General features: G+C 61.0%; 202 protein-coding genes, 1 tRNA gene and 1 riboswitch (2 of these 204 only partly in view). Of the genes, 101 read left to right on the top strand and 102 right to left on the bottom strand.

The window, feature by feature from the left end; all coding sequences use genetic code 11:
• Positions 1-1876: the 3' portion of a ferrous iron transporter B gene (gene feoB / locus AB7813_RS22880; RefSeq protein ID WP_441228456.1), read on the top strand. 11 nt of this gene lie to the left of the window's left edge; 1876 of the gene's 1887 nt are visible here — the last part of the coding sequence; its start codon lies beyond the left edge, outside the window; it ends in the stop codon at positions 1874-1876.
• 617 nt (positions 1877-2493) lie between these two features.
• On the opposite strand, the gene AB7813_RS22875 is transcribed toward feoB, so the two are convergent.
• Positions 2494-4086 carry a gamma-glutamyltransferase family protein gene (locus AB7813_RS22875; protein WP_441228455.1) on the bottom strand — a complete coding sequence of 531 codons (1593 nt, stop codon included), beginning with the start codon at positions 4084-4086 and terminating at the stop codon, positions 2494-2496.
• 176 nt (positions 4087-4262) lie between these two features.
• On the opposite strand from AB7813_RS22875, the gene AB7813_RS22870 reads away from it, so the two are divergent.
• Complete coding sequence (locus AB7813_RS22870; RefSeq protein ID WP_441228454.1) at positions 4263-5711, top strand: amidohydrolase family protein; 1449 nt, start codon at positions 4263-4265, stop codon at positions 5709-5711.
• Between the two features lie 236 nt (positions 5712-5947).
• Here the strand turns inward: AB7813_RS22870 and AB7813_RS22865 are convergent, their stop codons facing one another.
• The gene (locus AB7813_RS22865) at positions 5948-7201 is read right to left on the bottom strand and encodes an acetyl-CoA C-acetyltransferase (RefSeq protein ID WP_441228453.1); all 1254 of its coding nucleotides are present in this window, start codon (positions 7199-7201) and stop codon (positions 5948-5950) included.
• A gap of 251 nt (positions 7202-7452) precedes the next feature.
• On the opposite strand from AB7813_RS22865, the gene AB7813_RS22860 reads away from it, so the two are divergent.
• Together AB7813_RS22860 and AB7813_RS22855 are read left to right on the top strand one after the other, a co-directional pair.
• Positions 7453-9015 (top strand): adenylate/guanylate cyclase domain-containing protein, encoded by a 1563-nt coding sequence (locus AB7813_RS22860; RefSeq protein WP_441228452.1) that lies wholly within the window; start codon positions 7453-7455, stop codon positions 9013-9015.
• A gap of 127 nt (positions 9016-9142) precedes the next feature.
• Positions 9143-10057 (top strand): 3'-5' exonuclease, encoded by a 915-nt coding sequence (locus AB7813_RS22855; RefSeq protein ID WP_175365947.1) that lies wholly within the window; start codon positions 9143-9145, stop codon positions 10055-10057.
• Between the two features lie 153 nt (positions 10058-10210).
• On the opposite strand, the gene AB7813_RS22850 is transcribed toward AB7813_RS22855, so the two are convergent.
• The gene (locus tag AB7813_RS22850; RefSeq protein WP_120288181.1) at positions 10211-11200 is read right to left on the bottom strand and encodes a tripartite tricarboxylate transporter substrate binding protein; all 990 of its coding nucleotides are present in this window, start codon (positions 11198-11200) and stop codon (positions 10211-10213) included.
• Positions 11201-11423: 223 nt separating this feature from the next.
• Here AB7813_RS22850 and AB7813_RS22845 point away from each other — a divergent pair, with 223 nt between their 5' ends.
• Positions 11424-12482 carry a ketopantoate reductase family protein gene (locus AB7813_RS22845; protein ID WP_439056964.1) on the top strand — a complete coding sequence of 353 codons (1059 nt, stop codon included), beginning with the start codon at positions 11424-11426 and terminating at the stop codon, positions 12480-12482.
• 82 nt (positions 12483-12564) lie between these two features.
• On the opposite strand, the gene greA is transcribed toward AB7813_RS22845, so the two are convergent.
• Entirely contained in the window at positions 12565-13047 is a 483-nt protein-coding gene (gene greA, locus AB7813_RS22840; RefSeq protein ID WP_441228451.1) for a transcription elongation factor GreA, read from the bottom strand.
• Between the two features lie 339 nt (positions 13048-13386).
• Here greA and AB7813_RS22835 point away from each other — a divergent pair, with 339 nt between their 5' ends.
• On the top strand, positions 13387-15255 hold the full coding sequence (locus AB7813_RS22835) for a dihydroxy-acid dehydratase domain-containing protein (RefSeq protein WP_441228450.1): 1869 nt from the start codon (positions 13387-13389) through the stop codon (positions 15253-15255).
• A 182-nt stretch (positions 15256-15437) separates the two neighbouring features.
• On the opposite strand, the gene AB7813_RS22830 is transcribed toward AB7813_RS22835, so the two are convergent.
• A complete protein-coding gene (locus AB7813_RS22830; RefSeq protein ID WP_093761634.1) occupies positions 15438-15794 on the bottom strand; it encodes a hypothetical protein in 357 nt (118 codons plus the stop codon).
• Positions 15795-16255: 461 nt separating this feature from the next.
• Between AB7813_RS22830 and AB7813_RS22825 the strand changes: the two genes are divergently transcribed.
• The 7 genes from AB7813_RS22825 (at position 16256) to AB7813_RS22795 (ending at position 27163) form a co-directional block, all read left to right on the top strand.
• Positions 16256-16987 carry an outer membrane protein gene (locus AB7813_RS22825; protein WP_441228449.1) on the top strand — a complete coding sequence of 244 codons (732 nt, stop codon included), beginning with the start codon at positions 16256-16258 and terminating at the stop codon, positions 16985-16987.
• Between the two features lie 191 nt (positions 16988-17178).
• Positions 17179-19323: a methyl-accepting chemotaxis protein gene (locus tag AB7813_RS22820; RefSeq protein ID WP_441228448.1), complete on the top strand. Its 2145-nt coding sequence runs from the start codon at positions 17179-17181 to the stop codon at positions 19321-19323.
• A 120-nt stretch (positions 19324-19443) separates the two neighbouring features.
• Complete coding sequence (bioB, locus tag AB7813_RS22815; protein ID WP_439056961.1) at positions 19444-20496, top strand: biotin synthase BioB; 1053 nt, start codon at positions 19444-19446, stop codon at positions 20494-20496.
• 87 nt (positions 20497-20583) lie between these two features.
• The gene (locus tag AB7813_RS22810) at positions 20584-21648 is read left to right on the top strand and encodes an MBL fold metallo-hydrolase (protein WP_441228447.1); all 1065 of its coding nucleotides are present in this window, start codon (positions 20584-20586) and stop codon (positions 21646-21648) included.
• 162 nt (positions 21649-21810) lie between these two features.
• On the top strand, positions 21811-23040 hold the full coding sequence (gene hemA / locus AB7813_RS22805) for a 5-aminolevulinate synthase (RefSeq protein ID WP_089266846.1): 1230 nt from the start codon (positions 21811-21813) through the stop codon (positions 23038-23040).
• A 59-nt stretch (positions 23041-23099) separates the two neighbouring features.
• Entirely contained in the window at positions 23100-23531 is a 432-nt protein-coding gene (locus tag AB7813_RS22800) for a GlpM family protein (RefSeq protein WP_439079122.1), read from the top strand.
• Between the two features lie 113 nt (positions 23532-23644).
• Positions 23645-27163, top strand: coding sequence for a PAS domain-containing hybrid sensor histidine kinase/response regulator (locus tag AB7813_RS22795; RefSeq protein WP_184513058.1), 3519 nt, complete (start codon positions 23645-23647; stop codon positions 27161-27163).
• Between the two features lie 5 nt (positions 27164-27168).
• Here AB7813_RS22795 and AB7813_RS22790 read toward each other — a convergent pair whose 3' ends face one another.
• Entirely contained in the window at positions 27169-27846 is a 678-nt protein-coding gene (locus AB7813_RS22790; protein WP_068732722.1) for a response regulator, read from the bottom strand.
• 412 nt (positions 27847-28258) lie between these two features.
• Here AB7813_RS22790 and AB7813_RS22785 point away from each other — a divergent pair, with 412 nt between their 5' ends.
• Positions 28259-29911, top strand: a complete 1653-nt coding sequence (locus AB7813_RS22785; protein WP_374725619.1) for an MFS transporter — start codon at positions 28259-28261, stop codon at positions 29909-29911.
• A 100-nt stretch (positions 29912-30011) separates the two neighbouring features.
• On the opposite strand, the gene AB7813_RS22780 is transcribed toward AB7813_RS22785, so the two are convergent.
• Positions 30012-30482 carry a secondary thiamine-phosphate synthase enzyme YjbQ gene (locus AB7813_RS22780; RefSeq protein WP_441228446.1) on the bottom strand — a complete coding sequence of 157 codons (471 nt, stop codon included), beginning with the start codon at positions 30480-30482 and terminating at the stop codon, positions 30012-30014.
• A gap of 93 nt (positions 30483-30575) precedes the next feature.
• Between AB7813_RS22780 and AB7813_RS22775 the strand changes: the two genes are divergently transcribed.
• Positions 30576-30737, top strand: coding sequence for a hypothetical protein (locus AB7813_RS22775; protein WP_170849831.1), 162 nt, complete (start codon positions 30576-30578; stop codon positions 30735-30737).
• A gap of 15 nt (positions 30738-30752) precedes the next feature.
• Here AB7813_RS22775 and AB7813_RS22770 read toward each other — a convergent pair whose 3' ends face one another.
• The 3 genes from AB7813_RS22770 to AB7813_RS22760 all read right to left on the bottom strand — a co-directional run bounded on the left by AB7813_RS22770 (position 30753) and on the right by AB7813_RS22760 (position 32336).
• A complete protein-coding gene (locus AB7813_RS22770; protein WP_068732634.1) occupies positions 30753-30974 on the bottom strand; it encodes a DUF6894 family protein in 222 nt (73 codons plus the stop codon).
• Between the two features lie 145 nt (positions 30975-31119).
• Positions 31120-31656: a hypothetical protein gene (locus AB7813_RS22765; protein WP_441228445.1), complete on the bottom strand. Its 537-nt coding sequence runs from the start codon at positions 31654-31656 to the stop codon at positions 31120-31122.
• Between the two features lie 56 nt (positions 31657-31712).
• Positions 31713-32336, bottom strand: coding sequence for a 2-hydroxychromene-2-carboxylate isomerase (locus AB7813_RS22760; RefSeq protein ID WP_320446429.1), 624 nt, complete (start codon positions 32334-32336; stop codon positions 31713-31715).
• 275 nt (positions 32337-32611) lie between these two features.
• On the opposite strand from AB7813_RS22760, the gene AB7813_RS22755 reads away from it, so the two are divergent.
• The 5 genes from AB7813_RS22755 to AB7813_RS22735 all read left to right on the top strand — a co-directional run bounded on the left by AB7813_RS22755 (position 32612) and on the right by AB7813_RS22735 (position 35269).
• Positions 32612-32989 (top strand): AtpZ/AtpI family protein, encoded by a 378-nt coding sequence (locus AB7813_RS22755; protein WP_089266840.1) that lies wholly within the window; start codon positions 32612-32614, stop codon positions 32987-32989.
• 104 nt (positions 32990-33093) lie between these two features.
• Positions 33094-33843 (top strand): F0F1 ATP synthase subunit A, encoded by a 750-nt coding sequence (locus AB7813_RS22750; protein ID WP_089266839.1) that lies wholly within the window; start codon positions 33094-33096, stop codon positions 33841-33843.
• Between the two features lie 73 nt (positions 33844-33916).
• A complete protein-coding gene (locus AB7813_RS22745; RefSeq protein WP_068732626.1) occupies positions 33917-34144 on the top strand; it encodes a F0F1 ATP synthase subunit C in 228 nt (75 codons plus the stop codon).
• 62 nt (positions 34145-34206) lie between these two features.
• Complete coding sequence (locus AB7813_RS22740) at positions 34207-34776, top strand: F0F1 ATP synthase subunit B family protein (protein ID WP_184513054.1); 570 nt, start codon at positions 34207-34209, stop codon at positions 34774-34776.
• Positions 34777-34780: 4 nt separating this feature from the next.
• Positions 34781-35269: a F0F1 ATP synthase subunit B family protein gene (locus tag AB7813_RS22735; protein WP_068732624.1), complete on the top strand. Its 489-nt coding sequence runs from the start codon at positions 34781-34783 to the stop codon at positions 35267-35269.
• Positions 35270-35341: 72 nt separating this feature from the next.
• Here AB7813_RS22735 and AB7813_RS22730 read toward each other — a convergent pair whose 3' ends face one another.
• The 13 genes from AB7813_RS22730 to coxB form a co-directional block, all read right to left on the bottom strand.
• Positions 35342-36028: a hypothetical protein gene (locus tag AB7813_RS22730; RefSeq protein ID WP_244528475.1), complete on the bottom strand. Its 687-nt coding sequence runs from the start codon at positions 36026-36028 to the stop codon at positions 35342-35344.
• A 165-nt stretch (positions 36029-36193) separates the two neighbouring features.
• Positions 36194-36781, bottom strand: a complete 588-nt coding sequence (locus AB7813_RS22725; RefSeq protein WP_175365935.1) for a GNAT family N-acetyltransferase — start codon at positions 36779-36781, stop codon at positions 36194-36196.
• A gap of 34 nt (positions 36782-36815) precedes the next feature.
• The gene (locus AB7813_RS22720; RefSeq protein ID WP_093761650.1) at positions 36816-38105 is read right to left on the bottom strand and encodes a M16 family metallopeptidase; all 1290 of its coding nucleotides are present in this window, start codon (positions 38103-38105) and stop codon (positions 36816-36818) included.
• Positions 38105-39520, bottom strand: coding sequence for a threonine synthase (gene thrC / locus AB7813_RS22715; RefSeq protein ID WP_231078354.1), 1416 nt, complete (start codon positions 39518-39520; stop codon positions 38105-38107). Before thrC ends, AB7813_RS22720 begins: the two co-directional genes overlap by 1 nt.
• Positions 39521-39669: 149 nt before the next feature.
• Positions 39670-40065 carry a hypothetical protein gene (locus AB7813_RS22710; protein ID WP_231078355.1) on the bottom strand — a complete coding sequence of 132 codons (396 nt, stop codon included), beginning with the start codon at positions 40063-40065 and terminating at the stop codon, positions 39670-39672.
• 19 nt (positions 40066-40084) lie between these two features.
• A complete protein-coding gene (locus AB7813_RS22705; RefSeq protein ID WP_441228444.1) occupies positions 40085-40840 on the bottom strand; it encodes an SURF1 family protein in 756 nt (251 codons plus the stop codon).
• Positions 40837-41232: a DUF983 domain-containing protein gene (locus tag AB7813_RS22700; RefSeq protein WP_441228443.1), complete on the bottom strand. Its 396-nt coding sequence runs from the start codon at positions 41230-41232 to the stop codon at positions 40837-40839. Before AB7813_RS22700 ends, AB7813_RS22705 begins: the two co-directional genes overlap by 4 nt.
• Before the next feature lie 81 nt (positions 41233-41313).
• On the bottom strand, positions 41314-42171 hold the full coding sequence (locus AB7813_RS22695) for a cytochrome c oxidase subunit 3 (RefSeq protein WP_089266832.1): 858 nt from the start codon (positions 42169-42171) through the stop codon (positions 41314-41316).
• A gap of 101 nt (positions 42172-42272) precedes the next feature.
• On the bottom strand, positions 42273-42893 hold the full coding sequence (locus AB7813_RS22690) for a cytochrome c oxidase assembly protein (RefSeq protein WP_441228442.1): 621 nt from the start codon (positions 42891-42893) through the stop codon (positions 42273-42275).
• Between the two features lie 18 nt (positions 42894-42911).
• Positions 42912-43085 carry a CoxF protein gene (locus AB7813_RS22685; protein WP_089266830.1) on the bottom strand — a complete coding sequence of 58 codons (174 nt, stop codon included), beginning with the start codon at positions 43083-43085 and terminating at the stop codon, positions 42912-42914.
• A 16-nt stretch (positions 43086-43101) separates the two neighbouring features.
• On the bottom strand, positions 43102-44043 hold the full coding sequence (locus AB7813_RS22680; protein WP_441228986.1) for a heme o synthase: 942 nt from the start codon (positions 44041-44043) through the stop codon (positions 43102-43104).
• Between the two features lie 101 nt (positions 44044-44144).
• The gene (ctaD, locus tag AB7813_RS22675; protein ID WP_089266829.1) at positions 44145-45770 is read right to left on the bottom strand and encodes a cytochrome c oxidase subunit I; all 1626 of its coding nucleotides are present in this window, start codon (positions 45768-45770) and stop codon (positions 44145-44147) included.
• 103 nt (positions 45771-45873) lie between these two features.
• Positions 45874-46719 (bottom strand): cytochrome c oxidase subunit II, encoded by an 846-nt coding sequence (gene coxB, locus AB7813_RS22670; RefSeq protein WP_089266828.1) that lies wholly within the window; start codon positions 46717-46719, stop codon positions 45874-45876.
• Between the two features lie 483 nt (positions 46720-47202).
• On the opposite strand from coxB, the gene AB7813_RS22665 reads away from it, so the two are divergent.
• On the top strand, positions 47203-47763 hold the full coding sequence (locus AB7813_RS22665; RefSeq protein WP_246297366.1) for an invasion associated locus B family protein: 561 nt from the start codon (positions 47203-47205) through the stop codon (positions 47761-47763).
• 18 nt (positions 47764-47781) lie between these two features.
• On the opposite strand, the gene AB7813_RS22660 is transcribed toward AB7813_RS22665, so the two are convergent.
• The 3 genes from AB7813_RS22660 to AB7813_RS22650 all read right to left on the bottom strand — a co-directional run bounded on the left by AB7813_RS22660 (position 47782) and on the right by AB7813_RS22650 (position 49448).
• Complete coding sequence (locus AB7813_RS22660; RefSeq protein ID WP_441228441.1) at positions 47782-48414, bottom strand: TlpA family protein disulfide reductase; 633 nt, start codon at positions 48412-48414, stop codon at positions 47782-47784.
• Positions 48415-48460: 46 nt separating this feature from the next.
• Complete coding sequence (locus AB7813_RS22655) at positions 48461-48973, bottom strand: DsrE family protein (RefSeq protein ID WP_309940577.1); 513 nt, start codon at positions 48971-48973, stop codon at positions 48461-48463.
• A 91-nt stretch (positions 48974-49064) separates the two neighbouring features.
• The gene (locus AB7813_RS22650; protein ID WP_184513040.1) at positions 49065-49448 is read right to left on the bottom strand and encodes a DoxX family protein; all 384 of its coding nucleotides are present in this window, start codon (positions 49446-49448) and stop codon (positions 49065-49067) included.
• Between the two features lie 149 nt (positions 49449-49597).
• Here AB7813_RS22650 and AB7813_RS22645 point away from each other — a divergent pair, with 149 nt between their 5' ends.
• Positions 49598-50014: a winged helix-turn-helix transcriptional regulator gene (locus AB7813_RS22645; protein ID WP_184520136.1), complete on the top strand. Its 417-nt coding sequence runs from the start codon at positions 49598-49600 to the stop codon at positions 50012-50014.
• 17 nt (positions 50015-50031) lie between these two features.
• On the opposite strand, the gene AB7813_RS22640 is transcribed toward AB7813_RS22645, so the two are convergent.
• On the bottom strand, positions 50032-51216 hold the full coding sequence (locus AB7813_RS22640; protein ID WP_441228440.1) for a PepSY-associated TM helix domain-containing protein: 1185 nt from the start codon (positions 51214-51216) through the stop codon (positions 50032-50034).
• A gap of 343 nt (positions 51217-51559) precedes the next feature.
• On the opposite strand from AB7813_RS22640, the gene tldD reads away from it, so the two are divergent.
• Together tldD and lepB are read left to right on the top strand one after the other, a co-directional pair.
• Complete coding sequence (tldD, locus tag AB7813_RS22635) at positions 51560-52987, top strand: metalloprotease TldD (protein WP_089266822.1); 1428 nt, start codon at positions 51560-51562, stop codon at positions 52985-52987.
• Entirely contained in the window at positions 52984-53760 is a 777-nt protein-coding gene (gene lepB / locus AB7813_RS22630) for a signal peptidase I (RefSeq protein ID WP_089266821.1), read from the top strand. The genes tldD and lepB overlap by 4 nt, the downstream gene beginning before the upstream one ends.
• A gap of 16 nt (positions 53761-53776) precedes the next feature.
• Here lepB and AB7813_RS22625 read toward each other — a convergent pair whose 3' ends face one another.
• From AB7813_RS22625 to AB7813_RS22605, 5 genes are all read right to left on the bottom strand, one after another.
• Positions 53777-54268, bottom strand: a complete 492-nt coding sequence (locus AB7813_RS22625) for a DUF6644 family protein (RefSeq protein ID WP_441228439.1) — start codon at positions 54266-54268, stop codon at positions 53777-53779.
• A gap of 9 nt (positions 54269-54277) precedes the next feature.
• The gene (locus tag AB7813_RS22620) at positions 54278-54637 is read right to left on the bottom strand and encodes a DUF6152 family protein (RefSeq protein WP_441228438.1); all 360 of its coding nucleotides are present in this window, start codon (positions 54635-54637) and stop codon (positions 54278-54280) included.
• A gap of 27 nt (positions 54638-54664) precedes the next feature.
• Positions 54665-55180, bottom strand: a complete 516-nt coding sequence (locus AB7813_RS22615) for a PAN domain-containing protein (RefSeq protein WP_089266816.1) — start codon at positions 55178-55180, stop codon at positions 54665-54667.
• A 149-nt stretch (positions 55181-55329) separates the two neighbouring features.
• A complete protein-coding gene (locus tag AB7813_RS22610; protein WP_093761676.1) occupies positions 55330-56700 on the bottom strand; it encodes a glutamate--cysteine ligase in 1371 nt (456 codons plus the stop codon).
• A gap of 96 nt (positions 56701-56796) precedes the next feature.
• The gene (locus AB7813_RS22605; RefSeq protein ID WP_068732586.1) at positions 56797-57297 is read right to left on the bottom strand and encodes a MarR family winged helix-turn-helix transcriptional regulator; all 501 of its coding nucleotides are present in this window, start codon (positions 57295-57297) and stop codon (positions 56797-56799) included.
• A 125-nt stretch (positions 57298-57422) separates the two neighbouring features.
• On the opposite strand from AB7813_RS22605, the gene gstA reads away from it, so the two are divergent.
• Positions 57423-58037, top strand: coding sequence for a glutathione transferase GstA (gstA, locus tag AB7813_RS22600; RefSeq protein WP_120288156.1), 615 nt, complete (start codon positions 57423-57425; stop codon positions 58035-58037).
• Between the two features lie 269 nt (positions 58038-58306).
• Here the strand turns inward: gstA and AB7813_RS22595 are convergent, their stop codons facing one another.
• The 4 genes from AB7813_RS22595 to AB7813_RS22580 form a co-directional block, all read right to left on the bottom strand.
• Positions 58307-60523, bottom strand: a complete 2217-nt coding sequence (locus AB7813_RS22595) for a 3-hydroxyacyl-CoA dehydrogenase NAD-binding domain-containing protein (RefSeq protein WP_441228437.1) — start codon at positions 60521-60523, stop codon at positions 58307-58309.
• Positions 60524-60535: 12 nt separating this feature from the next.
• Positions 60536-61744, bottom strand: a complete 1209-nt coding sequence (locus tag AB7813_RS22590) for an acetyl-CoA C-acetyltransferase (protein ID WP_441228436.1) — start codon at positions 61742-61744, stop codon at positions 60536-60538.
• Between the two features lie 172 nt (positions 61745-61916).
• Positions 61917-63707 (bottom strand): acyl-CoA dehydrogenase C-terminal domain-containing protein, encoded by a 1791-nt coding sequence (locus tag AB7813_RS22585; protein ID WP_441228435.1) that lies wholly within the window; start codon positions 63705-63707, stop codon positions 61917-61919.
• A 98-nt stretch (positions 63708-63805) separates the two neighbouring features.
• Positions 63806-64192 carry a nuclear transport factor 2 family protein gene (locus AB7813_RS22580; RefSeq protein WP_441228434.1) on the bottom strand — a complete coding sequence of 129 codons (387 nt, stop codon included), beginning with the start codon at positions 64190-64192 and terminating at the stop codon, positions 63806-63808.
• A gap of 113 nt (positions 64193-64305) precedes the next feature.
• On the opposite strand from AB7813_RS22580, the gene AB7813_RS22575 reads away from it, so the two are divergent.
• From AB7813_RS22575 to AB7813_RS22555, 5 genes are all read left to right on the top strand, one after another.
• Positions 64306-64857, top strand: a complete 552-nt coding sequence (locus AB7813_RS22575) for a TetR/AcrR family transcriptional regulator (protein WP_089266810.1) — start codon at positions 64306-64308, stop codon at positions 64855-64857.
• A 227-nt stretch (positions 64858-65084) separates the two neighbouring features.
• Positions 65085-68489: a hypothetical protein gene (locus AB7813_RS22570; protein ID WP_441228433.1), complete on the top strand. Its 3405-nt coding sequence runs from the start codon at positions 65085-65087 to the stop codon at positions 68487-68489.
• A 116-nt stretch (positions 68490-68605) separates the two neighbouring features.
• Positions 68606-69421, top strand: coding sequence for a hypothetical protein (locus AB7813_RS22565; protein WP_441228432.1), 816 nt, complete (start codon positions 68606-68608; stop codon positions 69419-69421).
• A gap of 215 nt (positions 69422-69636) precedes the next feature.
• On the top strand, positions 69637-70566 hold the full coding sequence (locus tag AB7813_RS22560) for a sulfite exporter TauE/SafE family protein (protein WP_439065667.1): 930 nt from the start codon (positions 69637-69639) through the stop codon (positions 70564-70566).
• The gene (locus AB7813_RS22555) at positions 70563-71336 is read left to right on the top strand and encodes a TIGR02186 family protein (RefSeq protein WP_068737508.1); all 774 of its coding nucleotides are present in this window, start codon (positions 70563-70565) and stop codon (positions 71334-71336) included. The genes AB7813_RS22560 and AB7813_RS22555 overlap by 4 nt, the downstream gene beginning before the upstream one ends.
• A 127-nt stretch (positions 71337-71463) precedes the next feature.
• On the opposite strand, the gene AB7813_RS22550 is transcribed toward AB7813_RS22555, so the two are convergent.
• From AB7813_RS22550 to AB7813_RS22540, 3 genes are all read right to left on the bottom strand, one after another.
• Entirely contained in the window at positions 71464-72771 is a 1308-nt protein-coding gene (locus tag AB7813_RS22550; RefSeq protein ID WP_441228431.1) for an NRAMP family divalent metal transporter, read from the bottom strand.
• 73 nt (positions 72772-72844) lie between these two features.
• Complete coding sequence (locus tag AB7813_RS22545; RefSeq protein WP_441228430.1) at positions 72845-73609, bottom strand: MBL fold metallo-hydrolase; 765 nt, start codon at positions 73607-73609, stop codon at positions 72845-72847.
• Between the two features lie 3 nt (positions 73610-73612).
• The gene (locus AB7813_RS22540; RefSeq protein WP_231078374.1) at positions 73613-74539 is read right to left on the bottom strand and encodes a DMT family transporter; all 927 of its coding nucleotides are present in this window, start codon (positions 74537-74539) and stop codon (positions 73613-73615) included.
• 95 nt (positions 74540-74634) lie between these two features.
• On the opposite strand from AB7813_RS22540, the gene AB7813_RS22535 reads away from it, so the two are divergent.
• Both AB7813_RS22535 and AB7813_RS22530 read left to right on the top strand, forming a co-directional pair.
• Positions 74635-75498, top strand: coding sequence for a LysR substrate-binding domain-containing protein (locus AB7813_RS22535; RefSeq protein ID WP_439056936.1), 864 nt, complete (start codon positions 74635-74637; stop codon positions 75496-75498).
• A 78-nt stretch (positions 75499-75576) separates the two neighbouring features.
• Entirely contained in the window at positions 75577-76110 is a 534-nt protein-coding gene (locus tag AB7813_RS22530; RefSeq protein ID WP_439065665.1) for an ureidoglycolate lyase, read from the top strand.
• Between the two features lie 24 nt (positions 76111-76134).
• Here AB7813_RS22530 and pdeM read toward each other — a convergent pair whose 3' ends face one another.
• From pdeM to AB7813_RS22510, 4 genes are all read right to left on the bottom strand, one after another.
• Positions 76135-76830 (bottom strand): ligase-associated DNA damage response endonuclease PdeM, encoded by a 696-nt coding sequence (pdeM, locus tag AB7813_RS22525; protein ID WP_441228429.1) that lies wholly within the window; start codon positions 76828-76830, stop codon positions 76135-76137.
• 86 nt (positions 76831-76916) lie between these two features.
• Positions 76917-79622 carry a ligase-associated DNA damage response DEXH box helicase gene (locus AB7813_RS22520; protein ID WP_441228428.1) on the bottom strand — a complete coding sequence of 902 codons (2706 nt, stop codon included), beginning with the start codon at positions 79620-79622 and terminating at the stop codon, positions 76917-76919.
• A gap of 186 nt (positions 79623-79808) precedes the next feature.
• On the bottom strand, positions 79809-81026 hold the full coding sequence (locus AB7813_RS22515; RefSeq protein WP_439065662.1) for an ABC transporter substrate-binding protein: 1218 nt from the start codon (positions 81024-81026) through the stop codon (positions 79809-79811).
• Positions 81027-81132: 106 nt separating this feature from the next.
• Positions 81133-82353 (bottom strand): ABC transporter substrate-binding protein, encoded by a 1221-nt coding sequence (locus tag AB7813_RS22510; RefSeq protein WP_439065661.1) that lies wholly within the window; start codon positions 82351-82353, stop codon positions 81133-81135.
• A 345-nt stretch (positions 82354-82698) separates the two neighbouring features.
• Here AB7813_RS22510 and AB7813_RS22505 point away from each other — a divergent pair, with 345 nt between their 5' ends.
• Positions 82699-84048: an outer membrane protein gene (locus tag AB7813_RS22505; protein WP_439065660.1), complete on the top strand. Its 1350-nt coding sequence runs from the start codon at positions 82699-82701 to the stop codon at positions 84046-84048.
• 198 nt (positions 84049-84246) lie between these two features.
• A complete protein-coding gene (locus AB7813_RS22500; protein ID WP_439065659.1) occupies positions 84247-85653 on the top strand; it encodes an outer membrane protein in 1407 nt (468 codons plus the stop codon).
• 187 nt (positions 85654-85840) lie between these two features.
• Here AB7813_RS22500 and AB7813_RS22495 read toward each other — a convergent pair whose 3' ends face one another.
• Entirely contained in the window at positions 85841-86773 is a 933-nt protein-coding gene (locus AB7813_RS22495; RefSeq protein ID WP_439065658.1) for a methyltransferase domain-containing protein, read from the bottom strand.
• Between the two features lie 74 nt (positions 86774-86847).
• Between AB7813_RS22495 and AB7813_RS22490 the strand changes: the two genes are divergently transcribed.
• The 4 genes from AB7813_RS22490 to AB7813_RS22475 all read left to right on the top strand — a co-directional run bounded on the left by AB7813_RS22490 (position 86848) and on the right by AB7813_RS22475 (position 91333).
• Positions 86848-87888: a ligase-associated DNA damage response exonuclease gene (locus tag AB7813_RS22490; protein WP_441228427.1), complete on the top strand. Its 1041-nt coding sequence runs from the start codon at positions 86848-86850 to the stop codon at positions 87886-87888.
• Complete coding sequence (locus AB7813_RS22485) at positions 87885-89561, top strand: ATP-dependent DNA ligase (protein WP_441228426.1); 1677 nt, start codon at positions 87885-87887, stop codon at positions 89559-89561. The genes AB7813_RS22490 and AB7813_RS22485 overlap by 4 nt, the downstream gene beginning before the upstream one ends.
• Positions 89562-89647: 86 nt before the next feature.
• Positions 89648-89953, top strand: coding sequence for a DUF6460 domain-containing protein (locus AB7813_RS22480; protein WP_068737958.1), 306 nt, complete (start codon positions 89648-89650; stop codon positions 89951-89953).
• 30 nt (positions 89954-89983) lie between these two features.
• Positions 89984-91333, top strand: a complete 1350-nt coding sequence (locus AB7813_RS22475; protein WP_439065655.1) for an MATE family efflux transporter — start codon at positions 89984-89986, stop codon at positions 91331-91333.
• On the opposite strand, the gene AB7813_RS22470 is transcribed toward AB7813_RS22475, so the two are convergent.
• Both AB7813_RS22470 and AB7813_RS22465 read right to left on the bottom strand, forming a co-directional pair.
• Positions 91308-92402 (bottom strand): quinone-dependent dihydroorotate dehydrogenase, encoded by a 1095-nt coding sequence (locus AB7813_RS22470; protein WP_441228425.1) that lies wholly within the window; start codon positions 92400-92402, stop codon positions 91308-91310. The genes AB7813_RS22475 and AB7813_RS22470 overlap by 26 nt on opposite strands.
• Complete coding sequence (locus AB7813_RS22465; RefSeq protein WP_441228424.1) at positions 92399-92743, bottom strand: DUF952 domain-containing protein; 345 nt, start codon at positions 92741-92743, stop codon at positions 92399-92401. The genes AB7813_RS22470 and AB7813_RS22465 overlap by 4 nt, the downstream gene beginning before the upstream one ends.
• Positions 92744-92980: 237 nt before the next feature.
• Between AB7813_RS22465 and AB7813_RS22460 the strand changes: the two genes are divergently transcribed.
• Together AB7813_RS22460 and AB7813_RS22455 are read left to right on the top strand one after the other, a co-directional pair.
• Positions 92981-93610 (top strand): S24 family peptidase, encoded by a 630-nt coding sequence (locus AB7813_RS22460; RefSeq protein WP_089266927.1) that lies wholly within the window; start codon positions 92981-92983, stop codon positions 93608-93610.
• Between the two features lie 83 nt (positions 93611-93693).
• Positions 93694-94194 carry an SgcJ/EcaC family oxidoreductase gene (locus AB7813_RS22455; protein ID WP_439065652.1) on the top strand — a complete coding sequence of 167 codons (501 nt, stop codon included), beginning with the start codon at positions 93694-93696 and terminating at the stop codon, positions 94192-94194.
• Positions 94195-94257: 63 nt separating this feature from the next.
• On the opposite strand, the gene AB7813_RS22450 is transcribed toward AB7813_RS22455, so the two are convergent.
• On the bottom strand, positions 94258-95901 hold the full coding sequence (locus tag AB7813_RS22450; RefSeq protein WP_439065651.1) for a lysine--tRNA ligase: 1644 nt from the start codon (positions 95899-95901) through the stop codon (positions 94258-94260).
• A 72-nt stretch (positions 95902-95973) separates the two neighbouring features.
• On the bottom strand, positions 95974-96855 hold the full coding sequence (locus AB7813_RS22445; protein ID WP_420878639.1) for a transporter substrate-binding domain-containing protein: 882 nt from the start codon (positions 96853-96855) through the stop codon (positions 95974-95976).
• 118 nt (positions 96856-96973) lie between these two features.
• Here AB7813_RS22445 and AB7813_RS22440 point away from each other — a divergent pair, with 118 nt between their 5' ends.
• The 4 genes from AB7813_RS22440 to AB7813_RS22425 all read left to right on the top strand — a co-directional run bounded on the left by AB7813_RS22440 (position 96974) and on the right by AB7813_RS22425 (position 101517).
• Positions 96974-98602, top strand: a complete 1629-nt coding sequence (locus AB7813_RS22440; protein WP_441228423.1) for a glycosyltransferase — start codon at positions 96974-96976, stop codon at positions 98600-98602.
• 675 nt (positions 98603-99277) lie between these two features.
• Positions 99278-99484, top strand: a complete 207-nt coding sequence (locus tag AB7813_RS22435) for a helix-turn-helix domain-containing protein (protein WP_441228422.1) — start codon at positions 99278-99280, stop codon at positions 99482-99484.
• Between the two features lie 94 nt (positions 99485-99578).
• Positions 99579-101000 (top strand): primase-helicase family protein, encoded by a 1422-nt coding sequence (locus AB7813_RS22430; protein ID WP_441228421.1) that lies wholly within the window; start codon positions 99579-99581, stop codon positions 100998-101000.
• 223 nt (positions 101001-101223) lie between these two features.
• Entirely contained in the window at positions 101224-101517 is a 294-nt protein-coding gene (locus AB7813_RS22425; RefSeq protein ID WP_441228420.1) for a hypothetical protein, read from the top strand.
• A 623-nt stretch (positions 101518-102140) separates the two neighbouring features.
• Here AB7813_RS22425 and AB7813_RS22420 read toward each other — a convergent pair.
• Positions 102141-102437: a DMT family transporter gene (locus AB7813_RS22420; protein ID WP_441228419.1), complete on the bottom strand. Its 297-nt coding sequence runs from the start codon at positions 102435-102437 to the stop codon at positions 102141-102143.
• 150 nt (positions 102438-102587) lie between these two features.
• Positions 102588-103649, bottom strand: coding sequence for an SDR family oxidoreductase (locus AB7813_RS22415; protein WP_441228418.1), 1062 nt, complete (start codon positions 103647-103649; stop codon positions 102588-102590).
• Between the two features lie 19 nt (positions 103650-103668).
• Here AB7813_RS22415 and AB7813_RS22410 point away from each other — a divergent pair, with 19 nt between their 5' ends.
• Complete coding sequence (locus AB7813_RS22410; RefSeq protein WP_441228417.1) at positions 103669-104139, top strand: winged helix-turn-helix transcriptional regulator; 471 nt, start codon at positions 103669-103671, stop codon at positions 104137-104139.
• Between the two features lie 462 nt (positions 104140-104601).
• Positions 104602-107490: an ATP-binding protein gene (locus AB7813_RS22405; RefSeq protein WP_441228416.1), complete on the top strand. Its 2889-nt coding sequence runs from the start codon at positions 104602-104604 to the stop codon at positions 107488-107490.
• 275 nt (positions 107491-107765) lie between these two features.
• On the opposite strand, the gene AB7813_RS22400 is transcribed toward AB7813_RS22405, so the two are convergent.
• The 4 genes from AB7813_RS22400 to AB7813_RS22385 all read right to left on the bottom strand — a co-directional run bounded on the left by AB7813_RS22400 (position 107766) and on the right by AB7813_RS22385 (position 114585).
• Positions 107766-108407, bottom strand: coding sequence for an HD domain-containing protein (locus AB7813_RS22400; protein WP_441228415.1), 642 nt, complete (start codon positions 108405-108407; stop codon positions 107766-107768).
• A gap of 261 nt (positions 108408-108668) precedes the next feature.
• Positions 108669-109679 carry an alpha/beta fold hydrolase gene (locus AB7813_RS22395; protein WP_441228414.1) on the bottom strand — a complete coding sequence of 337 codons (1011 nt, stop codon included), beginning with the start codon at positions 109677-109679 and terminating at the stop codon, positions 108669-108671.
• Between the two features lie 803 nt (positions 109680-110482).
• Positions 110483-111670, bottom strand: coding sequence for an ABC transporter substrate-binding protein (locus AB7813_RS22390; RefSeq protein ID WP_441228413.1), 1188 nt, complete (start codon positions 111668-111670; stop codon positions 110483-110485).
• Between the two features lie 56 nt (positions 111671-111726).
• Positions 111727-114585, bottom strand: a complete 2859-nt coding sequence (locus tag AB7813_RS22385; protein ID WP_441228412.1) for an ATP-binding protein — start codon at positions 114583-114585, stop codon at positions 111727-111729.
• 484 nt (positions 114586-115069) lie between these two features.
• On the opposite strand from AB7813_RS22385, the gene AB7813_RS22380 reads away from it, so the two are divergent.
• On the top strand, positions 115070-115705 hold the full coding sequence (locus AB7813_RS22380) for a helix-turn-helix transcriptional regulator (RefSeq protein ID WP_441228411.1): 636 nt from the start codon (positions 115070-115072) through the stop codon (positions 115703-115705).
• A gap of 588 nt (positions 115706-116293) precedes the next feature.
• Here AB7813_RS22380 and AB7813_RS22375 read toward each other — a convergent pair.
• Positions 116294-116770: an MEKHLA domain-containing protein gene (locus AB7813_RS22375; protein ID WP_441228410.1), complete on the bottom strand. Its 477-nt coding sequence runs from the start codon at positions 116768-116770 to the stop codon at positions 116294-116296.
• A 132-nt stretch (positions 116771-116902) separates the two neighbouring features.
• Positions 116903-117523 (bottom strand): sensor histidine kinase, encoded by a 621-nt coding sequence (locus AB7813_RS22370; protein WP_441228409.1) that lies wholly within the window; start codon positions 117521-117523, stop codon positions 116903-116905.
• Positions 117524-118350: 827 nt separating this feature from the next.
• Here AB7813_RS22370 and AB7813_RS22365 point away from each other — a divergent pair.
• The 14 genes from AB7813_RS22365 (at position 118351) to AB7813_RS22300 (ending at position 135023) form a co-directional block, all read left to right on the top strand.
• Positions 118351-119103 (top strand): helix-turn-helix domain-containing protein, encoded by a 753-nt coding sequence (locus AB7813_RS22365; protein ID WP_441228408.1) that lies wholly within the window; start codon positions 118351-118353, stop codon positions 119101-119103.
• Between the two features lie 210 nt (positions 119104-119313).
• Positions 119314-120561 (top strand): MFS transporter, encoded by a 1248-nt coding sequence (locus AB7813_RS22360; protein WP_441228407.1) that lies wholly within the window; start codon positions 119314-119316, stop codon positions 120559-120561.
• Positions 120562-120570: 9 nt separating this feature from the next.
• Complete coding sequence (gene soxC, locus AB7813_RS22355; RefSeq protein WP_441228406.1) at positions 120571-121836, top strand: sulfite dehydrogenase; 1266 nt, start codon at positions 120571-120573, stop codon at positions 121834-121836.
• The gene (locus tag AB7813_RS22350; protein ID WP_441228405.1) at positions 121823-122359 is read left to right on the top strand and encodes a c-type cytochrome; all 537 of its coding nucleotides are present in this window, start codon (positions 121823-121825) and stop codon (positions 122357-122359) included. Before soxC ends, AB7813_RS22350 begins: the two co-directional genes overlap by 14 nt.
• A 27-nt stretch (positions 122360-122386) precedes the next feature.
• The gene (locus AB7813_RS22345) at positions 122387-122884 is read left to right on the top strand and encodes a DUF302 domain-containing protein (protein WP_441228404.1); all 498 of its coding nucleotides are present in this window, start codon (positions 122387-122389) and stop codon (positions 122882-122884) included.
• A gap of 110 nt (positions 122885-122994) precedes the next feature.
• Entirely contained in the window at positions 122995-123903 is a 909-nt protein-coding gene (locus tag AB7813_RS22340) for an alpha/beta fold hydrolase (protein WP_441228403.1), read from the top strand.
• Between the two features lie 154 nt (positions 123904-124057).
• Positions 124058-125026, top strand: coding sequence for an MBL fold metallo-hydrolase (locus tag AB7813_RS22335; RefSeq protein WP_441228402.1), 969 nt, complete (start codon positions 124058-124060; stop codon positions 125024-125026).
• A 4-nt stretch (positions 125027-125030) separates the two neighbouring features.
• On the top strand, positions 125031-125330 hold the full coding sequence (locus AB7813_RS22330) for a hypothetical protein (RefSeq protein WP_441228401.1): 300 nt from the start codon (positions 125031-125033) through the stop codon (positions 125328-125330).
• A gap of 137 nt (positions 125331-125467) precedes the next feature.
• Complete coding sequence (locus tag AB7813_RS22325; protein WP_441228400.1) at positions 125468-125851, top strand: YidH family protein; 384 nt, start codon at positions 125468-125470, stop codon at positions 125849-125851.
• 560 nt (positions 125852-126411) lie between these two features.
• Positions 126412-127236, top strand: a complete 825-nt coding sequence (locus AB7813_RS22320) for an SDR family NAD(P)-dependent oxidoreductase (RefSeq protein ID WP_441228399.1) — start codon at positions 126412-126414, stop codon at positions 127234-127236.
• 8 nt (positions 127237-127244) lie between these two features.
• The gene (locus tag AB7813_RS22315; protein ID WP_441228398.1) at positions 127245-127958 is read left to right on the top strand and encodes a hypothetical protein; all 714 of its coding nucleotides are present in this window, start codon (positions 127245-127247) and stop codon (positions 127956-127958) included.
• 41 nt (positions 127959-127999) lie between these two features.
• On the top strand, positions 128000-128392 hold the full coding sequence (locus tag AB7813_RS22310; RefSeq protein ID WP_441228397.1) for a c-type cytochrome: 393 nt from the start codon (positions 128000-128002) through the stop codon (positions 128390-128392).
• Between the two features lie 1310 nt (positions 128393-129702).
• Positions 129703-131922 (top strand): CHAT domain-containing protein, encoded by a 2220-nt coding sequence (locus AB7813_RS22305; RefSeq protein ID WP_441228396.1) that lies wholly within the window; start codon positions 129703-129705, stop codon positions 131920-131922.
• Positions 131923-132062: 140 nt separating this feature from the next.
• Positions 132063-135023, top strand: coding sequence for a TrlF family AAA-like ATPase (locus tag AB7813_RS22300; RefSeq protein ID WP_441228395.1), 2961 nt, complete (start codon positions 132063-132065; stop codon positions 135021-135023).
• A gap of 2 nt (positions 135024-135025) precedes the next feature.
• On the opposite strand, the gene AB7813_RS22295 is transcribed toward AB7813_RS22300, so the two are convergent.
• From AB7813_RS22295 to AB7813_RS22280, 4 genes are all read right to left on the bottom strand, one after another.
• The gene (locus AB7813_RS22295) at positions 135026-136732 is read right to left on the bottom strand and encodes a S8 family serine peptidase (protein ID WP_441228394.1); all 1707 of its coding nucleotides are present in this window, start codon (positions 136730-136732) and stop codon (positions 135026-135028) included.
• A 447-nt stretch (positions 136733-137179) separates the two neighbouring features.
• Positions 137180-137521, bottom strand: coding sequence for a hypothetical protein (locus AB7813_RS22290; protein WP_441228393.1), 342 nt, complete (start codon positions 137519-137521; stop codon positions 137180-137182).
• A gap of 868 nt (positions 137522-138389) precedes the next feature.
• A complete protein-coding gene (locus AB7813_RS22285) occupies positions 138390-139139 on the bottom strand; it encodes an outer membrane beta-barrel protein (RefSeq protein WP_120286898.1) in 750 nt (249 codons plus the stop codon).
• Positions 139140-139388: 249 nt separating this feature from the next.
• On the bottom strand, positions 139389-139691 hold the full coding sequence (locus AB7813_RS22280; protein WP_441228392.1) for a hypothetical protein: 303 nt from the start codon (positions 139689-139691) through the stop codon (positions 139389-139391).
• Positions 139692-140300: 609 nt separating this feature from the next.
• Here AB7813_RS22280 and AB7813_RS22275 point away from each other — a divergent pair.
• Both AB7813_RS22275 and AB7813_RS22270 read left to right on the top strand, forming a co-directional pair.
• The gene (locus tag AB7813_RS22275; RefSeq protein WP_120286890.1) at positions 140301-140591 is read left to right on the top strand and encodes an HdeA/HdeB family chaperone; all 291 of its coding nucleotides are present in this window, start codon (positions 140301-140303) and stop codon (positions 140589-140591) included.
• A 26-nt stretch (positions 140592-140617) separates the two neighbouring features.
• The gene (locus AB7813_RS22270) at positions 140618-140911 is read left to right on the top strand and encodes an HdeA/HdeB family chaperone (RefSeq protein ID WP_120286889.1); all 294 of its coding nucleotides are present in this window, start codon (positions 140618-140620) and stop codon (positions 140909-140911) included.
• Positions 140912-142437: 1526 nt separating this feature from the next.
• Here the strand turns inward: AB7813_RS22270 and AB7813_RS22265 are convergent.
• A complete protein-coding gene (locus AB7813_RS22265) occupies positions 142438-143703 on the bottom strand; it encodes a tyrosine-type recombinase/integrase (protein WP_441228391.1) in 1266 nt (421 codons plus the stop codon).
• A 174-nt stretch (positions 143704-143877) separates the two neighbouring features.
• Here AB7813_RS22265 and AB7813_RS22260 point away from each other — a divergent pair, with 174 nt between their 5' ends.
• Positions 143878-144330, top strand: coding sequence for a hypothetical protein (locus tag AB7813_RS22260; RefSeq protein ID WP_309940721.1), 453 nt, complete (start codon positions 143878-143880; stop codon positions 144328-144330).
• On the opposite strand, the gene AB7813_RS22255 is transcribed toward AB7813_RS22260, so the two are convergent.
• The 3 genes from AB7813_RS22255 to AB7813_RS22245 form a co-directional block, all read right to left on the bottom strand.
• Entirely contained in the window at positions 144321-144914 is a 594-nt protein-coding gene (locus AB7813_RS22255) for an SCO family protein (RefSeq protein WP_089266787.1), read from the bottom strand. The genes AB7813_RS22260 and AB7813_RS22255 overlap by 10 nt on opposite strands.
• A gap of 33 nt (positions 144915-144947) precedes the next feature.
• Positions 144948-145109, bottom strand: coding sequence for a hypothetical protein (locus AB7813_RS22250; RefSeq protein ID WP_244628370.1), 162 nt, complete (start codon positions 145107-145109; stop codon positions 144948-144950).
• 242 nt (positions 145110-145351) lie between these two features.
• A complete protein-coding gene (locus AB7813_RS22245; protein WP_089266785.1) occupies positions 145352-145810 on the bottom strand; it encodes a hypothetical protein in 459 nt (152 codons plus the stop codon).
• A 256-nt stretch (positions 145811-146066) separates the two neighbouring features.
• Between AB7813_RS22245 and AB7813_RS22240 the strand changes: the two genes are divergently transcribed.
• Complete coding sequence (locus tag AB7813_RS22240) at positions 146067-147725, top strand: FAD-binding dehydrogenase (protein WP_441228390.1); 1659 nt, start codon at positions 146067-146069, stop codon at positions 147723-147725.
• 12 nt (positions 147726-147737) lie between these two features.
• Here AB7813_RS22240 and corA read toward each other — a convergent pair whose 3' ends face one another.
• The gene (gene corA / locus AB7813_RS22235; RefSeq protein ID WP_439065648.1) at positions 147738-148745 is read right to left on the bottom strand and encodes a magnesium/cobalt transporter CorA; all 1008 of its coding nucleotides are present in this window, start codon (positions 148743-148745) and stop codon (positions 147738-147740) included.
• A 110-nt stretch (positions 148746-148855) separates the two neighbouring features.
• Positions 148856-148929, bottom strand: a tRNA-Gly gene (locus AB7813_RS22230).
• A gap of 164 nt (positions 148930-149093) precedes the next feature.
• Between AB7813_RS22230 and AB7813_RS22225 the strand changes: the two genes are divergently transcribed.
• The 4 genes from AB7813_RS22225 to AB7813_RS22210 are packed head-to-tail and all read left to right on the top strand — an operon-like array spanning position 149094 to position 151485.
• Positions 149094-149672, top strand: a complete 579-nt coding sequence (locus AB7813_RS22225; protein ID WP_184512974.1) for a methylated-DNA--[protein]-cysteine S-methyltransferase — start codon at positions 149094-149096, stop codon at positions 149670-149672.
• A gap of 9 nt (positions 149673-149681) precedes the next feature.
• A complete protein-coding gene (locus AB7813_RS22220) occupies positions 149682-150524 on the top strand; it encodes an AraC family transcriptional regulator (RefSeq protein WP_089266781.1) in 843 nt (280 codons plus the stop codon).
• A gap of 35 nt (positions 150525-150559) precedes the next feature.
• Complete coding sequence (locus tag AB7813_RS22215) at positions 150560-150961, top strand: SRPBCC family protein (protein ID WP_089266780.1); 402 nt, start codon at positions 150560-150562, stop codon at positions 150959-150961.
• Complete coding sequence (locus AB7813_RS22210; RefSeq protein ID WP_439065647.1) at positions 150958-151485, top strand: hypothetical protein; 528 nt, start codon at positions 150958-150960, stop codon at positions 151483-151485. Before AB7813_RS22215 ends, AB7813_RS22210 begins: the two co-directional genes overlap by 4 nt.
• Before the next feature lie 7 nt (positions 151486-151492).
• On the opposite strand, the gene AB7813_RS22205 is transcribed toward AB7813_RS22210, so the two are convergent.
• The gene (locus AB7813_RS22205; RefSeq protein ID WP_089266778.1) at positions 151493-152938 is read right to left on the bottom strand and encodes an MATE family efflux transporter; all 1446 of its coding nucleotides are present in this window, start codon (positions 152936-152938) and stop codon (positions 151493-151495) included.
• A 129-nt stretch (positions 152939-153067) separates the two neighbouring features.
• Positions 153068-154120 carry a hypothetical protein gene (locus AB7813_RS22200; protein WP_441228389.1) on the bottom strand — a complete coding sequence of 351 codons (1053 nt, stop codon included), beginning with the start codon at positions 154118-154120 and terminating at the stop codon, positions 153068-153070.
• A gap of 127 nt (positions 154121-154247) precedes the next feature.
• Here AB7813_RS22200 and AB7813_RS22195 point away from each other — a divergent pair, with 127 nt between their 5' ends.
• Positions 154248-155588 carry a PQQ-dependent sugar dehydrogenase gene (locus AB7813_RS22195; RefSeq protein ID WP_441228388.1) on the top strand — a complete coding sequence of 447 codons (1341 nt, stop codon included), beginning with the start codon at positions 154248-154250 and terminating at the stop codon, positions 155586-155588.
• Positions 155589-155757: 169 nt separating this feature from the next.
• Here AB7813_RS22195 and garD read toward each other — a convergent pair whose 3' ends face one another.
• Positions 155758-157302, bottom strand: coding sequence for a galactarate dehydratase (gene garD, locus AB7813_RS22190; RefSeq protein ID WP_441228387.1), 1545 nt, complete (start codon positions 157300-157302; stop codon positions 155758-155760).
• Positions 157303-157464: 162 nt separating this feature from the next.
• Here garD and AB7813_RS22185 point away from each other — a divergent pair, with 162 nt between their 5' ends.
• Positions 157465-158307, top strand: coding sequence for an NAD-dependent epimerase/dehydratase family protein (locus AB7813_RS22185; RefSeq protein WP_441228985.1), 843 nt, complete (start codon positions 157465-157467; stop codon positions 158305-158307).
• 18 nt (positions 158308-158325) lie between these two features.
• Here AB7813_RS22185 and AB7813_RS22180 read toward each other — a convergent pair whose 3' ends face one another.
• Positions 158326-159318, bottom strand: coding sequence for an aldo/keto reductase (locus tag AB7813_RS22180; RefSeq protein WP_441228386.1), 993 nt, complete (start codon positions 159316-159318; stop codon positions 158326-158328).
• Between the two features lie 139 nt (positions 159319-159457).
• On the opposite strand from AB7813_RS22180, the gene AB7813_RS22175 reads away from it, so the two are divergent.
• Together AB7813_RS22175 and AB7813_RS22170 are read left to right on the top strand one after the other, a co-directional pair.
• Positions 159458-160351, top strand: coding sequence for a LysR family transcriptional regulator (locus AB7813_RS22175; RefSeq protein WP_089266774.1), 894 nt, complete (start codon positions 159458-159460; stop codon positions 160349-160351).
• A 229-nt stretch (positions 160352-160580) separates the two neighbouring features.
• Positions 160581-161243 carry an outer membrane protein gene (locus AB7813_RS22170; RefSeq protein ID WP_093758063.1) on the top strand — a complete coding sequence of 221 codons (663 nt, stop codon included), beginning with the start codon at positions 160581-160583 and terminating at the stop codon, positions 161241-161243.
• Between the two features lie 99 nt (positions 161244-161342).
• Here AB7813_RS22170 and AB7813_RS22165 read toward each other — a convergent pair whose 3' ends face one another.
• Positions 161343-162449 (bottom strand): 2'-deoxycytidine 5'-triphosphate deaminase, encoded by a 1107-nt coding sequence (locus AB7813_RS22165; RefSeq protein ID WP_441228385.1) that lies wholly within the window; start codon positions 162447-162449, stop codon positions 161343-161345.
• A 107-nt stretch (positions 162450-162556) separates the two neighbouring features.
• A riboswitch (SAM riboswitch) is annotated at positions 162557-162636 on the top strand.
• Between the two features lie 82 nt (positions 162637-162718).
• Between AB7813_RS22165 and AB7813_RS22160 the strand changes: the two genes are divergently transcribed.
• Positions 162719-163900: an O-succinylhomoserine sulfhydrylase gene (locus AB7813_RS22160; RefSeq protein WP_441228384.1), complete on the top strand. Its 1182-nt coding sequence runs from the start codon at positions 162719-162721 to the stop codon at positions 163898-163900.
• Positions 163901-164055: 155 nt separating this feature from the next.
• Here AB7813_RS22160 and AB7813_RS22155 read toward each other — a convergent pair whose 3' ends face one another.
• From AB7813_RS22155 to AB7813_RS22145, 3 genes are read right to left on the bottom strand one after another with little or no spacing between them, the layout of a single operon-like run.
• Complete coding sequence (locus AB7813_RS22155; RefSeq protein WP_441228383.1) at positions 164056-165027, bottom strand: SGNH/GDSL hydrolase family protein; 972 nt, start codon at positions 165025-165027, stop codon at positions 164056-164058.
• The gene (locus tag AB7813_RS22150; RefSeq protein WP_089266770.1) at positions 165027-165785 is read right to left on the bottom strand and encodes an SGNH/GDSL hydrolase family protein; all 759 of its coding nucleotides are present in this window, start codon (positions 165783-165785) and stop codon (positions 165027-165029) included. Before AB7813_RS22150 ends, AB7813_RS22155 begins: the two co-directional genes overlap by 1 nt.
• Positions 165782-167038, bottom strand: a complete 1257-nt coding sequence (locus AB7813_RS22145) for an OpgC domain-containing protein (RefSeq protein WP_089266769.1) — start codon at positions 167036-167038, stop codon at positions 165782-165784. The genes AB7813_RS22150 and AB7813_RS22145 overlap by 4 nt, the downstream gene beginning before the upstream one ends.
• Positions 167039-167280: 242 nt before the next feature.
• Here AB7813_RS22145 and apaG point away from each other — a divergent pair, with 242 nt between their 5' ends.
• Positions 167281-167673, top strand: a complete 393-nt coding sequence (apaG, locus tag AB7813_RS22140; RefSeq protein WP_089266768.1) for a Co2+/Mg2+ efflux protein ApaG — start codon at positions 167281-167283, stop codon at positions 167671-167673.
• A 902-nt stretch (positions 167674-168575) separates the two neighbouring features.
• Here the strand turns inward: apaG and AB7813_RS22135 are convergent.
• Positions 168576-169574, bottom strand: a complete 999-nt coding sequence (locus tag AB7813_RS22135) for an Hsp33 family molecular chaperone (RefSeq protein WP_439065640.1) — start codon at positions 169572-169574, stop codon at positions 168576-168578.
• Positions 169575-169703: 129 nt separating this feature from the next.
• On the opposite strand from AB7813_RS22135, the gene AB7813_RS22130 reads away from it, so the two are divergent.
• Positions 169704-170513 (top strand): aminoglycoside phosphotransferase family protein, encoded by an 810-nt coding sequence (locus AB7813_RS22130; RefSeq protein WP_439065639.1) that lies wholly within the window; start codon positions 169704-169706, stop codon positions 170511-170513.
• Between the two features lie 7 nt (positions 170514-170520).
• Here AB7813_RS22130 and argF read toward each other — a convergent pair whose 3' ends face one another.
• Together argF and AB7813_RS22120 are read right to left on the bottom strand one after the other, a co-directional pair.
• A complete protein-coding gene (argF, locus tag AB7813_RS22125; RefSeq protein WP_441228382.1) occupies positions 170521-171459 on the bottom strand; it encodes an ornithine carbamoyltransferase in 939 nt (312 codons plus the stop codon).
• The gene (locus tag AB7813_RS22120; RefSeq protein WP_093758055.1) at positions 171459-172685 is read right to left on the bottom strand and encodes an aspartate aminotransferase family protein; all 1227 of its coding nucleotides are present in this window, start codon (positions 172683-172685) and stop codon (positions 171459-171461) included. The genes argF and AB7813_RS22120 overlap by 1 nt, the downstream gene beginning before the upstream one ends.
• A gap of 446 nt (positions 172686-173131) precedes the next feature.
• On the opposite strand from AB7813_RS22120, the gene AB7813_RS22115 reads away from it, so the two are divergent.
• Entirely contained in the window at positions 173132-173641 is a 510-nt protein-coding gene (locus AB7813_RS22115; protein ID WP_068737968.1) for a GcrA family cell cycle regulator, read from the top strand.
• Positions 173642-173745: 104 nt separating this feature from the next.
• On the opposite strand, the gene phoB is transcribed toward AB7813_RS22115, so the two are convergent.
• From phoB to AB7813_RS22065, 10 genes are all read right to left on the bottom strand, one after another.
• Complete coding sequence (gene phoB / locus AB7813_RS22110; protein ID WP_068737970.1) at positions 173746-174450, bottom strand: phosphate regulon transcriptional regulator PhoB; 705 nt, start codon at positions 174448-174450, stop codon at positions 173746-173748.
• Between the two features lie 92 nt (positions 174451-174542).
• The gene (gene phoU / locus AB7813_RS22105; protein WP_089266763.1) at positions 174543-175256 is read right to left on the bottom strand and encodes a phosphate signaling complex protein PhoU; all 714 of its coding nucleotides are present in this window, start codon (positions 175254-175256) and stop codon (positions 174543-174545) included.
• Between the two features lie 28 nt (positions 175257-175284).
• Positions 175285-176112, bottom strand: coding sequence for a phosphate ABC transporter ATP-binding protein PstB (pstB, locus tag AB7813_RS22100; RefSeq protein ID WP_068737599.1), 828 nt, complete (start codon positions 176110-176112; stop codon positions 175285-175287).
• Positions 176109-176954 carry a phosphate ABC transporter permease PstA gene (gene pstA, locus AB7813_RS22095; RefSeq protein ID WP_089266762.1) on the bottom strand — a complete coding sequence of 282 codons (846 nt, stop codon included), beginning with the start codon at positions 176952-176954 and terminating at the stop codon, positions 176109-176111. Before pstA ends, pstB begins: the two co-directional genes overlap by 4 nt.
• Position 176955: 1 nt before the next feature.
• A complete protein-coding gene (gene pstC, locus AB7813_RS22090; protein ID WP_089266761.1) occupies positions 176956-177954 on the bottom strand; it encodes a phosphate ABC transporter permease subunit PstC in 999 nt (332 codons plus the stop codon).
• Positions 177955-178109: 155 nt separating this feature from the next.
• Positions 178110-179120: a phosphate ABC transporter substrate-binding protein PstS gene (pstS, locus tag AB7813_RS22085; protein WP_089266760.1), complete on the bottom strand. Its 1011-nt coding sequence runs from the start codon at positions 179118-179120 to the stop codon at positions 178110-178112.
• Between the two features lie 431 nt (positions 179121-179551).
• Positions 179552-180868 carry an ATP-binding protein gene (locus tag AB7813_RS22080; protein WP_439065634.1) on the bottom strand — a complete coding sequence of 439 codons (1317 nt, stop codon included), beginning with the start codon at positions 180866-180868 and terminating at the stop codon, positions 179552-179554.
• A gap of 39 nt (positions 180869-180907) precedes the next feature.
• Positions 180908-181954, bottom strand: coding sequence for a lysylphosphatidylglycerol synthase domain-containing protein (locus AB7813_RS22075; protein WP_089266758.1), 1047 nt, complete (start codon positions 181952-181954; stop codon positions 180908-180910).
• 329 nt (positions 181955-182283) lie between these two features.
• Positions 182284-182583, bottom strand: coding sequence for a hypothetical protein (locus AB7813_RS22070; RefSeq protein WP_068737611.1), 300 nt, complete (start codon positions 182581-182583; stop codon positions 182284-182286).
• The gene (locus AB7813_RS22065; RefSeq protein WP_439065633.1) at positions 182580-183983 is read right to left on the bottom strand and encodes an OmpA family protein; all 1404 of its coding nucleotides are present in this window, start codon (positions 183981-183983) and stop codon (positions 182580-182582) included. The genes AB7813_RS22070 and AB7813_RS22065 overlap by 4 nt, the downstream gene beginning before the upstream one ends.
• A gap of 162 nt (positions 183984-184145) precedes the next feature.
• On the opposite strand from AB7813_RS22065, the gene AB7813_RS22060 reads away from it, so the two are divergent.
• Entirely contained in the window at positions 184146-185204 is a 1059-nt protein-coding gene (locus AB7813_RS22060; protein ID WP_439065632.1) for a polysaccharide deacetylase family protein, read from the top strand.
• Positions 185205-185260: 56 nt separating this feature from the next.
• On the opposite strand, the gene AB7813_RS22055 is transcribed toward AB7813_RS22060, so the two are convergent.
• A complete protein-coding gene (locus tag AB7813_RS22055; RefSeq protein ID WP_439065631.1) occupies positions 185261-185986 on the bottom strand; it encodes a CBS domain-containing protein in 726 nt (241 codons plus the stop codon).
• 169 nt (positions 185987-186155) lie between these two features.
• Between AB7813_RS22055 and AB7813_RS22050 the strand changes: the two genes are divergently transcribed.
• From AB7813_RS22050 to atzF, 4 genes are all read left to right on the top strand, one after another.
• Positions 186156-186962: an SDR family oxidoreductase gene (locus AB7813_RS22050; protein WP_068737620.1), complete on the top strand. Its 807-nt coding sequence runs from the start codon at positions 186156-186158 to the stop codon at positions 186960-186962.
• Between the two features lie 262 nt (positions 186963-187224).
• Positions 187225-187959 (top strand): cysteine hydrolase family protein, encoded by a 735-nt coding sequence (locus AB7813_RS22045; protein ID WP_184512931.1) that lies wholly within the window; start codon positions 187225-187227, stop codon positions 187957-187959.
• Positions 187956-189599: a regulator gene (locus tag AB7813_RS22040; RefSeq protein WP_320446361.1), complete on the top strand. Its 1644-nt coding sequence runs from the start codon at positions 187956-187958 to the stop codon at positions 189597-189599. Before AB7813_RS22045 ends, AB7813_RS22040 begins: the two co-directional genes overlap by 4 nt.
• 54 nt (positions 189600-189653) lie before the next feature.
• Positions 189654-191459 carry an allophanate hydrolase gene (atzF, locus tag AB7813_RS22035; RefSeq protein ID WP_441228381.1) on the top strand — a complete coding sequence of 602 codons (1806 nt, stop codon included), beginning with the start codon at positions 189654-189656 and terminating at the stop codon, positions 191457-191459.
• A gap of 118 nt (positions 191460-191577) precedes the next feature.
• On the opposite strand, the gene AB7813_RS22030 is transcribed toward atzF, so the two are convergent.
• The 3 genes from AB7813_RS22030 to AB7813_RS22020 form a co-directional block, all read right to left on the bottom strand.
• A complete protein-coding gene (locus AB7813_RS22030) occupies positions 191578-193623 on the bottom strand; it encodes a methyl-accepting chemotaxis protein (protein ID WP_244558494.1) in 2046 nt (681 codons plus the stop codon).
• Between the two features lie 282 nt (positions 193624-193905).
• On the bottom strand, positions 193906-194610 hold the full coding sequence (locus tag AB7813_RS22025) for a 3-oxoacid CoA-transferase subunit B (protein WP_210185319.1): 705 nt from the start codon (positions 194608-194610) through the stop codon (positions 193906-193908).
• Positions 194607-195278 carry a 3-oxoacid CoA-transferase subunit A gene (locus tag AB7813_RS22020; RefSeq protein ID WP_093758046.1) on the bottom strand — a complete coding sequence of 224 codons (672 nt, stop codon included), beginning with the start codon at positions 195276-195278 and terminating at the stop codon, positions 194607-194609. Before AB7813_RS22020 ends, AB7813_RS22025 begins: the two co-directional genes overlap by 4 nt.
• A gap of 380 nt (positions 195279-195658) precedes the next feature.
• Here AB7813_RS22020 and AB7813_RS22015 point away from each other — a divergent pair, with 380 nt between their 5' ends.
• The 4 genes from AB7813_RS22015 (at position 195659) to AB7813_RS22000 (ending at position 200765) form a co-directional block, all read left to right on the top strand.
• Positions 195659-196144 carry a (2Fe-2S)-binding protein gene (locus tag AB7813_RS22015; RefSeq protein ID WP_068737631.1) on the top strand — a complete coding sequence of 162 codons (486 nt, stop codon included), beginning with the start codon at positions 195659-195661 and terminating at the stop codon, positions 196142-196144.
• An 88-nt stretch (positions 196145-196232) separates the two neighbouring features.
• Positions 196233-198587 (top strand): xanthine dehydrogenase family protein molybdopterin-binding subunit, encoded by a 2355-nt coding sequence (locus tag AB7813_RS22010; protein ID WP_439065628.1) that lies wholly within the window; start codon positions 196233-196235, stop codon positions 198585-198587.
• A 74-nt stretch (positions 198588-198661) separates the two neighbouring features.
• Entirely contained in the window at positions 198662-199462 is an 801-nt protein-coding gene (locus AB7813_RS22005) for an FAD binding domain-containing protein (protein ID WP_439065627.1), read from the top strand.
• 196 nt (positions 199463-199658) lie between these two features.
• A complete protein-coding gene (locus tag AB7813_RS22000; RefSeq protein WP_441228380.1) occupies positions 199659-200765 on the top strand; it encodes a CaiB/BaiF CoA transferase family protein in 1107 nt (368 codons plus the stop codon).
• 211 nt (positions 200766-200976) lie between these two features.
• On the opposite strand, the gene hppD is transcribed toward AB7813_RS22000, so the two are convergent.
• Positions 200977-202101 carry a 4-hydroxyphenylpyruvate dioxygenase gene (gene hppD, locus AB7813_RS21995; protein WP_441228379.1) on the bottom strand — a complete coding sequence of 375 codons (1125 nt, stop codon included), beginning with the start codon at positions 202099-202101 and terminating at the stop codon, positions 200977-200979.
• Between the two features lie 133 nt (positions 202102-202234).
• Between hppD and AB7813_RS21990 the strand changes: the two genes are divergently transcribed.
• Positions 202235-202711 (top strand): Lrp/AsnC family transcriptional regulator, encoded by a 477-nt coding sequence (locus tag AB7813_RS21990; RefSeq protein WP_089266744.1) that lies wholly within the window; start codon positions 202235-202237, stop codon positions 202709-202711.
• Between the two features lie 152 nt (positions 202712-202863).
• Entirely contained in the window at positions 202864-203175 is a 312-nt protein-coding gene (locus AB7813_RS21985; RefSeq protein WP_441228378.1) for a DUF1272 domain-containing protein, read from the top strand.
• A 9-nt stretch (positions 203176-203184) separates the two neighbouring features.
• Here the strand turns inward: AB7813_RS21985 and hmgA are convergent, their stop codons facing one another.
• The 4 genes from hmgA to AB7813_RS21965 all read right to left on the bottom strand — a co-directional run bounded on the left by hmgA (position 203185) and on the right by AB7813_RS21965 (position 207446).
• A complete protein-coding gene (hmgA, locus tag AB7813_RS21980; protein ID WP_441228377.1) occupies positions 203185-204531 on the bottom strand; it encodes a homogentisate 1,2-dioxygenase in 1347 nt (448 codons plus the stop codon).
• A gap of 114 nt (positions 204532-204645) precedes the next feature.
• Entirely contained in the window at positions 204646-205596 is a 951-nt protein-coding gene (locus tag AB7813_RS21975; RefSeq protein WP_093758037.1) for an MBL fold metallo-hydrolase, read from the bottom strand.
• A 24-nt stretch (positions 205597-205620) separates the two neighbouring features.
• Entirely contained in the window at positions 205621-205836 is a 216-nt protein-coding gene (locus tag AB7813_RS21970; RefSeq protein ID WP_441228376.1) for a DUF2783 domain-containing protein, read from the bottom strand.
• Positions 205833-207446 (bottom strand): FAD-dependent oxidoreductase, encoded by a 1614-nt coding sequence (locus AB7813_RS21965; RefSeq protein WP_439065619.1) that lies wholly within the window; start codon positions 207444-207446, stop codon positions 205833-205835. Before AB7813_RS21965 ends, AB7813_RS21970 begins: the two co-directional genes overlap by 4 nt.
• Before the next feature lie 144 nt (positions 207447-207590).
• Here AB7813_RS21965 and AB7813_RS21960 point away from each other — a divergent pair, with 144 nt between their 5' ends.
• Positions 207591-208064 (top strand): MarR family winged helix-turn-helix transcriptional regulator, encoded by a 474-nt coding sequence (locus AB7813_RS21960; protein WP_089266730.1) that lies wholly within the window; start codon positions 207591-207593, stop codon positions 208062-208064.
• A 4-nt stretch (positions 208065-208068) separates the two neighbouring features.
• Here the strand turns inward: AB7813_RS21960 and AB7813_RS21955 are convergent, their stop codons facing one another.
• Complete coding sequence (locus AB7813_RS21955) at positions 208069-208881, bottom strand: N-acyl homoserine lactonase family protein (RefSeq protein WP_093758034.1); 813 nt, start codon at positions 208879-208881, stop codon at positions 208069-208071.
• A gap of 267 nt (positions 208882-209148) precedes the next feature.
• On the opposite strand from AB7813_RS21955, the gene AB7813_RS21950 reads away from it, so the two are divergent.
• The 5 genes from AB7813_RS21950 to AB7813_RS21930 all read left to right on the top strand — a co-directional run bounded on the left by AB7813_RS21950 (position 209149) and on the right by AB7813_RS21930 (position 216645).
• On the top strand, positions 209149-210645 hold the full coding sequence (locus tag AB7813_RS21950; RefSeq protein WP_439065618.1) for a caspase family protein: 1497 nt from the start codon (positions 209149-209151) through the stop codon (positions 210643-210645).
• Positions 210646-210869: 224 nt separating this feature from the next.
• A complete protein-coding gene (locus tag AB7813_RS21945; protein WP_068737975.1) occupies positions 210870-211526 on the top strand; it encodes an OmpA family protein in 657 nt (218 codons plus the stop codon).
• A 230-nt stretch (positions 211527-211756) separates the two neighbouring features.
• On the top strand, positions 211757-212620 hold the full coding sequence (locus tag AB7813_RS21940) for an efflux RND transporter periplasmic adaptor subunit (RefSeq protein ID WP_439065947.1): 864 nt from the start codon (positions 211757-211759) through the stop codon (positions 212618-212620).
• Positions 212620-215730: an efflux RND transporter permease subunit gene (locus AB7813_RS21935; RefSeq protein WP_439065617.1), complete on the top strand. Its 3111-nt coding sequence runs from the start codon at positions 212620-212622 to the stop codon at positions 215728-215730. The genes AB7813_RS21940 and AB7813_RS21935 overlap by 1 nt, the downstream gene beginning before the upstream one ends.
• Positions 215731-215739: 9 nt before the next feature.
• Positions 215740-216645 (top strand): efflux RND transporter periplasmic adaptor subunit, encoded by a 906-nt coding sequence (locus AB7813_RS21930; protein WP_184512905.1) that lies wholly within the window; start codon positions 215740-215742, stop codon positions 216643-216645.
• A gap of 15 nt (positions 216646-216660) precedes the next feature.
• On the opposite strand, the gene AB7813_RS21925 is transcribed toward AB7813_RS21930, so the two are convergent.
• On the bottom strand, positions 216661-217527 hold the full coding sequence (locus AB7813_RS21925) for a caspase family protein (protein ID WP_439065616.1): 867 nt from the start codon (positions 217525-217527) through the stop codon (positions 216661-216663).
• 351 nt (positions 217528-217878) lie between these two features.
• Here AB7813_RS21925 and AB7813_RS21920 point away from each other — a divergent pair, with 351 nt between their 5' ends.
• The 4 genes from AB7813_RS21920 to AB7813_RS21905 all read left to right on the top strand — a co-directional run bounded on the left by AB7813_RS21920 (position 217879) and on the right by AB7813_RS21905 (position 222625).
• Positions 217879-219615, top strand: coding sequence for a hypothetical protein (locus AB7813_RS21920; protein ID WP_441228375.1), 1737 nt, complete (start codon positions 217879-217881; stop codon positions 219613-219615).
• Between the two features lie 114 nt (positions 219616-219729).
• Complete coding sequence (locus tag AB7813_RS21915) at positions 219730-220455, top strand: thermonuclease family protein (protein ID WP_309943819.1); 726 nt, start codon at positions 219730-219732, stop codon at positions 220453-220455.
• 53 nt (positions 220456-220508) lie between these two features.
• Entirely contained in the window at positions 220509-221360 is an 852-nt protein-coding gene (locus tag AB7813_RS21910; RefSeq protein ID WP_093758029.1) for an LssY C-terminal domain-containing protein, read from the top strand.
• A gap of 86 nt (positions 221361-221446) precedes the next feature.
• Positions 221447-222625 (top strand): pyridoxal-phosphate-dependent aminotransferase family protein, encoded by a 1179-nt coding sequence (locus AB7813_RS21905; protein ID WP_439065614.1) that lies wholly within the window; start codon positions 221447-221449, stop codon positions 222623-222625.
• Here AB7813_RS21905 and AB7813_RS21900 read toward each other — a convergent pair.
• The 4 genes from AB7813_RS21900 to AB7813_RS21885 form a co-directional block, all read right to left on the bottom strand.
• Entirely contained in the window at positions 222622-223887 is a 1266-nt protein-coding gene (locus AB7813_RS21900; protein WP_439065946.1) for an MFS transporter, read from the bottom strand. The genes AB7813_RS21905 and AB7813_RS21900 overlap by 4 nt on opposite strands.
• A gap of 90 nt (positions 223888-223977) precedes the next feature.
• Entirely contained in the window at positions 223978-224565 is a 588-nt protein-coding gene (locus tag AB7813_RS21895) for a PRC-barrel domain-containing protein (RefSeq protein WP_439065613.1), read from the bottom strand.
• Positions 224566-224624: 59 nt separating this feature from the next.
• Positions 224625-226826: an amylo-alpha-1,6-glucosidase gene (locus tag AB7813_RS21890; protein ID WP_441228374.1), complete on the bottom strand. Its 2202-nt coding sequence runs from the start codon at positions 226824-226826 to the stop codon at positions 224625-224627.
• Positions 226827-226901: 75 nt separating this feature from the next.
• Positions 226902-228668, bottom strand: a complete 1767-nt coding sequence (locus AB7813_RS21885) for an ABC transporter ATP-binding protein (protein WP_089266712.1) — start codon at positions 228666-228668, stop codon at positions 226902-226904.
• A 17-nt stretch (positions 228669-228685) separates the two neighbouring features.
• Here AB7813_RS21885 and AB7813_RS21880 point away from each other — a divergent pair, with 17 nt between their 5' ends.
• The 3 genes from AB7813_RS21880 to AB7813_RS21870 form a co-directional block, all read left to right on the top strand.
• Entirely contained in the window at positions 228686-228970 is a 285-nt protein-coding gene (locus tag AB7813_RS21880; RefSeq protein ID WP_139285809.1) for a hypothetical protein, read from the top strand.
• Position 228971: 1 nt separating this feature from the next.
• Positions 228972-230036, top strand: coding sequence for a glycosyltransferase family 4 protein (locus AB7813_RS21875; protein WP_439065611.1), 1065 nt, complete (start codon positions 228972-228974; stop codon positions 230034-230036).
• Positions 230037-230224: 188 nt separating this feature from the next.
• On the top strand, positions 230225-230686 hold the start of the coding sequence (locus tag AB7813_RS21870; RefSeq protein ID WP_439065610.1) for a Na+/H+ antiporter. Its footprint extends 1122 nt past the window's final position; 462 of the gene's 1584 nt are visible here — the first part of the coding sequence; the start codon lies at positions 230225-230227; its stop codon lies off the right edge, out of view.

The following is a 230686-nucleotide window of genomic DNA, read 5'->3' as shown; positions in this document are numbered from 1 at the left end:
AGACGTGACCACCGAGCGCTTTCATCTCGCGCTGGTGGGAGCCCCCAATAGCGGCAAGACATCGCTGTTCAACGCACTCACCGGCAGCCGCCAGAAGGTGGCCAACTATGCGGGCGTCACCGTCGAGCGCAAGGCAGGCGCCTTCGTGACGCCGGCCGGCCGTCAGGTCACGCTGCTCGACCTGCCCGGCACCTATTCGCTGCGCGGCCGCAGCCCGGACGAAGAGATTACCCGCGACGTCGTGCTCGGCAAGCGCCCCGGCGAAGCCGCGCCCGATCTGGTCCTGTGCATTGCCGACGCCACCAATCTGCGCCTCACGCTGCGGCTGATCCTGGAACTCAAACGTACCGGCCGTCCGCTGCTGGTGGTGCTCAACATGTTCGACATCGCGCAGCGCCGCGGCGTCAGCATCGATGTCGATGCGATGTCAGCGGCACTCGGCGTGCCTGTCATCACCTCGATCGCGGTGAAGAAGGCCGGCGTTGAGGAATTACGCAAGCGCACCGACGAATTCGCCGCCAACATGCCGGCAGTTACCACAGGCGATGGCTGGAAGCCGCTCGGCCTGTCCGAGATGAAGGCGCTGCAGCGCGAGGCCGACCGCATCATCCGCGAAACCGTGACGATGCCGAGCAAGCCGGACACGCTGACCACGCGCGTCGATGCCGTGGTGCTGCATCCGGTCGCCGGTCTCGCGATTCTCGCGCTCATTCTGTTCGTGATGTTCCAGGCGGTGTTCTCCTGGGCGCAGCCGCTGATGGAGCTGCTGTCGGATTCATTCGGCGCGCTGGGCACGCTGGTGGCGCAGGTGCTGCCCGAAGGCATCTTGCAGAGCTTCCTGCAGAACGGGTTGATCGCCGGCGTCGGCAGCGTGCTCGTGTTCCTGCCGCAGATCATCATCATCTTCCTGTTCATCCTGCTGCTGGAAGATTTCGGCTACATGGCGCGCGCGGCGTTCCTGATGGACCGCATCATGGGCGGTGCCGGCCTGCATGGCCGCGCCTTCATCCCGCTGCTGTCGAGCTTCGCCTGCGCCATCCCCGGCATCATGGCGACGCGTGTGATCGACAACCGCCGCGACCGCCTGACCACCATCCTGATCGCGCCGCTGATGACCTGTTCGGCGCGCATCCCGGTCTATACGCTGATCATCTCCGCCTTCATTCCGGCCGAGACCGTCTGGGGCTGGATCAATCTGCAGGGTCTGGTGATGTTCGGGCTCTATATCGCCGGCATCGGCAGCGCGCTGGCGGCATCCTTCGTCATCAAGTTCTTCATGTGGCGCGACTATCAACCAGCGCCATTCATGCTGGAATTGCCGGACTACAAGCTGCCGCGCCTCAAGAGCATTGCCATTGGCGTCTATACCCGCGCCAAGATGTTCCTGCAGCGCGCCGGCACAACCATCCTGTCGATGATGATCCTGATCTGGTTCCTGGCCTCGTTCCCACAGGCACCGGCCGGCGCTGAAGGGCCGGCGATCAATTACAGCCTGGCCGCGATGATCGGAAAATTCCTGGAGCCGTTCTTCGCGCCGCTCGGCTTCAACTGGCAGATCGCGGTAGCGCTGATCCCCGGCATGGCGGCGCGTGAGGTCGCGGTCGGCGCGCTCGGCACCGTCTATGCGATCGAAGGCGGCAAGGAAGCGGCGGACGCTATCGGCCAGGCGCTGGCCAGCAAATGGAGCTTCGCGACGGCCCTGTCGTTCCTGGCCTGGTTCATCTTCGCCCCGCAATGCGCCTCGACGCTGGCCGTGATCCGCCGCGAGACCGGCAGCACCAAGTGGATGGTGGTGACGTTCCTCTACATGTTCGCGGTGGCCTATGTGGCGAGCCTGATCACCTACACCGTCGCGAAGGCGGCCGGGCTGGGGTAGCCCGGCCAGCGTGGCATCCTTCGCACCGACACCGTGATTTGAAGTTCATCCTGTGCCGCTGCATCACCATCGGTAACGCAGCGTCGCGATCACATCGCGCCGCATGCCGTAATAGCAGCCGGAATCCTGACACAGCCGCACATAGGTCTTGTCGAACAGGTTGCTGGCATTGAGCTGGAACTTGAAGCCCTTGAACTGCGGTCCAAGTCCGGCAAGGTCATAGTGAAGCGCCGCATCGAACAGCGTGACGCCCGGAACGTTATAGGTGTTCGATCACGAATTGCCCCAGCTATTCAGCAAGCCTAAGCAGCCCGCTTTACAGCTTCTTCGTGATCCAAAGAGAGAATGGCAACAGGTCAACTGCTAGAATAGGTCAAAGTCGGCGCCGGATGCGATCGGCCTGGCGTTGGCAAATGGAGCCTGGCCACCGCACTGTCGTTCCTATGTGGCGGGCCTGATCACCTACACCGTCGCGAAGGCGGCGGGACTGGGCTGAGGCATGTAGGGCGGATTAGCGGTAGGATGGGTAGAGCGCCTTCGCGAAACCCATCAATGTCGTGTGCAAAAGAGATGCGTTTCGCTGCGCTCTACACATCCTACGATAGTGCCCCCGGGCTTCAGAATCCCGCAGCCAGGCCATCCTTGCGCGGGTCCGAGCCGGCGACATAGCCGCCATCGATTTTGCGCACGAGCTGCGCGCCGCCGAAACCGAAGGCGGAGTCCGGCGGTTCGCGCTCGATGACATGGCCGCGACTGGCGAGATCTGCCGCGACATTGTCCGGCACCGCGGTTTCGATCGCCACTTTCAACCCAGCGACATAGCGCCAGCGCGGCGCATCCGCCGCCGTCTGCGGATCCTGCCCCCAGAGCTGCATGCGCAGCATGATCTGCAGATGGCCCTGTGCCTGCATCGGGCCGCCCATCAGGCCGAAGGCCATCAGCGGCTCTTTGCCCTGCATCACGAAGCCGGGAATGATGGTCTGGAACGGCCGCTTGCGCGGGCCGACCTGATTGGGATGACCATCGGTCAGGACGAAACCGAAGCCGCGATTCTGCAGGCTGATGCCGGTGCCGGGCACGACCACGCCGGAGCCGAAGCCGGAATAATTCGACTGGATATAGGACACCATCATGCCGCTGGCATCGCCGGTGGACAGACATACCGTGCCGCCGGTCTTGGGGGCGCCGGCGCCAAAATCCTGCGCACGGCTGCGATCGATCAGCTTTGCGCGCGAGGCGAGATAGGTGGGATTGAGCAGATGCGCGACAGTGACGTCGCGCATGTAATCGAGATCGGCGGCGTAGGCGTAAACGTCGGCGAAAGCGAGTTTTGTGGCTTCGATCTGCAGATGGAAGGCATCGCCGCTGTCGAGCACGAGACCGTCGGTGCCATAGGCCCGCATGATGCCCAGCGCCATCAGCGCCGCGATGCCCTGCCCGTTCGGCGGGATTTCGTGCAGCGATGCGTCGCCGAAATCCTGATGGATGGTGCCGCACCAGTCATTGCGATGCGCGGCCATGTCGGCCTCGTCGAGCACAGCGCCATGTTCGCGCGCAAAGGCAGCGATGCGCTGGGCGAGTTCGCCGCGATAGAAGGCTTCGCCTTTGGTCTCGGCGATCAGCTTGAGTGAATAGGCATGGCCCGGTGCCTTGAAGAGTTCACCCACCGCAGGCGCACGACCGTTCGGCATGAAGGCCTCGGCAAAGCCCGGCTGGTTCTTCAACTCCTCCGCACCGCGGCGCCAGAGTTCGGCGATCACGGGCGAGACGTGGAAGCCATTCTCCGCATAGGAGATCGCAGGCTCGAACAAGTCAGCGAATGGCAGCTTGCCGAAGCGTTCGGACAGGTCGACCCAGGCCGAGACGGCGCCGGGCACGGTGACGCTCTCCCACCCGCGATGCGGGAATGTCTTGTGATTTGCAAATCGCTCCGGCGTCCATCCCGCCGGCGACCGGCCCGAGGCGTTGAGGCCGTGCAGCTCCTTGCCATCCCAGAGGATGCAATAGGCGTCCGATCCGATGCCGTTGCCGGTCGGCTCGACCACGGTCAGCGTGATCGCTGCCGCGAGCGCCGCATCCAGCGCATTGCCGCCGCGCTCCAGCATGCGCAACCCGGCCTGCGTTGCCAGCGGCTGCGACGCCGCCACCACATTGCGCGCCATGACCGGCGAACGGCGGGAAGCGTAAAGGCCATCATGTCTGTATTGCATCAGTTCAGGCTCTCTTCAGGACTTTGCAGATCAACGCGTCTTCTTATCGTCATTTGCACGAGCCGAACAGACGGGTTGCCCCTGCCAAATAGACAGGCGGGTCTGCTCACCTCTCGATCTTGCACCGACTGGTCGCTTGCGCTTACGGTTCCTCGCCTTCCATCAAAAGGATCAGTATGGCCATCACCGTCATCCGCAACGCGGACTATGTCGTCGCCTGGGACGCCGCAAAGAACAGCCACACCTATGTCACCGGCGGCGATGTCGCTTTCGACGGCGGCCAGATCGTGTTTGCCGGCCGCGACTATCGGGGCGAAGCGGTCACGACCATCGACGGACGCGGCTTCATGGTGATGCCGGGCCTCGTCGATATCCACTCGCATCCGTCCAGCGAACCGCTCAACAAGGGCTTTCTCGACGAGATCGGCTCGCCCGGCCTGTATAATTCGTCGCTTTACGAATACATGCCGATCCTGCGGTCCGATCCGGAAGGCGTGCCGGACTGCGTGCGCGTTGCGTATTCCGAACTGCTGCTGTCCGGCGTCACCACGGTGGTCGATCTATCGATGCCGCATCCGCAATGGCTCGATCTCGCCGGACAAAGCGGCCTGCGCGTCTATATCGCTCCGGGGTTCCGCTCGGCGCGCTGGTTCACGCCGAATGGCACGCTCGTCGATTACGAATGGAACGAGAAGGCCGGCGAAGACGGCATGCTGCAGGCTTTCGCGCTCATCGATGCCGCCGAGAGCCATCCGTCCGGCCGTCTGTCCGGCATGATGTATCCGGCGCAGATCGACACCTGCACGCCGCAACTGATGAAAGACAGTTATGCCGAAGCGAAACGCCGCGGCATTCCGTGGCAGACTCATGCCGCACAATCGGTGTCGGAATTCCACGAGATCGTCCGCCGCCATGGCGTGACGCCGATCCAGTGGCTCGGCGAACTCGGCGTGCTCGGCCCGACCTCGCTGGTCGGTCACTCCATCTTCGTCGACGACCATCCGCTGACGCCGTGGCACACCAAGCGCGACCTCGCGCTGCTGGCCGAGACCGGAACGACAGTGGCGCATTGCCCGACCGTATTCATGCGGCGCGGCATTGCGCTGCGCGATGTCGGCCGCTATGGCGCGGCCGGCATTTCGGTGGCGATCGGCACCGACACCTATCCGCACAACATGATCGAGGAGATGCGCAACGTGACGATGACCTCGCGGCTGATGGCCGGGCATCCGCGCGGCCTGAACTCGACCATGCTGTTCGAGGCGGCCACCACCGTCGGCGCCAAGGCGCTCGGCCGCAACGATATCGGCAGGCTCGAAGCTGGCTGCAAGGCCGATTTTGTGATGGTCGACGTCACCCATCCGATGATGCAGCCGCATCGCGATCCGATCCGCAGCATGATCTATGCGGCGGCGGAACGCGCGGTGCGTCACGTCTATGTCGATGGCCGGCAGGTGGTGAAGGACGGCGTGGTGCAGACGTTCGATTATCCAGCCGCGGCGCTGCGTGTGCATGAGGCGCAGATACGCGCCGAGGAGCGCACGCCCGGTCTCGACTGGGCGGGCCGCAAGCTGACGGAAATCTCGCCGCTGTCGTTCCCGATGGCGTGGCCGTCGAACGAGTAAGGTCGCCGTAAGCTTCGCTCCAGGCGCCGGCGCGCTCCCTCTACTCGCCCTTTGCGGGGAGAGGGTTGGGGTGAGGGGCGGGGTTTGACGCTTCAACACACGCGGACTCGCGGGTCGAGAAATTTTCCGACCCGCGAGTCCGCGTGTGCTGTGTCTGAAGTGATAGCCCCTCACCCGACCGGCTTTGCCGGTCGACCTCTCCCCGCAAAGAGCGGGGAGAGGTTAGAAGCAAACGCTTACACGCGCTCGATGATGATCGCCGGTGCCATGCCGCCGGCGGCGCACATGGTGACCAGGCCGCGCTTCAGGTTGCGGCGCTCGAGTTCGTCGAGAACAGTGCCTATCAGGATCGCGCCGGTGGCGCCGATCGGATGACCCAGCGCGATCGAGCCGCCATTGACGTTGACCTTGCTGCGATCGAGATCGAGATCGCGGATGAACTTCTCGGCGACCACGGCGAAGGCTTCATTGATCTCCCACAGATCGATGTCTTCCTTCTTGAGACCGGCCTTTGCCAGCACCTTCTTCGCGGCCGGCACCGGCGCATTCAGCATCAGGGTCGGGTCGTCACCGATATTGGCCATGGCCACGATGCGCGCGCGCGGCTTCAGGCCATGCTTGTCAGCATAGGACTTCGAGGTCAGCAGCAAGGCTGCGGCACCATCGACCACGCCCGATGAATTGCCGGCGTGGTGGAAATGCTCGATCTTGAGGTCCGGATATTTCTGGTTGATCTGCTTGCGGAAGGTCATGCCGCTTTCATCAAGAGGGTGATCGGCCATCGCAGCGAAAGCCGGCTTCAGACCGGCGAGACCTTCGGCAGTGGTTTCCGGACGGGGATATTCGTCCTTGGCGAGCACGATATTGCCCTCGTCATCCTTGACCGGGACAATGCTCTTGTCGAAACGGCCTTCCTTGATGGCGATGGCTGCGCGGCGCTGGCTTTCCAGCCCGAGCGCATCGAGCGCCTCGCGGCTGATGCCCTCCATCGAGGCGATCGCGTCGCCACAAATGCCCTGATGCGACTGCGGATGCAGCTTGGCGAGCCGCTTGTTGCCCGAGCCCATGCCGAGCGGCGCCTTGCCGGCGGCCATATCTTCGGCGGCCATCGCACCGGTCAGCGACATCATCTCGGTGCCGCCGGCGATGACGACGTCTTCCATGCCCGACATGATCTGCGCCGCCGCGAAATTCACCGCAGTGATGCCGCCGCCGCAGAAACGATCCAGCGTGGTGCCGGACGCCTTGATGTCATAGCCGGCATCGAGCGCGGCCATGCGGCCGAGATCGCCGCCCTGCTTGCCGCGCTGGGTCGAGGTCGACCAGATCACGTCGTCGACGTCTGCGGTGTTGAGTTTGTTGCGCTCGGCAATCGCCTTGAGCACGGTGGCGGCGAGATGCTGCGGATGCTGTTCGGCGAGCTTGCCCTTGCCCACTTTGCCGATGCCACGGGGCGTGCGGACTGCGTCGATAATATAGGCGTCGGCCATGATCTTCTCCCAAGAGTTTTGAAGTGTTTTTCTGACCGCGAGATTGGCCAAGCGACCCGTGAAGTCAAGGTGCGCAGGCGGCATGCACGTCTGCCAAAATTGGCGGGCGGCCGGTGCAATTTCATCCACTATTAGAAAATTGGCACAACCCAGGCACGATATTATAACCATACCGGCGCTATGAGACGGAGGCGGCCGCGCCGCTGCACGCTCATTGCGCTCAACAGCCAGAAATCCAGGAACCTATCTTCATGGATCAGCCTGATGTCACCCGCCGACGCTCGCGCGTATTTGCGCCCGGCCTCGCCGTCGCCGCGCTGCTGCTTCTGCTGCCTGTAGCCGTGTGGCTCGATCTGACCAATCTGGTTGACGCCGCCTTGCGCCGGCAGGCCAACGACCTGAACTCCGTGATCACCAGCGTGCGTGGTTATTACGCAACCAATGTGGTCGGGCGCGTGCTGGCCCATCAGGGCACCACGCAGGTGGTTCACAATTACGAAAGCGTGCCCGGCGCGATCCCGATTCCGGCGACGCTGTCCCTCGAACTCGGCCGGGTGATCGGGGCGCAGCAGGAGAATATCAACTACCGCTTCGTGTCGGATTATCCGTTCCAGAACCGCGCGCCGCACCAGCTCGACGATTTCGAGAAGACGTCGCTGCGCAGCCTGCGCGACAATTCTGAGCAGAAGATCATCGATACCAAGGCGTCGCTGTTCAGCGACACCGTCCGCATCGTGGCACCCGTGCTGATGGGCCCGGCCTGCGTCAGTTGCCACAACAGCCATCCGGAAAGTCCGAAGAAGGACTGGAAGGTGGGCGATGTCCGCGGCATTCAGGAAGTCATCATTACCCAGCCGATCGCGGCGAACCTGTTCTCGTTCAAATTCCTGCTGGCTTATTTCGCACTCGCCGCGATCAGCGGCGTCTCGTTCCTGACGCTGCAACGCCGTCAGTCACGGCGCATCGCAGGCATGAATCAGGAGCTGGAAGCCAATAACGATTTCCTCGCCACGCTGTCCATGAAGATCTCCCGCTATATCTCGCCGCAGGTCTACAAGAGCATCTTCAGCGGTCAGAAGGATGTCACGATACATACCGAGCGCAAGAAGCTGACGATCTTCTTCTCCGACATCCAGAATTTCACGGCCACGACTGAGCGGCTGCAGCCGGAGCTGATCACGCATCTGCTCAACGAGTATTTCACGGAGATGTCGGCCATCGCCCACGAATATGGCGGCACCATCGACAAGTTCATCGGAGATGCGATGCTGATCTTCTTCGGCGATCCGGAGACCAAGGGCGACCGTCAGGATGCGCAGGACTGCCTGCGCATGGCGTGGCGGATGCAGCGCAGGCTGATCGAGTTGAATGCGAAGTGGCGCACCGAAGGCATCGAGGAGCCGTTCAAGGCTCGCATCGGCATCAATTCCGGCTATTGCAATGTCGGCAATTTCGGCAGCGCCGATCGCATGGACTATACGATCATCGGCGCGGAAGCGAACCTCGCCGCACGTCTGCAGTCGATCGCAGAACCTGGCGGCATCGCCATCAGCTATGAAACCTTCGCGCTGGTGAGCGACATCATCACCTCGCATCCGCTGCCGCCGATCACCATGAAGGGCATCAGCCGCGAGGTCGTGCCCTATGCGGTGGACAGCATCATCGACGACAGGCCGGTGCAAACCGATATCGTCGTCGAACGCATGCCGGGGCTGGATTTCTATCTGGACCCCTCCGCCGTGCGGCCGGCCGACGCCGACCGCCTGCGTTCCGTGCTGAATGAGGCGCTCGCCTCGCTGGATCGCAAGGTATAATCGGCGCCGAATCAACGCCCCAGCGCCACACAGCTGTGTCTATCGCCGGCAGGCAGGTTGCCCCGATTCAGCGAACACCGTAGTCATGGCTGAACGACGCTGCGCCTGAAGAACTGCCCGGAATCAGATGCTCCAAGACGATCTTAGCCTGCAGGATGATCCCAGCCTCGCCGCCATGGCGGACACGCTCGCCAGATCGACCGACTACCGCGTCCTCCGCCGGCTGATCCCGCGCACCGAATTCGCGCCGGCCAATGGCCAGCCGACCCGCTCCGGCATTCTCCTCGACGTCGAGACCACGGGTCTCGATCAGGTGCGCGACGAAGTCATCGAACTTGCGATGATCAAGTTCGACTATCTGCCAGACGGCAGCATCACGCGCGTCGCGGATATCTTCACCGCATTCAACGAGCCGTCGCGGCCGATCCCGCCGGAGATCACCGAGCTGACGGGGATCACGGATGAGATCGTTGCGGGCCACCGCATCGATCCCGATGCCGTCGCCGCCTTCGCCGACGACGCCGTCATCGTCATCGCGCATAATGCAGGCTTCGACCGCAAGTTTTCCGAGCGCTACTGGCCGGTGTTCCAGCACAAGGCTTGGGGCTGTTCGGCCACGGAAGTGGACTGGCGCAAACACGGCTTCGACGGATCGCGCCTCGGCTATCTGCTCGCCGGCGCAGGCTTCTTCCATCAGGCCCACCGGGCGATCGACGACTGCCATGCGCTGCTCGAGATTCTTGCATTCGAATTGCCCGATCTCGGTGCGCCGGCACTGGCGGTTCTTCTGGAACGCGCCCGGAAGAAAACCATGCGGGTCTGGGCAGAGCAGTCGCCCTTCGATCTCAAGGACGAGCTGAAGCGACGCGGCTATCGCTGGAGCGACGGCTCCGACGGCCGGCCGAAGTCCTGGTACATCGATGTCGAAGAAAGCAAAGAAGCGAGCGAAATCGAATTCCTGCGCAAGACGATCTATATGCGCGATGTCGAACCGCGCGTGCAAGCGCTCAGCGCGATGAGCCGGTTTTCGGTACGAGCGTAATACATCTAAAGAAAAGGCTAGATATTCGCGTCGTCATTGCGAGGAGCCCTTGCGACGAAGCAATCCAGTCTTTTTGTTCTTGAAGGCAAGAACTGGATTGCCGCGTCGCTTCGCTCCTCGCAATGACGAACGTTAATTCAATCCAGCTGGCGGTCAGACCGGCTGCAGACCGAGTGCCTGCGCCGCCTCGATCCAGACCGGCAGCTCCTTCTGATACAGCGCATTGGTCTCCTTGAAGCCGAGCGCCGGTTCGAGCACGAAGGTCTTCAGCACTTCCTTCACTTTCGGATCGCTGTTGGCGGCGACGCAAAGCTGCGACAACCGATCGACAATCGGCTGCGGCGTCGCCTTGGGCACGGCCCAGCCCGTGAAGCCGCTCACAGTGAAGAACTTCGACGTCGCGCCTTGCTCGGGCAGCGTTTTCACATTCGGGATGGCGTCGACCTTCTTCGAATGCACGGCGAATGGCACGCCGCGGTCGCTCTGCAGCACACTTTGTGACGCAGTGTAGCTGCCCATCGCAAAATCGATCGAGCCTTCCGCCAGTCCCGTCCACATCGGCGCTTCGCCGCGATAATGGATCGGCTCGATCTTGAGGCCATACTGCTTGTTGAGTTCGTTGATCGTCATATGCGGCGCCGAGCCGACGCTATAGGTGCCGAAGTTCACCTTGTCGTTCTTGCGCGCGAAGGCGACGAAGTCCTCCAGCGTCTTGACGCCGGATTTTGGACTGGCGACCAACGGCAATCCGGCGCCGGGAATGACGCTGACCAGCGTCAGGTCCTTGTCCATGTCGTAGCCGGGCGTCTTCAGCATCACCCGGTTCATTACATAGGTGGTCGAGATGGAGCAGAGAATCGTGTGACCGTCTGGCTCGGCGCGCGCGACTTCCGCTGTGCCAATGGCGCCGGATGCGCCGGCCTTGTTTTCGATGACGACAGTCTGTCCGACCTGTTTGGATATATATTCACCGAAGGCGCGAGCGAGCAGATCGGTCTGCCCGCCGGCTGGATAGCTACAAATCATGCGGATCTGCCGCGATGGCCAGGCGGCTTGCGCCGAAACATCGCGCGCGACGAACGGCATGGCGGCAGCTGCCGACCCGGCAGCAATGAAGTGACGACGATTGATGATCGCAGACATGTTTCCCTCCGTTGTTTTTTATGACGGTAGCCGATCGCTCCCTCATTCGCCACGACGATAGGCGGGACAGATTGGCGCATTGGAAAAGCAAATCGCTTCCAGCTCTGCACGTATCGGCTCACGCCATCTGGATCGCAGCGCGGCAGTGCAGTAGTGTCCGCGCAAACTAAAAATGCCGGACCGTTCGGATCTGGCGCACACATCACGTGAGGGACGAAACACCATGGCGCGGAATATTCTGATTCTCGGAGCTTCCTACGGCTCGTTGCTGGCGACGAAGCTCTTGATGGCGGGTCATAACGTGACCCTCGTCTGCCGGAAGAAGACCGCCGAACTCATCAATCGCGATGGTACTGAAGTGCGCATCAAACTGCGCGACGAACCGACCCACCGCGCCATCTTCTCACGCGACCTGCCAGGCAAACTGGATGCGACCTCGCCGGATCAGGTCGACCTGTCGCGCTACGATCTGGTCGGTCTTGCGATGCAGGAGCCGCAATACACCAACCACACGATTCGCGTTCTGATGATCAAGATCGCCGCGGCGAAGCTGCCTTGCCTGTCGATCATGAACATGCCGCCGCTGCCCTATCTCAAGCGCATTCCGGGGCTGGCCGACATGAAACTCGAAGAGGCCTATACCAATGCCCAGGTGTGGGAACGCTTCGACCCGGGACTGGTGACGCTGTGCTCGCCCGATCCGCAGGCCTTCCGGCCGCCGGAAGAAGCGGCGAATGTGCTTCACGTCGGCCTGCCAACGAATTTCAAGGCATCGGCCTTTGCCGATTCGACTCACAACAAGCTGCTGCGCGAACTCGAAGCCGACATCGACGCCGTGAAGCTCGACGGCCAGGACGTGCCGGTGAAGCTGAAAGTATTCGACTCGCTGTTCGTGCCGCTGGCGAAATGGTCGATGCTACTCACGGGCAACTATCGCTGCATCACGCCCGAAGAGCCGCAGTCGATCCGCGAGGCCGTTCACGGCGACCTGAAAGTGTCGCAGTCGATCTACGAGCATGTCGATGCCGTTGCACGGCGTCTCGGCGCCGATCCTGAAGATCAGGTCCCGTTCGCCAAATATGCCAAGGCAGCGGAGAGCCTGCTCAAGCCGTCATCGGCGGCGCGCGCAGTTGCTGCTGGCGCGCCGTTTATCGAGCGGGTCGATCTTCTGGTGAAGCTGATTTCGCATCAGCTCGGCATGACCAATGCAAATATCGATCGCACGGTCGAGGTCGTCGATCAGAAGCTCAACGAGCGGCTGGAGTCCAGTGCGGGAATCTGACGCGCTGGCGTGACGGCGCTGCGATCGAGTACCGGCTTCGCGACTGACATCAGACGCGAAGCCGCCGCCGCGACGGCGTCCTCTATTTGATTGATATGATCTCGAGCTCCTGGGCGCCCGCGCCGACGATGTCACCGACGGCCTTGCCCATCAGCGATTTCGCCACCGGGGACACGAAGGAAATCGAACCGGCCTTGGGATCCGCTTCGTCCTCGCCCACGATCCGATAGGTCTGCACACGCCCGTCGTTGCGGCTGAAAGTCACCGTGCTGCCAAAGGCGACGGTATCCGTCGATGTCGGGGCCGGGACGAGCTGGGCCGTGCGAACGCGGGCCGCGAAATAGCGCATGTCCCGCAGCGGAATCGCCGCCTGACGTCGCCGCTCGTTCACGTCGTCGATGGCGCTCGCCGCGTCATGGGCCTCGCGGGCCTGCTGGAGCTGCGTCTCCAGCGCCTGCAAACCTGCCTCCGTCACAAGGTTCGGATGAGGCGAGATCGGGCGGTCGGGCAGCAGGGTTTCCGCAGCCGTTTCGGCACTCTCTTCCTTGGTGAAGGCAACGCTCAATCTCGAACTCCGTATCGACGCGATCCGCTGTGACGGCGCAGGAAGCGATTATCCCATTGGTTTGTCAAAACCATGCAGAAATAGCCTGATCGCGTAAATGCACCCGGAATTTTGTTGCTTTGCGGCACCGGACGGCGACAAGGCAGCCTTGTTCCAGCGGAGGGGCAATCCGATTGTGTTTGCGATCTTCGGGGGTTATGCACTGGCTAGACCGATCCTAAATTGGATCGTGGACGGACCCTGCCCTGACCGCAGGGTCTGACATGCGCCAATGCCGAGCGCCGGCGGCGGTGCATTCAAGCCTCGCAGATCAAGAACGCCGTCAGGAAGGAATTCGTCGTGTCCAAGTCGCCCGTCGTCACCATCGACAACCATCCCGGCCGCTCCGCGCAGACCATCGGCATTGCGCGCATACTCGGCACGGACGAGACGCTCATTCATGAGCCGTCGGTGGGCGTGGTCGGCACCAAGGGCGACAGCCAGTGCTATATGGGCGTGATGTCCAAGGTGGACGCGATCCATGAGAGCCTGAAGAAGCGCATTGGTCGTGGCGAAGGCCAGCTGCCCTATCGCCTCGTGCAGCCGGAATACACCATCGCCACTTCGGACGGCATCCGCAACGGCACGCGCGAAATGCGCTATTCGCTGATCGGCCGCGAAGTGACCAACGACGCGCTGTCGGAACATCTGAGTGCCACCGGCCTGCTCGGCACCATCGCCGTGGTCGCCTGCGACAAGCCGCCCGTCGGCGCGCTGGCCGCGCTGCTCGAACATAACGAGCCGTCGATCATCATGTCGGACGGCGCGATCCATCCCGGCACCGATCCGGAGACGGGCGAGAAGCTCGACATCGTCAGCGCCTATCAGGTCGCCGGCAATCCGGATGCCGAATATCGCCACCGCATCGCCTGCCATGCCTGCCCGGGCTATGGCTCTTGCGGCGGCATCTTCACCTACAACACCATGCAGACTTTCATCGGCGTGGTCGGCATGCAGCCGCTGCACATGGTGGCGCCACCATCGGACGATCCGCGTCGCGTCAAGGAATTCCCGGAGCAGCTGGTCAGCTATCTCGCCAACATGATCGCCAAGGGCATCAAGCCGCGCGACATCGTCAGCCGCGACTCGATCCGCAACGCGATGATCGTGTCGCTGGCGATCGGTGGCTCGACCAATGTGACGCTGCATGCGCCGGAAATCGCGCGCGCCGCGGGCTTCGCCGACTTCTGGAAGGAAGTCATGACGCCGGCGGAGTTCAACTACCTTTCGCAATATATCGTGCCGGTCCTCACCGACGCCCGGCCCTATGGCAAATATTCGATGGTCGATATCGATGCGGTCGGCGGCGTGCAGGTGATCGTGCGCGAGCTGATGGATGCCGGCCTGATCAATGGCGACGTGCTGACCTGCACCGGCGAAACGCTGGCCGAGCAGATTAAACGCCTCGAGACCAAGCCGGCCGACGGCCGTGTCGTCTATACTGTCGCGAAGCCCTACAAGCCGACCGGCGGGTTGCGCGTGCTCGGCGGCAACCTGTCGCCGGAATTCTCCGCCATTCTCAAGCTCGCCGGCGTCGAAGGCGGACTCGAGGACAATCGCTTCCGCGGCACCGCGCGCGTGTTCGAAGGCGAGCGCGGCCTGCTGCAGGCGCTCGACCAGCATCCGGAAAAATTCCAGAACCACGACATGGTGATCGTGCGCTACGACGGCCCCGTGGGCGCGCCCGGCATGCCGGAAATGCTCGACCCGACCTCGCGTATCACCACGCTGTGCCGCGAGCGCAATATCGTGGTTGGTCTCATGACCGATGCGCGCTTCTCCGGCGGCTCGGTGGGTCTGGTCATCGGCCATGTCGGGCCGGAAGCCGCACTCGGTGGTGCCATCGGGCTGATCGAGGACGGCGACGAGATCATCGCCGATCTCAATCTCAACGAACTCAACTGCACGCAGCTGCAGGACCCCGCCATCTATGCCAAGCGCAAGGCGGCATGGGAGAAGGTGGTCGCGGACAATGGCGGCATCCATCCGAACTGCGGCGAGGCCGATACGCGCCTGCTGCATCGCGCCCGCACCAGCGCCGTGCCCGCCACCCGCGGCGCCGGCCTGCATCCGAACCGCGAGGTCTGGGTGCGCAATGCGCGTGAAGCCAAGCGCTCCGGCTTCACGCCGAAGAACAAGCACCGCCCGGAAGCCGACAAGGCCTTCTAGACCTGCGGACGGGCGCTCAGGGCCGGGTTTGCTGCAAAGCTCCCGGCCTGAGCCATTTCCCGTCATCTTCCATCGGCTCTTCCCAAGGCGGCCGGAGCATTTTTCTTCATTTGAAGCATGATCTCTCGACAAACGAACTCGTTTGTCGGCGAAAATCGGCATCCTCTTTTCGGGATCATGCTCTAACCGTCTCCTGCTTCAAGCATTTTGAGCGCCTCGCGGTTATCTGCGGCGCGCGCATCGTCGATGTAAGCGACGAGCAACCGGTTGATGGCGACCGAATCAAGCAGCCTGAATTCGCGGGGCCTGATCCAGCCATCGAAATAGCGGTCGATATAACCGATGGGGCTATCGCGCTCCTCCACCCAGTTCGGCCCGATCAGACCTTGAGGGTGCAGTTCCCAGTAGCAGGAAATGAGGTGGCCGCCTTGGGCACCGGCCTGGGCAGAGTGGCCAAGGATTCGCTGACCGTCGCGTGGCGCCTCACTCATCGGCCGAAGGAAGTGGCCGTATTCACGTAAAATCCGCTCAACCTGCATGCAACGCGATTCCATTCCCGGAGGCGCCGACCGGCACCACGCAAACATCTAACGGGTCGCGCGTTTTTTGTTTCCCATAACAGACCGGTCGGTGTCATCACGCAGCCGGCATTCGCACAGCGCTTTTGAGACGTTCCAAAACGTGATGTGGGAGGTTGCAGGCGATGCAGATAAAGCGCTGTGGCTTTGCCGATCACAATAAATCGATCTAGAGCAAAACCAAACTGCTTCGGGTTAGCGCGAGCAGGTACGCTGGTCCGCCAAACCTCTGTAAATTAAGGCATCTTTCAGCTTTTATTAAGGCGTCGATAAGCATGCCGTTGCGCCAATCCGGATCGTGTCGGGTTGTCGATTGCTGTGGCGAATGGGTGACAGCATTTTACGCAAAAGCTGTCTAAGTCCACGCCATAGACGGAGCGAACGCGCTCTCGCTCTAAAATGGTTTTCTGGAGAAGAAGAAAATGAAGAACTTCCTGATGGGCACCGTTGCCCTGATCGCCCTGGGCGCCTCGATTCCGGCAATGGCCGCTGACCTGGCTGCTCGTCCCTACACCAAGGCTCCGGCTTACGTTGCCGCTCCGATCTACAACTGGACCGGTTTCTACATCGGCGGTCACGTCGGCGGCGCGTTCAATGGTTCGAACGGCTTCGGCGGCACTTCCGACAATTCGGACGGCCGTTTCCTCGGCGGTGTGCAGATCGGCTATGACTACCAGTTCGCTCCGAACTGGGTGTTCGGCATCGAAGGTCAGTACAGCTGGGTTGGTTCGAACAACACCAATGTCGCTTTCGTTCCGGCTGGCGTCACCTACAACCTGAACCAGAAGGGCCTCGCCTCGGTCACCGGTCGCATCGGTTACACCTGGGGTCCGGCACTGCTCTACGTGAAGGGCGGCTACGCTTACTCCGACTACAGCGAATCGCTGGTCACGACCGTTGGCGCCGTTCCGGTTGCCTTCGCAGCTGGCACCAAGCATGACGGTTACACCGTCGGCGCCGGCCTCGAATACCTGTTCACCCAGAACTGGTCGGGCAAGGTTGAGTACCAGTACTACGACTTCGGCAAGACCACCTTCGCTGCTCCGTCGCCCGCTGGCATCGTCGGCTTGTCGTCCCGCAACGACGAGCACACCGTCAAGGCCGGCCTGAACTACCGCTTCAACTGGGGTGGCCCGGTTGTTGCGAAGTACTGAGCTTCGCGCCTGATTTCAGGCTCTTAACTACGGAAAGGCCGGCGGAAACGCCGGCCTTTTTTCGTTTTACCCTTTGGTAACCTCGCAAGCCCCGCGACAGCCAAAGGTTGCCGATTTACCCGAATATTAACCCGGTACCTACATACTCTCTACGCGATCCGCCACCAGGACGGTGGACGCGGGGGGAATCAATGGCACTGACGTCGTTCATCGGAAAATTCGGACGGTTTCGTTTCTCGCGGCCCCGTTGGGGCATCCGCGGCAGCCTGTTCGCCGCCTTTGCTGTTATCGCGGGCATGGCAATCCTGATCAGTGCCGGTGCCGGCATGATTCTCGGTCAGCTCGGCGGCATGATGACGGACCTGAACGGCCGGGACATTCCGAAACTGACCGCCAGCCTTCAACTGGCCACCGCCAGCGAGAGCCTTGCCAGCCAGGGCCCGATGCTGCTGGCATCGAGCAGCCCCGACGTTCTGAAGGAACGCTCGCAGCGCATGCGCGATACGCACAAGATTGCAGTCGAGAAGCTCGACACCATCGCCAAGCTCGGCGCCGACAAGGCCGTGGTCGCCGCCCTGGCCGATACCGTCAAGAACATTGAAGACACGATTCGCAGCCTTGGCGCTGCCACCCAGGAACGCCTCGACGCCGTCGCCCAGCATCAGAAGCAATACGACTCCCTGCGCGCCGCTGCAGCAAACTTCGTCAAGATGTCGGAGCCAGCCGCCACCGACGCCCAGAACGTGATGAACGACACGCTGCGGGCAACAGTCTTCTCGGCCGAAGATTCGGGCGAAGCTGCGCGCGTCATCGTGCAGGTCGGCGAAGTCGTCGCCAGCACCAACCTGATCTCGTCCGATCTGATGGCCGCACTGTCTGCCGGCTCGTCGGAAGCGCTCTCTCCGATCGAAGACAACTTCAAGGCCGCCCAGACCCGCGTCAAATCCAATCTCGATGCTCTCGTCGGCATCAAGGGGACCAAAGAACTCAAGGAAGCCGCCTTGCAGCTGCTGGCGATCGGTAACGGCAAGAACAGCGTCTTCAAGGTGCGCCAGAAAGAGATGGACACCGTCGAATATGGCGAACTCATTCTCGACGAGACGCGCAAGCTCAATGTCGGCCTCGGCATGAGCGTCAAGCAACTGGTCGACAAGGTACGCAGCGAAACCGACGCCGCCACGACACAGGCGCAGACGACAATCACGCTGGCGACGCAGGTGATGCTCGGCCTCGGCGCGCTGACGCTGATCGGATCGGCATTGTTCGTCTGGCTCTATGTCGGCCGCAGCATCCTGCGCCGGCTCGCGCAATTGCAGCGCGCGATGCAGCGGCTGTCCAGCGGAGATCTCGACACCGAGATCGCCCGAAGCCGCCAGCAGGACGAAATCGCCGCGATGGCGGGCACGCTCGAAGTGTTCCGCGACAGCATGATCAACGCCCGCACGCTCAGCGCGGAACAGGATCAGGACCGCATCGCCAAGGGCGAACGCACGTCGCGTATCGAAGCCCGCATCGTCGACTTCGAGAGCAAGGTGCGCACCGCTTTGGAGAAGCTGCAGAGCTCGGCCGATTCCATGCAATCGACCGCGCAGAGCATGACGGCTACTGCCGATCGTTCCAGCGCGCTGGTCAGCGCCGTCGCGTCGGCCGCAGAGGAAACCTCGGTAAACGTCCAGACGGTGTCGGCCGGGACCGAGCAACTGTCGTCATCGATCAACGAGATCAGCCGACAGGTCGTAACCTCAACCGAAATCGCCGCAAAGGCCGTCAACGAGGCCGGCGAAACCGATGCGACGATGCAGGGCTTGGCCGACAACGCCAACCGCATCAGCGTGGTGATCGATCTGATCCAGACCATCGCCTCGCAGACCAACCTCCTGGCGCTCAACGCGACCATCGAAGCAGCGCGCGCGGGCGATGCAGGCCGCGGCTTCGCCGTGGTGGCCTCCGAGGTGAAGAGCCTTGCCGATCAGACCGCAAAGGCCACCGACGAGATTCGCACGCAGATCGTGTCGATGCAGCAGGTGACGTCCACCGCCGTCGGAGCGATCCGCAACATCGGGCAGACCATCGCCGAGATCAATCATGTGAGTGCTGCCATCGCTACCGCCGTCGAACAGCAAGGTGCAGCAACGCGCGAGATCGCGCGCAACATCCAGCATGCCGCGGGCGGCACCAGCGAAGTGTCAAGCAACATCGTCGGTGTCAGCGATGCATCGACGCAGGCCGGCACGGCTGCCAACGACGTGCTCGGCGCCTCGGGCGAACTGCGCCGCGAGGCCGACGTTCTTCGCGGTGAAATCGACGAATTCCTGTCGAGCATCCGCGCGGCATAGGAGCGGCGATCCAGCGCATGGCTGCACCCGGCCAGCGTCATTGCTCCAACCCTCAAAATCATGGACTGCTTTCACAGCAGCCCATGACCGGTGGCTGCGCAGAATGTAAGGATTGCGTGAATGCCCCCAACTCCCTCTGCATGGACATCGACCGAACTGCGCCACGACTGGCAGCGCCATGAAGCCCAGGCACTCTATGATTTGCCGTTTGCGGACCTGATTTTTCAGGCGCAGAGCACCCACCGCAGCAATTTCGATCCGAATCACGTCGAGACCGCGAGCCTGCTCAGCATCAAGACCGGCGGCTGCGCGGAAGACTGCGGTTATTGCTCGCAAAGCGCGCACTACAACACTGACGTCAAGGCGACCAAGCTGATGGATCGCGACGCCGTGGTTGCCACGGCGCAGCGCGCCAAGGATGCCGGTGCGAGCCGCTTCTGCATGGCCGCGGCCTGGCGCAATCCCAAGGACAAGGATCTCGACCGCGTCTGCGACATGGTCAGCGCGGTGAAGGATCTCGGCCTCGAGACCTGCGCGACGCTGGGCATGCTCACGGAAGATCAGGCCAAGCGCCTGCAGGACGCCGGGCTCGACTTCTACAATCACAATGTCGATACCTCGCCGGAATTCTACGGCAAGATCATCACCACGCGTACGATGGAAGACCGCATCGAGACATTGGCGCGGGCGCGTCATGCCGGCCTCAAGGTCTGCTGCGGCGGTATCATCGGCATGGGCGAGCAGGTCGAGGATCGTCTGGGCATGCTGATGCTGCTGGCCAACCTGCCGCATCATCCGGACAGCGTGCCGATCAATATGTGGAACGAAGTGAAGGGCGTGCCGGTCAACGACACCGCCGAGCGCCCGGATCCGATCGCGCTGGTCCGCATGATTGCCGTGGCGCGTATCATGATGCCGAAGAGCGTGGTGCGGCTTTCCGCCGGACGGCAATATATGACCGATGAATTGCAGGCGCTGTGCTTTGTCGCCGGCGCCAATTCGATCTTCATCGGTGACGTACTGCTGACCACGAAAAACCCCCAGACCGACCGCGACGCCAACCTGCTGGACCGGCTCGGCATGACCTCGCGGCTCGACGACGTGAGCGGAAAGAGCACGCCGACTCCGCCGGTTACCGCTTCAGCACAGGCCGATATGCGCGCCAGCGCATAAACCCATGCCCTGCACCAGCCGAATTTGTGCTGGCGCAGGGGTCCTTGGCCCGCTAAGCCGGATGAAAAGGACATTGTGACAGAACCGATGCATTCGAAAACAGACGCCAGCACAAAGCCAGCCGATGACCTCCGCTATCCCTGGGAGAACCATCCCGGGACCGATCAGGTGGTCGAAATTGCTCCGGGCGTTCTCTGGATCCGGCTCGACCTGCCGTTTCGCCTCAACCATGTGAACATCTATCTGCTCGCCGACGGCGATGGCTGGGCCATGGTGGATACCGGCATCGGCAACGACGCGACCATCGCTGCATGGACGAAACTGTTCGAAGGTCCGCTGAAGGGCAAACCGATCAGCAAGGTGATCGTCACCCACGCGCATCCCGATCATGTCGGCCAGGCCGGTTGGATGGTGCAGCGGTTCAACTGCCCGTTCTATATGTCGCAAGTCGAATATCTGCAGGGCGTCTATCACCAGCACCGCCGCACCGAAGAGCGCATCGTCAATATGCGGCAGTTCTTCCATCGCCACGGCATGGATGCAGATATCACCGAGCAATTGCTCGGCCGCGGCCAGGAATATCTGAAGAAGACGGTGCCGCTGCCAGCCGCCTATCGCCGGTTGTCCGACGGCGACGATCTCGTGATCGGCACGCGCACCTTCCGCGTGCTCACCGGCGCCGGCCATTCGCCGGATCAGGTGATGCTGTATTGCGAGGCCGATAAACTGTTCCTGTCGGCCGATCAGGTGCTGAGCAAGATCTCGCCGAATGTCAGCGTCTGGGCCCATGAGCCCGACGAGAATTCGCTCGGCTCCTATCTGCATTCACTGAAACGTCTCGCTGATACACTGCCCGACGACGTGCTCGTGCTCCCCGGTCACGGCGTGCCCTTTCACGGCCTCAAGATCCGCATCAAGCAGCTCGCCGATCATCATGAAGAGCGCTGCCAGATGATCGCCGCAGCGTGCAAGGATGCCGGCAAGACGTCCGCCCAGCTGGTGCCGGTGGTGTTTCACAAGCACAAGCTGGATGCCCACCAGACCGGATTTGCCGCCGGCGAATTGATCGCCCACGTCAATCACATGCTGGCGCAGAAGCGGCTGACCTCGACAATGGGCGCCGATGGCATGCTGCGGTTCAAATCGGCGTAACCTGCAGCGCAGCAAAAATTCGTGAACGACCTCAGGCTCTTGATGCACATCAAAAGCTGCGGCGCTTGGTCAAATTGACCAATTGCGCCTCGACAGCCAAGCTGGAAAAGCTCTAAAACGCACCTGACGCTGGGTTCGGGTTTCGTTTTTGGGTCTTTTGCGATGGATTACAGCAAGTTCTTCAGTGACGCGCTCAATCGTTTGCATGACGAGCGCCGCTATCGTGTCTTCGCCGACCTCGAGCGCATTGCCGGTCGGTTCCCGCATGCGGTCTGGCACACGCCGCAAGGTCCGCGGAATGTCGTGATCTGGTGCTCCAACGATTATCTCGGCATGGGCCAGCACCCCAAAGTGGTTGGCGCCATGGTCGAGACCGCGACCCGCGTCGGCACCGGTGCCGGCGGGACCCGCAATATCGCAGGCACCCACCATCCGCTGGTGCAGCTCGAGGAAGAACTCGCGGACCTCCACGGCAAGCAGGCCGCACTGCTGTTCACCTCTGGCTATGTCTCGAACCAGACCGGCATTTCCACGCTCGCCAAGCTGATGCCGAATTGCCTGATCCTGTCCGACGCACTGAATCATAACTCGATGATCGAAGGCATCCGGCAGGCCGGCTGCGACCGCGTCGTGTTCCGTCACAACGACGTCGCGCATCTCGAGGAACTGCTAAAGGCTGCAGATCCCGCGCGTCCGAAGCTGATCGCCTGCGAGAGTCTGTATTCGATGGATGGCGACGTCGCGCCGCTGGCTGCGATCTGCGATCTCGCCGAACGTTACGGCGCGATGACCTATGTCGATGAAGTCCATGCGGTCGGCATGTATGGCCCACGCGGCGGCGGCATCGCCGAGCGCGACGGCGTGATGCACCGCATCGACGTACTGGAAGGCACGCTGGCCAAGGCCTATGGCTGCCTCGGCGGCTATATCGCAGCAAACAAGGACATTGTGGATGCCGTGCGCTCCTATGCGCCGGGCTTTATCTTCACCACCGCGCTCCCGCCGGCGATCTGCTCGGCCGCGACCGCAGCGATCAAACACCTGAAGAGCTCAAGCTGGGAGCGTGAGCGTCATCAGGACCGCGCCGCGCGGGTCAAGGCGATCCTCACCGCGGCCGGCATTCCGGTGATGTCCACCGACACCCATATCGTGCCGGTGTTCGTCGGCGATGCCGAACTTTGCAAGAAGGCCTGCGATCTGCTGCTCGAAGATCACGGCATCTACATCCAGCCTATCAACTACCCGACCGTCGCCAAGGGCGCCGAGCGCCTCCGCATCACGCCGTCGCCCTATCACGACGACGTGCTGATCGATCACCTCGCGGAATCGCTGCTGCAGGTGTGGGATGAACTCGGCCTGCCACTGCGCACCAAGGCGCTGGCAGCGGAGTAACAGCATGCTCCGCCCCTCATGGTGAGGAGCGCGCCCTTGCGCGCGTCTCGAACCATGAGATGATGCGCACCGGCGCTTCCCGCCATCCTTCGAGACGCGGCCAAGTGGCCGCTCCTCAGGATGAGGGCGGAGCTTGCTGCGGCTCACCTGAAGGACATCCCTTGGACATCATCTGGAAAGGTATTCTCGGCGGGCTCCTCACCGCCCTGATTGCCTGGTTGTCCAAACGGGGCAACACGCTGCCCGGCATTCTGCCGTTGTTTCCGACCTTTGCGATCATTGCGCTCCTCATCGTCGGCGCAAAAGGCGACAGCGCAGGCTTCCGGGAAGCCTGCATGGCCGGCGCGAAGACCATTCCGGCCTATCTCGCTTTTCTCGGCATCTGCTATCTCACGGTCGGCACGTTCGATTACCGCCTCGCTCTGCTGGCCGGCGTGACCGCGTGGCTGTTCATTATCCTGATCGCCTTTTTCGGCCCGCGCTGGATTTAACGACGATCCGGCATTCCCCGGCGTCCGGCCAGATCCCTGTCGCCTACACCGGCGCAACCGGCTAGATTTTCGCCTGACGGACGGGCTTCAGCCCGCCAAAGGGAGCACGCACGATGCTGCACGACTGGGGCGTGATTGTTGCCGCCCTCTGCTACATCGGATTTCTGTTTTGCGTCGCCAGCTATGGCGACCGGATCGCGCTGTTCCAGAGCGGCCGTGCCAAGGCCGTCATCTATCCGCTGTCGCTGGCGATCTATTGCACGTCATGGACGTTCTTCGGCTCGGTCGGCGTGGCCAGCCGGACCAGCGTGGATTTCCTCGCGATCTATGTCGGCCCGATCCTGTTCTTTGCCTTCTTCTCGCCCGTGCTGCGGCGTGTGATCCACCTCGCCAAGACCCAGAACATCACCTCGATCGCCGACTTCATCGCCGCGCGCTACGGCAAGAGCCAGGCCGTCGCCGCTACCGTGGCCGTGATCGCCATCATCGGCTCGGTTCCGTACATTGCGCTGCAGCTGAAAGCCGTCGCGTCGTCGTTGGAAACGATCCTCGGCGAGGACAAGGCCATTGCCGGCGTTCCCATCGTCGGCGACATGGCACTGGTCGTGACTCTCGCAATGGCGATGTTCGCCGTGCTGTTCGGCACAAGGCAGACCAATGCGACCGAGCATCAGCACGGCTTGATGCTCGCCGTGGCTACCGAATCCATCGTCAAGCTGGTGGTGTTCATCATCGCCGGCGCCTTCGTGACATTCTGGATGTTCGGCCCCTCGGAGCTGGTCGAGCGCGCGATGAAGACACCGGAGGCGATGCGCGCCATCAACTATGTGCCGTCGTTCGGCAATTTCCTCACGATGGTGCTGCTGTCGTTCTGTGCCATCATGTTGCTGCCCCGGCAGTTCCACGTCAGCGTCGTCGAGAATTCCAGCGACTCCGAAGTGAGCCGTGCGCGCTGGCTGTTTCCCACCTATCTGATCGCCATCAACCTGTTCGTCATTCCGATCGCCCTGGCGGGCCTCGTGACCTTTCCGTTTGGCGCCGTCGACAGCGACATGTATGTGCTGGCGCTGCCGATCGAAGCTGGCTCCAGCGCGCTCAGCATGGCGGTGTTCATCGGCGGCTTGTCGGCTGCCACCGCGATGGTGATCGTCGAATGCGTTGCGCTGGCCATCATGGTGTCCAACGATATCGTGTTGCCACTGGTCTTGCGGCGCGGACCGCAGACGCAGAATGAGCAGACCGACTTCGGCAACTTCCTGCTCAAGGCAAGGCGGTTTTCGATCTTCGCCATCATGGTGATGGCCTATTTCTATTTCCGCGCACTCGGCAATACGCAACTGGCCGCCATCGGCCTGCTGTCATTTGCCGCCATCGCGCAACTCGCTCCGGCTTTCTTTGGCGGGCTGATCTGGCGGCGCGCGACTGCCCGTGGCGCCATGGGCGGCATGGTGGTCGGCTTCATCGTCTGGGCCTATACGCTGTTCATCCCGAGCTTCCTTGAAGGCAGTACCGCAGGCGTCCTGTTCCTGCAGCACGGCCCGTTCGGCATCGAGGCGCTGCGGCCACAGGACCTGCTCGGCACGGAATTGCCACCGCTGCTGCACGGCACGCTCTGGAGCCTGTCGCTCAATATCCTGACCTATATCGTGCTGTCGCTGATGCGGGCGCCGTCGTCGATCGAACGGCTGCAGGCTGACGTCTTCGTGCCGAACACACTGGCGCCGATCACACCGGCATTCCGGCGCTGGCGGACCACGGTGACGGTGCAGGACATTCTCAGCACCGTGACCCAATATCTCGGCCCGGACCGCGCGCGCGAATCCTTCGATGCTTTCGCCACGCGTCGCCGTGTCGATCTCGATCCAGCCGCGCCTGCGGATTTCGAACTGCTGCAGCACGCAGAATATCTGATCGCGTCATCGATTGGCGCAGCCTCGTCCCGCGTGGTGATGTCGCTGCTGCTGCGCAAGCGCACGGTGTCGGCCAAAGCGGCCTTGAAGCTGCTCGACGATTCGCATGCGGCGCTGCATTTCAATCGCGAGATCCTGCAGACCGCGCTCAACCACGTCCGCCAGGGCATCGCCGTCTTCAACCCCGACCTGCAGCTGATCGTGTCAAACCGGCAGTTCGGCGAACTGCTCGGCCTGCCGCCGCAGATCGTGCAGATCGGCATTCCGCTCCGGGAGATTCTGGAATTCATCGGCATCCAGAGCGCATCGCCTTACGGCGACAACGAAACGCTGACACAGGCACGGCTGGCTGCCTACACCACCGAGGGCGAGCCTTATCTTGAACGTCTTCAGGACCGCCAGATCGTCATCGAAGTACGTACCAATAAAATGCCCGATGGCGGGCTTGTGCTGACCTTCTCCGACGTCACACCCAGCTTCGAGGCAGCAGAGGCGCTGGAGCGCGCCAATGCCACGCTGGAAAAACGCGTCCGCGACCGCACCGAGGAGCTGACACGGCTGAATTCCGAACTGGCGCTCGCCAAGAGCACTGCGGAAGATGCCAACATCTCCAAGACCCGCTTTCTGGCCGCTGCCAGCCACGACATTCTACAGCCGCTCAATGCCGCACGGCTCTATGTCACCAGCCTGGTCGAGCGAAAGAGCGGCGGCGAGGACGCGCGGCTGGTCGAGAATATCGACGACTCGCTGGAGGCCATCGAGGAAATCCTCGGCGCCCTGCTCGACATCTCACGCCTCGATGCCGGCGCCATGAGTCCCGCGATTTCGAGTTTCCGCATCGGCGACCTGATGCGTTCACTCGAGATCGAATATGCACCGATCGCGCACGCCCGCGGCGTCAAGCTTACATTCGTGCCGTGCTCACTGCCCGTCGAATCCGATCGCCTGATGCTACGGCGCCTTCTGCAGAACCTGATCTCAAACGCGATCAAATACACACCGCACGGCCGCGTCCTGGTCGGCTGCCGGCGCCGCGGCAAGGCCTTGCAGATCGGCATCTACGATACCGGCGTCGGCATTCCGATCCTCAAACGTGGCGAGATCTTCAAGGAATTTCACCGGCTCGAACAGGGCGCACGGATAGCGCGTGGCCTCGGGCTCGGCCTGTCGATCGTCAAGCGCCTCGCCCATGTGCTCAATCACGGCATCGCGCTGGATTCCAATCGCAGCGGCGGCTCGTTCTTCTCGGTGACGGTGCCCGTCGCCAAGGCGATCAATCACACCACCGCGGTCACCAGCGCGACGCCTCTGTCGAAGTCACCGATGTCGGGCACGCTCGTTGTCTGTATCGAGAACGACATGGCGATTCTCGATGGCATGAAGACGCTGCTGCAGGCCTGGGGAGCCGAGGTCGTCGCCGTCCCTGATCCGGAAGCTGCGATGAATGCGATTGCCGAAATCCAGGCCTCAGGCCGACGGCTCACGGGCTTGCTGGTCGATTACCATCTCGACCGCGGCAACGGCGTCGCCGCGATCCGGGAAATCCGCACCCGCTTCGGCAAGGAAATCCCGGCGATTCTGATTACTGCCGACCGCAGCCCGCATGTGCAGTCGGCTGCACGGCAGGAGAAGATCGCCGTGCTGAACAAGCCGGTCAAACCGGCGTCGCTGCGCGCGCTGCTCGGGCAATGGCGCACGCAGCAGATGATCGCGGCGGAATAATCCGATTATTGCGGCGTCTGCTCGCCCTGGCGCCACTGGCCGCCAGCGATCTTTGCGGCGGCGATGACAGCCTGGGTGCGGCTCTCGACGCCGAGCTTCTGCAGGATCGCCGAGACATGCGCCTTGATGGTCGCCTCGGACACGCCAAGCTCATAGGCGATCTGCTTGTTGAGCAGACCCTGCGACAGCATCATCAGCACGCGGACCTGCTGCGGCGTCAGCGTCACCAGCCGATCGCGCAGTTTGCTCATTTCCGGATCGGCTGCTGCGGACATGTCGACGTCCGGTGGAACCCAGACGTCGCCATCCATCACGCGCACGATGGCATCGCGCAGCGTATCGACCCCGAAGCGTTTTGGAATGAAGCCTGACGCGCCAAAGTCCAGCGATTGGCGGATCGTACCCACGTCATCGCTGGCGGAGACGATAACCACCGGAATCGCGGGATACTGTGCTCGGAGGTAAATCAGTCCCGAGAATCCTGATATCCCGGGCATCGACAGATCGAGCAGGATCAGATCGACGTCGGAATCCTGTTCCAGCAGTTTGGTCAGATCCTCGAACGTACCGGCTTCATCGACCGTGGTCGTCGGCAGCACACTGCTGACCGCCTGCCGCAATGCACCGCGGAACAACGGATGATCGTCGGCAATAATGAGGCGCGAGGGAGCGATAACGGTCATCAAAATCCATGCAAAAATCTTGCGGCGAACCAGCGACCGCGTTGAGACGACGCGCAAAAGCGCATTTCGCCACAAGTGTCCCCCGCGCGACAACGTCTTGCAAGCGTCCAATGCTGCCACGCGGTAAATTGGTGAACGCCGGCCATTGTGCGATGCAATATTTCATATGCGCGCGCACGTCCGGAAGGACGTTTTCCACCACTGCGACGTCTGCGCGCAGCCCCTTGCGCACGGCCTAAAGTCGTATTGGGTCGCATTTCCCCGCAATGCTACCTTTTGCATCGAAGTTCTCTGCAATGAGCCGACAGAAGTTCGGCGCAGCGAGCGAGAAGCCACAATAAATTTTGCAACGGATTTGGGGAGCGATTCAAACATGTCCACCATCGCAGCAACATCGGCGAAAGCCCAGGGGATGACGAAGGACGAACGCTTCGTCATCTTCGCGTCATCGCTCGGCACCGTTTTCGAATGGTATGACTTCTACCTGTTCGGCTCGCTGGCCGGCATCATCGGCGCGCAGTTCTTCGGCGTGATCGATCCCGCCACCAAGCTGCCGATGTTCAATCAGGCCACGCGCGACATCTTCGCGCTGCTGGCCTTCGCCGCGGGCTTCATCGTTCGTCCGTTTGGCGCCATCGTGTTCGGACGCGTCGGCGACATCGTCGGCCGCAAGTATACGTTCCTCGTCACCATCCTCATCATGGGCCTGTCGACCTTCATCGTCGGCATCCTGCCTAACGCAGCGACCATCGGCATCGCGGCTCCGATCATCCTGATCGGCCTGCGCCTGCTGCAGGGCCTTGCGCTCGGCGGCGAATATGGCGGCGCGGCAACTTATGTGGCGGAACACTCGCCGGCCGGCAAGCGCGGCTACTACACGTCGTTCATTCAGACCACGGCCACGCTCGGCCTGTTCCTGTCGCTACTCGTGATCCTGTTCACGCGGTCGGCGCTGGGTGAGCCTGAATTCGCCGCCTGGGGCTGGCGCATTCCGTTCCTGGTCTCGGTGGTTCTGCTCGGCATCTCGGTCTGGATCCGTCTGCGCCTGAATGAATCGCCCGTGTTCCAGAAGATGAAGGACGAGGGCAAGGGCTCCAAGGCTCCGCTCACCGAAGCCTTCGGCAACTGGAGCAACGCCAAGATCGTGCTGATCGCACTGTTCGGCGGCGTGATGGGCCAGGGCGTGGTCTGGTACACCGGCCAGTTCTACGCGCTGTTCTTCATGCAATCGATCCTCAAGGTCGACGGTTACACCGCGAATCTCCTGATCGCGTGGTCGCTGCTGCTCGGCACCGGCTTCTTCGTGTTCTGGGGCGCCCTGTCCGACAAGATCGGCCGCAAGCCGATCATTCTGGCAGGCTGCCTGATCGCAGCGCTGACCTTCTTCCCGATCTTCCGGATGATCACCACCAACGCCAACCCGACTCTGGAAAAGGCGATCGAGACCGTGAAGGTGGAAGTCGTTTCAGATCCCGCGCTGTGCGGCGATCTGTTCAACCCGGTCGGCACCCGCGTGTTCTCCACGCCTTGCGATACGGCCCGCGCCTATCTGGCCCAGTCGTCGGTCAAGTACTCGACCGCCTACGGTGCAGCGGGCTCGGGCGTGAAGGTCGTCGTCAACGGCAAGGACGTGCCCTACACCGCGGCTGCAGCGTCGAACCCGCAGGTTCTCGCAGCGGTTCAGGCGGCGGGCTATCCCAAGGCGGGCGACGCGCAGATCGTGAAGATGGCGCATCCGTTCGATATCTTCCGTCCGCAGGTCGCGGCGGTGATCGGACTGCTGTTCGTCCTGGTGCTGTTCGTAACCATGGTCTACGGGCCGATCGCGGCAATGCTGGTCGAACTGTTCCCGACCAAGATCCGCTACACCTCGATGTCGCTGCCCTATCACATCGGCAACGGCTGGTTCGGCGGACTTCTCCCGGCGACTGCCTTCGCCATCGTGGCCTCGACCGGCGATATCTATGCCGGCTTGTGGTACCCGATCATCTTCGCGGCAATCACCGTGGTCGTCGGCTTCTTCTTCCTGCCGGAGACCAAGGACGTCGATATCAGCGCGAACTAATCTCACCAAGCCGGCAGCCTGGCTGTCGGCGGACACGACGACAACAAACCGGCCGCGGAGCAATCCGCGGCCTTTTTTTGTTTCAGCAGATCTGCGAGCGTCAGGTCGCGCCGACGAACTGCAGCACCACCTCGCGGCGATGCGGGCGGGCGCGGTGTTCGATCAGATAGATCCCCTGCCAGGTTCCAAGCGCGAGCTTGCCTGACAGAACGGGGATGTGCAGCGAGGTTGCGGTCAGCATGGTACGAACATGCGCCGGCATATCGTCGGGACCCTCCGTATCGTGCGTCCAGTTAAAATCCTGAGGCGCAAGACGATCGAGCGTTGTCATGAGATCGACCAGCACGGAAGGATCGGCGTTTTCCTGGATGGTGAGCGATGCGGAGGTATGGCGGACGAACAGCGTCAACGCACCTTCTCGGGCCTCGATCTCGCTCAGGAATTTGCCGACCTCGCGGGTGATATCGATGAAGCCGGCACCGGATGTCTGCACAGTCAGCAGTGACGACATCACGGTCTCGACACGAACTGAAGACGGCGCGCTGCGCGTAACGGATCTGGCAGATGTCATGAAGTCCCCTCTTGGCCAATTCCACCTTGACTGATGAACCAAAACGCCGAGATGGCGTTCCCCCTTCAATTAGGACGGACGAGGGAAAACGCCATGAAGCCTAAGACATCAAGGGACATTCCGGGGCCGGGGCCACGCAAGGACGAACAGCGCGCGCAGGAGAAAGCTGTCATCAAGGACGCAGACAACACCGATCAAGCCGACCGCGACGCCATTCATGGCGACGGCGACGATATCGGGCTCGACCGCAAATAGGAGCTGCGCACTACGTTAATCGTCGGAGCTAACCACGTCTGCGCGGTGAATTTCATCGCCTTCCTCGTTGCGGACGGAAATGGCGAAGTGCTTGCCGCGGAGCTCGGGCCTGATCTTGTAAATATCGCCCGCGAGCTTGTCGGCGACCTCAGCGGCCAGCAATTCATTGCGCAAAATCTGCCCGGAAGCGTCGGGCACGGTCGTCCCATCGACGAGATCAAAATAAAATCTCGGCATCAAAGTGCTCCCTTAAGTCCAAAAACGTACGATTTGGCTCCTCTCTGCTAGTACCGAATTATTCTCTCAATATCGCCGCAGAGGCGCTGCGCATCCTACCAGTCAACTATGTAAGCACTGCCATCCGACGCGAAACTCGCAGCGCTCAGATTTTCCCGCTGGAATCGCGCTGGATGCGGCTGGCCATGTCGACAAGGCGTCGCCACGCATTTTCGACAAAGGCCATCACCCGATAGACGTCGCGTTCGCTCGGCAGCGGAATCTCGATCTTCCTCTCGCCATCCGCACTCCCTGACTTCCCGGGCTTTAGCGAATCCTGCTTCGGGAGCGCTTCATCGGTCTTGCCGGCGACGGCTGGACCGCGCTCCGCAAGCTCCGCCTTCAGTCTGTCGTTGTCCTTCTGCAGCCGCCCTATCTCGGTATCGAGCGCGGCACGTTCATCCGGCAAAACATAGCAGGCCCAGCCGGATCCCTTATCCGTGCATGTCGAAACCGTGCCGGTGCGGGTATCCAGGCGAATGACGCCTTCAGCGATCGGCGACAGCGAATAACGGCCATTCTCGATGTCCGGGAGGGCCTGCGCAGACGCACTGACGATCCCGGCCATCAGCACCGCGCCAACCCACGCAGCGTACCGCATGGACTGTCCGGGGGAGGCAAAACGCACCACAGCATTCTTCATGGAGATGCTCCGCGTTGCGAGTTCGGGGCGATAGCTGCCTTTACTCTCAGATGTGCTCAGATTTGAGATTTGAAAGGCGCTCGCTTCGTCTTCAACGCATCAGCCAGCAATTCGAGCCGGTCCTGGCCCCAAAATACTTCACCGTTGAGCACATAGGCCGGCGAGCCGAACACGTCAGCCGCAATCGCTTCCTGACGGTTCTGTTCGTATATCGCAGCCACATCGCTGGACGCCGCGCGCTCTAGCAGTTTCGCGCCCGGCAGCCCCGAATCATCCGCCAGCCTGGTCAGCACGGCCGTGTCGCCGAGATTGAGCTGACCTTCCCAGACCGCAGGAAACGCGCGGCGCAGGAACGGGTCCGGATCGTGTCCGGCCTCGAGCGCCGCGATCACCAGACCATCGGCGAGTCGGCCATCAAATGGCCAGTTCTTCGGCTGCAGATGAAAATCGAGACCGCGTTTGTCGCGCCAGCGCTGCAATTCAAGCATTCGGTAGCGCTGCCGCACCGGATGACGCTTGCCGAGCGGGAGGCCGCCGGTTTCCGAAAACAGATCGCCGAGAAATACCGGTTTATGATTCACCTTGAGATCATAAGTACTTACGAGATCGCGAAAGAGCGTGTGGCCGATATAGGCCCAGGGCGATGGCAGCGAAAAATAGTAGTCGATCTCTTGAGACATTCCGGGCTCCGGCAGGGGCGTTTTCAAACTCTGCGGTACTCCAACAGAGCGCCCTGCGCCGTGCAAGATAGATCACCTCGAAAGTCACTCTTGCACTGCGGCGATCCCGCACAGCGGGATTCGAATTTTGCCAATAAAATCAAGTGAATCAAGGCGCTAACAAGCGATCAGCGAATCTTGACTTGGCAAGATGCGCTAAGTATGGTCCGCCCGGCTTTGAAGGGTGATGGGGCGTTATTTCCAGCATTTGCAGCGTTATTTCGAGTGTCGCAAGCATGACGAACGGCACACGGGACGATGACAGTGAACGCAGAAACGATGGCAAATCGTCTCCCGATGAGGCTGCGCTTTCCGCAAGGCTCGGAAGTCTGAATCAGCGTCTGTCCAAACTTCAGGATGAGCGCAAACTTCAGACTGACCAATCCGAAACTGGAAGCGGAAACGCGCAGTCCAGGGCATCGGCCATGGCGGTGGGTCTCCGTCTTTCTTCGGAACTGGTCGCGGGCGTCGTCGTCGGAACGATTCTGGGCTGGGGCTTCGATCGTTTGCTGTCGACATCGCCGTGGGGGCTGATCGTTCTCATGCTGCTCGGTTTCGTCGCCGGCGTGATGAACGTGATGCGCTCGGCTGGTGTCGGGAAAAAAGCGGAATAAGAAATTCGCGCCCAAGACCTCTGCGTCGTTGGCGCAGCATTTGAGTGCCGGCTGTCCGGCAAGGAAACGCCGGACGTTCCGGCCGAATTGAAAGACCGACGTGGATGGCCGATCCGATCCATCAATTTGAGATCCACAAGATCTTCACCCTGGGCCATATCGGCAATCAGGAAATCGCCTTCACCAACTCATCGGCCTATATGTTCGGCGCCGTCGCCGTCGTGTCGCTGCTGATGATCGGCGGCAGCGCCGGACGTGCGCTGATCCCGAGCCGTTTCCAGTCGGTCGCCGAGCTGTCCTTCGAATTCGTCTCGAATACGGTGCGCAGTAGCATCGGCGAAGAAGGCATGAAGTTCTTCCCGTTCGTGTTCTCGCTGTTCATGTTCATCCTGACGGCGAATCTGATCGGCATCATCCCCTATACCTTCACCGTCACCAGCCATCTGATCGTCGCCGTCGCGCTGGCATTGATGGTGTTCCTGACCGTGCTGCTCTACGGCCTCTACAAAAACGGTCTCGGCTTCTTCAAGCTGTTCGTGCCGCACGGTATTCCGATTTACATCCTGCCGCTGGTTACGGTGATCGAGGTGATCTCGTTCCTGTCCCGCCCGGTGTCGCATTCGGTTCGTCTGTTCGCCAACATGCTGGCCGGCCACATCACGCTGAAGGTTTTTGCCGGCTTCGTGACCTCGCTGAGCGCACTCGGCGCACTCGGCATTTTCGGTTCGGTGCTGCCGCTGGCCATGACCACGGCGCTGACCGCACTGGAACTGCTGGTCGCCTTCCTGCAGGCCTATGTGTTCACGATCCTGACCTGCATCTATCTCAACGACGCACTTCATCCGGGCCACTAACCGCGTTTTAGTGTTCTGGCGGAATTCCACCCCTCAACTGTCTTAATCCCCTATCCCAAGAAGGAGTTTTACTATGGATCCCATCGCAGCGAAGTACATCGGCGCCGGCATTGCTTGTCTCGGCATGGGTGGCGCTGGCATCGGCGTCGGCATGATCTTCAGCCAGTTCCTCAACGGTGCGCTCCGCAACCCGTCGGCTTCCCAGGGCCAGTTCGCTAACCTGATCTTCGGCTTCGCCGTGACCGAAGCGCTCGGCATCTTCTCGCTGCTGATCGCGCTGCTGCTGCTGTTCGCCGTCTAAGCTGAAAACGGATCCGGTTGCCGCTCCGTCCTGGAGCGCTTCCGATCGATAAGGAGACTGCTGTGGCTGAAGGTCAGGGCAAATCCAAGGGCGCCGATCACGGGACTGCCGCACACACTGCGGCAGACGGTGGTCACAAGGCGTCGTTTCCGCCGTTCGAGAGCAACACCTTCGCTTCACAGCTGGTGTCGTTCGCGATCGCGTTCGGCTTGCTCTATCTGATCGTGTCGCGTCTGGCGCTGCCCCGCGTCGGCGGCGTGCTTGCGGCCCGTCAGCAGGTTCTCGATACGGACCTGAACGAAGCCGCCAAGCTCAAGGGCGATTCCGACGCTGCATTGAAGGCTTACGAAACCGAACTCGCCAATGCCCGCGCCAAGGCGCAGGCGATGGCGACCGAAGTTCGTGAGAAGCTCAATGCGGAACAGGAGCAGGCGAAGGCGAAGCTCGAAGAGAGCCTTGCCACCAAGCTTGCTGCAGCGGAGCAGACCATCGCCACCACCCGCGCAACGGCGATGGGCAATGTGCGCAGCATTGCTGCGGACACGGCCTCGGCGATCGTCGAACGCCTGACGGGCATCAACCCGGATGCAGGCGCCGTCAACGCCGCGCTCGACGCGTCGCTGAAAGGATAAACGGATGTTCGGACTTCAAGCTGAATTCTGGGTCGCCGTCGCTTTTGTCCTTCTGATGGCGGTTTTCGGCTGGTTCGGTATTCACCGCACCATCCTGACGGCGCTCGACCACCGCAGCGTCCGCATCAAGCAGGAACTCGACGACGCCCGTCGCCTGCGTGATGAAGCCGCCGCGCTGCTCGCAGACTACAAGAAGCGTCATGCAGCGGCCGAGCGCGAAGCGCAGGACATCATTACTTCCGCCAAGGAAGAGGCCGAGCGCATCGCCGCCGAAGCCAAGACCAAGATGGAAGATTTTGTCGCTCGCCGCACCAAGAGCGCAGAGGGCAAGATCGCGATGGCGGAAGCCCAGGCTATCGCAGACGTTCGCGCAGCCGCAGCCGAAGCCGCAGTGAATGCGGCAGCCTCGGTACTGTCGCAGTCCGTAAAGGGCTCGGTAGCCGACGACCTGATCGCCAAGGGTATCGGCGAAGTTCGCTCCAAGCTGAACTAAGCGAAAGACGTCAAACTAAAAAAGCCGGCGCGAGATCATCGCGCCGGCTTTTTTGTTGGCTCGGATACCCCCTTAGCGCCGCTTGCGTGCGGGTGCCTGCGATTTCAGGGCCTGCGGATCGAAGCCGATATAGAAGATGTAGGAATCGCCTGCAGTGCCTGTGGGCACGGGATAAACAAGATCCTCACCGACCAGGCTGAACGGCACGCTGGTCTCGCTGCCGATCTGCACATTGGTCTGGAACACCTTGGTGGCGATGGTCTTCGGCGTCACGCCCTCCTGCACCACGGCGACACGCAGCGGCACATCGACCACTGCTGGCGCGCCGGCCGGCCCGACGATGACGCGGCCCTGGATGCCGATCTTGACCGAGATCTGACCGCCATTGAGATCGCAGGAGCGCGCTGTCCGGGTGATGGTGGCCTGGAAAGCCAGATCGTTGCCGACCGCAGGCTTGCCCGCAGCGCCGACCGCATAGGTCGAGGCACCCGGCCGGATGCTGACGCTCGGGCAGGTCAGATCGTTCTCGTCGGTCTGCGGCGACTGCGGCGCGCCGACCTCGGTGGACTTGCCCGAGAACAACTGGGTGAAGCGATCGGTCATCGACGGACTGCCGCCGCCGCTGCTGCTCGGCGAACCGCCGCCGAACATGCTGCCGCCGCCGCAACCGGCCAGCGTCAGGCTTGCTGCAGTGATCACCAGCAGGCCGCGGAGCGCGCCGGTGCGGCCGCTGATCGGCATCGAACGAATGTTGCGCATTGTGAAGATATCCCCGGAAATTCAGTCGTTTGCGCTGCCCCGCCCAAGGCGTGCGCAGGGCCTTATAACAGCGCAATGGCGGCGAACCCAAGGCACTTAAACAAGGCGCTTGAGAGAGGACAGATGCGCCATTGCGCCACATCCGGACATCGCGTTGCAGCACGACTACCCGCGGAAGTCCTCATGCAGCATGCCGTAAAGCAGGTGATCCTGCCAGATGCCATTGATGCAGAGATAACGCCGCGCCAGCCCCTCGCGCGAGAAGCCACACTTCTCCAGCACCCGCACCGACGGCAGGTTGCTGGGAATGCAGGCCGCCTCGATGCGGTGCAGGTTCAACTCGCCAAACAAGGTCGGCAATAGCACCCGCAGCGCCGCGGTCATGACGCCCTGCCCGGTATAGGGCTGGCCGACCCAGTAGCCGATGGTGCCGGCCTGGACGATGCCCCGGCGCACATTGGCGAGCGTCACGCCGCCCAGCAGCGTGCCATCGGACTCGCGAAACACCAGAAACGGATAGGCGCGATCGGCAGACGCATCGTCGGCATAGCGGCGCAGCCGGCGGCGAAAGCCGGAGCGCGTCAGGTCGTCTGACGGCCAGATCGGCTCCCACGGCGTGAGATAACCCCGGCTCAGCTCACGCAGATCGGCCCATTGCGGAAAATCGCTCATCACGGGCGCGCGCAATGCAACGCCGTAGCCGCGCGGCGCCAGCGCCGCCGGCATGCTTGATGGCAAACGAAACAGGGCCATAGGCTCGCTCCCTGATGCCTCGGACCTCACCTGCCTAGTGGAGCAGGCTCTTGTCCTTGGCGCGGGTCAATCCTTCCGCAAAAGCCACTGCCGTGTCCAGCCCCCGGCCGCTGCCGAGCGCCGCCACGGCCGGGCGGCTGCGCGTCAGCAGGCCACGGGCGACGTTGCGGGTCGATTCCACGCTGACATCATCGATGCGCTGGACGAGCTCTTCCACGGTGAGCGGACGGCCATAGGCCAGCATGTGCCGCGCCAATTGCTCGGCGCGCGAGCTGCAGCTCTCCAGCGCCATGAGCAGACCGGCCTTCATCTGCGCCTTGGCGCGCGCGATTTCGGCTTCGGTCAATGTCTCCACCGACTCGTTGATGACATCGACGATGACTTCCATCATCTCCGGCGCATCGGTGGGATCGGTGCCGGTATAGAGGCCGAAGAAGCCGGTGTCGGTATAGGGCGCGTGGAAGGTGTAGATCGAATAGCAGAGGCCGCGCTTCTCACGCACTTCCTGGAACAGCCGCGAGGACATGCCGCCGCCGAGAATGTTCGTAAAGACCTGCAGGCTGAACAGCGACAGGTCCGATTGCGGCAAGCCTTCCAGCGCCAGCGTCAGATGCGCCTGTTCAAGATCGCGATTGACCACACGCGAGCCGCCCTTGCCGAACATCGCCGGCTGCGGCTTCGGCGCAGCCGTGCCTTCGAAGCTGGAAAAGCGATCAGCGGCTTCATGCACGACCTGGCGATGATTCACGGCGCCGGCTGCAGCTACCACCATGTCCGGCCCGCGATAATGCGTGGACAGGTAGCTCTGCAGCATGTCGCGGTCGAAACCTTTCAGCGTCTTGGCGGTGCCCAGAAGCGAACGGCCCATCGGCTGGTCGGGATAGCAGAGCTCGTTGAGGTGTTCGAACACGACATCGTCCGGCGTATCCTGCGCCGCGCCGATCTCCTGCACGATCACGCTCTTCTCGCGCTCCAGCTCATCCGGCACGAATGTCGGATTGGCGAGAATGTCGGAGAGCACGTCGAGCGCGAGCGGCACATCGGCCTTCATCACGCGGGCGTAATAGGCTGTGGTTTCGGTCGAGGTCGCGGCATTGAGATCGCCGCCAACCGCCTCGATCTCCTCGACGATCTCGCGCGACGAACGCTTCTTGGTGCCCTTGAACGCCATGTGCTCAAGCAGATGCGAGATGCCGTGCTCGTTGGGCTTCTCATCGCGGCCACCGACGCCGGTCCAGACGCCGAGCGCTGCGGTTTCCAGATGCGGCATGGTATCGGTGATAACCGTTAGGCCCGAAGGCAGTTTGGTAACTTCGACGGTCATCAGGATACTCCTTGCTTCGCAGCACGGCTGACCGACAGCACGAACTGCTCAATATCGCTTTGGTCATTCTTCATGACCTTAATATGCTCGGGCTTCGTCATCAGCCCTTCCAGATAGACCGGCAATGCCGGCCGCACGCCGCACGCCGCTTCCACCGCATCAGGGAATTTCGCTGCATGCGCTGTCGACAGCACGACATTGGGCACATGCATCTCGGTGGTGTCACGATCGGCGACGGCCAATGCCACGGCGGTATGCGGATCGATCAGATCGCCGGTTTCGCGCCATGCGGTCCGGATCGCAGCCGATGTCTCGTCCTCGTCGGCGCGGCCGGATTCGAAATCGGCACGGATCGCGGTCAGCACTTTCTCGGGCAGCACGAAACGACCAGACTGCTTCAGCGAATCCATCAGGCCACGCACCAGCGCAGCATCGCGGCCGGAGGCTTCGAACAGCAGACGTTCGAAATTCGACGACACCTGAATGTCCATCGACGGGGACGACGAGGCGTGCACCTCACGCACCTCGTAGATGCCGGTCTTGAGCGTGCGATCGAGGATGTCGTTGACGTTGGCAGCGACGCGCAGCTTGCGCACCGGCAGACCCATGCGCTTGGCCACATAACCCGCAAAGATGTCGCCGAAATTGCCGGTAGGTACCGTGAAATCAACGCTGCGTGCAGGCGCACCGACGGCGACTGCCGAGGTGAAGTAGTAAACCACCTGCGCAACGATACGCGCCCAGTTGATCGAGTTCACACCCGACAGCGACACGGCGTCACGAAACTTGTGATGATTGAACAGACCCTTCACGATCGCCTGGCAATCGTCGAAATGGCCCTCGACGGCGAGCGCATGGACGTTCGACGCGCCGGTCGTGGTCATCATGCGACGCTGCACGTCGGAAATACGGCCGTTTGGGAACAGTACGACGAGATCGACATTGTCGCGACCGGCGAAGGCATCGACGGCAGCGCCACCGGTGTCCCCGGAGGTCGCGACCACGATCGTGGTACGCTGATTGCGCTTGGCGAGGACGTGATCCATCAGCCGCGCGATGAGCTGCATGGCGACGTCCTTGAACGCCAGCGTCGGGCCGTGAAACAGCTCGAGCACGAACTGGTTCGACGCGGTCTGGTCGAGCGGCACCACGGCGGGATGGCGGAAGGTGGCATAGGCCTCATTGGCCATGCGCCCGAGATCCTCGTCGGAAATCTCGCCGGCCACGAACGGCCGGAGCACCTCGACGGCGACTTCCCAATAGGGCCGGCCGAACAGCGACGCGATGGTCTCGGCTGACAACTGGGGCCAGACCTCGGGAATGTAGAGGCCGCCGTCGCGGGCAAGCCCGGTCAGCATGACATCGCAAAAACCGAGTTTCGGGGCCTCTCCCCGCGTCGAGATATAGGTCGTCAAGGCGTCCTCCAAAGGCGCGGAAACCGCCAAGCCTTTGATAATAATGGGGTTAAAACTTCGCTGGCAGCTAAGTCTGAGGGCACCATAATGGGTTTCGCCGAGTGGGGAAACCGCCAATGGGGCGGTCCGACGAACCAGGCACCCGAGCGTTAAGTTTCGCCGAACGCCCTCCGGATGACCGGCAGGATCGGGCTTCCTGGCTCAACCCATAGGGCAGCTACTCGCTTCAGAAATTCAATTTGGGAAGTTGGCCAATCGTTCGAAGCAAGGATTGGCCGGCTCTCAAACAGGACGGCACCAAGGTCATCCGGACTGTAAGCGTAGATGGCTCCGGAGCCGATACAGCATTCTCCATCAGCGAATAGAAGACTCTGATGTCCGCCATCCGCGATAAGGGAACGGTAGATTGGCACGGTCAGGTGAAGGACGTTTTCAATCGTGTTGATCGGCAGGTAGCTCACCGCTTTTTGGGGCCCAAGAGCCAGATGATGCTCCAGAATTCGCTTTCCTTCGGCGGCCAAAATGATGTCCCGGCTCTTCTCCACGATTTCCTCCGGAGCTGGCTCAAACAGCCCGCTGCCCCTTGATCCACGCTCCGAAAGCAATCACCACGGCGGCCGCGAGGCCAAACCATGTGATGGCATATTGCATGTGGTCATCCTTGAGATGGATTTCGAGCGGACCGGGCTTCGGAATGACGTTGGCCGGCACGGGACTTTCCAGATCGACATAGAACGGGGCCACAGCGCCCCAGCCGAGCGCCTGCGCCATGGCACGCTGGTCGCGGTTGAACCACAGACGCTTGTTGACGTCGTCATGGGGCGTCAGCGTACCCGCTGTTTCGGGAAAACGCAGATAGCCGGTCATGGTCACCGGCGCTCCGGTGACGAGCTTCTGCACGGCGCGGTCCTGCTGGGCGCGATCCTGCATCGTGTTCTGCACGAAGCCCGCATTGATCACGACAGTCTCGCCGGATGCCAGCTGCGCCGGCAGAAAAGCCCAGGTCACCGGACCCGGCACATCGGGCCGCACGCCGGAGCCGGAGCTGTAAACCATGCCGTCCGGCACGGGTTTGTAGGTGGCCGAGAAGCTGACTCGGCGGAATTCGTCCTTCGCCGGGGTCAGCGCGCTCCATGTGGCCGGCGCGGGCAATGTGCCGGGCGCACCTGCAAGGCGCTCCGTGAGTGCAGCGATCAACGCGTGTTTCTCGGTGCGGCGCTGCAGCTGCCAGAATCCGAGGCTGAGAAGCACGCCAACGATGATGAGCGTGACGATGCCGAGACCGGTGATACTGCGCTGGCGCGCTGCAACTGTGTTCATTTCGGCGTGCGATCGATGAGTTGGCCTTCGGAGGCCTTGTGGTGGAATTGCAGGGCGATCAGCAGCGACTTCATTGAGCGCAATGGCAGCAGCGTGGTCGCGAGAATCAGCGGCAGCCACAGCGCGGCATGCAGCCAGAATGGCGGCTGATACTTGACCTCCACCACCAGCGCGCAACCGACAACGATGGCCCCTGCGATCATGATGATGAAGATCGCAGGACCATCGCCGGTGTCGATGAAAGCATAGTCCAGTTCGCAACGCTCACAGCGCGGCGCCAGATTGATGAAGCCCGCATAGAGCTTGCCCGCGCCGCAACGTGGGCATTTGCAGGTCATGCCGCGAATGACGGTCTGGCCGAGCGTGACGGGAGCAGCGAGTTGATCGGGCATCGAGTCGAATTCTTTCACGGCGCAAGCGCCAAACAAAAAAGGGCGGCCCTGCGGCCGCCCTCTTGTAGCACCCGAATGCGATCAGTGCGCGGCTGCGCCGACGATAGGGCCGCCATAGCCCCAGACATAGATCGTGACGAACAGGAACAGCCAGACCACGTCCACGAAGTGCCAGTACCAGGCGGCGAATTCGAACCCGAGATGCTGCTTCGGCGTAAAGTGACCGGCATAGACGCGGAACAGGCAGACCAAGAGGAAGATGGTGCCGACCAGCACGTGGAAACCGTGGAAGCCGGTCGCCATGAAGAAGGTCGCACCGTAGATGTTGCCCTTGAAGCCGAAAGCGGCGTGGGCATATTCGAACGCCTGCACGCAGGAGAAGGCTGCGCCGAGCAGCACGGTGAGGATCAGCGCATACTTGACGGCCTTGCGATCGCCTTCTAGCAGCGCGTGGTGCGCCCAGGTGACGGTCGTGCCCGAGGTCAGCAGGATCAGCGTGTTGAGCAGCGGCAGGTGCCAGGGGTCGAAGGTCTGGATGCCCTTCGGCGGCCAGACGCCACCGAACAGCGCCTCGCGGGTGGCGTGAACGGGATCGCCGGGGAACAGCGACGAATTGAAGTAGGCCCAGAACCAGGCGACGAAGAACATCACTTCCGAAGCGATGAACAGGATCATGCCGTAACGGTGGCTGATCTGCACCACGCGGGTGTGGTCGCCCTTATACTGTGCTTCGCGGACCACGTCGGTCCACCAGCTTGCGAACACGTAGAGCACGCCGATGGTGCCGACGCCAAACACGATGGGCGCCGCGGCATACATGTGATGCATCCAGCTGACCGCGCCGACCGCCATGATGAAGGCGAACAGCGAGCCTACCGCCGGCCACGGCGAGGGATCGACGAGGTGATAGTCGTGGTGCTTTGCTTGCGCCGTAGCCATTGCGGTTCTCTCCGTCAGCTGCGCCGGTTGAAGCCGGTGCGAGTTCTCTCAATTTTATAACTTGGAACGCTCCAGGATTTCTCCTGAAGGTTACCCGTATCTCAGAGGTTTCCCTTGCGCTTGTCAGTCTCCGTCGCCGCCAGCGGCTTCGGCGCCGGATCGCGCAGGGGGTAGAACGTGTAGGACAGTGTGATCGACTTCAGTCCGTCATTCTCGCTATCCGCGGCCAGCGCAGGATCGACATAGAATACGACGGGCATTTCGCGCTTCTCACCGGGCGCCAGGGTCTGGTCGGTGAAGCAGAAGCAATTGATCTTCTGGAAATACGCACCCACCGTCAGCGGCGCCACATTATAGGCAGCCTGTGCAGAGGTGGTGCGGGCGGACTGATTGGTCACGGTGTAGAACACGGTCACAACCTCGCCGATCTTGACCTCGATCTCGCTCTGCTCCGGGACGAATTTCCATGGCAGGCCGCCCGACACATTGGCATCAAAGCGCACGGCGATCTTGCGTGCGATCGGGCCCGTCCCGGGTGCCGAACTCGCCACCATCGTGGTGCCGTTGAAGCCGGTGGCGCGGCAGAACCAGTTATACAGTGGCACGGCGGCGTAGGACGCGCCGACCATGAAGGCCACCAGCAGACCGCAAGCCGCAGCCACCGTCGCATCGCGACCGAGGCGCGGCTTGGAGGCTTTGATGTTCTGCGGCTGATCGGTCATGTCACTCAGCTTTTGTCATTACATGGGCCGGATGAGAACGGCCGGTCCTTTGACCATGGTGACGGCAAAGAACAGTACGACGAGAATGCCGAGCGCCCAGGCAATGGCAAGCGACCGTTCGCGCCGGCTCTTCTTCTGGGCCTCGGTGAGGACGATGCCGTCTGGCTGTTCAGGCTTGTGCTCGTTGTCCATCGGATCATGCGCCCCTCTACCAGACCATCGGGAGGATGGCCTTCACGACCACCTCGAGCAACAGAATGGCAAACAGCGCGAACAGATAGATGATCGAGAAAGCAAACAGCTTGCGCGTCGCGCGATTGGCAGGCATGCCTTCGCGCAGACGATAGACCTGCACGGCGAGATACATCATGCCGGCGCCGAGGATCAGCGACGCCGCGCCGTAGACGGCCGAGAAATAGCCAAGCGGCCACGGGGCTACCGCAGTCGCGACCAGCACCACGGTGTAAAGCAGGATCTGCAACCGGGTCGCATCGGGACCGGCGACCACCGGCAGCATCGGCACACCGGCGCGGGTGTAATCGTCGTTGCGGAACAGGGCCAGCGCCCAGAAATGCGGCGGGGTCCAGAAGAAGATGATCAGGAACAGCAGGACCGGCTCCATCGAGAGCGTTCCTGACGCCGCAGCCCAGGCGACGACCGGCGGCAGCGCGCCGGCCGCACCGCCGATGACGATGTTCTGCGCGGTCCAGCGCTTCAGAGCGATGGTGTAGATCACGACATAGAAGAAGATGGTGAAAGCGAGCAGCGCGCCGGCGAGCCAGTTGACGAGGATGCCGAGCGTCATCACCGAGAAGAAGGCCAGCACCAGACCGAAGGTCAGTGCTTCCGGCCGGGTGATGCGACCGCGCGGGATCGGGCGGTTGGCGGTGCGCGACATAAGCGCGTCGATATCGGCCTCGTACCACATGTTCAGCGCGCCGGAGGCGCCGCCGCCGACAGCGATACAGAGGATCGAGGTGATCGCCAGCACCGGGTGATGATCGCCCGGCGCCAGGAAATAACCGACCATCGCCGTGAACACGACCAGCGACATCACCCGCGGCTTGAGCAGCGCGATGTAGTCGGCAACACCCGCTTCGGAGATGCGGGGGGCAGACAGGTCGATGGTATGGTGGTCGAGGACGGACAAGATCATTCTCACTTTTGTTACGAGCACTCCGCCGAAACCCTTACGAGTTCGGCGGAGGCATTAACTCGGTGCGGCACCCAAGAGCGTCGCACGAAAACCACTTACTGAACGCGCGGCAGCACTTCGAACTGATGGAACGGCGGTGGCGAGCTCAGGGTCCATTCCAGCGTGGTCGCGCCCGAACCCCACGGATTGTTCGCAGCCTGTTCCTTGCGGACGAAAGCTTCGATCACACCGTAGATGAAGATCAGCACGGCAAAGCCGGAGATGTAGGAGCCGATCGACGACACCAGGTTCCAGCCGGCGAAGGCATCCGGATAGTCGACATAGCGGCGCGGCATGCCCGACAGACCCAGGAAGTGCTGCGGGAAGAACACCAGATTCACGCCAATGAAGGTGACCCAGAAATGCGCCTTGGCGATGGTTTCCGAATACATGTAGCCGAACATCTTCGGGAACCAGTAATACCAGCCGGCGAAGATGGCGAACACGGCGCCCAGCGACAGCACGTAGTGGAAGTGCGCGACCACATAGTAGGTGTCCTGCAGCACGCGATCGACGCCGGCATTGGCCAGCACGACGCCGGTGACGCCGCCGAGGGTGAACAGGAAGATGAAGCCCACGGCCCACAGCATCGGCGCCTTGAACTCGATGGAACCGCCCCACATCGTGGCGATCCAGGAGAAGATCTTCACGCCGGTCGGCACCGCGATGACCATGGTGGCGGCGACGAAGTAGGCCTGCGTCGCCGACGACATGCCGACGGTGTACATGTGGTGCGCCCAGACGACGAAGCCGATGCCGCCGATGGCGACCATCGCATAGGCCATGCCGAGATAGCCGAACACCGGCTTCTTCGAGAAGGTCGAGATGATCTGCGAGATCATGCCGAAGCCAGGCAGGATCAGGATGTACACTTCGGGGTGACCGAAGAACCAGAACAGATGCTGGAACAGGATCGGATCGCCGCCGCCGTCCGCGGCAAAGAACGTGGTGCCGAAGTTACGGTCCGTTAGCAGCATGGTGATGGCGCCCGCCAGAACCGGCAGCGACAGCAGCAGCAGGAACACGGTCACCAGGATCGACCACACGAACAGCGGCATCTTGTGCAGGGTCATGCCCGGCGCGCGCATGTTGAAGATGGTGGTGATGAAGTTGATGGCACCGAGGATCGACGACGCACCGGCGATATGCAGTGCCAGAATCGCGAAGTCGACGGCGGGACCCGGATGGCCCGATGTCGAGAGCGGCGCATACATGGTCCAGCCGGCGCCGACGCCGTTGGCGCCGGGCTCGCCCTCCACAAAGGTCGAGATGATGAGCAGCGCGAAGGCGGCCGGCAGCAGCCAGAACGACACGTTGTTCATACGTGGGAACGCCATGTCCGGCGCGCCGATCATCAGCGGCACCATCCAGTTGCCGAAACCGCCGATCATCGCGGGCATCACCATGAAGAAGATCATGATCAGGCCGTGCGAGGTGACGAAGACGTTGTAGGTGTGGCTTTCGTGGAAGATCTGGACGCCCGGATACATCAACTCGATGCGGATCAGGATCGACATAATGCCGCCGATGACGCCCGCCACGATCGCGAAGATAAGGTACATCGTGCCGATGTCCTTATGGTTCGTCGAATAGACGTAGCGCCGCCACCCCGTCGGATGCGCATGTGCATGATCGTCGTGGGCGTGATCGTCGTGAGCCGGTGTTGCCGCGGTCGTTGCCATTTTCAAATCCTGCTTTGTCTTCTTCTGGCAGTCTTTGGACCTTGCGGTCCCCTCGCCCTAATTTCTTACAGTGCGTGCGGAGCCTCGCGGCTCCGCCAACCGCTTACTGCGCCACAGCAGTTCCGGCCGAAGCATAGGAATTCGCCGGATTGGACGCGAACTTCTTCTTCGCGGTCTCGACCCATGCGGTGAATTCCTGATCGCTGACGACGCGGATCGCGATCGGCATGAACGCGTGATCCTTGCCGCACAGTTCCGAGCACTGGCCGTAGAACATGCCGGTCTTGGTGGCCTTGAACCAAGTCTCGTTCAGACGGCCTGGAACGGCGTCGATCTTGATGCCGAAGGACGGGATCGCGAAGGAATGGATGACGTCCGCGGCGGTCGTCTGCACGCGCACGACCTTGTTCACGGGAACGACGACTTCGTTATCGACGGCGAGCAGGCGCGGCTGCTTGTCGGTAGCCATCAGCGAGTCGAATTCGAACGGGCCGTTGTCGGGATAGCTGTAGGTCCAGAACCACTGCTTGCCGGTTGCCTTGATGGTCAGGTCGGCTTTCGGAATATCGAGTTCCAGGAACAGCAGACGGAACGACGGCACCGCCACTGCGACCAGGATCAGAACCGGGATGATGGTCCACGCCACTTCGATCAGCGTATTGTGCGTGGTCTTGGAAGCGACCGGGTTGGCCTTGGAGTTGAACTTCATCACCACGATGACGAGAAGTACAAGCACGAACAGTGTGATGGCGGTGATCAGCCAGAGCAGGAAATTATGAAACCAGGTGATGTTCTCCATCACCGGCGTGGCGGCTTCCTGCAGCTTGAATTCCCACGGCGCGGGCTGGCCCATCACCTCTGCGAATGCAGCACCGCCAAAAGCAAGCCCGGCCCCAACAACTGCTAACCCCAGCAACCGGCGGCCAATCTGGCCCCTCGACATCCTCATGCCGCTCGCGCTCCCATATTTACTGTCGCATTTCGGCCTGTCGCCGAATTATGCCGCCCGATCCGCACCCTGCCAATTTGCCAAAACGCCCAAGTGATTGGCCTGGAGGCAGTTGTTAGAATGCGTCGAAATCTAGCCTCTCAAACCATAATTCGCGGTCTGTCGCAATGCAGGAGTGGCGCATCCCGTAATGCATTCGGCGGTATTGAACGAAGGTCGCAATTGCTGCATGAAATCAGGCATAAACAGGCGTGCGGCAGCCGAACGGCGCTTGACAGCGGAATTGTCCGATGTAGGCACAGATCAGGCGATCGGCAGGATGCTGATTCGCGCCTGCGAGCGCTTTCGTGGCTCCGTGGATGCCTTCAAGGCGCCGTCATTGCCGTATCATTCCGTGGTCTGGAAAAATCCTCCGGACAGACAGCGTCAAGCGTGCTGCCCTGGACTACGACCACCACGTCACCGCCTAAGGAATCGACCCGGATGGGGCACTCGAAGTTGCAGTATAAATCGACCCTGAACCGCCCGGCCCGCGGGATCGCAGGCTGGCGCCGGCTGGCGCTCGGTTGTCTCGCCCTGGCGGCGATCGCCGCCGTCCCGGCTACCGCCAGCGCCCAGGGTGCGGTGCGCTCGGTTCATGGCGACTGGCAGATCCGCTGCGATACCCCGCCCGGTGCCCAGGCCGAACAATGTGCCCTGATCCAGAGCGTGGTGGCGGAAGACCGCTCCAATGCCGGCCTGACGGTGATCGTGTTGAAGACTGCCGACCAGAAGAGCAAGCTGATGCGCGTGGTGGCGCCGCTCGGCGTGCTGTTGCCGTCCGGCCTCGGCCTCAAGCTTGACAATCAGGACGTCGGCCGCGCCGGCTTCGTGCGCTGCCTGCCCAATGGCTGCGTTGCCGAAGTCGTGATGGACGACAAGCTGCTCGCCCAGCTCCGCACCGCCAAGACTGCCACCTTCATCATCTTCGAAACGCCCGAAGAAGGCATCGGCTTCCCGCTCAGCCTCAACGGCATCGGCGAGGGTTACGACAAGCTGCCATAGGCTTTGAACCCGGCAGCATTAGCCGGAACCACGCCCCCTGTAATAGTCCAGCAATCGCCGGGCATCTCCAGATGTCCAGTCGGCCTCCCCTGCAAGATATCCCTCGACCTGCCCCGTCGTCCCGATCAGATATGAGATAGGCATCGCATAGAGGCTGAACGGAGTATCCGGAGCAGCAACCTCGCCGGCACGCGCGACCAGTCCACCAGGGTCGATACCGACATCGAGATGCCTCAGCTTCAGGTTGCGCACGAACGAAGCGACGTCCGCGCGATCGGTGGCAATCGCGATCACCTGCAGATTTGCGCGTGTCTCGATATCCTGCAGTCGATCAAGGATCGGCAACTCGGTCTTGCAGGCCGGGCACCATGTCGCCCAGAAATTGACCAGAACGACCTTTCCTGGAAACGCGGTCAGATCAACCGGCTTGCCAACAAGGCGAGGCACCGCAACGGACGGGATCGGCCGCGCTCCTCGGATGACAGTGAACTGATGCCGGGTGGTGCCAAAGGGCGGCGGCCCGTCAGGCCGCGCATCCGCGGCAGTGCCCCCCGCCGCCAATGCGGCCGTCGTGGCGAGTGCCCCTTTGAGCAGCGTACGTCGCGAGATTGGCGAGCGAGCAATAGCCCGTCCGCTGTGCGGTGTTGTCACGGTCGAGCCTCCGATGGGCATCAAATAGGGTAGCGAAGTGTGCCGCTCAGGATCGGATATAGGACCAACCCGCTTCCTGCAGCTCGATGATCCGTCCAGGCCCGCTCGGAACCATCTGGACATTGTCGATAAACGAAATCGGATGGCCCTCGCTGCGCTCCATGCCGAGCTTGGTCGCTTCGCAGACCACGAAGCGAATGTCAGGAGTGAGACCCTGCACGACCTTCAGCAGTTCCTTGACCGGCGACGTATCCACTCGAAACATATGAATACCGGCGTTGTAAGCGACGATTTCGATCGAGAAGTCCTGCTTCGTCTCCCGGTAGTGTTTCGGCAGGTTCAACGACGTCGAAATCAGCGCTCTCATGACGGTCGGGTCGTCAGTGTTGATCTGCAGTACGAGACGATGTGCCTTGGCCGCCGCAGGCTTCGTCTCCGGCGCCCACGGCTTTGAAATGGCGGACCCTGCGTCCGTCAAAGCCAAAGTGACGAATAACGGTGCCGCAAACGCCAGACCGAACGCCGCCGTGACCAAAGCCTTGCCGCTATAACTCCGCATTGAAATCATCACTTGCACTCGAGCACGCTGAAACGTTCGGCTTTTTCCAACGGCAATCCGTGGATGGCGGGATGAGAGCGACGAGCGCTCGCTACCTGAGGATCATGCTGCGCTTGGCGTAAGCCACGATAACGCTCAATGCGAGCAGCACGATCGCCGGAATCGGCGAACCGCCAATGACAAATACATGCGTGAAAATCGCACCGATCATGATGCAGCACAGGAGGGCCGCGCCAAACGCGACCGTTGACGGAATGATGATCAGGACCGCTCCGAGGATTTCGAGCGTGCCGGTCAGATAGCGGAACCATTGCCCAAGACCGATATGTTCGAACTCCTCGACGAGCATCGGCACGCCGTAAAGCTTGGCAGTCCCCGCAGCGGCGAACGCAAGAGCGAGCAAGCCCCTGACGGCCCAGAGACTGATGGAGGTCCAGCGCCGCGGTGCTGACGAGGTGACGGAAGACGATGACATAAGCAGCTCCGAAGATGGTCAAAACGGTTTCGGCGACGCGGCTGACGGCAAAGTCTGCTTCAGATCCACGGCGCGCTTTCGAAGCACAAATTTCGGCAGTAAGATGAAAAAGACAAGTAGAATGCTTTTTCTGAGATAGTATGAAAAACATGACTAATGGAAAAACAGGCGATATCGCGCTCCCCGAATGTCAGCAGGGACGGGACGTAGAAGATTTTCATCGGGCGCTGGGGATGATTACCGGCAAATGGAAATGTGAGATCCTCTGGCAACTGGTCCAGAGCAAACACCGGTTCGGAGAACTGCAGCGCGCGATTCCGAATGTGACGCAACACATGCTGACGACACAACTACGCGATCTCGAGTCCAACGGACTCGTCAAGCGCACGGTCTTCGCCGAGATACCTCCGAGGGTGGAATATGAAATCACGGAATCGGCGAGAGCGCTCAGGCCGGTCTTCGAGGAACTGTTCCGATGGTCGCAGGCGCATTTCTCTGCGATGCAGGCCCGATCCACGACCTCATCCGGCTCCGACGAGAGCGCAGCGCCCCTGACTCATCCTTAATCCAGAAATGGAGCGACTTACTCGCCGGGCACCAGCCCGACCGCATGACGGCGCCCAGGCTTCGATGCCGCACGCAGGCGGCGGCGCGAGAAATACAGGATGAAGCCGGTCACGGTGAACAGCGGCATCAGGGCCGCGGCCAGCAAAAACATGATGCGACCGGGCAGTCCCAGGAACGCACCGGTGTGGATGTGCAGCACCGCAGCCAGAATGCGCTCACCGAATGTCTTGTCGTTGTAGAGCTCTGCCGACACCATGCGGCCGGTCACGCCATCGATGCGGAAATCGTCGCGCGCTTCCTCGAATGACGCATCCTTTGCCACCGAGCGGATACGCACGACACTGCCCGGTCCGTTCGGCAGCTGCATGATCGCCATCGCATAGCGGCTGCCCTGATCAACCAGAAACGTCGACCAGACCTTATCGAGAGACGGAGTCGCAGGCGCATCAGCGGCAGCTGCTTTGGCGCCCCCCTTTGCTGCGCGCATGGCCGGCGCACTCGCAGCGGGCTTGCTCGACAGAAGCCAGGTCGCGCTGGCCTTGTACCAGTCGAACGACCACCAGAGGCCAGTGAGAATGGTCACCAGATAGACCGGTAACAGCCATGTGCCGACGACGCTGTGGAGCGACCTGTGAAACGGACGGCCGGGCATCGCCAGATTCGGCTTGATCCAGGCCTTGATGCTGCGGACACGGCGCGGCCAGCGTAATACCATCCCGGAGATCAGCAACACGAACAGGCCGAGCACGGCGACGCCGGTGATCAGACGGCCATAGCCATTACCGTTACCGGGCAGCAGCAGAAAGCGATGCAGGTTGCGCAGCGTCGCAAAGAAGCCCTCCCCCTGCATCGCCGAGACGACGCGGCCGTCATAGGGATCGACATAGACCGACGAGCGTTCCCCAGTCTCGCTGCGGGCAAAGCGCATACGTACGGCGATACCCGGTTCGCTCGAAAAGACGATGAGGCCAACCTTGCCCGCCCCCGGCACCGCCTGAACCCGCGCCACCAACTCATCAGGTCCGAGCACAGGTGCAGGCCGCGGATCGACTTTCGTCACATCGCGGTTCAACGCAGCGACGATTTCGTCCTCGAAGCTCAGCATGGCGCCGGTCAGCCCGATCAGGCCGAGGATCAGCGAGATCGCCAGGCCGATGATGGAATGGACTTGCAGGAATGCGGATTTGGTTCGTGAGGCCATGAAAAGCGATAATTGCCAGAAGAGATTAGTCCTGCAAGGAATACCGTTCACACAGGATGGTGCTCGGAGGTCTACCGCACCGCAGCCTGAGGCGCATCGGAGCGCAGTTTGTAATAGCTCCAAGGTAGCCACATCATGGCTGGCACGGTTGCCCCCAGAGGATCTCGCCCCGGCGATGTGTAGGCCTCCCTTTTTGTCAAAACAGCACCTATCTTGGTTTGAATCGCCTGTTTCGCCGCAGGTTACGCCATTGTAAGGCGACCCATCCCCGGGTTGTCGCTACAAATTGAAATCGTGGCCCCGCGCCTGGCGCCGGGGCCGCGCCGCTGACATTGGAGCCTGCATGACCAGCCCAGCCACCACCTCCCTGATCGACCGCGCCAATCTGGACCGCGACGAAGTTCGCCGCGAGCTCATGCGGGGGCTACAGGGAGCTGACGATGGCGAGCTGTTTCTCGAATACAGCCAGTCCGAGGCGCTCGGTTTCGACAACGGCCGGCTGAAGCAGGCGACCTACGACACCGCGCAGGGTTTTGGCCTTCGCGCCGTCAAGGACGATGCGGTCGGCTATGCACATTCCTCCGACGTCTCGATCCCGGCGCTGATCCGTGCGGCCGATGCGGTCAATGCGGTCCGTGGCGGCTATGCCGGTACCTTTGCCGCAGCGCCCTCGCATACCAATGTGCGGCTCTATAGTGACGACAATCCGCTGGACGCGCCGGGCTTCGAGGCCAAGGTCAAGCTGCTGGCCGAGATCGACGCCTATGTCCGCGACAAGGACCCGCGCGTCCGCCAGGTCTCGGTCTCCCTCGGCGCCACCTGGCAGGTGGTCGAAATCCTGCGCCCGGACGGCGAGAGCTATCGCGACATCCGTCCGCTGGTGCGCGTGAACATTTCCGTCGTGGCCGGTCAGGGCGATCGGCAGGAAAGCGGCTCGAAGGGCTATGGCGGCCGCGAGGGCTATGCGCGCTTCATCGAGAGCGGGTCGTGGCGCACGGCAGCCGACGGCGCGCTGCGCGAGGCGCTGGTGAATCTCGAATCGATCCCGGCCCCTGCCGGCGAAATGGATGTGGTGCTCGGCCCCGGCTGGCCCGGCGTAATGCTGCATGAAGCCGTCGGCCACGGACTCGAAGGCGATTTCAACCGCAAGCAGACCTCGGCTTTCGCCGGTCTGATGGGTCAGCAGGTTGCCGCCAAGGGTGTGACTGTCGTCGATGACGGCACGATCTCGTCACGCCGCGGCTCGCTGTCGATCGACGACGAAGGCACGCCGACCAATCGCACAACGCTGATCGAGGACGGCATCCTGGTCGGTTACATGCAGGACCGCCAGAACGCGCGCCTGATGGGCATGAAGCCAACCGGCAACGGACGCCGTCAAGGCTATGCCCATGTGCCGATGCCGCGCATGACCAACACTTACATGCTGGCCGGCCAGCGCGATCCCGCGGAAATCCTCGCCTCGGTGAAGAACGGCATCTATGCGGTGAACTTCGGCGGCGGCCAGGTCGACATAACCTCCGGCAAATACGTGTTTCAGTGCACCGAGGCCTACAAGATCGAGAACGGCAAGATCGGCGCCCCACTCAAGGGCGCAATGATGATCGGCAACGGTCCGACCGACCTGCATCGCATCAGCATGATTGGCAACGATCTCGCGCTCGATGACGGCATCGGAACTTGCGGCAAGCACGGCCAGGGCGTGCCGGTCGGCGTCGGCCAGCCAACGCTGCGCATGGACAAGGTGACCATCGGAGGAACGGGCCAGTGACCACGGATACGGAAACCACAACCGTCGCATCGACTGCAAAGCGCTGGTCCGGCCAGCTGGCACAGATCGTCGCGATCGTCGGCATCGTATTCGTCGCCAAGGGCGCGCTCGCCGAACCGTTCTATGTGCCGTCGGCCTCCATGGAGCCGACGCTGCTGATCGGCGATGCATTGCTGGCGACAAAGTTTCCCTACGGCTACTCAACAGCCTCGCTACCGATCCATGTCTCCCTTCCCGAGACCGGCCGCGTCTTCGCGACCACGCCGAAGCGCGGCGATGTCGTGGTGTTTCGCTGGCCCGGTGACCGCTCCCAGGTCTGGGTCAAGCGTGTGATCGGCCTGCCCGGCGACCGCGTCGAACTGCGCGGCGGTCAGGTCTGGCTCAATGGCGTCGCGACGTCGGTGAAGGCCGACGGCATCGGTGCCGCGGAAGACGATAGCGGCGGCTCCGAACCAGCGCATCGTTATGTCGAAACCCTGCCCGGCGGCGTGTCGCATCCGATCTTCAAGCTGCGTGACAACGGCCGCCTCGACAACACGCCGGAAGTCGTCATTCCCCCTGACCACCTGTTCGTGATGGGCGACAACCGCGACAACTCCGCCGACAGCCGCGTACCGGTGTCGCAAGGTGGTGTCGGCCTGCTGCCGATGGATAACCTCGTCGGCCGCGTCGATGCCATTGTCGGCTCATGGGATCTCGGCATGCGCAGCCAGCCGGTCACCAACTGGCTATCGGGCTTCCGCATGGCGCGGTTCTTCACCGGGGTACATTGAGCGCCGCGACAGCAGCTCAGAAGTAAGCAATCGCACGGCCGCATATGGCAACCGCGAACCAGATGGCCATTGATGCCAGAGCGCCTTGCCGCGCACCCGCAGGCATCGGTGACAGCGGCGGCAACGCTGCGATCCTGGGCATGATGATCGCCTCAACCCAGACGACATTGAGCAAGCCCAGCGCGATCAGAGCCGCCTTGATCTGAAACACGCGGTTCAGCACGACATGACTCGCTTCGGCGGTAAACAGAATGCCGCCGGTGAGCACGAGGCCGAGAAATCCGGCAATGGCAAAACGGCGCGCCCTGCGCAGCAGCGGACCAGGCGCCGTTGCAGCTAACCCGCCCGCGAGCCGGACATCCATCACCGCAATGGCACCGGCGAAGAACATCAGCGCGACGATGTGACCGATATTGGCGGACATATAGAGCCAGCGCGATTGCCGGATCGCAGCGCCAATTGCGGACGCTTCCATCGCCATGAAGATCGCGGGTGCGCCCTCAGTCATGAGCCGGCGCTATCGCAATTCGTAGGTCTTGCCGTCCACGGTGATGCGTTCGGCGCGCATCTCGTCCTTGTCGACGGTGGATGGATAGCCGAAGGCCGAGACGGTCTTGCCAACAGCCACGATATCGGCAGACGCCCCGCGCGCCGTCATGCGGGAGGTCGGCGCAAGAGTGACGGTCCAGGCCTTGTCGGACCCCTTGATCACGATCGTCGCGTGCGGGTTCTCGAATTTGCTGTTTTCGACAGGACCGTTCACGGTGACCGGATTGGCAGCGTCGTAGCTGCCCCAACCGTGATGGGCGACGGCGGCGACCGTCGTAACAGCAATCAGTAATCCAGCGCATGTCAGTGCGTGCAGGAGACGCGTCATGGCTCAACTCCCTTTATTGCTGGAATGCTACCTCACAACGCCCGAGATGAAACCCGGTTTTCGCCGCGGCGGCTTGATGTCGTTCTTCAGGAAGCAGCGCGCATTCTTGCCGGCATAACCGGGCCGCGCAAAGGTCCAGGCGCGGCATTTATTGTCGCCCTGGCAGGCATCGCGGCAGGCATCGCCGTGTTCGGCCTTGTCGTCGTTCTTGATCTCGAACGAACGATAGTCACCGCCAAAACGATCTGTCGAGGTTTCCACCGGACCCGTGCGCGGCTCGATGACGCCGGCGCCACGCACGCCGGAGACGCAGCAATAGCTCTCGACCCGCGGCGGCACCTTGTCTTTCAGCCAGCACACTGCGTTTTCGGAATTGTCGCTCGGATAGTTGAAGCTCCAGGCACGGCACTTCTTGTCGCGCTCGCAGATCAGCGCGCATTCGGCCGGATCGCCGGACAGTGAGACCGAGCGCGAATAATCACCGCCGGGACGATCGAAATTGGTTTGCGCCTGAGCAGGCGTAACGGCTGCGAGCAACAGCATGGCGAGGGCTGTCAGACACGCTCTGAACAGGTTCCTCGGCATGCAGGATGACTTTCAGCGGTTTGCAAACGGCGTAAGAAGGACGCCATTGGAACGCCGGTCACCTGTACCGCTGATGAACGGATTTTCAGCTTCGCCAAGCCGCTGATCTAGAAGCAGTATTCCTTATAGGCGGGCGCCACCGAGCCACCCCAGGCGCCATGGAACCTGTCGAGCATCTGCTCGGCCGGAGTCTTTCCGGAATCCAGGATCCGATCGAGTGCCTCCAGATGGTGGGACTCATCGCGGCCGTGCGCGTCGAGCTTGCCGCGCCGGCGCAGGCCGCCATGGGCGAGCAACAGACACTCTTTGGCGATTTCGAACAGATACCGATCCTTGATCTTCGCCTTGAAGCCCAACTTCGGCACATCGTCGCGCAGCGCCTGTCGCTCAGCCGCAGTCCAGTTCTTGACGATATCCCAGGCCGCATTGAGGGCGCTGTCGTCATAAAGCAATCCGACCCAGAACGCCGACAGTGCCGGCAAACGATCCGACGGCACGCCATCGGCGCCGCGCATTTCGAGATAACGCTTCAGGCGGACTTCCGGGAAAATCGTCGAAAGATGATTGGCCCAGTCCGAGAGAGTGGGACGCTCGCCGGGTATCTTCTCGTTCTTGCCCGCAAAGAAATCGCGGAACGACGAGCCCGACACGTCGATGTAAGTGTCGCCGCGCTTGACGAAATACATCGGAACATCCAGCGCGTAATCGACCCAGCGCTCGAAGCCCATGCCGTCTTCGAACGCCCACGGGATCATGCCGGAGCGGGCATTGTCGGTGTCGCGCCAGACTTCGGACCGGAACGACAGGAAGCCGTTCGGCTTGCCTTCAGTGAATGGTGAATTGGCGAACAAGGCGGTCGCGATCGGCTGCAGCGCAACGGAAACGCGCAGCTTCTTGACCATGTCCGCTTCCGAGGAGAAGTCGAGATTGGTCTGCACCGTGCAGGTCCGGTACATCATGTCCAGACCGTACTGGCCCACTTTGGGCATGTAGTTGGTCATGATCTTGTAGCGCCCCTTGGGCATCACCGGAATCTGCGCGCGTGACCAGGAGGGCGTAAGACCGAGACCCAGAAAGCCGATGCCGAGCGGCGTCGCCACTTCGCGCACCTGCGCAAGATGCGCCATCAATTCGGACTGCGTCTGGTGCACTGTCTCCACCGGCGCGCCCGACAATTCAAACTGGCCGCCGGGCTCGAGCGAGATTGCGCCGCCGCCGGTGACGTCATAGAGGCCGATGATATTGCCGGCTTCCATGATCGGCTCCCAGCCGAGCAGATGCTTCATACCGTCAAGCACCGCGCCGATGCCGCGCGGGCCTTCGTAAGGCACGGGATTGTGACCGTTCAGCGTAAACGGCGTCTTCTCGTGTTCGGTGCCGATGCGGAATTCCGAGGGTGGCTTCACGCCCGCCGCCAGCCACGCCACGAGTTCGTCGCGCGACTGCAGCGGCGTCATATCGATTTGGTCACGCGCCATGGAAATTCCGAATGAAAGGCGCTGCAATCTGTTGCGCGCGGTGTCGGGAACGCCCGCGGCCCGTGCGGGTCGCGAACGCAGGCAAAAATTTAAGGTTCATCGCGCCGGCGCGGCGTCTCTGGCGGCCGGCGATGTCACTGTCGATGCCGCTTCTTGGCACGCGCAGCCGAGCCGGTCGAGCAGGCCGCACAGTTTTGCTGCATCTGCGTCGGACAGTTTCGAGCCGACATGTTTCTCGATTGCCGTTGAATAGGCGCAGCCCATCTTCTTGTGCAACTCGCGCCCGGCCGCCGTGATCTCGACGAACAGGCCGCGCTTGTCCATCTTGCATTCGCGGCGTGCAGCCAAGCCTTCGTCGACCAGACGATCAATCAGCCGCGATGTCGAATATTGCGGTATCAGCATCTGCTTTTCGAGCTCGACCGGGCGCATCTCGCCGGTCGGCGAGCGCGACAACTCGGCCAACGCGTCGTACCATGCGAGCGGCGGAAAACCGGCGCGCTTGAGGTCTTGCTCGACGCCGTCCAGCACCCGGCTCTGGATTCGCATCAGGCGGATCCAGGCGGCCGTCGCCTCGGTGGAAGGTTTACGTTTCATGGCTCAGTCCAAATGGTGGCGGCACCCTAGCCCACTTGATGCAGCTGCATCAATCTTGACTCTTTCATGCATATGCATTTAGTCACCCGCGTGGTTAAACCAATGTCCTCAGGGAGGAATTTTCGATGAAGCTGTATTATTCGCCAGGCGCCTGTTCGCTCTCGCCTCATATCGCACTTCTCGAAGCTGGCCTGCCTTACGATCTCGTGAAGGTCGACCTCAAAGCCAAGAAGCTGGAAAATGGCGACGACTATCTCGCCATCAACCCCAAGGGCCAAGTGCCAGCCCTCGGCCTCGACAGCGGTGCGCTCGTGACCGAAGGTCCGGTTATCGTGCAGTACATCGCCGACCAGGCCGCTGCCAAAAATCTGGCGCCGGCCAATGGCAGCGATGCGCGCCGTCAGTTGCAGGAGTATCTTGGCTTCATCAATGGCGAGCTGCACAAGAACTTCAGCCCGCTGTTCCAGCCGGTGTTCGATGACGAAGTGAAGGGCTTCTTCAAGACCCGCCTGATGGGCAAGTTCAAATATCTCGATGGCCAGCTCGCAGGTAAGGATTACCTGCTGGGCAAGGATTTCAGCGTCGCCGATGGCTATCTGTTCGTCATGCTGAAATGGGCCGACCGGATGAGCATCGACCTCTCCGAGTTCAAGAACCTGATGACCTACAAGGACCGCGTCGCTGCCCGTCCACAAGTGCAGGCCGCGCTGGAGAAGGAAGGCCTGATGAAGGCAGCGTAAGCTGCTGGCATCGCGCTGAAATACGAAAGGGCCGGATCAATGATCCGGCCCTTTTTTGTTTGCTGCTTCCCCTCTCCCCCAGCGCAGCGAAGCTGCGCGCCGCGGGAGAGGGTGCCTGAGCGGAGCGAAGGCGGGAGAGGGCTCTTGCTCCGAGCGAAGAGCCCCCTCTCCCGTCTCGACCGCCCGCGCGAAGCGAAGCTTCGCTACGCGGTCGATCCACCCTCTCCCACCAGCCGCGGCTGCGCCGCGTCCGGGGGCGAGGGGAAGACCTACGCCGCCGCGAGCTTCTTCGGCGGAAAGCGGCCGTAGAACGTCTCGCCCTTGGCGGCCATTTCTTCGAGCAGCTTCGGCGGCGTGAAGCGGGAGCCGTATTTGGCTTCAAGCTTGTGGCAGAGCTCGACAAACTTCTTGGTGCCCATGAAGTCGATATAGCTCAGTGTACCGCCGGTGAACGGCGCGAAGCCGAAGCCGAGGATCGAGCCGACATCGGCTTCGCGCGGATCGACGATCACGTGATCCTCGACGGTGCGCGCGGCTTCCACCGCCTGCACGACCAGGAAGCGCTGTTTCAGCTCCTCGACATCGAGCGTATCGGGATCGACCGGTTTCGGCAGCAACGGCGCGATGCCCTTCCAGAGCGCTTTCGAGCCCTTGCCCTTCGGCGGATACTCGTAGAAGCCCTTGCCGTTCTTGCGACCGAAGCGCTCCTGCTTCTCCACCATCTCGACGATCAGCTTCTTCTGCGCCTGATCGACGGCCTGCGAACCCAGATCGGCTTCGGTGGCCTTCATGATCTTCAGCACGAGGTCGAGCGCAATCTCGTCCGACAGCGACAGCGGCCCGACCGGCATGCCGGCCATCTTGGCGGTGTTCTCGATCATCGCCGGCGGCACGCCTTCGAGCAGCATTTCCAGGCCCTCGGCCGTAAAACGCAGCACGCAGCGATTGGCGAAGAAGCCGCGGGAGTCATTGACGACAATGGGCGTCTTGCCGATGACGCGAACGTAGTCGAGAGCGGTGGCGAGCGCGACATCGCCGGTGTTCTTGCCGACAATGATCTCCACCAGCATCATCTTCTCGACCGGCGAGAAGAAGTGGATGCCGATGAACTTGGACTGGTCCGCGAACTCTTCGGCCAGCGAGTTGATCGGCAGCGTCGAGGTGTTCGACGCGATGATCGCGCCTTCCTTCAGCAACGGCTGCACCTTCTTGTAGATCTCGGCCTTCACGGCGCGATCCTCAAACACGGCCTCGATGACGAGATCGCAGTCCTTGATGACGTCGAAGTTAGCGGTTGCAGTGATCTTCGCCATCAAAGCGGTCTTGTCGGCCTCCTTGGCGCGGCCCTTGGCGATCAGGCCATCGATGGCTGCGATGCAATGACCGAGGCCCTTGTCGGCGCTGGCCTGATCGCGGTCGATCAGCACGACGTCCATGCCGCCGCGTGCGGAGACGAAGCCCACGCTCGCACCCATGAAGCCGGCGCCGATGACGGCGAGCTTCTTGACCTTGGTCGGCGGCACGTTCTGCGGACGACGCGCACCCTTGTTGAGCTCCTGCATCGACAGGAACAGGCTGCGGATCATCGCCGCCGCTTCCTTGGTCTGCAGGATATGCGCGAACTGACGGGACTCGACGCGGAGCGCCGCATCCATCGGCAACTGCAGGCCTTCATAGACGCACTGCATGATGGCGCGGGCCGCCGGATAATTGTCGAAGGTCTCGCGGCGATAGATCGCGTTGCCAGCGGGGAACATCATCATGCCCTGCTTGGAATAGACGGGGCCGCCGGGCAGCTTGAAACCCTTCTCGTCCCAGGGCGCCACGGGTTTGCCGCCAGCCTTGATCCACTCCTTCGCGGCCGAGATGAGATCGGCTGATGGCACCACCGCGCCGACGATGCCCATCGCCTTCGCCTTGACGAGATTGATCGCTTCGCCCTTCAGCAGCATCTGCATGGTGTCTTGCGGCTGCAGCATGCGCGCGAGGCGCTGGGTGCCGCCGCCGCCGGGGAACAGGCCGACCTTGATTTCGGGCAGGCCCAGACGCGTCTTCGGATTTTCAGCCGCGACGCGATAGTGACAGGCCAGCGTCAGTTCGAACGCGCCGCCGAGCGCGAGGCCATTGATGGCCGCGACCCATGGCTTGCCGGAGGTCTCGATCTTGCGCAGCGTCAGCGACAGCTTCCGGCTCTCGTCGAACAGCATCTGCTGCGCGGCTTCCTCGCCCTTGGCAGCCCTGGTCTCGGCAAACACCTTGCCCATGCCTTCGAGCATCGACAGATCGGCACCGGCCGAGAAAGCTTCCTTGCCGGAGGTGATGACAACGCCCTTCACGGCGGCATCCGCAGTGGTCTGATCGACGATGGCCCCGAGTTCCTCGATGGTCGCTACGTCGAGCACATTCATCGAACGGCCGGAGATGTCCCAGGTGACGAGCGCGATGCCGTCGGCGTCGGTCTCAACCTTGAAGTTCTTGAAGGTCATGTTGGCCACTCCTTACACGCGTTCGATGATGGTGGCGGTGCCCATGCCGCCGCCGATGCAGAGGGTGACGAGGGCCGTCGATTTGTTGGTGCGCTCGAGTTCGTCCAGCACGGTGCCGAGGATCATCGCGCCGGTGGCGCCGAGCGGATGGCCCATGGCGATGGCGCCGCCGCAGACATTGATTTTCTCATTGTCGATATCGAAAGCCTGGATAAAGCGCAGCACCACCGAGGCGAAGGCTTCGTTGAGCTCGAACAGATCGATGTCCGACAGCTTCATGCCGGAACGCTCCAGCACCTTCTTGGTGACGTCCACCGGACCGGTGAGCATCATCGCCGGCTCGGAGCCGATATTGGCAAAGGCGCGAATCTTCGCGCGCGGCTTCAAGCCCGCCTTCTTGCCGGCCGCCTCGCTGCCGAGGAGCACGGCGCCAGCGCCATCGACGATACCCGACGAGTTGCCGGCGTGATGGACGTAGTTGACGCCTTCGATTTCCGGATGCGACTGGATCGCCACGGCATCGAAGCCGCCCATCTGCGCCATCGTCACGAAGGACGGCTGCAGCGCGGCCAGTGACTGCATCGTCGTGGACGGACGCATATGCTCGTCCTTGGCCAGAATGGTGAGGCCGTTGATGTCCTTCACCGGAATGACCGAGTTCTTGAAGCGGCCTTCATCCCAGGCCTTGGCAGTGCGCTGCTGGCTCTGCACCGAATAGGCATCGACGTCGTCGCGGGAGAAACCGTATTTGGTTGCGATCAGATCGGCCGAGACGCCCTGGGGCATGAAATAAGCAGGCACGGCGATCGACGGATCGACGGGCCACGCGCCACCGGCGGCACCAATGCCGACGCGGCTCATGCTCTCGGCACCGCCGCCAATGGTCATGTCGTGCTGGCCCGACATGATCTGCGCCGCGGCGAAGTTCACGGCGTCGAGGCCTGAGGCGCAGAAGCGGTTGATCTGGATGCCCGGCACGTCATTGCCGTAGCCGGCCGACAGCGCAGCCATGCGTGCGATGTCGCCACCGGCTTCGCCGACCGGGTCGACCACGCCGAGGATGACGTCATCGATGGTGCCCGGCTGCAGGTTGTTGCGCTCCTTGAGCGCCTTCAGCGGTGCAGTGGCGAGCGCCAGCGCGGTCACCTCATGCAGCGAGCCATCAGCCTTGCCGCGGCCGCGCGGCGTGCGAACGTGATCGTAGATATATGCCTCGGGCATGGTGTCTCCCTCAGAGTGGTCGTGTTGTTCAAATTTCTAAAACGCCGTCATGGCCGGGGCAAAAGCGCGAAGCGCGGCTTCGCTAGATGTCCCGGCCATCCACGTCTTCTCTCGCGCGCCGCCAAGGCGTGGATGCCCGGCACAAGGCCGGGCATGACGGCGCATATAGTGACTAGAACGCTTCCGTAGGAAGCTCCATCGTCGTCGCGCTTCCGGTCTGGATGCGGGCGAGATGGAGTGCGGTTTCGGGCAACATCCGCTCCATGAAGAAGCGGCCGGTGACCAGCTTGGTCGTCAGATAGGGTGTCGCGCCATCAGTGGCAATCTTGTCCTGCGCCACCTTGGCCATCTTCGCCCACATATAGGCGAAGGCCGTGAGGCCGAACAGCTGCATGTAATCGGTGGCGCCGGCACCGGCGTTGTCGGGCTTCATCATGGCGTTGTTCATCAGCCACATGGTCGCCTGCTGCAGATGACCGAGCGCATTCGAGAGCGGATCAATGTAAGGCTTCATGGCTTCGTCAGCGCCATGCTCCTTCGCAAATGCGCCGACCTCGCCGAAGAACGCCATCGCGGCACGGCCGCCATCGCGCGGCAGCTTGCGGCCGACCAGATCGAGTGCCTGGATGCCGTTGGCGCCTTCATAGATCATGGCAATACGCGCGTCGCGCACGAACTGCTCCATGCCCCATTCGGCGATATAGCCATGACCACCGAACATCTGCTGCGCTGAGACCGCGTTGGCAAAACCGCCATCGGTGAGCACGCCCTTCAGCACGGGCGTCATCAGGCCCATGTGATCGTCGGCAGCCTGACGCTCCTTCGGATCGTCCGAGCGATGCGCGACGTCGCTCTTCAGTGCGGTCCACACCACCATGGCACGGGCGGCTTCGTTGAAGGCGCGGATGGTGAGCAGCGTGCGGCGCACGTCCGGATGCACCATGATCGAATCGGCCGGCTTGTCCGGCGACTTCGGCCCCGTGAGCGAACGGCCCTGCAAACGGTCCTTCGCATAGGCGACCGCGTTCTGATAGGCGACTTCCGACTGCGCAAGGCCCTGCACGGCAACGCCGAGACGGGCTTCGTTCATCATCACGAACATGCCCTGCATGCCCTTGTTCTCTTCACCGATCAGCCAGCCGGTGGCGCCGTCGTAATTCATCACGCAGGTGGAATTGCCGTGGATGCCCATCTTGTGCTCGATCGAGCCGCACATCACGCCGTTGCGTGCGCCGATCGATCCATCGGCATTGACCAGGAACTTCGGCACGACGAACAGCGACACGCCCTTGATGCCGGCTGGTGCGCCCTCGATGCGGGCCAACACCAGATGAATGATGTTGTCGGCAAGATCGTGCTCACCGGCCGAGATGAAAATCTTGGTACCGGAAATCTTGTAGCTACCGTCCGCCTGCGGCGCGGCCTTGGTGCGCAGCAGACCCAGATCCGTGCCGCAATGCGGCTCGGTGAGGTTCATGGTGCCGGTCCATTCACCGGCGACCATCTTCGGCAGGAACATCGCCTTCTGCTCGGGCTTGCCGTGCACGATGAGTGCTGCGGTCGCGCCCATGGTCAGGCCGCCATACATCGAGAACGCCATATTGGCGGAGATCTGAAATTCGGCGACGGTCTGCGACAGCGTCACCGGCAGGCCCTGGCCGCCGAATTCAGCGGGAGCCGAGAGGCCGAGCCAGCCGCCTTCGGCGACCTGCTTGTAGGCTTCCTTGAAGCCTTTCGGCGTGGTCACGCTGCCATCATCGTTGCGCTTGCAGCCTTCGAGATCGCCGACGCGATTCAGCGGCTGCAGCACTTCTTCGCTGAGCTTGGCGGCTTCGCCCAGAATCGCTTCGCGTACATCGGCTGACGCGTCAGCAAAGCCGGGCAGATTGTTGTAGCGATCGAACTGAAACACGTCGTTGAGCAGGAAGCCGACGTCTTCGAGCGGGGCTTTGTAGCTGGGCATGGAATTCTCTCGGTTTGAATTCAATTGATCGGATGATACGGCGCCGCCGTGTCAGATTTACGCAATTGTTATCGGAGATGAAGCAGGCAGCTGGCGGCTCATTGCCGCGCCAATTCCTCGCCCATCAGCCTGTGCAACAGGTTGATGGCCTTGAGCGGCCTGACCATCACCTTGAAGTGGGTAATGCGGCCATCATCGGCGAAGGAGATCATGTCGACGCCATTGATTTTGATGCCCTCGATCTTGTTCTCGAATTCGAGCACCGCGCCGTTGTCGCTGCGCCATTCGCCTTTGTAAGCGAAGCCGGGGCCACCCAGCACTTTCTCTGCAGTCGTCAGATACTTGAACACGATCTCACGGCCCCGCTGCGGCGCATGCACGACCGGGCTTTCGAACACGGCGTCCGGATGCAGCAGGTCCCACAGCATCGCCCGATCATGAGACCGCATGAAGCTGTACCATCTATCGAGGCCGCTCACGCTCATCGGCTCTCCCTCCCGCATCGGGCACTGTTCGGCCAGTGCCGCTCCATACACTTCTGCATGGACGTTAACGCCAGAGCGTGGATTTCGTCAATACACATGTGTATGGTCGGGGAATGGATGACCAACTGACCAAAGACCGCCTGACGCGCTCGGCCTGGCTCGACCACGGGCTGAGGATCCTCGCGCGGCAGGGCGCCGACGCGCTGAAGGTCGGTGCGCTGGCCACTGGCCTGAATGTGTCGCGCGGAAGTTTCTATTGGCACTTCAAAGACATATCTGAATTTCGACTACAGCTTCTGCAGCGCTGGCAGGAGCGGACGACCGATCAGGTGATCGAGGGGATCGACGCCTCGGTCGCTGGCGCCGCACGTCTGACCCACCTGATGAAGCTCGCTTTCAACGAAGATCGCAGCCTGGACCGTGCCATCCGCGCCATGGCCTCGACCGACACAGACGTCGCCAAAATGGTCGCGTCGGTGGATGCCCGACGCGTTGGCTATATGGCGAAATGGCTGATCGAAGCCGGGGTCGAAAGCCAGCGGGCGCTGCCCCGCGCCGAGTTTCTCTATTGGGCCTATATCGGCCAGTCGGCGGTGATGGACCCGCGCCACAGCGCCATCACCGAACTGGATGTCGACGATTTGAGTGCGCTGTTTACGCGCTGACGCCAAAGCCAGGGACATCCGATCCTACCTGCAAATCGGCGCAAGTGTATCAGCGAGTTAACTTTTAAGGCTGGCCGAGCCCGATCCTTAACCCGTTATTTACCCTAACCCTGAAAAGTCCGGATCAGAGGCAGACGACCCGCGCACGTTACGATTGTCTTCACAATGGGACGCGCGGGGGAGGCTGCAGGCGCTGGTGGGCGTCAAGCTCGGAACCGGACCAAAGCATGAATTCGCGCGTATCGTGGAGTGTTGACGGGATTGAGCCATCGGTTCGCGAGCGGGCCGAAGCTGCGGCGCGCCGTGCCGGCATGTCGCTCGGCGACTGGCTGAACTCGACCATCGGCGAAGCTCCCCCGCGCTACAACTCGCCCAATGCACGCCCTCGCGACCAGGAACGCCCCCTTACCCCGCGTGCAGCGCTGCCGCAGCGCGACGCTGCCGATGTCGTCGAAATCCACGAGCGGCTCGATGCCATTGCCCGGCAGATCGAATTGTTCTCGAAGCCTGCACAACGCAGCAGCGAGCCCGGCGTCGCGCGCCAGCTCAATGATGCGATCTCGCGGCTTGACGCGCGTTTATCGCAGATCAGCGAGCCCGCATATCGCCCCGCGCCGCCGCAACAGCCGCGCATCGATATGGTCGAGCGTGCCGCCAATCAGGTCTATAGCGCCTCGCCGCCGATCGATCCGTTCTCGCTGGACTTCGCCATCGCCGAGATCGCCGCCCGTCAGGGCGAACTCGACGGCACGCCGCGGATGGCCCCGCGCAGCGCGCCGCCAATTGCGCCGTCCTTCGTACAGCCGCCTTATGCGCAGCCCGCCGCGCCGCCGCAGAGCTTCATGCCGGATATGTCTGGTTTGGAACGGCAGCTGTTCCAGATCACCACAAAGATCGATGCGCTGCAGCGCCCGGACAACAATATCGAGCAGTCGATCGCGGCTTTCCGCGGCGAGCTCGCCGACATCCGCAACGTCATCACCGAAGCGATGCCGCGCCGCGCGATTGAATCAATCGAGAACGAGATCCGTGAACTCGGCCGCCGCATCGATGACAACCGCCACAGCGGCATCGACGGCGACGTGCTGGCCAATCTCGAACGCGCCCTCGCCGACATCCACAAGACGCTGACTACGCTGACGCCGGCCGAACAGCTCGCCGGCTTCGACGAGGCGATCCGTAATCTCGGCGGCAAGATCGACTTGATCGTGCGTTCGAGCAACGATCCCGGCACCATGGAACAGCTGCAGGGCGCGATCGCCGCGCTGCGTGCCATCGTTTCCAACGTCGCCTCCAACGAAGCGCTCGGCCGTCTCAGCGACGACCTGCAGACGCTGTCGTCGAAGGTCGATCAGCTTGCACGCGCCGACAACAGCGATTCCTTTGCCGCGCTTGAGGCGCGCATCATGACGCTGACGGCAGCGCTGGAAAATCGCGAGCGCCCGGCTGTCATGGCCAGCTCGGATCATCTGGAAACCGCATTGCGGACGTTGTCCGAGCGTCTCGACCATATGCCGGTGGGCAATGACTCGTCGTCGGCCTTCGCGCATCTCGAACAGCGCGTCTCCTATCTGCTCGAGCGGATGGAGAGCATCACCGATACGCGCGGCAACAATCTCGGCCGCGTCGAGGACGGGCTGCAGGACATCCTGCGCCATCTCGAACGCCAGCAATCGATGTTCGCCGCGCTGGACAATCCCCGCAGCAAGACGCCATCGGTCGATCCCGGGCTGGTCGACACGATCAAGCGCGAATTGTCCGACATGCGCTTCAGCCAGTCGGAAACCGACCGTCACACGCAGGATTCGCTGGAAGTCGTGCACTCCACGCTCGGCCATGTGGTCGATCGCCTCGCAAGGATCGAAGGCGATCTGCGCGCGGTCAGCGCCGCGCCCGCCAAGCAATCCGCGCCCGTTGCAACACCCGCTCCGACCTCGCGCCCGGCGACTGCACCAGATGTTTCGGTGCCGGCTCCGACGCGCCCGCAGATGCCCAATCCGGTGAAGCCACAGGCTGCGCCGTCGCAGGTCGAGGTGCGTCCGCCGCAGGTTCACTTCGATGCCGCGCCGCGCGACTTCGCGGCAACTGCGATCTCGCACGAACCGGCATCGGCCTTCCCGATGCCGAAGGCGATCAGCGACATTCTCGATCCACCGCCCGCGCCAAAGCCGGTCGCGCAGTCTGCATCCGCTACCGAGCGTCCGTCGCCGCGCCCGATGGTTGACCCGGCCCTGCCACCGGATCATCCGCTCGAACCCGGCACGCGTCCGCAGGGCCGCGGCGCATCGCCATCCGAACGCATCGCCGCGTCGGAAGACGCGATCAGCGAAATCGCCGTCGATGCCCCCGAACAGGCCACCGCGTCGAGTTTCATTGCTGCCGCGCGCCGCGCCGCACAGGCTGCCGCCGCAACCGGCAACGACAAGTCCAGGTCTGACAAATCCAGGACCGACAAATCGAAGGCCACCAGACCCGGGCCGCAGCTCGCCGACAGCGAAAAGTCATCCTCCACGATCGGCTCGAAGATCCGCTCGCTGCTGGTCGGCGCCAGCGTGGTCGTGATCGTGCTCGGCTCGTTCAAGATGGCGATGACGCTGCTGGACAGTGGCTCGCCGGCGCCGGTGGCCGAGAATATTCACTCGGCACCGCCGCTGCAGCTGAACGCGCCCGAGCCGGCCGAGGTCCTGACCAAGCCCGCTGCTCCCGTGCCGGCCGCGCCGTCGATGACATCGCCCACCCCGATCGGCAAGCAATCGCTGATCGCACCGCCACCCGCCGCCGTCGAGCCTGCGCCGCAGCCAGTGCCACAGGCCACGCCCGTGCCGTATGTGTCGCCCGACGTGACCGGCAGCATTGCCGCACCGCAGGCCAGTGCCGCCGGGCCGGTGCTGCCGTCGAGCGGCCAGAAGATCACCACAGCCTCGATCCCCGCCGGCGAGCGCCTGCCCGAGACCATCGGCAGCACCGCGCTGCGCAACGCGGCGCTCAAGGGCGACGCCTCTGCCGCGTTCGAAATCGGCGTCCGCTATGCCGAGGGCAAGGGCGTAGCGCAGAACTACGACGAAGCCGCCAAGTGGTATGACCGCGCGGCGCAGGCCAATGTCGTGCCGGCCATGTTCCGCCTAGGCGCGCTGTTCGAGAAGGGCCTCGGCGCGAAGAAGGATCTCGACGTCGCCCGCCGCTATTACGTGCTCGCCGCCGACCGTGGTAACGCCAAGGCGATGCACAATCTCGCTGTGCTCGATGCCGATGGCGGCACCAAGGGCGCCAACTACAAGAGCGCGTCGTACTGGTTCCGCAAGGCTGCCGATCGCGGCGTGGCCGACAGCCAGTTCAATCTCGGCATCCTCTATGCCCGCGGCATCGGCGTCGAACAGAACCTCACCGAGAGCTTCAAGTGGTTCAGCCTCGCCGCCTCCCAGGGCGACGTCGATGCCGGCCGCAAGCGCGATGACATCGCCAAGCGTCTCGACCCACAGTCGCTGGCCGCCGCCAGGCTGGCGGTCCAGACTTTCGCACCGGAAGGCCAACCCGATGACGCCATTAACGTGGCCACTCCCGCGGGCGGCTGGGATGCCGCGCCGGCACAGGTCGGGGCGAAAGCATCGATGGGCAAGCGAGCTGCGCGCTAAGACAGATTTTTCTGGCCGCCGGATCGAACCGGCGGTCTTATTTCCTCAACAAACCTTCAGCAGACTTGGCACAGTGAAGTGTGCGCCGAGCCCGACTGAACGACGAGGAAATTGATTTGTCTTTTCGGAATGACGACACATCGGGGGACGCGGAACGCCGATCAAGGATTCCTACGGTCAACCCCTGGGCCGCACGTCCCGCCGAGCCGTCTGCCCCACCGCAGCCCCCGCCGCCCGAGGCACCGCACAGCAAATGGTTCAACTGGCCCTCGGTCGCATTCGCGGTCGTGATATTCGGCGGCATCGGCGCGCAGGCCTATCAGGAGCTCTCCAAACCGGAGGCCTGGGCCTATTGGAAAGACCTCTATGTCTCGCCGAGCATGGCGTCTTCGGAGGTCGCCAATCTCGATCCGGACAATTCGGGCCGCGGCCGCCCGGCGCTGGCGATCACGGGCGAGATCGGCCCGGCCACTGCGAGCTGGTTTCGCGAAAAGCTCGATGAAGCCAAACTCGCGCCCGGCGATACCGTGCTGCTGTCGTCTCCAGGCGGAAATGTCGGCCAGGCCATCATCATGGGCGAGATCATCCGTGCGCGCGGGCTGACCACCGCCGTGGGCACGGTGGATTCGGCCGGCCGGATCAAACCGTCCTACTGCGCCAGCGCCTGCGTGATGACCTATGCGGGCGGCAAGGCCCGCATCGGCGTCGAGGGCTCACGGCTGGGCGTCCACCGCTTTGTATCTCCCAAGCCGGGCGCTGACCCCACCGCATCGGCGCAGCGCACCATGGGCTATGTGCTGAACTACATGACCAAGATGGGCGTCGCCTCGTCGGTCGTCGAGGCGATGTCAGCCACCGAGAAAATCCGCTGGCTCGGCACCAGCGAGGCCGCCGCCATGAACCTCGTCACCGATCCGGCCAGGAAGTCGTGACGCCGCTGGCCTGCGCCTGGCCCAACAAAATTTACCACCTTGAAAGGTGTATCATCGGTAGAGGCGGAAAACCGCGCCTTTACCGAATTCTTTAATCCCATCAACGGACGATATCGTCTAAGACGAGGACGCGGCTCGCAATCCGCGCCGCCTCCAGAACCACGCCATGAGCGGTTTCGGCCCAACTCAGGGCCAGAATTCCGAAGCGAACGCGCGTGCAACTGTATCTCCCGATCGCCGACATTCCGATCAATGTGTTGCTCATCCTGGCGATGGGCGCTGCAGTCGGCTTCGTCTCCGGCATGTTCGGGATCGGCGGCGGCTTCCTGATGACACCGCTGCTGATTTTCGTCGGCATCGCCCCCGCGGTGTCGGTCGCGTCAGTTGCAAGCCACATTGCAGCCTCGTCTTTCTCCGGCGCGCTGTCCTACTGGCGACGCCGCGCCATCGATCCCGCGCTTGCGAGTGTGCTTCTGACCGGCGGCGTGGTCGGCACGGCGCTCGGGGTGTGGGCCTTCACGCAGCTGCGCAATCTCGGCCAGCTCGACCTCACCATCTCGCTGTCCTATGTGATCCTGCTCACCGCCGTCGGCAGCTTGATGTTCTGGGAGGGCCTGCGCGCGCTGCTGCGCATCCGGCGCGGTGATCCCGTGAACTTGCGCCGGTCCGGCAGCCATAGCTGGGTTCACGGCCTGCCGCTCAAGATGCGGTTCAAGCGCTCCAAGATCTATCTCTCCGTGATCCCGGTGATCGCCGTCGGTCTCCTGATCGGCTTCATCGGCGCCGTGATGGGCATCGGCGGCAGCTTTATCCTGATCCCGATCCTGATCTACTGGCTGCGCATTCCGACTTCGACGGTCATCGGCACATCCATGGTGCTGACGCTGGTCACCATGGTGATCGCGACATTGCTGCACGCCATCACCAATCATCTGGTCGATGCGGTGCTGGCCCTCATCCTGATGGTCGGCGGCGTCACCGGCGCACAATTCGGCGCCCGCGCCGGGCAGAAGATTCGCGGCGAGCATTTGCGCCTGCTGCTGGGCCTGCTGATCCTGGCGGTCGGCGTCCGCTTCGCGGTGGAACTGGTCGTTCGCCCCGCGGATCTGTTCACGATCCGCGATACCGGAGGCGTCGCTCCATGATACGCGCGCTCCCGATCATCGCCGCACTCGGCATCGGAATGCTCGCCCCGGCCCGCGCCGAGCAACTGATCGTTTCGGTGTCGAACCATCGCGTGACCGTGACGCCGAATTATGCCGGCGAGGAACTGGTGCTGTTCGGCGCTGTCGAGAAAGACGACAAGACACCGCCCGGCCGCAACAACTACAATCTCGTCGTCACCGTCAACGGACCGCGCACCGACCTCATGACCCGGCGCAAGGAGCGCCGCTTCGGCATCTGGATCAACACGGATTCGCGCCAATTCCTGCAGGTGCCGTCCTATCTCGCCGTGTTTTCCAACCGTCCTATGGACGCCATAGCGCCTGCCGACGTACAGCGCCGCCAGCAGCTCGGAATCAATAACGTCCTGCTGACCCAGCGCGTCGGCACCGACTATGCGGACGTCGTGGCCACAGACCCGTTCCGGAGCGCCTTTGTGCGACTGCGCAAGGAACACGGACTGTATCGCGAGGAGACCTCAGCGGTGACATTCCTGACACCGACGCTGTTCCGAACCAGCATTCCGCTGCCCGCCGAAGTCCCCATCGGAACCTATGATGTCGAGATCAAATTGTTCGCCGACGGTGCGCTGATCTCGAAAGCGGAGACGGCGTTCGATATCGTCAAGGTCGGCTTCGAGCAGTTCGTCGCCAATGCCGCGCGCAATCACGGTTTCATCTACGGACTGCTCACCGCCGCGATGGCGCTGATGTCCGGCTGGGCCGCGTCGATCGTGTTCCGGCGGGATTGAACTCTACTCTCACCGCCGTCATTGCGAGGAGCCCTTGCGACGAAGCAATCCAGTCTTCCTTCGCTTGTGGCCTTCTGGATTGCCGCGTCGCTTCGCTCCTCGCAATGACGGTTGAGGATTTTGCGCGCTACAAAAATATCCCCACCACCATCGCCACCACGCTGATGGCCATTGCTGCAGTCGACAGCCAACCGAGCCAGTGCAACGGCCCCTTGATCACAAAATCGCCCATTACATCCTTGCGGCGCGACATCACCATCAGCAACACCATCACCGGCACTGCCAGAACGCCGTTGATGACGGCGCTCCAGTACAGCGCCGAGATCGGGTTGATCGAGGTGAAATTCAGCGCGATCCCGATCGCCGCGGACAGCGCCAGCACCGAGTAGAACGCCACAGCCTCGCGTGGCTTGCGATCGAGTCCGACCAGCCAGCGCTGACCTTCGCCCACAGCATAGGCAGTTGAGCCTGCGAGTACCGGGATCGCCAGCAGACCCGTGCCGACGATGCCCAGCGCAAATATCCACTCTGCGAATACTCCGGCGATCGGACGCAAGGCTTCAGCCGCCTGCGCCGAGGTCTCGATATCCGTCTTGCCGGAGGCATTGAGCGTGGCCGCAGCCGTGATGATGATCGACAGCGCGATCAGGTTCGAAAATGCCATGCCGACGATCGTGTCGGCCCGAATGCGCGAAAACTCCATCGCGGCACCAATCGGCCTCTCGATCAACGGAGCTTTGGCGGGATCGATACGTTCGTCCTCCGCCTCCTGCGAGGCCTGCCAGAAGAACAGATATGGCGAAATCGTCGTCCCGAGAATGGCGACTATGGTGGTGAGATACGAGCCGCTCCAGGTGATTTGCGGCAGCAGGATGCCTGTGAGAGCCGCGCTCCAGTCGACCTTCACGACCGCAAGCGCGGCGACATAGGAGAACAGGCAGAGCGTCAGCCACTTCAGCACCGAGACATAGCGCTTGTAATCGAAGAAAATCTGCGCGCCCACCGAGAGCGCGCCGAACAGAACGACATAGATGATGCCGTGACCGCCGACGAGCAGCTTGGTGGCATCGGCCATGGCGCCGAGATCGGCCGCGATGTTGATCGTGTTGGCGATGAACAGCAGCGACACGATGAGATGCAGCAGCGATGCCGGATAGTGCCGGCAGACATTTCCGGAAATGCCACGACCGGTCACGCTGCCGACGCGTCCGGAAATCTCCTGGATTGCGACCATCAGCGGAAAGGTCAACAGCATGGTCCAGCCGATGCCGTAGCCGAGCTGCGCCCCGGCCTGGCTATAGGTGCCGATGCCGGACGGATCGTCGTCGGAAGCGCCGGTGATCAGACCAGGACCAAGCCGTTTCAGAAAACCTTTCGGACCAGCAGCTTCTCCCTCCTGATCATCAGGCTTCTTCTCGCTGGACTGGTCCGACATCTGATCCCTGCCATCTCACCGCTCGGCAACGTGCCGTCGCAGCTAACGTTCCGAAGCAGGGACTGGCAATGGGCTAGATCAAGGTCCGCACACCCGGTTCGAGGATACGCAGACGGGCACCGAAGCCGAGCGTGTCGAAAGATGCACGCAGATCGCCGGCGGTCTGTTTGAAATGCGCCCATCCGTCGGTGTGCACCGGCACAATCGTCGCATCGGGAAATGCGCGCGCCGTCTCGATCGTGTCGTTGGTGTCCATGGTGAGGTGGAATGGCCCGCGGGTTTGCGCCGCGCCGGCGAAGGGCAGCACCACGCCGGCCGAAAAACGCCGCGCGACCTCGGCGACACCATCGAACCAGACGGTGTCGCCTGTAATGTAGATCGGCCTGCTCCCTGGCGCGTTCGAGCTCAGCACGAATCCGATGACATCGCCCGACAGCGGCTCGATGCCGGCCGGGCCATGACGCGCGGGCGTCGCGGTGATCGTCAGCGAGTGACCATCCTTGCCTGTAAGTTCGGTGCTGTCCCATGGCGCGAGACCCTCGACATCCCCACCGAGGCGCTTGGCGCCCGCAATGGTTGTCAGTACGCGCGGCGCGTGGCGCAGGAAATCGCGCCCGGAGTTATCAAGGTTGTCGGAGTGCTGATCGTGACTGAGCAACACCGCATCAACCGCGCCGACTTGCGCGGCGGAGATCGCGGGACCGACGAGTTTTTCCAGCGTGACATGCGGCAGCTTGTAGGCGCCCGGATGATCGAACGTCGGATCGGTGAGCAGCCGGAAGCCGTCGAATTCAATCAGCGCGGTGGGTCCGCCAATCAAAGTGATGGTGAGAGACATGAACTACTCCTGTCGCAGGGGGGCTGGTGAAGCGGCCGGTCTGGTGACGAGATAGATACCGAGGGCGACCGGGACGATCCCCAGAAGATCACGACTTTCGACATGCTCGCCGAGCACCATCCAGGCGAACAGCATGCCGAGGGGCGGCATCAGGAAGTGATAGGCGCTGGCAGCAGTGGCGCCGCAGGTCTTCAGGAGATGAAACCACAGTAGATAACCGAGGATAGAACCGCCCAATGTCAGGAATGCAAACGAAGCGATCAATCGCGCACTCGGCACGATCGCGCCAATATCGGAAAACGTGAGCGCCACCGGGATCAGCACCACGCCGGCCACAAGATTCTGCACGCCGTTGCCGAGCCACAGGCTGCCCTTCGGAGCCAGCAGCTTGAACAGGATCGTCCCGGTCACGATGGACGCGAGCGACGCCAGCGTGAATACGATGCCCTGCGCGCTGTCGGTGCCCACCGATATGCGGTGCCAGACGATCGAGGCGACGCCGGCGATGCCGAGCAAGAGCCCGGCGACCTTGCGTCCGGTGAGCGGCTCCTTCAGCAACAGTGCTGCGAACACAGCCGTAAACACCGGGTTTGCGCTGACGACCAGGCCACCGAGACCGGCGGAGATGGTTTGCAGGCCGGTATAGCCGAGGCCGAGATACAGCGCGTTATTGGCCAGACCGATGACGGCGTAAGCCGCAACATCGCGCCAGGACAGCGACCAGGCACCGCGGCGCAGGGCGGAAATGCCAAGGATCAGAACACCAGCGAGCGAGAACCGCGCGGCGAGCAAAATGAGCGGCGGGCAATCGGTGACGGCGATCTTCCCTGCGACGAAGGAGAAACTCCAAAGCAGACAGAAGATGCCGATATAGATCGGCAGCGGATTGAAGGCGGCACGAGGAACCGCGACTGACGGCGCGAGGGACATCGGAAATCTCCTTTGCCACCGGTCTATGCGCCCGCCTTCTCATTTGGAAATTAAATGATATACTTGTTGTCAGTTGAAAAACGAATGGACAGCCGATGCTGGATCTCGAACTCCTGCGCAGCTTCGTCTCGGTGGTCGATGCCCGCGGCTTTACCCGCGCCGGCGAGCGCGTTCACCGCACCCAATCCACCGTCAGCCAGCAAATCAAGCGACTGGAAGAGGATATCGGCCAGCCGCTGCTGAACCGCGCCGGCAAGGACGTGACCCCGACCGAAGCCGGCGAGCGGCTGCTGTCCTATGCGCGACGACTGCTGGCGCTGGCGGAGGAAGCTCGCGACGTACTGGCGCGCCCGACCAATGAAGGCGCTGTCAGGCTCGGCATCCCCGAGGATTTCGCGGCCTATCGCCTGACCGAATTGCTGGCGAATTTTTCGCGGTCGCGGCCCGGCTTGCGGCTCGACGTGCGCGCCGACCAAAGCACGTATTTGCGCCGCGATCTCGAACGCGGCGAACTCGACCTGGCACTGTTCAAGCGCGCCGCCGGTGAGAAAGGTGGCATTGCGGTGTGGCCCGAGCGGATCCATTGGGTCACGAGCAAGGCGCATCCGATCGACCCCGCCATCCGGTCGGTCCCGTTGATCGGCTTTCCCGCCGGCTGCCTTTACCGGACCCGCGCGATCCATGCCATCGAGGCGGCAGGCCGCAGCTGGCATATGGCCTATACGAGCTCCGGCCTCGCCGGCATCCAGGCCGCGGTCGCCGCCGGACTTGGCCTCAGCATCCTGTCCGACATGGCTATCCAGGCCGATCATCGCATTCTGACAGCGAAGGAAGGCTTCGCGCCGATCGACCAGACTGAAGTGACGCTGATGGCCGCGCCCGACGCGAGCCCGGCAACGCTGCGGCTTGCCGACCACCTCGCCGCGTTCTGCGATAGCGTGCAGGCGAAGGCGGCGTAAGGCCGCTCTTTCTTTTAATACTCGTCGGTTTGCAGGGCCATGAAGCCATGCTTCGGACGGGAGCCTCAGGAGCCCTCCATGCCGACATCCAACGCTGTTACTGTCGAGGCTCTGAGTCCCACATCGTTCGAGCCCTTCGGGTGGGTGCTCGGCAAAACCGATCCACTCAAAAAAGACGCGGTCGGTTTTCGAAGCCCGGCGAGCGATTTCTGGCACGAACACTTCTTTGATCCCGGCACGGGAGGCAACACCGAGGTCTTGTGGGTCGAGTATCGTGACAACAATCCGCTTGTCTCAAAGCTCGAAGTCCATCACATGACCCAGCAGGCGGTCGTGCCTCTCACGAAAGAGATCGTTCAAATCCTTTGCTTGAGTGACGCAAACCAGACGCCGGACCTGTCGACCCTCCGAGCTTATCGTTTGTCTCCCGGCGTCGGAATCTGCATGCGCGCCGGCGTTTGGCACGCAACGCGCGCCGACAATGCGACCTGCCTGATGCTGACCCGAAGCTCGACGACTGAGGATCTTATCGACCATCTCGTCAACAGCCAGCCCGCAAAGGAGACTGCCATCCTGGAAATCCCGCAGGTTCGCCTTCTCCTGGACGGGTAGAACGACGATGTATGAAATGTTGCTCTAGCAGCAGCGCGAGGCAGCAATGGCGTGCATACGCCGGTCGCCGAGCACATGGGCAACAAAGCCAAGGGTCTGGAAGATCCGCGCGAATGCCGCATCGCGGATGTTGAGCCCGCCGGTATAGGCGCCGAAGGCCGGCATCACCGCGCGGGCGCCGTCGCTCGCAAAGCAACGCCGTTCGACCGCGCGACCGCGCGTGCTGACGCGCGCCTTCGGATGCAAATGACCGGCAATCTCGCCTGCAGCACCGGTCGGCTCATGACGAAAGGTGATCGGGCCGATGGCGACTTCTTCCGCGACGGTGCCGCCGAGATCCGGCGGCAATGCGGGATCGTGATTGCCTGATATCCAGATCCAGTCACGGCGCATCTGCAATGCGGACAGCACCTCGCGATTGGCCGGGGACAACCGCTCATGGGCGTCAAGGTCGTGGAAACTGTCGCCGAGCGCAATCACAATGCGCGGATCGTGACGCGCGATCACCGCACCGAGGCGACCGAGTGTTGCGATCGTATCGTAGGGCGGCAGCAGCACCCCGCGATTGGCATAGCTCGAGCCCTTTTCGAGATGCAGGTCGGACACCACGAGAAGTTTCTGCTCTTCCCAATACAAGGCGCCCGACAGGTCCGCAGCCAACGTGACGCCGGCGATGCTGACGGTGCTCATATCGGCGGTGATGATCGAATCGGCGTGCATGGTTCTTTTGTAGGATGGGTAGAGCAGTTGCGAAACCCATCAATAGCGCGGAACTGCAGCATGGGTTTCGCTTCGCTCTACCCATCCTACTGTCCAGAGGCCTCTTTCACGAGTTCCTCGGCGGCTTCCGCCAGGAGCTCGTCCGACGCTTCGCCGTATACCGCTTCACGGCCGATTTCCAGCATCACCGGCACCGCCAGCGGCGACACGCGATCGAGTTCCCGGTGAATGATACGGCCCTGGATGCGCGTCAGCATGTCGCTCAATCGCCGAATGTCCAGCAATCCCGTCGCAGCATCGGCCCGCGCGGCGCGCAACAGCACGTGATCGGGTTGATGCTTGCGCAAAACGTCGTAGATCAGGTCGGTGGAGAACAGCACCTGACGGCGCGATTTCTCCTCGCCGGTGAAACGCGTATGGATCAGCCCCGAGATCACCGCGCAGGTGCGGAACGTCCGCTTCATCAGCGCCGATTCCGCGAGCCAGGCTTCGAGATCGTCGCCGAGCATGTCGGGATCGAACAAAGCGGCGAGATCAAGCCTGTCCTGCCTGATCATGTGCGACGTGTCGCCGAGGCCCCATATGGCCAGCGCATATTCGTTGGCGACAAAACCCAGCGGCCGCGCGCGGGCGCGTTCAAGACGGCGCGTCAACAGCATGCCCAATGTTTGATGCGCGAGGCGGCCTTCGAACGGATAGCAGACGAGATAATGCTTGTCGGCGCGCGGAAAGGTCTCAACCATCAGTTCGCGCGTACCAGGCACATGCGAGACATGGGCCTGCAGCAACAACCATTCGCGCACCTGGTCGGGCAGGCCTTTCCAGGCGCGCTCATCGTCCAGCAGTTTGCGCACGCGTTCCGCGAGGTAGGTCGAGAGCGGAAACTTGCCGCCCATATAGGACGGCACTTTCGCGTCCTTGTCATGGGCGCGCGAGACATCGACCTGATCCTCGACCAGGGATTCATAGCGGACGACTTCTCCGCCGAAGACGAAGGTGTCGCCGACCACGAGGCCTTCGATGAAATATTCCTCGATCTGACCGAGCATGCGTCCCCCGCGCGCCAGCGCACCAGTGACACCCTTTTTGGCTTTTCCGCTGCCTCCGCGCACCAGCCGCACCTTCAGCATCGTGTCCTCGACGATGGTGCCGACATTCATGCGATACATCTGGCGCACCTTGGGATTGGTGACGCGCCATTTGCCCGAGGCGTCCTGCTTGATACGGGCGAAACGCTCATAGATTTTCAGCGCATAGCCGCCGGACGCCACGAACTCCACGGTATCGTCGAAGTCGACACGCGACAGTTCGGCATAGGGCGCCGCCGAGCGCACTTCGTCATAGAGATCGTCCGCGCGAAACGGTGCGCCGCAGGCGCAGCCGAGCACGTGCTGCGCCAGCACGTCGAGCGAGCCAGTCCGCAACGGCGGAGTATCCTGTGCATTTTCGGCAACGGCATCGATGGCGACGCGACATTCCAGCACCTCAAAACGATTGGCCGGAACCAACACGGCGCGCGAAGCTTCGTCGATGCGGTGATTGGCGCGGCCAATGCGCTGCATCAGCCGCGATGCCCCCTTGGGGGCGCCGACATTGATGACGAGATCGACATCGCCCCAGTCGACGCCGAGATCGAGCGACGAGGTACAGACCACACCGCGTAGTTTCCCGGCCGACATCGCGTCCTCGACCTTGCGGCGCTGCGCGACGTCAAGAGAGCCATGATGGAGCGCGATGGCGAGACCGTCGTCATTCATGCGCCAGAGATCCTGGAACAGCATCTCGGCCTGACTACGGGTGTTGACGAAGACCAGCGTCGTCTTGTTGGCCTTGATGAGATCGTAGATTTCGCCAAGCGCATGGCGCGCGGAGTGGCCGGCCCAGGGCAGACGTTCCCTGGTGTCGAGCATCTCGACCACCGGCTCGGCCGCGCCGCCGGCGACGACGATATCGGCCGAGACGCTTTCACCAACAGGCTGCGGCACCAGAAAGCGTGCCAGTGATTCAGGCTCGGCAACCGTTGCCGACAAGCCGATGGCGCGCATGTCGGGCGCGAGCTTCCAGAGGCGCGCAAGGCCGAGCGACAGTAGATCCCCGCGCTTCGACGTCACCAGCGCATGCAACTCGTCGAGCACGACGCGCTTGAGTGACGAGAACAGAAACGGCGCGTCGTCGGACGACAACAGCAAGGCCAGCTGTTCCGGCGTGGTCAGCAGGATGTCCGGCGGATAACGCCGCTGCCGCGCGCGGCGCGACACCGGCGTGTCGCCGGTGCGGGTCTCGACCTTGATCGGCAGCATCATCTCCGCGATCGGTGTTTCCAGGTTGCGCGCGATGTCGACGGCGAGAGCTTTGAGCGGGGAAATGTAGAGCGTGTGCAGGCCACCGGTGCGCTGAACGCCGCGGCCGGTGGAGACAAGGGCGTTTTTCCCCTCGCCCCGCTTGCGGGGAGAGGGTGGCGCGGACGCAGTCCGCGACGGGTGAGGGGGAGCTTCGGCGAACTCGGGAGTTTCAATTATGCGCTCCCCCTCACCCGACTTGTTCGCTGCGCTCTCAAGCCGACCTCTCCCCGCAAGCGGGGAGAGGTTAGACAGTTCCACCAGCGTCGGCAGGAAGCCGGCCAGCGTCTTGCCTGCGCCGGTCGGCGCGATCAGCAGCGCCGAGCGATCGTCGCGCGCCTTCTGCAGCAGCGCCAATTGATGTTCGCGCGGCGACCAGCCGCGCATGGCGAACCAGCGCAGGAAGTGATCGGGCAACAGGTCGGGTTTGGCGACGGATTTACGGGGCGGCACGCGTTAGAACTAGGCACTCTCAGCCGTCATTGCGAGGTCAAGGAAAGTTGCCGTGCAACTTTCCCCTAAGCCCTTGCGACGAAGCAATCCAGAGAACAGCAAGAGAGGACTGGATTGCTCCGCCCAAACGAAATTGGCTGCGCAATTTTCGCCGGGGCTCGCAATGACATGGAGAGACCTGTGGTCTTATTGCGTCACCGACTTGTCGGAGATGATCCAGTCCTTGCCGTCGAACCGCTGGGTGTACAGCGTCGCCATCGGAACATAGGCGTCATTGGTATAGCTGTAGCTCACCCCCGGCAACATTTGCGGAGCGCGGAAGCCGTTTAGGCCGATAGCCTGTTTCAGCACGTTCTCGTGGGTGAGCTCGTCGCCGCAGCGGCGCAAAATCTCTGCCATGGACACGGCCTGACCATAGCCGAAGAAGGCGATCGAATTATCGGCAGAGACCGTGGGCAGATATTTCGCGCGCAAAGCTTCGAACGCCACGATGTCGGGATCCTTGGCATAGAGCGGCGAACCAATATCCTTGCCATAGGCAATCGAGACGATGCCCTTGGCATTCTCCAACCCTGCCGCCTCCAGGATCGATCGGCCGGTGGAGCCCGCGGACAACAACTGCAGCGGCTTCCAGCCGAGCTCGACCACCTTGCGAATCGATTGCGACGTCGCCTTGCCGGTGGTGATGTTATAGAAGACATCGGCGCCGGATTTGGCGAGATTGATCAGCTGCGAGTCGATCGTGGGATCGGTGAGATCGTAGGTCACCTCGGCGATCACCTTCGCGGTGCCGCCGGCTTTCGCGAGTTCATCCTTGAACGGCCCCAGGAAATCCCGGCCGAAATCATCGTTCTGATAGAGGATTCCGACTTTCGCATTCGGATTCATGCTGACGGCATATTTGGCGAGAATACGCGCCTCGGTCGGATAGAGCGGCAGGCCGGCCATTGTCCATTTGTTGTTCTTCGGATCGTTCCACTTCGATGCGCCGGTGTTGAGCAGCAGCTGCGGTACGCCCTTGGAATTGAGATATTTGTGCACGGCCGTCTGCGGCGCTGTGCCGAGCGAGCCGTACAGAGCTAGGACTTCTTCCTGCTCAACAAGACGGCGCGTGGCCTCGACCGCCTTCGGTGCGCTGTAGGAATCGTCCATCGTCAGAAACTTGATCTTGCGGCCGTTGATGCCGCCTTTCTCGTTCAAGCTCTGAAAATAGGCTTCACCGACACGGCCCAGCACGCCATAGAGCGAACCGGGTCCGCTATGCGGAATGGTTTGTCCGATCTTGATTTCAGTGTCGCTGGCGCCTGGATCGTATTTCTTGTCGGCGGCGATAGCGGCCGTCACAGTCAGTGGCAACACGACGACGGCGACCCGCGCCGCAGACGCAAACAGTCCCTTGTTCATGGCGTTTTCTCCCTGATGATTTTTGATACGGCTCTTTGCGAGTCCGATTGGTCGTCTCCATCCCCGGCCTATCCGCCGGGGATGGTCGTTATTTTAAGATACGCGCTTACTGGCTCACCGGCTTGTCCGACAGATCCCAGTCGGTGCCGTTGAATGTGCCCACATAGAGCGCCTTGATGGTGGTGTAGTCGGTCGGCGTGAAGCCATAGGTGATACCCGGCAGGAACACCGGTGCGCGGTAGCCTTCCAGATTGGTGGCGTGCTTGAGCACATTCTCGCGGGTGAGATCGTCGCCGCAGCGGCGCAGGATCTCCGCCATGGTCACGCCCTGCGAGTAGCCCTGGAATGCGATGGTGTTATCGGGATCGACGTTCGGCAGATACTTCTTGCGCAGCTCCTGGAAGGCGATGACGTCCGGATCGTCCTTCCACTTCTCGCTGCCGACTTCCTTGGTGTAGGTCATCGCCACGATGCCCTTGGCATTCTCGGCGCCGGCGGCGTTGATGATGGAGCGGCCGCTCGAGGTCGATACCAAGAGATGCAGCGGCTTCCAGCCGAGCTCCGCGACCTTGCGGATCGACTGCGACGTCGCCTTGCCGGTGGAGATGTTGAAGAAAGTGTCGGCGCCCGATTTCGCCAGATTGATCAGTTGGGAATCGATGGTCGGATCGGTGAGGTCATAAGACGCCTCGGCGATCACCTTCGCGGAGCCGCCCGCTTCGGCCAGAATCTCCTTGAAAGAATTCATGAAGTCCTTTCCGAACTCGTCGTTCTGGTAAAGGATCGCGACCTTGGCGTTCGGCTTGGCCTGCATCAGGTAGCGCGCGATAATCCGGCCCTCGGTCGAATAGATCGGCAGGCCCGGCGTGGTCCACTTGAACTCTTTCGGGTTATTCCAGCGCGAGGCGCCGGTGTTGAGCAACAGCTGCGGGATCTTCTTGCTGTTGAGAAACTTCTGCACCGCCGACTGCGGCGCAGTGCCCAGCGAGCCGAACAGCGCCAGCACCTCGTCCTGCTCCGCGAGCCGGCGGGTGGCCTCGACGGCCTTCGGCGCGCTGTAGGCATCGTCCAGCGACATGAAATTGATCTTGCGGCCGTTGATGCCGCCCTTTTCATTCAGCATCTGGAAATAGGCGGCCTGTGTCCGGCCGATCACGCCATACAGGGAACCGGCGCCGCTATAGGGGATGGTCTGACCGAGCTTGATCTCGGTATCGCTGGCACCGGGGTCGTATTTCTTGTCCGCCGCAAAGGCCGAATGGGCCAGTACGGAGACAACTGTAGCGAGTGTCGCGGTCCTGAAGACGGACCTGTGGCGCGAAGACATCTGGTGTTTTCTCCCTGAGACCCGCTTGTGCGGGCGTGTTTTTGTGACCCGTCGCGGCGTTGATCGCGGCTGTACGGGCTTGCCCTTATCCTCTGCGGGCGCGACAGGCTTGGCAATCCCTCACAGGTTGCCTCATGTTTTCCGTGGGTTGGCTATCGACAGGTCTCAGCGCCCCCAAACGTGACGAAATACGCAATGCGCCAAGAGCATCTAAACGTTTATTTAACCGGCTTTTTTCGGCCGGCGCCGCAGCGGTTGCAATGTCGGACAGTGTGGCCGTCCGGATACAGCCAATATGACCCGACTCCCCTATTCTAACGGTTCAAATCTGAATTGGGGTCGACCATGAAACGTATTCTTCTTGCGAGCGCCGCGCTGCTCGGAACCGCTGTGAGCGCGCAGGCTGCCGATCTGGCCGTCAAGGCCCCTTATTACAAGGCGCCCCTCGTCTCGGTCTATAACTGGACCGGCTTCTACATCGGCGTGAACGCCGGCGTCGGCATCGGCCGCGACCGCGTCACCCACAGCTACACCGGCGACTCGCTGTATCTCACGCCGCAGGGCGGCTTCGGCGGCGGCCAGATCGGCTATAACTGGCAGGGCGACTCGCTGCTCGGCCCGATCGTTTACGGCCTCGAAGCCGACATCCAGGGTTCGGGCCTCACCGGCGGTGGCGCCAATGTGGTTGGCCCGCTGCAGACCGTCTACGGTCAGAAGTCGGATTGGTTCGGCACCGTTCGTGGCCGCGTCGGTCTCGCAACCGGTCCGGTCCTGAGCTACTTCACCGGCGGTTTCGCTTACGGCAACGTCAAGACCACGATCACCGAAGGCGCCGTGACGGCGTTCTCGGACAGCCGCATGGCGACCGGCTGGACCATCGGCAGCGGCGTGGAAGCAGCGCTCGGCGGCAACTGGACCGGCAAGATCGAATATCTCTACCTGAACCTCGGCAACCGCTCTGATGCGTTCGCTACCCCCACCCAGCTCACCAACACCGAACTGCGTGAAAACCTGTTCCGCGTCGGTCTGAACTACCGCATCGGCGGCAACAGCGTGTACACCCCGGTCGCTGCGGCGAACTGGACCGGCTGGTATCTCGGCGGCAACATTGGTTCCGGCACCGGTCGCGATCGCACCACGCTTACCGGCCTCACCCCGGTTCCCGAGCAGTTCAACCTTGCTCCGGACGGCATCAACGGCGGTGCCCAGATCGGTTACAACTGGCAGGCATCGAACTGGGTTTATGGTCTCGAAGCCGACATCCAGGCTTCCAGCCAGCGTGACAACAAGACCGCCGTCGCCCTCGGCCTCGTCAGCTACGATCAGAAGCTGCCTTGGTTCGGCACGGTTCGTGGCCGCCTCGGCTACTCGGTCGGTTCGACCCTGTTCTACGCCACCGGCGGTTACGCCTACGGCGGCGTGAAGACCAAGATCAACGCACTGGGCGTCGAAGTTGCCAACGCTTCGACCACCAAGAGTGGCTGGACCGCCGGCGCCGGCATCGAGACCCCGTTCAAGCTGCTCGGCCTGTTCGGACCGAACTGGACCTCGAAGACCGAATATCTCTATGTCGACCTCGGCTCGGCTTCGACCACGATCCTTCCTGGCGTCGTCAGCGAGAGCAAGGTTACCGAGCACATCTTCCGCACCGGCCTGAACTATCACTTCAACAGCCCGGTTGTTGCGAAGTACTGATCTCAGCGACATCCTCTAAAATCGAAAACCCCGGCCTCGCGGCCGGGGTTTTTGTTTGCGTCATGAACAACGCTGTTCCGAGAAAATTAACCACAAGGAACCCAATATCCAAATACCGCAATTTCTTGGTCGCACGGCTGCAGACAGCATTCTGTTACCCCTTCATAGTTCGGCCAGAAACCTGAACTGGATCCCATCATGAAAACCCTTCGCCTCACCGCCGCGGCACTGCTCGCACTGACCGCCGGTGCGCAAGCCGCCGACATGGCCGCGAAGGCCCCCTACTACAAGGTGCCGGTAACAGCGGTTTATGACTGGACCGGCTTCTACATGGGCGTGAACGCGGGCTACGGCGTCGGCCGGGATCGGCTGCAAAACAACGACCCCGTCACTCCCGGCTCAGCCACCTCGACCTATCTGCAGCCCGCCGGCGGATTCGGCGGCGGCCAGATCGGCTACAACTGGCAGACCGGCTCCATGTTCGGCCCGCTGGTCTACGGCGTCGAAGCCGACATCCAGGGCGGCGAGTTGAAGGACAGCTATCCGTTGCTGAACAACGGCGCCTTTCCGCTGGCGCCGCAGGACACCTACAGCCAGAAAATCGACTGGTTCGGCACGGTGCGCGGCCGCGTCGGTCTGGCAACGGGTCCGGTGCTCAGCTATGTGACCGGCGGCTATGCCTATGGCAACGTCACCACCACCACCACCTCCCTGGGCTTTCCTGCCCTGGCTACGAGCCGCGTCCAGGGCGGCTGGACCGTTGGCAGCGGCGTCGAGGCATCTCTCGGCGGCAACTGGACCGGCAAGATCGAGTACCTCTATCTCAACCTCGGCAACAAGACCGATCAGGTGATGGTGCTCGGCACGTTTCCGCAGACCACCACCACTGAACTGCGCGAGAATCTGTTTCGCGTCGGCCTGAACTATCGCATTGGCGGCAACAACAGCACCTATGTGCCAGCGCCCGCAGCGAACTGGACCGGCTGGTATCTCGGCGGCAATGTCGGCTCGGGCATCGGACGCGACCGCACCTCGGTCTCCAAAGCCGGTGACGGCCTTGGTGACTTACCTTCCTACGATGCTTTCAACCTCGCTCCCGATGGCATCAATGGCGGCGTACAGCTGGGTTACAACTGGCAGATGGTGAACTGGGTCTACGGTCTGGAAACCGACATCCAGGCCTCCAGCCAGCGCGACAACAAGACGGCCATTGGCCTGGGCGACGTCCCGTTCGACGCCAAGCTGCCCTGGTTTGGCACCGTACGCGGCCGTCTCGGCTACTCGGTCGGTTCGACGCTGTTCTATGCCACCGGCGGTTACGCCTATGGCGGCGTGAAGACCAAGGCCAGCGAAGACGGCGTCGTGCAGCTCAATGCTTCGACCACCCGGAGCGGCTGGACCGCGGGCGCCGGTATCGAGACGCCGTTCACCCTGCTCGGCCTGTTCGGCCCGAGCTGGACCTCGAAGACGGAATATCTCTATGTCGACCTTGGTTCGACCTCGAACCTGATCAACACCACGACCATCACGACCAACGTCTCCGAACACATCTTCCGCACCGGGCTGAACTATCACTTCAACAGCCCGGTCGTTGCGAAGTACTGATCCTGGTGACATCGCTGAAACGCAAAACCCCGGCCTCGCGGCCGGGGTTTTTATTGGTAGGACGCTTGGCGCTCACAGACGTTATTGCCCGGCCGTCATTGCAAGGAGCCCTTGCAACGAAGCGACCGTCTTTTCGCTTCGTTTCTGGATTGCGCCAGCAAACTTGCCCTAGCTGACCCCGACGGCGTTAAAGCCGACGTTTGATCGCGACGGCCACCAGTCCTGGCGCGGCAACGCCGCGTTCCGTGCGAGACGAAACGTGTTCAAGATGAATGAGCGCCAGGCCGGCAGCTGCGATCAGGCCGCGCAGATGATCTTCGCTCTGCGCATAACGCAAGCCCGCGCCAAGAGCGACACCGTCGCCGTCATGGGTCTCGGCCGTGAAGGCGAGCAGCCCGTCTGGAAGGAGCACGCGCGTAGCTTCTCGCAAAACCGGCGCAAGGTCGTGCAGATAGATCAACACGTCGGCTGCGATGACCAGCTCGACACTGCTATCTGACCGGCGGCACAGACCCTCGACGATCTCGGCCACTTCAAGCTCGGCGTAAAGCCCGGTGGCATGAGCGCGCTCGATCATGCGCGGCGACAGGTCGATGCCGATGATGGCACGGGTGCAGGCGGCAAAAGCGCCGGCCGCCAGCCCGGTGCCGCAACCGAGATCGATGGCGCGAGGGAAGAGCATCGCCCTATCCGTCGCAGCGCATGCGGCACGCACGGCGCCCAACAGGACCGCTGGTCCGCGATAACCGAGCGTATCGACCAGAGCGGCGTCGAACTTGGGCGCGTATTGATCGAACAGCGCCGTCACATAGGTCGCCGGCATGGCCGAGAGATCGTCAGCGCCGAGCCGCATCAACCGCAGACCGGCACCGTTGCGATCACCGGGATCGCTGGCCTGCGCGCGGCGAAACGCGGCGATGGCGCCGGCGGTGTCACCCAGCTGCTCCCGAATCTCCCCGAGCACGAACCATGCGGTGGCAAAGCCCGGCGCCAGATCAGTGGCCTGCTCAAACAGATCGGCCGCCGCCACCAGATCGCCCTGTACCTGCAGGTCGCGCGCATAGTCGAAACGCCGGTCGGCGTTCATATCGCCGGATGACATGAACAAGCGCGCGGGCATGGTGGGAACCGATCGGAGGGCGGGGCGTTCGCAGGATGACTCGAACCAACCCAAGGCGGACCTATATAACCGAGATGCGTCCGCAAGACATCCTTATCCCGGTTCCCGCCGGCCTTTGCTGCAAACCGGGCGGCTTCCATATCGACCCGGTCAGACCGGTCGAGCGCGCCGTTATCACCCACGGCCATTCCGACCATGCCCGCCCCGGTCATGGCGCAGTGCTGGCCACGCAAGAGACCCTCGACATGATGCGGCTGCGCTATGGCGACAATTTCGCCGGCAGCACGCAGGCCATTGCTTATGGCGAGACGATCAAGCTCGGCGAGGTCACGGTCTCCTGCCATCCCGCCGGCCATGTACTCGGCTCCGCGCAGATGGCAGTGACCTGCAAGGATATCTGCATCGTCGCGTCCGGCGACTACAAGGACGCCCATGATCCGACCTGCACGCCGTTCGAGGTGGTGCCCTGCGACGTGTTCATCACCGAAGCCACGTTCGGTCTGCCGGTGTTTCGTCATGGCGATGCTGCCGACGAAGTAAAGAAGCTGCTGGCCTCGGTCGCGCTGTTTCCGGAGCGCGCGCATCTGGTCGGCGCCTATTCGCTGGGAAAGGCACAGCGGGTCATCAAGCTAATCCGTCAAGCCGGTTACGACGCGCCGATCTATCTGCATGGCGCAATGGAGAAGATCACGCACTACTATCAGAGCCGCGGCATCGATCTCGGCGAATTACGCCCGGTGAAAGGCGTCAGGAAAGCCGATCTCGCCGGCACCATCACGCTGGCGCCGCCGTCGGCCACATCGGACGTGTGGACGCGGCGCTTTCCCGATCCAGTCACCGCCTTCGCGTCCGGCTGGATGCGCGTGCGCGCCCGTGCGCGGCAACGCGGCGTCGAACTGCCGCTGGTCATTTCGGATCACGCCGATTGGGACGGCTTGATCGCAACAATCGGCGCGACCGGCGCCGGCGAAATCTGGGTCACGCATGGCCAGGAAGACGCGCTGGTGCATTGGTGCCAGAGCCAAGGCCTGACTGCGCGGCCTCTTGCGCTGATCGGCTATGGCGACGAGGAGGAGGAAGAGACACTTCCGCCCGGCGAAAGCGTCGAGGCATGAACCGCTTCGCCGAACTGCTCGATCGCCTGGCCTATGAACCCGGCCGCAACAACAAGCTGCGGCTGATCACGGGCTATTTCCGCGAAGTGCCCGATCCCGACCGCGGCTATGCGCTAGCAGCGCTGACCGGCGCGCTGTCGTTCAAACATGCGAAGGCAGGATTGATCCGCGATCTGATCGCATCGCGCACCGACCCGGTGCTGTTTGAGCTTTCATACGATTATGTCGGCGATCTCTCTGAGACGGTTGCGCTGATGTGGCCGAAGGCCCAGGACATCGCGCACAACAACCCGCCACCGCCGACACTCACCGAAGTCGTCACCACACTCCGCACGCTCGGCAAAGCGGAACTCCCCGCACAACTCACCCGCTGGCTCGATGAGCTCGACGAGACCGGGCGCTGGGCTCTGCTGAAGCTCGTCACCGGCGCGATGCGGATTGGCGTTTCGGCGCGGCTGGCCAAGACCGCCGCCGCGGCGCTCGGCGACAAGGACCCGCATGACGTCGAGCTGATCTGGCCCGGCCTTGCGTCGCCCTATGGCGAATTGTTCGCCTGGCTCGAAGGTCGCGCGGAGAAGCCGGTCAATCGCGATCCGGCGCCGTTCCGCCCGGTGATGCTGGCACATGCCATCGAGGAGTCCGACTTCGCCAATCTCGACGCGTCCGATTTCGTCGCGGAGTGGAAATGGGATGGCATCCGGATTCAGGCGGTCAGCGGCAAAGGCGATGACGACAGGATCGTCACGCGGCTCTATTCGCGAACCGGCGAGGACATCACCGGAAGCTTCCCGGACCTGACGCCATCGCTGCGGCTGCCCGGCGCGATCGATGGCGAGTTGCTGGTCCTGCGCGAGGGGCGCGTGCAGTCGTTCAACGTGCTGCAACAACGGCTGAACCGGAAAAGCGTGACGCCGAAGCTGATGAAGGAATATCCCATTCATCTGCGCGCCTATGACCTGCTTGGCGATGGCGAGACGGATTTGCGCGAACTGCCATTCGAACAGCGACGAACCAAACTGGAAAGATTCATCGCGGAGCTCGACGACGACAGGATCGATCTGTCCGACCAGATCCCGTTCGCAACATGGGATGCCCTCACCGCCGCGCGTGCCGATCCTGTCAGTGCCGGAGCCGGCGAAGATGCCGATGCCGTCGAAGGCGTGATGCTGAAGCGGCGCGATTCTGCCTATCTCCCGGGCCGACCGAAAGGCCAGTGGTGGAAGTGGAAGCGCGATCCGCACATCATCGACGCGGTGCTGATGTATGCGCAACGCGGCCACGGCAAGCGCTCGTCCTATTATTCGGACTACACCTTCGGCGTCTGGACCGCCGGCGAGAGCGGCGACCAGCTGGTGCCGGTCGGCAAGGCCTATTTCGGCTTCACCGACGAGGAACTGCTGCAAATCGACCGCTTCGTTCGCCGCAATACCACCGAGAAGTTCGGCCCGGTCCGCCACGTCACCCACGAACCTGACAAGGGGCTGGTGCTGGAAGTTGCCTTTGAAGGGCTGGCGCGCTCGCCCCGGCACAAGTCGGGGGTCGCAATGCGGTTTCCCCGCATCAGCCGGCTGCGCTGGGACAAGCCGCCACGTGAGGCCGACCGGCTGGAGACGCTGGAGCGCATGCTGCAGGCGGAGACCACAATTGCGCCGCCCGAGCCTGCGACGCCTTGACGGTCCATACTTGACGAACGGGCCGGGTTCCCCATTTGCGTGGGACCACCTATGATCAGCGCGCGATTTGCGCGCAGGAGACCATGATGCAGCCAAATGAGACCCGGGACTTGCCGGCCAACAATGACGGCCTGGCGCGCTTCCTCGGCGGTTCACCGCTGGCGGTACTCGGCCGGCTGATCCTGCTGTCGATCCTGGTCGGCGTCGTTCTCGCCGCCATCGGCTTCGATCCGTGGAACATCGTCACCAGCATCCGCCGCCTGTTCCAGTGGGTCTATGACCTCGGCTTCGATGCCATCAATGGCCTCTGGCGCTACTTCCTGCTCGGCGCCGTGATCGTCGTGCCGATCTGGCTGATCATGCGGCTGTTCAGCGCCCCCCGCGGCCGCTGAGACGCGCATCATCCGCTTCAGGCTGCATTGATGTCGTCGGGATTGTCCGTCACCAACAGGCGCGTCTTTGCCATTGCCGGCCCGGCCATGCTGGCCAATCTGACGACGCCTCTGATCGGCATCGTCTCGACCGCGGCAATCGGCAGGCTTGGCGACCCGCACCTGCTCGGCGGTGTGGCTTTGGCCTCCGTGGCATTCGACTGCATTTTCTGGCTGTTCGGATTTCTGCGCATGGCGACGGTTGCCTTCACCGCACAGGCGCTTGGCGCCGGTGACCGGATCGAGGTGCGCGCTATCCTGCTGCGCGCGTTGATGCTCGGAGCGGCGATCGGGCTGACGCTGATTATCTTGCGGACACCGCTGGCGGCGCTGGTGTTCAGCATCATGGGCGGCAGCGACGCCGTCACATCCGCCGCACGCCAGTATTTCTTCATCCGACTCTGGTCCGCGCCGCTGATGCTCGGCAACTATGTCATTCTCGGCTGGCTGGTCGGCCAGGCGCGCACCGGGATCGCTCTGGCACTGCAGGTCGGCATCAATCTCGCCAACATGGCACTCACCTCCCTGCTGGTCCTGCAATTCGACTTTGGCGTCAGCGGCGCAGCACTGGCCACGGTGATCGCGGAAACCGCGGGCTTCCTCGCCGGCCTCATCGCCGTATGGAAAATCCTTGGCGGTCGCATCGATGTGCCGCGCGCGGTCCTGTTCGACCGCATCCGGCTACTACGGTTGTTCGCAGTCAATCGCGACATCATGATCCGTACGGCAGCACTGATTGCTGCATTTCTCTTCTTCACGGCGCAGGGCGCCCGTGCAGGCGACCTGACCCTGGCTGCCAATGCAGTGCTCAACAACTTCGTCATGATCGGCTCGTTCTTCCTCGACGGCATCGCCACCGCCGCCGAGCAACTCTGCGGTCAGGGCACCGGCGCTCGCGACCGCAAGCAGTTTTCCCGGGCCGTAAAGCTCGTCCTGATCTGGAGCACGGCATTCGGCATCGCTGTCACGTTGCTATTCGTGCTGTTCGGCGGCGCGCTGATCGATTTCATCACCACCAGCCCCGAAGTTCGGCTCGCTGCGCGGAATTACATGCTGCTGGCAGCGATGGCGCCCGCCTGTGGCGTCCTCGCTTACGCCTATGACGGCATCTATATCGGCGCATCGTGGGCGCGCGACATGCGCAACCTGATGCTGCTGGCGTTAGCGATTTACATCGCCGCATGGTTCGCACTGGCCAGCCTTGGCAATACCGGACTATGGCTCGCGTTTCTGGTGTTCATGCTGTCGCGCGGCGCTTTGCAAGCGCTGCGTCATCCAGCCCTGCTGCGACAGTCGTTTCCGCAGCAGGCCTGGCTTACGCCGGCCAGTCTTCCGCTGTGATCGTCGCCGCATCGGCGCCGACGATTTCCGACAGTGAATCACGGCCGGTGCGCAGCAGCGTCGAGGACAGGTCAGCCTTGATGCTGTCGACAAGGCCGACGCCTTTATAGACCAGCGCCGAATAGAGCTGGATCAGGCTCGCACCCGCGCGAATCTTGGTGAGCGCCGCACCGCCGCTGTCGATGCCGCCGGCGCCGATCAGCGGAAATGCACCTTCGACACGCACGAAGGTCTCCGCCACCATGCGGGTAGACAGCCTGAACAAGGGCCGCCCGGACAATCCGCCCTGCTCTTTCGAGCGTACCTGTTCGCGCAAGGTCGAGGGACGGCCGATCGTGGTGTTCGCGACGATCATGCCATCGACGCCGCGCGAGCGCGCGACATGGACGACATCGTCGAGGTCGGCGAGGCTGAGATCGGGCGCGATCTTCAGCAACACCGGAGAATCTCCCGCATTCTTGCGAACGCGCTCACGCGCATCGATCACCCGCGCCAGCAGATCGTCGAGTTCGGCGGCCTGCTGCAGATTGCGCAGGCCCGGCGTGTTCGGCGATGACACGTTGACGGTGAAATAGCTCGCCACCGGCGCAAAGGTCTCGATCAGCCGCACATAATCCTGCGTGCGATCGGGCGAATCCTTGTTGGCACCGACATTGACGCCGACGATACCGCCATTCTGCGCACGTGCAGCCAGCCGACGCAGCACGACCTCCGCACCATCATTGTTGAATCCGAGCCGGTTGATGACCGCCTCGTCACGCTCCAGCCGAAAGATGCGCGGGCGTGGGTTGCCGGATTGCGGCTTCGGCGTCACCGAGCCGATCTCGGCGAAGCCGAAGCCGAGACGGAGCAGCGCGTCCGGCACCTCGGCATTCTTGTCGAAGCCGGCGGCGATCCCCACCGGATTGGGGAAGTTCAGACCAAATGCACGGACCGCGAGTTTTGGATCATCCGGCCGCGGGCGGGCGTAAGGCAGCATGCGCAACCCACGGATCGCGAGGCCGTGCGCGTCTTCGGCGTCGAGCATGCGCAGCATCGGCAGGAAAAAGGCATCGAAAGCGCGGATCACGATTTGAGCTCCGGAATGTCGTGGTTGCCGTCGGAGCGCGCACGCAGATCCAGGACGGCCGTGACGGCGCCGAGATCGAGTTCGCCGTAGAGATGCGGGAACAGATCGCCACCGCGGGATGACTCCCAGCGCAGGTCGTCACCGAGTGCGTCTGCGTCCACAGCGACCAGAAACAGGCCGGTCTGGCCGAAATAGTACTTCCGGAGCGTCTCGGCGAGCTGTGCCACGGTCGAGAAGTGGATGAAGCCGTCCCGGGCATCGTCGGCGCTGCCGCGATAGATGCCCTGGCGCTCGGCCTCGCGCCAGCTCGAGGCCGGACAGATTTTATAGATGGTGCGCAACCGCCCAGACTTCCAATTTGGTTGAATCAGCTGTTTTCGATGTGGTGTGGACGCCCAGTCGCGGGATTCGATGGCTGGAGCCGACAGTCGACCGTATCGGCGCCCCCCCTCCACTTCAAGGCTGCACATTTTTTTCAAATGCCTGTTGCGAAATCCGTGCATTCACGGCAATAATTCCTAGATTTCGCCACGATTCACCGCCCCGCAGAAATCCGGGCCAAGGGACCGAAACCGATGATGCTCTCGCACGCCCAGATCTGGAACGCCCTCGACCGCCTCGCAGAGCGCAACGGCATGTCACCCTCCGGCCTTGCGAAGAAAGCGGGGCTCGACGCCACGACCTTCAACAAGTCCAAGCGCATCACCAATGACGGCCGCGAACGCTGGCCGTCGACGGAGTCGGTCTCGAAGGCGCTGACCGCAACCGGCGTGACCATCGACAGCTTCGTCACGCTGATCGAAGGCACCAAGCGCATCGTGCAGTCGGTGCCGCTGCTCGGCTTCGCACAGGCCGGCCATGGCGGTTACTTCGACGACGCGGGTTTTCCCGCCGGCAGCAAGGGCTGGGACGAAGTGGGCCTGCCGTCGGTGAATGACGAGCACGCTTATGCGCTGAAGATCTCCGGCGACTCGATGAAGCCCGCTTATCGCGACGGCGACATCATCGTCGTCTCGCCGGAAGCGCAGATCCGCAAGGGCGACCGCGTCGTGGTCAAGACCAAGGACGGCGAGGTGATGGCGAAGGAATTGAAGCGCCGAACCACGAAGATCATCGAACTGCAGTCGCTCAATCCGAACCATGTCGATCGCAGCTTTCCGGCCGCCGACATCGCCTGGATCGCGCGCATCGTCTGGGCGAGCCAGTAACCGAACACACTCTGGACTGGCGTCCGGCCACCGAATGATCTATGCGAGTTCCCTATCCGAAACTCGCAACCTTCGGTGGCGCCATGAAAACCAGAACAATCGTTGCCGGCGCGATCGCGCTGGCCCTCGTTAGCGCAGGTTCTCTCGCACATGCGAAGCCCATGACCTGCGCGGTCGTCACGACAAAGCAGATCGAAGCGCTATTCGACCGCTGGAATGCCTCGCTCGCAACGCTCGACCCCGCCAAGGTCACCGCCAATTACGCCTCGGACGCGGTGCTGCTGCCGACGGTGTCGAACACGCCGCGCACCGACAGCGCGTCGATCCAGAGCTACTTCGTGGATTTTCTGAAGAAGCACCCGCAAGGCAAGATCGACACGCGCACCATCAAGATCGGCTGCAATATGGCATCCGACGTCGGCACCTACACCTTCACGCTGTCCGGCAAGTCCCCCAGCGATACGCAAATCGTCAAGGCCCGCTACAGCTATGTTTATGTCTACCGCGACAAGAAATGGCTGATCGCGCATCACCACTCGTCGGCAATGCCGGAGCCTGTCACGCCGGCGGCAGCGTCGAAGTAGGCATCAAGAAAAAGGCGCGCTCCGTCAGGAAGCGCGCCTTTGACGTTTCGCAGGGCGTGACCCTCAGGCCGAGCGCGCCAGCGCGCCGTCGATCATGTTGATCGCATTCTGCACGCCATAGACCGCGACGAAGGACCCGAAGCGCGGGCCCTTCTCCTGGCCGAGCAGCACTTGGTACAGCATGTTGAACCAGTCGAGCGAGACGCCGGGCCGGCCATCCTTGGCAAGCTTCTTGTGATCAAGGAACGGCTCGCGGCGGCCGATCTCATAGACCGCGTTCTGGATGTCTTCCGGCGTGGCCTCCGCCGGCAGTTGCGAGAGCGCATCGCGCAGATCCTGCAGCGCCACGCGCTCGACATCAGTGGGCTCGCGGAACGTCTTGGTCGGCGCCACGAAGTCCCGATAGTAGTTGATGGCATAGCCGACCATCGCGTCGAGCCGCGGATGCGTCGCCGCGGAGACGCCCGGCCGATAACGCCGGATGAAGCCCCACAGGGTTTCGGCATTCTCGGCGTTCGACGACGACACCAGCGTCAGCAGGAGTTGGAACGTGACCGGCATATCCGCCACCGGCGGGGCGCCAGCGTGAATGTGCCAAGCCGGATTGGACAGCCGCTGCTTGGGATCCTGCTTCGCATAGCCTTCGACGAACTGCTGGTACTCGTCGACATTGCGCGGAATCACGTCGAAGAACAGCCGCTTGGCCGCCTTCGGTTCGCGATACATGAACAGCGACAATGACTCCGGCGACGCGTAGCGCAGCCATTCGTCGATGGTCAGGCCGTTGCCCTTCGACTTGGAGATCTTGCCGCCCTTGTCGTCGAGGAAGAGCTCATAGTTGAAGCCTTCCGGCGGCGTGCCGCCAAGCGCCGCGCAGATCTTGCCCGACAGCTTTACGGAATCGATGAGATCCTTGCCGGCCATTTCATAGTCGATGCCGAGCGCCGCCCAGCGCATCGCCCAGTCGGCCTTCCACTGGCACTTCACATTGCCGCCGGTGACCGGCGTCGTGACTTCTTCGTTGGTGTCAGGATCGACATAGGTGACGGTGCCGGCAGCCACGTCGCGCCGGATCATCGGCACCTGCAACACGACGCCCGTCACCTTGCTGATCGGCAGGAACGGTGAATAGGTCGCACGGCGATCCGGGCCCAGGGTCGGCAGGATGATGTCCATGACCTTGTCATAGACTGCGAGCATCTTCAGCAGCGTCGCGTCGAACCGGCCGGATGTGTAGTAGTCGGTCGACGAAGCGAATTCGTAGTCGAAGCCGAACTGATCCAGGAAGACGCGCAGCCGTGCATTGTTGGCCGCGCCGAAGGAGGGATATTCGTTCGAGAACGGATCCGGCACCCGCGTCAGCGGCTTGCCGAGATGCGATGCCAGCATGTCCTTGTTCGGCACATTGTCCGGCACCTTGCGCAGACCGTCCATGTCGTCGGAGAAGGCAATCAGCCGGGTCTTGATCTTGTCCTCGGTGAGTACGCGAAAGGCATGGCGCACCATGGTCGTGCGCGCGACCTCGCCGAAAGTGCCGATATGCGGCAGGCCCGACGGACCGTAGCCGGTCTCGAACAGCACTTCGTCTTTCGGCGTTTTCTTCAGACGCGCCACCAGCGCCTTCGCCTGCTCGAACGGCCAGGCGTTGGAAGTCTCGGCGAGCGTGCGCAGCTCGCTCGGGCTCATGGTGGGGTCTAGCGTGGACATCGTGTTTTGGGCCTCCGGGCCGCGGAACCTAGCGGCTCCGCACCGAAATGCCAAACCGCGGGATGAGAAAATTCAGAACGGGCTGACCGAGAAATAACGCAGCCACAAATCGGTGTAGCGGCCTTTCTCCCAGACCCGGAACAGGGCCCAGTTCAGCGCCTGGCGCAGCGTGTCGTTGCCTTTGCGGACGGCGATGCCGATGCCCTCACCGAAAAAGCGGCTTTCGATGAAGGGCCCGCCGCTGAAGGCGCAACAATCGGCGGAATCGCTGCCATTGATCCAGAAGGCGAACGAGATCGCATCGCCGAAGATGAAATCGACCTCGCTGCGTTTCAGCGCCTGGCGTAGCGCATCGTCGCTTGGAAAAGGCACCAGCACCGCATCGGTGAACATCGCCTTCAGATAGGCCTCATGGGTCGAGCCCGCGATCACGCCGACCTTCTTGCCTTCGAGATATTCCGGGCGGATCTCCGGCATCACCGCATTCTTGCGGGCCACGAAGCGCGCCGGCGCACGGTAATAGGGATCGGTGAAATCGACGCGGGCGCGAATCTGCGGGGTCACCGCCATGGAGGCGATGATCGCGTCGCCCCGGTTGCTGGAAATGGCATCGAGCAACGTCTCGAAGCGGCGCATCTGCACCGTGCAGGTGACCTTGATCTCCTCGCAGAGAAGACGTGCGAGATCGACGTTGAAGCCCGCCGGATTGCCGTCGGGGCCGGTGAAGTTGAACGGCGGGTAGTCGGTCTCGGTCAGGAAGCGGATCACGGTGATGCGCGACAGGTCCGGCCGGTCCGGACGGCGACGCGGATCCCAGAAGCCCGGCACGGCCTGCGGACCGGGCTGGCTCACAGCCGGAGCCGACGTCTGCGCCAAAGCCGGTGCGGCCGAAAACAGCGACATCCATGCGGCCAGCAAAGCGCCAAGGGTCAGCGCAGTTGCGCGACACTTCATTAGCGGTATTTGGTTGCGGGAATTAACCATCTGTGGTTGCATAGGGTGCTTCCGGATCGCGGTCTTATAGACCATCCGGCGTAAGACGCGAGTAGCGTTTGTGGTGTGAGGGCGTTGCATGGGGGTGCAGCAATCTTCCCGGGGTCATCGGCCGCGCGTTTCGCGCCAGCCGGCCGCGCTACGCTCTCCTCCTCTGCCGATCGGCAGGATGACCTCCTTCCCCATGCCGGAGCGAGACGGGTCGGACCGGCGCGCGGAACCAGCCAGCGAACTCGACTGCCTGCGCGGCATACTCCCGGTCCCGCTGCTGCACGCCGCGGAGCGCCGGAGCCGCGAGCTCAATCTGGGCGCCGATCAGGTCCTGATCCAATGGGGCGTCATCAGCGAGGAAAAGTATGTCGCGCATCTGGCCCGCCACCTCAGCATCGACTTCGACGATCTCTCGACAGTCGGGCGCGCTCACTGCCCCCTGGCGGATGCCGATCTTCCGGAGATCGCAGAGTTCGGCATCCTACCCGTTCAGGAGGGTGACACACTCAACTGGATCGTCACGCCGCGTGCCTTTACAGCACGACGCCTGACGCGCTTCTCCGCCACATATCCATCACTTATCGCGCGCATTCGGCTGACCACGCGGCGTCACCTGCATCAATATCTGACCGAGCAAACCGGCGACGCGCTTTCGGATATCGCCGCCGAAGGCCTGCTGCAGACGCGACCTGCCATGTCGGCCAAGTCGATCATCGGTTGGCGCAGAGGATTGCAGCCAGCGATTCTGCTGCTGGTATGCGCGGTTCTCGCGCTTCTGTATCCGACGCTGGCGATGGATCTGATCGGCGGCCTGGCGGCGATCTGGTTTCTCGCCTTTTCGCTTCTCAGGCTGACTTGCGTGCTGGTTCCGCCGCAGCCGGAGCAACGGTTTCCGCCGCTGCGCGACGATCAACTGCCGATCTACTCAGTGGTCGTCGCGCTCTATCGCGAGGAAACGTCCGTTCCGGGTCTGTTGCGATACCTGCAAAGGCTCGACTATCCCTCCGAAAAACTCGACATCATTCTGGTGCTCGAGCCCGACGATCTGCGGACCCGCGCCGCCGTTGCCAGAGCCCGGCCGGGGCCGCAGGTTCAAGTCCTGATCGCACAGGCGACGGGTCCGAAAACCAAGCCGAAGGCGCTGAATGTTGCACTTCCCTTCGTGCGCGGCAGCTTTCTGACCGTGTTCGATGCCGAAGACGATCCCGACCCCGGCCAATTGCGCGCCGCGCTCGGCATGTTTCGCCAGCACAACGACGACGTCGCCTGCGTTCAGGCTGGGCTGCATTTCGACAATCTGACGCACAGCCTGCTGTCGCGCATGGCGGCAGTCGAATATGCCGGGCTGTTCGCGGTCTTCCTGCCCGGGCTGGTCGCATTGGGCATGCCACTGCCGCTTGGCGGCACCTCCAATCATTTCCGCACGGACACCTTGCGCCGCATCGGCGGCTGGGACGCCTATAACGTCACGGAAGATGCCGACCTCGGGATCCGCCTGGCGCGGCTGGGCTATCGCTCGGTCACCATTCCATCGGTCACGCTTGAGGAAGCACCGATCGCGTTCGGCGCGTGGCTGCGACAACGCTCACGCTGGATGAAAGGCTGGATGCACCCTCAGTCAAGCCATTATTTCCTTCGCATTATCAGTCGTTTGCGTCCACCCATTCCTGGCCTGATGGAGCCATCGCAACGCCATCGCAACAAGCTCGAATGGTAAGGCTCTTCATGCCGGGCAACTGCGCTTGTTAGGGCAACTTGCTATCGATGAGCTCTAAGCATTGCCGCTCGCGCCCTAACATTATTCTATCGCCATGTAGGGAGAGCCGCCCGGGCCCATATCATCGGCGACAAGTCTGAGCAGACGTATCGACGAAGCGACGCTCTCGATAGCGACGAGACCTAATGGATGCGTGGTCACGTTGGTGCGAGACGAAAACCGGCGCTAACGTCGTGCAACTATCAAAGTCGCGCAAAGCGCAAGTTTAAGAAGTCTTTGCGGCGCAGGCGCAACCCTCGTTTTGTGATCGGGTTCATTGCCTATTCGTCCACCTCTATGCACCTTCGTTCATGCAGCACCGGCGCATTGGGCCAGTGAGGCACGAACAGAGGACTGGCTAGTAAGAGTGCGATCACGTTCCCGCTCAGGCCGGCGCCACGATTCTCGAAAGTCTGCCCGACCAATCTGACTTGGAGATCGGTGATTCGCACGCACTTGACGGTTTTTTTGCGCCAATCGAGAGCTCGTCGGCAACCACTTGTCTATTGAAGTTAGCGCTGGGGCACAGCGCTAACTTTCGCGCAATAGAACGGGGGGTCTTGGCCGTTTTTTCTTCTCTGCTAGCGGTTCACCCGTTGGCGCACCTTGCCATCGAATTACGGACACAGAGGGACAATGACCAGCACGAACGAGAGCATCCGCCCACCAAGACTCCTGCGAACTGTCATCGAAGCCGCCGACGAGCTGCGCGTTGGGCGCAGCACCATCTATGAGCTGATCCGGACCAAGCAGTTGGAAACCGTAAAAATCGGTCGCTGCACGCGCGTACCAGCGGCGTCGATCACAGCCTTTGTGGCGCACTTACGGTCGCCCGCCGAATAGCCTGTCTCCCACGAGACAATCGCTGTCATAGCGACGAGGCCTCTTGAGGGCCCGTTCGCGTGGCAAAACCGGCATATCAAAATCAGAGTACCCAATGGAGAAAGATACGGCCCATCGGCCGGCCTACACCTATGATCAACTCGCCAATCTTATCGTCGGCGAAATCGATCCACCTGAGGGCAGCGACGTTCCTTCAGAGATCGAGGAGATCAATCAGAAACACGCACTGACCATGTGGGGCAGCAAAGCAGTTGTCGTGATCGATGATCCGGAAGCTCCCATACAGATCAGGTCGCTGGAAGCCCATAAGGCTTGGTATGCCAACCGCCGCATGCAGATCGTTGATGCGTCAGGCAACAGCCGATCCGCTCCCTTGGGAACTGCCTGGCTGAACCATCCGCTGCGGCGTCAATACGAAGGGGTTGAGTTTTGGCCTAATCCAGATGGGGCGCCTGGCCGCGCACATCACTTCAATCTTTGGCGCGGCTTCTCGGTGACGCCCTCCGAGGAGGGTCGCTACGGCGTTTTTAAAGATCACATTCTCAATAACATCTGCCAAGGGGATCAATCGCTCTACGCATACGTCTTCGGATGGTTCGCCCAGATCATACAAAAGCCCCGAGAAAAATCGGGAACAGCGCTCGTCCTGCGAGGACAGATGGGCACCGGCAAGAGCAAGCTCGGCGAGGTTTTTGGATCTTTGATCGGGGAGCATTACGTTCAGATCGACGAAGGTCGGTACGTTACGGGCCAGTTCAATGGTCACATGGCCAATTGCCTCCTTCTGCAGGCGGATGAGGCAGTGTGGGCCGGTGATAAGTCTGCGGAGGGCCGGCTTAAAGGCTTGATTACATCTGAGCATCAAATGATCGAGGCGAAAGGCGTCGACCCACTTCGGATGGCGAATTACGTGCGCTGCGTGATGACCTCCAACGAGGGGTGGGTAGTTCCTGCCGGCATGGACGAGCGCCGATTCTGTGTGCTCGACGTTCACCCGCGCTGCGCACAGAACGGTGCATACTTTGGCGAGATGCATGAGGAGCTGAAAGCCGGCGGACGACAGCGGCTGCTGTTCGACTTGCAGCGGTTCGATTTGAACAGCGTCAATCTACGCAAGATCCCCAGGACAAAAGCGCTGCTTGATCAAAAACTTCGATCACTGGACTCCGTCGACAGCTATTGGTTTGGACGGTTGTGGGAGGGAATGACAACGAGCGAAAGCGGCGAATGGCTAACCGAGGTATCAACGGCGGTACTGTTTCAAGACTATGTGAAAGTCTCCTCGCAGATCGGAGAACGCCGGCGCCAGAACAACTCGCAATTTGGGGAGCGATTGCAGAAGCTCGGCGCACGGAGGCGAAGGCCGGCGGACAAGCCTGAAGAGGGCAAGTCGATCAGACCGTATCGGTATTGCTTTGCGAGCCTTGCGCAAGCGAGAGCAGACTTTGAGAAATTGCTCGGCCAGCAAGTCGATTGGCCAGAGACAGCGGCCAACAATGATGAAGTGCCGTTCTAAGTGGCGAGGCATGTCGCGTGATGCATGTCTAGGCAGTCCATGCAGTCCAGGCATTTTCAGACACACCGCGCCATCAACGCCCGCAAGAGAAGAGGCTGTTCGATGATAATGACATAACTTCTTAAAAATAGAGAAGTGCTAGGACTGCTAGGACGCGCCCTTATAAATCAGGGGTTTCTCGCGTCCAGGCAGTCTCCAAAAGCTGAGACACCATGGACATAGAATGACAACACCGACCAACAAGCAGATCGAATTCGCGACGAACATGAACACGCGGCAGTGGGACGTCCTCCGCAGTATTACAGGCGTTCCTTATTTCTTAAGTGCCAGCGAGAGGGCCGATCCTGAACTTTACGCCCTGATCCGGAACGGGCTGGCCTCATGCCACTCCTCCCTTCCAAACGGACCATCGTTGTTGAACTGGACCGCGACCGAAGCTGGCACGATGTTGGTAAAACGTTACGAACGAGACGGAGCCAAGAAGCTCGCGCCCCAAAGGTCAGCGGTCCGCCAGTGACAGAAAACGCGCACGCTGCGAGGCGTCCGCGTCAACCCAAGTCTTCACCGAGTAGGCTACGCCCAATCCGAAGACCGGCTTAGCAGTCGCAGCGCATGTATCCCTCAGAATAAAGGGTCCTTTCTGGGGTGGGGGTACATGCGATGCCGCCGCAGCCCGGGTTTGCTCCAGTTGATCAGCCAATCAGTGACGGTTAATAGCCTTAATAGGGACGCCCTCCTGCTAAACACCCGCCATCGCCCTAAGATGCAGGGTCCTTCTAAAGACGGGGGGGCGCAACCGCCGCAGCCCGGACTCTGCCCAGTTTTACAATCTTAAAGTCACGGTTGACCGAGTTGACGCTATTTCCATCCGGTTGACGCCGAGTGATCCCCCACATCGGTGATGTCCGCTTTGTGCGATGGGCTCAATTGGTCGGCGCAACAGTCTAATCTTCTTGCAAAGATTGAGTGCGGGCATGAGAAGGCGGCAACGCATCAATTACTCGGCGGCACAACGATGCGAGATGGATCGTTGGCAAGCAGGCGATCCGTAGAGGTTGCGAGCCGCCTAGCCTTCGCGGCCGCTCATCAACACCGTCGCCGATAACCGAGCTCGACGTCGTTGTGAATTCGCGCACATCCTCAAGCCTCCGACACCCATTTCAGCCCGATCACACCCGCCAGAATGAGCGTGATACACAGCAGCCGCGTCGGCGAGGCGGAACCGTCGAGCAGCACGATACCCAAGACCGCAGTACCGGCAGCGCCAATGCCCGTCCAGACCGCATAGGCCGTCCCCATTGGCAATGCCCGGAGCGACATTGACAGCAGAATGACGCTGGATAGACCGGTCGCAACGGTCAGCGCGCCGGGCACGAGCCACGCCGCGTGCCGCGAATTCTTCGCGCGGGATATCACAGGCTGCCGGCGGTCCGACATGCCGACATCCTTACAGTCTTCGATGAGAGACGCTTCTGGACCTGCGCACTTGCTGCGGGGTCTAAAATCGCCCTGGGTCACCAATACAATTTTGGCTACGCCGCTTAGATGGTAAAGTCTCCTCACTTAGGTGCGACAAAGAAATGCCTTCTATGGGATGAGACGATCTGCCCGGAGTTCAGCGAACAAATGGAGGAATGCCTTATCGGTCGCCTGATAGGTGGTGAAGCCTAATTCCCTACTCTTGGACATATCTGTGAGGACCTCGATCGGGCGACCCAGATCGGCGTCGGTATGCCATGGCGATATCAGGCGAGCGAGATCGCTTTCGGCAAGGCCGTGTTCGGACGCGATCCTGCTCCAAACTTCGGCATCGGCCGCCATCTTCTGCTCAAGCGGCTTGACGGTGCCCTCGAACGGAGCCGCAGCGACTCCGAACCAATCGGCGATCCGCCCCCACATCCATTTCCATCTGAAGACGTCTCCGTTCGCGACGTTGAAAGCCTGGTTCTGCGCCGCAGGTGTCGTCGACGCCCAGACGAGATGACGCGCCAGCAGCCTTGCATCCGTCATGTCGGTCAGGCTCTCCCACTGAACCTGGGAGCCCGGAAAGTAAAAGGGCCGGCCGGTCGCGCGGCAGATGGTGGCATACACCGCTAGCGTCGTTCCCATGTTCATGGCGTTGCCGACGGCCTTGCCGATGATCGTGTGCGGACGATGAACCGACCATGTGAAGCCATCGCGCTCGGCTGCAGTGAACACCTCGTCTTCCTGAGCGTAGTAGAAGTTGGCGATATCCAGGCGGGGTTGGTCCTCGCGAAACGGGGTCTGTGGGAGGCTCCCCTTGCCATAGGCCTCGAACGGTCCGAGATAGTGTTTCAATCCCGTCACCAACGCGAAGTGCCGAAGCGATCGCTTGGGGCGCAAGGCGTCAAGCACGTTGCGCACCATCGCGCTATTCACCCGGATGTTCTCTGCTTCTGTCGGTTGGCGTACCCAGCTTGCGAAGAAGACGTGGCTCGGGCTCAGATCGCCTAATGCCGCCCGGAGGGCTTTCGGATCCTGGAGGTCGGCGGCAACGGGGATCACCCCGGCGCTTGCCGGCGGCCGTCGCGCCAGCGCCGCAACCTCCCAGCCATCCTGGAGCAGCGCCGATATCGTTGCGCTTCCCACAATTCCGCTTGCACCGACGACGAGAGCCGAGCGTGTCATTTCCGTATCCTTTGCCTATATGAGACGGACACGTAGCGATGCCCCGAAGTCGCGTCCAGAGCGCACTCAATGGGGACATAGGCACCGAAAGGTACCCGCCTTGAATGACAACACGAATGACGGCTGGCGCGAAGATTGCGCGCCACGGCGTGTTCTCGACCTTTTCGCGACCAAGTGGACGAGCATGGTCCTGCATGTCCTTCACGCGCGGCACGGCGGGCGATGCCGCGCCGGCGTGCTTCACCGGAGCATTCCCGGCATTTCGCGAAAGATGCTGACGCAGACGCTACGCGACATGGAGACGAGCGGCCTAATCGACCGCAACGCGCAGGCGACCGTCCCGCCCGCCGTCGACTACGGCCTGACTGCGCTCGGACAACGCTTCGTCGAGCCGATTGAATTGCTCTACGACTGGGGACGGCGCAATGGCGACGCGCTCGATGCGTTGCGGCCCCGTCCGACGTCCCGTCGTCGGGACACCGATACGTAGGTTACTCCTGGGTGACTACCGTCGGCGCCTTATGTGTGAGCGCTTGGCCTCAAGAACTAGCCTTTCATGGAATCAATGCACATCATGAACGGTATGGACCCGGTGACCCGCTTATCGCTCCCTTTGACAGTTGATTGCCCGTCACGAATGACCATGGAAGTTGCCATGATAGCGTGAGAATCTACCGGTTTCTGAAAGCCGGCGGATCTGATCGGCCGGCACTCTTTTGTCGATAGCCGTCTTCGAGACTGAGCCGGCCCCTAGGTGAGGCAGCGCTTCGCAGCCGTTCCTGGCCGGAACGTTGCGATCTGCGCCCATTGGTGTCCTGCACGAATCGCCGGAGCGGATCGTAGGTGGGCGGAGCTCACTCGTGACGGTAAACGATGCTTTCCTTGGCGAACTATGTGTTGGACAATCTACCAACGGGTCCCAGTCGCGTAGGATGGTACCGTCGAGGGCGATATGTCTGGCGTATCCACAAATCGGGGTCAGCTAGAAGATCGAGAGAAATCCGGCGCGACGCCGGACGAAGTCATTTCGTTTGGTCCATTTCGGCTGTACTCGCGCAGGCGGCTCTTAGAGCGAGCAGGCGAACCGCTTCTACTCAGCAGCCGGGCTCTCGACATTCTTATCGTTCTGGTCGAGGAGCCAGGCAAAGTCGTCACCAAAACGGAGCTAGTGTCGCGTGTCTGGTCAAATATGGCGATCGATGAGGCCAATATTCGTGTCCAAATGGCCGCCCTGCGCAGGGCTTTAGGCCAAGGAGAACTAGAGGCCAGATATATAACCACAGTGCCGGGGCAAGGTTATTGCTTTGTGGCGCCTGTCTCCCGCCTGAACAGCGTGGGATCGTCAGAAGATGCCCCCATTCTGCATCCCAATCTGCCTCCTCCCCTGACGCGTATGGTCGGACGCGAACAAACCGTTCTTGACATAGCAGCTCGAATAAAATTCGAGCGATTTGTTAGCATTGTCGGCCCAGGTGGTATTGGGAAGACTACAATTGCAGTGTCGGTGGGACACGAGCTGCATGACGAATTCGCCGGCGTTGTGTTTTTCTTTGATCTCGGACTTCTTAACGAACCACTTCTGGTACCCGGCGCCGTTGCTCTGACGCTCGGTATTTCTCCTCAGTCTGCGGATCTAACCGCAAGCCTCATCTCCCACCTTAGAGGAAAGCGCGCGCTCCTGATCATCGATAGTTGCGAGCACGTTATCGAGAGCGTCGCGACGTTGGCTGAACGCATTTTTGTAGAAGCACCGCACGTACACATACTAACAACGAGCCGAGAATCGCTACGTGTTGAAGGTGAAAAGATCGATTTGATTTTACCTCTGGCTAGCCCGCCTCAAGATGCTGAGCTGACGGCTATGGAAGCGCTTCGCTATCCCGCAGTTCAGCTATTCGTGGAGCGTGCAATCGCTAATGGCGACATCCTCGAACTAAGCGACGCGGAAGCACCCTTGGTCGGAGAAATTTGCCGTCGACTCGACGGAATCCCTCTTGCCATCCAGCTCGCGGCCGGCCGTGCTAGGGCCTACGGGATTGAAGGGACGCTACTGCTCCTCACCGATCTTTTCGACCTGATCTGGGAGGGCTCCCGCACGGCCGTGCCGCGCCATCAAACATTGAGAGCGACACTCGACTGGAGCTACAATTTGCTGTCAGTTCATGAGCGCTCGGTTCTTCGTGGGCTTTCGGTTTTCGTTGGCACCTTTACGGTCGATGCAGCATGTGCAGTTAGCGGCAACGAGTATGACGAAGCCGACGTTTTTATGGCTGTCGCCGGTCTGGTGGGAAAGTCACTCGTTGAGGTCGATGCCGCGGATACAACAACACGATACCGGCTGCTTGATACCACGCGAGCTCATGGTGCACTCAAACTGAGAGAATTTGGCGAACTAGATATCGTCATGCGACGCCACGCGAACTATTATCATAATATTTTCGCGCTGAGCGATATGGATTCCTTGGCATCGTCTAAGGACATCGGGCGACGATCGGAGTTGCTTGGGAATGCGCGTGTTGCTCTCGAATGGAGTCTCTCGTCACGCGACGATATCGCTATTGGAATATCTCTAGCCGTCCTAGTGACACCATTCCTGTCTGAACTATCGCTGCTGGCTGAATGTCATCGCCTGGCAGAACGGGCACTTGCGGCAATCGGCCCGAAAGAGAGGGGAACGCGTCAAGAGATGGAGCTGCAAGGAGCGCTGGGGTCATCGCTAATGCTCACAGGCGGTTATCGGACAGAGGCCCGGTTAGCATTATCAAGGGCTTTGCAACTCGCACAAGAGCTCAATGACCCTTATTGGCAGATGCGGCTTCTGCGCGGGCTTCATAATTTCTATATCGGAACGGGAGACTTTGGAAAGTCGATCGAATTGGCAAGCCGCAATGAGGTTATTGCCCGTGGGGTGGGCGATCCGGCACCGATCGCGATGGCGGACTGGATGCTTGGATTATCTCATTACTTTGTCGGAGACCACCTTTCAGCGGAGAAACGTTGTGAAGCCCTGCTTGAGAAGCCCGCCACTCTACGCGCCAAATCCAGATACTTCGGATTCGACAGCTACATGGAGACGCGAATTCAATGCGCGCTAGCTGCGACCCGATGGTTTCGCGGGTTTCCCGATCAGGCAATGGAAATCGCCCAGGAGACAATTAAGGGACAAATGGACGAAGAGCATCCCGTAACATTTAGCACCGCCTTAGTATTTGCGGGATTCATGTTCGTTAGAATTGGAGACGTCCCTAAGGCGCGGGGTGTGATTGAGCGCCTCATTGCGCATGACGACGAGCATTCGCTCGGTCCCCATCGTGCCGTTGGCATCGGCTTGAAAGGTGCATTAGACATCCATCATGGCAACATCGAACATGGTGTCCAACTCATGCTCAGCGCTCTCGACGCGCTTCAGGCTGATCGCTATGAACTGCACCATCCGGCTTTTCTTGGCAGTCTAGCAGAGGGCTTCGCTAAGATTGGACAGGGGGGCAGTGCGCTCGATGCGGTCGAGAATGCGATAGCCCGAGTCGAGGCTAATGGCCAGAAATTCGTATTGCCGGAACTTCTGCGCATCCACGGCACCATATTGATGTTGCCGCAGCATTCGAACTTATCGCAGGCGGAGAAGCTTTTTGAGAAATCCCTCGAATTGTCCGGCCTCCAACACGCTCTTGCGTGGGAACTTCGAACTGCGAAAAGCTTCGCTGAAATGCGATTGATACAAGGGCATCCTGAAGAGGCTTCGGAACTATTGGCACCGGTGTTTGCCCGATTCACCGAAGGCTTCGAGAGTGCTGACCTTACGACCGCGAGATCATTGCTGGATCGTCTGGCGCGCGGTTAAGAATCCCTCTCACACTTTAATCCAACATGAGTTTAATGAACGAGCTTGAATGAGAGCGTCGCGATATCGAGTTGCAATCTGCTAAGGGGCAGGCTCGTGCGCCGGCCCGACGACATGATACGCAATCGGAGTCTGCTGCCAAAACGCAGGCGTGCGCTGTCAGCAATCGTCATGAACTCGAGAATACGACAGACAGCGCCGACAAAGAGTAATTTGGCTTTCGGAACACCGGTGAAACCTTGATCGTTACGGTCGAATGATCGCTACAAGCGTGATCAGTCCGGCCAATCATTGCTCATCACAAGTTCGACGAAGTCCTTTCGCTTAAAGCCGGGCGAAAAGTGCGAGAGCACGTCGGAAGTGATGGTGCCGAATGCCGTTTCCGGCCGGTCCTTTGATCCGTCTGTAAATGCCTTGAAGGCCTGACGTTTGAAGTCGATCCGTGGATGCGCCGCGACAACCTCCTTAACGATGGCTGGATCAAGTAGGTTGAGGCCTCTCCCATCTATGTCCGTCTCCACGCCGGCCGCCACGAGCGCAATCTCCGGCTCCATAAATTCGGGTATCCCATGCGTGGTATGCAAAGCGATGGACGACCACACCCGGCGTATAGCATCTTCAGGCACAGCACGTGCGGAGAGAAAGTCTCGGGCTGCATTGGCACCGTCGACTTCAAATCGTAAATCCAGGTGTCTGTGCCCCTCTACCAAGCCTAGATCGTGAAACATGGTACCTATGTAAAGCAGCTCATGGTCCACCTTCAGGCCGCGAATTTGCCCATGGAGCGTGCCAAATAAGAACGTTCGTCGTGAATGGTGATAGAGCAGGTCCGATTCAGTATCGCGAATAAGCTCTGTCGCTTCAATCGCGAGCTTCGAGTCCGGAATTTTGATTCCAGCGATGGAGGACACGGCCATGTTTATCTCCTTAGAGTTTAAGTTCGGCCACTTTTCGCGCGTACGCGTTCATCCGCGTCCATTGAGTTGCACATGGTTCACGGCACTTCAGTTGGACATTTACGCGACATTTGACACCCGCACGGATCTACAAGTGCTTCAATTGGTAAACTCCATCGCCTTCGCGACGTGATTTTCCTCATGCAACGCCACTTATCCCGCGTCTAATCGACGGCGTTACGCCCCAGCGATTCGGCGCATCACATTTCAACACAGTCAGCCTCATTTGAGATTGCGATCGAGAAACCCTCGGATTAACGGCACCATCTCTTCAAATCTGTCCTCTAATGCAAAATGCCCGCTATCTATTAGATGAAACTCAGTTTGAGGAAGGTCTCGCTTATAGGGATAAGCGCCCGCCGCAGGAAATATCTTGTCGTTTTTACCCCAGACAAGCAGCGTCGGCGGTTTGTGCTTTCGGAAATACGTCTGCACCTTTGGATAAAGCGGCAGATTTGTCCTGTAATCGTAGAACATGTCCATTTGGACGTCGCTGTTGCCCGGCCGATCGAGGAGCGCCTGATCATAAACCCAATTATCCGGTGCAATTCGGCTCACGTCAGACATTCCATCGGTGTATTGAAATTTGGTCGTCTCCAGCGTCACCAAACTCATTAACGCCTGACGGCTCGCGTCAGAACCGTCCACCCAGTACTTTTTGATCGGATCCCAGAATTCCTGCAATCCCTCTTCGTAGGCATTCCCATTCTGAACGATCAGACCGGAAATGCTTTCGGGGTTTTTAAGCGCCAAGCGCCACCCTACCGGAGCCCCGTAATCCATCACGTACATCGCGTAGCGCTCAACACCGAGCTCGGAGACTAGGCCACCAACGAGTTCAGCAAAACGATCGAAGGTGTAGGAGAAGTTGGTGCGGCTCGGCATGTCACTCTGTCCGTAGCCGGGATAATCCGGCGCAATCACATGATAGCGATCGGCGAGAGCAGGGATAAGATTGCGAAACATGTGCGATGAAGTTGGAAAGCCATGAAGTAGCAGCACCACCTGCCCGTTCTTGGGGCCGGCTTCGCGGTAGAAGATATTGACCCCGTCGATGTTCTTTTTTTGATAATGTACAACGGGATACGCGGGGAGCGCCGCCGGCGATAGGTCCGGCGGTCTTGCTTCTGCAGTTGGCGGCAGCGCAGCAACTGCAACTGCTCCTGAGAGACCGAGCAGCAGCCGACGGCGAATTGAGCCTGACACAGCGAGCTTGGGTTGACTGACTTTCATTTGCATCTCCATGAGTCGCGCTGACGCGTCTGGCTGACGTCTCACCGGACTTCCCAGCTATGCCGCTCGTACCTCAACGCTTTGAAACGAGTGGTCTCGTGCTTTCCGGTTGACATACAAGTATCCTCACCGGAGGGACGTTTCTTTTCAATGATCGAGACTTTGCGGAATTGCACGCCAACATAAGTGGCCATTGATCAGCCATTTCTGACCGCACTCTCAGAACGTTTGAGTTTTGGCCTGCAGACGTTCGTAGTGACGCAGCCACCCTGTATCACCAGATGCCTTGAATTCCTTCGCGTTCCATGTGGCAGCATCTGAGACTGATGCTCTAACTACTCTCAAGGGATCATCGAGGCCCGCCGGATTTGTCTTCGACCATCCCCTCAAAGGACCATCCAGAGCAGCACGGGCACTTTGTCTTAGAATGAAAGGGCTCTTCTGGGTATTGCGACTACTGCAAAGGAGTCGCAGTGCTATCCTGGCCAATCAATAGCCTTCAGTACACGATAGGAACTTCAGATTCACGGGGGCATCGCGTGTCATAGCAATTCTAAGAAATCGACGTGCTATCGGTTACTCTAAGCGTTGTAAGGCAATCGACTAGCATCGAAGAATGACAGCTTGCGTGCGCGAGGGTTCTGGAGTTGCAGAATTCGACCTCATTCGGCCAGAAGCTTCCACAACTGTTTTCTTTTTTCGCTCGAAGCGTCGTTGCTGCATGAGTGATGCATTTTTCGCCCGTTCGTCGGCACGGCGACGTCAAGCACCTTACATGCTAATATCCGGCGGACGGACGCCGACTACCGATCATCTTGTATCTCTCCAAACCCGACCCAGCTTTTGCCGCTGAAGCGTCGCAACCGCGATTGCTGGAATGGCAAATAATCGTCCGGAGCAGTCGACACCGTTATCCCGGGCAATAAAAGCGGCAGCGACACGTCTCGAAGCGACAAGGACTGGCGCATGATGTTTTCGCGACTGAGATCGTCACCGCACGCCCGCAAAACGCTCACCATGAGACCTGCATAGGTATAAGCGGCGGAGTAGTTAGAGTTGTTTAAGTCCGCGCCAGGGAGGTATTTTCTCATAAAGGAGAAAAACTCAATGACACCTGCATCACCACTCCACTGCGGGTCGATGGTATCTTTTTGATTACTGGATGAAATCAATCCGATCGCATTCTCTAAACCTGCAGGCTCCAGAAAGGAGATCGAGGATGCCGGTGCCGGAACGAAGAATGCGTCTGGCTTCCAACTGATGTCCGCGACCCCCCTTATCATCTGCGAGGTGAACTTCCCGAGCGTTGCGCCTAAAAGCACATTCGCACCAGATGCCTTCAATGTCGCTAACTGAGAGCTGATTGTGGGCGCGCTCGTTTCATAGCTGGCTTCCGCGACAATCATAGCCGCGCGTTCATTTCCCAAGGCCCGCTTAAAACCAGACACATAATCCCGACCGAAGTCGTCATTTTGCGACAGGATCGCTATCCGCGCGCGAGGGATATGTTGTAGGACGTGCTTTGCATAGATGGCAGCTTCAGTCTCGTACGCGAGCATTCCTGACATAGTCCATGGAAAATTTCTTGGGTCAGCCCACTTTGTCGCTCCGCTGATGATAAAAAGCTGAGGAATTCGCCTGGCGTTCAGATAGCGATGAACGGCACTGTTGGTCGCCGTGCCCAGCGAGTTAAACATCAGAAGAACCCCGCTCTGCTCTACAAGTTTGCGGGTCTGCTCGACAGTTTTCGAGGGAGAGTAGGCGTCGTCCAAACTGATCAGTTTTATCTTTCGCCCATTGATGCCCCCTTCAGCATTTATTTTTGAAAAGTAGGCTTCGTGGACCTGCCCGATGACGCCATAGCCGGATAGCGGTCCACTATAAGGGAGTGTTTGGCCTATGAGGATTTCGCGGGAGATGCTGTCGGCTAACGCGATGGAACTGCCATAAATCGCTAGACTAATAGCCAATATATATCGAACGGCTACCATCGCCTCTCCCCTCGTTACAATTCGCGATCGACGGTCAACACCATGACCCATATTCCTCAGAGCTGCTCAAACTGGCGTAGCCGGCTCATGACCTCCGCGCCCTTCTTCAGGTCATCGCTTTCGAAGCCCTCCGTGTAGCGCTCATAGATTGGCGCAAGTATCTGCAGGGCTTCTTTGGTGCGATGCTGACTAACTCGCAATTGGGCAGCACTTATTGCCGCTCGCAATCCCCAACCTAACGCAGACTGTCGTTCTGCGATTTCTAGTGCGTGCAGAAAGAGATTCTCTGCTTGGCACAACTCCGATCGACCTGACGCTACGAGGATGGTTCCCTTTAGCCGAAGAAATTCAGAATGAAAAAGCGACTGACCGTTCTTCTCTATTCGAGCTAAGGCCTCCTCAAGCCGAGCCAACGATTCGTCAAATCGGCCTATTTTTGCTAGACCCTCAGCCAACGCTCCCAGGAAGGCTGGAATGTGCAACTCATGCCGGCCGGAACTCAGAGTCTCGATAGCAGTTGAAAGTACGGCAACGCCTGCTTCGGCTTCATCCGTGTCGATCAATAGAGCGCCACTTAAGCCAGTGCCTATCGCTTCAAAGGGCGCCAGAGAATGTTTCTTTGCGTGAGCGATTAGCCGCTTGATCATTTTCTCCGCTTCTATGCAGTTGCCGATCCGCAGTAAGGTGAAGCTTGTCAGAATTAGGCAAATGCAAGACGTCGAAGGGTCTCGCAGAGTACTCCCTTCCACAACGGTATCTCTCACGATTTTCACGGCTTGATCCGGAAAGCCCCGCATCCAAAGCACGGCCCCTAGACCGCAACGCGTGCGCGCGTGTGTATCGTGATCGAAATCGGAGCTCCGGCTGGACGCTGCCCAGCTCTCTCGTTGCACCGGAGCGAAGCGCCAATTTTCTTCGGCATCGATAATGTTTCCCGCGAAGTAGTTGGAAAGGCCGAGCGCCCAGTTTGCAAGTGCGATACTCGAGACATCGCCCAAGCCTTGCGCAACATCTTTACTTCGTTGTGCAAGGGCGAAGGCCTCGCGGCAGTTGCCAATTCTCTGATGGAAAATATGAAGCTTCTCCAGAACGCGGACCTGATTGCGGAGATCTCCGCGTTGCTCGGCGAGTTCCAACCCTCTCAAGAGCGAATTGCGCGCCTCCTCGCTATTGCCCCTAGTAAACATCAGTGACAGGCCGACGGCCGACTGCAGCTCCATCTCGTCAAGGCTTGCGCGATCCGCTGCATCAAACGCAGCGAGTGCGCGCGCTGCCCACCGATGGCATTCCGTCAACAAAGATAGCTCGAGAAAAAGACGTGCGGATGCCGCAGCGAGCGCAATACCCGTCCGCGTATTACCTCGCTCGGAGAAACTCCATTCTAAACCCGCGCGAACATTGTCTATATGCTCTACGTACAACGAGAAACTCTCGACCTCGTTGGATGCCAAGAAAGAAAGATAGATTCGCCGAAAAACATGCTGGTAGTAATCGGCATGGCGGTTCTTGACTTGTTCCAGCTCGCCGCTCTCAACAAGCTTTCCTGCGGCGTAAGTTCTGGTGGTGTCAAGCAATCGATAGCGCGACACCTTGGCGCCGCCGTCCGTCGCAACAAGGGATTTTTGGATTAAACTCGCAACCACTGCAATCACTTGACCATTTTCAAGATCCGCCCCCGTAGTCACGTAGCGGGCAGCGTCGAGCGTGAAAATGCCAGCGAAAACCGAGAGCCTACGAAGAACCCGGCGCTCCTGTTCCGACAGGAGATCGTAGCTCCAATCCAGCGTAGCGCTCAACGTTTGATGCCGCGGGAGCGCAGTGCGTTTGCCTCCCCCGAGCAATGTGAAGCGATCGTGCAACAACGTCACAGTTTGCTTAATGCCATAAGCGTCGACGCGGCTGGCTGCAAGTTCGATCGCGAGAGCGATTCCGTCGAGTCGCCGGCAAATTTCGCCAATTAATGAAGCATCGGCGTCACTTAACTCAAAACGCTGACGACCCGCGGCTGCCCGCTCCACAAATACCCGGACCGCCGGATACTCTAGCGCCTGCGCCGCTGTTAAACGGGAGTTTTCCGGCGGGCTATCTAAAGCCGGAAGCGGGTATACGTGCTCCCCTTCGACTCGCAGAGATTCTCGGCTTGTTGCCAGGATATGCACCTTCGGTGCATTTGCAAAAATCCGTTCGGCTATAGCCGCTACTTCCTTGATCAAGTGCTCGCAACTATCAATGATCAAAAGAATGCGCCTGTCTCGTAGAAAATTTACAAGCCCAAGCGTCGGGTCTGGCAATCGAACTGCCAGACCGACGCTCGATGCTATCGTGTTGGCAACCAAAAGAGGGTCGTTTACAGGACCGAGATCGACGAAAAAAACTCCCGCTGCAAAGTCGTCCAGAAGCGTGTGTCCCGCCGAGACTGCGACGGTTGTCTTTCCTATTCCTCCCGTGCCAACGATCGTAACGAAGCGGTGAGTGGATAGCTTATCCGATACTTGGCGGATCGCGCCGTCGCGCCCCACCATTCTGGCCAAACGGGTTGGCAGTTTTTGAACACCTAGGGATTCCGCATATTTTCCTGCGGCGGCGCTCAACGCATTCGAACGAGACACCGGCGCAACGAAGCAATAGCCCTGCCCCGCAACAGTGGCCACGAACCGAGCACCAGCCTTCCCCTCGCCCAAAGCTCGACGAAGCCCCGCGACCTGCACACGGAGATTTATGTCGTCGATGGTGATGTGTGGCCATACACGGTCGATTAGGTCGCGTTTGCCAACAACTTCACCGGCGCGTTCGACTAGGACAGTGAGGATATCGAAAGCGCGCGCACCGAGCTCAACCGGAACACCTTCTTTCTCCAGTAGTCTTCGCGAAGCCGACAGCCTGAAAGGCCCGAACGTAACTTCTTGATCAGTCATCGTTTTTGCTCAGTCGATCACCGTAAGTCTGCGGTAAGATGATCAGGTACGGTGCGCTCCATCGGCGAACCTCTAGCTCGCCCAATCAAATCTCACTTGTTTGATCAGTGCCTTCTTTTCTGAGCCGGCGTTCGAACGAGACCATCCATAGGATGCCCCAGTAACGTCACCCGCGCTGACTTAAATGTTCGATCGGGCCCCGCTCTTTTGCTTGCCCCATCTTCACGATCGACTCTTGCGACGTCATCAGATCAACGTCGGCACAATCCCAATCGTTCGCGTCAATAATCGACATATTGTATAGGGACTGGACAATAAGAAAAGCGCAGAAAATCGTGCGATTTTAGAAAAGAGAGGCGAACGGCATTGAGCCAATGTCAGCGAAGTTGCATTCTTCCGAACAGCCCGCGTCGCTATTACAAAGCTTTTACGCATGGTGAAAAGACCTCGGCCATCGAAATCGAATGAACGGCCGCGCGATGAAATGGACCAGATTATCGATCAGTTGAAGCCGATTGCGAAAGGCCTCGGTGAGACGTTTGCGCCGTTTTGCGAAGTAGTTTTGCGTGACCTTACGCATCCCCAGATGGCGATCTTAGCGATTCACAACGATTTTTCTGCTCAAGACGTAGGCGAGTCCGCGACGCAGATGACATTAGCTCGATTGGCCGACCCCGAATGTCCGCAAGTCGTTGCAAACTACGCCAGTTCGTTCGTCGATGGCCGTGGAACTAAGAGCACAATCATTCGCATAAAGAACTCGAACGGAGAATACGTCGCGGCGCTTTGCTTGAACGTGAATCTTGTGCATTTTGCGGGTTTACAACGTGTAATTGAGCAATTCGTGAGGATCGAGCAAAACCCCGGCAATCCGCCAGGTCGCCCAACTGGCGCCGCCTCAATCCGAGTGCGAATAGACCAATACGCCGCACAGCTTGCCACTCCACCGATAGCCTTAAAGGCGATAGAAAGGAGACGCTTATTGCTGAAGCTCGAAGAAGCCGGGTGTTTAGAGATACGGAGATCCGTCGAGGTTATTGCGGCTTACTTGCGAGTATCTCGAGCAACGATCTACTGCGACGTAAAACGAATCTACGGCGGTCGGTCGCCATCGGAGTGAAGAACTCCCGGAGAATGATAGTTCCCGCAATCCCAGATCACCTACCTTACTTCGGCTTTAGTCGAACCCGCCCCCCCCGCCAACGGTTGACCGCGTGCTCCTCCTAGAACGCTACTGAGTATGCATCAATCTAACGACGGATTTCCAGCACTGACGTTGTGACTGTGGGCCGGACCACCACTTACTCGAACCAGCGACGAAGTTATAGTCTTCAACATGCACCGAACATACGCCAGAACTTTGAGGACCGTCGATACTCCTGAAATCGAACCGTGAAAACCACGTATCACGTCGACACCAGAGGGTCAGCTCTACGGCTCCGCGATTAGCGTATTCGCGATATCGAGAAAAGGAGGTGGCGGGTAACAGATCCGCCACCTCAGAGTTACACTCACTGGGAGGAACATGAGTGCATATCACGAGAGGTTACAATGTTAGTCGGTTGCCTTCTGTTGCGTTCTAATGACGATCTTCATCGAAGTTTCCCATAACTTATTTCGGATCCGCGACTAACATTGCACGCCGCACGGTCATCAGTTTTCCAGCGCCCGGCTCACGCTAGAACTTCGCAAGGCGCGACGGCTTCATTCACCTCTTACGGATATCGTGCCATCGGGTGAATATTGCCGCTTGGCCCTGGCCGCGGCCCTTCTCGTCTACCAGCTGCCATACGGTGCCATTCTCGATACAAAATCGCCTCCCGCTTTTCGAAATGCGCACGCCGCTATAGTTGGTTATGACACCACTGCGAGATACCGCATGCATTATTCGTTTCCGCTCTTCTCGGTTCGTCTCCTCTGCTGACAGGCGCGATGGGAGTCCGATAAACTCTTCCCACGAATACTCGAAACACGCCTGTGCAACTCGGTTCGCATAAATGAAGACCGGATCTAGCTGATCATCATGCGCAAGAACGGCAAAGGGCGCTTGATTGTAAAGCCACGCCGCATTACGCCCATTCTCGACAAGTGGCCTGCCAACAACCCGTTCAAAGCTGACTTCGAGAAGCCGAAAGAAATCAGGATCCCTCGCTCTTCCTAACTGCGCTTCAACATAAAATGACATTAAATGCTCCTCACGCTTACCGTCGTCCGAACTTCGACCTGCATCAACGAACTTGCACACCGCTACAGATGAGCTCGTCTGCGCCGAATGTCTGCTACATCGAGCATCATCGCGATAGCTCGGTACCAGTTTTCATATCTCGAACACTAGAACAGCTTGACTTCCATCCTCACTGCGATTGAAATTGAAGTAGGCACCAAGCGAACGAGCGAGCGCGTCAACGATGCGAAGCCCGGATCCGGGATTGACCTCACTCTCCATATTTGATCCATCATCAACAACGATACAGCGTGCCGCCCGTCCGATTTTCTGGCATTCAACGCGAATAACTCCGCCGCGGCCATTGAAGGCGTGCCTCGACGAGTTTGTGATGAGTTCCGCGACAATCATGCCCAGTATCCAACAGCGATCTGCCGGCAAGTGGAGTGAGCCTTCCATAAGTATCAGCTCTATATCCTTGCTCTCTAACTTTGATTTACTGATTGCCTCACAGAGCTTCCGAAGATACTGGCCAACGTCGACGTCTCCCTCAGAGGCGGGCATCTGGAGTAAATGGTGAACTCTCGCAAAACTGTGCAAGATTTCTACGACTTCATTCAAAGCGCGTTTTATCCCGTCATTGGACGATCTCGCCGAGGCTAACGATACGACCTGAATCGCAGATGCGAACTCATTGTTGATTCTATGGGTAATTTCGTGGAGCACGACACGATCGATTGGGGTTGGCATCTCTAATACCGTCAATAGATTCACGGTCGTCTCCCCTACTGTTATAGACAGAGTGCAAAGCGCAATCACGAATGGTTGCTACGATACGCATTGACTTGAGCGGCATCTTTCGCCCGCCTGGCACATTTTCGTCTTTGACCGTCGCCGGCCGCATTTCATCCGATCTCTGGGTTACTTCTGTTTAAGATTGCTAGCCGAGATGCGCCACGCGCCCTTTCCGCTAAGCACCTCTACCTCCAATGACCATTCTTGACTGAATGGGCCCAGCCATTATGCGCTTCCGAGCATTCACCTTGGAGAAGATTGCACACGGCGAGCTTGCCGATAGCCTGTGCGTTAGTTTGGAGCACTCGGTCGCAGATTCTCTGAGGCCGGCTCGCTCGCAACGGCGCACACTGCTGCAACCAACATCCTTACCCTCCGGCCTGTTTGTGCAGTGCGGGGCTACTTTATCGCGAGGCATTTTCAAGATTTAACAAATGCTAATTTCGGATAACGAGCGAATGCGCTTTGCCCATTCTAATGTCCTACTTGGTCGCGCTTAGGCACCAGTTCGTTCGGACCAAATCGAAGCCAGGCTTCGGTTGCAAAGGATGGCCATGACTGCTCCTCTCCCTCAGTTCATCGTAAACGTCCCTGAACAGCTGCCGCTATTTCCGCAAACAAGCGCTCGCTGTAAACGGAGCACACGTCGGCTCAGCGAAGAATCCAGCTGGCACTGCCTTCCTTCACCCGCGCTCATGGCGAATAGGGACACAGACATTCTGGCATCCAGGTGGATCTGCAGCGGAGACGGCGCGCGGAAACAACACTCTGCTTTATCTTCAGACAGATATGTCATCAGCATCGCAATGAAGACTTCCCGCGTTGAGCTGACGAGCAATTCAAAGACAATCTTCAACGGCGTTATGCATATCGGATCTGTTTTTGTCACTCGGCCGCTTCAGGCCGTCTCCGCCGTGTTCGAAGAGCCATGCGATTTTGTGCATTTCCACATTTTGAGCGGCTGCTATCAGCGAGTTCGTCGAGATGCGATCGTTCGTTTGCCATCGCCTATACGAGACCTGCCCGATCTTATTATTCGTGACACCTTCGCCGAACTGCTTGGTCGCGCGTTAATTCAGAGCGGTTGCGTTGGTTATGGACCGTATACAAGAAGCATAGGGCAGACTCTTTTGGTTCACCTAACGAGACCTGCGCCAGAACTTTCGGCTATCAACGCTTTGCCAAAATGGCGACTAAAGCGTGTCGAGGAATATGTGGCAGCGAACCTTGAGCGCGGCTCAAGCCTTTCCGAGCTAGCCAAACTTGCTGGTCTCTCTCGCATGCATTTTGCAGCACAATTTCGCGCAGCCACGGGATACCGCCCGCATGATTACATTCTTCAAAAGAGAATTGAGGCAGCAAGAACCTTGCTTTGTACTACCGACACGCCTCTAGCACAGATCGCCCTTAGCGTCGGCTTCCAGGCTCAAGCGCACTTTTCAACCGTGTTCAAACGCCTGACCGGCGACACGCCAGCACGATGGCGGCGATCAGCAGTAACTCAAAAACGAGCTCCAAAACTGGCAGCTTCGAGTTCAATAGGCCAGTCGCGAAGTTAGATCTAGCTATTACGCAACATCGCGAGAGCCTCCCTCATCCTTTCGTCAGATACGTGCCTTTTATGAATCTTGCTTTCATTTTGGAAGAAGCGGCTTCGAGCGCTGTGCGAATGTGTGGTTGTCGGACATAAACGAGAATTTCACTTAGGAGGTTCTCGCCCGTTCTTGAGATCGATGTAGGTGGTGCAAGACATGCGCGGCAGATTTACCATGACGCTGGCGTCTTCGACCGAGATGCAAAATACGTTGGATGAACGCCGACGCGAGCATCTCCTAGCTGTACTTTCAGCCGCGACGTTTGTCATATTTTTTCAAGCCTATATGGTTGCTCCTATTCTACCAACACTCGCCCATGAGTTTGGCGTCAGTGTGGAACACGCGGGTGTTATGATTCCCGCGTACTTAATCCCTTACGGCATCTCGACACTGGCCTACGGAATTTTTGCTGACAGGATCGGCATCCACAAGGTGATGCTGTTATCATTGGTGTTCTTTGCCGCACTCACATTGCTAACGGCGACAGCCGATTCTGTCGAACAGCTAGTCCTATGGCGTCTTCTCACAGGAATCGGGGCAAGCGGCGTTGTGCCGCTCGCCCTCGCGCTTGTGGGCCGGCTTTACCCTTATGAAAAGCGCGGGCGTCCGCTTGGTTGGCTGTTTAGTGCAATGGCTGGAGGTATGGCGTTCGGATCGCCACTTGGGGCGCTGATCTTGCCGTCAATTGGCTGGAAAGGGCTCTTCGTAGCTACGGCTCTCGCCGGGGCGCTACTTGTCCTTGTACTGCTGCCGCTGCGGGTGGTCATGGCATCCGCAGCGCAATCAGCAAAGATCGGGATCAGGCAACTTCTCTCCAGCTATAGATTGCTTCTAGTGACGCCGCGCAGTAGGCGAACCTATGCCTATGTATTCTTGAACTCTACATTCCACGCGGGCGTATTCACCTGGCTCGGCGTCTTTCTGCAGCAACGATATAACCTCGACACCGCCGCTATTGGATTGGCACTTCTCGGATATGGTATTCCGGGATTTCTCTTCGGGTCATTGATCGGATCAGCCGCGGATCGTTGGGGGCGTGCACCGCTGATACCGGTAGGGCTCCTCTTGGGCTCCCTCGCCGCAGCAATTCTGATGCTCGACTTCCCTGTCTGGTTTGCCCCAATCATCGCGATGATCTTATCGTTGGGCTACGACATGACGCAGCCGTTGTTCGGCGGGATCGTCACATCGTTCGCAGGGAAGCGGGCAGCGCAGGCAATGGGCCTCAACGTCTTCATGCTGTTTGTCGGTTTTGGTGTGGGAAGTCTGATCTTTGGAGCTTTGCTCCGGTTCGGCTTCGAGCTCGCATTTGCCATTTTCGCGGCCGTAGAAGCCGTAGCGGCGTTGCTGTCGGTTTCACTTTTCCGTTCAGAGGTTTCGACGAATCCCTCCCTCATACAGATCCAACGCAAGCAGCTTTAGGAGCGAAAAATGTCTTCGAAAAGTGATCTGCTTTCCTCGCGCAACGGGCCGACCTCGAGGAGGCGATTTCTGACGAATGCCGCTGGTCTCGGAGGAGCCCTCGTAACAACTCACGCGCTGCCCGATACCCTTGCCGATGTGCCAACACGCGAGCCTGGGGCGGATTTGAGCGGACACAGCGAACGATCACAGTACGTGAAGATTGCCCGCATTCCCGAAGCCGGTCCCGGGATGCGGAACGTCGATCCGAGCGATGCCATAAACTCAAAGGCCCCATTAGGACAACTGATGGGTACACTAACGCCGTCGGATCTCCACTATGAGCGAAGTCATTCCGGCGTTCCAGACATCGATCCTGCCCGTCACCGCCTACTCTTGCACGGCATGACCCGTGATCAGCTTGTTCTGACCGTCGACGAATTGAAAGCGATGCCTTCGCTGTCCCGCACGGTTTTTATCGAGTGCACTGGAAATGGCTGGGAGAATTGGAAGGCCGCGGATGAGAATCTCACCGTTCAGAATACCCACGGCTTGGTGAGCACGAACGAATGGACCGGTGTCCCGCTTAAGTTTCTAATTGACCTCGTTGGCAAGGACCCTAAGTCAACGTGGATGCTTGCCGAAGGCGGCGACGCCGCTGCGGTCGCGCGAAGCATTCCTTTGACGGACGAAATCATGGAGGAGGCCTTTGTTGCGTACGGGCAAAATGGAGAGCCGTTGAGGCCGGCCCACGGCTTCCCTATTCGACTTGTGATGCCAGGCTTCGAGGGAAATCTGAATATCAAATGGCTTCGGCGCCTAGAATTTGGCGACCAACCCTGGATGACCCGCTGGGAAACTGCGCGATACACCCAGTTGCTGGCAGATGGGAAAGCGCGGCAGTTTCAACTGCGAATGGAGACCAACTCCGTTATCACGTCGCCTTCTGGGATGATGAAGATCACCCCCGGTTATAATCGCATAACCGGATTGGCGTGGAGCGGCCTTGGTAAGATCGGCCGAGTTGAAATCAGTACAGATGGCGCTCAAAGCTGGAGACCGGCGCAGCTGAACGAACCTTTGCTGCCTAGAGCTCAATCTCGTTTCCAAATGGATTGGGTTTGGGACGGCAAGCCCACCAAGATCGTCAGCCGTTCCACGGACGTGAAGGGGAACATACAGCCGGACCGCAAAACTCTTATTGCTGCCATGGGGACGAATGCCTTGTTTCACTACAATGCCCAGCAAACCTGGAGCATCGACGCCGCCGGGAGGGTTCGCAATGTTCTCGCTTAGGGTAATTACGGTGCAAGGGCTGCTCGTTGCGCTCCTCGCAACGCCCGTGACCGCATTCGACTTCGGTCGCCATGCCACGCCGGACGAGATAAGCCTGTGGGATATCGATGTGCGCCCGGATGGCAAAGGCTTGCCAGACGGCACCGGATCGGTCACGCGTGGAAAATTGGTGTACGAGGACAATTGCTCGGCATGCCATGGGGTGAAAGGCAATGACGGCATCAAAGATCGGCTGTTCGGCGGACAAGGATCTCTAGCTTCAAATACGCCGCTAAAAACTGTCGGGAGCTTCTGGCCGTACGCGACGACACTCTTCGATTATATTCATCGCGCCATGCCATATCAGGCGCCAGGCTCCCTTAGCACCGACGATACATACGCGGTCGCCGCCTACATCCTAAGCCTGAACGGTGTACTACCGGCAAACGGGAAGCTCGACAAGCACAGCCTCCCGAACATCAAGATGCCCAATCGCGATGGATTTATACCTGAGCCAGAATTCGCGCCAAGGCCTCATCGATAACTGAGAAGATCAACGGAGTCTTACTCGATGAGCAATTCTCTCAAGACCTACCACCGGCGAACGATCTTGGTCCTGATCTTTGCCATTTGCGTACTCTTACAAGCAGGAACGACGACCATGGCGGCACAAGGAGTGATTACGATCCGCAGCTCTTTCACCGTTTCCGAGACATTAGAGCGACTTGACCACGCAATCGGCGCTATGAATATGAAAGTTATGTCGCGCATCGATCACGGGGCGGCCGCCGCAACTGTCGATATGCATCTACGGCCAACCCACCTAGTTATTTTCGGAAGCCCCAAAGGCGGCACACCCGTTATGCAACTGATCCAAACGATGGGTATCGACCTTCCGCTCAAGGCGCTGGTTTGGCAAGATGAAGACGGAACGACGTGGCTCTCCTACAACGATCCGATGTGGCTCGTCGCGCGGCACGACGGCGGTTCCAACGCGCAGGCCGCGGTCCACACAATGGCCGCGGCTCTCGCGGCGGTCGCCGGACTAGCTACTTCTGAGGCGAGGTAGTAGCGGGCTGCCAGATCTAAGCGACAACACGCTGCCCGTCTTCCAACCCTGACACATTGTCTCGGCCCAGACGGCACACTCACTTTGGAAGTGAATCAGAGGCTGCAATTGTGGAGAAAATCTCCGGCGACAAGTCCGATCCGCCGTTTTTTCCGGGCTTTGCTACTTTGGATATGAACGCTGGCGGCGTTCATTTTTCGGGCGTGATCGGTGGCAGCGGGCCACCACTTCTACTGCTTCACGGATATCCTGAGACACACATCGCGTGGAGAAAGGTCGCACCCTCGCTGGCCAGCAGTCATACGGTAGTTATCCCGGATCTGCCGGGGTACGGTGCAAGCCGGCCTCATAACATGAGGCCCCGTTGGACCAAGCGCCGTGCCGGCGAGGCGCTGAACCAACTCATGCTGTCGCTTGGGCATGAACGCTTCGCACTTGCAGGCCACGACCGTGGCGCCAGGGTCGGCTACCGTCTGGTGCTGGATCAGCCCGGCGTCGTGACGCGCTTCGCCTCGCTGGCCGTCATACCGACCCTGGATGCGATGCAGGCAGTCGACTATCGCTACGCCAGCAAGAGCTATCACTGGTTTCTTCTGGCTCAAGAGGCAGATTTGCCAGAACGAATGCTCGCTGGCGCTGCGGATGCGTTCCTTGATAAAGCATTTGCGCTCATGAATGCCGAAGAAGGCGACATTATCGAGACATCCGCACGAGATGCCTATCGCTCCGCCTTCCGCGATCCGGCGGTGCAGCATGCGATCTGTGAAGATTATCGCGCCGCATTGAATGAGGATCTTGCTCACGATCAGGCGGATCGTGAGATGGATCGGAAGCTTGACTGCCCAGTCCTTGTCTTATGGCCAAGTTCGGCGGGCTCTGCAGGCCGTCCTGATCCAGTTGAAGTCTGGAAACGCTGGGCCGTCGTCGTCACAGGCGGAACGACGTCCGGTGACCATCTCCAGCTCGAGGACCGCCCAGACGAAGTCGCTTCGGCACTCGTTTCATTCTTATCGCACTAAGCAATGCCCAAGCTCTCCGCAGGGGAGATCGCCTCTTGGACAGGGAAGAAACGGTCAAACATATAAAACATGGCAAGAGACTGAAATCAGTTGAAAGATCCCCATCCTAATGTGGTGGAGAGTATTTCGACGATTTACGCAACGAGGGCATTCGATGGAGCGCCAGGATTCGCAAATCTCTCCACAAGGCCTCTGCTTATGCTGCGCTGCATCGGCCACTTTCTCGGCTGATGGTGGCTGGATCAATCCGCGACAGGCTTATGCCAAAGCAAGGAACATCGTCGATCAAATACGCGAGGAAGCTGTCAGGACGCCGATCATCGTTCATCCATTGCGTAGAGATATCAGTGTCCTTGAAGGATCGGGCGGCAACATAGCGGTCCTTATCGGATCTGACGGAACGCTTCTGGTAGATGCCGGCATTACGGCCTCAAAGCCCCGCATTTTGGAAGCGCTCGCTAGCTTAAGCAAAAGCCCCATTTCACACCTCATCAACACCCACTGGCACTTTGACCATGCCGATGGGAATGAGTGGATTCATCACGAGGGCGCGCAGATCTACGCGCATGAAAACACGAGGAAGCACCTACTTGCGATGCAGCGCGTCGAAGACTGGGATTTCAACTTTACTCCACTTGCTCCTGGCGCCATTCCGTCCGTGACGCTGACGAGCGAGTTCACGTTGTCGACTAATTGCTCGACTCTAGCTCTTAAACCTTATGCGCGCGCTCATACTGACAGCGACATCTCGGTCTGCTTCTCCGAGGCCGATGTTCTGCATGTCGCAGATACGTTCTGGAACGGAGTTTATCCGTTCATTGATTACTCTACAGGGGGCAGCATCGACGGAATGATCATGGCGGCCGAGGAAAACCTTGCAGTAACTACCAATTCGACAATCGTCATTCCTGGGCACGGCTACCCGGTCAGCAACCGCTCTGAATTGCAAAGTTATCGCGACATGCTCGTGACTGTCCGCGACCGCATCTCTAAACTCAAGAGACAGTCGCTATCTTTAGACGAGGTGGTTCAAGCCAGGCCGACGGAAACATTCGACCCGGCGTGGGGAGGCTTCGTGATCTCGCCGACGCTGTTTACAAGACTCGTTTATGAAGGTGTGTAGCCGCATGGGCGCAGCAGATAAACGGGCCGCAGCTTCGGAGAAGCAGCGTATCGGTATCGGATCGTGGGCAGTACTTACGACCTTAATGGTCCTCCTGGCAGTCACTGTATTCGTTGCCTACCTCGGCTGGACGCTTGGAAAAGATGCCGAAGTTCCGACATCGGCTTACGTGGCAATGGCCTTTGGCGTGATTGTCTCACTAGCCGTTGGCTTTGGTCTGATGGCACTACTGTTTTTCAGCAATCGAAAAGGTTACGACGAGCCCCCCATTCTCCTTGTCCGTAAGGACAGCGACGACGATTAGGATCGGAGTTCATTTCGACGTTACGACAATCGGAGCAACGCACGAGACTGAGATGCGCCTCCGAGAGCAGACCAGCAACGGGCGCCCTCCACAACGCCGCAGTTAGTTAGCACCATCTGGAAAGGCCAAGCCGAGCGATGATCAAGAATTTTCGCGAGCATGCGGCGAACGAGCGAACATTCCTCGCTTGGGTGCGAACAGCCATTGCCGTTATGGCTTTTGGTTTTCTGCTCGCACGTTATGAATTTCTCTTCATCCAAGAGAATCCTACGCCATTAGCGCAAATTGGGTCGCATGACGGCTATATTATAGGAGACCTCGCCGGGATCGCATCGATCGCGATGGGAACGATTATTTTTGTGCTGGCCATTATCCGATTTGTTCGTACCTCGAGAGATATTGATGTCGACACCGATAGATCGACCGTTAGCGTGAGGACCGACATCGTTCTAGCATGCCTTCTGACATTGATTGGGCTGATGTCCATCTACTATGTGTCGCGCGCCCTGACCATAAACTAGACACTTGGCGACTCATGTGCTTGTTCGGTTTCTGCGCGATCAATGTTGTAATTCGCCGGTCGCGCTCGACCAATTCGGGCAGCGACGCTGCCTATCTCGCATCTCAATGTGCGATTTTGCGAGCATAGGTGACGGCTCTGCTTACCGAGCGCGTGGGACGGCGCGCCGGGCGGCTCTTCCTTTGCACTGGGACTTGTAGTCGATCCTTCGTCAAATCGTTCCAAATTGCCCACGCGTCTAGGTCGCGCACCTACACCCCCTCCTCACGCGATCCGTTTGTCTAGCGGGCGGTTTTTTCTCAAGCATCACGAGAAGGTCAACGCCACCTCGGCCTTCCCGCCATGTCAAAGCGTCGAGTGGCGCCTTTGATTACGGCTAAACAGGCCATCGCCTTCTTAGCACGACGATCTACGTTGCTAGCGATTTCAACAGTCTAACTTCGTGCGAACGGAAATTCCGCAACGAACTTTAATAGATTTCCGCGCGAATATGTGGCGCGTTGCGTGCTGAGAATGGCCACTCGCAATTGCTGCTCGCGGCCTGCAAGCAAGGAGTAGAGCATGAATTCAGATAGCTGCGCTGCTTTGATTACCGGAGCATCATCGGGCATCGGCGCGATCTACGCCGATAAGCTGGCTAGGCGAGGCTATAATCTTGTCTTGGTCGCACGGCGCGGGGATTTTCTAGAGAAACAAGCAACGAGATTATCAAGTGAAACCGGACGATTAGTTCACGTCCTCCAAGCCGATCTGAGCGATTCATACGACCTTGGAAAAGTGGAACAATGGCTGCGATCAGATCGAAATGTTCGCTTGCTCGTCAATAATGCTGGGATTGGCGCAACAGGACCTCTCCTGTCGTCAAACGTTGAGAAAACCGCCGAAATGATATCACTCAACGTGAATGCCCTGACACGTCTCACATACGCGATTGCGCCGAGGCTTGTCGAACAGGGAGGGGGAACAATTATCAACATATCATCCATAGTTGCACTCAACCCCGAGCGTTTGAACGGCGTATACGGGGGCACTAAGGCATTCGTACTCGCTTTCAGCCAGTCGTTGCATCATGAGCTTTCGGATAAAGGCGTGAGGGTCCAGGCCGTGCTTCCGGGCGCGACCGCTACGAGATTCTGGGAACTGGCAGGCACCCCCGTTGAACACCTTCCCGCGGAGATCGTCATGACGGCCGAGGATACGGTTGATGCGGCGTTGGCCGGATTTGACCAAGGTGAACTCGTGACTATTCCGTCTCTTTCAAATCTCGCCGACTGGACTGCGTACGAGGCAGCCCGACAAAATTTGTTTGGAGGCCTATCCAGCAACAAGGTCGCGCCTCGCTACGCTCGAGGGGCCTTGGGATCGCCAGCCCATGAACCATTGTGAGAGATGACATGAACAGTCTGTTGGCAGACGTGATTTCAGCTCACGGAGGGTGGGATAGGTGGTCGGCGCTTCGGCGCGTTCAGGCTACGATTGTTACACGCGGGTCACTTTGGAAAATGAAACGTATTAGTCAAGACGAAACGCCGCGAGTGATGACGGTTGAGCTTCACAATCAGCGGGCATCGCTCTCACCTTTTGGTGCCTCGGGAGTTCGAACGGCATATACGCCCGATCGGATTGCCATTGAGAATGTAGACGGCAGCACCATTTCCGAAAGAGAGAATCCAAGAGATTCTTTCAGAGGTCAAACGATCCATTCGCCCTGGGATGTTCTTCAGCGAGCTTACTTCAACGGATACGCTCTTTGGAATTATCTCACCATGCCTTTCCTGCTGGCGATGGACGGGGTCGAGGTGAATGAAATGTCAGCTTTGCATGTAGATGGTGAAGTCTGGCGGCGACTTAACGTTCGATTTCCCGGCGCGCTCGCAACCCATTGCGAGTCTCAGGTCTTTTATATTGGAGATGATCTCTTGGTGCGGCGGCACGACTACAAGGTAGACGTGGCTGGAGGGCTTCCGGCAGCGCATTATGTCAGCGACTATGCCGAGGCGAACGGCATACGCTTTCCAGCTAAAAGGCGTGCATTCTCAAGAGTGGATGGCGTTCCAACCAAAAATCTTCTGGTTGGCATCGACCTCACAGATGTTTGCTTTTCGTGAGAAGCCAGCATCCCCGCATGAACTTATCGAGGCAAACTATTATGAGATTGATTTTCGGATCGCTCATCCTGCTGTTTTCATTTGCGGCGCCGCGGTTGGCCTTAACGCAGGACGTCGCAGCGGGATCATCATCTTTTAAGAAATGCCTTGCGTGTCACGCGATCGGTGAGAACGCAAAAAACAAAGTTGGACCTGAGCTTAATGGACTGAACGGTCGAAAATCCGGCAGTGTCGATGGCTACTCTTATTCCGACGCAAACAAGAACTCCGGCATCATTTGGGACGAGGCAAACTTCAAGGACTTCATCAAGGATCCAAGGGTGAAGATACCGGGTACAAAGATGACGTTTCCAGGCATCAAGAAAGAAAGCGAGATCAACGACCTCTGGGCGTTCCTGTCACAGTTTGATGTGACGGGAAAGATATTGAAATAATATCAAATCTAGTCGTTCGCTGATTCAGCTCGACGAATACATAAAGACATCCATCGGACCGCTGGTGACTTTGGGAGAAGATGAGTGCGAGCAAAATTGCTGTTGGCGGTATTGCTGATTGTCTGCCTGACCGAGGCCGTATGGATTCTGAGTGTTCTGATGAAGGATTTGTACTCTAATCCATGACTTTCGGCGGTGCATGGTCAGATTGGCGCGACGCAAGAAGACGAATCCCGCCATCGTCGACAATCGTGAATTGAGTGTGATGTCTATATTCGGGCGCTGGATTATGCCAGCGTATCATTCGACACGAGAATGTCTGAAGCACGTCACGCCGGATGGCGCGTAATGAATATTGCCGGCGGACATATGACGGAGCTCGATGAGCCAGCGCAGATCACTGAACCGCCGGCACAATTAGCTTAACTCCAATACGTCTTCAAGCCGCACGAGCAGCTGTTTGCGTACGTCACGCTTACCCACCTCCGGTGGGGACACACAGGCCACTACTGTACTAAGCAAAGTCCGTGGCTACACGCCTGTTCCGCAGGCGACGCCCGAAAGGCGATTTTTCACTTAAGTCACTTCGTGGTGTCGCCGCAGAATGAATGCCGTTCGAAGAGATGAGCGACAGCAGCGGCGCGGATCGGCCGCGAGTAGTGTCAGATAAGCGCAGCCCGGCAAAGACGAGCCTTGGCAACCGCTGGTTCTAGGCGCGCGCACCTGATGAGGCGGCCGTTCTGGGCCCGAAACAGCGTACTGATCCTCAGCGGGATCGACGGGATGGTGAACATCAGCTGCGAGCGTGCGGTTTTTCGCTGACCGAATGTTATGGAACATACAATGCAAGTTGAGATGGACGCGACGCGCATCTGTTAGACGTTCGTTCGGGACCGACATTCTCATTCCTCTCGCTTTGCTCCGCACACAAAGCATCGAGGAAATTGGATCACAGGCGCCCGAACGGCAGTCGCCATGCCTTCTCGAGTTCGGCAATGATCGGAGCGGTCACGCTTTCATAAACACATCGGCTGTTATTATTCGTCTTTCTCATGACTTGGGCTGCGCGTGCAACCTACTAACCATGCGGCAATGAGCGAGGATCGACGGTCAGGACCGTAAAGCAGCGTGAGGAGCGGGCCGGAACGTAGCGACGACGCGGCCGTTGCGTTTCCGCGCATTCATGGGCTTGGTCTTGACGGCCGACGGGCGACAGCGCTCCTGAAAAGGATTTTCTTCCACTCGATCAGCGCTTAACCTAAGGTCGTAGTATCGACGCAGTCGTAACCTTCTGGCCGCAGTGCTCGCACATGAAATTTGATCCGCGCATTTATTTCATGATCGTCGTTCCTGACGGTGATCCTCACGAAGCGACACCACTGCAGGGTTTTGCCCTGAGCCTTTGCAATATGAGCTGGGCGATCAGAGCGGCAGCCGTATTGCCGACCGATATTTTCGAATGGAGCGATGATGGACGCGAAATCATGCTCGCACGGCGTATGTCGGGCACTTCGCCGATCAACTGGTACGGTCAGTCACCGCGCGCCATAAGATCTATGCCACACCCTGTGTGGGCACCATTTACTGTGATCGTCTTGCCGCCGTCTGAAAAAATTGACGATTACGAGGAGTGGCTCAAGTCGTGCCCAATTCGGCCAGTAATGGTTGCTAAGAGCGGCGGTGATTTAGACGAAATCGGTTTAGCGGCACTTCGGGAAAAGTTTTTGGCGCAGTGCGACGCGTTGCAGGCGCATTTAGAGCCTGGCGCAATTGAAGAAGCCAAAGCCGCGATAAGGTCATGGAAGCCTCTGCCGGACAAGCGGCTAGAGTATCAGGTCGGAGGACACAATTCGATACTTCCGAATCTCGTGGCTTTGACAGTGGCTGGCTACGAAGACATGGTCGCCGGACGTTTTGATAAAATCGGCGACGAAATCGATCCGTATGTCGAGCAGATTGTCAAAACAACGAACTCGGTGTTTGCCGAACGCCGCGCGGTCGGTAAGCGAGACGTTCAGCGGATCTATCGTCGTCCGCCGGACCTGAATCTATTTGCGCCTGCAATCTATCCAAAATTTTTCGATATCCCCGCGCCACCGTTCCTAACCGCAGAGGAAAAACGCAAATATCTAAATACGCGGCAACTCTTGAAGAATCAGACCGGTTATGGATTTACCGTCCGCACCGACGCGCAAAAAGACGCACTGGTAGGCCACATATTGAGAGACGACGACGGCAAGATAGAAGCCTCGCCCAATACAATCATGGCACTGCGAGGTGCGGAATGGATGCTCAACACAGATTTAATGGCAGCGCTGTGCTCGTCTGATCTTTCGGCCTGCGTGAGGCTTCCGAATGAAATCAATCGGACCTTAGGTACAGTAAGGAGTTTTGCTGAACACTACAGAAGTGGGCAGGCGACAAGCCGTAAACGTCTGCTTGCATTTCGTGCCGTTCAGGACCGCATATCCGCTTCGGTGCCACGAGAGTTTCACGAATTGATCCGGCAGAGCGAAAGTGGAATTCGTGTCGTTTCAGATGCGCATCTTGAGTGGATCGATCTTGATGGGCTGCCGCTATTCCTGAGGAAAGACTGCACCCGTATTCCGGTTACACCCGGCAATCTTTTTGTCGATCAGCTAGCCGCGCGCCCGATTGTCCACCTGACGTCAGAAAGTTTTAAAGAGATTCTCGTCATTTCGGCGCTAAGCCCAGATGATCCTATCCGGCGTCTTTTCAGGCTCGCGTTTGAAACCTTTGAGCCGCGGTGGCGCGGGAAGCTGTCGGTAAAGTTCGTTGATGTCGCGTCGGAGAGCGAGCTTGTCGACGCTTTCAACGCGTATAGCGGTCCCATGGTGATCTTCGATGGCCACGGAAGCCATTCGCAAGACGAACCCGCGATGCTTCATCTCGGAGATACAAACCTAGATGTATGGAGGCTTCGTGGAAAGATCGAGAATATGCCGCCGATCGTCGTGCTCAGCGCATGCGACACACATGCTGCTGACCGCAATCACGCGACAACGGCGAACGGCTTCATCCAGCTTGGGGCTAGAACCGTCCTATCGTCGGTCTTTCCGCTACTCGCCCAGGATGCGGCGTTGTTTACAGCAAGACTGGTATATCGCGTCGCAGAATATATTCCCGCTGCGTTAAAAAGCTACGATCAGGCGATCACCTGGACGGAAATCATTTCAGGAATGCTGCGGATGCAGCTTCTGACGGACTTTTTGCGTTTATTGGAGAGCAAAGGGCTGATCGACGACGCTGCTTATCGAGAAATTCACTTGGAAGGGAACATGGCTATCAACGGGCGCGTCGATGATCCGTTCGCCCATTTGATCGACAATCTTGAAGGTCGAGGTCTGGCCCGAAGCGATATGAACAGGTACCTGGAGCTGGCAGTAGCGAATTCGAGTGTCATTAGCTATCTGCAAATAGGCCGCCCCGAGACGATCATCATCGATAGCGCTGATCGCTTTGGCAACCAGCTCAAAGAAATGCAAGACGCAAGCGAACTGGAAGCGTAGAGCGGGACATTTCCATAAAAACACACCAAGCGGTAGCGTCAGGTTCGTGCCTTTGGCCGATGGAATGTGCCCGGCGACCGGCCTATAAGTATCAAAAGAGCCAATCAGGGGAATCGTCTGTGTCAGTGGGCAGTGTTTCAATGGTCAAGCGCGGATCGGAGTGGCATCGCTGGGAGCCGCACATTCACGCTCCGGGCACGATCCTCAACGACGGATACACCGGGGCTGGAGCTTGGGATGCCTTTTTATCCGCGTTAGAGTCAGCACAGCCGCCGATCAGGGCGATAGGGCTGACCGACTATTGCTCAATCGAGACGTACAAATTGCTTCGTGCCGCGAAAGACAGGGATGGCCGCCTGAAAGACTGTGAGGTCGTTTTTCCAAATGTCGAGTTGCGGCTCGACGTTGGCACCAAAAAGGGAAATCAGGTCAATATTCACCTGCTCGTGAATCCGGACGCCGAAAATCACATCGAAGAACTGGAACGGTTTCTCGGTCGTCTCAAATTCAGTGCGCACGAAGACGAGTTTGCGTGTACCCGCGCTGATCTGATCCGGCTGGGGCGAAAGCACGACCCGAAGGTCAAGCTTGATGCCGAGGCACTGGCAGTAGGCGTCAATCAGTTCAAGATTTCGCAGAAAGAACTGTTGGAGCAACACGAAGCCATAGGCTGGGCAAAAGAAAATATCTTGATTGCCGTCGCTGGTGGTGCTGACGGAACGTCTGGCGTGCAAGAAGCGGCCGACGCGATTGTGCGAGAAGAGATCGAAAAGGGCGCTCACGCTATATTTGCGAGTAGCCCCAAGCAGAGGGAATTCTGGCTCGGGCGCGGGAAGCAGTCGGGCGAGGCGATCCGGCAGAGGTATGGATCGTTGAAGCCATGCCTGTGGGGATGTGACGCTCACGAACTTTCAAAAGTCGCCAAGCCAGACAATGACAGGTTCTGCTGGATCAAGGGACTGCCACGCTTCGATACTCTGAAGCAGGCTTGCATAGATCCCGCCCGTGCATTTGTCGGTGATGCCGCTCCTTCATGGGCAGCCCCGTCCCAGGTGATCTCTGATGTGATTATAACGGAAGGTGAATGGGCGTTGACGCCTCACATCCAGCTAAACCCTGGGTTTGTCGCAATCATTGGCGCGAGAGGCTCAGGTAAAACTGCTCTAGCGGACATGATCGCTGCCGGATGCGACGCATATGACGAGTCCGAGGAGCGACCGTCGTTTCTCGAACGTGCGAGGGAGCATTTAGGCGAGACCTCGGTTGAGCTTAGGTGGCTCGATGGCAGGCAAACGGAGCCCCGCGTTCTTGCCGACCCGATTGATCAATCGTCGGATGTATTTCCGCGCGCCAGGTATCTGTCACAGCAGTTTGTCGAGAAAATCTGCGGAATTGACGGCATGCCCGAATTAGTGCGGGAGATTGAGCGCGTCATCTTTGAGGCACATTCTGAGATCGAGCGTGATGGAGCCTACGATTTCGAAGAGTTGCGAGAGCTTAAATCTAGCATTTTCCGTGAGGCTAGATCGGACGAAGAGGATGCGCTTCAGGACGTGTCGGATCAAATCGGCATTGAATTGGAGAAAAACCGGCAGCTCGCCAGCCTGAAACGCCAGGCGGCAGATAAGAAGAAGCTGCTGGCCCAATATAATGCAGACAAGAAATCCTTAATGCCGAAAGCGCCAAGCAAGCACGCTGATCGCTTGCAGGTGATAGAGGCTGCTGCAATCAAAGCTCAGCAAAACTTACGGGTCTGGGTCAATCGTCAGCAGGCTCTTACGGGCATTAACAATGAGGTCGGCAACTTTCGAACGAATGAGGCGCCGAGTTCTCTGCGGAGCATGAAGAGCCGCAATCAAAACCTGGGTTTCGATGATGACAGCTGGAAGCCATTCCTCCTTGAATTTTCCGGCGATGTGGATGCCGTCATTCAAGCGAAGCTGAAGGAAGCGGAAAGAATCGCCAACGGTTGGAGAGGAGTGAAACCAAGAGAACCGGCAGATAGCGACGCCTCCTTTATTTTGGCAGATGCTGATCTTGCCCGGCAGCCATTGGCGCTCCTGGAAGCGGAGAAGCAACGGCTTCAAAGGCTGGTGGCCGCAGATACGGAGACGTTGAAGCGTCTGGCGGCTATAACGAAGAAGATAAGCGAAGAAACTATTATTCTTGAAAGTCTGAACGAGCGGATAAGCGATTCAGAAGGAGCCAAGGCTCGCGCGAAAACTTTGGTGGCCGAGCGCGAAGCTGGTTATGGGCGCGTGTTCGATGCCATTTTGGCGGAAGAGGTGATTCTCAACGAACTCTATTCCCCACTGATGTCCCGGTTGACCGGTGCTGCCGGCAGCCTCGCCAAATTATCGTTCTCGGTAACCCGGGTGGCCGACCATGAGAAATGGGCCAACCGTGGTGAAGACGAGCTGTTTGATTTGCGCGGTGGTCCGTTCAAAGGCATCGGATCACTTGCTAAAATTTCGGGCGCTGTGCTCAGGCCTGTTTGGGAAACCGGAAGCGCCGAAGACGTGGCTACTGCGATGCAAGGGTTTCGTGATGAGTACGAGGAAACTCTGCTGGCGAATGCGCCCATGTCCAAAGCGGCAGATCCTGAACACTATCGAGCCTGGACGCGCCGGTTTGCGCAATGGCTCTATGGTACTGACCACATCACAATCCGCTACGGCATACTTTATGATGGCGTCGATATCAGAAAGCTATCGCCTGGAACGAGAGGCATTGTCGTTTTGCTGCTGTACCTGGCGCTCGATCAGAACGAGGTTTGCCCACTGATCATTGACCAGCCCGAGGAAAACCTCGATCCGAAATCAATTTTCGACGAATTGGTTCCGCTGTTTGAAGATGCCAAACTGCGACGGCAAGTGATTATGGTCACTCACAATGCCAATCTTGTGATCAACGCGAATGCTGACCAAATTATTATCGCCAGAAGCGGGAGCCATACGGCGGATGGGCTTCCCCCCATCTCCTATAATGGTGGGGGATTGGAAGAGGCAGATGTGCGGGAACGCGTAAGCGAAATTCTTGAAGGCGGGAAAGAAGCCTTCAAGGAAAGAGCGAGAAGGTTGAGAATTTCATTCTCGCGATGATCTTAGACCTCGATCTCGATCGGGACGCCGATCTTGGTGGCGACGGGAGTATAAATATCCGTCTCCACGTTCGGCGTCTCGATGGTGACAACGAGCGAGTATCTGGCTGACTTTTTCCAGCCATCGAGCTGAGGCCGTTTGTTCCACCAACCCATGGTCGGGTAAATCGCGATGTGCCCACGGGAGGCCAGATCGACCGCGCGGCCTCGCCATGTATCGCAATGCAGCGACCCGATAGAAGTGAATGAACGGTTGGCATAGCCAAACCGCCAGCCCGGATCACCGAGACCAGCAGCTTCATAATCTTCTTCGCGCGCCGCCCGGTTGATCCGCTGTGCGAACGCGGGCACGGCTTCGAGCGGCTTTCGAACGGCAAATCGTAAGCCGTGAGACTGATAGCCATATTTAGGCGTCCAGCCGCGGGCTCCCGGGCTCGGTTCAACGAAGTAAGACAGCGTCACGCGCATGACGACTTCGGTGTTCTCGAGGGCTGCTAGTTCTTCTGTGGGCCAGGGCAGTGCGTGTAACCGCATCTCTCGCGTTTTCACGCGCTTTTGCTGGTCTTCCTCGTCTTTGAAGAACGGCTGAAGGCTGCTTTGAACAATCAGCGTCAGGGAATTATCGAGGCTGGATAGAAGTTTCCGCATGTTTGGAACGCCGTGTCCGTAACAGCGGACCAGATTCCTCAAATCGATTTGGCCATTCTCGGTTGAGGACGCCAGCATTTCAGGCGTCCAGTCCGCTGAGTGCACCATCAGAGCGCGAACCGTCTCAGGCGTTAGATCGGGATATTTTGCCCAGACCATAGCGGCGAAGCGTGAAGCGAGCGCCGTGGCCGCACTTGTATCTCCGAAGCTTGTAAGAGAACGCCCGATAGAACGGTTTTTGCTGGCACTGATGAGCTGCAAGCTAGGGTCGATGTAATCGGGGTCTTGGAATTCCGGATTGCGACCCATATTCCCGGCTTCCATCACCAGGTCTGGCTTAATGGGCCATTTCCCCCAGGTCATTGACGTGCAGCTGGACGGTGAGAGATCGCCGCTAGCGGCGAGGGGCGTCCAGCCGGGATACTTAGTCGCGTCAATCTGGGCCTTTGTGGTGTAGCCTCCCACGGTCAAGGCGTTCCAGGATTGCGCTGGATCGTGGATGCCGTCAGTCATGTTTGAAGTCGGATACAGATGGCGGTTTTCCGCATCGGTGTTACCGCCTGACAGGATGATGAGACGCCCGCTGGCATCGTCATCGCCGCGTGCAAGAGAGTCCACGGCTGCGGACCATGACGATGGCTTGCCCCGATCCCGGCTATCGGTGGCGGTCACTGCCATGCAGAACACGCGCTGACGCTCGGGTATGACCTCGACGCGATAAGCGCTCTCTTGTGTTACCGCGCCATACAGCTCGGGGTCGTGCGGATCAGCCTGTTGGACGATTTTAACAGACTCAAGCCGGTGCGTCGTCGAAACAGGACCCTCACCCGTAAAGGCGTCGGTGAGATCGCCGAATGCGGCGAGGGCAGCCATTGGGGTGCCGTGATCTTGCCAGTCGTTCTTGCCCCAGGCTGGCTTGTAGCTGTGCATGTCCGCTTCAGCGGCAACTGTGGTCAGAAGCGGATGGCCATGATCGACACCGGAATCGAGAATGCAGACATACGGAGCGTTCGCGGCTGCGGGCGTAAGACGGGCGACGAAGGCCTGTAGGTCAAGACGCATTGCACATTCCACGCACCGTCTGATCGAGCCGGACAGCGCGCTGTCGGCGAGCGAGATGCATGCTGCTGCACGTGGGCTATTTCCGGCCGATCAGCTTCGGCAAGCTCGCTCGGTTGTTCGGCGAGAGATCGGCCGCGATGTGATCGGCATCTGCGCCGAGACTTGATCGGCTCCGGTCGGCGGGCGTCCGGCCCGGCGCACCCTGCACCTACGTCACCACAATGGCATTCCTGACGCTCGGGTTTGACCCCTGCACGCCTGCCGGACATAACAGCCGACCTAGAACCTGCTCAGCAAGGACAATCTATACGCGGGATGTTTTACTGATGGTTGGCAGGCATAGAGGATCCATAATTGTGAGAGTCCGCAACGCGCGGCCAAACCGTCCCCGAAGCGCAAGTTTGCTCGACTGAGTGGATGATCTCACCCAGTCCAGCAACCTCGGCTTTACTGGCAATTATACATAATGCCATCGCCGCCCTTGATCGCAGTGCCCGGCGTACAGCCGATACCATTGCGCGCAGCGTAGTCGCTCCAGCTCGCATAGCTGAATCCGGGGCCGCTCCATGGCCCATCATAATGGTAGGCCCTCACGGCGTACCAAGGCAGCCCGGCCGCAGTGTAGTAGTGGCTTCCGAGATAACCTCTCCTGATGTAGACGCGGGTCTGTGCCTCCGCCTGACTAACTGTCAGTGATAAGCCACTTTGCTCAGTCCAGCCCGGCGACAGCAGCGTCGCAGAAGCCAGGCTTGCAGCAGCAATAACCATTGTTCGCAGAGTCGTTCTCATGCCTTCTTCCTCCGTTGTGCTCGTCCCCTCTTCAATCCTTAATTTTGCAGCGGAGATTACGTTGATCTAGATCAAGCAATTTTCCCGGGCGAGGATTGTGCTTCATCATGGGGCGGGCAGCGGTGATGGAGAAACCCATGAAGCAGGCAAATCTGATTAAGGCTTCGGTTGCGATCGCGACCTTTGTGTGTGCCGCCTTGTTCTCATTCAGCTGGTCTGAGCAACGCGGCGTATCGCTCTTAGTCGATAAGGCGGAGGCAAGGGTTGGTCGGCCACTGACGCCCGTAAGCGTCGCTGGAGTTGCGCGCCGACAAAACCGGCGGGCTGCATACGGGTATGGCGGAGGTGTTGTGCGCGCGGGAGTCGGTGTTGCCGCCGTTGGCACAGCAGCAGCCGTTGCCGCCAATCAGCCTTGGGGAGGGGGCAGCGGTCCTTCCGTAGGTACCGGATACTACGGTGGTCCTCTCTCTGCCCGGGCGGCTTACCAGGAAGGCCCTGCTAGCGGTCCTTATTGTACTCCTGGCGCGCTTTATGTTGCGTCGGATGGCTTAGTGCAGGTGTGTCGGTAAGCTCGATTGAAGAAACGGCGGCTCTCCAGCCGCCGTTTTATCCCCGCTAAGTCGCAGCGCCGTTCTCATCTGACTGTCCAGTCCCATGACTTGCTTCAAGCCAAGTAAAAAATCTTACACTTGGCCCAGCGGAAATCGAAGTCGCCGGGGTCCGTTTCCCTACGCATCCGCGATTCCACCATTTGCAATGGTGCGCGCAGGTCTGTCGCAAGTAAACGCTATGTAACTCATTGTCGCAAATTCACTGCTGTGAAGGGCCGGACAGTGGCCGGTCCTTCACGCGTTGATGCGTCGACTAGTCAGTACTTGGCAACCACACTACCCGGGCCGCCGAAGCGATAATTTATGCGTAGCGTGACTAGATCGACGTCTTGTCCAATCCGGTTAGCTGCACCGGCTAGAATGGGATTGGGCACCGAGAACGAGTTATTTGCATCCCCCATGAAGAGACGATCGTATTCGATACCGAAGGACCAGTTTGGCGCGAAGCCATATTCCCATCCGATACCAACGACGCCGCCCCATCGAGTTGCGCTAGCCGACGCCACGTTGATGCCGCTCGCCGTATTCCATACGTCCAGGCGGCTTCTTGCGGTCGCAGCGCCGCCTTTCAGGTAAAATAGGGAGGCATTCCAAGCATAACCAATCTGGCCCGTGATGAGGCCAAGCGCATCCACTTTGACGCCCGTCGAATAGACAGGGTTGAGTGTACTAACGCTGGATCCCGTGAGATCCGCCCAATCGCCTTGACCTTCGAGGCCGAAGACAAATTGTCCAGACTGCCAACGATAACCGACCTGACCACCAAAAACCCCTCCCGAGCGGTCGGCACAGCCGTCTGCGATCGTTGCACCAGCCAATGGGACAATACCCCAGCAGTTGCGACTAGATCCCCAGCCGCCATTTATGCCGATATAGAAACCTGTCCAGTCATAAACGGCGGCCGCGACAACAGGTGGTGCTTTGTATGCTCGAACAGGAAGATCAGCAGCAATAGCCGGTACTGACATCCCAACTAGTCCAATAGTAGCTAGCAAGTGCCTTTTCATGATCTGCATCCTCACTTCTTGAGAAGAATGGGTCACTATTTGAGCAACATAGGCGTCGCGGATTGGATGACGCGTGCCAGAATGGCAACACTCAAGAGAATTTACTACTGCCGGATGATTTTGCACTGCGGCTCATCCTGCCGTTAAGCTGGGGTTCTGACTACCAACCAGACGCAGTCCGCAGGACTGGACTGCCTATCGGGTCGCAGGACTGAAGGCCCCAATAGCACGGGGCATTCGACCGGGGTTCTAGGTCGGCGTGTCGTTCTCTGACTGATCGATCGCGTGGCTCGCTTCAAACCATATAGAAATCTTGTCCGACGGAATTGCCGCTCGCGGACGATAAGGATTGATAGTGCCTGCGGTCACGATCAGCCCTGCGTCAAACTTCTGTCGCGCAAACGCCTTCGCTTCCGCCTCGGTTTTGAAGATCTTGCTTAGTCGGGGATTTCGCCGGCGTACCAATGTGCCGCTCTTTGGCACTTCAAATGTGACATACCAAATGTAAGTCATTTTTGGTCCACACGGCGCAGCAAAGCTCTGGTTGACCACCGCATTTTCTCGCGAAAAGGGCGTCCGGTTGCGCCGACCTGACCTCAAATGAGCGTCTTACTATGAAGTCGTCGGCCGCAAACCCGCGAGCAACCGGGTATCCCACACGCGACTTCCAAGCAGTTGCGCAGATGAGAACCACGCGTCTGCACGCCGCAAACGCCCATTGCAAGGGCAGTCTGTGGCCCATGCTTGTGACGCAGCGAATCCCTTCGCGGTCGTAATACGCGGGTCGAGGGTCTTACTGGTAGGCAGCGCAGACGCCGGCCTGCCATCGCACACATCTGCGAACCGCGCGCCGAGTTTGGCGGACCGTCGTCCGCGCTACGCATATACCGTCTATTCGCGTTCGGCCGGGGCCGCATCCGACCGCGATCTCGTGCACCATAGCGTCTGGTCGAGGGACGGGCGTCGGTGTCATGCCATATGCAGAAGACGCGATCGATAACCCAAGCAGAACTAATGCTTCTGATCTGAACATAATACTTCTCCATCGATATCCGGTCGGGCCGATGGCTCATTTGCATATGAAATGTTGCGCCGACTATTGAGGTAGATCAACACTTGGCCCGGCGAACCCGCGAAAGTGCTCGCATCAAGGAGCCCATCATGAGGAAGCTGGCCTACTTTCCCCTCGTCGGTATACTTTTGTCATCAACGACGCACGCTCAAGTAACCGTGGACATGGCCCGCGTTAGCTGCGCGCAGTACATGGCGCTGTCAGCCTCAGACTCAGCTGTCGTCTCGGCATGGATGAGTGGCTGGTTCAATCAGAAGTCCGGCTATGTCTACGTGGACCTGGATGCATATACCAGGAATGTCGCGAACCTAAAGTCTTGGTGCGCTTCCCATCCAAGCCAAACAGTTATGTCGGGACTTCAGCAGTCGATAAGCCGATAGCAATCATAACCAAGGACGGTGAGAGTATGTATAGGCTCATTGTGTCATGTTTGGTCGTGTTAATGAGCGTCGGACTTTTGCCGGCCAACGCGCAGGTTACGATCGACCTTTCGCAGGTCACTTGCGGGCAATTTTTGAAGATGGATGCGGAACGCCAAGCGCTGGTGGGCTGGTGGATGAGCGGTTATTTCAGCGCAACCAAGAACCTCAACGAGTTGGATCTGCGGTACGTCAAACGGAACGCTAAGGTTGTCACAGAGTACTGCAAAACAAACAAGAGCAACACCGTTATGAATGCGATGCAAAAGAACTGGCGATAAGCGCGCGGCGCGGGAAGATCATGATCGGGAAGAAGCCCTGAGGAAGTCTAGAAACGTCAGCGATATGCCTAAAAGCAAGAGGCGCGGGCGGCGACTCGTTTCGACGCTGCGAGCACAGCTTCCCGAAAGTTAAGGGAAATCGCTTGAAGGGATGGGAGGATTCGAACTGCCATATTGCGCAAACCAGGTACGCACCAAAGGCCTGCCCAAGCTTGGTTCAAAGCTCAAGGTGCTTCCAGTTCAGTGCGATTTGATGGCCGGTGGAGACCAGATAAAGTAAAATGGCCGCCCCAAAGGGCGCCATTTTCACTCTTCCGTTGATTGCGGGGATGGGATTGAACCTATGTCCTCCAAGTTATGAGCCTGACGAAACCTGCGTTGCCGTCCCGCCAGAGCGAAGATGATAGCTTCTGTTCAAATCGCACCGCCAGGAAACTCTTATTCAGAAAGCGGGCGGATCGATTCTGATTCGTCATACTATCATGATGAAACAGGAGGACGATTGTGCCTAGTGCCAGAAATAAGGCAGCTATCAAATCGAGAAAGGAATTGGCTCTGCTGGCCTCAAGAAGCGAGGATGCGAGAGACGCCCGCATTGCGAAGCGAGCGTTGGCCCGCCTCGCTGACGGCTCCGAGAAATCTTTCAGCGTTAAGGAAGTCGATGAGCTTCTGGAAACGCACTCAACCGATCGCAAGCGGAAACAAGCGCTGACCAAATCAGGACGCTGACGAGGCACTCACTGTAGGAACCGTCCAGCAGAGCTGGCGTCGCCATCAGAATTCAACATCGGAAAAGTCTTTGTCAGGTCCGGCGCCGATTGCTCGATCAAGATCGTCGACTAGCCAAAGCTGTCGTCGGCCCTCTTTTACCCGAGGCCAAGGGTACTCCTTGCCCACACGCTTCAAAAAGCCCTCGACTGTACTTTCGCCTACGTACCCAGCAGCCAACTCAGCGCGCATTCGTCGTGGCCATGATCCGGGCGGGATAAGCGAGGGGCGAAGGGGGCGCGTCACGATATCCCCCGCGAGCAGATTTTACATGGCCGGGGACCAAGTTGGGGACGCCGAATCAACGGACGTGAAATGAACATATATGTCAGATACTTATAATAAATTGGCGGAGATAGTGGGATTCGAACTCTGCTTCGATCGGGCGGCAGTATTTGGCGAAAGGCTCTCGATCTGTGCCTTCGAAGGCCAGAGGTTGCGCCGAAATTGAGTGCTAAGGTCGGGCGCAGTGGCGATCGAACCGAGTCTCCCATCGCTGTCTCCGCAAAATGTAATTTTCAAACTGTCGGCCGGAGACTTTCGCGATTTTGTGGGTGCGCGGGGTCTATTGCGCCAGCCAGAGACTTTGCCGAATGCGCGAAAGCCCGCAGAATGCGGGCCTTTCTCGGCGGGTCGGGCGTTCTGGCCGAATGCCCGGACTGCTTGGCTGGGGCGGGAGGATTCGAACTCGCACATGGCGCTTCGAAGAGAGTGGCACTGCAGTGACACCTTCCCCATTGTCGCAAAGTCGTTGGCTTTCACCCTGCGCGCGACACCTGAGCCAGAGTAAAAACGTTGCTTGATTGTTCGGACCCTTTGATAATCCCCGTCAACCGGCTGTCCCAGGCTTCCAAAGCAACGCGCTTTTGAGGGATCAGATCAGATCTGACATAATGTTTCACCAATGTTCGCGTGTTTTTATCCCCTGGCTCGTGACCGAGTACTGCAGCTACGATGTCATAGTTGATGCCAATATCGATAAGTTGGGTTGCAACGGTTCTTCTCAAGTCATGAGACACAAAATGATCGAGGGGAATTTGCTTTCTCCTGGTGACGATTGCCGACCCGACGTCATTTGAGCGAAGCGCCGCTCCGGTCTCATTGACAAAAAGCGGACCATCTTTCGACAAACGCAGGCGCTTACTCAAAATTTCCTTAGCGACGCCAATGATTGGGGTGACACGCAGCTTTTTGTTCTTTGATCGAGCCGAAGGGAGTGTCCAGAGCCATTCCACTTGATTCAATTCTTCGGCTCGCATGCCCGCTGTTTCGCCAATCCGCGCACCCAGACAGAGCTGAAGCCGAAGGGCATCAGCCATGTCATCAGTGAGATCAGACGCCTCAAGCCAATTCCAAAAGATTTGAATCTCTTCCGGAGACAAAAGGCGGTCTCTGGCTTCGCCCGAACTGTAGGCCTTAAGACCACGGATAGGGCTCTCAGGTACAATATCCTGTGACGTCGCCCAGTTGAACATTGCCCCGATCGATTGCCTTTGTTTCTCAGCCTCGCGAGGCGCTCCCCGATCGGAGACGGCGTCCAAAAGTCGGCGAAGATCTCGTCGCTTGATGTCCTCGGCGGGCTGTTCAGCCAAGCTGACCAGAGCACGTTTCAACCGCAGGCGAATCTCGTGTCGCGTTCGCAACTTTCCACAGGCCCTCTTGATATACTCCTCGATAAGATTTCCAACGGTAGTGCGGGATGCCTGCTCCGCTCTTTCCTCGGCTTCCTGGGCGAGCAAGTCCTTACCAAGTTGCGCGGCGCTGGTAAGGGCGGCGGCACGAGCTCGTGCTTCCTCAAGGCTGACAGCAGGGAAGGCTCCAAGAGCCTTCCTCTTTACGGTCGACGTTCCCCTAATCCGATAAGCAGCTTCCCAACCCTTCGCACCAGATGAAGCTACCCGCACGCCGAGGCCGGGGCAGCGGACATCCGAGACCCGGTACGCTTCCGATGCGGGTTTCAGCGCGTCGACAGTCCGGTGGGTCAGCACAGTTCGACGAGGGCCCGTGCGTGTTACGTCTTTCAAGTGAGACATCCTTCCAATCCATCGCAACACCATCGCAACAAGTTCACCAGCTCAGAGCGAACAAGTCGGGACGGCAGCAAACATCAGCAGAGTAATAACCTATTGTTATTGCTTGGCAAATTTGGACGACCACAGATATAAGCGGACGTCCATGGACGGTACTTAAAAGGATGGATGCAGACCTGGGCCGTGCATATGCGCGATCCCCGAAAACTGTGGAACGAAGCCGGTGCGCGGGGATTCCTCGCACTCAACATCGTCTTCGGCGGCAATATCCTGACGTCGCTGGCTTTTACGGTGCTGGTCGTCAAACTTATCGCCTGCCTGCTGCTTGCCGATAGCACCCTGCTGCTTGGCGACCGGCTGTCGTCACTGCACGTGCTGGCCATCGCCTGCGGCTTCATCGCGACCTGCATCCTGGGCCTCACCGGCCTGATGCGCCGCGGCCGTCTGCGCGACGGCTGGATCCTGGCCCTGACGCCGATTTATTGGGGATGTCTCTCGATCGCGACCTGGCGCGCGCTGTGGCAATTCTGGACCCGGCGCCATCACTGGGAAAAGACCGAGCACGGTCTCGTACATCGGACCGGCACGATGGCAGCGAACCGCAGGCGACCTCAGAGATAGCGCTTGAGATCCGTGGCCGCTTCTTCCGGCTTGCGCTTGAGGTTGAACGGCGCGACGAAATTGCCGTCGCGGTCCATCAGATAGATCAGCGCGGTGTGATCCATCGTATAGTCACCGTCCTTGGTCGGCACCTTCTTGGCATAGACGCGGTAGCCGGAAATCACCTTCGCCACCGCATCAGGCGTACCGGTCAAACCCTTCAGATGCGGATCGAAGCTCGACAGATATTCCTTCATGATCGGTGCCGTATCGCGCTCGGGATCGACCGAGACGAAATAGGTATTGATACGATCGGCGTCCTTGCCCATCGCGCGCAGCACTTCCGACATTTCGAACAGCGAGGTCGGGCAGATGTCCGGGCAATGGGTGAAGCCGAAGAAGACCAGCGTCGGCTTGCCCTTCAGGCTCTGCTCGGTGACGGTCTGGCCGGACTGATCGGTGAGCTGGAACGGACCGCCGATCGAGGCCGGTGCGGCGACATTGCGGAAACCGCCCGTCAGCCACAGCACGACCAGCAATCCCGCCGCGAGGCTGCCGGCGAAGGCAGCAATAATGACCAGCGGCCGGGTGGTTCGATCAGTCATGGAATGTTCCCTGAATTGCCCTTTGGCAGCCGATCACATGCAGGCGGCGATGCCGGTCTTGATCATCTCGAAAAATACGGCCGTGCCGTAATGTGCCCACAGCCCGATTGCACCCACCAGAAGGAGCGCTGCGAACGCAGCGGCCGATGCGACAATGACCGACGCAAGCCGTGACGGCGGCTCGGACGCGGGCATCGGGCTCTTAGGCGTCAATAAAGGCTGCACCATCAGACGATCTCAGAACGGCCAAGGCCCGAGATCATTCAAGAGCCCGCCATCCAGGTTCCAGATAGGCTGAGATGACGGCGCGGGCAAGCGCTCCCGGCGCCGCAGGGCATCACGTCATGCTGATGGAATAAAAACCAGATCGGCCTTTAGCTTTTTGTTCTGACGCGTTTTCTTGACGCGAACCGGCATCCACTTCGCTCGAAAACGCTCTAGCGCGCGCTGGAGGCGTGGGCATCCATGTAACAGGGCTTGTACATGCCCATCAGCTGGCGGCCGCGCAGGAAGATCATCTGCGTCTTCAGTCCGCCGCGTTTGGAGATCCAGCGCCGGATCTGCGTCGGATACATCGAATACAACATCTGGGTGGCTTCCGGGTTGGTCACCGCGCGACCATTGGCGCCCATGTCCCAGGCCGCATGAAAGCCGAGATTGGCATTGGAGGTGACGCAGATCCGGTCACGCGGAACCGCGCCGAGCACGATCGTGCAGGCCGAGGCGCACAGGCCATCGATGATCACGGTTTCGCCGGAAGTGCGCAATCCCTGATATCTGTCGACATAGGTTCCGATCCGTCCGCCACGATCATCCGCGATCCGAACCACCGCGTGACTTGCCCCGACGCCCGCGAACAGCAAGACCGCCGCCAGCAAACCCGTAACGAACTTCATGTCCAGCCCCAAAACCTGTCGATCCCGAATCTGAGCGCCCTGGTGATGCAGGGCATCGTCAGCGTGTTGCCAGATCGTGGCTTTGTCCAGACGAGCATGACGCTTCCAATGCGATTCAAATCGAGTGTTGCGCGCGGGATGCACCTCGTTCCGTCGCGGTATCAATCTGAAACAGCGCCGCCCTTCGCGCGCAATTTCCGTTGACCAAAGTTCCCGCGCCGACTTCAATCTCCATTAACAAAATGGGGGAAACAGTATGGCCGTTGATGCGGATGTCATCGTCGTCGGCGGCGGACTCGCGGGCCTTGTCGCGGCTACGGAAATTGCCGATGCCGGCAAGCGCGTTGTCGTGGTCGATCAGGAAGGCGAGCAGAATCTCGGCGGCCAGGCGTTCTGGTCGTTCGGCGGTTTGTTCTTCGTCGACTCGCCGGAACAACGACGCCTCGGCATCAAAGACTCCTATGACCTGGCGATGCAGGACTGGCAGGGCACGGCCGGCTTCGATCGCGATGAAGACCTCTGGCCACGGCGCTGGGCCGAAGCCTATGTCGCTTTCGCCGCCGGCGAGAAACGCGACTGGCTGCGCGCCATGGGCCACCGCGTGTTTCCCGTGGTCGGCTGGGCCGAGCGCGGCGGCTATGACGCGATGGGCCACGGCAATTCGGTTCCGCGCTTTCATGTCACCTGGGGCACCGGACCGGGCATCGTCGAACCGTTCGAGCAGCGTGCGCGCGAGGCACAGAAGAAGGGCCGGCTGAGCTTCAGGTTCCGCCATCGCGTCGATGCGCTCAGCGTCACCAACGGAACTGTCGACGGCGTGAGCGGCGCGATTCTCGAACCATCCAACACCGAGCGCGGCGAAAGCAGTTCGCGCAACGTGATCGGCGACTTCTCGCTGCGTGCGCAAGCCGTGATCGTCGCCTCCGGCGGCATCGGCGGAAATCATGATCTGGTGCGCCAGAACTGGCCAAAGCGTCTCGGCGAACCGCCGAAGCGCATGATCTCCGGCGTGCCCGCCCATGTCGACGGTCGCATGATGGGCATCACGGAAACAGCGGGTGCGCGGCTGATCAATCGCGACCGCATGTGGCATTATGTCGAGGGCATCGAGAACTGGAATCCGATCTGGCCGAAACACGGCATACGCATTCTGCCCGGCCCGTCGTCGATGTGGTTCGACGCCACCGGCAAGCGGCTGCCGGCGCCGCTGTTTCCCGGCTCCGACACGCTCGGCCAACTGCAATACATCCAGTCCACCGGCTATGATTATTCATGGTTCGTGCTGACGCAGGCGATCATCAAGAAAGAGTTTGCGCTCTCGGGCTCCGAGCAGAATCCCGATCTCACCGGCAAGAGCTGGCTGATGACCGCGCGCCGCGCCACCAACAAGAGTGCGCCGGCGCCTGTCGAAGCCTTCAAGGATCACGGCATCGACTTCGTGGTGCGCGACAATCTCGATGATCTCGTCAGCGCCATGAATGCGCTTACCGGCGACAATCTGCTGAAGCTCGACGAGATCCGGACGCAGATCGAGGCGCGTGACCGCACCATGGCCAATCCTTACGTCAAGGATGCGCAGGTAATGAACATCCACAATGCGCGCAAATATATCGGCGACCGCCTGATCCGTACGGCGAAGCCACATCGCATTCTCGATCCCGCACAGGGCCCGCTGATCGCCGTGCGGCTCAACATCCTGACGCGCAAGACGCTGGGCGGTTTCGAGACCGATCTGGACTCGCGCGTATTCGGCAGCAACGGTCAGATCATGCCCGGCCTCTACGCGGTCGGCGAAGCCGCCGGCTTCGGCGGCGGCGGCATGCACGGCTATCGCTCACTGGAAGGCACGTTTCTCGGCGGCTGTCTGTTCACGGGTCGGACGGCGGGACGATCGGCGGCGAAGGCGGTGGGGTGATCGCTTCGTCGATCACAGCCATCCGTTGCGCTTGAAGCGGGTGTACAGGTAACCGCAGATCGCGGCGATGCCGCCCAGCACGACGTAGTAGCCGTAAGCCCATTTCAGCTCCGGCATGTGTTCGAAATTCATGCCGTAGATTCCGGCAATCGCCGTCGGCACCGCCAGGATCGCGGCCCAGGCCGCAAGCCTGCGGGTAATCTCGGTCTGCTGCGACTGCCCTGACATCAAGCTGGCCTCAAAGGCAAAAGCCAGCACTTCCCGCAGCGAGTCGATATCTTCTTCCGCGCGTTTGACGTGATCCAGCACATCGCGGAACAGAGGTTTCATGTCATCGTCGATGAACAGAATATCGATATGTTCGAGTCGGTGACAGACATCGACCAGCGGCCCGACCGCGCGACGCAGCCGCAGCAGCTCGCGGCGCAGCTTGTAGAGCCGCTCGAATTCGGCCCGCGTCAGCATGCGGTGCAGAACGCCATCCTCGAGTTCATCGATCTCGGACAGGATGGATTCGATGACAGGGCGATAGTTGTCGACGATGAAATCGAGAATTGCGTAGAGGATGTAGTCTTCGCCGTGCGTCAGGTTGGTCGGGCAAGCCTCGCACCGCTCGCGGACAGACGCATAGGACGTCGAGGCGCCATGGCGCACGGACACGACGTAGCCTTTACCCAAGAAGATATGCGTCTCGCCGAAAGCAACAGTCCGATCGACCAGTTGCGCCGTTCGCGCGACGATGAAGAGCGCTTCGCCATATTGCTCCACCTTGGGATGCTGATGCGACTTCAGCGCGTCCTCGATGGCGAGCGGATGCAGATCGAATTGCGCACGTAGTTTCTCGAGCAGTTCAAGGGACGGTTCAAACAGTCCGATCCAGACGACATGGCCCGGCTTCTGCGCCCAGACGCCCGCCTCCTCGACGGGGATATCCGCAACACGGCGGCCATTGGCATAGACGCTGGAGGCGACAACGCCGGGGACATTGCCGGCGGTTGCAGCTGAGAGGGGAAACGTCATGCAAGAACCTTGTGTTGTGCGAACAGCAACGGGCGCCTTTGAAGAACGGCGGAAATGCCAAACCGTTCAATCGCCATGCGGCATCGATCATCTGGAATGAATGAGGGGGCTGGAGCGGACGGAGGGAATCGAACCCTCGTATGCAGCTTGGGAAGCTGCCGTTCTACCATTGAACTACGCCCGCATCGTCGCGCCATCTGATCTAGCCGAGACCGGCCGATCCGCCAAGCGGATTGATGGCAGCTGGTTACAGTTCCTTGCGCCGCACACCCGGCCGCGCCCTCCGAAAGGTCACCGCTCAAAGATTCCAGATGACGGCTTCAATTCGCCTGCTAACATCCCTTCGGGATGGCTGGGCACGGATACACAACCTTCGACACGTCGGTGGGCCGATGCGGTATCGCATGGGGCGACGCCGGCATTGTTGGCGTGCAGTTGCCGGAAGCGCGCGAGATCGAGACCCGGCGCCGCCTGCTGCAGCAATTTCCCGATGCGCGCGAATTCCGGCCGCCGGCCGATGTCGACTACGCCATCGAGGGCATCGTTGCGCTGCTGCGCGGCCAAGCCGTCGACCTCGGCGATATCCCCGTCGACATGCATGGCCTGCCGCTGTTCAATTGCCGCGTCTATGAGGCGATCCGGATGATCCCGCGTGGCGAAACCCGCACCCATGCGGAGATCGCAGCAAAGCTCGGCGCCAGCGGTGCGGTCTATTCGGTCGGGCAAGCCATCGCGCGCAATCCGTTTGCGATCCTCGTGCCATGCCACCGTGCACTGGCCGTTGCGGGCCAGACCAGCGGCTTTGCCGGCAATGGCGGCATCATCACCAAGTCGCGGCTGCTCTCGATCGAGGGCGCGCTGGCGGGCCGGACGACCACCCTGTTCGACGCCCTGCTGTCGGTTGCCCCACCGCGCCCACAGGGCTAAATTCAGCCTATGCAGGCAACAACACTGTTCCAGAGCAACGCGATCACCGTCACGGACTATCGCTGTACGGCGGGGCCGGACGACCAGCCGTTTTCCGAACAGCACGCCGGCCATTCGCTCTCCTATGTTCGCAAGGGCAGTTTCGGCTGTCGCTGCCGCGGGCAATCGCACGAACTCATCGCCGGCGCGCTGCTGATCGGGCACCCCGGCGACGAATATACCTGCCATCACGAGCATCATGGCTCTGGCGACGAGTGCCTTTCATTCTCCTTCGCGCCTGAGCTGATCGACACCGTCGGCGACGCCAGGGACATCTGGCAGCAGGGCGCCATCGCGCCACGCGCCGAATTGATGGTGCTGGGCGAGCTCGCGCAGGCCAGCGCAGAAGCGCACAGCGATCTCGGGCTCGATGAGATCGGTCATGCTTTTGCGGCGCGTTTTGTCGACGTCGTCTCGGGCGAGCCGCGCAGGCGTGTGAACGGCAATGCACGGGATCGCCGGCGCGCGGTCGAGGCCGCGCTGTGGATCGACGCCCATGCCAGCGAGGAGATCGATCTCGATGCGGCCGCCCGTCAGGCCGGATTGAGTCCGTTTCATTTCCTGCGCCTGTTCAGGAATGTGCTCGGCGTGACACCGCACCAGTATCTGGTGCGCGCGCGGCTGCGGCGGGCCGCAAACCTGTTGGTCGAGAAAGACCGCGCCATCACCGACATCGCCTTCGATGTCGGATTCGGCGATCTCTCGAATTTCGTGCGCAGCTTCCATCGCGCTGCCGGCGTCTCGCCCCGCGCATTTCGACAGGCTTCCCGCGGCGACCGCAAGATTTTCCAAGAACGGCTGGCCGTGCACTGAGTAACTTGCCGTCCTGATCAACCGGGAGGCACAGCATGGCATCGATTCACAAAGAGATTTTCCTCGGCGCATCGGCAGACGATGTCTGGTCCGCACTGGCCGACTTCGGCGCGCTGCACACAAGGCTGGTGCCGGGCTTCGTCACTGACACAAAGCTGGACGGCGACGCGCGTATCGTGACGTTCGCCAATGGGTCCGTCGCACGCGAAATACTGGTCACCTGCGACCACGACCGGCAGCGCCTCGTCTATGCCATCGTCAGCGAACGTATCAGCCAGCACAGCGCGTCAGCGCAGGTGTTTGCCGATGGACCCGCCCGCTGCCGGTTTGTCTGGACGGCCGACGTGCTGCCGAATGAAATCGCGCCTTATATGAGCAGCCAGATGGATCTGGGCCTTGCAGCGATGCAGACCCAATTCGGGAAAGTGGCGCGATGACTGCATCGTTTCTCGATGCGCTCGCAGCGGACGGTGCTGCCCCGGATCGCATCGGCCAGATGGATCTCTATGGCTGGCTGATCGGCGCCTGGGATCTCGATGTGGTCAGGTATATGCCGGACGGCAAAGAGCGACGGCGCAAGGGTGAATGGCATTTCGGCTGGGTGCTGGAAGGCCGCGCCATCCAGGATGTCTGGATCGTGCCGCCGCGCGGCCAGTTGCGCGACGGCGACGCCGCAGCGAATGCCTACTCGTATGGAAGCACGCTGCGGATCTACGATCCGCGCATCGATGCGTGGCAGATACAGTGGACCGATCCGGTGATGCAGAATTTCCTCACCATGACCGGCCGCAAGCAGGGCGACGACATCATCCAACTCGGCCGCGACAATGACGGACGCCCGATCCGCTGGAGCTTCTCGCAGATCACGCCGCGCTCGTTTCTATGGCGCGGCGAGACCTCGCATGACGACGGCGCGACGTGGCGGCGCGATGTGGAATTTACTGCGACGCGCGTCGGCTAGAAACTGCTCAGACGAGCTCCGGCCGAATCTCGGGCACGGGGCCAGCCTTCGGTCCCCACGACGTCAGCAGTACGCTGAGCGCCGACAGCACGCCGAGCAGCACCATGGACGCCGCCGCGAGCCAGAAAAAGCTTGTGGCCGAGGCATCGATCGACAGCAGCCACCAGCCTCCAACGCTGACGAAGACCAGCCGCGCGGTTTGCGCTAGCACCGGGCCGAGTACCTTGGCGGCGCCCTGCGAGGCAAAATAGGCCACCGTGGACAGCCCCAGAAAGGCATACATTGGCGCACAGGTGGCCAGATAGGTCCGGCTTGCCGCACGCACACCGGCATCATTGGTGAACATATTGACCCAGGCATCGGGGAAGATCGCGATCAGTGTGCCGAGCAGACCGACAACACCGAAGGCGATCACGCTGCCAGTCCAGGTCACGCGGCGCGCACGCGCGATGCGGCCAGCGCCGATTGCCATGCCGACAATCGGCACCGAGGCGATACCCACCGCGAAAGCCAGCGTGCTCAGCATGAATTCGAGCCGCGCACCGATGCCGTAGCCGGCCAGCACCGCGGTGCCGTATTGCGCCAGCATATGGGTGAAAATCAGGAGAGTCAGAACGCCCTGTAGCGGATTGAAACAGGCGATGGCACCCACTTTCAGAATATCGAAGAACATCCCGCGCTGAATGCGGAAGCCCTTGATCTGAGGCCGGACTCGCGCACGACCGGAAAAGACATACCAGCCCATGACGCCTGTGCCGATCGTGAACGCAATCAGCGTGCCCGCCGCGACGCCGGGCATGCCGAATTGCGGGATCGGACCGAAGCCGAGGCCCAGCACGCCACCGAGAACCACCTGCAAGGCGGCCCCCGCCATCTGCATGGCGGAGGGCATCTTCATGTTGCCGGTGCCGCGCAGGATCGCCGCGAAGGTATTCAGCAGCCACGGGATCACGCCACCAGCGAAGAAGACGGTGATGTAGCCCTGCGCCTGGCTCAGCACATTGCCGCGGCCACCAAGCAGTTGCAGCAGCAAGGAGCCGAAGGTCAGCATGCCGACCGTGAAGGTGAGGCCGAAGCAGATGGCGATCAGCAGCGCGTGGCCCGCCAGCGTATCGGCGCGCGCGCGGTCGCCGGCGCCGAGCGCGCGTGCGATGGCCGAGGACACGCCACCGCCCATGGCGCCGCCGGACATGGTCATGGTCAGCATCACGAAGGGAAACACCAGCGCCATCGCCGCCAATGCTTCGGTGCCGAGCCGGCCGACATAGGTGGTCTCGAAAATAACGACGACGGCGCCTGCCGTCAGCGCAACGACATTGGGCCAGGCCAGCCGCAGGATGGTCGGCAGAATGGGATGATCCAGCAGGGCGTTTTTGGCCGGCGCCTTCAGGCTCGGAAGCGGCTGCTTGTCGGCATCGACCAATCGGGGTTCGGCGACGACAGCGTCGGACATGCATTCTCCCTGAGCTTCCGGTCTTGCCTGCCGGACACCCCGTTCCTAGCACCGATCACGGACAATGCCATGCGCGACGCACGCATGGGGGATGCTCGATTTGCACTGCAGTATCAAGGGGTCGAGGCGCTAGCCGATCGACCAGATGAACGGCAGCGCACCACCTCGTGCCGGCGTCATCGCGATGGGTATATTGCGACCGCATCCGGCGGCGAGGCCCTCGACCAACCCCTGCAAGGCCCTCGCGCAGGCGGCATTGTTGTCGGCGACGCCATCCATCAGTTTCCAGCTCTGCTGCCGGATCTCGAACTGGCCCTCAGACTTGCTGATCTCCACGACGTCGTCCTGCGCTGCGAACAGAACGCCGAGGAATTCCGCAAAGGCCCTGGCGTCGCCGCGCTGCAAGCCGAAGCCGGCAGAGACCTCGTCGAAATACTGCATGCCGATCAGCTTGCCGGTGAGATGCAGCAAATAGTCGGCATCGACCGGGCCGAATAGTTGAACCGCCACAGGCGCTGCGGTCCGTACATATTCCATGGCGTAGTTGCGATAGGCCTTCTCCAGCCGGGCTTTTGGCCAGCTATCCACCGGCAACGCGGGTGCCTTGGCGGGATCGAACAGCGGCGCTTCCAGATGGCGCGCGAACACCAGACGCTGATCGATATCCAAATCATGGTCGTATTCGCAGTAATAGCCTTCGAGCCCATCCTGGCCATCGACGCTCTGCTTGGTACAGACGAAACCCATGCGGGGATTGCCGAGCGAAACGCCATTGTTGGCGTGCCAGCCGCGCAGCATCGCGCGGGAGACTTCACCGGGCACGCCGCAGATCGCGGTGCCGCGCCAGATCCAGCGCGGCGGCGGATAGCGAATCCAGGCCTTGCGGTCGCTCTCAACCATGTACTCGACCGACACGCCGCCGATCCAGTTCGAGAGATAGTGATACTGGGCCGCAGCGACCGCGGGTGGCAGGCCGGACAGACCGAGCTTCACGAGTCCCGGCAGAAAGCGCTCCTGCTGCTGCCGGCGGAAGATCCGAAACATGAACTCGGCGGCGTCTGCCGTGCCGCGGCGCGTGACCGTGGTCAGGATCAGGCCGGTGAAATAGGCGTGATAGAGATCGGCAACGCTGCGCCAGCGCGTCCATGTGCCTTCGTCGCTCGTATTTGTCGGTCCGGTCATCGTTTCTTCCTGATTATTGGGAAGGACCATAGCCGCGCATCACCCCGGCTTCACATGAAATTCATGCAGGGAGGTCGAACGTTCCTGCATCGCGCGCATTTTATGTTCTCAGCCACAAGGACATTCCATGCGCCAGAAATTCCTGCTTTCGGCCTGCCTCGTCGCTCTGGCGCTGCCACTGGCCGGATGCAACGAACAATCCACCATCGCGTCAGGCGAGGATTTCGGACCGTCGCCGAAGCTTGTCGAGCCCAACAAGTCGCTGATCCCGACGGTCAATGTCTCGAAGGCGGTCGGCTGGCCAGAGGGTGCCAAGCCGAAGGCTGCGGACGGCATGACGGTCAACGCTTTTGCGCGCGGGCTCGATCATCCACGCACAGTCTATGTGTTGCCCAACGGCGACGTGCTGGTGGCAGAAAGCAATGCGCCGCCGAAGCCGGAAGACGGCAAGGGCATCAAGGGCTGGGTAATGAAACTGGTGATGAGCCATGCCGGCGCGGGTACGCCGACGGCAAATCGTATTTCGCTGTTGCGCGACGCGGATGGCGACGGTGTCGCCGAGACCAGGACAGCGTTTCTCGAAGGGCTCAACTCACCCTTCGGCATGGTGCTGGTGGGCGATGAATTCTTTGTCGCCAATGCCGATGCTGTGGTGAAGTTTCCCTACAGGACCAATGATACCAGGATCACGACGCCAGCCGTGAAGGTCGCTGACCTGCCCGGCGGCCCGATCAATCACCACTGGACCAAGGATCTCACAGCGAGCCCCGACGGCACGAAACTCTATGCAACCGTCGGCTCCAACAGCAATGTCGGTGAGAACGGCATGGACGCCGAGAAGGACCGCGCCGCGGTGATCGAGATCGACCGCGCGACCGGCGCCTCACGCGTCTTCGCATCCGGTCTGCGCAACCCCAACGGCCCGTCGTGGCAGCCGCAGAGCGGCGCGCTCTGGGTCACCGTCAACGAGCGCGACGAGATCGGCAGCGACCTCGTGCCGGACTATATGACCTCGGTGAAGGATGGCGGTTTCTATGGTTGGCCCTACAGCTATTACGGCCAACACGTGGACGTCCGCGTGCAGCCGCCGCGCCCTGATATGGTGGCCAAAGCCATCGCGCCGGACTACGCGCTCGGCGCGCATACCGCGTCGCTCGGCCTGACCTTCAACACCGGCGATCTCTTCCCCGCCAGCATGAAGAACGGCGCTTTCATCGGCCAGCACGGCTCGTGGAATCGACGCCCGCAAAGCGGCTACAAGGTGATCTTCGTGCCCTTCACCGACGGCAAGCCCTCGGGCAAGCCGCAGGACGTGCTCACCGGCTTCCTCAGTGACAGCGGTGAAGCGCAGGGACGCCCGGTGGGCGTGCGCATCGACAGCAAGGGCGCATTGCTGGTAGCCGACGATGTCGGCAATACGATCTGGCGCGTGACGTCATCGGGCGCGAAGGCGGCAGCGTTGAAGTGATACCAGAGACCTGACGAAGCTCCGTCATGGCCGGGCAGCGCGAAGCGAGGGCTTCACTTGATGTCCCGGCCATCCACATTTTCCAGAGTTTATGGCCGAGACGTGGATGCCCGGCACGAGGCCGGGCATGACGAGTTTTTATTACTACGCCTATCCCACTTGAAATTCTTCACGTCACCGGCGCGGGGTTGAACAGTACCAGATCGTTGTGCAGGCCCCATTTGTCGGCCCAGACCTGCTTGCGGCCGCTGGCGACGTCGAGGATCAGCTGGAACAGCTCCCAGCCGGCTTCCTCGATGGTCATCTCGCCTGACGCAATGCGGCCGGCGTCGAAATCGATGAGGTCCGACCAGCGTTTCGCCAGTTCGGTGCGCGTCGAGACTTTGATGACCGGCGCCTGCGCCAGCCCATAGGGCGTGCCACGTCCCGTGGTGAAGATCTGTATCTGCATGCCAGCGGCGAGTTGCAGCGTGCCGCAGACGAAATCGCTCGCCGGCGTTGCTGCAAACAGCAGTCCCTTCGTCGTCGCGCGTTCGCCCGGACCAATGACGCCGCTGATCGCGCTCGAACCGGACTTGACGATCGAGCCCAATGACTTTTCGACGATATTGGCGAGGCCGCCCTTCTTGTTGCCGGGCGTCGTATTGGCGCTGCGATCGGCGCCGCCGCGTGCCAGATAGGAGTCGTACCAGTCCATCTCACGTATCAGGGCGCGGCCGACATCCTCGTTGACGGCACGGCGTGTCAACAATTCGATGGCGTCACGGACTTCGGTGACTTCGGAGAACATCACCGTTGCGCCGGCGCGCACCAGCAGATCACTGGCGAAGCCGAGCGCCGGATTGGCGGTCACGCCGGAAAACGCGTCGCTGCCGCCGCATTGCAGGCCGATTACGAGATCGGAGGCCGGGCAGGTCTCACGCTTGCGCTGGTTCAGGATTTTCAGCCGCGCCTCGGCCATGGTGATGATCGTATCCACCATGTCGCCAAAGCTCTGATTGCTCTCATCCTGAAGGCGCATCATGCTGCCGGGATCGTCCTTCGGCAGCAAACGCTCCGGTGCGAGCTTCTCGCAGCCAAGGCCGACCACCATCACCTCGCCGCCGAAATTCGGATTGCGCGCGATGTTCTGCAGTGTGCGGATCGGGATATAGGCATCCGGCGCATTGATCGCGACACCACAGCCATAGCCGTGGGTGACAGCGACGACGTCATCGACATTCGGATAGCGCGGCAGCAATTCCGCCTTGATCCGCTTCAGCGCGAATTCGAGCGTGCCGGCGACGCATTGCACCGAGGTGCTGATGGCGAGAATATTCTTCACGCCGACGGAGCCGTCGCGATTGCGAAAACCTTCGAATGTGTAGTCCTTCAGCGGCGGCTGGGGTTGCGGAACGGCATTGGCAATCTCAAGGCTATCGAGATCCGGCGCATCGGGCATGTGGATGCGCGCCTCCTCGACCCATTCGCCGGCCGAAATCATATCCAGTGCATAGCCGATGATCTCGCCGTAGCGGATGATCGGCGCATCCTTTGCGATATCTTCCAGCGCCACCTTGTGCCCCTGCGGCACGAAGTTACGCAGCTCCAGGCCGCCGGTCATCATGGTGCCCGCGGGCAGGCCGAAATCATTGACGATGATGGCGACGTTGTCGCGCGCATTCAGTTTGATGTAGCGCGGCGCATATGCGTCTGCTGCCAGCGTGGTGGCCATCGCCTTGTCCTTCCCAAATCTGCCGGCATTCGCGCCGGTCTCGTAGCAGAGCAGTAGCACAAAAGATGACGGTGTCGCGCACTTGACCGACGCGCTCTGCAGCCCGAATGATGACCTTGAAATGGGCCGGCGCGCCCGAATTCATGCAGAAATGGAATGAACGTGCGTCTTTTCGTCTTCGGGCTCGGCTACAGCGCAAACCGGTTCATCGCCCAGCATGGCGGTCAATTCACCGGGATTGCCGGCACCATCCGCACGGCCGGCAAGTCGGCTGCTCGGGATATCGAGACGCTGGTCTTCAACCCGGATGTCACCGATCCCGGCATCGGTGATCGCCTAGCGAGCGCCGATACGCTGCTCGTCTCGGTCCCGCCCGGCGCAGATGGCGATCCCGTGCTGCTGACCTTCGGCTCTGTGATCGCGGCCAGCGGCATCCAGCGCATTGTCTATCTCTCCAGCGTCGGGGTTTACGGCGATCATCAGGGCGCCTGGATCGACGAAACCGCCCCGGTCTCCGGCGAGGGTCGGCGCAGGGCACGCATCGATGCCGAAGAGCGCTGGCGCGCTCTGGCCGGCGATCGCACGACAATTCTGCGCATCGCTGGCATCTACGGCCCTGGCCGCAATGCGCTGGAAAATCTCAAAGCCGGCAAGGCCCATCGCATCGTCAAACCGGGCCAGGTGTTCAATCGCATTCATGTGGATGACATCGCGGCTGCCATCGCGGCTGCATTCGAATATCCGCAGATCGGCATCTGGAATCTGTGCGACGACGAGCCGGCGCCGCCGCAGGACGTCGTGACATTCGCCGCAGCGCTGATGGGAATCGCGCCGCCGCCCGAGCAGGACTTCGCAACCGCCGAGATGAGCCTGATGGCGCGCAGCTTCTATGCCAGCAACAACCGCATCTCGAATGCGCGGCTGAAACGCGAGCTCGGCGTGAAGCTCGCATTTCCGACCTATCGCGAAGGCCTCACGGCACTGTGGCAGCGGCGCGAGATCTAAGCAGCCGTGACTTTCGGGCTATCGCCCCGTCATCGCTTCCAACCTGTCCGGATATCGGTTGCCCTGAACGGTGATCTTCGCAGCAGCGCTCTCGATATCCCGCAGATCGTCGGCTGTCAGCTCAACGTCTGCTGCACCGAGATTTTCCTCAAGCCGATGCAGTTTCGTGGTGCCCGGGATCGGCACGATCCACGGCTTCTGGGCCAGCAGCCACGCCAGCGCGATCTGGGCCGGCGTCGCCTGCTTCCGTCCGGCGATTTCGCCGAGCAGATCGACCAGCGACTGATTGGCCTTGCGCGCTTCGGGCGTGAAGCGCGGGAGGATATTGCGGAAGTCTCCGCTGTCGAGCGTCGTGCTCTCGTTCATGGCGCCCGTGAGAAAGCCCTTGCCGAGCGGGCTGTAGGGCACGAAGCCAATCCCGAGTTCTTCGAGCGTCGGCAGCACTTCCTTTTCGGGACTGCGCGTCCATAACGAATACTCGCTCTGGATCGCAGTAATCGGCTGCACGGCATGGGCGCGGCGAATTGTCGTCACGCCCGGCTCGGACAGGCCGAAATGCTTGACCTTGCCCTCAGTGATCAGGTCCTTCACCGCGCCGGCAACATCCTCGATCGGCACGTCGGGATCGACGCGGTGCTGGTAGAACAGATCAATGGCATCGATCTTCAACCGCGTGAGCGATGCTTCGGCGACCTCGCGAATATGCGCGGGTCGGCTGTCGAGACCAATCTGCTGACCGGTCACGGGATCGAGCCTGAAGCCAAATTTGGTGGCGATGACGACCTGATCGCGAACCGGCGCGAGCGCCGCGCCGACGAGTTCTTCATTGGTGAACGGACCATAAACTTCGGCGGTGTCGAAGAACGTGACCCCGCGTTCGACCGCCGCGCGGATCAGTGCGGTCATTTCCGTTGTGTCGGCCGGAGGCCCATAGCCGAAACTCATCCCCATACAGCCGAGCCCGATGGCCGAGACGTCCAGTCCATTGCGTCCGAGTATGCGTGTCTTCATGTCAAATCTCCTGTGCCATCCGGCCAATGAGCGGCTCCCGTACTGGTGGGATGTTGCCGCCGACCTGCGACATCTGGAGATCGAGCGCCCATGAGACTAGATGATATAATCTGCACGCACTTATCAGCCGGATTCATGAATGGCCCGCCAGACAATCGACGACCTCCTCGCTTTCTTCGCCGTCGCGAAGGAGGCGAGCTTCACGCGTGCAGCCGCCAAACTCGGCGTCTCGCAATCCGCGCTCAGCCACACCATTCGCGGTCTTGAGGAGCGGCTTGGACTGCGGCTCCTCACCCGAACGACCCGCAGCGTGGCACCAACCGAGGCTGGCGAACGCCTGATCCGGACCATCGGTCCGAAGCTGGAAGAGATCGACGCCGAACTCGCGGCGGTCACGGAGCTGCGCGAGAAGCCGGCCGGCACCATCCGCATCACCACCGGTGAGCATTCCGCCGAAACGATCATCTGGCCTGCGCTTGCCAAGCTGCTGCCGCGCTATCCCGACATCAAGGCCGAACTCGTCGTCGATTACGGCCTCATCGATATCGTTGCGGAACGCTACGACGCGGGCGTTCGCCTGGGCGAACAGGTCGCAAAAGACATGATCGCCGTCCGTATCGGGCCGGACTTTCGCATGGTCGTGGTCGGCGCACCGTCCTATTTCGCCAAACGACCGCTGCCGAAACGCCCGCAGGACCTCACCGCGCATGACTGCATCAATATCCGTCTGCCGACCATGGGCGGCCTCTATGCGTGGGAGTTCGAGAAGCGCGGGCGCGCCTTGAAAGTGCGCGTCGATGGCCAGATCGTGTTCAACAACATGTCGCTGCGCCACAAGGCGGTGCTGAACGGACTGGGGCTGGCCTATTTGCCGGAGGATCGCGTGCGCGATCACATTGCCTCAGGCCGGCTTGTTCAAGTGCTTGACGATTGGTGCCAACCGTTCTCGGGTTATCACCTTTATTATCCGAGCCGCCGACAGCCGACATCTGCATTCGCGGCGCTGGTTGAAGCGCTGCGTTACCGTGGCTGATCAACGGTTGTCGTGTTCCAGCGCCTCAATCCGAACGTGATTAAAGCAAAATCGCACATCGTGAAAAGTTCCTGAATCAATTTGGGCAATGCTGTGTCTTAAGCGCGACGCGGTCGCCAAAGCTGCCTTTTTCGTTTGAAGCGCTGTTGCACGCGTGTGACAGCAATCACTGCGTAATAGTCTAGGTTGCCTTTCGTCATCCCCCGTCGGGATTGAGAAGGAACACCTGATGAAGAAGCTTCTACTGTCTACCGCTGCTCTGGCCCTCGTCGCTTTGGCCGCTCCGGCGTCCGCTGCTGACCTGGCTGCGCGCCCTTACACCAAGGCTCCGGCCTATGCTCCGGCTGCTCCGATCTACAACTGGACCGGTTTCTACATCGGCGGTCACATCGGCGGCGCGTTCCCGGGCAACGACAACAACCTGCTCGGCGGCAGCAATGACGGCACGTTCATGGGCGGTGTGCAGGGTGGTTACGACTACCAGTTCGCGCCGAACTGGGTGTTCGGTCTCGAAGCCAATTACAGCTTCCTCTCCACCAGCAGCAACTTCGACAATCGCGGCCTCGGTTCGGTCACCGGTCGTGTTGGTTACACTTGGGGTCCAGCACTGCTCTACGTGAAGGGCGGTTACGCATGGGCTGACTCGCGCTTCACCAACGGCTTTGCCGGCGACGGCGGCCGCGATGGCTACACGGTTGGCGGCGGTCTCGAATACCTGTTCACCCAGAACTGGTCGGGCAAGGTCGAGTACCAGTATTACGACTTCGGCAACGTCAACTTCATCACGCCGACCCTCGCCGTTGGCGGTTTCAAGAACGACGAGCACACGATCAAGGCCGGCCTGAACTATCGCTTCAATCTGGGCAACTTCGGCGCAGGCTTCGTTCAGTAAGCCTGACGATCTATCGTCTACTTCGTCTCCAGAAAAAACTTAGGCCCGCAGCAATGCGGGCCTTTTTTCTTTCTCGGCCACGATGACCGGCGGTGCGTGTCAGACCTTGAAGTGCTTCGACAGCTTCAGGCTCTGGCCCTGATAATTCGAACCGATGCGCTGGCCGTAGAGGGCATCCGGACGATCCAGCATACGCTCATAGACGAGACGACCAACGATCTGGCCGTGTTCGAGAATGAACGGAACTTCGCGCGAGCGCACTTCCAGCACGGCGCGCGAGCCCTTGCCGCCGGCGCCATCATGACCGAAACCGGGATCGAAGAAGCCGGCATAGTGGACGCGGAATTCGCCGACCAGCGGATCGAACGGCACCATTTCGGCGGCGTAGTCCGGCGGCACCTGCACGGCTTCCTTGGAGGCGAGAATGTAGAACTCGCCGGGATCGAGGATCAGCGCGCCGTCCTTGCGCGCCGAGATCGGCTCCCAGAATTCATTGACGCTGTAGCCACCGCGACGATCGATATCGACCACGCCGGTATGACGCTTGGCGCGGTAGCCGACGAAGCCCGAGGCGTTCTCGCCCGACAGATCGACCGACAGTGCGAGGCCATTGTTGAGATCGGCCGTGTCGCTGTCGACCAGCGGCTCTTGCGCGTGAAGCTCTTCCAGCGCTTCCGTATCGAGCACGGCATCGCCGACACGGAAACGGACCTGCGACAGGCGCGAGCCTTCGCGCAGCAATACCGGGAATGTCTTCGGGCTGATCTCGGCATAAAGCGGCCCGTGATAGCCCGCACCGATCACATCGAACCGCCTGGTGCCATCAGCGATCACCCGCGTGAACACGTCGAGGCGCCCCGTGGAGCTCTTCGGATTGGCGGCCGCGAAGATGTTCGGCGGCAGCGCCAGGCTCTCGATCAACGGCACGATGTAGACGCAGTTGGTTTCGAGCACCGCACCGTCCGACAGGTCGATCTCGTGCAGCTTCAACTCGTCGATGCGTTCGGCGACCGTCGAATTCGGCCCCGGCAGGAAGCTGGCGCGCACGCGATAGGCGATGGAGCCAAGCCGCAGATCCAGGCTGGCGGGCTGAATCTGGCTCTCGACGAAGGGATATTCCGGCAGGATCAGGCCGGCATCGGCCATCGCAGCAATCATGCGGTCGGGCAGAATTCCATCGGCATCGGGGGCAAGCGTAAACGGCACAGGTCTCGTCCTTCGGTCGTCCTTCAGCGAGAATACACTGAAAAATAGCGACTTTATCGGTTATCTCAGCCCCGCCTTGACGAAAAGGGCAAGCGGGAATATGCACATCGTTATCCCGTGGTGATTTGAGCCGGCCGGCTTGCAGCCACGTAAAATAAGTCGCTAAACAGGCCGGGGACACATGTCCTTCCAGCATGCGATCCCGGCCTGAGGACGTCCGTCCAGGCCGGTTTTTTGTGCCCGTATTACGCGGGTACGTTGGAGGTCACATGTCTACGAAGTCCTATCGCCCCGAAACCCGGCTCGTTCATTCGGGCGCGCTGCGCTCGCAATTCAACGAGACGTCCGAAGCCCTCTTCCTCACGCAGGGCTTCATCTACGAGACCGCTGAAGCCTGCGAGGCGCGGTTCAAGGGCGAAGATCCCGGTTTCATCTATTCGCGCTTTTCGAATCCGAATACGTCGATGTTCGAGAGCCGCATGATCGACCTCGAAGGTGCGGAGGCCGCACGCTCGACGGCCACCGGCATGGCCGCCGTGACCACCGCCATTCTCGCGCCGCTGCGCATGGGCGATCACGTCGTCGCCGCCAAGGCACTGTTCGGCTCCTGTCGCTACGTCATCGAAGAGCTGCTGCCGCGCTATGGCATCGAGTTCACCCTCGTCGACGGCCTCGACCTCGACCAGTGGCAGAAGGCAATGCGCCCGAACACCAAGTCGCTGTTCCTGGAAAGTCCGACCAATCCGACGCTCGACGTGCTCGACGTATCAGCCATCGCTGACATCGCCCATGCCGGCGGTGCGCGACTGATTGTCGATAACGTGTTCGCGACGCCGCTCTGGCAGAGCCCGCTCGCGCTCGGTGCAGATGTCGTCGTGTATTCGGCGACCAAGCATATCGACGGACAGGGCCGCTGCCTCGGCGGCATCATCCTGTCGTCGAAGGACTTCATCGACGAGCATATTCACAACTATCTGCGCCAGACCGGCCCCTCGATCTCACCGTTCAATGCGTGGACGCTGGTGAAGGGACTGGAGACGCTGGCGATCCGTGTCGAACGGCAGACGCAGACCGCGGCTGCCATCGCAGACGTGCTGGCCCAGCATCCGAAGATTTCGCGGCTGATCTATCCGGGCCGCGAGGATCATCCGCAGGCGGCAACGGTGAAGAAGCAGATGCGTGCGGGATCGACGCTGATCGGCTTCGAGGTGAAGGGCGGCAAGGCAGCGGCGTTCCGCGTCCTCAACGAGCTGAAAGTGGCTCGTATCTCGAACAATCTCGGCGATGCAAAGAGCCTCGTCACGCATCCAGCGACGACGACGCATCAGCGTCTGCCGCTCGAAGCACGGCTTGAACTCGGGATCACGGAAGGCTTCATCCGCTTCTCGGCCGGCCTCGAGCATCGTGACGATCTGATCGAGGATCTCGAAGCGGCACTGGCGAAGGCGTAGCCAATCTCTCCATCGTCATTGCGAGGAGCACTTGCGACGAAGCAATCCAGACTTTCTTTCAAGCAAGACTGGATTGCTTCGCTCCGCGAAAATCGCCGAAGGCGAATTTCGCGGGCTCGCAATGACGGCTGAGAGGCATTCGCCCCTCTTCGAACTTACAGCGGCTTCTGCGCCTGCTGAATCTGCGGCTCGTTGATGCCGAGCTTCACCTGGCCGACCGACTTGATGATGTTGTCGCCAAGCAACTGCGCGAAGCAGGCATAGCCCCAGTCGTTCATATGCAGGCCGTCGGCAATGACGAAGCTGTCGAACGACATCTGCTGGCCTTCGTGCCATTCCTTCATCACTTCGAAGCGCGGGAAGATGCCGACCTTGCGCAGTTCGGCCACCTTGTGCAGCAGCGAAACCATCTTGCTGGTGCCTTCCGGCCGCGTATTCACCAGCGGCGAATATTGCGGATCGACCAGCACCAGATCGGCGCCGGCTGCCTGAATGCGGGCGACGCCGTCTTCCACCATCTTGCCGGTTTCGCCGGGATCGAGATTGCGCAGCACCGCATTGGTGCCGACCTGCCAGATCACGAGATCAGGCTTCGAATTGATCACTTCGCTCTGCAGCCGCGCCATCATTTCCGGCGCATCTTCGCCGCCCTTGCCGCGGTTGAGCACGGTGATGTTGGCCGACGGGTAAGCACGATGCAGCTGCGCTGCAAGGCGGTTCGGATAGGTGAATTCGGGCGCCGTCGAACCGTAGCCTTCGGTAGAGGACGAGCCGAACGCAACGATGACCACGGGCTTGCCGGCCACGAGCTTGCTGGCCACATGCGGCAGCGCGCCCATCGCCTTCATGCCGCCTTTCGGTGTACGGCAGGGGACGCGGCTCAAGATATCGGTCGCGGTCTTTGCGACTTCCTTGACCCTGTCGATGGCTTTCGCAGCGACGCCCCTCTTCGCGGCGTCCGCGGGATCATTCGCCGCAACGCCCTGGTCGGCGCCCTTGCCGTCGGCCGGGGCGGCCTGCGCCGCTTCCGCGTGAGCGACGGACGATGAGATCGGGAGCGCGAAGGTCGTGGAAGCAGCAAAGGCAGCGACGACAGCAAAGCGAGACAAATGGCCGACGAAACTCATTAACGCTGAATCCTCAAATCCGCTGCTTTGATCTTGGCCGCATCGACGACAAAGGTCGAAAGCGCCCGGCCAAGACAATCATGCACCCGCTTCGCCAGCTCCATGCCGGGCGACGCGCTGAACAGGTCAAAATCACCGCTCTCATTCCAGTGCCGCATGATGGCGAAACGGTCGAACAGCGGGACGTCGTGCTGCTGCGCCACCACACGCATATTATCTAGGTAGGCGGAGCCGGAAATCATCGTCTCCGTGCGCGGACTGTACTGCAGATTCATTAAAATGACGTCAGTTCCGGCCTTTTGCATGGCGGCAACGCCCTCATCCAGGGCGTTCCGGAAGTCGTCGGCGTCGGCCTGCTTCATGGCATCCACGGTTCCGGTCTGCCAGATCACCAGGTTCGGCTTCTTGTCCGTCACCAGCTGTTCCAGGGTCGGGGCCATTTCCTCGGCGGTCTTCTTGACCTGCAGCTCCAGTGCCACGTTCACCTCGACGCCCGGTAGCTTCTCCTTCAGATAGGCCTGCAGGCGGTTCGGATAGGCCGCGGAATGGTCGGAGACCCCGATCACCGAGGATCGGCTGCCAATGACCAGAATATCGAGCTTTCCGCCCGGTTTTGCCGCCGCCTCGACCTTGGGCAGGGTGCTTTCGGAGGTCAGGAGGTAGGCGGGAACCTCACAGGTATGCGCGGGCGGTTCGGCCCGGACAGGAGCCGCCACCAGCAGGCCAGCCAGCATCGTGAGCCGCAGAACGGCCTTCATGCTTCCCCTCCTGCGAGATCCGCGTCGGATCGTTTGGCGCGGGATCCGCCTTTGACAGTGACGCCCTTGTACCACGAAAACACCCAGGCGGCGGTTGACATAACAACTATGCCGAGGAAGCTGATCAAGGCATGCATGCCGGCTCCGCCGGCGACCTCAGCCAGCACGAAATGGCCGGCAAAGGCCAGGAACACCCCGATACAGAAGATTTCGAGCGAGTGCTGGCCGCACAGCACCATCGGCCGCAGCCAGACCGATTTCAGCCCCGGCCACTCCTTGGGCAGGAAACGGACTGTGAGCGCCGCCAGCGCCAGGAAGTGGGCGAAGCGCAGCACGTCGAGATCGGTCTTGTTGATGGGATACATCCACTGCTCGATGACCTTCGGCAGCAGATGGTGGATCTGCGGAATGTACCAGGTCAGCGTCACCCAGAACGCCGCCAGAAGATAGGCCACGCAGAGCCAGAGCGTGATGTTGGATGACAGTATCCGCGACATCCTGACGGCGCCGCCCAGCGCGCACCAGGCACCGAACACGAACAGCAATTGCCAGGCGAACGGATTGAAGGCCCAGACGCCATTCGGATAGGCCGTCAGATGCAGGTCGAATTCCCAGGTCAGCGCATAAAGACCGACCGACAGCGCCAGCGTGAGATCGGCGCGGCGGCGCATCAGCCAGAGGATCGGCGGCAGGAACAGCATGAGGACGATATAGAGCGGCAACACGTCCATGTTCACCGGGCGAAATTTCAGCAACAGCGCCTGAACGATGGTCACGTCAGGCTGTTTGAGAAAATCGAGAATCCCCATTTCCTCGGAATAAAGCGGGTTCTCGAACCGCGTCGCAACATAGGAGATTTCCGCGAGGAAGATCGTGAACAGGAAGACGTGGGCGACATAGATCTGCCAGACCCGCTTGAAGATGCGCGCGCTGGCAACCAGCGTGCCCTGCTCCTGCATCGCGCGGCCATAGACGAAAGCGGCGGTATAGCCGGAGATGAAGATGAAGATCTCGGTGGCGTCGCTGAAACCGTAATTACGGATCGTCAGCCAGGTCAGGATATTCGGCGGCAGGTGATCGATGAAGATCAGCCACAGCGCCAGCCCGCGAAACAGATCGAGGCGCAATTCGCGTTCGGTGCCTGCGACGGGAAACGACACGGCATCGGCACGCGTCGAGGCGCGCGACGCGGACACGTGGGAGGACGCATCTGCGTGGGGATGGCCGGCAATCGGGTCGGCAACAGAGGTCATTCAGCACCGCTCAACGGAAATCGTCGCATGATGAAAATCGACCGCCCCACACCACGCAGGCCATCTGCATGGGGCGATCCGTCACGTCATAGCCAAATCAGGGATCGATTATGGGGTAACTATGTTGAAACCGCGATGGGTTGCCGCCGTTCCGCGCAGCACTCCACGCCGATTTTCCCTGGATTTGGCCGGTAACGTGTTTTTCGCTATGCTTGCGACGCATTTTGAACGATGACACCGCCATGTACCGCGCCATCACACGACAGATCGAAGTCACCGTCGAACCGAATTTCATGCCTGAAAGCTCGTCGCAGGAGAAGCGACAGTTCTTCTGGTCCTATACGGTCGTCATCACCAATGCCGGCAAAGAGACCGTGCAGTTGAAGACCCGGCACTGGATCATCACCGATGCATCCGGCCGCATGCAGGAAGTGCGCGGCGAAGGCGTCGTCGGCGAGCAGCCCGTGCTCGGCCCCGGCGAACGTTTCGAATACACATCGCGCGTGCCGCTGCCGACAACGTCCGGCTTCATGGAAGGCACCTATCAGATGGTGACCGATACCGGCGAGCCGTTCGAGATCGACGTGCCGCTGTTTTCGCTGGACGGACCGGACGGAAAGCGCGTGCTGAATTAGCGGCTGAGGCTCGTTCTTTTCCCTCCCCCGCGCTTGCGTGGGGTCTGGCGGACGGTTCGTCCGCCATGGGTGGCCGGCCAAAGGCCGGTCGGGTGGGGGTGGCGCAACAAGCTCGGAGTGTGCGGAGATACCCCACCCCGGCCTATCGGCCGATCCTCCCCACTGCGCGGCTTCGCCGCTTGAGGGAGGGATATCGCGACCGCCTGCGCGTCTCAGCTTCTTCGAATGTCAAACAGCCACTGTTCTTCAGACATGCGTCATCGCCCCCATTGTTTGCGGCGCGGGGGCGCCGTCGTCTTTTGCATTCCCTGCCCCCTGTGAGAGGGCGTGCGGAACGCCGGGTGCCCGTTGCACCCTTGGGCCTGATGCGATGCGGTCTTCCGCAATCTAGAGTGCATCAGGACTTTCGGAGGCGCCGAGCGATTGCCCAGCGTTCCGCATGCGGTGTTTTTCGGTTGCTTGCACTTTGCCTCGACGAACGCTCCGATCGCGAATTAAAGTCCCAAGGCGATGGGAAGGGAGCCTCAAGCGACTAGGCCGAACGCGTTTTGACTTGGTCGTCCGTCACACTGTTCAGAGGGTCATTCCATCCGAAGGTCGGCCGTCTCCCTGCCAGTGGCAGTGCTGGCGCAGATCCGTCCTGCCCGAAGACAGACGTTCCCCATGAACCGCGTGACGCCGCATCTCCGGCGTCCACCGCATCCCACCCCGCGAACGTGACGATCGCGATCGCCCCTCTCGGTGGGGCAGGACGAGGGGAATATAAACCTGATGGGGATGTTGTCAACGGAGGATAGGAAAAAATGTTTGGGTGCTGTCTTGCGGCCCCACACCGTCATTCCGGGTTCGCGCTCTGCCGGCTGCGCCGGCGACGCACGCCCCGGAATGACGGTGGGAAAAACCTATTCCACGCCCGCTTCCTGCGGTGTGAACTCGTACACCGACGAACAGAACTCGCAGGTCACGACGACCTTGTCGTCCTTGACCATGTCGGCGCGGTCCTGCGGCTCGAAGCTCTTCAGCATGCCGGACACGGCATCGCGCGAACAGGAACACTCCGCGCGCAGCGGCGATGACGCGAAGACGCGGACGCCGCGCTCGTGAAACAGGCGATATAGCAGCCGCTCGCCGGACAGATCCGGATCGATCAGCTCGACATCCTCGACGGTGCCAATCAGCGACTGGCCCTCGACCCAGGCGTCATCTTCCGGCACAGCATCCACCTCCGCGCCCTCCGGCGCATCGCCGGCATGGAGGTCGCGCTGCACGCGCTCCGGCGCCTTCGGCAGGAACTGCAGCAGCATGCCGCCGGCGCGCCAGCGATGTGTCGGGCCGCCTTCCTCGCCGCTGCGCCATTCTTCGCCGACGGCGAGGCGCACCTTGGTCGGAATCTGTTCGGAGCGCAGGAAGTATTCATGCGCGGCATCTTCAAGCGTGCCGCCGTTCAACGCGACGAGCCCCTGATAGCGGCTCATATCCGCCCCCTGGTCGACGGTCATCGCCAGATGGCCCTTGCCGAGCAGCGCCGCGGTGCCGAGACCGGGCAAAAGGCGCTCGGCATCGAACCGCGCATAGGCGCGCATTTTATCCGGCGCGCGGAAGTCGACGATCATCAGCGACACCGGACCATCGGTCTGGGTCTGCAGGATGAAGCGGCCGTCGAATTTCAGCGACGATCCGAGCAGTGTGGTCAGCACGATGGCCTCGCCGAGCAGCTTGGCCACCGGCGCGGGATAATCATGTTTGGCGAGCAGTTCATCGAGTGCCGGGCCAAGTCGCGTCAGCCGCCCGCGCAGGTCGAGCGGCGCCACCTCGAAGGGCAGCACCGCGTCATCAACCGGAACGGAGGACGGCGCGCGGATGGGGGCGTCGGGCTGGAGATTTGGATTTGATGGGGTCATGGCGCTCTATGTAAGGGCGAGGAGCTGAAATCGAAACCCCGCAAAGGGGCAAATGTCCGAACGAATACAAGGCATCCGGCGACGATTTGCCCCCGCTCGGATGAAATATCTACCAAGTATAAGCGAACGATGTTTGAAACCTACCTTAGGCGATGGCACCTCGTCCCGGACGGCACGCCCATTACCTCCCACGCTGGATATTTGCTGCCAGTCCTGCATCGGGGCCAGCCGGCGATGCTGAAACTGGCCAAGGGCGAGGACGAACGCGCCGGCAGCGCGGTACTGGAATGGTGGGACGGCGACGGCGCCGCACGGGTTCTGGCCCGCCATGACGACGCATTGCTGATGGAACGCGCGCAAGGCCCGGCCTCGCTCTCCGACATGACGCGTGGTGGACAGGACGACGAAGCCTCGCGCATCCTGTGCGCCGTGGCGGCGCGGTTGCACCGGCCAAGGCAAAAATCGCCGCCTCCGCTGGTACCGCTGCAGCATTGGTTCCGCGAACTCGCGCCGGCCGCAGCGACCCATGGCGGCCTGTTACGTCGCTGTTCCGAAACGGCCAACGCTTTGCTGGACGACCCGCGCGAGGTGACCGTGCTGCACGGCGACCTCCACCATGACAATGTGCTGGACTTCGGGGAGCGTGGTTGGCTTGCCATCGATCCGAAGCATATCATCGGCGAGCGCGGCTTCGACTTCGCCAACATTTTCACCAACCCGGATCTCTCGGATCCCACGCGCCCGGTCTCGACCTTGCCAGGCCGTTTCCAGCGGCGTGTCGAAGTCGTCAGCGACGCGGCCAAACTCGATCGCCATCGCTTGCTGCAATGGGTCCTGGCATGGACCGGCCTCTCGGCCGCATGGTTCCTCGGCGACGACGATCCGGCGAGCATCGACTTTCAGGTGGCCGAGCTGGCCGCGACAGAACTCGATCGCTGATCGCGCCTCACGCCACCGCGTTGAGGCACCAGGCCAGAATGCCCTTCTGTGCATGCAGACGGTTTTCGGCCTCGTCGAACACCACCGACTGCGGACCGTCGATGACCTCGTCGGTGACCTCCTCGCCGCGATGCGCCGGCAGGCAATGCATGAACAGCGCATCGGGCTTGGCCAGCGACATCAGGCGCGCATTGACCTGATAGGGCTTGAGCAGGTTGTGGCGCGTCTCGCCGTCCTTGTCGCCCATCGACACCCAGGTGTCGGTGACGACGCAATCGACGCCCTTCACCATCGCATCGGGATCGTCGCTGAAAGTGATCGGCGCGTTTGCCGCCTTGACCCAGTCCTTGAACGGCTTCTTCGGCGACAGCTGCGGCGGCGTCGCGATATTAAGCTTGAACTGGAAGCGCTCGGCCGCATGAGCCCAGGACATCAGCACATTGTTGTCGTCGCCGGTCCACGCCACGGTGCGTCCCTTGATCGGGCCGCGATGTTCCTCATAGGTCATGACATCCGCCATCACCTGGCAGGGATGGGAGAAGCGCGTCAGGCCATTGATGACCGGCACCGTCGCATTCTCCGCGAGCTCCATCAGCGAGTCATGATTGAGGATGCGGATCATGATGATGTCGACGAAGCGCGACAGCACGCGCGCGGTGTCGGCAATGGTCTCGCCGCGACCGAGCTGCATTTCAGCGCCGGTGAGCATCACGACTTCGCCGCCGAGCTGGCGCATGCCGACCTCGAACGACACGCGGGTGCGCGTCGAGGGCTTTTCGAAGATCATCGCCAGCGTCTTGTTCTTGAGCGGACGATCGGGCTCGGCATTCGTGCCATCCCGCCCCTTCAGCTTCGCCTTCATGGCGGCAGCCGCGTTCATGATATTGCGCAACTCACTGGCCGGCACGGCCGTGAGATCGAGGAAGTGCCGCGGTGACGTGCTCATCACGCGGCTCCCTGCGTCTTGGCAGATGAACCGAGGGCCACGCAGGCCTGTTCCAGCCGCTGCACGGCCTGCTCGATCTCGGACTCGCTGACGATCAGCGGCGGCAGGAAGCGCACGACATTGTCGCCGGCGCCAACCGTCAGCAGCTTGGCGTCACGCAATGCGGCCACGAGATCGCCGGCCGGCACGACAGCCTTGAGGCCGATCAGCAGACCTTCGCCGCGCACTTCGCTGAGCACGTCAGGATGGCCGTCGACCACGCCCGCGAGTTTCTGTTTCAGCAGCAGCGACATCTTCTTCACATGATCGAAGAAGCCGGGCTTCAGCATGATATCGAGCACGGAATTCGCGGCAGCGACCGCCAGCGGATTGCCACCGAAGGTCGAACCATGGGAGCCGGGCGCCATGCCTTCGGCCGCTTCCGCCGTGACGAGGCACGCACCGATCGGAAAGCCGCCGCCGAGCGCTTTGGCCAGCGACATGACATCCGGCGTCACGCCGATGCGCTGATAGGCAAACAACTCGCCGGTGCGGCCCATGCCGGTCTGCACTTCGTCGAAGATCAGCAGGATGCCGTTCTTGTCGCAGAGTTCGCGCAGCGCGCCGAAGAACGCGTTGCTCGGCGCACGCACGCCACCCTCACCCTGCAGCGGCTCGATGAGAATGCCGGCGGTGTTCGGACCGATCGCCTTCTTAACGGCTTCGATATCGCCGAGCGGCAACTGATCGAAGCCGTCGAGCGGCGTGCCGTAGCCTTCGAGATATTTGGCAGCGCCGGTCGCCGCGAGCGTGCCGAGGGTGCGGCCATGGAACGCGCCTTCAAAGGTGATGATGCGCGTGCGCTCGGGATGGCCCTTGGAGAAATGATAGTGGCGGGTCACCTTGATCGCGCATTCCATCGCTTCCGCACCCGAATTGGCGAAGAACACGAAGTCGGCAAAGCTTTGTTCGCACAGCCGCGCGGCGAGGCGCTCGCCGTCCGGGCTCTTGAACAGGTTCGACATATGCCAGAGCTTGGTGGCCTGCTCCTGCAATGCGGCAACCATATGTGGGTGCGCATGGCCAAGTGCGTTCACGGCAACGCCGCTGGTGAAATCGAGATAGCGCTCGCCATCGGTTCCAATCAGCCACGCGCCTTCACCGCGCTCGAAAGCGACATCCGCACGCGCGAAAACAGGCAGCAAGTGAGCCTGAGAGAGGGGCGAAGACGTTGCGTTGCTGGTCATAACCGATCCGATCGAAAAGACTGCGGCCGCGTCGATGACAACTGTGCGAAATCGAACAACGGACCCTAGAAACGAAACGTGCCGCCCTTCTCGGGCGGCACGTGGGCATTATTCTATGTGTGCTGTGAAGACTGTCAACCGCGCACTGCGGCTTTCGAGTCACACGGAGTCGCAGAAAAAGCCGATTTTGCAGCTTTATTTGCAGAAGCATGTGGACGCGGCATGCCCGACTCTTGCGCGCGAGTCACGGCATATTGTAGCTTTTGCCTCGTCGGATACGACATCTCGTGCGGCGGTAGATCCTTTTGACACATCCAGTGCGGCGTAACAGCCGGACGCGAAATTCGCGCCCGGTGAGCGCTAAAGGATTCTGACCGCAGGGATTTTTGAAGTCTCAACTCGCAGCGCTGCCCGGTCAGGCCGGCGCTCACGAAGGGAAAACGGCGATGACGGTAATGACATGGACCGACGATCGCGTCGAACAGTTGAAGAAACTCTGGGAAGGCGGCCTTTCCGCCAGCCAGATCGCTGCGGAACTCGGTAACGTGACCCGCAATGCCGTGATCGGCAAGGTTCACCGCCTTGGCCTGTCCGGCCGTGCCAAGAGCCCCTCCTCGGCAGCTCCGCGGCAGCGCAAGGCGCGCCCGGCGCAGCAGATGGTACGCGTTGCCCGCCCGATGGCACGCGGCAATACCGCGCTGGCCCATAATTACGAGATCGAGGCCGAGCCCGACCCGATCGCCTATGACAACATCGTGCCGATCAGCCAGCGCCTGTCGCTGGTCGAACTCAACGAAGCCACCTGCCATTGGCCGATCGGCGATCCGTCGAGCGCGGACTTCTATTTCTGCGGCGGCAAGGCCCTGGCCGGCGCCCCCTATTGCGCGCATCACTCGCGCATCGCTTATCAGCCGGCAAGCGACCGCCGCCGCGCAGTGCCGAAGCCGACGCGCTGAGCTGGAAAGCATCTAAACCAAATGAAAATGCCCGGCGATGAGCCGGGCATTTTTTGCTTGGGGGCTTCTAACCTCGCCCCGCTTGCGGGGGAGAAGGAAGATACCTACTCCGCCGCCTTGTCGAACCGGTCGTCCAGCGCGTAGCCGGCACCGCGCACGGTGCGGATTGGATCGGGCTCGCCAGCGGGATTGAGCAGCTTGCGCAGGCGGCCGATATGCACGTCGACGGTGCGCTCGTCGATATAGATGTCGCGGCCCCAGACGCTGTCGAGCAACTGCTCGCGGCTGAACACGCGGCCCGGATGTTCCAGGAAGAACTCCAGCAGGCGATATTCGGTCGGACCGAGATCGATCGGACGGCTGGACCGCACGACGCGGCGCTTGTCGCGGTCGAGTTCGATGTCGCCAAACGCCAGGACGGTGGCGAGACGCTCGGGAGCTGCACGACGGAGCAGGCCCTTCACGCGGGCCAGGAGCTCCGGCACCGAGAACGGCTTGACGATGTAGTCGTCGGCACCGGTGGCGAGACCGCGAACGCGCTCGCTCTCTTCGCCGCGCGCCGTCAGCATGATGATCGGCAATGCCTTGGTTTCGGGCCGTGCGCGCAAGCGGCGGCACAGTTCGATGCCGGACAGGCCCGGCAGCATCCAGTCGAGCACCACGAGATCCGGCACCCGCTCCTTCAAGCGGGTGTCGGCATCGTCGCCGCGAGCGACGGTTTCAACATCATAGCCTTCGGCGTCGAGGTTGTAGCGAAGCAGCGTCGTTAGTGCCTCTTCATCTTCCACAACCAGAATGCGTGCATTCACAGCCATCTTGATCAATACCCTCAGTGACGTCCGACAAGTCTTTAAATCATGATCCTTGCGGAAGACTGGCTTCCACTTTTCCGGATCATGCTTCAGACCGTCGGCGTGTTCGCGAATGTGGTCATGTCGCCCTTCGGGCGCTTGTCGAGGATTTGCTGGCCCTCGATCATGTAGAACACGGTTTCCGCAATATTGGTGGCATGGTCACCGATCCGCTCGATGTTCTTGGCGCAGAACATCAGGTGGATACAGAACGAAATGTTACGCGGGTCTTCCATCATATAGGTCAGGAGTTCGCGGAACAGCGAGGTGCAGATCGCGTCGATTTCCTCGTCGCCCTTCCACACCGTCATCGCAGCGGGCAGATCATGTGCGGCATAGGCGTCGAGCACGGCCTTGACCTGGGTGGTCACGAGGTCGGTCATGTGCTCGAGGCCGCGGATCAGCTTCAGCGGATGGAAGTCGCTGTCGAGTGCATTGACGCGCTTGCCGATGTTCTTGGAGAGATCGCCGATGCGTTCCAGATCAGTGGCGACGCGCAGCGCGCCGACGATCTCGCGCAAATCGACAGCCATTGGCTGGCGCTTGGCGATGGTCAGCACGGCGCGCTCTTCGATCGTGCGCTGCAACTGGTCGATCTCGGAGTCAGTGGCGACGACGCGCGCACCGAGCGCGACGTCCCGGCGGATCAGCGCATCGACGGATTCGACGATCTGCCGTTCCGCGAGGCCACCCATCTCGGCAACGAGACGGGTCAGCTCCTGCAGATCGTCGTCGAAAGCCTTGGTGGTGTGTTCAAAAGCCATCTCAAATTCCTCCCGCGAATGTGTCGCGTCAGCCGAAGCGGCCGGTGATGTAATCCTGGGTGCGGCGATCGGTCGGCGACGTGAAGATCTTGTTGGTCTGATCGAACTCGATCAACTCGCCGAGATACATGAAGGCCGTGCTGTCGGAGACGCGGGCAGCCTGCTGCATGTTATGGGTCACGATCGCGATCGTATACTGATCCTTCAACTCGTCGATCAGCTCCTCGATCTTCGCGGTCGAGATCGGATCCAGCGCCGAGCACGGCTCGTCGAACAGGATCACTTCCGGCCGCACCGCGATGGTGCGCGCGATGCACAGGCGCTGCTGCTGACCGCCCGACAGGCTGAGACCCGACGCGTTGAGCTTGTCCTTGACTTCGTTCCAGAGTGCACCGCCGCGCAGCGCCCTCTCGACGCGGATGTCCATCTCCGACTTGGAGATCTTTTCGTAGAGGCGGATACCGAAGGCGATGTTTTCGTAAATCGTCATCGGGAACGGAGTCGGCTTCTGGAACACCATGCCGACGCGGGCGCGCAGCAGGTTGAGGTCCAGCTTCGGATCCAGAATGTTCTGGTTGTCGAGCATGAGCTGACCTTCGGCGCGCTGGCCGGGATACAGATCATACATGCGGTTGAAGATGCGCAGCAGTGTGGACTTGCCGCAGCCCGACGGGCCGATGAATGCGGTTACGCGGTTCGCCATCAGCGTCAGGTTGATCTTCTTCAGGGCGTGGTGTTCGCCATAGTAGAAGTTCAGGTCGCGCACGGTGACCTTGGGACGGGTCTCGCCCTGCAGGGCCGACGGCGGCGGCATCGAGACGGAAGGAACGCCAGACGACACAGAAAGCTCACTCATTTTGCTGTCCTCTCGGCGCCGAGAATGCGCGCGCCAATGTTAAGGGCAAGTACGGTCAAGGTGATGATCAGGGCACCGCTCCAGGCGAGCTGCTTCCAGTACTCGTAGGGGCTCTGCACGAAGTTGTTGATGGTCACCGGCAGGTTGGCCATCGTCTTGGTGAGATCGAGGCTGAAGAACTGGTTGCTCAGCGCGGTGAACAGCAGCGGCGCCGTTTCACCGGCGACACGCGCGGTCGCCAGCAGCACGCCGGTGATGAGACCGGCGCGGGCTGCACGATAAGCAATCCGCTTGATGACCAGGGAGCGCGGCAGGCCGAGCGCCGAGGCCGCTTCACGCAGCGGGTTCGGCACGAGACCAAGCATATCTTCAGTGGTGCGAACCACGACGGGGATCACGATCACGGCGAGCGCAAGCGAACCGGCGAGAGCCGAGAAGCCGCCCATCGGAACCACCACTGCACCATAAACGAACAGGCCGATGATGATGGACGGGGCCGACAGCAACACGTCGTTGATGAAGCGGATCACCGAGGTGAGTTTGTCGTGCTTGCCGTATTCCGCGAGATAGGTGCCGGCAAACAGGCCGAGCGGCGCGCCGATGCCGACGCCGATGACGGTCATGATGATCGAACCGACGATGGCATTGAGCAGGCCGCCTTCCATGGAGCCGGGCGGCGGCGTGTTCTGGGTGAAGATCTGCAGGCTGATGCCGGCGATACCGTTGTAGAACAGCGTGAACAGGATCAGCGCGAGCCAGGTGACGCCAAAGAGAGCGGCACCCATGCAGAGCCCACGGATGATCATGTCGTTGCGGCGGCGTGAAGCGTAAATCGGGTTCATATTAGTTGCCCGCCTTCTTTTCCAGACGCAGCAGCATCAGACGCGCTGCCGAGAGCACGAAGAATGTCAGCACGAACAGCAGGAGACCGAGCAGGATCAGACCCGATTGATGCAGACCGTCGCTCTCCGCGAACTCGCTGGCGATCGCCGCCGAGATCGTGGTGCCCGGGCCGAAGATCGAGCCTGTGATGCGGAACGAGTTGCCGATGATGAAGGTCACCGCCATCGTTTCACCGAGCGCACGGCCGAGCGCCAGCATGACGCCACCGATCACACCAACGCGGGTATAGGGGATGACGACGTTGCGGACGACCTCCCAGGTGGTGCAGCCGACGCCGTAAGCGGCTTCCTTGAGCACCGGCGGCACCGTCTTGAACACGTCGACCGAGATCGAGGTAATGAAGGGCAGCACCATGATGGCGAGGATCAGCGACGCGTTGAACAGCGAGAGATAGGACGGCGGGCCGGCGAAAATCACGCCGAGGACCGGGACGCCTTCGAAGGCGCTGATCATGAACGGCTGCACGTGGTTGGCCAGGAACGGGCCGAGCACGAAGAAGCCCCACATGCCGTAGATGATCGAGGGAATACCGGCGAGAAGCTCGACCGCCATGCCGATCGGGCGGCGCAGCCAGTTCGGGCACAGTTCGGTGAGGAAGATCGCGATGCCGATGCCGACCGGAATGGCGATAGCCATCGCGATCACCGAGGTGATCAGCGTGCCGTAGATCGGGCCGAGCGCTCCCAGCACCGGCGGATCAGCCGACGGTGCCCAGCGCTGCGTCGTCAGGAACGAGAAGCCGAATTCGCGGAGCGCCGGCCACGCACCAACGATGAGCGACAGAATGATGCCGCCGAGGATAAACAAAACGGACAGCGCCGAGATGCGGGTGATCCAATAAAACGCCTGGTCGCCGGTCTTGAAGGCATTCAAAGCCTTCGCACGATCATAAGGTCCGGCAGCGTCCATCGAAGAGCTCTGTACGGCCATGTCTGCCACGCCAGTCCCCTGTAATTGTTACAATACCCCAAAACGCATTGCCCTGGAGGGGCTTGTCAGGGCGCGAAGTCAGAAGAGAAGAAGAGAAGAAGAAAGAAATTCAGCCCTGCAGCAAACGGAGGAGAGATGCCCCTCTCCTCCGCCCACACACCAGATCAGCTCTTGATGTCAGCCGACCAGGTCTTTTCGATCAGCTTGACGACGGGTTCCGGCATCGGAATGTAGTCGAGCTCTTCAGCCATCTTGGCGCCCTTCTCGAACGACCACTTGAAGAACTTGATCGCTTCAGCCGAGGCCGCCTTGTCGGTCGGGGTCTTGTGCATCAGGATGAAGGTCGCGGCAGTGATCGGCCACGAGGTTTCGCCCGGCTGGTCGGTGAGGATGACGTAGTAGCCAGGAGCCTTGGCCCAATCGGCATTCGACGCAGCAGCCTGGAAAGCGGCGACGGTCGGCTGGACGGTCTTGCCAGCCTTGTTGACCATGCCGGTATAGGTCAGCTTGTTCTGCTTGGCGTAAGCATATTCAACATAACCGATGGCATTCTTGGTCTGGCCGACGTTGCCAGCGACGCCTTCGTTGCCCTTGGCGCCAACGCCAACTGGCCACTCGACGGCGGTACCGGTGCCGACCTTGGTCTTCCAGTCAGCCGAGGCCTTGGACAGATAGTCGGTGAAGTTGAAGGTGGTGCCCGAACCGTCCGAACGACGAACGACAGTGATGGCAGCCGACGGCAGCTTCAGCTTCGGGTTCAGCTTGGCGATGGCAGCGTCGTCCCACTTGGTAACCTTGCCGAGATAGATGTCGCCGAGCACTTCGCCGGAGAGAACCAGCTCGCCCGAGGCAATGCCTTCGAGATTCACGACGGGAACGATCGCGCCCATCACCATCGGCCACTGAACCAGGCCGTCCTTCTCGAGCTGCTCAGCCTTGAGCGGCGCGTCGGTGGCGCCGAAGGTCACGGTCTTGGCCTGGATCTGCTTGATGCCGGCGCCCGAACCAATCGACTGGTAGTTCAAACCATTGCCGGTCTCTTTCTTGTAGGCGTCGGCCCACTTCGAATAGACCGGGAACGGGAAGGTTGCGCCGGCACCCGTGATGTCGGCGGCAAATGCCGAGGTCGAGGCGGCAACAAGGCCGGCAGCGACGATCGCTTTGAGGAATTTCATGGGATGTCTCCAATCTCGTGAGCGACCGCGCCGGATGCGCCAGTTGTGCTCACGCCGCCCGTTTAGGGGTGGTCGATTGTGCTTTTATGATAGTTCAGTGACACTTGGATGACGGCACCAAGCATCTGTAAATGCTTTGTTTTTCTGCCTCCGCGGATAATTTTACCGTGCAAATGACAGCGAAAATGCCCTGCCATGAGGGTCATGCCAGGCCGTCAAAATCCGCCGTCACAGGGGTTAACAATATGTTTCAGCAGACGGAATCCGGCTTCGCGCGCATGCGCGCGTATGACAGGGGCGGGCACGATATTGAGGGTGATCGGACGCAATGCCGCACCACGGTTTTTTGACTGTCTGAGCGAAGCGCATCGCTGCCCGACCGCCCGAGGGCGGCCCCGACGGGCGCAGGAGAACGAAGGGAGTTTAAGGCGTCAGGACGCGGCGGAGGTAGGAGGGGCCGGCGGCGTCTTCACCTGCGGAAAGGCGGCGGTAAAAGTCGCGCCATTCTTCGGCACGCTTTCGATCAGCAGCCGGCCGCGATGCCGGTTCAGGATGTGTTTCACCAGCGAGAGGCCGAGGCCCGTACCGCCCTGTGCGCGGCTGTCGCCGACATCGACCCGGTAGAAACGCTCGGTCAGGCGCGGCAGATGCTCGGGGGCGATGCCCGGGCCATAGTCCCGCACGGCGACGCGGATTTCCGGCACACCCTCCGAGGTCGACTCCGTGGTCAACGATACGTCCACCTTGCCACCGGATGCGCCGTATTTCAGCGCGTTCTCGATCAGGTTCTCAAACAGCCGAAGCAATTCCTCGCGATCGCCAGCGATGGACACCGGCGTCTCCGGCAGCGCCATTTCGATCCTGACGTTGCGCTCGTTGGCCAGCGGCTCCAGCCCGTCGCCGACTTGGCGGATGATGGGGAGAATATCGACCAGCGTATCCGGCCGCACATGCGCCGAGAGTTCGACGCGCGACAGCGACAGCAGATCGTCGATCAGCCGCGCCATGCGGGTCGCCTGCGCATGCATGATGCCGAGAAAGCGCTCGCGCGCCTTGGCGTCGTCCTTGGCCGGTCCCTGCAACGTGTCAATGAAGCCGGACAGCGCCGCCAGCGGCGTGCGCAGCTCGTGGCTGGCATTGGCGACGAAGTCGGCACGCATTTCCTCGACACGGCGCAGCGGCGTCTGGTCGTGGAACGTCATCAGCATACAGGTGTCGGTGCCGCCAAAGGCGGTCGGAACCGGCACCGGTGTGATCATCAGTTCCATCCAGCGATCGACCGGAACATGATCGAGATAAGTCGCACGGCGCGGCTCGGTGGTGGCGATGGACTCGCGCAAGGCGGTGATGATCTCCGGCGAGCGCAGCGCGAATTGAGCGAGTTCGTTCTTGCGGAGTGCCGGCGCGAGCTGCGCCGCTGCGGGATTGAGATGGATGACGCGGCCGGCACGGTCGAGCAGCACGGCGGGATCGGGAATGCCGGCAATGATGGCGCGCACCGCGGGTGCCTCGACAGGATTGGCGGCCAGCGCCTCGTCGCGCGCCGTCACCACATCATGCAGCCGCCACGGCACCAGCGCCGCGCCGGCGATACAGACGAACACGATGCCCGCGCGAACAGGCGACAGCTCGCCGAAAAACACCAGTGCGGCCAGCGCCAGGCCGGCGGCCAGCAGGATGATCGCCGAATGCCGCAGCCGGTCCGGCCACGGCGAAAACATGGTCGATGGAGAAGCTTCAATGGCCATCTGAACCGGATCTCTTCCTGCTGCGAATGCGAACGTATGTCAGGCGCCGGAGCGGCCATGTTCCTTGAGCGGGTGGCCGACGCCGGGCTTGGCGTCCGCCGCGACCGCCTGCAGCTTCTTCGATCGCGAACCGATAATAAGCTCGCGAAGCGTCAGTAACATGACTGATATAAAGAACGGCGCGAGGTAATAAAGCACCCTGAACAACAGCATGCCAGCCAGCAGCTTTTCCTGATCCATCATTTCGAGGCCGACCAGCATGGCGGCGTCGAACACGCCAAGACCGCCGGGCGAATGGCTGGCGAAACCCAGCAAGGTGGCCGAGACGAACACCACCGCCACCACGACGAAACCGACGTCAGGCTCGGCGGGCACCAGCATGTACATCGCCAACGCACAGAAGCCGAGATCGATGATGCCGATGGTAATCTGCAGCAAGGTGAGCGGGCCGCCCGGCAGTACCACCGACCATGGGCCGCGGCCGACGCTGCGCGGCTTCATCCAGACCCAGACCACATAGCCGACGAGGCCGGCGAGGATGATATAGGCCAGGATGCGGTTCATCCATGGCGGCACCTGGTTGATCGCGCTGGCCGCCTCCGGGTGATAGGCGATGCCCATGCCGAGCACCGCGAGATTGCCGAGCCAGAAGGTCAGGCCGGCGAGAAAGACGATCTTGGCGACATCGACGGCGCTGAGATCCCAGGCCGAATAGATGCGATAGCGCACCGCGCCGCCGGTGAAGACGCTGGCGCCGACATTGTGGCCGATCGAATAGCTGGTGAAGGCCGCCAGCGCGTTGATCCGGTACGGCACGTCGCGGCGACCGATCGTGCGCACCGCAAACCAGTCGTAGAATGTCAACGTGAAATAGCCGGCGGCAACCGACAGCGCCGACAGCATGATCAGCCGCGGCTCGGTCTCCGTCATCGCCCGGAAAACGGCGGCAGCGTCGATGTTGCGCAGCTTGTGATACAGCATGTAGCAGGCGATGCCGATCACCGCGACGCTGATCAAGACACCGAGCTTGTGCAGGATTTGCTTCTCGCGCAGAAACGAGATCGCCCTGCGTATTGCTTCCAGCATCTCAACCTCGAATGCGATCCCCTGACCAGAGAGATCTGGACCAGGAAGTCAGACTAGCCTCGGCGGAACCGCCACATCAGTTGTCTCCGGCACAACCGTCGTAGCGCGTTTTGCGGCAAAGTGGAATTCGCCGGCTGTGAATAAAAACAAGCCACATCAGTATATTAGGTCAGCCCTAACAAACCACCAGCCTCTCGGGCGCATTCGCTGCGGCAAAATGCCAACGTCCTGACGCGTCTCACGTGACAATGAGGCTTTCGTGACCTCATGCCGCCGATTTGGCGGCGAGACGTTGATAAAAAAGACGGCAGCGGCATGCACCACAGACCTCAGGTCGCGCGGGCCTGCTGCCTGACCACCACGATGTCGCGCAGCCATGATCCGATGGCGCAGCCGACGAGATAGAAGCCGAACAATGCGAGGCCGAGATCGAGCCAGTAGCCAAAGCGGCCGGGCACGACTTTGGCAATCGCGATGCCGACGATGACCGCGGCGATCACCGACAGGCGCTGGATCCAGACCCGCGACACCGAACGCCCGCGATAGACCACGGCGATCCAGCCCATGCAGAAGCCGATCAGGAACGCCCCGAGCAGCCAGCCCCAGTGAAACATCGCAAGATAGGTCATGGCGCTTGCCTCACGACGAATTCGATCCGGCGATTCTGCAGCTTGCCTTCGTCGGTATCGTTGGTGGCGATGGGTTGGGTGCTGCCGTAGCCGATGGTCGAGAAACGGTCCGCCGGCAGGCCTGCCTTCACGAGATATTCTTCGACGGCGAGCGCGCGCTTTTCCGACAGCGACTGATTGAACGCTGCGTCGCCATCGCCGTCGGTGTGACCGGCGATCTCGACCCGGACATTGGGGCAGCGCATGGCGATTTCCACGAGGCGATCGAGCAAGCCGGCGGAATCCACATTGATGCTGGCGCTGGAGGGCTCGAACCGGATGCGACCCTTGGTCAGATTCTGCGCGAAGAGCTGCTGGCACACGCTGGCATCGACCGGTGCCGCTGCGGGCTTCACCGAGACTTCGGCTTTGGCCTGCCACCCCTGCGGGAGTTCGCGCGCCAGGCTTGCGCGTATCTGGTCGGCGGCGACTTCGTAGAGTGCGTCCCCTGACAGCTTCACCTCGCGGTCGGACACCACCAGGGTCCCCGTCGACAGCCGCGACAGCGCACCCAGTGCCGTCGTCACCGCGGCGGCAAAACCACCGGGCGCGCCGATGCTGGCCTTGAGGTTGTCGACGACCTTCTCATTGCCGAACTTGCGTCCGGCAGCCGACGCAAGCGCGGCGTGAATGGTGTTGTCCGGGACATAGCCGCTCAGCGTCAGCGTATTCGTCACCGGGTCCTTGTTGGCCTGGAACACATAGGGCGGCGCCTTGACGTCATTGGCTGCGACCGTGAAGCCTTCCGGCAGATTCTTCAGCGCCGCCGCAATGGCTTCGCGGCCACCGAGATCGCGCGCCATGCCGGAGAGGCTGATATTGGTATCCGAAATCACCGCCTTGCCTTCCTTCAGCTTGGCAACCTGATCGAGCAACAGCACAGCTGCGGCATCAAACCGCGGCGGCGCGCCGCGCTTCAGACCCATGCGGTCGGAGACCTCGGTTCCGCTGAGTGCGGCGCGGGCCGCTTCCACGATGCGCGCCTTGCTGGCCGGCAATGGCGCGGTCCCCCACAGCGTGACGCGGACATTGTCGCGCTCCGCGACCCAGACGAACGGCTTGGCTTCCGCGACGAGACGGGTTTCGTCATTGACCAGGCGAACGCCAGGCGTGGCCTCGACCGACGAGACCGCGCTGCGGCGACCATCTTCCGAAAACGCTTCGGCAGAAAACGCTACGTCACGGCCGGCAACCGTGATCTGGCTCTTGTCGAGGATCGTGTTTTTCAGCGCCGCAGTGCTGCGCGCCGTTAAATCCGTTTCAAGCGGAATCGTGCTAACCCAGGCAGCAACCACCCAAAGGATGGCAAGCGGGATGAGCCCGGGCCACCATTTGGCACTCCACCTGTAAAATCCGTGCATTCGACGTCCTGCGGGTCTGGAAACAGAGAGAAAACAAACCCTTGCGGGACTGTCAAATTGAAATCAAGGCAAACCTCTGGCGTCGCCGCGGGTATTCGAATAACGCTTTGTTCAATCGTTTCTGATCATTTCCGTGGGTAGCATCAATTGCTCGGTCATACGATGAAGCAGATTCGCAACACGATTATTCGTGCCGGCCTGGATGCGCTGTATTTCAGTGGCGCCCACCGCGTGTTGCGACCGATCTTCGGCGGCGTGGGCACCATTTTCATGCTGCACCATGTGCGCCCTGCGCATGCCGGTTCGTTCCAGCCCAACCGTCACCTCGAGATCACACCCGATTTCCTGCGCGCCACCCTCGCTTATCTGCGCGCGACCGACGTCGATATCGTGACGCCCGATGAAGTGCAGCGGCGGTTGACGGAACGGGATTTCTCGCGCCGCTTCGCCTGTTTCACCTGCGACGACGGCTATCGCGACAACCGCGACCATGCATTGCCCGCGATGCGGGATTTCGACGCGCCCTTCACGGTCTATGTCACCAGCGACTTCGCCTCCGGCACAGGTCGGCTATGGTGGGTGGCGCTGGAGCGTGTCGTTACCAGAGCCGATGCGATCGAGGCCCCGATCGACGGACAGATGGTGCGCCTGGACACATCGACTCTCGCCGGCAAGGACATGGCGTTCGACCGCCTGCATGGCTGGCTGCGCGGATTGCCGGAAGAAGCGGATATCCGCCGCGAGGTCAGCGCGCTCTGCGCCGCGCATGGCATCGACGAAGACGCGGTCAGCCGCGAACTGTGCATGTCGTGGGACGAACTCAAACCTTTCGCCGCCGATCCACTGGTGACAATCGGCGCGCATACCGTAAGCCACTGCAATCTCGCCAAACAGAGCGAAGCGATGGTCGTGCATGAGCTGTCAGCCAGCCGCACCGATATCGAAAACGTTCTGCAGCGCCCGGCCGTGCATCTTGCCTATCCCTATGGCGACCGCTGCGCCGCGGGCTCACGGGAATTCGCACTGGCGAAAAGCGCCGGCTTCGAGACAGCCGTGACGACGCGCCCCGGCGTGATCGCCTCGGACAACTTCTCGCAGCTCACAGCGCTGCCGCGGGTCTCGCTGAACGGCAACTATCAGGACACCCGCTATCTGCCGGTGCTGACCTCCGGCGCGGCCACCGCGATGTGGAACGGCTTCCAGCGCGGCGACGTCGGATAGCCTGGCCCGCTGCAGGCGAACTGCAGCCTTGCTGGAGTCTTGCGTCCCGCGCCGGATCAGACCGGCTTTAGCGGCAGATCGGCATCCGGCGGAAAATACACGCCCGACATCGGATCGACCCAGCACAGATGCTCGTTGACGCGGGTTACGCCAGCTACATTTTCAGCAGCCACGACAATCGCCCGACGGACATTCTCGTCCGTGATGAAGCCGTCGATGTCCACGACGCCATCCTTCACCCGGACGTCGAGGCCGAATGGTGTCCATTCGTTATGCCTGAGCACAGCGACGATGCGGCGGCGGATCAACGCATCACTCGACCCGACATCGGAGACATCGTGCATGAGATCGGCGATGGCTTCGACGAAATTCTGCCGGCTGACGATACCCACGAGCTTGTCGCCCTGCACCACCGGCACGCGCTTGATGTGATACTTCTCCATCACGTCGACGATATCGGCCAGACCGGTCTCCTCCGTTACCGTGCGGACCTCGCGGGTCATGATCTCGTGCACCTTGCGGCCGGCTTCGCGGACATAATCGATGGCCTGCAGGCTGGGGCCACGCACGAATTCGAGCCAGCGCGGACGCCTGCGCTGCGTGCCGACCTCGTGCCGACGCAGGAAGTCCCGCTCGGTCACAATGCCAACCAGCTTGCCGGCCGCATCCACCACAGGCAATCCGCTAACGTGATAATCGATCATCAGCCGCGCAGCTTCGCTGATCGACGCGTCCGGCGACACGGTGACGAGCTTGCGGGTCATAATTTGATGAGCTCTCATGACACTCTCCCATTGGGTTGAGGTCCGTTTGCTGGACGAACCAACGCGAGAAGCCTACGCCGGCCGCCGGTTCCGGCCTTGATCTGGGTCAACTGCAGCAGCGCTTGTTGACTCCCCTTGCCCGCCGCCGCACACAATCGGCCCAACGATAAAACAAACGGGAGGCGTCATGTTCACCAATCTGTTTTCGCTCGATGGCCGCATTGCACTCGTCACCGGCGGCTCGCGCGGCATCGGCAAGATGATCGCGGCAGGATTTCTCAGCCAGGGCGCGGCGAAGGTCTACATCACCGCGCGCAAGGCCGGGCCGTGCGAAGCCACCGCGAAAGAACTCTCAGCGCAGTATGCCGGTGAATGCATCGCACTGCCGATCGACATCTCGACCATGGCCGGCATCGAGATGCTGGCTGCCGAAATCAAGAAGCGCGAACCCAAGCTCGACATTCTCGTCAACAATGCGGGCGCCGCCTGGGGCGCGGACTTCGATGAATTTCCGGAGAGCGGCTGGGACAAGGTGATGACGCTGAACGTCAAGACGCCGTTCTTTCTGACCAAGGCACTGGCCGGGCCGCTGCGTGCAGCAGCCAGCGCGGACAAGCCGGCCAAGGTTATCAACATCGCGTCCATCGACGGCATCTTCGTCAATCCGATGGAGACCTATTCCTATGCGGCGAGCAAATCCGGCCTGATCCACCTGACGCGGCGGATGGCCGTCAAACTGATCCAGGATCACGTCGTCGTCACGGCCATCGCGCCGGGCCCGTTTCAGTCGGACATGAACAAGGCTGCACGCGACAATGCCGATGAAGTGGCGACCCGCGTCCCCGCCGGCCGGATCGGGACCGACGAGGACATGGCAGGCGCCGCGATCTATCTCGCTTCGCGCGCCGGCGATTACGTCGTCGGCGCCACCATCGCGGTGGATGGCGGCATCGTCTATGCGAATCCAGGCATCAAAGGCGACGGCTGGGATTGAGGTCACGCACGCCACGTCATTGCGGCCCTCGGGCTGCAATGACGCGCGATCGCTGCCGATCTATCAGCCTCGGCTATAAACTAAGCAATTAACCAGCGTCCGGCCTGCGAACGACATTTAGGCCGCAAAGCTATTCTGAAATAACCATCTGATTTATTTAAATATAATCTCCTGAACTATTCCATCGTCGCAGTTGTACACAATGGCACGCTGCTTGCTTTGTTAACCTCTGAGACATCCATGCCTCGGGGAGTACACGGCAATGGCGGACTCACTGCATACAACGACGGTCCTTGCAGAACCCGGCCCGATCGCGGTCGACTGGGGCACGACAGCGCTCGTCATCATCGACATGCAGCGCGATTTCATGGAGCCCGGCGGCTTCGGCGAGACACTCGGCAACGACGTGTCGCAACTCGCCAGCGCCGTCGCCCCGATCGCTGCGGTGCTGAAAGCCGCGCGCGAAACCGGGATGATGGTGGTGCACACCCGTGAGGGGCACCTGCCTGATCTCTCCGACGCACCGCCCGCCAAGATCGAACGCGGCGCGCCGAGCCTGCGGATCGGCGATCCCGGTCCGATGGGACGCATCCTCATTCGCGGCGAGGCCGGTCACGACATCATTCCCGCACTCTATCCTGTCGAGGGCGAGATCGTCATCGACAAGCCCGGCAAGGGCGCATTCTACGCCACGACGCTCGGCGCCGATCTCAAGGCGCGCGACATCGACACGCTGCTGGTCTGCGGTGTCACCACGGAGGTCTGCGTCAACACCACCGTGCGCGAGGCCAATGACCGCGGCTATCGCTGCATCGTCATTTCTGACGGCTGCGCGTCCTACTTTCCTGAATTCCACGAGATGGGCTTGAAGATGATCAAGGCCCAGGGCGGCATCTTCGGCTGGGTCGCCTCATCCGCCGCAATCCTTGAAGCAATGACACTTTCTGAAAATGCACCGGAGACTTCCAACAAACTTGCAGCAGGAGCATCACGATGAGCACGACCGCGGGGACGTTTTCTAAAGATTCTGCCGGCAAATCCGACTTCAAGCCCGCTCTATGGACACCGGGCGACTGGAATGCGTTTTTCGGCTTCGGCACCAATATCCTCGTCAACATGCTGGTGCTGACCGGCCTGCTGCGCTTCGTCCTGAAAATGCCTGACAACATCGTGTTCGGCCGCATCCTGCCGGCCATGGGCCTGATGATGTGCCTGTCCACGATGTACTACGCCTGGCTTGCCTACAAACTGGCGCAGAAGACCGGCCGCAGCGACGTCTGCGCGCTGCCCTCGGGCATCAGCGTGCCGCATATGTTCATCGTCACCTTCGTGATCATGCTGCCGATCTCGATCACCACAGGCGATCCCATCAAGGGCTGGGAAGCCGGCCTCGTCTGGGTGTTCTTCCAGAGCTTCATCCTGATGATCGGCGGCTTCATCGCGCCCTGGATCCGCAAGGTGACACCGCGCGCCGCGCTCTTGGGCACGCTGGCCGGCGTTTCCATCGCCTTTATCGCGATGCGTCCGGCGCTGGAAATGTTCATGACGCCGGTGATCGGCCTCACATGTTTTGCCATCATCATGCTGAGCTGGTTCGGCGGCTATAAATATCCCAAGGGGATTCCGGCAGGCCTCGTCGCGATCGGCGTCGGCATGGTGATCGCCTGGGGCTCCAATCTGTTTGGCGTCGGAATCGGCGGCGTCAGCGTCGCCGGCGTCAAGGCGGCCTTCACCAATTTCGGCTTCTCGGTGCCACTCCCGGCTTTCGATCACGTGTTCTCAGGATTCCAGTTCCTCGGCATCATCCTGGTCACCGCCATTCCCTATGGCATCTACGATCTGGTCGAGGCGATGGACAATGTCGAAAGCGCGGAAGCTGCCGGCGACGAATATCCGACCACCCGCGTGCTGACCGCCGACGGCGTCGTCTCGCTGATCGGCTGCCTGATGGGCAACCCCTTCATCAACGCGGTCTATATCGGCCATCCCGGCTGGAAGGCGATGGGTGGCCGGATCGGCTATTCGGCGGCGACCGGCCTGATGGTGATCGTACTTTCCTGGTTCGGCGTCATCTCACTGATGCTGGCCGTTATCCCCGTGGTCGCGATCTCACCGATCCTGCTCTATATCGGCATGCTGATCTGTGCGCAGGCGTTCGAGACCACGCCGCGCGAACATGCTCCGGCGATTGCCCTCGCACTCACGCCGCATCTTGCGGCCTGGGCCACGGTGCTGCTGTCGGGCGCACTCGGTGCCGCCGGCATGAATTTCGGCGCGATCCATTCGCCCGAATTCATCGCCAAGATGGGCCAGAACGGCGTGCTGTTCCACGGCCTCGAAGTCATGGGCGGCGGCTCGATCCTGGTCGGCCTCGTGCTCGGCGCCATCGCGGTGTTCGTCATCGAGCGCAAATTTATCAATGCATCGGCCTTCGCTCTGGCCGGCGCGGTCCTGACCTATTTCGGCTTCATGCATGGCGAGGCGATCGGGATCGGCGGCGGATTGGGGGTGACGCCCGGCGTCGCTCTCGCTTATGCTCTTGTTGCAGCCGGGCTCTTTGCCGCGGACAAGTTCGGCGCAACCAGCCTGTCTTCTGTCCCGCAATCGGAGCCGCCACTTGCCGTGCCTGCTGAATAACATCGTCTCAACCTGCGGGTGGCACACCCGTGCCATCCGCAGCAGGTTCGCATCGTGAGTGAGTCCGTTCCCGAAACGATCGCCGCCATCGTTGCCGCGCATCGCGCCGGCACCGTGACGCCCGCACAGACAGTCGCCCGAAGCTATCAGCGCATCCGCGACCGCGGCGACACGGCGATCTTCATCACGCTCCGCGTTGAGGCCGAGGCGATTGCCGAAGCCGAGGCGCTTGCTGCGAAGGATCCCGCCACGCTGCCGCTCTATGGCGTGCCGGTCGGCGTGAAGGACAATATCGACGTCGCCGGTTTGCCGACTACCGCCGCCTGTCCCGCTTTCGCCTATAACGCAACGCGCGATGCCAGCGCCGTGGCGCGGCTGCGTGCCGCTGGCGCGATCGTCATCGGCAAGACCAATCTCGACCAGTTCGCGACAGGTCTGGTCGGCGTGCGCTCACCCTATGGCATTCCCAAGAATGCGATCCGCGACGATCTCGTGCCGGGCGGATCGAGCTCCGGCTCTGCCGTTGCCGTGTCCGCGGGACTCGTGCCGCTGACGCTCGGCACCGACACCGCCGGCTCTGGCCGCGTGCCCGCCATGCTCAACAATATCGTGGGCCTCAAGCCCAGCCTCGGCCTGATCCCGACCGCCGGCGTGGTGCCGGCCTGCCGCACGCTGGATTGCGTCTCGATCTTCACACTCACGGTGGACGATGCTGTTGCCGCGCTCGATGTGATGGGCGGCTATGACGCCCATGATCCCTATTCGCGCAAGCGGGTACCGGGTTCGCTCACCGCGTTTCCGAAGGACCTCAAGCTCGGCGTGCCGCGCAATGGCCAGTTGATCTTCTTCGGCGACAAGGCCTCGGAGAAAGCCTATGCGGACGCGCTGAAGCGCTGGACCTCGCTCGGCGCGACGCTGGTCGAGTTCGACCTTGAGCCGTTCTATGAAACCGCGCGGCTGCTTTACGACGGACCATGGGTCGCCGAGCGCCTGCTGGTGATCCGCGATCTGCTGGCGTCTGCGCCGGACGCAATCCATCCCGTGACGCGCGAGATCACCATCGCCGGTGCACGCCAGAGCGCGACCGATACGTTTGCGGCTTTGTACAAGCTGCAGGAGCTGAAGCGTGTCGCTGAGCAGGCTTTCACTGCTATCGACGCGCTGGTGCTGCCGACCGCGCCGACCGCCTATACGACGGCGCAGGTGCTCGCCAATCCCATCGAGCTCAATTCGCGGCTCGGCACCTACACCAACTTCGTCAACCTGCTCGACCTCTGCGGCCTCGCCATCCCCGCCGCCATGCGTGCCGACGGCATCCCGTTCGGCATCACTTTGCTGGCGCCGGGCGGCGATGACGCGCTGCTCGCCAGCATCGGCCGGGTGTTTCATGCCGACACCAAATTGCCGGTTGGCGCCAGGGCTCTACCCCAGCCGACGCTCGCGCCGCTGTCCACTGAGCTGGCCGAAGGCGAAATCGCAATCGCGGTGGTCGGCGCGCATCTCTCCGGCATGGCGCTGAACGGCGAGTTGCAGGCGCTGAACGGTCGCCTGCTGAAAGCCACGACGACGGCGCCGGACTACAAATTCTATGCGCTCAACGGCACGACGCCGGCGAAGCCCGGCCTGCTGCGCGTCGCGGAGGGTACGGGCGCGGAAATCGCCGTCGAAGTCTGGGCGCTGTCGGCAGAGGCTTTCGGCAAATTCGTTGCGTCGCTTCCGCAGCCGATGTCGATCGGCACACTGACATTGTCCGACGGATCGAGCGTCAAGGGCTTTCTAGTGGAAGCCAAGGCGACGGAAGGCGCGCGGGACATCTCGTCGTTTGGCGGATGGCGGGCCTATATGGCAGACGCAAAATAATACGCCGTCATGGCCGGGCTTGTCCCGGCCATCTACGTCTTGCTTTGCGGCAAAGACGTGGATGCCCGGGACAAGCCCGGGCATGACGGAGTTATAGTTGCGGGCAGCGACGCGAAACTTACGCCGCGCGGATATTCCCCATGAACCGATCGAGCTCGGCACGTAGCCGCGCACTCTCGCTCGACAGGGTCTGTGCCGAATTCAGCACCTGAGCCGACGCCGCGCCGGTTTCGGTCGCGCCGCGGTTGACGTCGACGATATCGCCGGCGACCTGCTGGGTGCCGTGGGCAACCCGCTGGACGTTCTGTGCGATTTCGCGCGTGGCAGCGCCCTGCTGCTCGACGGCGCTGGCGATCTCCGAGGCAATGCCGGAAATCTCGCCGATGGTGCTGCCGATCTGCTTGATCGCCGACACCGATTCCTGCGTCGCGCTCTGCATGCCCGCGATCTGGGTCGAGATTTCCTCGGTCGCCTTTGCAGTCTGGCTGGCCAGTGACTTCACTTCGGACGCCACGACCGCGAAGCCGCGGCCGGCATCGCCGGCCCGTGCGGCCTCAATGGTCGCATTCAGCGCCAGAAGGTTGGTCTGTTCCGCAATCGCCGTGATGAGATCGACGACGTCGCCGATGCGCTGCGCTGCGCGCGACAATTCGCCGATGCGGGCATCGGTCTGCTGCGCCTGCACGACGGCGCTGTCTGCGATCTTGCTGGAGGTCTGCACCTGACGGCCGATTTCGTTGACCGACAGCGAGAGTTCTTCGGTCGCGGTCGCGACCGACTGCATGTTCGAGGAGGCCTGATCCGATGCGCCGGCGACGCGGCTCGACAATCCCTCGGTAGTCTCGGCGGTGCGCGTCAGCGTGCCCGCTGCGGTTTCCAGCTGCCCTGCCGATGCCGACACATTCGAGACGATCGCGCCCACGGCGGCCTCGAAATCGTCGGCAAAGCGGATGAGTTCGGCACGGCGCGCCGCACCGGCCTCGCGGCTTTGCTCTTCCTGAGTCGCGGCATCCCGCTCGGCCTTCGCGATGGCCTGTACCTTGAACTCTTCCACGGCGGACGCCATGTCGCCGAGTTCGTCGCGGCGGCCAAGACCCGGCAGCACCACTTCGAAGTCGCCGGCTGCGAGCTTGCGCATCGCTGCGCACATCGCAATCATCGGACCGGCAATGCTACGGCCCAGCAGCAGCGCAAGGATGGCACCGACGATGAAGCCGCCAACGCCCAGCACCATCACCTGGCGCTCGGTGTCGTGGATCGTGGTGTCGGATTCGGTTTCGAGACGCTGCTGATCGGACAGCAGATCCCCCTTCATCGCCGTCGACAGCTTGGTGATCGCTCCCGCCGTCTCCGACATTTCCTGAACGAGACCGTCGACCTTCTTGGTGTTCTCAACGAACTTGACGAAAGCATCAGCGTAGAGCTTCGTCTCCGCGGTGATCTCCTTCACCTTGTTGTTGATCTTGTCGTCATTGGCATAGATCGTCGCAAACGAGTTCTGCAGGAACTTGATGCGGGCTGTTGCGGCATTCGAGGTCTTGTCCTCGGCCTTGCCGATATAGGTGTTCACGAGCGAGGTCGCGGTGATGAACTGGGTGGTGATTTCCTTGACCTGATCCTGCACGGAAGCAAGGCCGGCCATGGTCGCGGTGTCGCCGAGATCATCGATCTTGTTACGCAGCATCAGGCTGGTGCGCGACAACTGGGTCGAGGCGATGGCGTCGTTCTGTCCCTTGACGGTGAGGATGTCGGCGAACACCTTGGTGAACGTAATGAATTCGCGGGACAGTTTGGTGATCTTGTCGAGCCGCGCGGAGTCCTTGGTCACTTTCATCGACTGGTCGATGGCGTCCTTCAGACTTGTTTCCGCAGCCTTCGCTGCCTTGGCGTCCGCTTCATTGCTGGTGAGGACGTAATAGCGCGTCAGCGCCTGATAGGAGGTCAGTTCGCGGTCGATATTGCGGGCCAGACCGGACTCCGCAACGCTGGTGCGATACGACACCACGCCGGCCGAGATGCGTTCGAAGCCGACATAAGCGAGCACCATGCTGAGCGCGGATATGGCGAGCACGGCCGCAAAGCCCAGCGTCACCTTGGCGCGGAACCTGAGGGCAGGAAACTTAAAAGAAGCCGGCTTCTTCCGGACAAGCGTCGTCGTTGCCACGTGGGGCCCCCGTTCATCACTCCCAACATCCCGGTCATCGCGCGCAAGCGCGCGCAAAGCCGATGCCCAAACCTACGGCACATTGGCTAAGGACGAGTAAACGGATACCGGAACTTCTGGAGGTTGCGCGGCAGGCGAACGGGACTGTCATTCCGGGGCGGGCCGACGCTGTAGGCGGCGGGACCGAACCCGGAATCTCGACATGTTGTGCAAAGCAGCTCAAGATTCCGGGCCCATGCCGGCCCGCTACGCGGTCCGTCCTGTCCCGGAATGACGAGCCAACTACGCCGCCATCGCGGGCGGGGTGAGCGACTGCCAGTTGTTGGCGAGCTGCAGCTTGGGCTCGGTGAGCGCCTGCAACTGCTCCAGAGTCATGCCCTCGACCATCTCGCGCACGAACAGGCCCTGCTCCGTGACGTCAATGACCGCCAGATTGGTGTAGATGCGCTTGACGCAGCCCGGTGCCGTGAGCGGCAGCCGGCACTTCTTGAGGATACGCGGCTTACCGGCCTTGTCGGTATGATCCATGATGACGCGGATTTCCTTGGCGCCGACCGCAAGATCCATCGCGCCGCCGACACCGGGCGGAAAAGACGGATCTTCCGTGGTCCAGTTGGCGAGATCGCCGGCTTCCGAGACTTCAAAGGCGCCGAGCAGGCTGACATCGAGATGCTTGCCGCGGATCATCAGGAACGCGTCGGCGTGATGCATGAACACCCCACCTTTGATCAGCGTCGTGTAGTTCTTGCCGGCATCGATCAGGTTCTCGTCTTCCGTGCCCGGCTCCGGCTTCGGACCGAGACCGAGAATGCCGTTCTCGCTGTGGAAGATCACCTCGCGCCCATCGGGCACATAGCTCGCCGCTCGCGTCGGCATGCCGATGCCGAGATTGACATAGGCGCCTTCCTGCAGGTCCTGCGCGGCGCGCCAGGCCATCTGGTCGCGATTGAGCGGCTTGTATGTTGCGGTCTTGTCAGACGACGTCATGCCTTTGCTCCCACTACCACCACACGATCGATGAAAATGCTCGGCGTCACCACCGCTTCCGGATCGAGACTGCCGAGTTCGACCATTTCATTGACCTGCACGACGCTGAGATCGGCAGCCATAGCCATGATCGGATTGAAGTTGCGCGCCGACTGGTCATAGACGAGGTTGCCCCAGCGATCCGCCTTCTTGGCGCGCAGCAGTGCAATGTCGCCCTTCAGCGGCTTCTCGAACACATACAGCACGCCGTCGATCTCGCGGGTCTCCTTGCCCTCGGCAAGTTTCGTATGCGCCGTGACCGGCGAGAAGAAGCCGCCGAGCCCCGCGGCATGGGCATGCATGCGCTCGCTGATGATGCCCTGCGGCACCAGTTCGAGTTCCAGCGTCTTGGCACGATAGGCATTCAGGAAAGCGCTGTAGTCGCCGGAGCGCGGATAAGAACAGATCACCTTGGCTACGCGGCCGGAATTGATCAGCCGGGCCAAACCAGTATCGCCATTGCCGGCATTGTTGTGGACGATGGTGAGATTGGTCGCACCCTGCTCGTGCAGCGCCTCCAGCAGATCATCGGCAATGCCGACAGTACCGAACCCGGCCACCAGGACGACTGCCCCGTCCTTCACCCCAGCCACGGCCTCGGCCGCGCTGGCTACGCGCTTGTCGATCACTCCCGAAAACTCCTCGTCGCGGAATTGTTATTGTCCGCAATCGCTTGCGGCATTTATTGCGCCGCGACTAGAGCATTGCGGCCTGCGGATATGAAGGCACAAATTTGCAGGAGGGATACGCGCGTTGCTTACTTCCCCTCTCCCCTTGCGGGAGAGGGTGCCTGAGCGAAGCGAAGGCGGGAGAGGGGTAACAGCAACGCACAGTGCTCCTGGCACCCTCTCCCGTCTCGACCGCTTGCGCGGTCGATCCACCCTCTCCCGCGGCGCGCGGCTTCGCCGCGCTGGGGGAGAGGGGAAGAACCACTCCACCAAATTCCCAGTTGCAAACTTTCCGGACCGCGCTTCTAATTGGAATAATTAAAAAATACCGGGAGGTCTGCGTGTCCACAGTGAAACTGACGGTCAATGGCAAATCTGTCTCTGCCACGGTCGAAGACAGAACCCTTCTCGTCCACCTGCTCCGCGAAAATCTCAACCTGACCGGGACCCATGTGGGCTGCGATACCAGCCAGTGCGGCGCCTGCATCGTCCATATCGACGGCAAGGCCGTGAAATCCTGCACCACGCTGGTCGGTCAGATCGACGGCGCCAATGTCACCACCATTGAAGGCATTGCCAAGGGCGACCAGCTGCATCCGATGCAGGCGGCGTTCCGCGACAATCACGGCCTGCAATGCGGCTACTGCACGCCGGGCATGATCATGTCGGCGATCGACATCGTGAATCGCCACGCGGGCGATCTCGATGAAGAGACAGTGCGCCACGAGCTCGAAGGCAATATCTGCCGCTGCACCGGCTACCACAACATCGTCAAATCGGTGCTCGACGCCGCCGGACGCATGAAGGTTGCGCAAGCGGCTGAATGAGCCGCGGCGCATTGATCTGAGCTGAGCCAACCGCGCCTTTCGATGGAAAGCGCGGACAATCAAAAACTCCGGCAGGGAGACCCATGAGATGGGCGTTGAAGGCATCGGCGCACGCGTTGCGCGCAAGGAAGACAAGCGTTTCATCACCGGCCGCGGCCGCTATGTCGACGACGTCAAGATCGTCGGCCTCACCCACGCGCATTTCATCCGCAGCCCGCATGCCCATGCCAAGGTCAAAGGCATCGACGCTTCCGCGGCAAAGGATATGCCGGGCGTGGTCGATGTGCTGACAGCACAGCAATTGGTGGACGACAAGATCGGCAATCTGATCTGCGGCTGGGCGGTGTCCTCCAAGGACGGCACACCCATGAAGATGGGCGCATGGCCGGCAATGGCCCCGGACACCGTGCGCTTTGTCGGACAGGCCGTGGCGGTTGTGATCGCCGAGACCAAGAACCAGGCGAAGGATGCGGCTGAGGCCGTGGTCGTGACTTATGAAGAACTTCCTGCCGTCAGCAGCATGACCGCAGCGCTCGCCTCAGGCGCACCGCAACTGCATCCGGAAGCGCCGGGCAATGTGGTCTATGACTGGGCGATCGGCGACGAGAAGCAGACCAATGACGCCTTCAGCAAGGCAGCCAATGTGGTCTCGCTGGACCTGACCAATAACCGGCTGGTGCCGAACGCGATGGAGCCGCGCGCAGCCGTCGCGGAATATGACGACGCAGAAGAGCACTTCACGCTCCATACGACATCGCAGAATCCACATGTGGCGCGGCTCGTCCTGTCGGCGTTCTACAATGTTGCGCAGGAGCACAAGCTGCGCGTGATCGCCCCCGATGTCGGCGGCGGCTTCGGATCGAAGATCTTCATCTATCCCGAGGAAATGGTCGCGCTGTGGGCGTCGAAGAAAGTGCGCCGCCCGGTGAAATGGACCGGCGACCGCACGGAAGCCTTCCTCACCGACGCGCATGGCCGCGATCACATGTCCCATGCCGAGATGGCATTCGATGCCAACAACAAGATCCTGGGCCTGCGAGTGAAGACCCACGCCAATTTCGGCGCGTATATGTCGCTGTTCTCGTCCTCGGTGCCGACCTATCTCTACGCCACGCTGCTGTCGGGCCAGTACAATATCCCGACCATCTATGCCGAAGTGATGGGCGTCTATACCAACACCACACCGGTCGACGCCTATCGCGGCGCCGGACGCCCGGAAGCGAGCTATCTGGTGGAGCGGCTGGTGGAGACATCGGCGCGGCAGTTGAAGGTCGATCCAGCCGAACTGCGCCGCCTCAACTTTGTGACCCAGTTTCCGCATCAGACGCCTGTCATCATGGCCTATGACATCGGCGACTTCGGCGCCTCGCTCGACGCAGCGCTGAAGGCGATCGATTATGCCGGCTTCCCGGCGCGGAAGGCCAAGGCGAAAGCCGCCGGCAAACTGCGCGGCCTCGGCTTCTCCTGCTACATTGAGGCCTGCGGTATCGCGCCGTCCAAGGCGGTCGGCTCGCTCGGCGCCGGCGTCGGCCTCTGGGAATCCGCGGAAGTTCGCGTCAATCCGGTCGGCACCATCGAAGTGCTGACGGGATCGCACAGCCACGGCCAGGGCCACGAGACGACCTTCGCGCAACTCGTTGCTGACAGGCTTGGCATCTCCGTCGATCAGGTCCAGATCGTCCATGGCGACACTGATAAAGTGCAGTTCGGCATGGGCACCTATGGCTCGCGCTCGGCGGCGGTCGGCATGTCCGCGATCTTCAAGGCGATGGAGAAAGTGGAAGCCAAGGCGAAGAAGATCGCCGCGCATCTGCTCGAAGCCTCCGAAGGCGACATCGTCATCGAGAATGGCGAGTTCAAGGTGGCCGGCACCGACAAGGCGATCGCGCTTCCGATGGTCGCACTCGCGGCCTATACCGCACACAACCTGCCGGATGGCATGGAGCCCGGCCTGAAGGAAGGCGCGTTCTACGACCCCACCAACTTCACCTTCCCGGCCGGGGCCTATATCTGCGAGGTCGAGATCGATCCCGGGACCGGCAAGACCGACATTGTCGACTTCGTGGCCGTGGATGACTTCGGCCGGCTGATCAATCCGATGATCGTCGAGGGCCAGGTCCATGGCGGCCTCGCCCAGGGCATCGGCCAGGCGATGCTCGAAAGCGCTATCTATGACGACAACGGCCAGCCGGTGACGGCGTCGTTCATGGATTACGCCATGCCCCGCGCCGACGACGTGCCGTCGTTCCGGGTCTCGCACACCACGACGCTCTGTCCGGGCAATCCGCTCGGCGTGAAAGGCTGCGGCGAGGCTGGCGCGATCGGCTCGTCACCCGCTGTGATCAACGCCATTACGGACGCGCTCGGCCACAACAAGATCGAGATGCCGGCAACGCCCGGCCGTGTCTGGGAAGCGCTGCAATTGCAGCAGGCAGCGGAATAAGCGGAGTGTTTTCAAGCGAAGTGGAAGCCGGTTCGCGTCAAGAAAACACGACCAAAAGATAAGGAAGCAATACGATGTATGAGACCACTTATCACCGCCCCGCCAGCATCGATGAAGCCGCGGCCCTGTTCGCCAAACATCCGGAGGCCAAATATCTCGCCGGCGGCCACACGCTGATCCCCGTGATGAAGCAGCGTCTTGCAGCACCCTCGGATGTCATCGACCTCGCCAAGATCAAGGACTTGATTGGCATCGAGGCAACATCCGACGCGCTGATCATCAAAGCGGCGACGACCTATTACGACATCACGCAGAGCCCCGCGGCCAAGAAGGCGATTCCCGCCATCGTGCATCTGACGTCGGTGCTCGGTGATCCCGCCGTGCGCTATCGCGGCACCATCGGCGGCTCGATTGCCAATAACGATCCCGCCGCCGATTATCCCGCCGCCGTGCTGGCGCTGAATGCCACCATCAAGACCAACAAACGCGAGATCAAAGGCGACGATTTCTTCCAGGGCCTGTTCTCGACGGCGCTGGAAGAGGACGAGATCATCACATCCGTGTCGTTCCCCATTCCGGCCAAGGCCGGCTACGCCAAGATGCGCCACCCGGCGTCACGCTTCGCGTTGACCGCCGTTTTCGTCGCCCAGACTAAATCCGGCGAAGTTCGTGTCGCTGCCACCGGCGCATCGCAGAGCGGCGTTATGCGCGTGCCGGCGATCGAGGCTGCACTGAAAGCCAACTGGTCGGCGGGAGCGCTGGATGGCGTGAAGATCTCAGCCGATGGGTTGATGGGTGACATCCACGGCTCGGCGGAATATCGCGCCAATCTCATCAAGGTGATGGCACAGCGCGCGGTGGAAGCGGCGGGCTGACATTCCATCAAACGGCAAAATCTACTGAACAGCAAAATGCCCGCGAGAAATCGCGCGCATTTTTGTGCAGTGCCGCAGCATGGCCGCATGCAGGATTGCGGCCAAAAGCTTCTTGCCCTTGTCACCACCAGCATAGACAGTTTCCGGCAAATCGGTCCGTCCCATCGACGGCCAAGATCAAGCATGGGAAACACAAGTGCAGGACACCACCCTCGCGTCGTCGCGACCACAGACCAAGGCCACCGGCCCGCTCAAGGGCACACGCGTCGTCGAATTCGCGGGCATCGGCCCCGGTCCGTTCGCCTGCATGCTGCTCGCCGATATGGGCGCCGAGGTGATCACGCTGGTGCGCCCGAAGCAGATGCCGAAGGGCGCCGCGTCACGCGGCCGCAAGGTCATCGAGGTCGATCTCAAGGACAAGGCCGCCATTACGCAGGTGCTGTCGCTGCTGGATAGCGCCGATGCGCTGGTGGAAGGCTATCGCCCCGGCGTGATGGAACGCCTCGGCCTCGGGCCGGATGTCGTCCTCGGCCGCAACAAGAGACTGGTCTATGGCCGCATGACCGGCTGGGGCCAGCATGGCCCGCTGGCGCAGGCCGCCGGCCATGACATCAATTACATCTCGATCACCGGGGCCCTCGCTGCGATCGGCGGCGCCGACAAGCCCGTGCCACCATTGAATCTGGTGGGCGATTTCGGCGGCGGCTCAATGTATCTCGTGATGGGCATGCTCGCCGCCATGCTGGAAGCCAGCCGCTCCGGCCAGGGGCAGGTGGTGGACGCGGCCATGTGCGACGGCGCAGCATCCTTGATCACCATGTTCTTCGACATGACGGCTGCCGGCCGCTGGAAGGAAAGTCGCGAGAGCAACATGCTCGATGGCGGCGCGCATTTCTACGGCGTCTATGAATGCAGCTGCGGTAACTTCATCTCGATCGGATCCATCGAGCCGCAATTCTATGCCGAGCTGCGCGAACTCGCCGGGCTTTCGGAGGCCTGCTACGACAATCACATGGACCCGACAAACTGGGCCGCGGTGAAGGACAAGCTCACCGCGGTGTTCAAGACCAAAAGCCGCGACGAGTGGTCAAAAATCATGGAAGGCACCGACGTGTGCTTCGCGCCGGTGCTGACCATGTCGGAAGCCACGAAACATCCGCATATGGTGGCGCGCGAAGTGTTCATCCAGCACGAGGGCGCGACACAGCCGGCGCCCGCGCCGCGGTTCTCGCGCACGCCGTCGGCAGCACGGCCGGCGGTGAAGGTGGAGCTCGGTGATGCGGTGAAGGAGTGGGCGAGTTGAGAAAGCTCATACTCGCCTAAGGAGCTCCGCTTCTCTTAATCCCTCCCCCTTGTGGGGAGGGTGGCCGGCCGTAGGCCGGTCGGGTGGGGGTGCCCCACGTGACGTCAGGGCGCGTGGCACCCCACCCGTCACGTCTGCTCGCTGAACGCACGCAGCCGCGCCACCCTCCCCACTGCGCGGCTTCGCCGCTTGAGGGAGGGAGAAGAAAGAACTACGCCGCCGTCTTATCGCCGACGTGCAGCACGCCGCGCCTGATCTGATCTTCTTCGATCGACTCGAACAGCGCCTTGAAATTGCCCTCGCCGAATCCGTCATCGCCCTTGCGCTGGATGAATTCGAAGAAAATGGGTCCGATCGCATTGGCCGAGAAGATCTGCAGCAGCACCTTGGTCTCGCCGCCTGCGACCACGCCTTCACCGTCGATTAGGATGCCGTTCTTCTGCAGGCGCGGCACGTCCTCGCCATGCTTGGGCAGCCGCGCATCGATCTTCTCGAAATAGGTCACAGGCGGCGCCGGCATGAAGGGCAGGCCATCGGCGCGCAGCTTCTCGATGGTCGTGTAGATATCCGTCACACCGCAGGCGATGTGCTGGATGCCCTCGCCGTGATAGGTGTTGAGATATTCCTCGATCTGGCCGGCATCGCCGGCATCCTCGTTGATCGGAATTCGGATCTTGCCATCCGGACTGGTCAGCGCGCGCGAGAACAGGCCCGAGGCGCGGCCCTCGATGTCGAAGAAACGGATCTGGCGGAAATTAAACAGCTTCTCATAGAAGCCGGTCCAGACATCCATGCGGCCGCGATGGACGTTGTGGGTGAGGTGATCGAGATAGAACAGGCCGGCGCCCTCAGGACGCGGATTCTTGGCGCCCAGCGATGTGAATTCATGGTCATAGGCTGAGCCCTTGGCGCCGTAGCGATCGACGAAATAGAGCAGGCTGCCGCCGATGCCCTTGATGGCCGGCACGTCGAGCGTCTTCTGCGCTGCGATTGCATCCGCCGGCTCGGCACCGAGCAAGATCGCGCGGTCATAGGCCGCCTGCGCATCGACGACTCGGAACGCCATCGACGGCGCGCAGGGACCGTGCGCGGCGACGAAATTGAAGCCGTGGGTGCCGGGCTCCTCATTGACGAGGTAGTTGATATCGCCCTGGCGGTACACCGTAATGTTCTTGGTCTTGTGCCTTGCGACGGGCGCGTAGCCCATCAGCTTGAACAGCGCATGCAGCTCCGCGGGGTTCGGATGCGCGTATTCGACGAATTCGAAGCCGTCGGTGCCCATCGGATTATGTGCCGAGATGATGGCAGCCGGCGCGTCGTGCGGAAACGGACCCATGGTGATCTCCCGAAGCTGATTTGCATTATCGCTTGCCTGGAGTGTCGGTCGTTTGCGACGCAAGGTGCATGCAAATTCGGATGAAATATGCGACATTCATGCACGGTTCACGCATGAAAAAGGCTTTTGACGCATGATCCCGGTAGACGCCTTCGATCTCAAGATGCTGGCTGCCTTGCAGGATGACGGCCGACTGACCAACCAGCAGCTCGCCGATGCCGTCGGCCTGTCCGCCTCGCAATGCTCGCGGCGCCGGATGCGGCTCGAGGAGGAGAAAGTGATCTCCGGCTATCACGCCGATCTGTCATCGGACGCGCTCGGCTTCAACGTGATCGCCTTCATCCAGGTGCAACTGGCCACCCACTCGCCGGACAATGCCAAGAAGTTCCGCACGCTGGTGCAGCGGGTCGACGAGGTGCAGGAGGCTTACTCACTCACCGGCGATGCCGACTACGTGCTCAAGGCCGTGCTGCGCGATCTCAAGGGACTGTCCGACCTCGTCAACAATGTGCTGATGCCGCATCAGAGCGTGGCGCATGTGCGCTCGTCGATCGTGCTTGACCGGTTGAAGGAAACATCGAAACTGCCGCTGAAATCAGCCCTCGCCTGAGCGCAAAGGGTATCGCCTGGGCGCGGCGGCTCAACATCCCGCGCACGGACGCAGCGTCGTAGCACCCGCCTTCCAGCGTCAGGCCGCCTGACAGTTCACGAACCATCGCGGTTCTGCCAAGATCGGCGCAACGAACCGATTGGGAGAGAACGATGGCACTGGCGCTGCGGCCAAACTGTGAATATTGCGACAAGGATCTGCCGCCCGCGGCACGCGATGCATTCATCTGCACTTTTGAATGCACGTTCTGCGCGGACTGCGTGGAGAGCAAACTCTTCAATGTCTGCCCAAATTGCGGCGGGGGTTTTACACCGCGACCGATCCGCCCCGCCACCGAATGGCGGCCAGGTTTGTCCGTAGCCAAGCGCCCGGCGTCCGACAAGCGCGTACATCTCTCAAAGAGCCCTGAAGACATCGCAACGCATGTCGCGCGCATCAAGGATGTGCCGCCCTGGGAGCGATAACGTGAGCACCTAGCGCTTGTTCGGATCGAAGCGCTTCTCCAGGCCCTTCCAGCAATCCGCATAATCGCTCTGCAGCGTCGCCGTCGTGGCCGCGTGTTCCGTAACGCGCTGCGGGTAGCGGGTCTCGAACATGAAGGCCATGGTGCCGGTGAGCTTCACGGGCTTCAACTCGCCATTGCTGGCGTGATCGAAAGCCTCGCGGTCTGGCCCATGCGGCAGCATCATGTTGTGCAGGCTGATGCCGCCCGGCGTGAAGCCCTGCGGCTTGGCGTCATAGACGCCGTAAATGAGACCCATGAATTCCGACATGATGTTCATGTGATACCACGGCGGCCGGAAGGTGTTTTCCGCCACCGCCCAGCGCTCTGGGAAGATCACGAAATCGATATTCGCAGTGCCGGCGGTTTCCGATGGCGAGGTCAGCACCGTGAAGATCGACGGATCCGGATGATCGAAGCCGATGGCGCCCACCGGCGAGAAAGTCCGCAGGTCGTATTTATACGGCGCGTAGTTGCCGTGCCAGGCGACGACATCGATGGGTGAATGCGGCAGCGTGGTGACAAACAGCAAGCCGCCCCATTTCACATAGAGCTCGGTCGGCGTGTCCTTGTCCTCATAGGCGGCCACCGGCGTCAGGAAGTCACGCGCATTGGCGAGGCAATTGGCGCCGATCGGTCCGCGCTCGGGCAGCGTGAAGGCGCCGCCATAATTCTCGCAGAGATAGCCGCGCGCCGCGCCGCCCGTGAGTTCGACGCGGAACTTGACGCCGCGTGGGATCACCACGATCTCGCCTGGCTCGGCATCGATGCGGCCGAATTCGGTGACGAACAACAAGTTGCCCTGCTGCAGCACGAACATCATCTCGCCATCGGCATTGTAGAAATGCTGATCGACCATCGACTTCGTGATCAGATAGACATGCGCCGCCATGCCGGCCTGGGTGCCGGCATCGCCGGCCGTGGTCATGGTCTGCACGCCCTGCAGGAAGGTCATATCCTCCTTCGGGATCGGCGCTGGATCCCAGCGCAATTGCGCGATCGGCAGATCGTTCTCGTGGCACGGCGCGGTGCGCCACAGCTTGCTATCTGCCTTCTCGAAGCGGCCCGAATGTTTCACCGATGGGCGGATGCGATAGAGCCAGGACCGCTCATTGGTGCCGCGTGGCGCGGTGAAGGGCGAACCGGAGAGCTGTTCGGCATAGAGCCCATAGGCCGCACGCTGCGGCGAGTTGCGGCCAATGGGCAACGCGCCCGGCAGCGCTTCGGTCTCGAATGAATTGCCAAAGCCGGACATGTAGCCCGGCGTGACATTGACGGTGTTGCGGCTGATCAGATCGGGATTGGTGGTGATGTTCATCTCATCCTCCTTTTCCTACCGTCATTGCGAGGAGCGCTTGCGACGAAGCAATCCAGTCTTCCTTTGTGACCTTCTGGATTGCTTCGCTTCGCTCGCAATGACGAATCTACTACATTACCCTTGCAGCGCGGCCCACATTTCGCGGTCGCGCTTGTCGGTCCAGATCACGGGGTCGTCGATTCCCGAAGCTTCATCGAAGGCGCGGGATACATTGAACGGCAGGCAGTGTTCGTAGATCGCAAAGCTCGAAAACTTCTTGTCCATGACGTCGCGGGTCGCCGCCATGGTCTCCTTCAGGCTGCGCCCCTTGGCGACTGACAGCTCCGCCGCGCCATAGAGCGACATCACGAAGTCACGCGTCATCGCGATCGCCTCGCGGGTCGTCTCCAGCCCTTTCAGTGCATCGCCGCGGCCCGGCGCAATCGCCTTCGGGTTGAACGCACGAATCTCGTTCAGCGTCGACGGCCATTCGCGCAGCAGCGCATCGCCGCAGTAGCAGGCCGAATGATATTCGATGAGATCGCCGGAGAACATCACCTCGGCATCCGGCACCCAGGCGACGATATCGCCCGACGTATGGCCGGCGCCGAGCTGCATCAGGCGCACCTCGCGCTTGCCGAGGAAGATCGACATCTCGCCCTCGAAAGTGAGCGTCGGCCAGGTCAGGCCGGGAATGCTCTCGGCATCCTGGAACAGACGCGGGAAACGGCCGAATTCGGAATCCCAGTCCTGCTGGCCGCGCTCCTCCACCAGCCGATAGGTTTCCTGCGACGCGACCACGCCCTGCGCCTTGTAGGCGGACGCGCCGAGCACACGCACCGCATGATAATGCGACAGCACGACATATTTGATCGGCTTGTCGGTGACCGTCCGCACCCGCTCGATCACCTTGTTGGCCATCGCCGGCGTCGCCTGCGCGTCGAACACGATGCAACCGTCATCGCCGACGATGACCGCCGAGTTCGGATCGCCTTCAGCCGTAAAGGCATAGAGATCGGTGCCGATCTCCGAGAAGGTGACCTTCTTCTCGGTCATGTCGGTCGTGGATGCGAAACCCTTGGTCATCTATCTATTCCTTTGATCTTTACGTCAGTCAGTTCGTATGGCGACAGGCAACCGTCGCTTCGCCAGCGCAATCGCGTCACCGAGCACGGCGGCATCGCCGATATGATTGGCGAGGATCAGCACCAGCGCCGTATCGAGCGCTGCGCTTTGTTCATCACTCAATCCGCGATGCGCCTCGACAATCGCACGATAGGCGTCGTCCGGACTGACGAAGTTGGACGCCGTCGACAGTGCCGTCATGACGGCCTCCCGCTGGCACGCGCGACCGCGGCCTTGATCGCCTGCGGCGTTGGATGCCGGAAACGCGCCGCGACATAACCATCGGGCCGCAGCAGATAGGCGGCACCCGGATCGGCGCCGTAGCGTGCCTTGAACAGCCCGGTCTCGTCGCGCAGCGCCGCATCGTCGCCGACGACCAGACGCGCCACGCCCTCGGGCAGTTCGATCGCCTGACCGTCCGACTGCAATACGGTGAAACCGCGGCCGGCTCCGGCGAAACATTCCGAGAGAAACACATGCGCGCCATCATCGCTGACGAGCGGTGCGTCCGGCATATGCGCGCCCAGTCGCGGACCGACCGACCAGTCATCGCTATCGGCGGTCGACAGCGGCGTCTGATAGACCGACGGCACGGACAGCCGGCCGCCATTGATCATCCGCTTGGCGAAATCAGCCTCCCTGGCGAGCGACAGTATTGCCTGCCGCATGCGCTGCTCCTGCTTCGAATGCGGGGCGATGAAATCCGTCGCATGGGTCGAGGCACGGATATTCTCGTCCGCGGCCGGGCCCCGCTCGGCGTCATAGCTTGCCAGCAGCGACGCCGGCGCATTGCCGGCCAGCACCAGTGCGAGCTTCCAGGCGATGTTCTCGGCATCTTCGAGGCCGGAATTGGCGCCCCGCGCGCCGAAGGGCGACACCTGATGCGCGGCATCGCCGGCGAAGATCACGCGCTCATGCAGGAAGCGCTGCATGCGACGGCACTGGAACTTGTAGACCGAGATCCACTCGAAATCGAAATCATCGTGGCCGAGCATGCGCGCGATGCGCGGACGCACCTTCTCCGGCCGCCGCTCCTCGGCGGGGTCTGCATCCGGCCCGAGCTGCAGATCGATACGCCAGACATCGTCGGGCTGACGATGCAGCAGTGCGGATTGGCCGGAATGGAATGGCGGATCGAACCAGAACCAGCGCTCGGTCGGGAATTCCGCGGTCATCTTGACGTCGGCGATCAGGAACTGATCCTCGAACACCTCGCCGGAAAAGTCCGCGCCGACCATGCCGCGCAGCCCGGAGCGAGCCCCATCGCAGGCAACGACATAGTCGGCGCGCAGCGTGTAAGGCCCATCGGGCGTCTCGATGGTGAGTTCCGCGTGATCGTTGTGCTGCGCCAGCGCGATGACCCTGTTGCGCCAGCGCAGATCGATCTCCGGCAATTGATGCACGCGATCGACCAGAAAGGACTCGGCGTAATATTGCTGCAGGTTGATGAAGGCCGGCATCTTGTGGCCGGTCTCGGGCAGCAGATCGAACTGGTAGAGCATGTCCGGTCCGAGAAAGATCTTGCCGACCTTCCACACCACGCCCTTGTCGATCATGCGATGGGCGACACCGAGACGGTCCCAATATTCGAGCGAGCGTTTGGAGAAACAGATGGCGCGCGAGCCGTCGCCGATGCGATCGGCGTCGTCGAGCAGCACCACGCGCTGGCCGCGCTGCGCCAGATCGATGGCCAGCGACAGGCCGACAGGGCCAGCACCAACAATCACCACAGGATGATGCGCCGCAGCGGCAGCTGACCGCGCCTGATCGGCATGGCGGCGATAGGCAAACTGGCGGACATGTTGCGCCATGGCTCAGCCCCTGCCCTGCAACCGGATGTATTTTCGGATCAACGCTGGTCTGGCCAACGGATCGCACTCCCTCTAAGATAGTCTCATTTGCAACCATCTAAACGCCGGACCCGTGGCGGCGTCAACAGCAGAATTGGTGGCTCCGTGGCAAAATTCGACCTGTTTCAGTTCGTTCCGTTCCGGCTCAACCGGCTGGCCGCGGAGGTCAGCGCCGCGCTCTCGGACGAATATCAGGTGCGCTACGGGCTCGACATTCCGGAATGGCGCGTCATCGCCACGCTGGGCTTTCGCGACGACGCCTGCAGCGCGCAGTTCATTTCGCAATGCACGCGCACCCACAAATCCACCATCAGCCGGGCGGTGACGGCCCTGCTGGACCGCGAACTCATCGAACGGGTTGAAAACGAAGACGACCGCCGCGCCTTCGAATTGCGTCTCTCCGCAAAAGGCACCGCGCTCTATGAAGAGCTGATCCCGCGCCTGCTAAGCAAAGAGCGCGACATCCTGTCATGCCTGACGGCGCAGGAGCGCAAGGACTTCGCCGCCGCACTCGGCAAGATCGAGCGTAGCCTCGACCTCGTGCAGACGCGGCATGGGCAAAAGGCCGGCGCCTATTGAGAGATTAGTCTTTCACAAAGGAGCGCGATGGCATCTCGTGCAGCGCATAGGCATCGGCCTTGCTGCCCTCGACGCGCGGATAGAGCTCGCGCACCAGCGGATCATGGCCGGGAATGATGCGGTCGGGATGGCCCGCAAGGCGCTCGCAGGTGGTCCAGCCGTCGCACATGTCGCCGATATTGTAGACGATCGGAAACGGGCTGCGGCGCTGCATGTTGCCGTAGTAATGCGAGGCGTCCGAGGCCAACACCACCGGGCCGCGCGCGGTTTGCACGCGTACGATCTGCAGACCGTCGGAATGGCCGCCAACGCGGTGCAGTGTGACGCCCGGCGCAACCTCGCCATCGCCATTGTGGAACGTGACGCGCTCATTGAACACGTGTCGCACCATCAGCGTGACGTCTTCCGCCGAGAACGGATGCCGCAGCAGCCCGTTGCACATGCAGCGGCCCGTCGCGTAGCTCATCTCGCGGTCCTGCAGATGGAACCTGGCATTGGGGAGACGATCGAGATTGCCGGCATGATCGTAATGCAGATGCGTGACAATGACGTCGCGGATGTCCGCCGCGCGAACGCCGAAATCGGCCAGCGCATCGATCGGATTGATCGTGAGCTTGCGGCTGCGTTCTTTCGCGGCGACCTCGTTGAAGCCGGTATCGACAAGAATGTCGCGGCCGCCGCCGCGGATCAGCCAGATGAAATAATCGAGATCGGCCGCCGCGGTCTCATGGGGATCGGGTGCGAGATAATTCATCTGCGGCGTCCGCGGCGTCATCGTGGCGTAGCGGATCGCATAGATTTCGTAAGTCACGCTCATTCGTCCCGTCCCATTCCCGATCGTTGTTATGCGCAACAAGCCATTGCTGCCGGGGAAGGTCAAACCGTTCCAACCACCGGAATGACCGGGAACCGGGACTGCAGCGACAACGCCGGACGCGTGGTGAATTGACGCGATAGCTGCCGCCCGCACTGCACGTTGACAGCCGCGATCACGCCGGTTTGATAATGGGAATGGCGTGGATTAGTGTCGCTGCGGCGCAAGCCACAGCTTGGACAGCGCCCTCAAGTCTGGACCGGTTTCATTATGAAAATGCGCATTGCTCTGATCGCTCTCCTGACGTTTGCTGCCACGCCCATCTGGCAGGCCTCCGCCGCAGAAGATCGGACCCACCGGATCGCACTGGTGATCGGCAATGCGAAATATCCGGACGCCGAGGCTCCACTCAAGGAGCCCATCAACGACGCCCGCGACGTCGCCGCCGAATTGAAGCGTGATGGATTTGAGGTCGATACCGGGGAAAATCTCGGCGGCGACGGCATGCGCCGGGCGCTCGACAAATTCTACGGCAAGGTGAAGCCGGGCTCGGTCGCCCTGGTGTTCTTCAGCGGCTTCGGCATCCAGTCCGCGCGCCAGAGTTACATGATCCCGGTCGATGCCCAGATCTGGACCGAGCCCGACGTGCGCCGCGACGGCTTCAGCCTCGAGACCGTGCTGGGCGAGATCAACGGCCGCGGCGCCGGCGTCAAGATTGCGCTTTTGGACGCATCCCGCCGCAATCCGTTCGAACGCCGGTTCCGCAGCTTCTCCGCCGGGCTCGCTCCGGTGATCGCACCGAGCGGCACGCTTGTGATGTATTCGGCGGCGCTGAGCTCGGTGGTCAGCGATGGCGGCGGCGATCACGGGTTGTTTGTCAGCGAATTGCTGAAGGAAATCCGGGTTCCAGATCTCACTGCCGAGCAGACGCTGAACCGGACCCGCGTCAACGTCACCCGCGCGTCGCGCAGCGAGCAGGTGCCGTGGATTTCGTCGTCGCTGGCAGAAGACTTCTCTTTCATAGCGGGAACGCGCCCGGCCTCGGCCGCTGTGGCAGAAGCCAAACCGGCCGATCCGGCGCCGGCTGCGACACCGCGCCCCTCTCCTGTGGCCAAGCCGGAAGTCGTCGCCGCACCTGCAGCACCTGTGCCCGCTGCACCCACGCCGGCGGCTCCAGCAGCAGCGCCTGCGCCGACCGCGGCACCGACTCCTGCCCCTGCCGTCGCCGCCGAAGTTCCTCGCGACGAAAACAAGATCCTGCTGGCGCTGGCGGAGGATCCGACCGTCAAATCGCTGAACGTCAAGCTGACCGACAATCCGGAGGACGCCGGCGCGCTGTATCGCCGCGGCCAAGTCTATGCCAGCAAGGGCGCCTATTCCGCTGCGATCAAGGATTTCGACGCCACGATCAAACTGAATCCCAAGGATGTCGAGGCCTACAACAATCGTTGCTGGGCACGCACCGTGACCGGTGACCTCGCCGCCGCGCTCAAGGACTGCAATGAAGCCCTGCGCCTGCGCCCGAATTTTGTCGATGCGCTGGACAGCCGCGGCCTGGTCAACCTCAAGAACGGCCAGAGCAAGAACGCGATTGCGGATTTCGACGCTGCGCTGAAGATCAATCCGCAGCTGACCTCATCGCTCTATGGCCGCGGCCTCGCCAAACATCGCCTTGGCCAGACGGCGGAAGGCGATCTCGACATCACCAATGCCAAGGCCATGGACCCGGACATCGTCAAGGAATTTGCCGGCTACGGCGTTCGATAGAACGGCGTGCAATAGCACGGCATCCGGTGATCCCCAGAGGTCACCGGAATTTCGCGGGAAAATCGCAAGAAAATCGTAAGAAAGTCGCAAGCCCGGTTTGAACCTGCGGCGCGCGAGCGGACACTATTGATGGCAAGCCGGAAGCCATCCTGAAGCGATCCGGCACCAGATTTTGCTGGATTTGATTCAAGCGCGTTTCGCGCGACTAAATGAAGGATGCACCCATGCCGAACACATCCGCACGCCCCGGCTTCAAGGCACTTCGCACGATCGCCATGATCAGCGTCGCCTTGTCGCTGACCGCAGGCATCGCCGCAGCGGCTGAGGAAGTGACCTCCGACCAGATCCTGCGCGCGCTGGCACCAAAGAAGCCGCTGACCCGCGGTCTGTCGATGACGCCGCCGGCCGAGCCGGCCGTCAATGCCGCCGAAGGCAAGTTCGTCGACTCCCTTCGCAATCGCAGCACGCGGTCGCTGTCGATCGGCGAGCGCGAGCAGATCGCCGCCGTCGCCCAGACCAAGCCGGCGATCGATCTGGAAATTACCTTCGACTACAACTCGGCGAATATCAGCAAGAAGTCGCTGTCCTCGGTGCAGGCCCTCGGCAAGGCCCTGAGCAGCGAAGATCTCAAAGGCGCGACCTTCGTGGTCGCCGGCCATACCGACGCCGTCGGCGGCGAAGAATACAACCAGGACCTGTCCGAGCGCCGCGCCGACGCCATCAAGCGCTATCTGACGGACAAATACGGCATCGCCGGCGCCGACCTCGTCACCGTCGGCTATGGCAAGGGCAAGCCGAAGGCCGGCGTTGCGCCAACTGACCCGTCCAACCGACGCGTTCAGGTGGTGAATATGGCGAACAAGACCACCGCATCCCAATAGAGCTCGGTGGTACCTCTGAGCTTGCTGCGGATTGCCGCACCACAGCGTTCCGCGCCACGCGGGACGCTGTTTGCTGTGGTGATCGCGGATATCCTGTATAGATTGCCCCGACCTGCCGCCGCACCGATCGAATGCCCCTGGTGCTCCGTAATACCAAGTGGATCGATCTCGCAATGAAGGCTTTTGCCTGCTTCTCCCCCTCTCTCGCATGTCTGTCGCTGGCGGCCACCATGGTCGCAACCACCTCTATCGGCTTCGCCGCTGAACCCGCACCCGCCGGCTCCGCCTCGCCGAATGGCGCCATGGTGATCGTCGCCAAAGCCACCAATGCCTGCTTCTCCGATCTCGTGCGGGTCACTGGATTCGTGGTTCCGCGCCGCGAGGCCGTTGTCGGCGTCGAGACCGAAGGTTCAAAGGTCTCCGAAGTGCTGGTCCGCGAAGGCGACAGCGTCACCGAGAATCAGGAACTGGCCCGGCTGATACCGCCGCCGACAGCAGGCAATGCACGCCCGAATCCTGTGACGCTGCGCGCCCCCGCGGCAGGTCTGATTACCTCCGTGAACACCATCGTCGGCGCACCGGCCTCGCCGCAGGCCGGGCCGATGTTCAGGATCGCCATCAACAACGAGCTCGAGCTCGATGCAGAAGTGCCGAGCATCCACATCCTCAAGCTCAACCCCGGCGTCACGGCGCGGATCAGCCGCGACGATCAACCCGATATCTTCGGCAAGGTGCGGCTGGTGTCGCCACAGATCGACCGCGTGACGCAGCTGGGCCATGTCCGGCTGTCGCTGGCCAGCAACCCGTCGCTCAAGGTCGGTGTCTTCGCCCGCGCCAGCATCGACGCCAAGCGCAGCTGCGGCGTCGCGATCCCGCGCTCGGCGATCGAACACTTCATGGTGCAGCTCGTGAAGGGCAACACCATCGAGACCCGACGGGTAAAAGTCGGGCTGGTGTCCGATACGTCGACGGAAATTCTTGAAGGCGTCGAGGTGGGCGACATCGTCGTCGCCGATGCCGGCACATCACTTCATGACGGCGACAAGGTCCAGACCATATTCGCCGATGACCTCGATCGATCGCGGGTGCGTTAATGGCAATGAATATCTCGGCATGGTCGATCCGCCATCCGCTTCCGTCCATCGTCTTCTCGATCATTCTTCTGGTACTCGGCTGGATCAGCTTCACCAAGCTGGCGATCACGCGGCTACCGAGTGCAGACATTCCGGTGATCTCGGTCGCCGTCTCGCAATTCGGCGCGGCACCCGCGGAACTTGAAGCGCAGGTCACCAAGACCATCGAGGACGGCGTCTCCGGCGTCGAAGGTGTCCGGCACATCTCGTCGTCGATCACTGACGGCCTGTCGGTCACGACGGTGCAATTCGCGCTGGAAACCAATACCGACCGCGCGCTGAACGACGTCAAGGACGCCGTGACGCGCGTGCGCGCCAACCTCCCCCAGAATGTCAACGAACCGCTGATCCAGCGCGTCGACGTCATCGGCCTGCCGATCGTGACCTATGCGGCGATCTCACCGGGCAAGACGCCGGAGCAACTGTCGTGGTTCGTCGATGACGTGGTCAAGCGCGCGTTGCAGGGCGTGCGCAACGTCGCGCAGGTCGAGCGCATCGGCGGCGTCGAGCGTGAGATTCTGGTGTCGCTCGATCCCGATCGGTTGCAGGCCGCAGGCCTTACTGCCGTCGATGTGTCCAGGCGCCTGCGCGGCACCAATGTGGACCTCGCCGGCGGCCGCGCCGAAATCGGCAAGAACGATCAGGCGATCCGGACGCTGGCGGGCGCGAAGACGCTGAATGAACTCGCCGGCACCATGATCAGCCTGCCGTCCGGCGGCGAGGTGCGGCTCGAAGATCTCGGGACGGTCACCGATACCATCGCCGACCGCCGCACCTTTGCGCGCTTCAACGGCGAACCTGTGGTGGCGCTGGGCATCAAGCGCTCCAAGGGCGCCAGTGACGTGGTTGTCGCTGCGGCCGTGCAGAAACGCATCGATGCGCTGAAGGCGTCCTATCCCGACGTCGACCTGAAACTGATCGATACGTCGGTGGACTTCACTAAGGGAAATTACGAAGCCGCGATCTCGACACTGTTCGAGGGCGCGGCGCTTGCCGTCATTGTGGTGTTCTTCTTCCTGCGCGATCTGCGCGCCACGGTCATTGCCGCGATCTCGCTGCCGCTATCGATCTTCCCCGCCTTCTGGGCGATGGACCTGCTCGGCTTCTCGCTCAACCTCGTGAGCTTCCTCGCCATCACGCTCTCGACGGGCATTCTCGTCGATGACGCCATCGTCGAGATCGAGAACATCGTGCGGCATATGCGGATGGGCAAGTCGCCCTATCGCGCCGCGCTGGAAGCGGCCGACGAAATCGGTCTCGCCGTGATCGCCATCAGCCTCACCATTATCGCGATCTTTGTCCCGGCCAGCTTCATGTCCGGCATCGCCGGACAATTCTTCAAGCAGTTCGGCATCACCGTGTCGGTACAGGTATTCTTCTCACTATTGGCGGCACGCTTCGTCACGCCTGTGCTGGCCGCGTACTTCCTGAAAGATCACAAGCACAACGACCCGCCGCCCGGGCGCATCCTGCAGGCTTACAACAAGCTCGTGACCCTGTCGGTGAAACGCTACTACGTGACGGTTCTGTTCGGTCTCGCCGTCTTCGCACTGTCGATCTGGAGCATCCAGCTGCTGCCGCAGGGCTTCCTGCCGGCCCAGGACACGGCGCGCTCGCTCATGGCGATGGAATTGCCACCGGGATCGCAGCTCGCTTACACCGAGAAAGTCACAGAAGACATCGTCGCACGGCTCCGCAAGCGACCTGAGGTGAAGAGCGTGTTCGTCGATGGCGGTCACGTTCCGCCCGGCACCTATGAAGTGCGGCGCGCAGCTCTGATCATCAACTACACCCCAAAGAGCGAACGCGACAGCGCACATACACAGCGCCTGCTCGAACTCGATATCAGCAAGGAACTCGAAAGCGTTCCGGATATTCGCTACTGGTTCCTCGACGAAAACGGGCTGCGCGCCATCTCGCTGGTGGTGACCGGCACCGACAGCAATATCGTCGCCAATGTCGCCAGCGAACTGGCGACGCAGATGAAGCGCATTCCGCTGATCTCCAACGTGATCTCGGAAACTTCGCTGGATCGTCCTGAGCTGCGCGTGCAGCCGCGCGCCGATCTGGCGGCGCGGCTCGGCGTCTCCACCGAGAGTCTGTCGGAGACCATCCGCGTCGCCACCATCGGCGACGTTGGTCCCGCTCTGGCGAAATTCGATGCCGGCGACCGCCTGGTGCCGATCCGCGTGCAGCTCGAAGACACGGCACGCGCCGACTTCCAGATCCTCGAACAGTTGCGGGTACCGCTTGGCGGCGGCCGCGGCGGCGTGCCGCTATCCGTCGTTGCCGACATCAAGCTCGACCAGGGACCGACCAGCATCAACCGCTACGACAGAGAACGTCAGGCCACCGTGGCCGCGGATCTCGTGGGCACCGCCGCACTCGGCGATGCCCTGAAGAAGATCTACGAACTGCCGGTCATGAAGAGCCTGCCGAAGAATGTGAGCGTCAAGCAGTCGGGCGACGCCGAAAGCCTGAACGAACTCGCGGATGGTTTCGCCACCGCGATCTCGGCAGGCCTGATGATGGTCTATGCCGTACTGGTGCTGCTGTTCGGCACTTTCCTGCAGCCGATCACCATCCTGTTCTCACTGCCCCTATCCATCGGCGGCGCGATCCTGGCGCTGCTGTTGACCGGAAAGCAACTCACGACGCCTGTCTGGATCGGCATCCTGATGCTGATGGGCATCGTCACCAAGAACGCCATCATGCTGGTGGAATTTGCAGTGGAAGCCATTCGCGAGGGCAAGCCGCGAGAGGTCGCGATCATCGATGCCGGCATGAAGCGCGCGCGGCCAATCGTGATGACCACCGTTGCCATGGTAGCTGGCATGATGCCGTCTGCACTGGCCTTCGGCGCCGGCGGCGAATTCCGCTCGCCGATGGCGCTTGCTATCATTGGCGGGCTGATCTTCTCGACGGCGCTGTCGCTGCTGTTCGTGCCGGCGATGTTCATGATGATGGACGATGTCGGACAATTGGCATGGCGCTTTGGGCGCAAGCTGCTGGCGTCGAGCGGCGAGGAAGATCCGCAAAACGGTCAACCACCCGCCGTCCCGCACAAATAGGCACATGCAATGACCCCGTCCGTCGCATCTTCCAAGCGAACCACCACATGGGCCAGACTGCTGGTCGCGTTGTCGCTATGCGTGTTCACACAGCCGGCTCTGGCCGCCGACGATCCTGCTGATGCCCCGAAGGGTGCAGCAGTGACCGTGCTGACCGCCGCAAAGTCCTGCTTCTCCGCCACGGTCGAAGTCTCCGGCATCCTGATCCCGCGCGAGGAAGTCTCGATCCGTCCCGATCGTCCGGGCCTCAAAGTCGCAGAGGTCATGGTCGATGCCGGCGAGAACGTCACCGCGGGCCAGATTCTCGCACGCCTGACGCCACCGGAAGGCGGATCACTTCAAGTTCAGGCCACGGTCGCAGGATTGGTCAGCGCCTCGTCCGCCGTGGTCGGATCACTCGCATCGGCCAAGGGCGAGGCTCTTTTCAGCATCATCGCGCGGAGCGAATTCGAATTCATCGGCCAGGTACCGACGCGCGACCTGCCGAAGCTGAAAGTCGATCAGCCGGTCAAGGTCAAGGTGATCGGCGCTGGAGAGCTGGACGGTAAAGTGAAACGCGTCGCCTCCACCGTGGAGCCCAACAGTCAGCTCGGCCAGGTCGTGGTCTCGATCACCTCGGCCCGGCGGCTGATGAGCAATTCCTACGCGCGTGCCATCATCAAGACTGGCGAAAGCTGCGGCGTTGCAGTGCCACTGACCGCTGTTCTCTATAGTGCCGGCGGCACCGTCGTGCAGGTGGTGCGGCGGCAGCGTATCGAGACGCGGCGCGTCGAGATCGGGCTCATGTCAGGCGGGCGCGTGGAGGTACGCGAAGGTTTGAGCGATGGCGATGTGATCGTCGCGCGGGCGGGCGCCTTGTTGCGCGAAGGCGACCCGGTTCGTCCGGTGATGGCCAGCGCAGACGCTAACAAGTAAACGCGATGGGAAAGCTTAGCTGCCGGCTTTGGCCGTTGCGCTATCGCCGAGCAGGATGTCCTCAACCAGCGACGACGACACGGCAGGAACCTGCTCACCGGCGGTCGCGCGGGTAACCGCAACGCGGGTGTTGGTGAAGACGGACTCGGCACTCGCCGGCTTGGCCTTCATGTTCTTCAGCAATTCGGTTGCGAGCAGGCTGTTCTGACCATCCACATCGTCGGCAACTTTGCCCGGCGTCGCCGAGGTCAGGATCAGCGCATTCTCAGGAACATCGATCGGCGCGAGACCACGGGAGTAACCGCGGAAGCGACGCTCATAGGGATTGCGGCGGGACGCATCCAGCACGACCAGTTTGGCCTGGGCACCCTGCTCCTTCATGATATCGAGAACAGACTCGACGCTCATGCCATCGCGGCGGATGTCACGCTCTTTCCAGATCGCAGCATCGACCGGGATCATGTAGCTCTGGCGGCCAACTTGGACGCCATAGCCACCGAAATACAGCATCACGACGGTTTCAGGCTTGATCTTGGCCTTCAGGCGCTCGACAGCGCGGGTCATGTCATCGCGGGTCGCGTCTTCCACCACATCGACGTCGAAACCGTCGCGGCGGAGTGCGCTCGTCATGGCACGCGCATCATTGATCGGCTGGCTCAGCGGCGCGCCGGCGTCGGGGTAATGACCGTTGCCGATCACCAGCGCGATGCGCGACGCCTTCGTCACGGGATTGATCGTCCCGGTCACCGTCTCGGCCTGTGCGGCTTCCAGCGAGCGCTTGTTCAGCGCGGCATTGGCGCCAAGCACCAGCGACACCAAGCCGACAAAAGCTGCGGCCACAGTGATCGAGCGACGGGATACGCGAAACTGCCGTACGTTCATAACGTCATTCCTGCTCATCGTTCAGGCGCAACCGTGGGTCGCGCGAACGTCGAAATAGGTTTGAAGGGATGCCAAACCAATGAGTATTAAATGCGCTCAATTTGCGGCATCGCAGCAAACTGGTTGTTAACCCGTCGAGCCCACCCGGGCAACCGGTAAAGGCCGGGATTTAAGACAGGGTTACTGACTGACCAGGCTAAGGTCTTGAACGGGCTTGCGCTTCACGCAATTGTAATTCAGACCGATTCGTGCAATTTTTCAAAGGCTTGCAGGTGTCGGGAAGCGATTGCGCCGCAGCAGCGGCGGGCGGTTTTCGAGGCGTGCGCAGGGGGCGGCACTGAAAGAAACCTCATGGGTGTGACTTATTTTGCCGGCGCCGCATACCGCGCGCTGACAGCGAGCAAGGTCGGCCCGTCGCTTTACGACCTCTGCGATCCCCTATTTCACAAGCACACCGGCGGCGACGCCCATATCGTCAAGTTCTACAAAACTGCGCTCGGCAATCCTGCGCTCCGTCCATTGCTCTGTCGCGCCGGCCTGCCCGAGTTGCGCGACCCTGCCCGGTTCAAAGCCATACAGCAGGCCCTGAGAGCGGCGCGCGACGACGCGAGCCCCGATTGGGAAGCCATCGGCCAGCCCATCGCCGAGCTGCTCGACACGGTCACATTGAGCCATCCAGAGCCGAAGCCGGTGACGGCATCAGCGCAGGCACCGTCGCTGGGCGAGATCGACAATGTCATCAAGGCCTGCGGCGCGCATCTGCTGCGCTCGTTCGACCGCAACGGCTTCATCCCCACCTACGCGGCATTCAACCTGATCGGCGATCCCGACATGCATGGCCGCGATTTCCTGATGGCTCTGACGGGCCTGAATTCGCGCGGCTACAAGAACTCGACGCTGCTGTTCACTCTCGCGCGTATCTTCATCGCCCGCTCGCCGGCCGGAAAACTCATCAATCCGCCATGGACCGGAATTGCCGAACCCATGTGGGAGCCGGTGCAGATCCGGCATCGCTCTGCCTATTACGACGCGTTCTTCACCGAGGCGCTGCTCAGCTTCGGCGAAACCGGACTGCCGTCGCCGGACCAGACGACATCCTCGCACCGCGCCATCGATGCGATGGTTGAATTCTGCCTGGTCACCAGCCGCGAGGAAGTCCGCTCGCATGACGGGACGCGCGTGAACGTCATCACCGCGCTGGCGCCGCCGCCGCATCCGCGCTTCAGCCGGCTGTTCGCGCAGATCAAGCAGGATCTCGGCTTCGGCATCTATGTGCCGGACTGCGACACCACCGCCTGCTCGTTCTCCGCCGCCACACAGGCCGGCTCCACCGATCCGATCCTCGATCAACCCCTGCTCGACTTCTATGCCGGTTATCAGGTCGGCAACGGCAGCAACGAGCCGATGGTCACCGTGCCGATCAACGATCACATCGACTATGACGGCGCCATCGTCACCTGGATCGACAATCTCGCGGGCGAGCGGCCCTATGGCAACGACCTCGATCCGACGCTCAATCTCGACGTGCTCGAAGTGTCATTCCGAAATCTGGTTCGCTGGAAAGTCATGGAGACACCGACACGTCTGGAAACGATGCAGCGGATCATCGGCTTCCAGCGCCGCCTCGTGGCATCCGGCGCCTTCGCTGATCCAAAATCGCACATCTATTATCTGCCAGAACTCTACATCGCCTATTTCGGCCGCTGCTATGCGGCTTTCCGTGAGCTACCAGCCGCAACACAACAGGCCATCGATACCGACGGCACGTTCGACTTCATTCGCCTGCGTGTGCTCGCTTATGTGCAGGACGAATTGATTGCGCGCGAGATGAATACTTTCGATGCGGCACTCGCACTGATCGCGCTTGGACATCTCGGCGGCGAGCTCGCGCATTTCGCACCTGCGCTGCGCTGCATCATCACGGCAACAGGCGAAGGCGGCCGCAAGGGTCCGTTCAAGGCCTATGAATGGAACAAGATGAAAACGCCAACACGGATTCTCGTCGGCGGTCCCGAAGTGACCTCAGCCTTCGTGCTGATGGGTCTCGCGCTGGCGCGGCGGAGAATGATGAACGGCCATGCCGCATAGTTCATCGCGCGAAGTTGAAGGTATGAAGGAGCGACCGCGCTGGCATGGGCGGCGAAATGCCCGCACTGTCTCCGGATTGTCGTCATGATTTTGCAATCAAACGGTTCGATGCGCATGTTCCGCACCTTCTCTCTTTTTATCGCGATGCTTTGCATTCCCGCACTGGCACAGGCCGCCGACCTGACCGGCGTGCCGAAGATCCGCGACGGCGACCAGATGACCATTGGCGCGACCCGCATCCGGCTCGCCGGCATGGACTCGCCCGGCCTCGATCAGTTGTGCCTGAATGCCGCCGGCGAGCGCTGGACCTGCGGCGTCGCGGCACATGAAGCGCTTGTTGAACATGTCGGCGACAAGAGCTGGACCTGCCACGTGCTACGGACCGATCGCTTCGGTCGCTCGGTTGCCAAATGTGAGGTTGACGGCGAGGACATCAGCCAATGGATGGTGAAGAGCGGCTGGGCGCTCTCCTATGTGCGCTTCTCGCATGCCTATGATGCCGACGAGAAAGCCGCACGTGAGGCCAAGGCCGGACTTTGGGCCGGCGCGTTCTTTGCGCCCTGGGACTGGCGCGTACGCAACAAGAAAACCACCATTCTTGGCTCGATCAAGCCTCCGGAGGATGCCTTGCCGATCCTGCTGGCCTCGGCATCCGGCCACGTGGCGCCGTCGCCAACCTGCCGGATCAAGGGCAACGTCAACCGGGCCGGCGTCTGCATCTATCACACGCCCGAAAGCCGCTGGTATGCCAAGATCAGCATGCGGATCAGCAAGGGAACACGCTGGTTTTGCTCTAAAGAAGAGGCCGAAGCCGCCGGCTGCCGCGAGACCCGACGATGACATCGTGGCGCTGACGTGGCAGGTTCCCCGCTCAGATTCGATCGAGCGGAACCGTGGCTGACCTGCAGACGGATGTCATTGCGCAAAAACAACGCCGCAGCCGGACATTCCGGGCGGCGCGACTGACGCTGCTCGCTTTGATCATCTATGGCGGCATCGCCTATCTGTTGCTCCCCGAACTATGGACCCATTACGAGCACCAGAAGAGCCTTGCCGGATTGCCGATGACGACCATGACCGCGCAGGGCATCCCGGGCGATCCCATCAATGTCGGCCTGATCGGCGACAAGAAGGACGTGCTGTGCGCGATGCATGCTGCCGGATGGTATCCCGCCGATCCCGTAACTTTACGCTCGTCCCTCGAGATTGTCGGCAGCGTCTTGCTCGACCGCCCCTATCGCGAAGCACCGGTGAGCCCGCTGGTTTACCTCGGCCGTCGCGAGGATCTCGCTTTCGAGAAGCCGGTCGGCAACAGCGCTGATCATCGCCACCACATCCGGCTCTGGAAGGTACTCGACAAGGGGCAGGAAGATCGCCCGGTCTGGCTCGGCGATGCGACTTTCGATCGCAGCGTCGGGATCAGCAAATACACCGGCGCGATCACGCATCATATCGCTGCCGATATCGACGCGGAGCGCGCGGTACTCGCAGGCGACCTCGAAAAGGCCGGCATGGTCGAGGCCAAATATCAGGTCACAGGAATCGGGCCAACCGTCGCCGGCCACAATGGCGGCGGTGACCTGTACTACACCGATGGCGAAGTCTGGATCCTGCGGCTCGTGGTGGCCTGCGCCAAACACGACGGCCCTCCCGAGACGATCCCGAGCCCGGCGGCGACCGAGATCAAGGACCAGATCTTCCAGGCCATCGCGAATGTGATCGGGCGTGATGCGCTGACTCACTAAGCGGTGAAATTCAAACCACCTCACACGCGCTTTGATTTCGCGCTGCGCCATGGCACCATGGCCAAAAATACCAACAAGGATTGAAAATGGTCGTTCGTGCAGGTCGTGAATTTCTCGCCATCCCCGGCCCCACCACGATGCCAGACGAAGTATTGCGGGCGATGCATCGTCCGCCGCTGGATATCTACTCCAAGGAAATGGTGCAGCTCACATTCGGGCTGCTGCGCGATATCGGCACGTTGTTCGCCACCAAGGGCAACACCTATATGTATATCGCCAACGGGCATGGTGCCTGGGAAGCGACGCTCACCAATGTGCTGTCGCGCGGCGACAAGATCCTGGTGCTGGAAAGCGGGCGTTTCGCGGTCGGCTGGGGCCACGCGGCGCGCGCCATGGGCGTCGACGTGCAGAGCCTGAAGGGCGACTGGAATCGCGCCATTCGTCCTGCCGAGGTTGAAGCGACGTTGCGACAAGACACCAAGCATGAGATCAAGGCTGTGCTTGCAGTGCAGATCGACACGGCGTCAGGCGCGTTCAACGACATTGAAGCCATCGGCAAGGCCATCAAGGCCGCCGGCCATCCCGCATTGTTCATGGTCGACACCGTCGCATCGCTCGGCTGCATGCCGTTCGAGATGGATGCATGGGGCATCGATGTCGCCATGTCCGGCTCGCAGAAAGGCCTGATGACACCGCCCGGCCTCGGCTACGTCGCGGCGAATGATCGTGCGCGCGAAATCCACAAGACTGCCAATCTGCGCACACCCTATTGGGACTGGACCGAGCGCGACGGCGACGAGCACTACCGAAAACATTCGGGCACCGCGCCGGTGCACCTGATGTTCGCGCAGCGTCAGGCCATCGACATGCTTTTCGACGAGACGCTGGTTAACGTGTTCCAGCGTCATCGATTGCTGGCGGAAGCCGTGCGCCGCGCCGTTGCCGTATGGGCCGATGGCGGCGTGCTGAGCTTCAATATCATCGAGCCGAAAGAACGCGGCAACACGGTCACGACGGTGCGGATGGACAACCCGACGCCGCTGCTCGATTACTGCCGCGACAAATGCGGCGTCATTCTCGGCGTCGGCATCGGCGACCTGCACGGAAAAGCATTCCGCATCGCCCATATGGGCCATGTCAACGCGCCCATGATTCTCGGAACGCTCGGCGTGATCGAGATGGGATTGCAGGCGCTCGGCATTCCGCACGGCAAGGGCGGTGTCACGGCCGCGGTCAACTTCCTCGGTGAGAGCGTCGCGCCCTAAGGTCCGTTCTCAACCTCGCCGTGGTCGCGGCGAGTTTCCGGCATCACCAGCCAGATCAGCAACAGACCAAGCCCGGCGACGCAGGCCAGACCGACAAAGGCAACCGGCGCGCCGAGCTTGTCGGCGACGAAGCCGGCGGTCACCGTGCTGAGTGACGCGCCGATGCCGGTGGCGGTGCCGACAATGCCTTGCGCGAGACTGAAGCGACCGCTGCCAAAGGCGATGTCGGCGACGATCAGCGGGATCATCACGCTGAACACGGCAGCAGTGACGCCGTCGAAGACCTGCACGGCGACCAGTGCAAACGGATCGGTGACCACGGCGAATAGCAATCCGCGGATCACGAGCGCGGCGAAAGCGATCAGCAGCAGCGGCCGACGGCCCCATTGCTGCGCCTTTCGGCCGACCGTCGGTGAGGTCGCCGCGACGATGGCCTGCGGGACCACGATGCAGAAGGCGATCAGCGCCGGTGCCCAGTCGGCCGAGCGCGTCGTGACGACGCCCGCCATCAAAGGCAGCATCGCGGCATTGGCAAGCTGCAGCAGCAGCACAGCGCAGGCAAAAATCAACAGCGGCTTCTGCCGCACCAGATCGCGAAAACGGATCGGCTTTTTGCTCTCGGCCTCTTTGGTGCTGGCACCATGGGCCTGCGCAGGGTTGATCTCCTGAGGTCGAATCCGGGACAGCGCATAGAGCACCGGCAGCGCCAGCAGGAAGGTGACGATGAACACCGACCGGCTGGACAGCAGATAGCCGCAAGTGCCCATGACGGCGGCAGCGACGCCATTGCCGAGCGAGGCGAAGCGCGCATTGCGCCCCAGCCGTTCGCCGATCCGCAGCGGCCCGACCAGCCCCAGGCTGATAGCGGCGATCGCAGGGCCGAGCACGCAGCTCGCCATCGCATGCAACGTCGCTGCCGCGACAATGACGGGAAACACCGGCAGCGCCGCGTAAGCTAGCGCACAGCCGCCGATGGTCGCGACCGCGGCACCGGCGACCAGCCGCGTCGAGCGCGCCGCATCGATGATCGCGCCACCCGGAATTTGGCCGAGCAGCGCGACGATGCCCCCGATCGACAGCACGAAGCCGATCTCGACCTGTGTCCATTTCTGCGTGGTGAGATAGACCGCAACGAACGGGCCGAATCCTGTCTGCACGTCGGCGAGAAAGAAGATGAACCAGTCGAGCCCGCGCAGGCTCTGCTTCGATGGCTCAGGACTCCGCTGCGGCTCCTGCGGGCCCGGCTCGGACTCCGGCGCAATCCCCGGCGCGCAGGCGACCTCAGGCACCGCCGCCGCGACATCATCGCGGCGGGAGAGATCAGCTGCGCGTGTGGTCGCGTGAACCGCCAATTAGCGCTCCTGCATGGTAAGAGGCGGAAACCTCAGCGGCGTCAGTGTGCCGGACGCGCCGAGCACGACGATGGGCTGGTCGTCCTTGTATTCCGGCGCAGCACGCACCTGCTCGCGTGTAAGATCGAGCGTGATGCTGGCGGTCTTGTCGGCCACGTTCCAGAAATGCAGCGCACCCCAATCGACCACGATCTTGCGCGAGCCGACCCCGAGGAAACCGCCGAAGTCGATGACCGCGCCGCGCACCTGGCCCGCGCGATCGACGATCACGTCGGCAATGCGTCCCATATTCTCGCTTCCGGGACTGCGCACGTCGCGGCCGAGAATGCCCTTGGCATCGAAAGCGTCGATCACCGTAACCGATGGCGGCTTGGCGACAGGCGCAGGAGGCGTGGACGCGACCGGTGGCGCTGCCGGCTGCACCGCAGCCGCATCCGGTGCGGGCGACGGCACGGACGGCTGCGCTTCAGGGGTGGATTTCTCTGACGTCGCGGGCGGAGGCACAGGCGCATCCGCCGCCTGGCACACGGCCACGGCGTTCAACGCCAACGCGACAGCCAATCCGGCAACGATACGAATTGCAGGCATGGAAACTCCCTCACTCACGCGTTTCGCTGATGGGCACGACCCCAGCGCCAGGCGACGCGTCAATGCGTCAATACGATCGATACCTGGATCTGACCGCGGGTTCGCAGCACTTCCAGCGACACATCGTTCTCGTGTTTGCGCAGGCAGAGATCGACGCTGGATTCGCCGAGCCGAAGATCACGCAAAATGACGTATTGCAGGAAAGCGGGCAGCCGCGGATTGCGGAAACGAATTTCCCCGCGCGCAACATCGAATTCGATTCCTAGTGCTGCCTCGAGCAGGGTATACGGCGTAGCGCTAGCCCAGGCCTGCGGCGCGCAGGCCACCGGATACAAGGTCGGGCCGCGGCGTTTTTCGCGCTGGAAGCCGCAGAACAATTCCGGCAATCGTCGCAAGTCCATATAGGCCGCGGTGTCGAACAGGCCCTTGAAGACGGCCTCGACCGAATGCTTCAGGCCATAGCGCGCCAGACCGAGTGTGATCAGCGCATTGTCGTGCGGCCAGATCGAGCCGTCATGATAGGACATGGGATTGTAGCGCGCCTCGCCGCGCGCAATGGTGCGAATGCCCCAGCCGGTGAAGAAATGCGGACGCATTAGGTCGGCAGCGACCATGCGCGCACGGTCTTCACGGACGATGCCTGTAAACAGCAACTGTCCCGCATTGGAGGCACGAACCGCGCAAGGCATCTTCTTGCCGTCGAGCGCAAGCGCATAGGTGCCGAGTTCCTCGCACCAGAATGCTTCCTCGAACCGCGCAGCAAGTTGCTCCGCTTCGGCCTCGAGCTGCCGGGCCCTGTCGGGCAGGCCTGTGCGCAATGCGAGACGCGACGCCAGATGCTTGGCGGCGAAGACATAGCCTTGCACCTCCGCCAGTGCGATATTGCCCTCAGCGAGCTTTCCATCGGCATGAAAGATGGCGTCATACGAATCTTTCCAGCCCTGGTTCTGCAGTCCCTGTTCGGTGGCGCGCTGATATTCGACGAAGCCATCCTTGTCGGGGTCGCCGGGACCATCGATCCATCCGAGGGCGGCCTCAACGGCCGGCCACAGCTCGTGCAGGGTTTCATCATCGCCGGTGCGCTCGACATACATCCCTGCGAGCATCACAAAGAGCGGCGTGGAGTCGACGCTGCCGTAATATTGCGCGAACGGGACTTCGCGGAGCGCAGCCATCTCGCCGCCGCGCATTTCGTGCAGAATCTTGCCGGGCTCGGCATCCGCAAGCGGATCGACCGACTTCGCCTGAAATGCCGCAAGCCGTTTCAGCACGCCGCGCGCCACGCGCGGATCGATCCACAACAGTTGCAGCGCCGTGATCAGGCCATCGCGACCGAATGTCGTCGAATACCAGGGAATACCGGCGTAAGGGTAACGGCCCTGCGGCGTATTCGTCATCAGGATACTGAGATCGGCCATCGCCTGGCAGAGCACCTCGTTGAAAATATCGTTCGAGGTCTCGACCGTCGCCGCACCCTTGCTGAAATTGCGCATCTCGCGGCGATGCGCGAGCAAGCCACGAAAGAACGGTACAGGCTTGTGGCCGACCTCGGCGTTGCAACTGACAGCAACGAACAGTGACGTCGTTTGCTGCGGCTTCAGCTCGAAGTGGTAGGTCGCGGTATTGGCCGCCAGCCGCGTCGGGCGCGGATCGAAATGCACCATCGTGCTGAGCGGCTTACCGTCGAGGCCGGTATATTCCAGCGCAACGTCACTGGGCCCGACCAGGCGACTGGTGGCGATGCCGCGATGCTTGCGCTTTTCGCCACGCACCTCGAACAGATCGGCAAAGTCATTGTCGAATGACAGCGTCAGATCGAAACTCGCACGGTGTTCGCCGTGATTTTGCAGACCGATCCGCTGATAAGCCGCACCACGCAACAGGAAGAACGTGCGCACGATGTGCAGCATATCTTTCTGCAGCACGAGGCGGCCGTTGCGATAGATATCCGGATTGGTCAGATCGACGGTCAGCGACGAGTTGTCATCGCGCAGATTCGAACCGAGCAACAACGGCTGCACGTCGTTCAGCGCCAGCTCCAGCCGCGCGAGATAACGCGTATCGGCATTGAACAGGCCATCCGGCCCGCCCGCGGACGCGCCAATGTCACCATGACTGTCGAGCACCACAAACGTATCGTCGTGCTTGAGCGCACGTCGCGGGCGCGAAGCAGGACCCGTCATCGGAATGTAGAACGGCGACTCGACCGCCTTTTGATCGGCGATAGCGTTCAACTTGGTCGCGGCGGCTTCGATGGGCATGGATGACCTCGGCCGGTTGTAAGGTGAAGACAGGCACGAAGATAAACGCAGCGCCTGGAGAGGATAACTGAGTCGTCAGGCTGCGTGCTGCGCGAGACGGCTCATTTCCTGTGTGACGAGTTCCCGATACGGCCCCTCGCCCTGCATCAGATGATCAGGTTTGCCGTCCTCAATGATCTTGCCGCTCTGCAGCATGACCACGCGATCGAAATTGCGCAGCGTCGCGAGGCGATGCGCGATCGCGATTACCGTGCGACCACGCATCAGACGCGCCAGCGCCTCACGGATCGCCTCTTCCGATTCACTGTCGAGGGCCGCCGTTGCCTCATCCAGCAGCAGAATGGGCGCGTCCTTCAGGAAGGCGCGTGCAATGGCGATGCGTTGACGTTGCCCGCCGGACAGTTTGACGCCGCGGTCCCCGACCATGGTGTGAAGACCTTCCGGCAGCGTCTCAACAAAGTCGCAACGCGCCGAAATAGCGGCACGCAGTACCTCGTCATCCGTCGCCTCAGGACGTCCATACCGGATGTTCTCCATGATGGAGCGATGGAACAATGAGATGTCCTGCGGTACCACGGAGATTGCGTGACGCAGGCTGTGCTGGGTCACGCGTGAAATATCCTGGCCATCGATGGTGATGCTACCATCCTGCACGTCATAGAAGCGCTGCAGCAATACAAACAGGCTCGACTTGCCGCCGCCGGACTGGCCGACAAGGCCAACGCGCTGGCCGGCATTGAGTCGCAACGTGAACTTGTCGAACACCTGCAGACCGCCGGGATAACGGAACGAGATATTGTTGAAGGCGATCGCTGCACCTGACTTCACCAGCGGCTCGGCTTCGGGATGGTCGCTGAGCTCATGCGGTACCAGCAATGTGGACAGCGCCTCGGACAGGCGCGCAACATGTTGCGTGACATCTACGAGCGCTACCGCAAGATCTCGCGTCGCATGCAGGATCGAGAGACCGAGCGTACAGATCAGAACGACGTCGCCGGTGCTGGCGCCGCCTCGCTGCCACAGCATGATCGCCCAGGCGAGCAGCCCGATCGTCAGCGCGACCGTGATGGCCGCATGCGTCAGGCGCAGACGCTCGAGATAGCGCAGGCTGCGACCACGGGCGTTCAGCTCGCGATCGACCGTTTCATCGAAACGATCATGCTCAAAGCTCAATCCGCAAAATGCGCGGACCAGCGGCATATTGTTGATGACATCGACCATTTCGCCATCGACGGCGGCCGCCTTGCTGGCGAAGTCGTCATGCAGTTTCTTGCCGGCCGCGGCCATCTTGAACATCATCACGACGACCGCGCCCGCCACGACCGTCAGTCCCGCCGCCATCGGCAGGCTGACGGTTCCAATCAGCAGGATAGCCGCGAATGTCGCGACGCAGGGCGGCAAGACGTTCCAGACAAACATGTTTTCGACCGTGAAGACCGCGTTGGATGTTGCCGTGATACGGCTGGTCAGCATGCCGGGCAGCCGATCCGAGAAGTAGCTCGGTGCGTGTCCGGTCAGATGGCGAAAGATATCGCGCCTGAGATCGCCGGTGACACCAACGAATGTGTAGCTCGCGGTCCAGCTGGCCACGCGCCACAGGAACATGTCTGCCGTGATCAGCGAGATCAGAACGCCAAATGCGATCCAGACGGTATTACCGGCTCCCGAAGGCCCCGATGAGAGGCCATCGACTAAAAATTTAATTCCGTACTGCGTGCCCACCGAACAGGCGACGGCTGCAAGCACGGATATCAGGATGATCAGATGCGATGCAGAACGCATCCTGATGTAGCGCATCACGAAAGCGAAAGGGCGATACGCATATCCGGAAAGACTGTCCATGTGATTGTCAAAACCCGTTGAATAAGAACAAGAATCTCGACGGACAGCGTCCCCGCCCGCTGATGGAGATGATGCCATCCCGAATTTCCCACGCTCTCGCCATCTCGGCGCAACATTCGGGCAGCATTAACACTCCGGAAACCGTGGTTGAACGTGATGGCATCAGCAAGACCACAGTGTGGACGAACTACGCAGATCACATAGGAACCTCGCAGATGCGAGAACGTTCCAGCTTCAGGCATACCGGTACCGACACGTCGTCGCTGAAGTTGTTCATCACTTCCAACATGGGAGATATGTAAAATGCGCATCGCGCAAGTTGCTCCGCTGACAGAAGCCGTTCCGCCGAAGCTCTATGGAGGCACGGAACGCGTCGTCCACTGGTTGACCGAAGAGCTGGTGGCGCAGGGGCATGATGTTACGCTGTTCGCCAGCGGCGACTCTCAAACGTCAGGCAAGCTCGACGCCGGATGGCCGAAGGCGCTGCGGCTCGACGGCTCTGTCCGCGATCCCAACGCACTCCATATGGAGATGCTTGAACGCGTAAGACAGAAATGTGACGACGACGAATTCGACGTTCTGCATTTCCATCTCGATTACTATCCGTTCTCGCTATTCTCCCGCCAACCCACACCATTTCTCACGACGCTGCACGGCCGTCTGGATCTGCCGGAACATCAGCCGACCTTCACGACTTTCTCCAAGATTCCCGTTGTTTCGATTTCGAACGCGCAGCGGCGCCCGGTACCGCAGGCGAATTTCGTGCGTACGATCTATCACGGCCTTCCCGAGAAGCTGCTGACGCCGCAACCGATCACGCCGAGCTACCTCGCCGTGCTCGGGCGTATTGCGCCCGAGAAGGGCGTCGACCGCGCGATCAAGATCGCCATCCGCGCCGGCATCCCGCTGAAAATCGCGGCCAAGATCGACCGCGCGGATGAGGACTATTACGAGCAGGTCGTTCGCCCACTGATGGATAATCCGCTGGTCGAATATATCGGCGAGATCAGCGACCGCGAGAAGCCGGAATTCCTCAGCGGCGCCTATGGTCTGTTGCTGCCGATCGACTGGCCGGAGCCGTTTGGCCTGGTGATGATCGAATCCATGGCCTGCGGCACGCCGGTCATCGCCTATAATCGCGGCTCGGTGCCGGAGATCATCGACGAGGCCCTCACCGGCTTCATCGTCGAGGACGAGACCAGTGCAGTTGCCGCGGTGGGTCGTCTCGCCGGCATGGACCGTACAGCGATCCGCAAGCAGTTCGAAACCCGCTTCACCGCCCGGCGCATGGCTCTCGATTATGTGGCCACCTATCGCAGCATGATGGAGCATAGGGTGTCGCTGCGACTGGTCAGCAGCGCAGAGTAGTCTGAAGCGCATAATTAAGGCATCGAAGGGCGGCCCGTCGGGTCGCCCTTTTTCGTGCTGGCCTGCTGCAAAATCACTGGCCCGCTGTACAGCCCGTGCGACATTTGCAAGATAGATGACAGACATCAGATCACGGCATTGGCCCGAATCGACGTCCGACCGTTTTTCTCGCATCTCGACAGGCCCTCATGACCGCCGTTTCCCGCTTCGAAATTATCCTGCTGCTGATGGCTGTCATCGTTTTGCTCGACATGATCGCGCGGCGTTTTCAGCTCCCGCGCGCGGCTGCACTGATCCTCGGCGGCATCGGCTTCGCACTGATCCCGGGCACCCCGGATGTCGAAATCGACCCCGAGCTGGTGCTCGTGCTGTTTCTGCCGCCGCTGCTGATGTCGAGCGCCTGGTTCACCTCCTGGCGGGATTTCCGCGCCGATCTTCGCATCATCCTGCAGCTCGCCGTCGGCGCTGTCTTCTTCACCACCCTCGTGGTCGGCGTGGTTGCGCATCTGGTGATGCCGTCGCTGCCCTGGGCTGCCTGTTTTGCGCTCGGCGCCATCGTCTCGCCGCCGGATTCGGTGGCGGCCAAGGCCGTGCTGCAGAGCGTGCCGCTTCCGCCGCGCATCATCGTGCTGCTGGAGGGCGAAAGCCTC

This window comes from Tardiphaga sp. 20_F10_N6_6 (assembly GCF_052076045.1).
Lineage (GTDB): Bacteria > Pseudomonadota > Alphaproteobacteria > Rhizobiales > Xanthobacteraceae > Tardiphaga > Tardiphaga robiniae.
The sequence above is the reverse complement of the archived record's forward strand: the minus strand, read 5'-3'. Positions and strand labels throughout refer to the sequence as shown.

Coding starts and splice junctions, on each gene's coding strand:
- AB7813_RS22875 (WP_441228455.1), bottom strand. CDS start 4,086: ATGCAATACAGACATGATGGCCTTTACGCTTCCCGCCGTTCGCCGGTC.
- AB7813_RS22870 (WP_441228454.1), top strand. CDS start 4,263: ATGGCCATCACCGTCATCCGCAACGCGGACTATGTCGTCGCCTGGGAC.
- AB7813_RS22865 (WP_441228453.1), bottom strand. CDS start 7,201: ATGGCCGACGCCTATATTATCGACGCAGTCCGCACGCCCCGTGGCATC.
- AB7813_RS22860 (WP_441228452.1), top strand. CDS start 7,453: ATGGATCAGCCTGATGTCACCCGCCGACGCTCGCGCGTATTTGCGCCC.
- AB7813_RS22855 (WP_175365947.1), top strand. CDS start 9,143: ATGCTCCAAGACGATCTTAGCCTGCAGGATGATCCCAGCCTCGCCGCC.
- AB7813_RS22850 (WP_120288181.1), bottom strand. CDS start 11,200: ATGTCTGCGATCATCAATCGTCGTCACTTCATTGCTGCCGGGTCGGCA.
- AB7813_RS22845 (WP_439056964.1), top strand. CDS start 11,424: ATGGCGCGGAATATTCTGATTCTCGGAGCTTCCTACGGCTCGTTGCTG.
- AB7813_RS22830 (WP_093761634.1), bottom strand. CDS start 15,794: ATGCAGGTTGAGCGGATTTTACGTGAATACGGCCACTTCCTTCGGCCG.
- AB7813_RS22825 (WP_441228449.1), top strand. CDS start 16,256: ATGAAGAACTTCCTGATGGGCACCGTTGCCCTGATCGCCCTGGGCGCC.
- AB7813_RS22820 (WP_441228448.1), top strand. CDS start 17,179: ATGGCACTGACGTCGTTCATCGGAAAATTCGGACGGTTTCGTTTCTCG.
- bioB (WP_439056961.1), top strand. CDS start 19,444: ATGCCCCCAACTCCCTCTGCATGGACATCGACCGAACTGCGCCACGAC.
- AB7813_RS22810 (WP_441228447.1), top strand. CDS start 20,584: ATGCATTCGAAAACAGACGCCAGCACAAAGCCAGCCGATGACCTCCGC.
- hemA (WP_089266846.1), top strand. CDS start 21,811: ATGGATTACAGCAAGTTCTTCAGTGACGCGCTCAATCGTTTGCATGAC.
- AB7813_RS22800 (WP_439079122.1), top strand. CDS start 23,100: ATGATGCGCACCGGCGCTTCCCGCCATCCTTCGAGACGCGGCCAAGTG.
- AB7813_RS22795 (WP_184513058.1), top strand. CDS start 23,645: ATGCTGCACGACTGGGGCGTGATTGTTGCCGCCCTCTGCTACATCGGA.
- AB7813_RS22790 (WP_068732722.1), bottom strand. CDS start 27,846: ATGACCGTTATCGCTCCCTCGCGCCTCATTATTGCCGACGATCATCCG.
- AB7813_RS22785 (WP_374725619.1), top strand. CDS start 28,259: ATGACGAAGGACGAACGCTTCGTCATCTTCGCGTCATCGCTCGGCACC.
- AB7813_RS22780 (WP_441228446.1), bottom strand. CDS start 30,482: ATGACATCTGCCAGATCCGTTACGCGCAGCGCGCCGTCTTCAGTTCGT.
- AB7813_RS22775 (WP_170849831.1), top strand. CDS start 30,576: ATGAAGCCTAAGACATCAAGGGACATTCCGGGGCCGGGGCCACGCAAG.
- AB7813_RS22770 (WP_068732634.1), bottom strand. CDS start 30,974: ATGCCGAGATTTTATTTTGATCTCGTCGATGGGACGACCGTGCCCGAC.
- AB7813_RS22765 (WP_441228445.1), bottom strand. CDS start 31,656: ATGAAGAATGCTGTGGTGCGTTTTGCCTCCCCCGGACAGTCCATGCGG.
- AB7813_RS22760 (WP_320446429.1), bottom strand. CDS start 32,336: ATGTCTCAAGAGATCGACTACTATTTTTCGCTGCCATCGCCCTGGGCC.
- AB7813_RS22755 (WP_089266840.1), top strand. CDS start 32,612: ATGACGAACGGCACACGGGACGATGACAGTGAACGCAGAAACGATGGC.
- AB7813_RS22750 (WP_089266839.1), top strand. CDS start 33,094: ATGGCCGATCCGATCCATCAATTTGAGATCCACAAGATCTTCACCCTG.
- AB7813_RS22745 (WP_068732626.1), top strand. CDS start 33,917: ATGGATCCCATCGCAGCGAAGTACATCGGCGCCGGCATTGCTTGTCTC.
- AB7813_RS22735 (WP_068732624.1), top strand. CDS start 34,781: ATGTTCGGACTTCAAGCTGAATTCTGGGTCGCCGTCGCTTTTGTCCTT.
- AB7813_RS22730 (WP_244528475.1), bottom strand. CDS start 36,028: ATGCGCAACATTCGTTCGATGCCGATCAGCGGCCGCACCGGCGCGCTC.
- AB7813_RS22725 (WP_175365935.1), bottom strand. CDS start 36,781: ATGGCCCTGTTTCGTTTGCCATCAAGCATGCCGGCGGCGCTGGCGCCG.
- AB7813_RS22720 (WP_093761650.1), bottom strand. CDS start 38,105: ATGACCGTCGAAGTTACCAAACTGCCTTCGGGCCTAACGGTTATCACC.
- AB7813_RS22705 (WP_441228444.1), bottom strand. CDS start 40,840: ATGAACACAGTTGCAGCGCGCCAGCGCAGTATCACCGGTCTCGGCATC.
- AB7813_RS22700 (WP_441228443.1), bottom strand. CDS start 41,232: ATGCCCGATCAACTCGCTGCTCCCGTCACGCTCGGCCAGACCGTCATT.
- AB7813_RS22695 (WP_089266832.1), bottom strand. CDS start 42,171: ATGGCTACGGCGCAAGCAAAGCACCACGACTATCACCTCGTCGATCCC.
- AB7813_RS22690 (WP_441228442.1), bottom strand. CDS start 42,893: ATGACCGATCAGCCGCAGAACATCAAAGCCTCCAAGCCGCGCCTCGGT.
- AB7813_RS22685 (WP_089266830.1), bottom strand. CDS start 43,085: ATGGACAACGAGCACAAGCCTGAACAGCCAGACGGCATCGTCCTCACC.
- ctaD (WP_089266829.1), bottom strand. CDS start 45,770: ATGGCAACGACCGCGGCAACACCGGCTCACGACGATCACGCCCACGAC.
- coxB (WP_089266828.1), bottom strand. CDS start 46,719: ATGAGGATGTCGAGGGGCCAGATTGGCCGCCGGTTGCTGGGGTTAGCA.
- AB7813_RS22665 (WP_246297366.1), top strand. CDS start 47,203: ATGGGGCACTCGAAGTTGCAGTATAAATCGACCCTGAACCGCCCGGCC.
- AB7813_RS22655 (WP_309940577.1), bottom strand. CDS start 48,973: ATGCGGAGTTATAGCGGCAAGGCTTTGGTCACGGCGGCGTTCGGTCTG.
- AB7813_RS22650 (WP_184513040.1), bottom strand. CDS start 49,448: ATGTCATCGTCTTCCGTCACCTCGTCAGCACCGCGGCGCTGGACCTCC.
- AB7813_RS22645 (WP_184520136.1), top strand. CDS start 49,598: ATGACTAATGGAAAAACAGGCGATATCGCGCTCCCCGAATGTCAGCAG.
- AB7813_RS22640 (WP_441228440.1), bottom strand. CDS start 51,216: ATGGCCTCACGAACCAAATCCGCATTCCTGCAAGTCCATTCCATCATC.
- tldD (WP_089266822.1), top strand. CDS start 51,560: ATGACCAGCCCAGCCACCACCTCCCTGATCGACCGCGCCAATCTGGAC.
- AB7813_RS22625 (WP_441228439.1), bottom strand. CDS start 54,268: ATGACTGAGGGCGCACCCGCGATCTTCATGGCGATGGAAGCGTCCGCA.
- AB7813_RS22620 (WP_441228438.1), bottom strand. CDS start 54,637: ATGACGCGTCTCCTGCACGCACTGACATGCGCTGGATTACTGATTGCT.
- AB7813_RS22615 (WP_089266816.1), bottom strand. CDS start 55,180: ATGCTGTTGCTCGCAGCCGTTACGCCTGCTCAGGCGCAAACCAATTTC.
- AB7813_RS22610 (WP_093761676.1), bottom strand. CDS start 56,700: ATGGCGCGTGACCAAATCGATATGACGCCGCTGCAGTCGCGCGACGAA.
- AB7813_RS22605 (WP_068732586.1), bottom strand. CDS start 57,297: ATGAAACGTAAACCTTCCACCGAGGCGACGGCCGCCTGGATCCGCCTG.
- gstA (WP_120288156.1), top strand. CDS start 57,423: ATGAAGCTGTATTATTCGCCAGGCGCCTGTTCGCTCTCGCCTCATATC.
- AB7813_RS22595 (WP_441228437.1), bottom strand. CDS start 60,523: ATGACCTTCAAGAACTTCAAGGTTGAGACCGACGCCGACGGCATCGCG.
- AB7813_RS22590 (WP_441228436.1), bottom strand. CDS start 61,744: ATGCCCGAGGCATATATCTACGATCACGTTCGCACGCCGCGCGGCCGC.
- AB7813_RS22585 (WP_441228435.1), bottom strand. CDS start 63,707: ATGCCCAGCTACAAAGCCCCGCTCGAAGACGTCGGCTTCCTGCTCAAC.
- AB7813_RS22580 (WP_441228434.1), bottom strand. CDS start 64,192: ATGAGCGTGAGCGGCCTCGATAGATGGTACAGCTTCATGCGGTCTCAT.
- AB7813_RS22575 (WP_089266810.1), top strand. CDS start 64,306: ATGGATGACCAACTGACCAAAGACCGCCTGACGCGCTCGGCCTGGCTC.
- AB7813_RS22570 (WP_441228433.1), top strand. CDS start 65,085: ATGAATTCGCGCGTATCGTGGAGTGTTGACGGGATTGAGCCATCGGTT.
- AB7813_RS22555 (WP_068737508.1), top strand. CDS start 70,563: ATGATACGCGCGCTCCCGATCATCGCCGCACTCGGCATCGGAATGCTC.
- AB7813_RS22550 (WP_441228431.1), bottom strand. CDS start 72,771: ATGTCGGACCAGTCCAGCGAGAAGAAGCCTGATGATCAGGAGGGAGAA.
- AB7813_RS22545 (WP_441228430.1), bottom strand. CDS start 73,609: ATGTCTCTCACCATCACTTTGATTGGCGGACCCACCGCGCTGATTGAA.
- AB7813_RS22540 (WP_231078374.1), bottom strand. CDS start 74,539: ATGTCCCTCGCGCCGTCAGTCGCGGTTCCTCGTGCCGCCTTCAATCCG.
- AB7813_RS22535 (WP_439056936.1), top strand. CDS start 74,635: ATGCTGGATCTCGAACTCCTGCGCAGCTTCGTCTCGGTGGTCGATGCC.
- AB7813_RS22530 (WP_439065665.1), top strand. CDS start 75,577: ATGCCGACATCCAACGCTGTTACTGTCGAGGCTCTGAGTCCCACATCG.
- pdeM (WP_441228429.1), bottom strand. CDS start 76,830: ATGCACGCCGATTCGATCATCACCGCCGATATGAGCACCGTCAGCATC.
- AB7813_RS22515 (WP_439065662.1), bottom strand. CDS start 81,026: ATGAACAAGGGACTGTTTGCGTCTGCGGCGCGGGTCGCCGTCGTCGTG.
- AB7813_RS22510 (WP_439065661.1), bottom strand. CDS start 82,353: ATGTCTTCGCGCCACAGGTCCGTCTTCAGGACCGCGACACTCGCTACA.
- AB7813_RS22505 (WP_439065660.1), top strand. CDS start 82,699: ATGAAACGTATTCTTCTTGCGAGCGCCGCGCTGCTCGGAACCGCTGTG.
- AB7813_RS22500 (WP_439065659.1), top strand. CDS start 84,247: ATGAAAACCCTTCGCCTCACCGCCGCGGCACTGCTCGCACTGACCGCC.
- AB7813_RS22495 (WP_439065658.1), bottom strand. CDS start 86,773: ATGCCCGCGCGCTTGTTCATGTCATCCGGCGATATGAACGCCGACCGG.
- AB7813_RS22490 (WP_441228427.1), top strand. CDS start 86,848: ATGCGTCCGCAAGACATCCTTATCCCGGTTCCCGCCGGCCTTTGCTGC.
- AB7813_RS22485 (WP_441228426.1), top strand. CDS start 87,885: ATGAACCGCTTCGCCGAACTGCTCGATCGCCTGGCCTATGAACCCGGC.
- AB7813_RS22480 (WP_068737958.1), top strand. CDS start 89,648: ATGCAGCCAAATGAGACCCGGGACTTGCCGGCCAACAATGACGGCCTG.
- AB7813_RS22475 (WP_439065655.1), top strand. CDS start 89,984: ATGTCGTCGGGATTGTCCGTCACCAACAGGCGCGTCTTTGCCATTGCC.
- AB7813_RS22460 (WP_089266927.1), top strand. CDS start 92,981: ATGCTCTCGCACGCCCAGATCTGGAACGCCCTCGACCGCCTCGCAGAG.
- AB7813_RS22455 (WP_439065652.1), top strand. CDS start 93,694: ATGAAAACCAGAACAATCGTTGCCGGCGCGATCGCGCTGGCCCTCGTT.
- AB7813_RS22450 (WP_439065651.1), bottom strand. CDS start 95,901: ATGTCCACGCTAGACCCCACCATGAGCCCGAGCGAGCTGCGCACGCTC.
- AB7813_RS22445 (WP_420878639.1), bottom strand. CDS start 96,855: ATGAAGTGTCGCGCAACTGCGCTGACCCTTGGCGCTTTGCTGGCCGCA.
- AB7813_RS22440 (WP_441228423.1), top strand. CDS start 96,974: ATGGGGGTGCAGCAATCTTCCCGGGGTCATCGGCCGCGCGTTTCGCGC.
- AB7813_RS22435 (WP_441228422.1), top strand. CDS start 99,278: ATGACCAGCACGAACGAGAGCATCCGCCCACCAAGACTCCTGCGAACT.
- AB7813_RS22430 (WP_441228421.1), top strand. CDS start 99,579: ATGGAGAAAGATACGGCCCATCGGCCGGCCTACACCTATGATCAACTC.
- AB7813_RS22425 (WP_441228420.1), top strand. CDS start 101,224: ATGACAACACCGACCAACAAGCAGATCGAATTCGCGACGAACATGAAC.
- AB7813_RS22420 (WP_441228419.1), bottom strand. CDS start 102,437: ATGTCGGACCGCCGGCAGCCTGTGATATCCCGCGCGAAGAATTCGCGG.
- AB7813_RS22415 (WP_441228418.1), bottom strand. CDS start 103,649: ATGACACGCTCGGCTCTCGTCGTCGGTGCAAGCGGAATTGTGGGAAGC.
- AB7813_RS22410 (WP_441228417.1), top strand. CDS start 103,669: ATGAGACGGACACGTAGCGATGCCCCGAAGTCGCGTCCAGAGCGCACT.
- AB7813_RS22405 (WP_441228416.1), top strand. CDS start 104,602: ATGTCTGGCGTATCCACAAATCGGGGTCAGCTAGAAGATCGAGAGAAA.
- AB7813_RS22400 (WP_441228415.1), bottom strand. CDS start 108,407: ATGGCCGTGTCCTCCATCGCTGGAATCAAAATTCCGGACTCGAAGCTC.
- AB7813_RS22395 (WP_441228414.1), bottom strand. CDS start 109,679: ATGAAAGTCAGTCAACCCAAGCTCGCTGTGTCAGGCTCAATTCGCCGT.
- AB7813_RS22390 (WP_441228413.1), bottom strand. CDS start 111,670: ATGGTAGCCGTTCGATATATATTGGCTATTAGTCTAGCGATTTATGGC.
- AB7813_RS22385 (WP_441228412.1), bottom strand. CDS start 114,585: ATGACTGATCAAGAAGTTACGTTCGGGCCTTTCAGGCTGTCGGCTTCG.
- AB7813_RS22380 (WP_441228411.1), top strand. CDS start 115,070: ATGGACCAGATTATCGATCAGTTGAAGCCGATTGCGAAAGGCCTCGGT.
- AB7813_RS22375 (WP_441228410.1), bottom strand. CDS start 116,770: ATGTCATTTTATGTTGAAGCGCAGTTAGGAAGAGCGAGGGATCCTGAT.
- AB7813_RS22365 (WP_441228408.1), top strand. CDS start 118,351: ATGAAGACTTCCCGCGTTGAGCTGACGAGCAATTCAAAGACAATCTTC.
- AB7813_RS22360 (WP_441228407.1), top strand. CDS start 119,314: ATGACGCTGGCGTCTTCGACCGAGATGCAAAATACGTTGGATGAACGC.
- soxC (WP_441228406.1), top strand. CDS start 120,571: ATGTCTTCGAAAAGTGATCTGCTTTCCTCGCGCAACGGGCCGACCTCG.
- AB7813_RS22350 (WP_441228405.1), top strand. CDS start 121,823: ATGTTCTCGCTTAGGGTAATTACGGTGCAAGGGCTGCTCGTTGCGCTC.
- AB7813_RS22345 (WP_441228404.1), top strand. CDS start 122,387: ATGAGCAATTCTCTCAAGACCTACCACCGGCGAACGATCTTGGTCCTG.
- AB7813_RS22335 (WP_441228402.1), top strand. CDS start 124,058: ATGGAGCGCCAGGATTCGCAAATCTCTCCACAAGGCCTCTGCTTATGC.
- AB7813_RS22330 (WP_441228401.1), top strand. CDS start 125,031: ATGGGCGCAGCAGATAAACGGGCCGCAGCTTCGGAGAAGCAGCGTATC.
- AB7813_RS22325 (WP_441228400.1), top strand. CDS start 125,468: ATGATCAAGAATTTTCGCGAGCATGCGGCGAACGAGCGAACATTCCTC.
- AB7813_RS22320 (WP_441228399.1), top strand. CDS start 126,412: ATGAATTCAGATAGCTGCGCTGCTTTGATTACCGGAGCATCATCGGGC.
- AB7813_RS22315 (WP_441228398.1), top strand. CDS start 127,245: ATGAACAGTCTGTTGGCAGACGTGATTTCAGCTCACGGAGGGTGGGAT.
- AB7813_RS22310 (WP_441228397.1), top strand. CDS start 128,000: ATGAGATTGATTTTCGGATCGCTCATCCTGCTGTTTTCATTTGCGGCG.
- AB7813_RS22305 (WP_441228396.1), top strand. CDS start 129,703: ATGAAATTTGATCCGCGCATTTATTTCATGATCGTCGTTCCTGACGGT.
- AB7813_RS22300 (WP_441228395.1), top strand. CDS start 132,063: ATGGTCAAGCGCGGATCGGAGTGGCATCGCTGGGAGCCGCACATTCAC.
- AB7813_RS22295 (WP_441228394.1), bottom strand. CDS start 136,732: ATGCGTCTTGACCTACAGGCCTTCGTCGCCCGTCTTACGCCCGCAGCC.
- AB7813_RS22290 (WP_441228393.1), bottom strand. CDS start 137,521: ATGAGAACGACTCTGCGAACAATGGTTATTGCTGCTGCAAGCCTGGCT.
- AB7813_RS22285 (WP_120286898.1), bottom strand. CDS start 139,139: ATGAAAAGGCACTTGCTAGCTACTATTGGACTAGTTGGGATGTCAGTA.
- AB7813_RS22275 (WP_120286890.1), top strand. CDS start 140,301: ATGAGGAAGCTGGCCTACTTTCCCCTCGTCGGTATACTTTTGTCATCA.
- AB7813_RS22270 (WP_120286889.1), top strand. CDS start 140,618: ATGTATAGGCTCATTGTGTCATGTTTGGTCGTGTTAATGAGCGTCGGA.
- AB7813_RS22260 (WP_309940721.1), top strand. CDS start 143,878: ATGCAGACCTGGGCCGTGCATATGCGCGATCCCCGAAAACTGTGGAAC.
- AB7813_RS22255 (WP_089266787.1), bottom strand. CDS start 144,914: ATGACTGATCGAACCACCCGGCCGCTGGTCATTATTGCTGCCTTCGCC.
- AB7813_RS22250 (WP_244628370.1), bottom strand. CDS start 145,109: ATGCCCGCGTCCGAGCCGCCGTCACGGCTTGCGTCGGTCATTGTCGCA.
- AB7813_RS22245 (WP_089266785.1), bottom strand. CDS start 145,810: ATGAAGTTCGTTACGGGTTTGCTGGCGGCGGTCTTGCTGTTCGCGGGC.
- AB7813_RS22240 (WP_441228390.1), top strand. CDS start 146,067: ATGGCCGTTGATGCGGATGTCATCGTCGTCGGCGGCGGACTCGCGGGC.
- corA (WP_439065648.1), bottom strand. CDS start 148,745: ATGACGTTTCCCCTCTCAGCTGCAACCGCCGGCAATGTCCCCGGCGTT.
- AB7813_RS22225 (WP_184512974.1), top strand. CDS start 149,094: ATGGCTGGGCACGGATACACAACCTTCGACACGTCGGTGGGCCGATGC.
- AB7813_RS22220 (WP_089266781.1), top strand. CDS start 149,682: ATGCAGGCAACAACACTGTTCCAGAGCAACGCGATCACCGTCACGGAC.
- AB7813_RS22215 (WP_089266780.1), top strand. CDS start 150,560: ATGGCATCGATTCACAAAGAGATTTTCCTCGGCGCATCGGCAGACGAT.
- AB7813_RS22210 (WP_439065647.1), top strand. CDS start 150,958: ATGACTGCATCGTTTCTCGATGCGCTCGCAGCGGACGGTGCTGCCCCG.
- AB7813_RS22205 (WP_089266778.1), bottom strand. CDS start 152,938: ATGTCCGACGCTGTCGTCGCCGAACCCCGATTGGTCGATGCCGACAAG.
- AB7813_RS22200 (WP_441228389.1), bottom strand. CDS start 154,120: ATGACCGGACCGACAAATACGAGCGACGAAGGCACATGGACGCGCTGG.
- AB7813_RS22195 (WP_441228388.1), top strand. CDS start 154,248: ATGCGCCAGAAATTCCTGCTTTCGGCCTGCCTCGTCGCTCTGGCGCTG.
- garD (WP_441228387.1), bottom strand. CDS start 157,302: ATGGCCACCACGCTGGCAGCAGACGCATATGCGCCGCGCTACATCAAA.
- AB7813_RS22180 (WP_441228386.1), bottom strand. CDS start 159,318: ATGAAGACACGCATACTCGGACGCAATGGACTGGACGTCTCGGCCATC.
- AB7813_RS22175 (WP_089266774.1), top strand. CDS start 159,458: ATGGCCCGCCAGACAATCGACGACCTCCTCGCTTTCTTCGCCGTCGCG.
- AB7813_RS22170 (WP_093758063.1), top strand. CDS start 160,581: ATGAAGAAGCTTCTACTGTCTACCGCTGCTCTGGCCCTCGTCGCTTTG.
- AB7813_RS22160 (WP_441228384.1), top strand. CDS start 162,719: ATGTCTACGAAGTCCTATCGCCCCGAAACCCGGCTCGTTCATTCGGGC.
- AB7813_RS22155 (WP_441228383.1), bottom strand. CDS start 165,027: ATGAGTTTCGTCGGCCATTTGTCTCGCTTTGCTGTCGTCGCTGCCTTT.
- AB7813_RS22150 (WP_089266770.1), bottom strand. CDS start 165,785: ATGAAGGCCGTTCTGCGGCTCACGATGCTGGCTGGCCTGCTGGTGGCG.
- AB7813_RS22145 (WP_089266769.1), bottom strand. CDS start 167,038: ATGACCTCTGTTGCCGACCCGATTGCCGGCCATCCCCACGCAGATGCG.
- apaG (WP_089266768.1), top strand. CDS start 167,281: ATGTACCGCGCCATCACACGACAGATCGAAGTCACCGTCGAACCGAAT.
- AB7813_RS22135 (WP_439065640.1), bottom strand. CDS start 169,574: ATGACCCCATCAAATCCAAATCTCCAGCCCGACGCCCCCATCCGCGCG.
- AB7813_RS22130 (WP_439065639.1), top strand. CDS start 169,704: ATGTTTGAAACCTACCTTAGGCGATGGCACCTCGTCCCGGACGGCACG.
- argF (WP_441228382.1), bottom strand. CDS start 171,459: ATGAGCACGTCACCGCGGCACTTCCTCGATCTCACGGCCGTGCCGGCC.
- AB7813_RS22120 (WP_093758055.1), bottom strand. CDS start 172,685: ATGACCAGCAACGCAACGTCTTCGCCCCTCTCTCAGGCTCACTTGCTG.
- AB7813_RS22115 (WP_068737968.1), top strand. CDS start 173,132: ATGACGGTAATGACATGGACCGACGATCGCGTCGAACAGTTGAAGAAA.
- phoU (WP_089266763.1), bottom strand. CDS start 175,256: ATGGCTTTTGAACACACCACCAAGGCTTTCGACGACGATCTGCAGGAG.
- pstB (WP_068737599.1), bottom strand. CDS start 176,112: ATGAGTGAGCTTTCTGTGTCGTCTGGCGTTCCTTCCGTCTCGATGCCG.
- pstA (WP_089266762.1), bottom strand. CDS start 176,954: ATGAACCCGATTTACGCTTCACGCCGCCGCAACGACATGATCATCCGT.
- pstS (WP_089266760.1), bottom strand. CDS start 179,120: ATGAAATTCCTCAAAGCGATCGTCGCTGCCGGCCTTGTTGCCGCCTCG.
- AB7813_RS22080 (WP_439065634.1), bottom strand. CDS start 180,868: ATGGCCATTGAAGCTTCTCCATCGACCATGTTTTCGCCGTGGCCGGAC.
- AB7813_RS22075 (WP_089266758.1), bottom strand. CDS start 181,954: ATGCTGGAAGCAATACGCAGGGCGATCTCGTTTCTGCGCGAGAAGCAA.
- AB7813_RS22070 (WP_068737611.1), bottom strand. CDS start 182,583: ATGACCTATCTTGCGATGTTTCACTGGGGCTGGCTGCTCGGGGCGTTC.
- AB7813_RS22065 (WP_439065633.1), bottom strand. CDS start 183,983: ATGCACGGATTTTACAGGTGGAGTGCCAAATGGTGGCCCGGGCTCATC.
- AB7813_RS22060 (WP_439065632.1), top strand. CDS start 184,146: ATGAAGCAGATTCGCAACACGATTATTCGTGCCGGCCTGGATGCGCTG.
- AB7813_RS22055 (WP_439065631.1), bottom strand. CDS start 185,986: ATGAGAGCTCATCAAATTATGACCCGCAAGCTCGTCACCGTGTCGCCG.
- AB7813_RS22050 (WP_068737620.1), top strand. CDS start 186,156: ATGTTCACCAATCTGTTTTCGCTCGATGGCCGCATTGCACTCGTCACC.
- AB7813_RS22045 (WP_184512931.1), top strand. CDS start 187,225: ATGGCGGACTCACTGCATACAACGACGGTCCTTGCAGAACCCGGCCCG.
- AB7813_RS22040 (WP_320446361.1), top strand. CDS start 187,956: ATGAGCACGACCGCGGGGACGTTTTCTAAAGATTCTGCCGGCAAATCC.
- AB7813_RS22025 (WP_210185319.1), bottom strand. CDS start 194,610: ATGACGTCGTCTGACAAGACCGCAACATACAAGCCGCTCAATCGCGAC.
- AB7813_RS22010 (WP_439065628.1), top strand. CDS start 196,233: ATGGGCGTTGAAGGCATCGGCGCACGCGTTGCGCGCAAGGAAGACAAG.
- AB7813_RS22005 (WP_439065627.1), top strand. CDS start 198,662: ATGTATGAGACCACTTATCACCGCCCCGCCAGCATCGATGAAGCCGCG.
- hppD (WP_441228379.1), bottom strand. CDS start 202,101: ATGGGTCCGTTTCCGCACGACGCGCCGGCTGCCATCATCTCGGCACAT.
- AB7813_RS21990 (WP_089266744.1), top strand. CDS start 202,235: ATGATCCCGGTAGACGCCTTCGATCTCAAGATGCTGGCTGCCTTGCAG.
- AB7813_RS21985 (WP_441228378.1), top strand. CDS start 202,864: ATGGCACTGGCGCTGCGGCCAAACTGTGAATATTGCGACAAGGATCTG.
- hmgA (WP_441228377.1), bottom strand. CDS start 204,531: ATGAACATCACCACCAATCCCGATCTGATCAGCCGCAACACCGTCAAT.
- AB7813_RS21975 (WP_093758037.1), bottom strand. CDS start 205,596: ATGACCAAGGGTTTCGCATCCACGACCGACATGACCGAGAAGAAGGTC.
- AB7813_RS21970 (WP_441228376.1), bottom strand. CDS start 205,836: ATGACGGCACTGTCGACGGCGTCCAACTTCGTCAGTCCGGACGACGCC.
- AB7813_RS21965 (WP_439065619.1), bottom strand. CDS start 207,446: ATGGCGCAACATGTCCGCCAGTTTGCCTATCGCCGCCATGCCGATCAG.
- AB7813_RS21955 (WP_093758034.1), bottom strand. CDS start 208,881: ATGAGCGTGACTTACGAAATCTATGCGATCCGCTACGCCACGATGACG.
- AB7813_RS21950 (WP_439065618.1), top strand. CDS start 209,149: ATGAAAATGCGCATTGCTCTGATCGCTCTCCTGACGTTTGCTGCCACG.
- AB7813_RS21945 (WP_068737975.1), top strand. CDS start 210,870: ATGCCGAACACATCCGCACGCCCCGGCTTCAAGGCACTTCGCACGATC.
- AB7813_RS21940 (WP_439065947.1), top strand. CDS start 211,757: ATGGTCGCAACCACCTCTATCGGCTTCGCCGCTGAACCCGCACCCGCC.
- AB7813_RS21935 (WP_439065617.1), top strand. CDS start 212,620: ATGGCAATGAATATCTCGGCATGGTCGATCCGCCATCCGCTTCCGTCC.
- AB7813_RS21930 (WP_184512905.1), top strand. CDS start 215,740: ATGACCCCGTCCGTCGCATCTTCCAAGCGAACCACCACATGGGCCAGA.
- AB7813_RS21925 (WP_439065616.1), bottom strand. CDS start 217,527: ATGAACGTACGGCAGTTTCGCGTATCCCGTCGCTCGATCACTGTGGCC.
- AB7813_RS21920 (WP_441228375.1), top strand. CDS start 217,879: ATGGGTGTGACTTATTTTGCCGGCGCCGCATACCGCGCGCTGACAGCG.
- AB7813_RS21915 (WP_309943819.1), top strand. CDS start 219,730: ATGTTCCGCACCTTCTCTCTTTTTATCGCGATGCTTTGCATTCCCGCA.
- AB7813_RS21905 (WP_439065614.1), top strand. CDS start 221,447: ATGGTCGTTCGTGCAGGTCGTGAATTTCTCGCCATCCCCGGCCCCACC.
- AB7813_RS21895 (WP_439065613.1), bottom strand. CDS start 224,565: ATGCCTGCAATTCGTATCGTTGCCGGATTGGCTGTCGCGTTGGCGTTG.
- AB7813_RS21890 (WP_441228374.1), bottom strand. CDS start 226,826: ATGCCCATCGAAGCCGCCGCGACCAAGTTGAACGCTATCGCCGATCAA.
- AB7813_RS21885 (WP_089266712.1), bottom strand. CDS start 228,668: ATGGACAGTCTTTCCGGATATGCGTATCGCCCTTTCGCTTTCGTGATG.
- AB7813_RS21875 (WP_439065611.1), top strand. CDS start 228,972: ATGCGCATCGCGCAAGTTGCTCCGCTGACAGAAGCCGTTCCGCCGAAG.